The 222,796-nt window shown below is 72.3% G+C and carries 225 protein-coding genes and 2 tRNA genes (1 of these 227 cut by a window edge); 147 read left to right on the plus strand and 80 right to left on the minus strand.

What is annotated here, in order from left to right; genetic code table 11:
• Window positions 1–259: 259 nt before the first annotated feature.
• Complete coding sequence (locus J4709_RS19630; protein ID WP_208242794.1) at window positions 260–1,006, minus strand: DUF2786 domain-containing protein; 747 nt, start codon at window positions 1,004–1,006, stop codon at window positions 260–262.
• 368 nt (window positions 1,007–1,374) lie between these two features.
• Between J4709_RS19630 and J4709_RS19635 the strand changes: the two genes are divergently transcribed.
• The 4 genes from J4709_RS19635 (at window position 1,375) to J4709_RS19650 (ending at window position 3,812) form a co-directional block, all read left to right on the plus strand.
• Complete coding sequence (locus tag J4709_RS19635) at window positions 1,375–2,076, plus strand: adenine nucleotide alpha hydrolase family protein (protein ID WP_208242796.1); 702 nt, start codon at window positions 1,375–1,377, stop codon at window positions 2,074–2,076.
• Window positions 2,063–2,746, plus strand: a complete 684-nt coding sequence (locus J4709_RS19640) for a hypothetical protein (RefSeq protein WP_208242798.1) — start codon at window positions 2,063–2,065, stop codon at window positions 2,744–2,746. Before J4709_RS19635 ends, J4709_RS19640 begins: the two co-directional genes overlap by 14 nt.
• Window positions 2,747–2,862: 116 nt before the next feature.
• Entirely contained in the window at window positions 2,863–3,243 is a 381-nt protein-coding gene (locus tag J4709_RS53420; RefSeq protein WP_208242799.1) for a P27 family phage terminase small subunit, read from the plus strand.
• Window positions 3,244–3,263: 20 nt separating this feature from the next.
• Complete coding sequence (locus J4709_RS19650) at window positions 3,264–3,812, plus strand: hypothetical protein (protein WP_208242800.1); 549 nt, start codon at window positions 3,264–3,266, stop codon at window positions 3,810–3,812.
• A 577-nt stretch (window positions 3,813–4,389) separates the two neighbouring features.
• Here J4709_RS19650 and J4709_RS19655 read toward each other — a convergent pair.
• On the minus strand, window positions 4,390–4,599 hold the full coding sequence (locus J4709_RS19655; protein WP_208242801.1) for a hypothetical protein: 210 nt from the start codon (window positions 4,597–4,599) through the stop codon (window positions 4,390–4,392).
• Between the two features lie 313 nt (window positions 4,600–4,912).
• Here J4709_RS19655 and J4709_RS19660 point away from each other — a divergent pair, with 313 nt between their 5' ends.
• Entirely contained in the window at window positions 4,913–6,193 is a 1,281-nt protein-coding gene (locus J4709_RS19660; protein WP_208242802.1) for a PBSX family phage terminase large subunit, read from the plus strand.
• Between the two features lie 15 nt (window positions 6,194–6,208).
• On the opposite strand, the gene J4709_RS55640 is transcribed toward J4709_RS19660, so the two are convergent.
• Window positions 6,209–7,165, minus strand: coding sequence for a pentapeptide repeat-containing protein (locus tag J4709_RS55640; protein WP_208242803.1), 957 nt, complete (start codon window positions 7,163–7,165; stop codon window positions 6,209–6,211).
• A 249-nt stretch (window positions 7,166–7,414) separates the two neighbouring features.
• Here J4709_RS55640 and J4709_RS19670 point away from each other — a divergent pair, with 249 nt between their 5' ends.
• The 8 genes from J4709_RS19670 (at window position 7,415) to J4709_RS19705 (ending at window position 13,493) form a co-directional block, all read left to right on the plus strand.
• A complete protein-coding gene (locus tag J4709_RS19670; RefSeq protein ID WP_208242804.1) occupies window positions 7,415–9,046 on the plus strand; it encodes a phage portal protein in 1,632 nt (543 codons plus the stop codon).
• 107 nt (window positions 9,047–9,153) lie between these two features.
• Window positions 9,154–10,083 carry a hypothetical protein gene (locus J4709_RS19675; RefSeq protein ID WP_208242805.1) on the plus strand — a complete coding sequence of 310 codons (930 nt, stop codon included), beginning with the start codon at window positions 9,154–9,156 and terminating at the stop codon, window positions 10,081–10,083.
• A gap of 63 nt (window positions 10,084–10,146) precedes the next feature.
• The gene (locus J4709_RS19680; RefSeq protein WP_208242806.1) at window positions 10,147–11,208 is read left to right on the plus strand and encodes a major capsid protein; all 1,062 of its coding nucleotides are present in this window, start codon (window positions 10,147–10,149) and stop codon (window positions 11,206–11,208) included.
• 3 nt (window positions 11,209–11,211) lie between these two features.
• On the plus strand, window positions 11,212–11,661 hold the full coding sequence (locus tag J4709_RS19685) for a hypothetical protein (RefSeq protein WP_208242808.1): 450 nt from the start codon (window positions 11,212–11,214) through the stop codon (window positions 11,659–11,661).
• Window positions 11,658–12,242 carry a hypothetical protein gene (locus J4709_RS19690; protein WP_208242810.1) on the plus strand — a complete coding sequence of 195 codons (585 nt, stop codon included), beginning with the start codon at window positions 11,658–11,660 and terminating at the stop codon, window positions 12,240–12,242. The genes J4709_RS19685 and J4709_RS19690 overlap by 4 nt, the downstream gene beginning before the upstream one ends.
• A 126-nt stretch (window positions 12,243–12,368) precedes the next feature.
• Window positions 12,369–12,707: a hypothetical protein gene (locus J4709_RS19695; RefSeq protein WP_208242812.1), complete on the plus strand. Its 339-nt coding sequence runs from the start codon at window positions 12,369–12,371 to the stop codon at window positions 12,705–12,707.
• Window positions 12,704–13,066, plus strand: a complete 363-nt coding sequence (locus J4709_RS19700) for a hypothetical protein (RefSeq protein WP_208242814.1) — start codon at window positions 12,704–12,706, stop codon at window positions 13,064–13,066. Before J4709_RS19695 ends, J4709_RS19700 begins: the two co-directional genes overlap by 4 nt.
• A 4-nt stretch (window positions 13,067–13,070) precedes the next feature.
• Window positions 13,071–13,493, plus strand: coding sequence for a head-tail connector protein (locus J4709_RS19705; RefSeq protein WP_208242815.1), 423 nt, complete (start codon window positions 13,071–13,073; stop codon window positions 13,491–13,493).
• A gap of 17 nt (window positions 13,494–13,510) precedes the next feature.
• Here the strand turns inward: J4709_RS19705 and J4709_RS19710 are convergent, their stop codons facing one another.
• Window positions 13,511–14,737 carry a PIN-like domain-containing protein gene (locus tag J4709_RS19710; protein ID WP_208242817.1) on the minus strand — a complete coding sequence of 409 codons (1,227 nt, stop codon included), beginning with the start codon at window positions 14,735–14,737 and terminating at the stop codon, window positions 13,511–13,513.
• Between the two features lie 86 nt (window positions 14,738–14,823).
• Here J4709_RS19710 and J4709_RS19715 point away from each other — a divergent pair, with 86 nt between their 5' ends.
• From J4709_RS19715 to J4709_RS19725, 3 genes are read left to right on the plus strand one after another with little or no spacing between them, the layout of a single operon-like run.
• Window positions 14,824–15,165, plus strand: a complete 342-nt coding sequence (locus J4709_RS19715; RefSeq protein ID WP_208242819.1) for a head-tail adaptor protein — start codon at window positions 14,824–14,826, stop codon at window positions 15,163–15,165.
• Window positions 15,166–15,167: 2 nt separating this feature from the next.
• Window positions 15,168–15,548, plus strand: coding sequence for a hypothetical protein (locus tag J4709_RS19720; RefSeq protein WP_208242821.1), 381 nt, complete (start codon window positions 15,168–15,170; stop codon window positions 15,546–15,548).
• A 6-nt stretch (window positions 15,549–15,554) separates the two neighbouring features.
• A complete protein-coding gene (locus J4709_RS19725; protein WP_208242823.1) occupies window positions 15,555–15,881 on the plus strand; it encodes a hypothetical protein in 327 nt (108 codons plus the stop codon).
• Window positions 15,882–15,892: 11 nt separating this feature from the next.
• Here the strand turns inward: J4709_RS19725 and J4709_RS19730 are convergent, their stop codons facing one another.
• On the minus strand, window positions 15,893–16,987 hold the full coding sequence (locus tag J4709_RS19730; RefSeq protein WP_208242825.1) for a DUF6461 domain-containing protein: 1,095 nt from the start codon (window positions 16,985–16,987) through the stop codon (window positions 15,893–15,895).
• A gap of 257 nt (window positions 16,988–17,244) precedes the next feature.
• Here J4709_RS19730 and J4709_RS19735 point away from each other — a divergent pair, with 257 nt between their 5' ends.
• The 13 genes from J4709_RS19735 to J4709_RS19795 all read left to right on the plus strand — a co-directional run bounded on the left by J4709_RS19735 (window position 17,245) and on the right by J4709_RS19795 (window position 32,168).
• Window positions 17,245–17,904, plus strand: a complete 660-nt coding sequence (locus tag J4709_RS19735) for a hypothetical protein (RefSeq protein ID WP_208242826.1) — start codon at window positions 17,245–17,247, stop codon at window positions 17,902–17,904.
• A 91-nt stretch (window positions 17,905–17,995) separates the two neighbouring features.
• Complete coding sequence (locus tag J4709_RS19740) at window positions 17,996–18,403, plus strand: hypothetical protein (protein WP_208242828.1); 408 nt, start codon at window positions 17,996–17,998, stop codon at window positions 18,401–18,403.
• Window positions 18,404–18,522: 119 nt separating this feature from the next.
• Window positions 18,523–19,101, plus strand: a complete 579-nt coding sequence (locus J4709_RS19745) for a phage tail tube protein (RefSeq protein WP_208242830.1) — start codon at window positions 18,523–18,525, stop codon at window positions 19,099–19,101.
• A 148-nt stretch (window positions 19,102–19,249) separates the two neighbouring features.
• Window positions 19,250–19,696: a hypothetical protein gene (locus J4709_RS19750; RefSeq protein ID WP_208242832.1), complete on the plus strand. Its 447-nt coding sequence runs from the start codon at window positions 19,250–19,252 to the stop codon at window positions 19,694–19,696.
• 62 nt (window positions 19,697–19,758) lie between these two features.
• Window positions 19,759–20,112 carry a hypothetical protein gene (locus J4709_RS19755; RefSeq protein WP_208242834.1) on the plus strand — a complete coding sequence of 118 codons (354 nt, stop codon included), beginning with the start codon at window positions 19,759–19,761 and terminating at the stop codon, window positions 20,110–20,112.
• 60 nt (window positions 20,113–20,172) lie between these two features.
• A complete protein-coding gene (locus J4709_RS19760; protein ID WP_208242836.1) occupies window positions 20,173–21,027 on the plus strand; it encodes a hypothetical protein in 855 nt (284 codons plus the stop codon).
• A gap of 126 nt (window positions 21,028–21,153) precedes the next feature.
• On the plus strand, window positions 21,154–26,589 hold the full coding sequence (locus J4709_RS55645) for an aggregation-promoting factor C-terminal-like domain-containing protein (protein WP_307801375.1): 5,436 nt from the start codon (window positions 21,154–21,156) through the stop codon (window positions 26,587–26,589).
• Window positions 26,590–27,269: 680 nt separating this feature from the next.
• Window positions 27,270–27,959, plus strand: coding sequence for a phage distal tail protein (locus J4709_RS19770; RefSeq protein WP_372442118.1), 690 nt, complete (start codon window positions 27,270–27,272; stop codon window positions 27,957–27,959).
• Between the two features lie 54 nt (window positions 27,960–28,013).
• Window positions 28,014–29,174, plus strand: coding sequence for a siphovirus ReqiPepy6 Gp37-like family protein (locus J4709_RS19775; RefSeq protein WP_208242840.1), 1,161 nt, complete (start codon window positions 28,014–28,016; stop codon window positions 29,172–29,174).
• A 10-nt stretch (window positions 29,175–29,184) separates the two neighbouring features.
• Window positions 29,185–30,108: a hypothetical protein gene (locus J4709_RS19780; protein WP_208242842.1), complete on the plus strand. Its 924-nt coding sequence runs from the start codon at window positions 29,185–29,187 to the stop codon at window positions 30,106–30,108.
• A 10-nt stretch (window positions 30,109–30,118) separates the two neighbouring features.
• Entirely contained in the window at window positions 30,119–30,760 is a 642-nt protein-coding gene (locus J4709_RS19785; protein WP_208242844.1) for a hypothetical protein, read from the plus strand.
• Between the two features lie 146 nt (window positions 30,761–30,906).
• Window positions 30,907–31,281 carry a phage tail fiber protein gene (locus tag J4709_RS19790; RefSeq protein ID WP_208242846.1) on the plus strand — a complete coding sequence of 125 codons (375 nt, stop codon included), beginning with the start codon at window positions 30,907–30,909 and terminating at the stop codon, window positions 31,279–31,281.
• Window positions 31,281–32,168, plus strand: coding sequence for a hypothetical protein (locus J4709_RS19795; RefSeq protein ID WP_208242848.1), 888 nt, complete (start codon window positions 31,281–31,283; stop codon window positions 32,166–32,168). Before J4709_RS19790 ends, J4709_RS19795 begins: the two co-directional genes overlap by 1 nt.
• A gap of 516 nt (window positions 32,169–32,684) precedes the next feature.
• Here the strand turns inward: J4709_RS19795 and J4709_RS19800 are convergent.
• Window positions 32,685–33,095, minus strand: a complete 411-nt coding sequence (locus tag J4709_RS19800) for a DUF3052 domain-containing protein (RefSeq protein WP_208242850.1) — start codon at window positions 33,093–33,095, stop codon at window positions 32,685–32,687.
• A gap of 313 nt (window positions 33,096–33,408) precedes the next feature.
• Between J4709_RS19800 and J4709_RS19805 the strand changes: the two genes are divergently transcribed.
• The 6 genes from J4709_RS19805 (at window position 33,409) to J4709_RS19830 (ending at window position 38,008) form a co-directional block, all read left to right on the plus strand.
• Window positions 33,409–34,584, plus strand: a complete 1,176-nt coding sequence (locus J4709_RS19805) for a hypothetical protein (protein ID WP_208242852.1) — start codon at window positions 33,409–33,411, stop codon at window positions 34,582–34,584.
• Window positions 34,585–34,600: 16 nt separating this feature from the next.
• Window positions 34,601–34,936, plus strand: coding sequence for a hypothetical protein (locus tag J4709_RS19810; protein WP_208242853.1), 336 nt, complete (start codon window positions 34,601–34,603; stop codon window positions 34,934–34,936).
• Between the two features lie 71 nt (window positions 34,937–35,007).
• Window positions 35,008–36,063 carry a glycoside hydrolase domain-containing protein gene (locus tag J4709_RS19815; protein ID WP_208242854.1) on the plus strand — a complete coding sequence of 352 codons (1,056 nt, stop codon included), beginning with the start codon at window positions 35,008–35,010 and terminating at the stop codon, window positions 36,061–36,063.
• A 57-nt stretch (window positions 36,064–36,120) separates the two neighbouring features.
• Window positions 36,121–37,011, plus strand: a complete 891-nt coding sequence (locus J4709_RS19820) for a C1 family peptidase (protein ID WP_208242855.1) — start codon at window positions 36,121–36,123, stop codon at window positions 37,009–37,011.
• 229 nt (window positions 37,012–37,240) lie between these two features.
• On the plus strand, window positions 37,241–37,498 hold the full coding sequence (locus J4709_RS19825; RefSeq protein WP_232383780.1) for a hypothetical protein: 258 nt from the start codon (window positions 37,241–37,243) through the stop codon (window positions 37,496–37,498).
• 327 nt (window positions 37,499–37,825) lie between these two features.
• Window positions 37,826–38,008 (plus strand): hypothetical protein, encoded by a 183-nt coding sequence (locus J4709_RS19830; protein WP_208242857.1) that lies wholly within the window; start codon window positions 37,826–37,828, stop codon window positions 38,006–38,008.
• An 84-nt stretch (window positions 38,009–38,092) separates the two neighbouring features.
• Here the strand turns inward: J4709_RS19830 and J4709_RS19835 are convergent, their stop codons facing one another.
• The 6 genes from J4709_RS19835 to J4709_RS19860 all read right to left on the minus strand — a co-directional run bounded on the left by J4709_RS19835 (window position 38,093) and on the right by J4709_RS19860 (window position 40,318).
• Window positions 38,093–38,341 carry a hypothetical protein gene (locus J4709_RS19835; protein ID WP_208242858.1) on the minus strand — a complete coding sequence of 83 codons (249 nt, stop codon included), beginning with the start codon at window positions 38,339–38,341 and terminating at the stop codon, window positions 38,093–38,095.
• Between the two features lie 26 nt (window positions 38,342–38,367).
• Window positions 38,368–38,892, minus strand: coding sequence for a hypothetical protein (locus tag J4709_RS19840; RefSeq protein ID WP_208242859.1), 525 nt, complete (start codon window positions 38,890–38,892; stop codon window positions 38,368–38,370).
• Window positions 38,893–38,994: 102 nt separating this feature from the next.
• Entirely contained in the window at window positions 38,995–39,207 is a 213-nt protein-coding gene (locus tag J4709_RS19845; RefSeq protein WP_208242861.1) for a hypothetical protein, read from the minus strand.
• Window positions 39,204–39,545: a hypothetical protein gene (locus J4709_RS19850; protein ID WP_208242862.1), complete on the minus strand. Its 342-nt coding sequence runs from the start codon at window positions 39,543–39,545 to the stop codon at window positions 39,204–39,206. The genes J4709_RS19845 and J4709_RS19850 overlap by 4 nt, the downstream gene beginning before the upstream one ends.
• A 74-nt stretch (window positions 39,546–39,619) precedes the next feature.
• A complete protein-coding gene (locus J4709_RS19855) occupies window positions 39,620–39,958 on the minus strand; it encodes a hypothetical protein (protein ID WP_208242864.1) in 339 nt (112 codons plus the stop codon).
• Window positions 39,959–39,994: 36 nt separating this feature from the next.
• Window positions 39,995–40,318, minus strand: a complete 324-nt coding sequence (locus J4709_RS19860) for a hypothetical protein (protein ID WP_208242866.1) — start codon at window positions 40,316–40,318, stop codon at window positions 39,995–39,997.
• A 214-nt stretch (window positions 40,319–40,532) separates the two neighbouring features.
• Between J4709_RS19860 and J4709_RS19865 the strand changes: the two genes are divergently transcribed.
• Complete coding sequence (locus J4709_RS19865) at window positions 40,533–40,907, plus strand: DUF3846 domain-containing protein (RefSeq protein WP_208242868.1); 375 nt, start codon at window positions 40,533–40,535, stop codon at window positions 40,905–40,907.
• A 160-nt stretch (window positions 40,908–41,067) separates the two neighbouring features.
• The gene (locus tag J4709_RS19870; RefSeq protein ID WP_208242870.1) at window positions 41,068–41,826 is read left to right on the plus strand and encodes a hypothetical protein; all 759 of its coding nucleotides are present in this window, start codon (window positions 41,068–41,070) and stop codon (window positions 41,824–41,826) included.
• A gap of 172 nt (window positions 41,827–41,998) precedes the next feature.
• On the opposite strand, the gene J4709_RS19875 is transcribed toward J4709_RS19870, so the two are convergent.
• From J4709_RS19875 to J4709_RS19885, 3 genes are all read right to left on the minus strand, one after another.
• On the minus strand, window positions 41,999–42,547 hold the full coding sequence (locus J4709_RS19875; RefSeq protein WP_208242872.1) for a hypothetical protein: 549 nt from the start codon (window positions 42,545–42,547) through the stop codon (window positions 41,999–42,001).
• Window positions 42,548–42,793: 246 nt separating this feature from the next.
• The gene (locus J4709_RS19880) at window positions 42,794–43,645 is read right to left on the minus strand and encodes an SAM-dependent methyltransferase (RefSeq protein ID WP_208242874.1); all 852 of its coding nucleotides are present in this window, start codon (window positions 43,643–43,645) and stop codon (window positions 42,794–42,796) included.
• A 112-nt stretch (window positions 43,646–43,757) separates the two neighbouring features.
• Complete coding sequence (locus tag J4709_RS19885) at window positions 43,758–44,144, minus strand: hypothetical protein (protein WP_208242875.1); 387 nt, start codon at window positions 44,142–44,144, stop codon at window positions 43,758–43,760.
• Window positions 44,145–44,394: 250 nt separating this feature from the next.
• On the opposite strand from J4709_RS19885, the gene J4709_RS19890 reads away from it, so the two are divergent.
• Window positions 44,395–45,762, plus strand: coding sequence for an NsdA family TPR-like regulatory protein (locus tag J4709_RS19890; protein ID WP_208242877.1), 1,368 nt, complete (start codon window positions 44,395–44,397; stop codon window positions 45,760–45,762).
• Entirely contained in the window at window positions 45,759–46,484 is a 726-nt protein-coding gene (locus J4709_RS19895; RefSeq protein WP_208242879.1) for a 2'-5' RNA ligase family protein, read from the plus strand. The genes J4709_RS19890 and J4709_RS19895 overlap by 4 nt, the downstream gene beginning before the upstream one ends.
• A 152-nt stretch (window positions 46,485–46,636) precedes the next feature.
• Here the strand turns inward: J4709_RS19895 and J4709_RS19900 are convergent, their stop codons facing one another.
• Window positions 46,637–47,464 carry an SAM-dependent methyltransferase gene (locus tag J4709_RS19900; protein ID WP_208242881.1) on the minus strand — a complete coding sequence of 276 codons (828 nt, stop codon included), beginning with the start codon at window positions 47,462–47,464 and terminating at the stop codon, window positions 46,637–46,639.
• A 95-nt stretch (window positions 47,465–47,559) separates the two neighbouring features.
• The gene (locus tag J4709_RS55650; protein ID WP_208242882.1) at window positions 47,560–48,735 is read right to left on the minus strand and encodes a DUF5753 domain-containing protein; all 1,176 of its coding nucleotides are present in this window, start codon (window positions 48,733–48,735) and stop codon (window positions 47,560–47,562) included.
• Between the two features lie 637 nt (window positions 48,736–49,372).
• On the opposite strand from J4709_RS55650, the gene J4709_RS19910 reads away from it, so the two are divergent.
• A complete protein-coding gene (locus J4709_RS19910; RefSeq protein ID WP_208242884.1) occupies window positions 49,373–49,969 on the plus strand; it encodes a nucleotidyl cyclase domain-containing protein in 597 nt (198 codons plus the stop codon).
• A gap of 326 nt (window positions 49,970–50,295) precedes the next feature.
• Here the strand turns inward: J4709_RS19910 and J4709_RS19915 are convergent, their stop codons facing one another.
• Together J4709_RS19915 and J4709_RS19920 are read right to left on the minus strand one after the other, a co-directional pair.
• Window positions 50,296–50,457, minus strand: a complete 162-nt coding sequence (locus J4709_RS19915; RefSeq protein WP_208242886.1) for a hypothetical protein — start codon at window positions 50,455–50,457, stop codon at window positions 50,296–50,298.
• A 57-nt stretch (window positions 50,458–50,514) separates the two neighbouring features.
• Window positions 50,515–50,814, minus strand: coding sequence for a hypothetical protein (locus J4709_RS19920; protein WP_208242888.1), 300 nt, complete (start codon window positions 50,812–50,814; stop codon window positions 50,515–50,517).
• Between the two features lie 505 nt (window positions 50,815–51,319).
• Between J4709_RS19920 and J4709_RS54795 the strand changes: the two genes are divergently transcribed.
• On the plus strand, window positions 51,320–51,448 hold the full coding sequence (locus tag J4709_RS54795; protein ID WP_269757350.1) for a hypothetical protein: 129 nt from the start codon (window positions 51,320–51,322) through the stop codon (window positions 51,446–51,448).
• Complete coding sequence (locus J4709_RS19925; RefSeq protein ID WP_208242889.1) at window positions 51,445–51,606, plus strand: hypothetical protein; 162 nt, start codon at window positions 51,445–51,447, stop codon at window positions 51,604–51,606. Before J4709_RS54795 ends, J4709_RS19925 begins: the two co-directional genes overlap by 4 nt.
• A gap of 284 nt (window positions 51,607–51,890) precedes the next feature.
• Here the strand turns inward: J4709_RS19925 and J4709_RS19930 are convergent, their stop codons facing one another.
• Window positions 51,891–52,160 (minus strand): hypothetical protein, encoded by a 270-nt coding sequence (locus J4709_RS19930; protein ID WP_208242891.1) that lies wholly within the window; start codon window positions 52,158–52,160, stop codon window positions 51,891–51,893.
• Between the two features lie 251 nt (window positions 52,161–52,411).
• Between J4709_RS19930 and J4709_RS19935 the strand changes: the two genes are divergently transcribed.
• Window positions 52,412–53,428, plus strand: coding sequence for a hypothetical protein (locus tag J4709_RS19935; RefSeq protein ID WP_208242893.1), 1,017 nt, complete (start codon window positions 52,412–52,414; stop codon window positions 53,426–53,428).
• A 1,008-nt stretch (window positions 53,429–54,436) separates the two neighbouring features.
• Here J4709_RS19935 and J4709_RS19940 read toward each other — a convergent pair.
• Together J4709_RS19940 and J4709_RS19945 are read right to left on the minus strand one after the other, a co-directional pair.
• Window positions 54,437–54,931: a helix-turn-helix transcriptional regulator gene (locus J4709_RS19940; RefSeq protein ID WP_208242895.1), complete on the minus strand. Its 495-nt coding sequence runs from the start codon at window positions 54,929–54,931 to the stop codon at window positions 54,437–54,439.
• An 84-nt stretch (window positions 54,932–55,015) separates the two neighbouring features.
• On the minus strand, window positions 55,016–55,339 hold the full coding sequence (locus J4709_RS19945) for a hypothetical protein (RefSeq protein ID WP_208242898.1): 324 nt from the start codon (window positions 55,337–55,339) through the stop codon (window positions 55,016–55,018).
• 328 nt (window positions 55,340–55,667) lie between these two features.
• On the opposite strand from J4709_RS19945, the gene J4709_RS19950 reads away from it, so the two are divergent.
• Both J4709_RS19950 and J4709_RS19955 read left to right on the plus strand, forming a co-directional pair.
• A complete protein-coding gene (locus tag J4709_RS19950; RefSeq protein ID WP_208242900.1) occupies window positions 55,668–56,639 on the plus strand; it encodes a hypothetical protein in 972 nt (323 codons plus the stop codon).
• A gap of 37 nt (window positions 56,640–56,676) precedes the next feature.
• Window positions 56,677–56,883: a hypothetical protein gene (locus tag J4709_RS19955; protein WP_208242902.1), complete on the plus strand. Its 207-nt coding sequence runs from the start codon at window positions 56,677–56,679 to the stop codon at window positions 56,881–56,883.
• A 358-nt stretch (window positions 56,884–57,241) separates the two neighbouring features.
• Here J4709_RS19955 and J4709_RS19960 read toward each other — a convergent pair whose 3' ends face one another.
• The 3 genes from J4709_RS19960 to J4709_RS19970 form a co-directional block, all read right to left on the minus strand.
• The gene (locus tag J4709_RS19960) at window positions 57,242–58,426 is read right to left on the minus strand and encodes a helix-turn-helix domain-containing protein (protein WP_208242904.1); all 1,185 of its coding nucleotides are present in this window, start codon (window positions 58,424–58,426) and stop codon (window positions 57,242–57,244) included.
• Window positions 58,356–58,994, minus strand: a complete 639-nt coding sequence (locus tag J4709_RS19965) for a hypothetical protein (RefSeq protein WP_208242906.1) — start codon at window positions 58,992–58,994, stop codon at window positions 58,356–58,358. The genes J4709_RS19960 and J4709_RS19965 overlap by 71 nt, the downstream gene beginning before the upstream one ends.
• A gap of 151 nt (window positions 58,995–59,145) precedes the next feature.
• Entirely contained in the window at window positions 59,146–59,397 is a 252-nt protein-coding gene (locus J4709_RS19970) for a hypothetical protein (protein ID WP_208242908.1), read from the minus strand.
• Between the two features lie 137 nt (window positions 59,398–59,534).
• Here J4709_RS19970 and J4709_RS19975 point away from each other — a divergent pair, with 137 nt between their 5' ends.
• Together J4709_RS19975 and J4709_RS19980 are read left to right on the plus strand one after the other, a co-directional pair.
• Window positions 59,535–60,131: a helix-turn-helix domain-containing protein gene (locus J4709_RS19975; protein ID WP_208242910.1), complete on the plus strand. Its 597-nt coding sequence runs from the start codon at window positions 59,535–59,537 to the stop codon at window positions 60,129–60,131.
• A 108-nt stretch (window positions 60,132–60,239) separates the two neighbouring features.
• Window positions 60,240–61,862, plus strand: coding sequence for a tyrosine-type recombinase/integrase (locus tag J4709_RS19980; RefSeq protein ID WP_208242913.1), 1,623 nt, complete (start codon window positions 60,240–60,242; stop codon window positions 61,860–61,862).
• A 140-nt stretch (window positions 61,863–62,002) separates the two neighbouring features.
• Here the strand turns inward: J4709_RS19980 and J4709_RS19985 are convergent.
• Window positions 62,003–62,075, minus strand: a tRNA-Arg gene (locus tag J4709_RS19985).
• Between the two features lie 177 nt (window positions 62,076–62,252).
• On the opposite strand from J4709_RS19985, the gene J4709_RS19990 reads away from it, so the two are divergent.
• Window positions 62,253–62,666 carry a hypothetical protein gene (locus J4709_RS19990; protein ID WP_208242915.1) on the plus strand — a complete coding sequence of 138 codons (414 nt, stop codon included), beginning with the start codon at window positions 62,253–62,255 and terminating at the stop codon, window positions 62,664–62,666.
• 81 nt (window positions 62,667–62,747) lie between these two features.
• On the plus strand, window positions 62,748–63,779 hold the full coding sequence (locus J4709_RS19995) for a D-alanyl-D-alanine carboxypeptidase family protein (RefSeq protein ID WP_208242926.1): 1,032 nt from the start codon (window positions 62,748–62,750) through the stop codon (window positions 63,777–63,779).
• Between the two features lie 4 nt (window positions 63,780–63,783).
• On the opposite strand, the gene mscL is transcribed toward J4709_RS19995, so the two are convergent.
• From mscL to J4709_RS20035, 8 genes are all read right to left on the minus strand, one after another.
• On the minus strand, window positions 63,784–64,194 hold the full coding sequence (gene mscL / locus J4709_RS20000) for a large conductance mechanosensitive channel protein MscL (RefSeq protein WP_173096529.1): 411 nt from the start codon (window positions 64,192–64,194) through the stop codon (window positions 63,784–63,786).
• Between the two features lie 244 nt (window positions 64,195–64,438).
• Window positions 64,439–65,062 carry an SAF domain-containing protein gene (locus J4709_RS20005; protein ID WP_208242928.1) on the minus strand — a complete coding sequence of 208 codons (624 nt, stop codon included), beginning with the start codon at window positions 65,060–65,062 and terminating at the stop codon, window positions 64,439–64,441.
• Window positions 65,059–65,877, minus strand: coding sequence for an S-methyl-5'-thioadenosine phosphorylase (locus J4709_RS20010; RefSeq protein WP_208242930.1), 819 nt, complete (start codon window positions 65,875–65,877; stop codon window positions 65,059–65,061). Before J4709_RS20010 ends, J4709_RS20005 begins: the two co-directional genes overlap by 4 nt.
• A 135-nt stretch (window positions 65,878–66,012) precedes the next feature.
• On the minus strand, window positions 66,013–68,142 hold the full coding sequence (locus J4709_RS20015; RefSeq protein WP_208242932.1) for an MMPL family transporter: 2,130 nt from the start codon (window positions 68,140–68,142) through the stop codon (window positions 66,013–66,015).
• A gap of 230 nt (window positions 68,143–68,372) precedes the next feature.
• On the minus strand, window positions 68,373–68,729 hold the full coding sequence (locus tag J4709_RS20020) for an FmdB family zinc ribbon protein (RefSeq protein ID WP_173096525.1): 357 nt from the start codon (window positions 68,727–68,729) through the stop codon (window positions 68,373–68,375).
• 139 nt (window positions 68,730–68,868) lie between these two features.
• Complete coding sequence (locus J4709_RS20025) at window positions 68,869–70,356, minus strand: potassium/proton antiporter (protein ID WP_208242934.1); 1,488 nt, start codon at window positions 70,354–70,356, stop codon at window positions 68,869–68,871.
• A gap of 103 nt (window positions 70,357–70,459) precedes the next feature.
• On the minus strand, window positions 70,460–71,449 hold the full coding sequence (locus J4709_RS20030) for a 2-hydroxyacid dehydrogenase (RefSeq protein WP_208242936.1): 990 nt from the start codon (window positions 71,447–71,449) through the stop codon (window positions 70,460–70,462).
• Between the two features lie 181 nt (window positions 71,450–71,630).
• The gene (locus J4709_RS20035) at window positions 71,631–72,212 is read right to left on the minus strand and encodes a 5-formyltetrahydrofolate cyclo-ligase (protein ID WP_208242938.1); all 582 of its coding nucleotides are present in this window, start codon (window positions 72,210–72,212) and stop codon (window positions 71,631–71,633) included.
• Between the two features lie 33 nt (window positions 72,213–72,245).
• Between J4709_RS20035 and galU the strand changes: the two genes are divergently transcribed.
• From galU to J4709_RS20055, 4 genes are read left to right on the plus strand one after another with little or no spacing between them, the layout of a single operon-like run.
• Window positions 72,246–73,181 (plus strand): UTP--glucose-1-phosphate uridylyltransferase GalU, encoded by a 936-nt coding sequence (galU, locus tag J4709_RS20040; protein ID WP_208242940.1) that lies wholly within the window; start codon window positions 72,246–72,248, stop codon window positions 73,179–73,181.
• Between the two features lie 26 nt (window positions 73,182–73,207).
• Window positions 73,208–74,413, plus strand: a complete 1,206-nt coding sequence (gene glp / locus J4709_RS20045; protein ID WP_208243333.1) for a molybdotransferase-like divisome protein Glp — start codon at window positions 73,208–73,210, stop codon at window positions 74,411–74,413.
• Complete coding sequence (gene moaC / locus J4709_RS20050; RefSeq protein ID WP_208242942.1) at window positions 74,410–74,889, plus strand: cyclic pyranopterin monophosphate synthase MoaC; 480 nt, start codon at window positions 74,410–74,412, stop codon at window positions 74,887–74,889. Before glp ends, moaC begins: the two co-directional genes overlap by 4 nt.
• Window positions 74,890–74,897: 8 nt before the next feature.
• On the plus strand, window positions 74,898–75,374 hold the full coding sequence (locus J4709_RS20055) for a MogA/MoaB family molybdenum cofactor biosynthesis protein (RefSeq protein ID WP_208242944.1): 477 nt from the start codon (window positions 74,898–74,900) through the stop codon (window positions 75,372–75,374).
• On the opposite strand, the gene J4709_RS20060 is transcribed toward J4709_RS20055, so the two are convergent.
• A complete protein-coding gene (locus tag J4709_RS20060) occupies window positions 75,371–76,156 on the minus strand; it encodes a DeoR/GlpR family DNA-binding transcription regulator (RefSeq protein ID WP_208242946.1) in 786 nt (261 codons plus the stop codon). The two genes, J4709_RS20055 and J4709_RS20060, sit on opposite strands and share 4 nt — an antisense overlap.
• 140 nt (window positions 76,157–76,296) lie before the next feature.
• Between J4709_RS20060 and J4709_RS20065 the strand changes: the two genes are divergently transcribed.
• The 11 genes from J4709_RS20065 (at window position 76,297) to J4709_RS20115 (ending at window position 85,463) form a co-directional block, all read left to right on the plus strand.
• Window positions 76,297–77,196: an SIS domain-containing protein gene (locus J4709_RS20065; protein WP_208242948.1), complete on the plus strand. Its 900-nt coding sequence runs from the start codon at window positions 76,297–76,299 to the stop codon at window positions 77,194–77,196.
• Window positions 77,193–78,299 (plus strand): N-acetylglucosamine-6-phosphate deacetylase, encoded by a 1,107-nt coding sequence (gene nagA / locus J4709_RS20070; RefSeq protein WP_208242949.1) that lies wholly within the window; start codon window positions 77,193–77,195, stop codon window positions 78,297–78,299. The genes J4709_RS20065 and nagA overlap by 4 nt, the downstream gene beginning before the upstream one ends.
• 85 nt (window positions 78,300–78,384) lie before the next feature.
• Window positions 78,385–79,005, plus strand: a complete 621-nt coding sequence (locus J4709_RS20075; RefSeq protein WP_208243335.1) for a GNAT family N-acetyltransferase — start codon at window positions 78,385–78,387, stop codon at window positions 79,003–79,005.
• 224 nt (window positions 79,006–79,229) lie between these two features.
• Complete coding sequence (gene sepX / locus J4709_RS20080) at window positions 79,230–79,820, plus strand: divisome protein SepX/GlpR (RefSeq protein ID WP_208242951.1); 591 nt, start codon at window positions 79,230–79,232, stop codon at window positions 79,818–79,820.
• Window positions 79,821–79,872: 52 nt separating this feature from the next.
• Window positions 79,873–79,946, plus strand: a tRNA-Ala gene (locus J4709_RS20085).
• Window positions 79,947–80,248: 302 nt separating this feature from the next.
• The gene (locus J4709_RS20090; RefSeq protein WP_208242953.1) at window positions 80,249–81,319 is read left to right on the plus strand and encodes an endonuclease/exonuclease/phosphatase family protein; all 1,071 of its coding nucleotides are present in this window, start codon (window positions 80,249–80,251) and stop codon (window positions 81,317–81,319) included.
• 46 nt (window positions 81,320–81,365) lie between these two features.
• Window positions 81,366–82,211 carry a helix-turn-helix domain-containing protein gene (locus J4709_RS20095; RefSeq protein ID WP_208242955.1) on the plus strand — a complete coding sequence of 282 codons (846 nt, stop codon included), beginning with the start codon at window positions 81,366–81,368 and terminating at the stop codon, window positions 82,209–82,211.
• A gap of 59 nt (window positions 82,212–82,270) precedes the next feature.
• Window positions 82,271–82,864: a dihydrofolate reductase family protein gene (locus J4709_RS20100; protein ID WP_208242957.1), complete on the plus strand. Its 594-nt coding sequence runs from the start codon at window positions 82,271–82,273 to the stop codon at window positions 82,862–82,864.
• Between the two features lie 13 nt (window positions 82,865–82,877).
• On the plus strand, window positions 82,878–83,828 hold the full coding sequence (locus J4709_RS20105; RefSeq protein ID WP_208242960.1) for an NAD-dependent epimerase/dehydratase family protein: 951 nt from the start codon (window positions 82,878–82,880) through the stop codon (window positions 83,826–83,828).
• Between the two features lie 55 nt (window positions 83,829–83,883).
• Entirely contained in the window at window positions 83,884–84,879 is a 996-nt protein-coding gene (locus tag J4709_RS20110) for an aminotransferase class V-fold PLP-dependent enzyme (protein ID WP_232383782.1), read from the plus strand.
• 44 nt (window positions 84,880–84,923) lie between these two features.
• Window positions 84,924–85,463, plus strand: a complete 540-nt coding sequence (locus J4709_RS20115; protein ID WP_208242964.1) for a hypothetical protein — start codon at window positions 84,924–84,926, stop codon at window positions 85,461–85,463.
• A gap of 28 nt (window positions 85,464–85,491) precedes the next feature.
• On the opposite strand, the gene J4709_RS20120 is transcribed toward J4709_RS20115, so the two are convergent.
• On the minus strand, window positions 85,492–86,955 hold the full coding sequence (locus J4709_RS20120) for a N,N-dimethylformamidase beta subunit family domain-containing protein (RefSeq protein ID WP_208242966.1): 1,464 nt from the start codon (window positions 86,953–86,955) through the stop codon (window positions 85,492–85,494).
• 231 nt (window positions 86,956–87,186) lie between these two features.
• Here J4709_RS20120 and J4709_RS20125 point away from each other — a divergent pair, with 231 nt between their 5' ends.
• The 6 genes from J4709_RS20125 to J4709_RS20150 all read left to right on the plus strand — a co-directional run bounded on the left by J4709_RS20125 (window position 87,187) and on the right by J4709_RS20150 (window position 94,845).
• Window positions 87,187–87,861 (plus strand): GNAT family N-acetyltransferase, encoded by a 675-nt coding sequence (locus J4709_RS20125; RefSeq protein ID WP_208242968.1) that lies wholly within the window; start codon window positions 87,187–87,189, stop codon window positions 87,859–87,861.
• Between the two features lie 54 nt (window positions 87,862–87,915).
• Complete coding sequence (locus J4709_RS20130; protein ID WP_208242969.1) at window positions 87,916–89,850, plus strand: potassium transporter Kup; 1,935 nt, start codon at window positions 87,916–87,918, stop codon at window positions 89,848–89,850.
• A gap of 213 nt (window positions 89,851–90,063) precedes the next feature.
• Window positions 90,064–90,831, plus strand: coding sequence for a glucose 1-dehydrogenase (locus J4709_RS20135; protein ID WP_208242970.1), 768 nt, complete (start codon window positions 90,064–90,066; stop codon window positions 90,829–90,831).
• 220 nt (window positions 90,832–91,051) lie between these two features.
• A complete protein-coding gene (locus J4709_RS20140; protein ID WP_208242971.1) occupies window positions 91,052–92,704 on the plus strand; it encodes a serine/threonine-protein kinase in 1,653 nt (550 codons plus the stop codon).
• A 4-nt stretch (window positions 92,705–92,708) separates the two neighbouring features.
• Window positions 92,709–93,668 carry an RNA polymerase sigma factor SigJ gene (sigJ, locus tag J4709_RS20145; protein ID WP_208242972.1) on the plus strand — a complete coding sequence of 320 codons (960 nt, stop codon included), beginning with the start codon at window positions 92,709–92,711 and terminating at the stop codon, window positions 93,666–93,668.
• Window positions 93,669–93,672: 4 nt separating this feature from the next.
• Window positions 93,673–94,845: an NAD(P)-binding protein gene (locus tag J4709_RS20150; RefSeq protein ID WP_208242973.1), complete on the plus strand. Its 1,173-nt coding sequence runs from the start codon at window positions 93,673–93,675 to the stop codon at window positions 94,843–94,845.
• Between the two features lie 16 nt (window positions 94,846–94,861).
• On the opposite strand, the gene J4709_RS20155 is transcribed toward J4709_RS20150, so the two are convergent.
• The gene (locus J4709_RS20155; RefSeq protein WP_208242974.1) at window positions 94,862–95,290 is read right to left on the minus strand and encodes a MarR family winged helix-turn-helix transcriptional regulator; all 429 of its coding nucleotides are present in this window, start codon (window positions 95,288–95,290) and stop codon (window positions 94,862–94,864) included.
• A gap of 72 nt (window positions 95,291–95,362) precedes the next feature.
• Here J4709_RS20155 and J4709_RS20160 point away from each other — a divergent pair, with 72 nt between their 5' ends.
• On the plus strand, window positions 95,363–96,067 hold the full coding sequence (locus tag J4709_RS20160; protein ID WP_208242975.1) for a hypothetical protein: 705 nt from the start codon (window positions 95,363–95,365) through the stop codon (window positions 96,065–96,067).
• Between the two features lie 21 nt (window positions 96,068–96,088).
• Here J4709_RS20160 and J4709_RS20165 read toward each other — a convergent pair whose 3' ends face one another.
• From J4709_RS20165 to J4709_RS20175, 3 genes are read right to left on the minus strand one after another with little or no spacing between them, the layout of a single operon-like run.
• The gene (locus J4709_RS20165; protein WP_208242977.1) at window positions 96,089–97,609 is read right to left on the minus strand and encodes a hypothetical protein; all 1,521 of its coding nucleotides are present in this window, start codon (window positions 97,607–97,609) and stop codon (window positions 96,089–96,091) included.
• On the minus strand, window positions 97,594–98,403 hold the full coding sequence (locus J4709_RS20170; protein ID WP_208242980.1) for an ABC transporter ATP-binding protein: 810 nt from the start codon (window positions 98,401–98,403) through the stop codon (window positions 97,594–97,596). The genes J4709_RS20165 and J4709_RS20170 overlap by 16 nt, the downstream gene beginning before the upstream one ends.
• Window positions 98,400–99,002 (minus strand): TetR/AcrR family transcriptional regulator, encoded by a 603-nt coding sequence (locus J4709_RS20175; protein ID WP_208242982.1) that lies wholly within the window; start codon window positions 99,000–99,002, stop codon window positions 98,400–98,402. Before J4709_RS20175 ends, J4709_RS20170 begins: the two co-directional genes overlap by 4 nt.
• 79 nt (window positions 99,003–99,081) lie before the next feature.
• Between J4709_RS20175 and J4709_RS20180 the strand changes: the two genes are divergently transcribed.
• Window positions 99,082–100,251, plus strand: a complete 1,170-nt coding sequence (locus J4709_RS20180; RefSeq protein WP_208242984.1) for a hypothetical protein — start codon at window positions 99,082–99,084, stop codon at window positions 100,249–100,251.
• On the opposite strand, the gene J4709_RS20185 is transcribed toward J4709_RS20180, so the two are convergent.
• Window positions 100,246–101,235: a helix-turn-helix transcriptional regulator gene (locus J4709_RS20185; RefSeq protein ID WP_208242987.1), complete on the minus strand. Its 990-nt coding sequence runs from the start codon at window positions 101,233–101,235 to the stop codon at window positions 100,246–100,248. The two genes, J4709_RS20180 and J4709_RS20185, sit on opposite strands and share 6 nt — an antisense overlap.
• A 97-nt stretch (window positions 101,236–101,332) precedes the next feature.
• On the opposite strand from J4709_RS20185, the gene J4709_RS20190 reads away from it, so the two are divergent.
• Window positions 101,333–101,890: a DinB family protein gene (locus J4709_RS20190; protein WP_208242988.1), complete on the plus strand. Its 558-nt coding sequence runs from the start codon at window positions 101,333–101,335 to the stop codon at window positions 101,888–101,890.
• Window positions 101,891–101,934: 44 nt separating this feature from the next.
• On the opposite strand, the gene J4709_RS55655 is transcribed toward J4709_RS20190, so the two are convergent.
• From J4709_RS55655 to J4709_RS20210, 4 genes are all read right to left on the minus strand, one after another.
• The gene (locus J4709_RS55655; RefSeq protein ID WP_208242990.1) at window positions 101,935–106,539 is read right to left on the minus strand and encodes a cation-translocating P-type ATPase; all 4,605 of its coding nucleotides are present in this window, start codon (window positions 106,537–106,539) and stop codon (window positions 101,935–101,937) included.
• A gap of 99 nt (window positions 106,540–106,638) precedes the next feature.
• On the minus strand, window positions 106,639–107,121 hold the full coding sequence (locus J4709_RS20200) for an isoprenylcysteine carboxyl methyltransferase family protein (protein WP_307801378.1): 483 nt from the start codon (window positions 107,119–107,121) through the stop codon (window positions 106,639–106,641).
• Window positions 107,122–107,179: 58 nt separating this feature from the next.
• Window positions 107,180–108,274, minus strand: a complete 1,095-nt coding sequence (locus J4709_RS20205; RefSeq protein WP_269757354.1) for a type III polyketide synthase — start codon at window positions 108,272–108,274, stop codon at window positions 107,180–107,182.
• A 62-nt stretch (window positions 108,275–108,336) separates the two neighbouring features.
• Entirely contained in the window at window positions 108,337–109,146 is an 810-nt protein-coding gene (locus tag J4709_RS20210) for an oxidoreductase (RefSeq protein WP_208242994.1), read from the minus strand.
• Between the two features lie 104 nt (window positions 109,147–109,250).
• Between J4709_RS20210 and J4709_RS20215 the strand changes: the two genes are divergently transcribed.
• The 3 genes from J4709_RS20215 to J4709_RS20225 all read left to right on the plus strand — a co-directional run bounded on the left by J4709_RS20215 (window position 109,251) and on the right by J4709_RS20225 (window position 110,417).
• On the plus strand, window positions 109,251–109,760 hold the full coding sequence (locus tag J4709_RS20215; RefSeq protein WP_208242995.1) for a MarR family winged helix-turn-helix transcriptional regulator: 510 nt from the start codon (window positions 109,251–109,253) through the stop codon (window positions 109,758–109,760).
• Between the two features lie 72 nt (window positions 109,761–109,832).
• Entirely contained in the window at window positions 109,833–110,186 is a 354-nt protein-coding gene (locus J4709_RS20220; protein WP_208242997.1) for a PRC-barrel domain-containing protein, read from the plus strand.
• A gap of 60 nt (window positions 110,187–110,246) precedes the next feature.
• The gene (locus J4709_RS20225) at window positions 110,247–110,417 is read left to right on the plus strand and encodes a hypothetical protein (RefSeq protein ID WP_208242999.1); all 171 of its coding nucleotides are present in this window, start codon (window positions 110,247–110,249) and stop codon (window positions 110,415–110,417) included.
• 22 nt (window positions 110,418–110,439) lie between these two features.
• On the opposite strand, the gene J4709_RS20230 is transcribed toward J4709_RS20225, so the two are convergent.
• From J4709_RS20230 to J4709_RS20240, 3 genes are all read right to left on the minus strand, one after another.
• Window positions 110,440–111,105 carry a DedA family protein gene (locus J4709_RS20230; RefSeq protein WP_208243001.1) on the minus strand — a complete coding sequence of 222 codons (666 nt, stop codon included), beginning with the start codon at window positions 111,103–111,105 and terminating at the stop codon, window positions 110,440–110,442.
• Window positions 111,106–111,196: 91 nt separating this feature from the next.
• On the minus strand, window positions 111,197–111,838 hold the full coding sequence (locus J4709_RS20235; protein WP_208243003.1) for a response regulator transcription factor: 642 nt from the start codon (window positions 111,836–111,838) through the stop codon (window positions 111,197–111,199).
• A complete protein-coding gene (locus J4709_RS20240) occupies window positions 111,835–113,016 on the minus strand; it encodes a sensor histidine kinase (protein ID WP_208243005.1) in 1,182 nt (393 codons plus the stop codon). The genes J4709_RS20235 and J4709_RS20240 overlap by 4 nt, the downstream gene beginning before the upstream one ends.
• Window positions 113,017–113,150: 134 nt before the next feature.
• Between J4709_RS20240 and J4709_RS20245 the strand changes: the two genes are divergently transcribed.
• The gene (locus tag J4709_RS20245; RefSeq protein WP_208243007.1) at window positions 113,151–114,506 is read left to right on the plus strand and encodes an ABC1 kinase family protein; all 1,356 of its coding nucleotides are present in this window, start codon (window positions 113,151–113,153) and stop codon (window positions 114,504–114,506) included.
• On the opposite strand, the gene J4709_RS20250 is transcribed toward J4709_RS20245, so the two are convergent.
• The 5 genes from J4709_RS20250 to gcvPA are packed head-to-tail and all read right to left on the minus strand — an operon-like array spanning window position 114,484 to window position 119,976.
• Entirely contained in the window at window positions 114,484–115,125 is a 642-nt protein-coding gene (locus J4709_RS20250; RefSeq protein ID WP_208243008.1) for a GntR family transcriptional regulator, read from the minus strand. The two genes, J4709_RS20245 and J4709_RS20250, sit on opposite strands and share 23 nt — an antisense overlap.
• A 42-nt stretch (window positions 115,126–115,167) precedes the next feature.
• A complete protein-coding gene (locus J4709_RS20255) occupies window positions 115,168–115,926 on the minus strand; it encodes an SDR family NAD(P)-dependent oxidoreductase (RefSeq protein ID WP_208243011.1) in 759 nt (252 codons plus the stop codon).
• Between the two features lie 20 nt (window positions 115,927–115,946).
• The gene (locus J4709_RS20260; RefSeq protein WP_208243013.1) at window positions 115,947–117,047 is read right to left on the minus strand and encodes an ATP-NAD kinase family protein; all 1,101 of its coding nucleotides are present in this window, start codon (window positions 117,045–117,047) and stop codon (window positions 115,947–115,949) included.
• Window positions 117,044–118,615 carry an aminomethyl-transferring glycine dehydrogenase subunit GcvPB gene (gene gcvPB, locus J4709_RS20265; RefSeq protein WP_208243015.1) on the minus strand — a complete coding sequence of 524 codons (1,572 nt, stop codon included), beginning with the start codon at window positions 118,613–118,615 and terminating at the stop codon, window positions 117,044–117,046. Before gcvPB ends, J4709_RS20260 begins: the two co-directional genes overlap by 4 nt.
• Window positions 118,612–119,976 carry an aminomethyl-transferring glycine dehydrogenase subunit GcvPA gene (gcvPA, locus tag J4709_RS20270; RefSeq protein ID WP_307801380.1) on the minus strand — a complete coding sequence of 455 codons (1,365 nt, stop codon included), beginning with the start codon at window positions 119,974–119,976 and terminating at the stop codon, window positions 118,612–118,614. The genes gcvPB and gcvPA overlap by 4 nt, the downstream gene beginning before the upstream one ends.
• A 102-nt stretch (window positions 119,977–120,078) precedes the next feature.
• Between gcvPA and J4709_RS20275 the strand changes: the two genes are divergently transcribed.
• The 7 genes from J4709_RS20275 to J4709_RS20305 all read left to right on the plus strand — a co-directional run bounded on the left by J4709_RS20275 (window position 120,079) and on the right by J4709_RS20305 (window position 129,070).
• Window positions 120,079–121,401 (plus strand): ABC transporter substrate-binding protein, encoded by a 1,323-nt coding sequence (locus tag J4709_RS20275; RefSeq protein WP_208243017.1) that lies wholly within the window; start codon window positions 120,079–120,081, stop codon window positions 121,399–121,401.
• A 1-nt stretch (window position 121,402) separates the two neighbouring features.
• Window positions 121,403–122,338 (plus strand): carbohydrate ABC transporter permease, encoded by a 936-nt coding sequence (locus J4709_RS20280; RefSeq protein WP_208243019.1) that lies wholly within the window; start codon window positions 121,403–121,405, stop codon window positions 122,336–122,338.
• Complete coding sequence (locus tag J4709_RS20285) at window positions 122,335–123,222, plus strand: carbohydrate ABC transporter permease (protein WP_208243021.1); 888 nt, start codon at window positions 122,335–122,337, stop codon at window positions 123,220–123,222. Before J4709_RS20280 ends, J4709_RS20285 begins: the two co-directional genes overlap by 4 nt.
• Window positions 123,219–125,219: a beta-galactosidase gene (locus tag J4709_RS20290; protein ID WP_208243024.1), complete on the plus strand. Its 2,001-nt coding sequence runs from the start codon at window positions 123,219–123,221 to the stop codon at window positions 125,217–125,219. The genes J4709_RS20285 and J4709_RS20290 overlap by 4 nt, the downstream gene beginning before the upstream one ends.
• A gap of 25 nt (window positions 125,220–125,244) precedes the next feature.
• On the plus strand, window positions 125,245–127,395 hold the full coding sequence (locus J4709_RS20295; protein ID WP_208243026.1) for an MGH1-like glycoside hydrolase domain-containing protein: 2,151 nt from the start codon (window positions 125,245–125,247) through the stop codon (window positions 127,393–127,395).
• 218 nt (window positions 127,396–127,613) lie between these two features.
• Window positions 127,614–128,426: a hypothetical protein gene (locus J4709_RS20300; RefSeq protein ID WP_208243028.1), complete on the plus strand. Its 813-nt coding sequence runs from the start codon at window positions 127,614–127,616 to the stop codon at window positions 128,424–128,426.
• The gene (locus J4709_RS20305; protein ID WP_208243029.1) at window positions 128,423–129,070 is read left to right on the plus strand and encodes a class F sortase; all 648 of its coding nucleotides are present in this window, start codon (window positions 128,423–128,425) and stop codon (window positions 129,068–129,070) included. The genes J4709_RS20300 and J4709_RS20305 overlap by 4 nt, the downstream gene beginning before the upstream one ends.
• A 17-nt stretch (window positions 129,071–129,087) precedes the next feature.
• Here the strand turns inward: J4709_RS20305 and J4709_RS20310 are convergent, their stop codons facing one another.
• A complete protein-coding gene (locus J4709_RS20310) occupies window positions 129,088–130,890 on the minus strand; it encodes a thiamine pyrophosphate-requiring protein (RefSeq protein ID WP_208243031.1) in 1,803 nt (600 codons plus the stop codon).
• Between the two features lie 150 nt (window positions 130,891–131,040).
• On the opposite strand from J4709_RS20310, the gene J4709_RS20315 reads away from it, so the two are divergent.
• Window positions 131,041–132,165 carry an enolase C-terminal domain-like protein gene (locus tag J4709_RS20315; RefSeq protein ID WP_208243034.1) on the plus strand — a complete coding sequence of 375 codons (1,125 nt, stop codon included), beginning with the start codon at window positions 131,041–131,043 and terminating at the stop codon, window positions 132,163–132,165.
• A 55-nt stretch (window positions 132,166–132,220) separates the two neighbouring features.
• Entirely contained in the window at window positions 132,221–135,475 is a 3,255-nt protein-coding gene (locus J4709_RS20320) for an FAD-binding and (Fe-S)-binding domain-containing protein (protein ID WP_208243040.1), read from the plus strand.
• 15 nt (window positions 135,476–135,490) lie between these two features.
• On the opposite strand, the gene J4709_RS20325 is transcribed toward J4709_RS20320, so the two are convergent.
• Window positions 135,491–136,129 carry a response regulator gene (locus tag J4709_RS20325; protein WP_208243042.1) on the minus strand — a complete coding sequence of 213 codons (639 nt, stop codon included), beginning with the start codon at window positions 136,127–136,129 and terminating at the stop codon, window positions 135,491–135,493.
• A complete protein-coding gene (locus tag J4709_RS20330) occupies window positions 136,126–137,328 on the minus strand; it encodes a sensor histidine kinase (RefSeq protein WP_208243044.1) in 1,203 nt (400 codons plus the stop codon). Before J4709_RS20330 ends, J4709_RS20325 begins: the two co-directional genes overlap by 4 nt.
• 166 nt (window positions 137,329–137,494) lie before the next feature.
• Between J4709_RS20330 and J4709_RS20335 the strand changes: the two genes are divergently transcribed.
• On the plus strand, window positions 137,495–138,574 hold the full coding sequence (locus tag J4709_RS20335; protein ID WP_208243046.1) for an FtsX-like permease family protein: 1,080 nt from the start codon (window positions 137,495–137,497) through the stop codon (window positions 138,572–138,574).
• Window positions 138,571–139,308, plus strand: a complete 738-nt coding sequence (locus J4709_RS20340) for an ABC transporter ATP-binding protein (RefSeq protein WP_208243048.1) — start codon at window positions 138,571–138,573, stop codon at window positions 139,306–139,308. Before J4709_RS20335 ends, J4709_RS20340 begins: the two co-directional genes overlap by 4 nt.
• 175 nt (window positions 139,309–139,483) lie before the next feature.
• Here the strand turns inward: J4709_RS20340 and J4709_RS20345 are convergent, their stop codons facing one another.
• Window positions 139,484–140,881 carry an MFS transporter gene (locus tag J4709_RS20345; protein WP_307801383.1) on the minus strand — a complete coding sequence of 466 codons (1,398 nt, stop codon included), beginning with the start codon at window positions 140,879–140,881 and terminating at the stop codon, window positions 139,484–139,486.
• A gap of 125 nt (window positions 140,882–141,006) precedes the next feature.
• On the opposite strand from J4709_RS20345, the gene J4709_RS20350 reads away from it, so the two are divergent.
• Window positions 141,007–141,618, plus strand: coding sequence for a TetR/AcrR family transcriptional regulator (locus J4709_RS20350; RefSeq protein ID WP_208243050.1), 612 nt, complete (start codon window positions 141,007–141,009; stop codon window positions 141,616–141,618).
• 9 nt (window positions 141,619–141,627) lie between these two features.
• Here the strand turns inward: J4709_RS20350 and J4709_RS20355 are convergent, their stop codons facing one another.
• Entirely contained in the window at window positions 141,628–142,917 is a 1,290-nt protein-coding gene (locus tag J4709_RS20355) for an HD-GYP domain-containing protein (RefSeq protein WP_208243052.1), read from the minus strand.
• Window positions 142,918–143,122: 205 nt separating this feature from the next.
• Between J4709_RS20355 and J4709_RS20360 the strand changes: the two genes are divergently transcribed.
• The 5 genes from J4709_RS20360 to J4709_RS20380 all read left to right on the plus strand — a co-directional run bounded on the left by J4709_RS20360 (window position 143,123) and on the right by J4709_RS20380 (window position 149,325).
• Window positions 143,123–143,698, plus strand: a complete 576-nt coding sequence (locus tag J4709_RS20360) for a PadR family transcriptional regulator (RefSeq protein ID WP_208243054.1) — start codon at window positions 143,123–143,125, stop codon at window positions 143,696–143,698.
• Window positions 143,695–145,461, plus strand: coding sequence for a sulfatase (locus tag J4709_RS20365; RefSeq protein WP_208243056.1), 1,767 nt, complete (start codon window positions 143,695–143,697; stop codon window positions 145,459–145,461). Before J4709_RS20360 ends, J4709_RS20365 begins: the two co-directional genes overlap by 4 nt.
• 62 nt (window positions 145,462–145,523) lie before the next feature.
• Window positions 145,524–146,885: an MFS transporter gene (locus J4709_RS20370; RefSeq protein WP_208243058.1), complete on the plus strand. Its 1,362-nt coding sequence runs from the start codon at window positions 145,524–145,526 to the stop codon at window positions 146,883–146,885.
• A 35-nt stretch (window positions 146,886–146,920) separates the two neighbouring features.
• Complete coding sequence (locus J4709_RS20375; RefSeq protein WP_208243060.1) at window positions 146,921–147,811, plus strand: formylglycine-generating enzyme family protein; 891 nt, start codon at window positions 146,921–146,923, stop codon at window positions 147,809–147,811.
• A 212-nt stretch (window positions 147,812–148,023) separates the two neighbouring features.
• A complete protein-coding gene (locus tag J4709_RS20380) occupies window positions 148,024–149,325 on the plus strand; it encodes a glycosyltransferase family 4 protein (protein WP_307801385.1) in 1,302 nt (433 codons plus the stop codon).
• Window positions 149,326–149,354: 29 nt separating this feature from the next.
• Here the strand turns inward: J4709_RS20380 and J4709_RS20385 are convergent, their stop codons facing one another.
• The 4 genes from J4709_RS20385 to J4709_RS20400 are packed head-to-tail and all read right to left on the minus strand — an operon-like array spanning window position 149,355 to window position 152,426.
• Complete coding sequence (locus J4709_RS20385; protein ID WP_208243061.1) at window positions 149,355–149,738, minus strand: BlaI/MecI/CopY family transcriptional regulator; 384 nt, start codon at window positions 149,736–149,738, stop codon at window positions 149,355–149,357.
• A gap of 50 nt (window positions 149,739–149,788) precedes the next feature.
• On the minus strand, window positions 149,789–150,556 hold the full coding sequence (locus J4709_RS20390; RefSeq protein WP_208243063.1) for an FAD:protein FMN transferase: 768 nt from the start codon (window positions 150,554–150,556) through the stop codon (window positions 149,789–149,791).
• On the minus strand, window positions 150,549–151,043 hold the full coding sequence (locus tag J4709_RS20395) for an FMN-binding protein (RefSeq protein WP_208243065.1): 495 nt from the start codon (window positions 151,041–151,043) through the stop codon (window positions 150,549–150,551). Before J4709_RS20395 ends, J4709_RS20390 begins: the two co-directional genes overlap by 8 nt.
• A gap of 12 nt (window positions 151,044–151,055) precedes the next feature.
• Entirely contained in the window at window positions 151,056–152,426 is a 1,371-nt protein-coding gene (locus J4709_RS20400; RefSeq protein ID WP_208243067.1) for a ferredoxin reductase family protein, read from the minus strand.
• A gap of 114 nt (window positions 152,427–152,540) precedes the next feature.
• Between J4709_RS20400 and J4709_RS20405 the strand changes: the two genes are divergently transcribed.
• Both J4709_RS20405 and J4709_RS20410 read left to right on the plus strand, forming a co-directional pair.
• Entirely contained in the window at window positions 152,541–153,284 is a 744-nt protein-coding gene (locus J4709_RS20405; protein WP_208243069.1) for a response regulator transcription factor, read from the plus strand.
• Window positions 153,281–154,702, plus strand: coding sequence for a sensor histidine kinase (locus tag J4709_RS20410; protein WP_208243072.1), 1,422 nt, complete (start codon window positions 153,281–153,283; stop codon window positions 154,700–154,702). The genes J4709_RS20405 and J4709_RS20410 overlap by 4 nt, the downstream gene beginning before the upstream one ends.
• Here J4709_RS20410 and J4709_RS20415 read toward each other — a convergent pair whose 3' ends face one another.
• The 3 genes from J4709_RS20415 to J4709_RS20425 all read right to left on the minus strand — a co-directional run bounded on the left by J4709_RS20415 (window position 154,703) and on the right by J4709_RS20425 (window position 157,371).
• The gene (locus J4709_RS20415) at window positions 154,703–156,130 is read right to left on the minus strand and encodes an LCP family protein (protein WP_208243074.1); all 1,428 of its coding nucleotides are present in this window, start codon (window positions 156,128–156,130) and stop codon (window positions 154,703–154,705) included.
• 124 nt (window positions 156,131–156,254) lie between these two features.
• Window positions 156,255–156,638: a VOC family protein gene (locus J4709_RS20420; protein WP_208243076.1), complete on the minus strand. Its 384-nt coding sequence runs from the start codon at window positions 156,636–156,638 to the stop codon at window positions 156,255–156,257.
• A gap of 85 nt (window positions 156,639–156,723) precedes the next feature.
• The gene (locus J4709_RS20425; protein WP_208243079.1) at window positions 156,724–157,371 is read right to left on the minus strand and encodes a helix-turn-helix transcriptional regulator; all 648 of its coding nucleotides are present in this window, start codon (window positions 157,369–157,371) and stop codon (window positions 156,724–156,726) included.
• Window positions 157,372–157,645: 274 nt separating this feature from the next.
• Between J4709_RS20425 and J4709_RS20430 the strand changes: the two genes are divergently transcribed.
• Entirely contained in the window at window positions 157,646–158,419 is a 774-nt protein-coding gene (locus J4709_RS20430) for an AfsR/SARP family transcriptional regulator (RefSeq protein WP_208243081.1), read from the plus strand.
• On the opposite strand, the gene J4709_RS20435 is transcribed toward J4709_RS20430, so the two are convergent.
• Window positions 158,411–159,421, minus strand: coding sequence for an LLM class flavin-dependent oxidoreductase (locus J4709_RS20435; protein WP_208243083.1), 1,011 nt, complete (start codon window positions 159,419–159,421; stop codon window positions 158,411–158,413). The genes J4709_RS20430 and J4709_RS20435 overlap by 9 nt on opposite strands.
• Window positions 159,422–159,606: 185 nt before the next feature.
• On the opposite strand from J4709_RS20435, the gene J4709_RS20440 reads away from it, so the two are divergent.
• From J4709_RS20440 to J4709_RS20490, 11 genes are all read left to right on the plus strand, one after another.
• The gene (locus J4709_RS20440; RefSeq protein WP_208243091.1) at window positions 159,607–159,732 is read left to right on the plus strand and encodes a lasso RiPP family leader peptide-containing protein; all 126 of its coding nucleotides are present in this window, start codon (window positions 159,607–159,609) and stop codon (window positions 159,730–159,732) included.
• An 88-nt stretch (window positions 159,733–159,820) separates the two neighbouring features.
• Entirely contained in the window at window positions 159,821–161,665 is a 1,845-nt protein-coding gene (locus J4709_RS20445) for an asparagine synthase-related protein (RefSeq protein ID WP_208243094.1), read from the plus strand.
• Window positions 161,656–161,925: a lasso peptide biosynthesis PqqD family chaperone gene (locus J4709_RS20450; protein ID WP_173096451.1), complete on the plus strand. Its 270-nt coding sequence runs from the start codon at window positions 161,656–161,658 to the stop codon at window positions 161,923–161,925. The genes J4709_RS20445 and J4709_RS20450 overlap by 10 nt, the downstream gene beginning before the upstream one ends.
• Window positions 161,922–162,356: a lasso peptide biosynthesis B2 protein gene (locus J4709_RS20455; RefSeq protein WP_208243096.1), complete on the plus strand. Its 435-nt coding sequence runs from the start codon at window positions 161,922–161,924 to the stop codon at window positions 162,354–162,356. Before J4709_RS20450 ends, J4709_RS20455 begins: the two co-directional genes overlap by 4 nt.
• Complete coding sequence (locus J4709_RS20460; RefSeq protein ID WP_208243097.1) at window positions 162,353–162,904, plus strand: MauE/DoxX family redox-associated membrane protein; 552 nt, start codon at window positions 162,353–162,355, stop codon at window positions 162,902–162,904. The genes J4709_RS20455 and J4709_RS20460 overlap by 4 nt, the downstream gene beginning before the upstream one ends.
• Window positions 162,901–163,893 (plus strand): ATP-binding cassette domain-containing protein, encoded by a 993-nt coding sequence (locus J4709_RS20465; protein WP_208243105.1) that lies wholly within the window; start codon window positions 162,901–162,903, stop codon window positions 163,891–163,893. Before J4709_RS20460 ends, J4709_RS20465 begins: the two co-directional genes overlap by 4 nt.
• On the plus strand, window positions 163,890–164,720 hold the full coding sequence (locus J4709_RS20470; protein ID WP_208243107.1) for an ABC transporter permease: 831 nt from the start codon (window positions 163,890–163,892) through the stop codon (window positions 164,718–164,720). The genes J4709_RS20465 and J4709_RS20470 overlap by 4 nt, the downstream gene beginning before the upstream one ends.
• A 112-nt stretch (window positions 164,721–164,832) precedes the next feature.
• Window positions 164,833–166,071, plus strand: a complete 1,239-nt coding sequence (locus J4709_RS20475; protein ID WP_208243109.1) for an AI-2E family transporter — start codon at window positions 164,833–164,835, stop codon at window positions 166,069–166,071.
• A 94-nt stretch (window positions 166,072–166,165) separates the two neighbouring features.
• Window positions 166,166–166,804: a YoaK family protein gene (locus J4709_RS20480; RefSeq protein WP_208243112.1), complete on the plus strand. Its 639-nt coding sequence runs from the start codon at window positions 166,166–166,168 to the stop codon at window positions 166,802–166,804.
• Window positions 166,805–166,866: 62 nt separating this feature from the next.
• On the plus strand, window positions 166,867–167,262 hold the full coding sequence (locus tag J4709_RS20485) for a VOC family protein (RefSeq protein WP_307801387.1): 396 nt from the start codon (window positions 166,867–166,869) through the stop codon (window positions 167,260–167,262).
• 72 nt (window positions 167,263–167,334) lie between these two features.
• Complete coding sequence (locus J4709_RS20490; protein ID WP_208243114.1) at window positions 167,335–169,485, plus strand: acyl-CoA dehydrogenase family protein; 2,151 nt, start codon at window positions 167,335–167,337, stop codon at window positions 169,483–169,485.
• 44 nt (window positions 169,486–169,529) lie between these two features.
• On the opposite strand, the gene J4709_RS20495 is transcribed toward J4709_RS20490, so the two are convergent.
• Window positions 169,530–169,982: a VOC family protein gene (locus J4709_RS20495; protein WP_208243116.1), complete on the minus strand. Its 453-nt coding sequence runs from the start codon at window positions 169,980–169,982 to the stop codon at window positions 169,530–169,532.
• Window positions 169,979–171,019 (minus strand): aldo/keto reductase, encoded by a 1,041-nt coding sequence (locus tag J4709_RS20500; protein WP_208243118.1) that lies wholly within the window; start codon window positions 171,017–171,019, stop codon window positions 169,979–169,981. Before J4709_RS20500 ends, J4709_RS20495 begins: the two co-directional genes overlap by 4 nt.
• A 164-nt stretch (window positions 171,020–171,183) precedes the next feature.
• On the opposite strand from J4709_RS20500, the gene J4709_RS20505 reads away from it, so the two are divergent.
• Window positions 171,184–174,057: an FAD-binding and (Fe-S)-binding domain-containing protein gene (locus J4709_RS20505; protein ID WP_208243120.1), complete on the plus strand. Its 2,874-nt coding sequence runs from the start codon at window positions 171,184–171,186 to the stop codon at window positions 174,055–174,057.
• Window positions 174,058–174,060: 3 nt separating this feature from the next.
• Here the strand turns inward: J4709_RS20505 and hypB are convergent, their stop codons facing one another.
• Together hypB and J4709_RS20515 are read right to left on the minus strand one after the other, a co-directional pair.
• On the minus strand, window positions 174,061–174,816 hold the full coding sequence (hypB, locus tag J4709_RS20510) for a hydrogenase nickel incorporation protein HypB (protein ID WP_208243121.1): 756 nt from the start codon (window positions 174,814–174,816) through the stop codon (window positions 174,061–174,063).
• Entirely contained in the window at window positions 174,809–175,147 is a 339-nt protein-coding gene (locus tag J4709_RS20515) for a hydrogenase maturation nickel metallochaperone HypA/HybF (RefSeq protein ID WP_208243123.1), read from the minus strand. The genes hypB and J4709_RS20515 overlap by 8 nt, the downstream gene beginning before the upstream one ends.
• Before the next feature lie 209 nt (window positions 175,148–175,356).
• Between J4709_RS20515 and J4709_RS20520 the strand changes: the two genes are divergently transcribed.
• The 9 genes from J4709_RS20520 to hypE are packed head-to-tail and all read left to right on the plus strand — an operon-like array spanning window position 175,357 to window position 181,121.
• Entirely contained in the window at window positions 175,357–176,166 is an 810-nt protein-coding gene (locus J4709_RS20520; RefSeq protein ID WP_208243125.1) for a DUF6084 family protein, read from the plus strand.
• On the plus strand, window positions 176,154–177,032 hold the full coding sequence (locus tag J4709_RS20525; protein WP_208243127.1) for a hypothetical protein: 879 nt from the start codon (window positions 176,154–176,156) through the stop codon (window positions 177,030–177,032). Before J4709_RS20520 ends, J4709_RS20525 begins: the two co-directional genes overlap by 13 nt.
• Window position 177,033: 1 nt before the next feature.
• Entirely contained in the window at window positions 177,034–177,183 is a 150-nt protein-coding gene (locus J4709_RS20530; RefSeq protein WP_173096435.1) for a hypothetical protein, read from the plus strand.
• 5 nt (window positions 177,184–177,188) lie between these two features.
• Complete coding sequence (locus tag J4709_RS20535) at window positions 177,189–177,809, plus strand: D-sedoheptulose-7-phosphate isomerase (RefSeq protein ID WP_208243129.1); 621 nt, start codon at window positions 177,189–177,191, stop codon at window positions 177,807–177,809.
• The gene (locus tag J4709_RS20540) at window positions 177,806–178,009 is read left to right on the plus strand and encodes a HypC/HybG/HupF family hydrogenase formation chaperone (RefSeq protein ID WP_173096433.1); all 204 of its coding nucleotides are present in this window, start codon (window positions 177,806–177,808) and stop codon (window positions 178,007–178,009) included. The genes J4709_RS20535 and J4709_RS20540 overlap by 4 nt, the downstream gene beginning before the upstream one ends.
• Before the next feature lie 5 nt (window positions 178,010–178,014).
• Window positions 178,015–178,659, plus strand: a complete 645-nt coding sequence (locus tag J4709_RS20545) for a D-sedoheptulose-7-phosphate isomerase (protein WP_208243345.1) — start codon at window positions 178,015–178,017, stop codon at window positions 178,657–178,659.
• A 1-nt stretch (window position 178,660) separates the two neighbouring features.
• Window positions 178,661–178,933, plus strand: coding sequence for a HypC/HybG/HupF family hydrogenase formation chaperone (locus J4709_RS20550; RefSeq protein WP_208243131.1), 273 nt, complete (start codon window positions 178,661–178,663; stop codon window positions 178,931–178,933).
• The gene (hypD, locus tag J4709_RS20555) at window positions 178,933–180,057 is read left to right on the plus strand and encodes a hydrogenase formation protein HypD (protein ID WP_208243133.1); all 1,125 of its coding nucleotides are present in this window, start codon (window positions 178,933–178,935) and stop codon (window positions 180,055–180,057) included. The genes J4709_RS20550 and hypD overlap by 1 nt, the downstream gene beginning before the upstream one ends.
• Window positions 180,054–181,121, plus strand: coding sequence for a hydrogenase expression/formation protein HypE (gene hypE / locus J4709_RS20560; protein WP_307801388.1), 1,068 nt, complete (start codon window positions 180,054–180,056; stop codon window positions 181,119–181,121). Before hypD ends, hypE begins: the two co-directional genes overlap by 4 nt.
• Window positions 181,122–181,194: 73 nt before the next feature.
• On the opposite strand, the gene J4709_RS20565 is transcribed toward hypE, so the two are convergent.
• The 3 genes from J4709_RS20565 to J4709_RS20575 form a co-directional block, all read right to left on the minus strand.
• A complete protein-coding gene (locus tag J4709_RS20565; RefSeq protein ID WP_208243135.1) occupies window positions 181,195–186,030 on the minus strand; it encodes a DNA repair ATPase in 4,836 nt (1,611 codons plus the stop codon).
• 99 nt (window positions 186,031–186,129) lie between these two features.
• Window positions 186,130–188,181 (minus strand): flotillin family protein, encoded by a 2,052-nt coding sequence (locus J4709_RS20570; protein ID WP_208243137.1) that lies wholly within the window; start codon window positions 188,179–188,181, stop codon window positions 186,130–186,132.
• A 38-nt stretch (window positions 188,182–188,219) separates the two neighbouring features.
• Window positions 188,220–189,032 carry a hypothetical protein gene (locus J4709_RS20575; protein ID WP_208243139.1) on the minus strand — a complete coding sequence of 271 codons (813 nt, stop codon included), beginning with the start codon at window positions 189,030–189,032 and terminating at the stop codon, window positions 188,220–188,222.
• Between the two features lie 334 nt (window positions 189,033–189,366).
• Between J4709_RS20575 and J4709_RS20580 the strand changes: the two genes are divergently transcribed.
• From J4709_RS20580 to J4709_RS20650, 15 genes are all read left to right on the plus strand, one after another.
• Window positions 189,367–189,975 (plus strand): hypothetical protein, encoded by a 609-nt coding sequence (locus J4709_RS20580; protein ID WP_208243140.1) that lies wholly within the window; start codon window positions 189,367–189,369, stop codon window positions 189,973–189,975.
• Window positions 189,976–190,056: 81 nt separating this feature from the next.
• The gene (locus J4709_RS20585) at window positions 190,057–191,088 is read left to right on the plus strand and encodes a sulfotransferase family protein (protein WP_208243142.1); all 1,032 of its coding nucleotides are present in this window, start codon (window positions 190,057–190,059) and stop codon (window positions 191,086–191,088) included.
• A 600-nt stretch (window positions 191,089–191,688) separates the two neighbouring features.
• Window positions 191,689–191,946 carry an acyl carrier protein gene (locus J4709_RS20590; RefSeq protein ID WP_208243144.1) on the plus strand — a complete coding sequence of 86 codons (258 nt, stop codon included), beginning with the start codon at window positions 191,689–191,691 and terminating at the stop codon, window positions 191,944–191,946.
• Entirely contained in the window at window positions 191,946–192,569 is a 624-nt protein-coding gene (locus tag J4709_RS20595; protein ID WP_208243146.1) for an SGNH/GDSL hydrolase family protein, read from the plus strand. Before J4709_RS20590 ends, J4709_RS20595 begins: the two co-directional genes overlap by 1 nt.
• 43 nt (window positions 192,570–192,612) lie before the next feature.
• The gene (locus J4709_RS20600) at window positions 192,613–193,452 is read left to right on the plus strand and encodes an SGNH/GDSL hydrolase family protein (protein WP_208243148.1); all 840 of its coding nucleotides are present in this window, start codon (window positions 192,613–192,615) and stop codon (window positions 193,450–193,452) included.
• A complete protein-coding gene (locus tag J4709_RS20605) occupies window positions 193,449–193,844 on the plus strand; it encodes a nuclear transport factor 2 family protein (RefSeq protein ID WP_208243150.1) in 396 nt (131 codons plus the stop codon). Before J4709_RS20600 ends, J4709_RS20605 begins: the two co-directional genes overlap by 4 nt.
• Window positions 193,845–194,022: 178 nt before the next feature.
• On the plus strand, window positions 194,023–195,768 hold the full coding sequence (locus J4709_RS20610; protein ID WP_208243152.1) for an acyl-CoA dehydrogenase family protein: 1,746 nt from the start codon (window positions 194,023–194,025) through the stop codon (window positions 195,766–195,768).
• Window positions 195,769–195,775: 7 nt separating this feature from the next.
• The gene (locus J4709_RS20615; RefSeq protein ID WP_208243154.1) at window positions 195,776–197,563 is read left to right on the plus strand and encodes a fatty acyl-AMP ligase; all 1,788 of its coding nucleotides are present in this window, start codon (window positions 195,776–195,778) and stop codon (window positions 197,561–197,563) included.
• A 59-nt stretch (window positions 197,564–197,622) separates the two neighbouring features.
• Complete coding sequence (locus J4709_RS20620; protein ID WP_208243156.1) at window positions 197,623–198,204, plus strand: PadR family transcriptional regulator; 582 nt, start codon at window positions 197,623–197,625, stop codon at window positions 198,202–198,204.
• Window positions 198,205–198,357: 153 nt separating this feature from the next.
• The gene (locus J4709_RS20625; protein WP_208243158.1) at window positions 198,358–198,855 is read left to right on the plus strand and encodes an ATP-binding protein; all 498 of its coding nucleotides are present in this window, start codon (window positions 198,358–198,360) and stop codon (window positions 198,853–198,855) included.
• 153 nt (window positions 198,856–199,008) lie between these two features.
• Window positions 199,009–199,356 carry a hypothetical protein gene (locus J4709_RS20630; protein WP_208243160.1) on the plus strand — a complete coding sequence of 116 codons (348 nt, stop codon included), beginning with the start codon at window positions 199,009–199,011 and terminating at the stop codon, window positions 199,354–199,356.
• A gap of 111 nt (window positions 199,357–199,467) precedes the next feature.
• Window positions 199,468–202,101 (plus strand): sensor histidine kinase, encoded by a 2,634-nt coding sequence (locus tag J4709_RS20635; RefSeq protein WP_208243162.1) that lies wholly within the window; start codon window positions 199,468–199,470, stop codon window positions 202,099–202,101.
• Window positions 202,098–202,517 carry a roadblock/LC7 domain-containing protein gene (locus J4709_RS20640; RefSeq protein ID WP_208243165.1) on the plus strand — a complete coding sequence of 140 codons (420 nt, stop codon included), beginning with the start codon at window positions 202,098–202,100 and terminating at the stop codon, window positions 202,515–202,517. The genes J4709_RS20635 and J4709_RS20640 overlap by 4 nt, the downstream gene beginning before the upstream one ends.
• A gap of 159 nt (window positions 202,518–202,676) precedes the next feature.
• Entirely contained in the window at window positions 202,677–203,168 is a 492-nt protein-coding gene (locus tag J4709_RS20645) for a DUF742 domain-containing protein (RefSeq protein WP_232383785.1), read from the plus strand.
• Window positions 203,149–203,832, plus strand: a complete 684-nt coding sequence (locus tag J4709_RS20650) for a GTP-binding protein (RefSeq protein WP_208243167.1) — start codon at window positions 203,149–203,151, stop codon at window positions 203,830–203,832. Before J4709_RS20645 ends, J4709_RS20650 begins: the two co-directional genes overlap by 20 nt.
• A 22-nt stretch (window positions 203,833–203,854) precedes the next feature.
• On the opposite strand, the gene J4709_RS20655 is transcribed toward J4709_RS20650, so the two are convergent.
• On the minus strand, window positions 203,855–204,352 hold the full coding sequence (locus J4709_RS20655; RefSeq protein ID WP_208243169.1) for a winged helix-turn-helix transcriptional regulator: 498 nt from the start codon (window positions 204,350–204,352) through the stop codon (window positions 203,855–203,857).
• A gap of 67 nt (window positions 204,353–204,419) precedes the next feature.
• On the opposite strand from J4709_RS20655, the gene J4709_RS20660 reads away from it, so the two are divergent.
• The 3 genes from J4709_RS20660 to J4709_RS20670 all read left to right on the plus strand — a co-directional run bounded on the left by J4709_RS20660 (window position 204,420) and on the right by J4709_RS20670 (window position 206,690).
• Complete coding sequence (locus J4709_RS20660; RefSeq protein ID WP_208243171.1) at window positions 204,420–205,841, plus strand: MFS transporter; 1,422 nt, start codon at window positions 204,420–204,422, stop codon at window positions 205,839–205,841.
• 198 nt (window positions 205,842–206,039) lie between these two features.
• Window positions 206,040–206,384, plus strand: coding sequence for a YciI family protein (locus tag J4709_RS20665; RefSeq protein ID WP_208243173.1), 345 nt, complete (start codon window positions 206,040–206,042; stop codon window positions 206,382–206,384).
• 72 nt (window positions 206,385–206,456) lie between these two features.
• Complete coding sequence (locus J4709_RS20670) at window positions 206,457–206,690, plus strand: DUF3040 domain-containing protein (RefSeq protein WP_208243175.1); 234 nt, start codon at window positions 206,457–206,459, stop codon at window positions 206,688–206,690.
• A 7-nt stretch (window positions 206,691–206,697) separates the two neighbouring features.
• Here J4709_RS20670 and J4709_RS20675 read toward each other — a convergent pair whose 3' ends face one another.
• Window positions 206,698–207,141, minus strand: coding sequence for a MarR family winged helix-turn-helix transcriptional regulator (locus J4709_RS20675; RefSeq protein WP_208243176.1), 444 nt, complete (start codon window positions 207,139–207,141; stop codon window positions 206,698–206,700).
• A gap of 99 nt (window positions 207,142–207,240) precedes the next feature.
• Here J4709_RS20675 and J4709_RS20680 point away from each other — a divergent pair, with 99 nt between their 5' ends.
• The 7 genes from J4709_RS20680 (at window position 207,241) to rpmG (ending at window position 212,273) form a co-directional block, all read left to right on the plus strand.
• On the plus strand, window positions 207,241–207,762 hold the full coding sequence (locus J4709_RS20680) for an RNA polymerase sigma factor (protein WP_208243178.1): 522 nt from the start codon (window positions 207,241–207,243) through the stop codon (window positions 207,760–207,762).
• Window positions 207,763–208,072: 310 nt separating this feature from the next.
• Window positions 208,073–208,777: a hypothetical protein gene (locus tag J4709_RS20685; protein ID WP_208243180.1), complete on the plus strand. Its 705-nt coding sequence runs from the start codon at window positions 208,073–208,075 to the stop codon at window positions 208,775–208,777.
• Between the two features lie 2 nt (window positions 208,778–208,779).
• Entirely contained in the window at window positions 208,780–209,523 is a 744-nt protein-coding gene (locus tag J4709_RS20690; protein ID WP_307801390.1) for an ATP-binding cassette domain-containing protein, read from the plus strand.
• Window positions 209,520–210,884 (plus strand): hypothetical protein, encoded by a 1,365-nt coding sequence (locus tag J4709_RS20695; protein WP_208243184.1) that lies wholly within the window; start codon window positions 209,520–209,522, stop codon window positions 210,882–210,884. Before J4709_RS20690 ends, J4709_RS20695 begins: the two co-directional genes overlap by 4 nt.
• A gap of 86 nt (window positions 210,885–210,970) precedes the next feature.
• Window positions 210,971–211,582 (plus strand): hypothetical protein, encoded by a 612-nt coding sequence (locus J4709_RS20700; RefSeq protein ID WP_208243186.1) that lies wholly within the window; start codon window positions 210,971–210,973, stop codon window positions 211,580–211,582.
• Window positions 211,583–211,591: 9 nt separating this feature from the next.
• Entirely contained in the window at window positions 211,592–212,041 is a 450-nt protein-coding gene (locus J4709_RS20705) for an HIT family protein (protein WP_232383786.1), read from the plus strand.
• Between the two features lie 67 nt (window positions 212,042–212,108).
• Window positions 212,109–212,273, plus strand: a complete 165-nt coding sequence (rpmG, locus tag J4709_RS20710; RefSeq protein WP_173096410.1) for a 50S ribosomal protein L33 — start codon at window positions 212,109–212,111, stop codon at window positions 212,271–212,273.
• Window positions 212,274–212,325: 52 nt separating this feature from the next.
• Here rpmG and J4709_RS20715 read toward each other — a convergent pair whose 3' ends face one another.
• Both J4709_RS20715 and J4709_RS20720 read right to left on the minus strand, forming a co-directional pair.
• On the minus strand, window positions 212,326–212,832 hold the full coding sequence (locus tag J4709_RS20715; RefSeq protein WP_208243188.1) for a hypothetical protein: 507 nt from the start codon (window positions 212,830–212,832) through the stop codon (window positions 212,326–212,328).
• A gap of 487 nt (window positions 212,833–213,319) precedes the next feature.
• A complete protein-coding gene (locus J4709_RS20720; RefSeq protein WP_208243190.1) occupies window positions 213,320–216,802 on the minus strand; it encodes an indolepyruvate ferredoxin oxidoreductase family protein in 3,483 nt (1,160 codons plus the stop codon).
• Between the two features lie 126 nt (window positions 216,803–216,928).
• On the opposite strand from J4709_RS20720, the gene J4709_RS20725 reads away from it, so the two are divergent.
• Window positions 216,929–217,423 (plus strand): Lrp/AsnC family transcriptional regulator, encoded by a 495-nt coding sequence (locus J4709_RS20725; protein WP_208243193.1) that lies wholly within the window; start codon window positions 216,929–216,931, stop codon window positions 217,421–217,423.
• A gap of 70 nt (window positions 217,424–217,493) precedes the next feature.
• Here the strand turns inward: J4709_RS20725 and J4709_RS20730 are convergent, their stop codons facing one another.
• Entirely contained in the window at window positions 217,494–217,904 is a 411-nt protein-coding gene (locus J4709_RS20730; protein ID WP_208243195.1) for a nuclear transport factor 2 family protein, read from the minus strand.
• Window positions 217,905–217,995: 91 nt separating this feature from the next.
• Here J4709_RS20730 and J4709_RS20735 point away from each other — a divergent pair, with 91 nt between their 5' ends.
• The 3 genes from J4709_RS20735 (at window position 217,996) to J4709_RS20745 (ending at window position 219,950) form a co-directional block, all read left to right on the plus strand.
• A complete protein-coding gene (locus J4709_RS20735) occupies window positions 217,996–218,556 on the plus strand; it encodes a TetR/AcrR family transcriptional regulator (protein WP_208243197.1) in 561 nt (186 codons plus the stop codon).
• A 71-nt stretch (window positions 218,557–218,627) separates the two neighbouring features.
• Complete coding sequence (locus tag J4709_RS20740; RefSeq protein ID WP_307801392.1) at window positions 218,628–219,449, plus strand: ArsR/SmtB family transcription factor; 822 nt, start codon at window positions 218,628–218,630, stop codon at window positions 219,447–219,449.
• Between the two features lie 18 nt (window positions 219,450–219,467).
• Window positions 219,468–219,950, plus strand: coding sequence for a DinB family protein (locus tag J4709_RS20745; protein WP_208243199.1), 483 nt, complete (start codon window positions 219,468–219,470; stop codon window positions 219,948–219,950).
• Window positions 219,951–219,980: 30 nt separating this feature from the next.
• Here the strand turns inward: J4709_RS20745 and J4709_RS20750 are convergent, their stop codons facing one another.
• Together J4709_RS20750 and J4709_RS20755 are read right to left on the minus strand one after the other, a co-directional pair.
• Complete coding sequence (locus tag J4709_RS20750) at window positions 219,981–222,653, minus strand: DUF4132 domain-containing protein (RefSeq protein WP_208243201.1); 2,673 nt, start codon at window positions 222,651–222,653, stop codon at window positions 219,981–219,983.
• A 56-nt stretch (window positions 222,654–222,709) separates the two neighbouring features.
• Window positions 222,710–222,796 carry the end of a MerR family transcriptional regulator gene (locus tag J4709_RS20755; protein WP_208243202.1) on the minus strand. It continues 267 nt past the right edge of the window, so 87 of the gene's 354 nt are visible here — the last part of the coding sequence; the start codon falls outside the window, past its right edge — the gene reads right to left on this strand; its stop codon occupies window positions 222,710–222,712.

Genomic DNA, 222,796 nt, shown 5'->3' on the forward strand with positions numbered 1-222,796 from the left:
CGGTGCTTGCCTGCCGGTCCCTGTCCGCCCGTGCCTGTCCGCCGGTGCTTGCCTGCCGGTCCCTGTCCGCCCGTGCCTGTCCGCCGGTGCTTGCCTGCCGGTCCCTGTCCGCCCGTGCCTGTCCGCCGGTGCTTGCCTGCCGGTCCCTGTCCGCCCGTGCCTGTCCGCCCGTGCCTGTCCGCCCGTGCCTGCTGGCCCGAATGGTGCGGACACGGGAAAGTCCCGGTAAGGATCACCTACCGGGACTCTCCGAGCCTGCTTAGCCGTTCAGCATTCCAGCCGCCCGACCGGCCACGTGACCGTCGCCGAGATCCGCCTTCCGCCCGGCAGCCTGCCCCCGGCTGTAGGCCGAGTTGTCATGGATCGCCCGCGACCGCAGGGAGCCCCGGTGGGGGAACTCCTTGTTATAGGCGTCCTTGATCCGGATATCGTCCTTGCGGAGCACCAGGGCATTGCCCGGGGACTCGTCGATGATCATCTGCCGCTTGCTCCGGATCTTCTCGGCCACGCCCTCGCCGTAGCCCCGGAAGAAGTCCCAGACCCAACTGTCGGTGGTGTCGCCGATCCGGTCCTCGCTCCAGGTCGGGTGCTGCTTCTGGAGCTTGGCGAAGTACTCCTCGCCCGCCGCGTTCGCCGCACCGTACATCTGGATCTCGACGACCTTGAGGATCATGTCCAGGTTGTTGAGGAGGCTCACGGTCCCGACCATGACCAGGTCCCCGTCGATCGCGATCGTCTCCGCCCCCATCGCCTTCGCGATCGGGTTGAACGCCTGGAGCAGAACGGTCCCGTGGTCATCCTGGAGCTTCAGGCGGAGCATCTCGACGTCCTCGGGACGCTTGCCCGCCTCCTCGCGGGCGGTCGACTGGTCGATGCCCAGGCGGATCATCAGCTCAGCCGCCTTCGCGGCGGCGGCCTCCGCCTCCGCTCGCGGGGTGTTGGGGTGCTCCGCCTTCGCGAGCAGGTTCCGGATGACCTTCTTGTAGTCCCGTTCCCGTTCCGCCATGTCCCTAGCCTTCTGTTTGTGTGCCGTGTTGTGCTGACATGAATCACTGTAGAGTGAACTCATGACAATGTCAACACATTGCTCAAAGTTCCCTAAATGGCCAGTTCAGAGACCGGATCCGGCAGCCTCACAAGGGGCCGGTAAGGGCCCGGAACACACCGGGCAGGGCCGCACACCGGGCAGGGCCGCACACCGGGCAGGGCCGCACACCGGGCAGGGCCGCACACCGGGCAGGGCCGCACAGGGAAGGTCCGGACCGGACAGGGCCGCACCGGACAGGGCCCGGATCCGGGAGCTGGCCGGCACGACGGCACACCGAACGCGCCATCGCCGGATGAGCCCCCCAACCGAGTAGAGAGCGATCTCACGTGCCCGTCGTGATCCCCGGCGTGACGCCGTCTCAGGAACTACGCGAACAACTCCGCGGCAAGCGCGTCCTGCTGTCCTTCAGCCGCGGCAAGGACTCGATCGCCGCCTGGCTGGCGCTACGCGACGCTGGCGTGGAGGTCATCCCGTATCACCTGTACCTCGTGCCCGGCCTGGCGTTCGTCCGCGAGTCGCTGGAGTACTTCGCCGAGCACTTCGGGTTGGATCGGCCGATCTTGGACCTGCCGCACCCGACGCTCTACCGGTGGCTCAACGAGCTGATCTACCAGCCGCCCGAGCGGTGCGCAGTGATCGAGGCTGCGCAGCTCCCCAACCCGTCCTACCAGGACATCAACGACTACGCCCGCCAGTACTACGACCTCCCCGAGGACACCTGGGTGTGCGACGGCGTCCGCGCGACCGACTCGCCGAACAGGCGGATGGCGATCAAGTCCTACGGGCCGATCAACGAGAAGATGCGCACGCAGAAGGTCGTGTGGGACTGGCGGGTCACCGACGTCCGCGCGGCCATCGACCGGCACGGAGTCCGCCTTCCGCCCGACTACCTGTGGTTCGGCCGGTCATTCGACGGGCTGGACCTGCGGTTCATCGCCAAGCTCCGCACCTACGCGCCCGAAGACTACGAGCGCGTCCTCCAGTGGTTCCCTCTCGCACCCTTGGACTCCATCCGTGCCCCTGTCTGACGCCGCCAAAGCGCTCCTCGCTGCCCGCACCGGCAAGGGCAGCGCGAAGCCCGAACCCAAGCCCGAACCCAAGCCCGAACCCAAGCCCGAAGACCTCGACGCCAAGGAACGCGAACGGCGCGAGGGCTTCCGAGCCCGCGCCAAACGCGAAGCCGAACGGTTCGAGCTGGCCACCGACTCCGAGTACTGGGTGGCGCTGTGCTTCCGCGAGCCTCACCACCCGCGCGCGTTCTGCGACGCCGTCGGCGTCGAGGCCGACGACAACGGCTTCGTCTCCGGCGACGCGCTGCGCGCCGCGCTCGGCGACCTGCCGCCCCGCTCCACCCGTGACCGAGCCAAGGCTCTGCTGGCCGCCCGCAAGCTCGACGACGACGCGTCTACCCGGATGAGCAGGAGCCCGCGCCCTGATCCCCTTGCGGGCGTGGCTTACAGCGGGGACTTGGCCCACGACGCGAAAGCCGAGTTCGATGCTCTGCTGACCGCGCTCACCGCCCCGCCCGACCCGCGCCCGGCATACCTGCTCGATTCACCGCACTGGATCGCGGTGTATTGGCCAAGCCGCGACGCCAAGGAGGAGTTCCTCGCCGACACCGGCTGGGACGTCCTGGGCGACAAGTACCTCGACGGCCACCAGGCCGCGAGCACCATCCGCATCGAGATGAAGGAGTAGATCATGCGTGAGCGTCTTCGCAGCGCCGCGGGCCGGCTGCGCCGCTTCGGCCGGGGCCGGTCCGGCGGTGAGGCCCGTCAGGCGGCGTCCCGCAGCGGGGGCCGCACCTCCGGTTCGTGACGGCCGTCCCTCAGCCGCTCGACGGCAGTGGGCCCGCTGCCGTCGAGCCCCCCGGCTGGCTCGCCACCGAGGCCCGCACGGTCTGGGCACAGCTCGCGCCCGTGACCGCAGCGGGCACCCTCACACCCGCCACCGCCACCTCCTTCGGCCTGCTGTGCACAGCGGTGGCGGCCTACGCCGAATCCGACCAGCTCGTCCAAGAGGCCGGGATGCTGATCGCCGAAGGCCAAGCCCTGGTGCCCAACCCGGCGCTGGCGATCCGCGCCCAGGCGGACGGAACCTTCGCCCGATGGGCACGCGAGTTCGGACTGACCCCCGCCTCCCAGCCGCCGCCCCCGACAGGCCCTCGCAGCCTGCGGCACCTGCGTGAGACCTGACCGGAGGCGGGGGTGGTGCCATGCCGCCCCGGCTCGATGACGACACCCGCGCGGCGATCATCGCCGACATCCGCGCCGGGACCAAGTCCCGCAACGCGATCGCCCGTGACCATGGCGTCGCACCGTCGATGGTCACCAAACTCGCGCGCGAGAGCGGCAACGCCGAGGCGTTCGACCGCAAGCCCACAGCCCAGGCCGTCAAGGCTGCTGCGGTCGACGCCAAGGCCCTGCGCGCCCGACTGATCGCCGACCTGTACAACGACGCCCAGAGATTCCGCGAACGCTCCTGGGCGGAGTACACCCAGATCGTCACCGGCCCGACCGGGGTCGAGCTGGTGACGACGAAGCTCCCGCCGCTACGCGACCAGCAGGCCGGCTACACCGCCCTGGCGATCTGCCTGGACAAGGCGCTCAAGCTGGAGTCGATCAACACCGGTGACGGCGCCGAACAGGGCAAGACGATGATCGGCGACCTACGCGCCGCGCTCGGCCTGGCCTACGACGCGATCGAAGCCCAGGAATCTCAAGCAGCCCAGGACACCGACCGGCACTCAACGCCGACCGAGTAGCGCGTTCCCGCAGGTGACACAGAAGCGATCCGCGGGAAGGCAAGAGCCGAGCCAATCGCCGGTTAAGCGCGGCCGGACGATAGCTCCTTCACCGCCGGTCACGCCTCAGCAGTTCAATGATCCACTGGAGAATGAGCGCCAACACAGCACGTGCGTCATGCCGCCGACTCTGGTCGGGCAGCCATACGGCTGGCACCACCACTCCTACGAGGACTGCGATCTCGGCGAGAGTGATAAGGGAGAGCACCCATCGGGGACATACCGCAGCCAGGGTGACCGTGAGAGTGAGCGCGCCACCGGCAGCCGCCAACTTGAGAGCCAACGTCAACGTTCCTTTTCAGCGATCGGAAACCGACGCGATGCAATTAGGACGTTGGCGTGGCCTGCGATGCAGCATCGCAGATGTGAGGGCCCGGCGTAGGTTGTTCGGAAGAACCGGGATCGCTGGCGAACATTGGTCCGGGCACTCTTGCGGCCAAACCGCAAGGTAGGTGCCGCGTCTCCGCAGGCGATGCGAGCCAGCCTGCGGAGACGCGGAAGCAGTCATGAGGGGGCGAGCGGGCCTGGGGTAAAGGCATCAGCGCCGCCCCTCCGGTCCACGCTGGGACCCGAGCAGCTCAACGATGCAGTTGAGCAAGAGCCGCAGAACCTTGCGGGCATCCCGCCGCCGGCTTGGGTCGCGCATCAAGACGGCCGGGAACAGCACACCTCCCACCACCGCCAGGATCACGGTCGCCGCAGCCGCGGCGATCACCCAGGCGAGGGATGGTCTGGTCGAGACGACCATGGCCCAACTGGCGCAGGTCGTCACGGCCAGGCCGCGCCTCATGAACGAATGTGGTTAGCCACGAACCAGGCCCCTTCTGTTTGACGCCTCGCACGAGGCGTTACGACGTTGCCAAGCCTCCGCGGCGCGGTGCTTGGTTGTGGGATGGCGTCGCTTGCGCCTGTGTCCGGGCGGCCCTACGCAGGCAACTCGCGGTACCGGGATCCCGGCGCACTCGGCCAGTCTCGCAAACGCCCACTGCGACACGGCGCACAAGACGCGACGGGCAGCCGACATGTCGCCGCCATGACTGTCCAGCGGGACGGAGGTGGCAATGCACGCGGCTGTCGACCTCGAGCGCGTCACGCGCGTCATGTCCCGCAAGCAGATCCGCTCGATCGTTGAGTCCGAGCGAGTGAAGATCTCGTTGTGGGAGGGTGCGGTCAGTTCCGGCAAGACGATCGCGAGTCTCGTTGCTTTCCTCATCGCCGTGTCCCAGGCTCCGGAGAACGGCCTGATCTTCCTCGTCGGCCGCACCCTGCAGACGGTGGAGCGGAACATCGTCGAGGTGCTGATGCAGCCTCTCGGGCCGTTCGGGCCGCTCGCGAAGTACGTCGAGCACACCCGCGGCTCGAACGTCGCCACGATCTTCGGGCGGACCGTGCACCTGGTCGGCGCGAGCGATGTCCGCGCCGAGGGTCGCATCCGCGGCGCTACCGCGTCCCTGATCTACATCGACGAAGCCACCTTGATTCCCGAGGGCTTCTGGACGATGTGCCTGTCGCGTATCCGCGTGCCGGGTGCCCGCTTGATCGCGACGACGAACCCGGATGGGCCCTCGCACTGGCTGCGCAAGAAGTTCCTGCTACGCGAGGACCGGCTGAACTTACGGTCCTGGCACTTCGTGCTGGACGACAACCCGTTCCTTGAGGAGTCCTTCAAACGGGACCTGCGCAACGAGTACGTCGGGCTCTGGTATCGCCGCTTCATTCAGGGAGAGTGGTGCCTCGCCGAGGGCAGCGTCTACGACATGTGGGACGAGGACCGCCACACTGTCGCGTTGCTCCCCGAGATCGTCATGTGGGCCGCGCTCGGCATCGACTACGGCACGAGCAATCCTTTCGCGGCCGAGATGGTCGGCGTCGGCGCGGACGGCCGGCTGTACCTCACCCACGAGTGGCGGTACGAGGCCCGCGTCACGCGCCGCCAGCTCACCGACGTCGAGTACTCCAAGCGGCTCCGCGACTGGACCGCGAACCTGCCCGTCCCCGGCATCACGGCCCGTGGTATCCAGCCTCGGTTCTGGGTCGTCGACCCCTCGGCCGCGAGCTTCATCCAGCAGCTCTACCGCGACCGCGTCCGCCCCACGCTCGCCGACAACGCGGTGCTCGACGGCATCCGGCTGATCTCCTCGCTGCTGGCCACCGACCGGCTCCGCGTCCACGAATCCTGCTCGGGCTGGATCGAGGAAATCCCCGGCTACACCTGGGATCCCGACCAGGCGGAGAAGGGCATCGACGAGCCGGTCAAGACCGACGACCACTCCTTGGACGGCGGACGCTATGGCATCAAGACGACCGAGCACCTCTGGCGGCGGCACCTAGTGGTGGCTTGACCTGCTCGGGGTGGGCTATAACGTCGTCTTGCTGTCCACATGCGCGATCCGGCGGATAGTGGCGGTGTCCATCCCCTTCACGTTTCGGAGGTCTGCACCGCTTAGATCCGCACCATTCAGGTTGACTCCTGTAAGGTCCGCCCTATTCAAGTCGGCGTCCATCAGGGCCGCATCGCTCAAGTTCGCGTGACCTAGATCCGCGCCACCTAGATGCGCATCCCGCAGATACGCCCCTGTAAAATCAGTATGCGGTGCGCCGTTCAGTGTCGCTCCGGCGAGATTTGCACCTCGAAGCTTTGCGAACTCCAGATCTGCTTGCGTAAGGTCTGTGTTTTCGAGTGTCGCATCGCTGAGGTCTGCGCCACCTAAGCTTGTGCCGCCAGCGAAGTGTGCATCGCTCAGGTCTGCACCATTTAGGCGCGCGTGGCTCAAATCCACATTGGCGAGGTCAGACTCTTTCAGATTGGCACTAGCCAGGTCTCCCGCACCTAGCTTCGCCCCACGAACGCGAATGCCGTGAAGATCCAGCGGGGTGGCCTGTCGGCTGCGAGGATGGCGAATCAGAATACTGAGGGCCGTCTGCACGTCCGTGTCCGGCTCGGTGGGGGACTTGGTTCGCGTCATAGGATCATGCTCGCGAACATAGGCTGCTAAGACGTCCATGATCGTGGAGTAGTCGCGGGATGAATCGGCTGCAATACGTTCCAGTGCATATAGGCCGCCGATTCGGACATCACGATCTTTGGATCCCAGTTGCTCCACGGCTTTGGTGTATCGATCAGTGATCTGACCTTCCTGGGTAGCTCGCAGCGTGAGGTACGTCGTCGTCAAGCCCGCGATGGTGAACAAGACGCCGAGCGTGATCACGAACGTGTTCATGGCTTGATGCTTGGCCTGGCGGCGTTGTTCGAGCAGGTCCAGCCGATCTTTGGTGGATAGCTCAGATATCTCAGCGGCGGTTGGCCTCGACACCTTGGCTCCTCGTCGGAAGCGAAGAAGACGGTGCCGAGTCGGCTCTTGTTCGGAGCCGCTGCGGTCCTCCGGCGTTCTGGAGGAGCCCCCGCCGTTGTCCGATCCACTGCTCCCGCTCGAATTCGAGCCGCCTGACGCTGTCATGTCCTAATGATGCGAGAGCCAGCTAGCTCGCGCACAGAACTTTGACGATTACAAGTCGGAGTCTTCGCTGGCAGAACGCTACGACCTCAGTGAGGGGGCACTCGCATGACGATCGATGTTTGGCCGCCCCCCGAGCTCGCCGACATCCACGACCGCATGGCGATCTGGGCTGCCTGGTGGAGCGGTGAACCTGACGACCTCGAAGCGGTTTACGCCGGCACCGGCATTGCGTCGGTCCGGCCGCCGAACTGGCTGCGCCGGCGCCCGCTCAATCGGCCGAGCCAGTACAAGGGCGGGATCGTCGGTGCGCTCGCCCGAATGTTCTGGGGTCGACCCGTCTCCGAGGGGGAGCTTCGGGCGAAGCTGCATCTGCCGATCGCTTCCGACATCTCGGTGGTCTCGGCGAACCTGCTGTTCGCCGATCCGCTGACGCTCAAGACGCCGGACAAGGCGACCACCGAGCGGCTTCAGCAGTTCCAGGACGACGGGATGCAAGCCACCCTGCGGGAGGCGGCCGAGACCGCGTCCGCGCTCGGCGGCGTGTACCTGCGCACCTCGTGGGACAAGGCGATCTCCGACCGGCCGTGGCTCAGCGTCGTGCAGCCGGACTGCGCGATCCCGCGGTTCCGGTACGGGCGGCTCCGCGAGGTCACGTTCTGGACGGTGATCGAGGACGACGGCCAACAGCGCGTCGTCCGGCACCTGGAGACCCACCAGCCCGGCGTGATCCGCCACCAGGTGTACGTCGGCACCCCGACGACGCTGGGACGCCTCGCCCCGCTCGGCGACTTCGAGGACACCGAGCCGTTCGCCTCGCTCGTTCAGGACGGCGACGCAATCCCCACCGGGATCGACCTGCTGACGGCCGGTTACGTCCCGAACATCCGCCCGAACCGGATCTGGCGAACTTACCCGCCCGGCGTCAACCTCGGCCGTTCCGACTACCAGGGCGTTGAGGCCCTCATGGACTCCCTCGACGAGGTCTGGAGTAGCTGGATGCGCGACATCCGGCTCGGGAAGGCCCGCATCTTCGCCGACCGGGCGATGCTCGAATCCGAAGGCCGCGGGCAAGGCGCGTACCTCGACCTGGACCGTGAGGCGTTCACGCCCGTCGACATCAACCCCATGTCCGGGCAGTCGATGATCAACGAGGTGCAGTTCTCGATCCGCGTCCAGGAGCACGAAGACTCCGCGCGAGCGCTGACCGAGGCGATCGTCCGGTCCGCCGGCTACAGCGCCCAGTCTTTCGGGCTGGTCGGCGACGTCGCGCTGACGGCCACCGAGGTCACGGCCCGCAAAGAGCAGTCGTTCCAGACCAAGGCCCACAAGATCACCTACGTGCGGCCGACGCTGGGGGACCTGTACCACGCGATGCTCGCCCTCGATGAGGCGGTCTGGAACAGGCGCGGCATCCGCCCCCAGGTCCCCGACATCGAGTGGCCACCTGGCATCACGCCCGACCCGGCCGACACCGCGCAGACCGTGTCGCTGCTGGTGTCGGCGCGCGCGGTGAGCCTCCAGACCCGCGTAGAGATGGTGCATCCGGACTGGGATGAGCCCCGCGTCGCCGAAGAGGTCAAACGCATCCAGGCCGAGAGTCCGTCCCCGCTCGACCAGGTCCCCGCGCCCGGCCCCTCCCCTCAGGAGCACGACGCCCGGCCCGCCGCGCAGGGCCTGGCGGAGCAGGACGCCGAGCGGCCCCTGCGTGAAGGCGACCGCGCCCCGGCGCACACCTGACGTTCCCCTTGCTCGTGGTCCGCCTGGTGCGGGCCCGCCACCTCATCACCCAGAGACCGGCCCGACTGGCGCGGGCCGGCGTCTCGCATGCCCTGGAGGCATTTCGCATGAACGACAAGGACCAGTCGGCGCTGAACCTGCCCGACGTGTCCACCCTCCCCGTCCACGACCACACGGGCCTGCGCGCCCTCGCCGTGCTGCCCTCGGGCCGCATCGTGTGGCCGGTCCAGGGCGGTGCCCCCGACGACTCCGAGAAGACCGGCGACAGCGGCCACGACGACCAAGGCGACGGCCGCGACGACGACCATGACGACGACGGCGGAGACGGCCGGGACGACGGCGGGGACGACGACACCGAAGAGGACGACGCCGACGACGACGGAGACGGAGACGGCAAGGAGAAGGCGCGGCGCCGCCGCGACCGCTACGGCCGCCGCGGCTCCGACGACAAGACCGCCCGCACGATCGCCGCACTACGCGAGGACTTCAAGGGCGAGCGGTCCAAGCGGCAGGCCGCGGAGAAGAACACCGCCGCGCTGCAGAAGCAGATCGACGACATGCAGGCCGCGCAGACCAAGCAGGCCGACGCGCTCGCCAAGGCCCTCGGTCTGAAGAAGGACGACGAGCCGCCCACCCCCGAGCAGCTCGCCAAGGACTTCGACAAGCAGCTCAAGGCGGCGCAGGCCGACACCGACACCGAGCGGCAGCGCGCCGACACCGCCGAGGCCAACTGGCGCGAGGCCGCGATCCAGCTCGCGGTGTACCTGGCCGCCGACGACCACGACGCCAACGCCAAGGCGCTGCTGGACAGCGCCCGGTTCCTGAAGAAGGTCGCCGGGTTGGACCCGTCCGACTCCGCCTTCGAGGACCAGATCGCCGAGGCGATCAAGAACGCTGTGGACGGCAACGAGCGGCTCCGCAAGCCCAAGCCCCGCGCCGCCGAGCGCTCCGGCGGCGAGATGAACACCGGCCCCAAGCCGAACCGCAAGCGCCCCGCCTCGATGTCCGAGGCCATCACCAACGCCTACGCCAAGTAGCCCGCCCCTACCTCGCCGCGTAACCCCCTGGCGGTGCCTGGCGTGGACCGAAGGAGAACCTGAATGCCCGTAACTCTCGCCCAGGCGCAGATCAACGCGGCCGACGACGTCGACTACGCCGTGATCGACAACTTCCGGCGCTACAGCTGGCTGCTCGATCAGATGGTGTGGGACGACACGGTCACGCCCGGCACCGGCGGCGGCTCCAGCCTCACCTACGCCTACACCCGGCTGATCGAGGCCGCGCCCGCGCAGTTCCGGCGGCTGAACACCGAGTACACGCCGGGGCAGGCCAGGCGCGCCCGGTTCTCGGTGGACCTCAAGCCCCTCGGCGGCGCCGTGACGATCGACCGGGTCATCGCCCGGCTCGGCAACCCGGCCACGACCGAGGTCAACTTCCAGATGCAGCAGATGCTCGCCAGCACGCGGGGCCGGTTCCAGCAGGCCCTCATCCTCGGTGACCCGGCCACCGAGGAAGACGAGGACGGCTTCGAGGGCCTGGACCGCGCGCTGACGGGCACCGCCACCGAGTACTTCCCCGGCGGCGACGCTATGTACACCGACTGGACCACCGCGGCGGTCGACACCGCCGACAAGGCCCTCACCCGGCTGGACGAGCTGGACGACTTCCTGTCCCGCCTGGTGCCCTCCACGGTCGGCAGCGTCGACATCGGCGCGCCCGGCGCGCTCCCGCCCGGTGTCCGCGCGATCCTGGGCAACACCCGCTCGATCACGCGGCTGCGGTCCATGGCGCGCCGCGCCGGCCAGTACACCGCCACCAAGGACGACCTCGGCCGCGACATCGAGATGTACGGGCAGTGGACTCTGGTCGACGTCGGCGACCGGTTCGACGGCGCGTCCCCGATCATCCCGATCGAGTCCCGCGACCCCGACGGCGCCGGTGGCGGCGCGGCGGTGTCGGGCCTGACCGACATCTACGCCGTCTGCTTCGGCATGGACTCCTTCCACGGCGCCTCGATGGCGGGCGTGCCGCTGGTGGAGACCTGGCTGCCCGACTACACCACCAGCGGCGCCGTGAAGTCCGGCGAGGTGGAGTTCGGGCCCGTGGCGCCGGTGCTGAAGAACACCAAGGCGGCGGGCGTTCTGCGGAACGTGAAGGTCTGACCGATGCGCTACGAGGTGCACACCCCGCTCAAGGGGTACAGCGGCACGGTCGCCGACGTGGTGTTCACCGGCGGCCGCGCCGTTGTCGATGGCAGCCAGCGCGCGGCGCTGGCCTACTTCCACCGCCACGGCTACGGAATCCTCCCGGTCGAGGCCGAACCGCTCGACTCCGGCGGCAGCGTCGCGGACGCGGCCGAGCCGGACCAGACCGCGCCCGATGAGGACGGCGACGAGAGCGACGGCGCCGGCCTCCCCGGCGAACCGGAGCCGCCCACGGCGACCGAGCAGGAGGCCGAGCGGCTGCCCAAGCCCGCCAAGAACGCTCCGGTCGCCGCATGGACCGCCTACACCGCGCAGCTCCTCGGCGTCACCGCCGACGACCTGGGCGGCAAGACCAAGGTCGAGCTGCAGGAGCTCGTCGCCGAGCACGAGAAGAAGGGCACCGACCAGTGACGGTCCACGGCCGATACACCGGAGTCCTCGCCGACTCCCCGGTCTTCGACACCCCCTACAACGCCCTGCCCGGCGTCGACCGCGACAGCTTCGTGCGGACCAACATCCCGGTCTGGGCGGCCACTGCCGACCTGGACGCCGCGGCGTCCGGCGCTGCGATCGGCGTCCGGATCTGGCTGGCGCGCGGCGACGTCGTCACGAACCTGGCGTTCACCTCGGGCGCGACCGCCGCCGCCAACCTCTCCCACTGGTGGCACGCCCTCTACGACCCGGACGGCCTACTGCTCGCGCAGACCGCCGACCAGGCCGCGGCGGGATGGGCGGCTGCCACGACCAAGCGGCTGCCGCTGAGCAAGCCGGTGAAGGCCGCGCGTGCGGGCTGGTACATCGCGGCGACCATGACCGCCGCCGCCACCGTGCAGACCCTCGCGGGCGCCGCGCCGCTCGCTGCGACAGCGGGCGTGCACACCGGCTCCAAGCCCGCCGGGGTCACCTTCGGCGCGGGCCTGACCGCCGCCGCACCCGCGGTCACCGGCGCGCAGGCCGCCGCCGCGAAGGTTCCGCTCGTCGTCGTCTCCTGACGGCGCGGCTGATACGTGCCGAGCCGGACCCGGAAGCGCCCAACCGGGGATCTCTGCTCACCGCATCCGCGGTCCGGCTCGGCACCTCGTTCCTCCCCTCTGCGGCCACGCCTGAAGGAGTCGCTCATGGCCCGTACCGCCCTCGTCCCGGAAGTGTTCGCCGCGACCGGCACCGACCCGAAGCTGGTCGCCCCGTCCGTCGACGGGGTCAGCTTCCGCAACACCGGCCGCTGCGTGCTGATGGTGGTGAACGGCTCCGCCGCGGCGGTGAACGTCACGCCGCGCATCGGCAGGCAGGTCAAGGGCCAGTCGGTCACCTCCCCGCCCATCGCACAGCCCGCCGGGACCACCCGGTTCTACGGCCCGTTCGACGCCGACTACGAGCAGCCCGGCGGCAAGGACGCCATGTTCGTCGACCTGTCCACGGTCGCCGACGTCCAGGTCGCGCTGCTGGAGATGCCGTGAGGCTGACCGACCGCGTCGAGCAGGTCGTCACCGCGGCGATCGAGGCGAACCGCGCGCTGGTCGGCGCCGAGGTCGACCATCAGGTCCAGATCGTCCACCAGCAGACGGGCGCGCACGCCACGCCGCTGCTGTGGATCTCCCTGTCGGTGCAATCCCTCGCGCTCGGCGAGTGGCTGTTCCACGACCCGATCATCACCGCCGACCTGTACCCCGACGCCGAGCAGCTCACCGCCGTGATCGTCAAGGCCCTCCGCAATCTCGCCGGCGCCCGCGCGCAGCAGGCCACCGTCCCGCCCGCGCCGATGCGGCAGCCCGGCGGCGGGCGCCTGCCGAATCGGCTGCCCCTGCCGATCCTGTGAGGCCGTGATGGTCGTGTACGCGACGACGGAAGACCTCGCCGACTTCCTGGTCACGATCCCGGTGTGGCCTGGCGCTGAGCGGCACCTCCGGCAGGCGTCCGAAGACATCGACGACCTGCTGATCGGCGCGGTGTACGACGTCGACACCAACCAGATGCCCACAGATCCCCGGATCCGCGAGGCGGTCAAGCGTGCCACTTGTGCGCAGGCCCACTTCATCCAAACGGGTGGGGATGAAACCGGCGCCAAGAGCGGTTTCTCGTCAGTCAGCGTCGGAGGCGTCAGCTACTCCCGTAGCTCTCAGGTGACCATTGGAAGCGGGAGAGCGTCGCAGGAGTTCAGTCCACGCACGCTCCGGATCCTGCATGTCGAAGGACTACTTCCCGTCCGACCGCGCACAAGGTCCGGCGGCAGCGGGGCGCCGTGACCTCGCTGGGTACCGGGTCACTCTTCCGGTGGTGAGTCCTGATTTCCATCCTCAGACGGCGCATCAGGATCCTCCGCTTCACGCTGGGAGTAGTCCAGCTCACGCCTACGGCGCTCGAGCATCTCGCCGACGTCCATCTCCCGGAGAAGGCGGGCAGCAATCTCCGCGAGGTCCGGGTTTTGCAGGTTACGTCGGATGATCTCCGAGTTCCACACCGCTGGATCAGGTGGGCGCAGTTCCACGCGCGGCCAGAACCCCCTGCCTGGCCTGTAGCTAAGCCTTTCGAGAAGCTGTCCCTCAAGCGGGCTGGCTGCCTCGGTGTCTTCGTCGGCCTCCCTGCTCATTTCCTCGGCCTGTGTGATCGTCGCCGTGCTGACCTTGGCGTCCATGTACTCGTTCGCGAGGCTGAGGAACGTTCGGACGTTGACCAGGTGGAACGCCTGCCCCGTCTTGGTGCGCATCTCCGCAACGAGTTCCGGACGCGGGCACTGCCGCTCGGTGAACCAGTCCTTCTTCTCGTCGTTGCTGACTAGTAGGACCGGACGTTGGCTTGCGGTGGTCTTCTCGATCACCTGGGCCCATACCAGGTAGTCGCCGATGGCGCGGTCCGCTGGCTTATCTGCGTCCATGTAGCCGGGTGGAACAAGGTAGGCGTACCTGCGGGAGGCTTCGTCCCGGGCTGCGTCCATGTCGTCCAACGGCTCACCGATTTTGCCAGCGAGAAGCTCTTCGATCTCGACGAGAATCGGGTCTTCGTCCTGGCAGTCCTTCGCTTTCAGACCGAAGGTGAAGGCCGCCTCCGTGCCGGTGCGGACATCTTCCTGAGCCGTCTTCACGATCTTTCGCAGGTCGGCCACCTGGTCGCGTGAGAGCCCGCGGCGGGCACCGAAGTCCGCGATCTCCTTGACCACCTGGTCGAAGGACCTCTTCAGCGACCTGTTCAGGTCGGCTGTGGCCTTTGCGCATTCGTCGATGACATCGAGTCGGTTCTCTAGGAACTCCTGCGCCACCCGGTGGGGAACCCACAGGCGGCCCTCCAACAGTTCCAGCGTCCTTAGGAACTCCCGGCGCCCCGTGGCATTCAGACGGTACGCGGCAAAGAGCGCGTTGGTGTCGAGGACGACCAGGCCCTCTTTGATGTGCATGCGCAGCCGGTCCTGGCTCGGTTCCCTGTATTCGGGGAACAGGTCGCGCAGCTTTCGGGGGGCTGGGGCGGGCTGCTCGCCGTCGTGCTGATCTGCCACGTGCAGCAGCGTAGAGCGCTGTAGTCGGCTCCCGCGCGCCGTTTTCAGGGCACATGCGGTCAGCCGCGATGCTGAAAGGAGGCGACGTGCTGCCCATCGTGACGGACCTGGTCACCATCGTCCGCGCCCTCCTGATCACCGGATACGGCAACGCAGTCACCTACGACTGGGGCCCCGATGTGTCCCGGGCAACCGTAGAGGCGTGCGTCGAACCGAACGGCTCGGGCGAGGCGACCGGCGGCCGCGACACCGTCACCGTTCACATCCGCGTCTTCTTGCACCCCGGAACCGACGTGAAGGCGACCGACCGCATCGAGTGGAACGGCAACACCTACGAGGTCGACGGGGAGCCGCAGCGCTGGCCTGCCCCGACCGGCGGCGGCGAACACCATGTCGAACTGACCGCCACCTACACCGCTGGAGGTTGACGGTGCCGGGCTGGGAGTTCAACGAGGCCGCGATCGCCGACTTGGTCAACGCCGAGGGCGTCCAGGCCGCCGTGGACACCGTCGCGGCTGCCGCCGAGGCCGCCGCGGTGAAAGCGTGCCCGATGAACGTTGGGCGGCTCGTCGCGACCATCAGCATCGAGCGGGACGGCGCCGGCCGGTGGGTGCAGTACGGCAACGACACCGACGCCCGCTACGCCCCCTACATCGAGTGGGGCACCCGCCCGCACATCATCACGCCGAGCACCAAAGCGGCCCTGTACTGGCTGGGCGCCCACCACCCGGTCGCCCGCGTCCACCACCCCGGCACCCCGGCGTTCCGCGTCATCACCGGCGCCGCCCTCCAAGCAGCGATAGGAGCTTGATCCCTGATGATGCAGTTGCGCGTCGCGTTCTGGTGCACGATCGACGGCACCCGCTATCTCCCCGGCGACGAGGTCACCCTCGACGACGACGCCCACGCCACTCAGCTCATCCGCGACGGGCTGTGCCGCCCGTGGGACAACGACGACGCCCCCGCCATCACGGCTGAGGGCGCTGCGGCCGATCCCGGACCGGCTGCGGTCCCCGTCCCGGACCGCACCGCCTCCAAGGCCGAATGGTCCCGTTACGCCGTCGCGCAGGGCATGGGTGAGGACGAGGCCCGTGACATGTCGAAGGCCGACCTGGTCGCCCGTTACGCCCCGGCTTCGTCATAGCTCCCCCTCCGTCAGTTGCTTTGGTCCCCGCGGAGAGCGTGCAGGATGGCGGCTTCCTGAGCGGCGTCGCGGAGGAGAGGCGGGCCTTGGGTGAGTGGGTAGAGCGCGCAGCGGGCGGCGGCGAGCGGCTCTGGCCACAGCGCGCCTTTCAGCGCGTTGACGAACCATGCGCGCATGTGGGCGGCCGTCCGCTGGTCGTCGCTCATCTTGTGTTGGGCAGAAGGGTCGTTGAGCGATCCGCCCGCCTGACGTGAGCGGATCAGCCAGGAGCGGATGTGCGTGCCGAGTTCGGATTCCGGGGAGATGGTGACCGGTTCGCCTCGCTCGGCTGCGGCGACCGCTTCGGCGAGTCCGGGGGTGGTGTGGAGGTTCAGGACGGTGGCCAGGCGCATCGTCTCGCGCGCGGCGACGGTGCGGAGCAGGCGCGGCGGGGCCGCTTCGAGGGCGGCCCTCATGCCGGAATCTGTAGGGCCGTGGGGGAGCGATGGCGGGGCACCGTTGAACCAGGGCTCGATCTCGGCGGACAGGACCTGCCCGGTCAGCGTGTCCGGGTGCGGGACCGCGCCGGTGATCAGGCCCGCCAGCAAGAAGGCTGGGATGTAGGCGCGGGAGATGTAGGTATCGTCCTCGTCCTCGTCCTCGGGGGGCACCGGATCGAGACCTGCCGCGCGCATCTTGCCGACAAGGCGGTCGGGCTCGCTGCCCCACCGCACCTGAGGCCAGGTGGGTTCAAAGCCGGTGACCAGCGTGCCGTCCACGGCGTAGCGGAAGCCGTGATCGGCGTACTCGTGCCGTTGTACCGAGACGACCTCGGTGCCTCGCGACAGCGCCGTCAGCGGCTCGATGAGCGAGGCTTTAAAGCCGTCGGGCTCGATCAGTAATGCCCACGTGCCGAGGTTCAGCACGAATGCGAAAACGGGGTAGCCGGCCTCGTAGGAGTAGTAGGCGTCTTGTGCTTCCTGCAGGGTGCGGGGACGCAGCGTGTCGGGGACAGCACCCAGGCGCTTCAGCGCTTCGGTCTCCTCGACCTGCTTGATGAAGGTCAGGCAGAAGATCTCACCGAGGCTTTCGATCCATGCGACGTCGCCGTGCGTCACTTCGAGCATGGCTCCTCCACGTAAGCCGATGACATGGTCCGGCGATCATGTCAATGCCCAGTGACAACTACGGCGCCATCGGCGCTGGCAGCCTTCCGATCCCTTCGCCGTGACGATGTAGTCGAAAGGGCTCGTCTGTCCGTAGTAGAGACGAGCGGAATTTCCGTGAAGAACGCGGTCACGATCTGTCCGTTCGGCGTCGGCTGGTCCCCAGCAGCGGCCTGCGCATGGTGAGCCGCGCAGGCTCCAGGTAGAGGAGTGCGCCGGTGAACGACCAACAGCCGACTCGCCGAGACCAGCGAGTCGTCGAGACCATCGCCGCCGTCCTGTCGGCCGGGCTATCCGCGGCAGCGGCCACGGCCACGCTGCGGAAGGCACTCGCCCCGCTTCGCCTGGCGGGCGCCGCCGTCCGCGCCGCGATCGACCTTGGCCGCCGCCTCCCCGCGATCGCTTCCCACCGCACGCTCCGAAGCCGCTTGCGTGCGGGCTCGCAACGCCGCAGCGACGCGATGCGGGCTGGACCGGCAGGCAGCGCCCGTCTCACCGCCTACTGGTATCGCGCCCGGTATCTGGTGAACGCGGCCCGCCGATTCCATGCCGCCGTCAAGGCGCGCGCCAGGAGAGAGTCCGAGGCCGATGCGATCCGCAAGGCGATGCGCGCGGAGCGCCGGTACCTGAGCCAGCACCTGGCCGCCCAACGCAACCGTGTCGCCGCCCGGCGCGAGGTAGAGCGGATGGTCGCGATCCACGGTGACAGGCTCGGCTGGTTCGCGGTCCGCGACGGCGCCACGACCAGCGACTGCTCCCACGCCCATGGGCGGGACTTCCTGGTGTCGTGGCCCCCCAGCATCGGCTTCCCCGGCGCTGTGCATCCGCGCTGCCGATGCCGTCCGGTAGCCCCGTGGGGCGCCCCGTTGCTCTCGTAGGTACGCGCCGCTCTGGCGGTTCTCCGAGACGGCGAAGCGGCCGCGAGGCGTTCGGGGCGCCGGCCTCGCTGCGCAGAGAGGGAGGCACGAAGTGGTCGTCTGGCCGGACGCGGAACTCGTCGTCATCGACTACTTCACCGAGGTCCTGGACAGCGTGTGGGCGTGCAACCAGCTCCCGCCCGCCGAGGAGTTCAACGCCCGGCTTCCGATCATCGACGTGACCCGTGTCGCCGGTCTGCGTGTCGCCGACACCTGGTCGGACGGCTACCTGGCCGACGAACCGGTCATCGACCTCGACATCTGGGCGGCCACTCCCGAGTCCGGCGCGACCACCGCGGCCCGGTCGGTCGCCGCGCTCGTCGCGATGCGCGGCTACCGGGCGCACGGCGCCGCCGTTGGGCGCGTCAAGGGCATCACCGGCCCCCGGCCGCGCCCGGACGTGTCGCAGACCATCACCCGGCTCGGCGTCACCGCGACGGTGCCGCTGCGCCTGATCTGAGCTGCCGGATCGGACCGGCCTGATCCGAGCTGGCCTAACCCGCGAACCCTGGCCGACCCGCGAGCACCACCCCCGCCACCACCGGCGGGTTTTCGCATGCCCGCAACCTGGAGGAGCGGATGGGCAACACCGAGAACGTCAGCGCCGGATCCAAGGGCTACGCCTACTTCGCCGACATCGGCACCACCGCGCCCCTGGACATCGTGTCGCCGTGGCCGGCCGGTTGGGGCGACGCCGGAATCATCACCGACGAGGGCCTCACCGAGGCGCTCGCGCAGGAGCAGGTCACCCACATGGGGTGGGGCATCCCCGGCCCGATCCGGCGCGAGCCGAAGGACCGCACCACCACCTTCAAGCTCACGCTCACCGAGACCACCGCGATGGCCTTGAGCCTGTACTACTCGGTGCCGATCAAGGACATGGACACCGTCGGCGACGGCGACGACATCGGGGTCGCGTTCGACGACCCGGAGACCGCATCAACGGTCTCGATCGCGCTGGGCATGGACGTGATCGACTCGCAGACGGGCAGGTTGTTCCGCTACATCGTGCCGCGCGCCGAGGTCAGTGACCGCGACAACATCCAGGACAACGCGGACAACCTGCACCAGTACGGGCTGACGTTCACCGCGATGGTGCCAGTCACGGGCGGGTCTCCGGTGCGCCGGATGATCTCCAAGGTCCCGATTCCCACCTGACCGGCGGCCCTTCAAGACCAGTGGCCGGGACGTCCTTTCGCGGGTGGCGTCCCGGCCACTGCACCACCTACCCACGACCCGCGTCCCCCTTCCTCCGCCGCCGCGCCAGCGCGGTGCGCCCCCTTCTACCCGCGAGGAGACACCCCCGATGGCCAAGGCGCGCAAGTCCTACAACCTCGCCGAGCGGCGCCGTCAGCGCGCCGAGGCGTTCGGCGGCATGACCTATCCGATCGACGGCGAGGACGGCCAGGTCGTCGAGATCCCGTACATGGCGTTCTGGTCCGACCAGCTCACGCACGCCGTCTGGGACGGCGACTACCCCGGCGACACCGAAGTGCTACGGATGGCGATCCGCGAGACCTGGCCGGAGGAAGCCGATGAGCGGCTCGCCGCGTTCGAGGACCTCGGGCTCCAGACTGGCGACGTCATGGAGATCATCGGTGAGGTCCTGAAGGTCAAGCCCACCGACGACGAGGAGACCAGCACCGCCGACGCCGACGAGGACGGTCGGGACGAGGGCACCGAGCCGGGCCCGGGCAGCGTACCGGCGAAGGCCGGGAGCCTGGGAAAGTCGCGGAACTCCTCCACGCGATAGACGACCACGGGCCGCTCCTGGCGGCCGACTTCGCCCACTACTTCCCCGGCCGGGACCCGCTCGTGGAATGGCGCCGGGGGCGGATCCCGCTGATCGAGCTGTACGGGCTGTGGGAGTGGCTGCCGTCCACCTCGGCGACCAAGACGGCGATGGCCGGTGTGGTCGATGACCGGCGCTGGGGAGACACCGAGTGGCTGCTCGCCGCGCAGGTCACGCACCTTCGGACGCTGCTGCAGGTCGCCTGGGCCGGGTTCCGGCTCCCCGGCGACACACCGACGTTCGAGCCCGTCCGTGCACCTCGGACCGCCGCTGACGTCGCAGCAGACCGTAAGAAGGCGCGCGAGAAGGCCGAAGCCGACCGCCTCCAGGCGGCGCGCATGGCCTACCTCCGCACGCTCCGCCCGCCGCCACGGTAGACAAGGAGCCAAAACCCGGAGATCACGAATACCCCTGGCGCTTCGACGTAGGATGTCGACATGGCGATGGAATCCGCGCAGCCCTCACCGGTATATGTAGACGCCGAAGAACGAATCATCTACACCCGACGGATACTCGCCTTCGCGCAAGAATTATTTACTCGGTTCGACGCATTCTACGATTCCGTGGATCAGTTGCTGGCTGAACATAACCTGGCGGGCGATACGCCATTCGAATCCAGGATCTTCAGCAAGCCGCGCCCTGAAGCTATCTTGATGGCCATCCATAGGCGGATTCCTTGCGGGTCCGTCGACTCGGCTGGACTTCTGGCGGACGTTGCGGACCGATTGGCCGGTCTTGGCGTGGACGTCGCTGGTCCGGCACCGACGGGCGGCGGGTTCGGAGATGAAGATTCATGGGCACTCGTGCTGTCGCCCAGCCGAACGATGCCCTTGACCTGGCCAAATTATCGATCCCAGGTGCGTGTGGATGGCCTCATGCTGAGTTGCCGAGTGCACACCTGGCATGCCGACAGCGTGGAGTACGGGCTCGAACTGGCGGGTCTGGCTGATCGCGCGGATCGCCAAGCGATCCCCGACGAACGCGAAGCGTTCACGAACTTGAGTATCAGTGTCCCGTTCGATGAGGATACTGCTGCCGATGTTGCCGACCTCGTCCACCTCATCCTTGGACGCGACGTCACCGTTCCGATCCCCAAGGTGCCGCAGCATCAACTGGTCGCCGGTGTCGGTGACGCAATCGACTCGATCTCAACGGCGGTTTCGGCGCTTTCTTCGGCTGTCTCCGCAGCCGCCGCGTGGCAGGCGATCCGCAGAAGCGACAACCGCCACCAGGCCGCTCCTCCCGAGTCGAGTTCCCCACCGGATGGTGAGGATGGGCGCCCTGCTGACTGACTCCCCGCGAGGGTCCGGGCTGCCGCATACACCACAAGCTGAGCATTGGCGTTAAGGCGCTGACCGAAGCTTCGACGCGCGTTGCTCGGCACTATCCCACCGGAAAACGGAAGGGGATGGTGCGGCATGGCCGATCACGACGGCGGCCGGGTACGGATGCAGATCCTCCCGCAGGTCAACCCGACCGAGTTCGGCCGCCAGATCAAGGACCGCCTCGACTCCAAGGTCGCCGAGGTCGGCGCGCAGCTCGGCCGCAAGCTCGGCAAGGCGATCTCCCAGGGCGCCAAGGCCGGATTCGTCGTCGGCGACGTCGTCCAGGCCGTCCGCGACGCCCAGCAGCGCGTCACCGACGAGGCCGGCAAGGTCGGTCGCGCCGCCGGCCGGGAGCTGGCGCGCAACCTCAAGGCCGAACTCGAGGCGCGGCTCCAGACGCTCCGGATCCCGGAGGCGACCGTCCGGGTGCGGCTGGAACTCGATGAAGCCTCCTTCGAGGAGGTGCGGGCGCGGCTCGCGAGCCTGGGCCCGGTCACCGTCCACGTCAACGTCGACCTTGACACCGCTGCGGCGCTCGCGCGGCTGGCGGCGCTGCGCGCCGAGGCGGACCGGCTGTTCGGCCGCGGCATCCAGATCAACGCGGGCGTCAACACCGGCGCCGCGTCCGCCGCGATCTCCGGCCTCGGCATGCAGCTCGCGGCGCTCGCCGCGATCCCGGTCGGCACGGCGCTGGCGGCCGGTCTCGGGGCGGTCGCCTCCGCGGCGCTCGCCGCCGGCGCGGGCACCGCCGGGTTCGCTGCCATCGCGATCCCCGCCGTCAAGCGGGTCGGGGAGGCGCTCCAGGCGCAGAAGGCCGCACAGGACGCCGTCAACACCTCCACCTCGACCGGCCTGAACACCGCCGACCAGGCGCGGCTGCGCGCCCTGCAGATGGTCGGCGCCGAGCAGCAGCTCACCAACGCCAAGGCGCAGGCCAAGCAGGCGGAGGAGGCGCTCACCCAGGCGCGGATGGACGCCCGCCGCGCCATGGAAGACCTCAACAACCAGGTGAAAGACGGGGCCCTAGCCGAGCGGCGCGCGGCCCTGTCGCTTCAGGAGGCACGCCAGAACCTCAGCAAGACCCTCGCCGACCCCAAGGCGACCGAGCTTCAGCGCGAGCAGGCGCGGCTCGCAGTGGACGAGGCGCTCCAGCAGCTCGACGAACAGCGGCTGGCGACCAAGCGGCTGCGGCAGGACAAGGCCGCCGCGGACCGCGCCGGGATCAACGGCAGCCAGCAGGTCAAGACCGCGCAGCAGCAACTCACCCAAGCGCTCCAGCAGGTCGCCGCGGCGCAGCGGCAGATCACCGCGCAGCGAATCCAGGACCGCATGGCGCAGCATCAGGCCGCCGCCGCGACCAACGCCACCTCGGCGGCGCAGACCAAGCTCGCCAAGGTCATGGGGCAGCTGTCGCCGGCCGAGCGGACCCTGATGAAGGACTGGGAAGCCTTCACGAAGGTCTACAAGGACTGGGTCCGCGAGCTGGAGCCGGACGTCCTGCCGGTCCTGTCGCGCGGCATCGGGCTGGTCAGCGACAACCTCGACCGCGCCAAGCCGCTGGTGACCGGTGCCGCCCAGGGGTTCACGCTGCTGGAGAAGAAGGCCGAGCAGGCGCTCGACGGCCCCTTCTATAAGGAGTTCTTCCGCAGCCTCGGGATCGAGGCGCCCGTCGCGATCACCCGGTTCGGAATGATCTTCGGGCACACCATCACCGGCATGGCCGCCGTCCTGATGGCGTTCGAGCCCGAGATCCAAGCCGTCCTCGACCACCTCGACCACGGCGCCCAGAAGTTCGAGGACTGGGGCAAGTCCCTGAACGGCAGCAACGGGTTCACCGAGTTCATCAACTTCGCCAAGACCAACGCCCGCATCGTCGAGGGCGACATCGAGGCGATCGGGAAGGCGCTGCTGGAGGTCGGGAAGGACGTCGCCCCGGTCACGACCTTGTACCTGGCCGGGATCAAGCCCCTCGCCGAGGGCGTCGCGTCGATCGCGCGAGACGCGCCGGAGCTGTTCCAACTCGGCGCGGCACTCCTGATCGCCGCGAAAGCGTCACGGATGCTCGGAATCACCTCCCTGGCCTCGGGCCTGCTGGGCAGCGGGGCCGCGGCCGGCACGGCGGCCGGCGGGATGGGGCGGCTCGGCGCAGCGCTGCGGATCCTGGGCGGCGCGATGATGGGCGTGCGCGGCGAAGCCGTCACCACCCGGATCGCGCTGCTCGGCCTCACCCGGCTCGGTGCCATCATCGGGACCGTCGCCGCCGTCGGGTACGGAGCCAACGCGTTGCAGAACAAGCTGATGGGCACCACGCAGTCCACGGACGCCCTGGTCAAATCGCTGACGACGCTCGCGCAGACGGGCAAGTACACCGGTGCGTGGGCGCAGCAGTTCAAGGGGTCGATGCTGACCGGCCGCAACTCCATCGAGGAGTTCCAGCGGGCCGCGCAGGAGATCGCCGACCCGAGCTTCAAGCAGAAGTTCCTCGACCACCCGTTCGCGCAGCTCACTCACTGGCTCAGTCTCGGGACCTACGACACGGCACTGTCGAAGTACAAGGACGACTTCAAGCAGCTCGACACGGCGCTGAAGACCATGGCGCAGGGCGGGCAAGTCGACGCGGCCGCGTCGGCGTTCGCGAAGATGTCCGCGCAGCTCCAGCAGAGCGGCATCGGCCTCGGCAAGATCAAGGAGCTGTTCCCGCAGTACACGGCGCTGGCCGGGTCGGCGGGGTTCCAGACCCAGTCGCTCACTGACAAGCTGCGCGCGCAGAACCAGCAGCTCGCCGACAACGCGCACGCCTTCATGTCCAGCGAGCAGGAAGCGATCGACTACCGCAACGCCCTGAACTCCGGGAAGGAGGCGCTGGACCGCAATGGGAGGGCGTTCTACGGCAACAGCGCGGCCGCCTTGGACAACCGGCAGCAGATCATCAACACCGCGCAGGTAATCCAGCGGTTCGCCGATGACCTGGTGGCGACGAACCAGGTGTCGGCGAAGAACGTCGCGGTCCTGCGCAAGCAGCGCGACGGCCTGGTGGAGATGGCCACCCACTTCGGGCTGTCCCGCAAGGAGGCCGCCCGGTACGTCGACCAGTTGGTGAGCATCCCGAGGACGACCGGCACCGATGTGACGGTGAACGCCAAGGGCAAGCTGTCGATGAAGGGCCTGGAAGGGCTCGTCAATGACCCGGTCCTCGGCGGGATCCTCAAGGGGCTCGTCGGGAACGCCGGTGGTGGTCTAATCACCGGTTCTGGGGACCCACGCGGGGATGGGCTGCTGACCCGGATCTCGCCGGGCGAGATGGTGATCAACGCCGCCGCGACCGCCCGGCACCTGCCGACCCTGGCGGCGTGGAACGACGAGGGAAACAAGGGCACCGTCTACAGGGGGAAGGGCTACGCGGGCGGCGGGATCCCCAAGCCGACCGCGTGGACGCTGCCCGCCGGCCGCGAGTCCTGGACGCCAGGTTCGACGGCTGAGGGCTATGCGGGCGGCGGCATCCCCCTGACCGCCTCGCCGTACCGGCGCAGCTACCACTACAACGACGACGCTGACGAGGCGCTCGCCAAGGCACGCAAGGCCAACCAGGCGATGCTGGCCGGGGCAATCACCTACGCGAGTGGGCAGACCGCGATCGCGGCGACGCTCATCCAGCAGGCCCTGCTCGGCGGCGGCTCGGGCGTCAAGGCGGTGCAGTTCGCCGTCGCGCAGCTCGGCGAGCCGTACCGGTGGGGGGCGACCGGCCCCGACACCTGGGACTGCTCCGGCCTCACCCAGGCTGCATGGCGGGCGGCCGGGGTCTCGATCCCGCGCGTCACCTACGACCAGATCGTCTCGGGAACACCGACCACCAAGGAGGCCGCAACCGCCGGTGACCTGTACTTCCCGGACAGGGGCCACGTCATGATGGTCACCGGCCGAGGAGGCTCACAGGCGCTGATCCACGCCCCCCACACCGGCGACGTGGTGCGGTTCGCGTCCTGGAGGTCCGGCGGCGTGTACCGCCACATCGGCTCCGGGGCGCCGACCGGGGACGGCGGCGGGACCCCGAAGGCATACGCCAGAGCGCAGTTCGGTGAGTTCGAATGGGGCGGCAACCAGTGGTCGCCGCTGGACCGGCTGTGGACGCGGGAGTCCGGCTGGAGATGGAACGCGACCAACCCCACGAGCGGCGCGTATGGCATCCCGCAGGCGTTGCCGCCGAGCAAGATGGCATCGGCCGGACGGGACTGGAAGACCAACTGGGCGACACAGATCAACTGGGGCTTGGGCTACATCGCGGGCCGGTACGGATCGCCTTCGGGAGCGTGGAACCACTCGCAGAAGACCGGCTGGTATGCCAAGGGCACAACCGGCGCCGCGCCTGGCCTGGCCTGGGTCGGAGAGGAGGGCCCCGAACTCGTCCGATTCAGCGGCGGGGAGACGGTCTATCCGCATGAGGAGTCGATGCGGATCGGCGCGCAGATCGCGAACGGGTACGCCTCCGGGACGGCCACCAGCCGACTCAAGCCCGTCCGGTCGGACCTGAAGCACATCACCTCCGACCTGGCCGGAAGCGTCAGCAAGATCAAGTCGGTGCTCGCGGATCTGGCGAACGACATCAAGAAGGCGTTCAAGGGGATCCGCTCGTCGGTCGATGACCGGCTGGTGTCGTATCTCGGCAAGGCGAGCAAGGCTCTGCAGGGCTACGCCAAGCAGCGCGACAAGCTGGCTTCGACGATCAAGACCGCCAAGCAGTTCGCCACCGACACCGGCAAGAACGCGGCCGAGTTCGCCGGGCTCACCGGCCTGCCGACCGGCCTGCAGGCGGACTCGACGGGCCTGTACGCCACCGGGGATGTGTTCAACACGCAAGGCCTCATCTCCGGCTTGCAGACCCGCGTATCGCAGCTGAACGCCTACAACTCCAACCTGGACAAGCTGGCCAAGCTCGGGGTGTCGAAGGATCTGATTTCCCAGATCATCGCGGCGGGCCCTGACCGGGGCGCCGCTTACGCCCAGGCACTGGCCTCCGCGACACCCGCGCAGGTCAAGCAGCTCAACTCGGCGCAGGCGGCGATCGGGAAGGCGTCCACGGCGGTCGGCCAGTCCGCGGCGGACGCGATGTACGACGCGGGCACTCAGGCAGGGCAAGGGTTTCTCGCCGGCCTGACCGCGCAGCAGAAGGCGATCGAGAAGGCCATGGCCGCGCTCGCCAGGTCGATCCAGAAGAAGATCAAGAAGGAGCTGCGGATCCACTCGCCGTCGCAGGTCATGGCTGACCTCGGTGAGCAGGTCGGCGCGGGCCTGGCGGTCGGCATCGACTCCTCGGTGGTGGAGGTGAAGACGGCTGCCGAGCGGATGAGCGCCCTGGTCGTCTCGACGGCCGTCCCTTCGGCACCGGTATCGGCCGCGCCGGGGGCGGGCGGTGGCCGAGGCAGCATCGCCATCGAGCACCTCCACATCCACGAGGTCACTGACAAGGCGACCAAGCAGGCCGTCACCGACGCGCTCCACGACGTGTACGTCCTGCACCGGGCCTTGCTCTGACCTCGCCTGGCGAGGATCCGGTGCTGCTCTACACGAAGAGCGACAGGGGAAAAGCGTCAGAATGGATAGTCCGCATTTGGGTCACGGGGCCGACCTATCTGACTGGCAACCGATGAGGTGTAACCGGAGGACGCAGAGATTCCATCGAGCTGGCTAATGATCTCTTCCTGAGCGCAGAGCATGCCAACCTGGAACAGCAGCTCTGGGGTTACATCTTCCTCAGGGAGATCAGCAACGTGCTCCCTGAGGTGCGTCGAGATCTTCTTCAACGTTTCCAGGGCCGAGCCGTTCCGGAGACTACGAGTGTCCATGTCGACATCCTCGGCCAGTCAGCCCGGCAGCGGAAGTGCCGTCACACATTTGGTCTGCCTAGGCGGCGCACCGAACCTAACTCCCACAACGTTCCGCTGTGCGTTAAACCAAGGAGGCCGAGCCGAGTGCCGATCCTCACACAGCAGATCAGCGATATCGGTTCGCGTGGCCCCCGTCCGGAACTGACGACCGTGACTTGGACTAGCCCCCTCGGCGAGGTCACAGTCCTGTCGGACTGGCCGTCGGGGTACCTGGTGCAGCCGGGCGCTCGTGGGCTCGACATGCCGACATTCAAGGCGTATGAGGATGAGTCGCCGGGCATTCACGGGAACCGGCGCCGGGACACTAAGGCCAACGCCCGCGAGATCATGATCCCGATCGCGATCTACGCTGACGACAGCCGTCCCGCGTTCCTGGAGCGCAAGCGCCGGCTTCTGCGGGACCTGTCGCCGCTGGACGGTGATGGCCGGGGCACCTTGACCCTCACCGAGGCCGATGGGGCGTCCCGGTCGATCGCCGCGATCTACGCCTCCGGAGCCGAGGGTGCCGAAGACGCCGACTCGGCTGGGCGCCGCTGGATCACCTACGGCCTCACCTGGACGTGCGAGTCGCCGTTCTGGCTCGGCAGCGAGTTCTCACGCACCTTCCGCGGTGTCGGCGACGACACCCCGTTCTTCCCATCCGGTGTCCCGTGGGTCGTCAGCGACTCCCAGGTCCTCGGGACCGGCGTGAAGATCACCAACCCCGGTGACGTCCCGGCCTTCCCGGTCTGGACGATCTCCGGGCCGATCAGCGCCGCCACGTTCACTCACCCGACCGGCGGGTCCTGGACCCTCACCCGGAACCTGTCCGCGGCCGACGTCGCGGTCATCGACTGCCGCGAACGCATCGAGACCGCGATCTTGAACGGCACCGAGAACCTCTGGCCGAACATCGACGAGGCTGCCGTGCTGTGGCCGCTGCTACGCGGCACCAACGCCGTCGACCTGGTGGTGGCGGGCTCCACCAGCGCCACCACGGTGAAGGTCCGGCTCCAGCCGCGCTACCTGTCGGCCTGACCCGCGCCAGCACGCATCAGACCGCACGACCACCGGAAGGAGGTGGTGCGGCCGGTGTTCGCCCTGAAGATCCGCCGCGCCGGTGACCTCGCGCCGCTGGGAGCCCTCAGCGACTACGTCACCATGCAGGCCATCCCGCGGCACAACGCCGTCGGCGCCTGGACCCTGTCGATCTCCGCCGACAGCGACAAGGCCGTCCACCTGCTGGAGGGCAACGGGCTGATCATCCGGTTCAACGGCGCCCGGATCATGTCCGGCGACATCCAATCGGTCGACTCCACCCAGACCAGCGACGACGGCGACGCCGGGACGCTGAAGGTGTCGGGCGTCGACGACAACCAGCTCCTCAAGCAGGCCACGGTGTGGCCCAACCCCGGCCAGGACGACGCGCACCAGACCGACGGGACCTACAAGGTCTCCGGGCCCGCCGAGACGGTGATGCGCCAGCTCGTCAACGTCAACATCGGCCCCGCCGCCCGGCCCGCTCGCCGCGTCGCCGGGCTGGTCCTGGCCGACGACCTGGGCCGCGGCCCGACCGTCACTAAGCAGATCAATCAGTTCGCCAACCTCCTGGACGTCCTGGCTGACATCGGTAACTCCGCCGGCCTCGGGTTCCGGATCGTGCAGGTCGGGGCGCAGCGCCGCTTCGAGGTCTACCAGCCGCGCGCGTCCGGGCTCACGTGGAGCTTCGGTCGGGGGAACCTGTCGGAGGTCTCCTACACCAAGACGCCGCCGACCTGCACCTGCGCGATCGTGGTCGCCGGCGGCACCAGCTCCCCGCGGGTGGTGAAGGAATACAGCCGCGCGGACCCGCTCGTGCCGGGCCTGCGCATCGAGCAGTTCGTCGACAAAACCGACGTCGACACCGGGTCAGTGGACCTGGCCGCGCAGATGGACCAGGCCGCCGAAGAAGCCCTCACCGCCGGGGCGCGACAAGCGTCCCTCGCGCTGTCCCCGATCGACATCGACGGCTACCGGTACGGCATCGACTACGGCGTCGGCGACCAGGGGGCGGTGATGGTCCGCAGCGAGCTGATCACCGACACGGTCCGCGAGGTCACCCTCAACTCCGACACCTCGACCGGCGACACCGTCCGGCCCGTGATCGGCACCGCCGACGCCGCCGACTCCCAGAAGCCCAACAACGCGCTCATGAAGCTGCTGGCCGCGATCAACCGCAAGCTCCGCCTCATCGAAACGCGAGTGCCCAAGTGAGTGTGCCGACGTGACCGAGTTCTCCTACCCCTACGGCTCCAGCAAGATCAACACCGAGGACGAGTTCTCGCGCATGATGATGTGGGCCGCGCCGGACGGAGTGTGCGCGTCCTGGGGCAGCCCAGCGCTGCGGCCCGTCGCCAACGGCTCGGGCACCGTCACCGTTCCGCCGGGTGAGGCGTTCGTCCGAGGCCAGAAGTACCTCAACGACGCCGACAAGCTCCTCACCGTCCCGCCGAACAACACCAGCGCGACCCGCCTGGACTACGTCGTCCTGCGCAACGACCCGGCCAACGACCGGATCACCGCCGAGTACAAGCCCGGCGGGACCAGCCTGCCGCCGCTCGTGCAGAGCTGGACCGACGTGTGGGAGATCCCGATCGGCGCGGGCAAGGTCAAGGCCGGCGCCGCCGGCGTCCAGCCCGAGGACATGGTCGACGCCCGCTGGTTCACCGGCTGGCCCGTCGCCCCTTCCCTGCCCGGCTACCGGCCCACGCCCTACAGGGACCGGATGATCTGCGAGAACGGCGTCATCCTCACCGGCACCGGGTCGAGCTGGAAGGTCTACGACCCGTTCGAGGACACCGGCTGGGTGAACCTGGCGCCCAACGGCAGCGACGCCCCCGCCTGGTCGCCTTCCGGGGTGTCGCGGATCCGCCGACGTGATCGGCGCGTGGAGTTCCGGCTGTCGGTGAAGCGATGGGCCGACAACGGCCTCGGCGTCGCCGACGACGACGGCTCCTGCGTGTTCAACCTCGCCGCGCAGTACCGGCCGCCGCTGGAGGTGCTCGGCTTCGGCTACGGCAAGGTCGCCCGACAGTCCCCCCTCGCGATCAACGTCGAGACAGGCGGCGACGTCCGCGTCCGGCCCCTGGTCAACGACCTCCCCGCCTCACGCACCGTGCAGGCGGTCCTTTCCTGGTTCCTCGACTGACGGGGGAGACGTGGCAGACAGACACTGGTTCGGGCAGACCCCGAGCGACTGGGCGTTCAAGGTCGGTGACGGGAACACCGTCGTCCTCGACCCGGACAAGCCGCTGACGTTCTGGTCCCAGCCCGTCGGCGGCCAGCAGTACGACGACCTCTTGGACGAGGACGGCAACAAGATCACCGAAGGTCGGTCCGCTAGCGGACTCGGCGATCTGCCCCCCGGAGCCATCCCCCGGCTGCAAGGCCCTCCCGGCGTCTGGCTCATGTGGGTCGATGGCGGCGCCGGTGTGCGCTTCGCGATGCTCGCCATAGACCTCGGCGACACCCTGGCGCTGGTCCCCGACGCCGTTGCGGCGGTCACCACGATCCAGGCAGCGCTGGCCGCGCTCGCCCAGGTCGCCCGGACCGGACTCTACGGCGACCTCGCGGGCGCGCCCGTGCTGGCGCGGGTCGCCACCACCGGCCGCTACCCCGACCTCAGCGAACTGCCCGCCCCCGGCCTGCAGATCGTCATCAAGGACGGCGACGGCTGGCCGACTCGCGCCAGCACCGCCCCCGACTCCACCCGGCCCGCCATGTGGATCGGGACGTCCCCGGCACCGCCGAACGGTGGCGCCTACGCCCTCGACACCGACCTGTGGGTGGCCGTCGCGTGATCGTCATCTACGTCCTCAAAGACGGGGTCTGGAAGGCGGCGGGTCGCGCGCCGGTCCCCCCGCCTCCGCCGCCCAACTCCAGGCCCTACGGCTCCGGCCCTTATGGCGTCGGTCCCTACGGCCGCTAGCACCCCCAGGAGACGCCCATGTCGAGCCTGACCGTCACTCTGTCCGGGAAGCTGCTGGACCTCATTACCGGCAACGGCGCCTTCACGCCGCAACTGCCGCTGCGCCTGGCGCTCATGACCGAACTCGGCGACGACACCACGCCCGGCATCGAGGTCGCCGGCGGCGCCTACGGCCGCCAGGTCGTCGCCTTCGGACCCCAGGTGAACAAGGTGTCTCGCAACTGCGCCGCGTTCGGGTTCACGGCGATGCCGGAGGTCAGCGTGGTCGGCGGTGAGCTCTACGACGACAGCGGCCTGCGGATGCTCTACGGACCGCTTTCCAAGATCATCAACTGTAACGACGGCGACGACATCCCCTTCGACGTCGGCGCCCTCGCCCTGACGATCGCCTGATGGGCCTCGTCGCCCGCTGGTACGGGCACGACCTGGCCGATGGGACCGCCCTCGACGCCACCACCGCGGGGCCCGGCGACACCCCCTTCGACACCGCGACCGCCGGAGCCGCGCACGTGGACGTCTCCGGGCTCCATCCTCCCCGGATACGCCTGGACCAGCAGCCCTCCAGCCCGGCGCAACTGGTGTGGTCGGCTGCCACGCTCGGGGCCTTGCAGAGCTACGCGGTCCGCGCCTACCTGCAGATGAGCGCTTGGCCTTCGGCGGGCGCACCGCTGGCCCAGGCATACGGGAGCGGCAACACCGCATTGCGGTGGCGGATCGACATCACCGTCGCGGGCCTGCTGAGGCTTCGCGACGCCAGCAACAACGTCATCGCGACCGCCACCACCGCGCTCCCGGCTGGCGAGGAGTTGAGGCCCGAGATCGTCATCGACGGCACCGACGCGCTGGTGACGGTGCACGCCGGAGACGACGAGAGCGAGCCGTTGGTGTCGCTGTCCGGCTCGGTCGGCAACGGCGCCGACGCGATCCGCTTCGGATCCCCGAACGCGGCGCCGACGTGGCCCGCGCTCTACTTCGCCGCGCCGGCCGTCGCCGACACTGCCGCCCCGATCGGCGCGCGCAGCCACGCCGCCTCCGGAACCTGGACGACCGACGCCGCCCTCACCGCCGCTCCCCGCGTCCGCCACCACGCCACCGCGATGTGGGAGGCCGACACCGGATGGGACGCGACGCCACACGCCCACTACGCGTCCGCGGACTGGGCCATCGAGGCGGCCCTGGCCATCGACACCGGTATCTCGCCGCTCTATGTACAGGCAGGCGGGGAGTGGCGGCCCGCCGACGTCCGGGAGATGACCGGCGGGGCTTGGCGCCTGTCCTAGCCCAATCGGAGCAGGTGAGATGGCAGAAGGGCCTCTTATCCTCGCTGGCGTCAAGTCGGCGAGGATAAGAGGCCCCGTGGCCTGGCGGGTTAGTGGTGCTTGGGCGGGCGCCCTCGCTTCTTTTTCGAGCTCTCGGGCTCTTCCGCGTAGCCGTCGTCGTCTGCGTCGTCTTCGATGTGCGTCGCGGCCCTGGGCGCGCGCCCTCGCGGCCGCTGTTCCCCGTCGTCATGCGCTTGCGGCCTGGGCCGCGGACGCCCGCGCCTCATCTCGCCCACCTGCTGCGCAGCCTCGTGTTCCGGCTCGTCATCGGACATAGATCCCCCCGTTTCCGTCACGGCTGTCCGTCGGTATACATAGCCGTGCTCTCGTGCGGCAAACGATCAAGGTGCAGCCCAGCCGACCACCAGGTTCATGCGACGCGGGGGTGAGCCCTGGGCTCGTCGGAGGGCGTCTTCGCCGCCCAAGCGAGCGAGGACCTCCGCTTGGGCGGTGGCATGCGGCTGCCCGAGTGGGTTCCTATCTCTTCGCCTTGGGGGTGGCCAGTCTGTTCCCGCTCCAGTGCCGGCTGACGCTGATGATCTTTGTCTGCGAGAGGCCGGCAGTCTTGGCGGCCTCTTCGATGTCGCTGGGCTCGATGTAGCCGCCCTGGCCGCTCTTGGGGGTGAGAAGCCAGATGTCACCGCCCTCGTCGAGGGAGCCGATGGCATCGACCAACTCATCGGCGAGGTCGCCGTCTCCGGCGCGGAACCACCGCAGCACCACATCGGCGACGTCGTCGTAGTCATCGTCGACCAGGTCCTGCCCGGTGATCGACTCGATCCCCGCGCGGAGGTCGTGATCGACGTCATCGTCGTGGCCGATCTCTCGAACGACTTGGCCGTGTTCGAACCCGAGCCGGGTCGCCGGGTTGGTCTGCGCTGTTGTCATGGCGGTGTCCTTTGCTGAAGGTACCTGTGACGGTGTCGTCGAACCGAACCCTCCATACCCAAGTGAAGTCGACTGACTACCCATCGTGACGACTCGTTGACCCTCCTTCCGGAGGATCTTTGAGGCCCGGCTGAGATGCCTAGCTGGCCCCGGATTGCAGACGCCGCTGTGCACCGCTGATTCCGCTGCCTGCGCACCGCTGGAAGATCCGCGACCAACAACCACGAGGCGCTTCGTGATCCTCGCCGCCAAGTCGTCATCTGCTGGCGACGCATCGTCCGCTGATTCTGTTAGGACCCCTTAGAGGAGACCCGTGGCCGTACCGTTCGACATCACCCTGCCCGTCCCCGGTGGCAGTACCGACGCCTGGGGCTCCGCGATCAACGGCACGCTGGGCGCCATCAAGGCCCGTATCAACGACGAGGCCGTCTCCCGCGGCGTCCCGCTGGATGCTTTCGCGGGGGCCACTGACGACGACAAGCTGACCCAGGCGCTGTCGTATGTGGGGCAGCAGACCTACAAGCCCGCCATCGTGCTCGGGCAGCGGTCCATGGAGTTCAAGCGCACCCGTCAGGTCTTCAACGGGCTCGCGTTCACCGGCGCGCTCACCGGTAACGAGTTCCGTTACAACCAGCGCATCAGGGTCAGCGTGCCCGGATCCGGCTGGCTGGACCTCCCTCCAGGCCAGCCCAAGGGGATCTATATCGGCAACCTGAGTTTTGAAGGCGACTCAGGAACCAGCTTTTTCGTGGATCGCGACAACACGGGGCCGGTGCTGTGGGCGTCGCATTTCGAGAACCTCGCCTTCAACCTGTTCAAACACGTGATGTGGGGCGCCCATACGGCAGTCACGTTCTCGGGGTTCTGGGACGTCAACAACAGCTACGACACGCCTTTCAAGTTGTGGGGCAGCGACAACACGTACTGGACTGATGGGATGCTCATTGACTCTCCGAACATGGGGAGCGGCAACCGGTATCAGGTGTGGCTGCCGAACATGAGCAAAACCGTCGTCGGGCCCATCTTCATCACGGCGAAATCCAACATCTGCGGACTTCGCATCGACGGCGGTCGCGGCGTGGTGTTGGACGGTATCCGGTTCGACGCCCAAGCTCAGGCGGGTAATCCCACGTGGGGCAGCCAGTTGCTCATCACCGGTGGAAAGCTCGTCCGGGTCCGCGACTGCTGGTTCTACGGCGGAATGTCGCAGCCGGACTCCACCGGCCACACCAACCCGGCCTACGACAAGGGCATCCTCACGATCACCGGCGGGAGCAACATCGTCGTGGACGGCGCGATGTTCAGCGACGGCGACGGCTCCCAGCCGAACAAGACCGCAGCCGGTGTCCCCCACATCTACATCGGCGGCGGCTCCAAAATCCGTGTCCGTGACATTCAGGCGAGCGATACCCCCATCGTCAAACGGGCCTCCTCTGTCTCCGCCGGAACCATCGCCACCGACTCCGACGTGACGGTGGCGGTCGGATGAACTTACGGGAGGCTCCTTGACGCAGGAGCCGATGCTCGGAGAGGTCGTCCGACGGCTGGACCGCATGGAAGAGATGCTCCGCGAACTCGTGTCGGTTCAGGTTTACACCCGCGACCAGCGCGAGACCGACCGACGCATCGAAGCAACGGAAAAGAGGATCCAGCTCCTCGAACGCCGCATGGAAGACATGGCCGAAGAAAAGGACGTGCAAGCTCTGGAACGCCGCGTCGAGGACGCAGCGAAACAGAGCGGGACCAACATCCGGCAAGCCATCTTCTCGGGCCTGATCCCCGGCGTGCTGTTCCTGATCACGATCCTCATCCAAATTTCACAGGCGAGAGGCGGGAACTGATGCTCAGCCGCGTCGTCGCCCACACCCGCATCACCGGCGTCCGCGCCGCGACCGACAAGGAGGTCTGACCGATGGGCGTGTTCTCAGGAACACCCGCCGTCTTCGGCGTCGACTACGCGTGGGGCCGCCCCGGCGCGACCGCGTTGAAACGCGCCGGGGCGAAGTTCGCGTGCCGCTACCTCTCGCACGACACCACCGGCAAGAACCTCGACCGCGCCGAGGCCGACGAACTGTCGGCGGCGGGCCTGTGGCTGGTGGTGGTGTGGGAGACCACCGCGAACCGAGCGCTGGACGGCAAGGCCGCTGGGAAGGCGGACGCGAGGGCCGCCGCAGCCCAGGCCAAGGCGTGCGGCATGCCGGACGACCGGCCGATCTACTTCGCGGTCGACTGGGACGCCTCGTCCTCCCAGCAGGACGCGATCAACGCCTACCTGGACGGCGCCGCGTCCGTCCTCGGCCGCGACCGCGTCGGCCTGTACGCCGGATACGGGCCGATCGCGCGGGCGTTCGACGCCGGGAAGATCGCCTACGGGTGGCAGACCTACGCCTGGTCCGGCGGCCGCTGGGACGCCCGCGCCCAGCTCCAGCAGTACTCCAACGACCACACGATCAACGGCGTCGGCCTCGACTACGACCGCGCCGTCAAGGACGACTACGGGCAGTGGCGCGTCGGCGTCTCGCCCACCGAGGAGGACCAGGACCCCATGCCCGAATACGTGTCCGTCGGCGTCACCAAGCCCCAGAAGCTCGCGCCCGGCAAGTGGACGAACGTGAGCTGGCAGCACGACTACGCCGACACCAAGCACCAGCACGCCGACAGCGGCGGCCCGAGCATCCTGTGGGGCTCGGCCCGCTACGCGCTGACCGCCGCCGTCACGGTCACCGGAGTGCCGGCGGGCACGCTGATCCAGGCCCGCGTGGTCGAGATCGACGCCAAGGACGACAGCAGGTTCGAGGCCGGACCGCTCCAGGACTACGTCTCGACCGGCAACGAGACCAACATCGTGTACTCGCTCGGCGCCGACACGGTCCGCGCCGACCACCGCGTCCGCCTCCAGGTGACCCAGCACGGCACCGCCGCAGCGACGGTCGCTTCCGGAAGCGCGAAGGTCTTCTTCTGGCGCTGACCCCGCGCCCTCCTCATCTCCCCAGTCGGCCCCCGGCATCAGCCAGGGGCCTTCGTCATGCCCGGAGGACTCTTGCCCGTCACCTTCCGCCCCGGTCGGCGCCCGCCCATCCGCACCCGGGCCCGCGTCAAGCTGCGTCCCCACCTGCGTACCGCCATGCCGCCGCCCGCCTCGGTCAACTGGTTCGAGCACGTCGCGGCCTGGCCGATGTACATGAACGACCGCATCGGCGACTGCGCCATCGTCATGGAGGCCCATGCCCTCCAGGCGACCTCCACCTACGGGTCCGGCTCGACCATCAGCGTCTCCGACGACGACGTACTGCCCGTGTACGAGCGCGTCAGCGGCTACAACCCCGACGACCCGAGCAGCGACGTCGGCTGCATCCTGCAGGCCGTCTACGCCGACTGGCGGCGCACGGGCATCGCCGGGCACAAGGCGGCCGCGTTCGCTGAGGTCGAGCCGTCCGACCTCGACGAGATCAAGTCCGCCGTCTACCTGCTGGGGACGGTCGGGCTCGGCATCGTCGTCACCGCCCAGATGATGACCGACTTCGACTCGGGCAAGGACTGGACGCGCGCCGGCGGCCGCAGCCTCGGCGGCCACGCCGTGGTGATCGTCGGCTACGACGACACCGGCGTCTGGATCGTCACCTGGGGCAAGGTCATCAAGATGACGTGGTCGGTGTTCCGCCGCGTCGTCGACGAAGCGTGGGTCGCGATCCTCCCCGAGTGGCTGGACGCCAACGGCCTCGACCCCCTCGGCGTGGACCTGTACGGGCTCGGTGAGGAGCTGCACGCCCTCACCGGTGATCCCAATCCCTTTCCAGCGCCCGATCCCACGCCCGTTGCTCCTGGCCCGGCTCCTGCTCCGGGTCCGGACGTGGATCCGAGCGATGTGGAGCTGGCGGCCGCGCTGAAGAAGTGGCTGGCCACCACGGGCCTGTGAGCCCCTCCACCACCCCGTCTCCATCGCCCGCCCGCGTGCGAGCGCTCAGCCGACCGTGAGCCACCACCCGGCCGGGCGGTGGCGATCAGCCGCGAACGGGCCCGTCAGCTCGATCGCGGGCCATACCCGATCGCGCGCAGGCCCACGGCGCCCATCCCTCTCGGCGTCCGGTGCCGCCGCCGCCGTGTGCACGCCCTCAACGAAACGGAATCAGCCCATGCTCCAGTCCATGATCCGCACGCTCGTCCCGCTCGTCGTCGGCTTCCTCGTCGGCCAGGCAGCCAGGATCGGCCTCGACCTGCCCGCGGGTGCGGTGACCGAGATCGTCACCGTCGCGGTCGCGTTCGCCTACTACACCGTCGTCCGGTTCGCCGAGACGCACTGGCCCGCCGTGGGCCGCTGGCTGCTGGCGGCCGGGCTCACCAGCCACTCCCCGGTCTACGTTCCCGCCGTCACCGCCCAGCGGCTCACCCGGCCGCGCGCGTAAAACTTCATGGCGAGAAGATGCCCCGTTCACCCGGCCGTCCAGCCGGGTGAACGGGGCATCTTCTCTGTTTATGTGTTTACCAATTCCGACTTATCACCACAAAACCAAGCAAATCACCGCCCTACGGTAACGGTCGAGAGGTTTTTTAACGTTCAGACTTGCATTCGAGCGCCGCTGGATTGACACTCCGAGGCAACGTGATGCATACTGCCTTCCCCTTTTTGCTTAACCTGCCTTAGCCATGCCATCATCCCGTCATCACGGCCGTGTTATCGAGACGAGTCGACCCATAGGAGAGGTCCGCTCAAGGCAGCAATAGGGGGTTCGGTGGTCACGGACTTGTTGATCGCCATCGTCGTGCTGTGCGGCGTAATCATCGCCTTGGTGGCAGGATTCTCAGCGAAGTTGAGCGGCGCGCAAGCAAACAACATCCTCACGCAGGCAGGTGTCGCTTTTGCCGGATCCGTGGGGGTTCTACTGGCCCTGCTGAACGCCGCGAAAGTGATCTAACGCGTTACCGAAGAAGTCTGTGATGAACCGGCCGGAGAGCGAGGCTGGTGGCCAATATGCGTGGCCACCAGCCGACCACCTCGACTAGTTCGCATCCTTCCGGCTCGCGCGCTTGGCCGCGATCTGCCGTTCCCGCTCGTAGGAGGCGCAGTTCGCTTCAGCGGCGGCCTCCTCCTCGGTGACCGGGTCTCGGCGATGCCGGTGGCCGCACCCGTAAGCGCAGTCCCAGTACAGGCGCCCTTCGTCGTCGGTCTTCCAGGTAACGAACTTGTGGTGCCCACCCCGGCAGGCTTCTTTCCTCTCGGCTTCGTAGATCGCTTCGAGCGTCTTCATGCTCGGCGGCTTCCACCGGCGTGCCATCAGCGCTCCTCAATGTGGAAGCCCTGACACCGAGCCGGGCACTTCCCGGCCGGGTACTCGCACGGGGCGATCGCCAGCACCTGGGACGGCAGGGCGGGCATGGAGGGGTCGATCGGCTCGGGCTTGCCGAGGCCGGCCTTGAACAGCGTCCGGTACAGCCGCTTGTAGTCCGCGCGGTGCGCGGCGCGTTCGTGCCGGTTCCAGACGCCGTACTGGGGGTTCAGGCGCAGCGACCGGTCGATCAGCAGGTGGAGTTGGCGCTTGAGAACCAGCGGCGCGCACCGCTCGCAGGCCGCCCAGCCGTCCTCGTCGATCTGGGTGATGGTGTCGCCTTGCGGGCTCTGGAAGACCTCGACGGTGCCTCGGTTGGGTGGGAACGCCACCACCGCGGCGAGGTAGCAGCAGAAGTCGCAGACCTGCCCGTTGTGCTTGTCCTGGTAGTGCTGGTGTCGCTGGCGGACGTGTTCGGCGTACTCGGTGAGGATCTGGTCGAGGTCGTCGACGTCCTCGGAATGCAGGGTCATCGTTCTCGTTTCGTTCGGAGGGGGCATCCGTCGCGGCCTCGCGCGGATGCCCGGCGGAGGGGACGCGGCGGGAGCGGTGCGGCTCCCGCCGCGTGCGCGGGATCAGGAGTTGCGTCGGGCCGGGCACTCACCCGTGAGGCGGGTCAGGTGCACCAGCAGCCCGTGGGTGTCGCCGATGCGGCGCGCGTAGTCGATCTGCTTGCGGACCTCGGCGCGTTCCTGCTCGGTGATGGCGTGGTTGAACAGGCAGTAGCACCGCGTCGGTACGCAGGTGCGTTCCTCGGCAGTCCCGTCGTCGGGGGGCAGCTCGGTCACGGGTGGCTGTCTTCGCTGGCGAGGATGAGTGCGGGGTCGTGGCAGGCCGCCTCAAGGACGAGCTGCCGGGCCCGGTCGGCGAATTCGGTGATCTCCTGGTCGGGCCTGTCGATGTCGGCGATCACCCAGGTGATGAGGCCGAGGATTACGAACCGTCCGGTCTCGGCGGTCTCGGCGACGGTGTCGCGGATGTGGGCCTCGGACAGGCCCGCGACGCGGGCCACCTCCTCGACCTTGGTGCTCAGCGCCTTGGCGGCGCCGTCGCGGTCGTCCCAGTGCTCGGCTGCGCGGCCGATCCGGTCGTCTGTGTGGTGGTGACACACGATGGTGAAGGGCATGAGGTGCCTTCTCTGTGAGGTGTGGGCGCGCCGAGGCCAGGCCGGTCGTGGACCGGCCCCGGCGCGGTGAGGATTCAGGAGGTGGGCTTTGCCGAGTGGCCGCACGACTTGATCTCGGCGAGTCGCCTGCGGACGCGGTCTTCCAGCTCCTCGATGGACTGCTCGGGCCGGACGGCCTCAATCACGGTGATCGTGCAGATCCCCTCGAAGATGACGTAGCCCGTCGCGGCCGCGATGCTGGCGGCGCGCAGCAGAAGAACCCAGGTGAAGCGGTCGCCGGGCAAGAATCCGTCGGCGACCTCTTCCACCCAGTCGCACAAGCTCTGGGCGGCTTCTTCCCTGTCCTGCCAGTGACGGCGGGAGCGGCTGAGATCGCCGGACTGGTGTTCGTGCGTGACCAGGATGAACGGCATGGCCGCCCCCTTTCTGGTGGCCTGTAGGAGCGCGGCCTAAGCCGCGTTCCCGCCGGGCGCCTTCGCGGGGGCGGGGCGGATGCCGTACTCGCGGGCGAACACGGTGGTGTGCCCGTGCTCGCGGGCCTCGCGGAGGCCACGCTCGTAAGCGGCCCTGGTCGGCGGCCAGTCGGTGGCGTCGGCCTTCTTCTTGAACATCTCGACCAGCGCGGCCTTGGCGTCCTCGGCGGCGGGGTGGCCGTCGGACAGGACGCGCGGGGTGCGGCTGCCGGTGCGCCCGGTGCAGATCACCTGCCAGCTCTGTGCCTTCGGTGTGTCCTCCTCGCGGGGCTGGTCCACGGCGCGGCGCCTGATGGGCATGGTCGGTCCCTCTCTACTGGACCTGCGGGAAGAGGGCGGGCCACCCCGCCCAACTTCCGTCGGTTTGCTGTGCTGACATGTACCAAAGTAGTTCCCATTTCCCACATTTGTCAACACAGTGCCCTAGGTTAAAAGACTGTGATCACTGTGTTGACAGGCCAGTCCGGAAGGCTCTAGGGTTTCTCATGTCAGCACAGCAAACCGAAGGAGCATCATGGACAGGACCGCCCTGGTTCTGACCTCGTGGGGGCAGCTCAGCCAGATCGAGATCCCCAGCCCCGCGGCAGACCCGCACGGGAAGACCATCCGAGCGGCGATCGGCTGCACGTACTTCGAGGTCGTCCGACTCACTGACGCCTTGGACATGTGGGTCGACGAGGAAGGCGCCTACAGCAAGGTCGTCAACGGCTACGCCACGAGCCTGGCGCAGCGCTACGGCCACCTCCGCCAGCCCTTCTGGGGCACGGCGTTGTTCGCCACCAGCGACCACGAGGGCAACACCCTGGGCCTGCTACCCGACCAGGCGACCGCCCTGCGGTCCCAGATCATCAGCCTGCCGGTTTTCCCGCCGGTCTCTGCGACCACCTGACCGGCCGGGGTCCGGGGACCCGCAGCTCCGGACCCCGCCACCAGGGCCCGCCATAGGGCCCTACGGGGCCTCCCGGCACCAGCCGGGAGGCCCCGCCTCACCTCCCATGACTGCACACAAGGCCGCGCGCCGATGCGCCCGGCCCGAAAAGAGCTGCCCCATGTCCTCCACCGTCCCGAACGCGCATCCTCCCTCGACCGCCGACAGCGTCCCCCGCTGGAAGGGCCGCCCGGTCCCATGGGTCGCGCAGTGGACCGGCGAAGTCCCCCGCAAGCCCCGCCCCGAGGTCCGCTACGAGCCCGCGCCCGGCGGCGGCACGCGGCTGGCCTACTGGGACGCCACCGAAGCCGACTGGTGGGCGCCGACCGACAACCACGAGGCCATGCTCTGGCGACGCACCGGCACCGGCCGCCAGGGCGAACCGCAGTACGCGATGCTCAACACCATTCGGCAGCGCCAGGCGATGACCGAGCTGCTGTGCCAGGTGTGCGGGCAGTCTGCGGACACGGCGGGCGGAACGGCGTGGCTCATGCACAGCATCGAATGGCAGATCCTCACCGGCGGACGCGGCGGCAGCGACCCCTTCTGGGCGCAGGCGGTCACCGGCCCGGACGGCATGACGCCGGCGACGACGAACCCCCCGACGTGCGCGTCATGCTGGCGGACGGCGTCCCGGATGTGCCCGAGCATCCGCAAGCACGGCGCCGTGGCGCTCGTCGTGGGCGCCGCCCGCCCCGTAGCCGTGACCGGCGACGTGTTCCCGGCGGGAGCGGGTATCCCCGAACCGCGCCGGGTGAACTTCGGCGACGAGGACGCGAACCGGACGATCGCGCGGCTACTGGTCGTGGAACTGGACGATGTCCAGGTGCTTCCCAACCTCAGCGCGCTGCCCGTTGAGCCGCGAACGAGTACGTCGTGAGTCTGCGGTGACGCTGAGTCCGTCGGAGCGTCCAGCTTCGGCGGACTCAGCTACAATCAAGCCGCCGGGCCGGGAGCGGTTTGTTGTGCTGACACTCGACAAGCAGTCCACGCCTTTCGGTGCGGAGTTCCCGGCCCGGCTCACTTCTCCCCGCTCGGGGCCCGATCGGACATCACTTCGCTGACTTCGGCCGCTTGGGTCCGCCGCCCGCTCCTTGGCCCGGACGGCTTTCCTTCCAGGCCAGCCACTCGGCTTTGCGCTCTGGTAGCCATCCGGAGATCGGCCTCGGGCCGCTGATCACGACATCGGGTTCGGGCGGCGGCAAGGTGTCGGCGTACCGGGCCTTCAGGTGCGAGGCGGCGGTACGCGCAATCCCCAGCCACCTGCCGACCTCGTCGATGCCCACATAGGTGACCGTGTCGGCCTGGTAGTCGGCGGGCTCGGCCTTCTGCTTGGTCTTGCGGCGCTCATCCCACGCCAACCACGCTGCCTTGCGGTCCGCGCGCCAGCCCGCCCACCGGCTGATCTGGGCATCGGGCTGCGGGCAAGGATTGTCGCCGTCGGCGTAGCGACGCCGCCACTGCGACACTGTGGCGTGCGGAACACCGAGCCAACGGCCAACGGCCTCGGCGCCAACCAGGACCGCTCGGTCGGCGGTCGTAGCGGCAGCATCGCCGGCCTCATTGGACACGGCGTCAGACGCGTGACGATCGGTCGACATCTGGGAACGGTCTCCTGCTGGCGGGTGCTGGTGCGATCGCGCCCCAAACTACCGGCTCGGCGCGATGCCGCACGGGCGGATCGAGGGGCCGCGCGTACCGGACAGCCACCACCCGGTCAGGTGACACGTGCGAGATCGAGGTCGACCGCGAGGCAGCGATGGTCACTGGCCTCGTTCCCGCTCGTAGCGATCGGTACCGGGGAGATCGGGCGGCCTCATGCTTGAGCCCGATTCTCGCCGGTTGCGTCATGGGAGGAACAGGACGCCGCCGTACTCGTAAGCCTCCGGGGTCAGCTTGGATGCGCCCTCCCACTCGGCCAGGTCGGCAGGGATGGGAGGCAGCTTCGGCTCGAACGGGTCGGGCCTCCACTCCTGCACATTCACCAAGCCCGGCTCGACCACCTCCAGACCGTCGAGCATCGCGTCCACCTGCTGAGGTGTGCGGTTCTGCCACGGGATGCCGGCCGCGTTGAAGGTGTCGGCCATCTGGCGGCCGCGGTGCGCGTTCTCGTCCACGGCTTGGGAGAAGGCGAGGTAGTTGATGCGCGGCCCGGCCATGAGCAGAGCGTCGATGAGGAAACGGGGATGCCCGTCGTCGTCGCGGAGGTGGTGGCCGACCGAGAACATCAGGATGGCGTAGGGCTCGTTGAAGTCGATGAGCCGCCGGGTCTGCGGGTCGTTCAGGACCGCGTTCGGGTCGCGCATGTCGGCGGTGATGATGGCGGTGGTGGTGGCGTCGTCGGCCAGCAGCGCCCGACCGTGCGCGAGGACAAGGGGGTCGGTGTCGACGTACACCACTCGCGCGTTCGGGTCGATGTTCTGCGCGACCTGGTGGACGTTGTTGTCGGTGGGTAGTCCGCAGCCCAGGTCGATGAACTGCCGCACGCCGTGCTCGGCCGCCAGGTGGCGGACGGCCCGGCCCAGGAACCGGCGGTTGGCCCGGGAGGAGTCCAGGTTGGCGGGGAAGCGCTGGAGGATCTCCACGACCATGTCCCGGTCGACCTGGTAGTTGTCTTTGCCGCCGAGCATCCAGCCGTAGCCGCGCGCCGATGAGGGGAGGTCGGTGGTGAAGGTCTGGACGGCGGTGGGGTCGGTCACGGAAGGCTCCTCACGAGGGTTGCCGAACGCAGTCGCTGACGGGGGATGGGACACCGGGGGCGTGGAGCCCTGTCCCGGCCGCGAGGCGTTCCTCTACGGCCGGGACAGGGATTCAGGTGCTCCTCCAGCCGGCCGCGGTCGGCTCGCTTGGTCCGGCGTGACCCCTCGGGGGATAGGTACCGCCGGACGCGGAGCCGGCCGGCGCCGAGCTGGAGGAGCGGTCTTCGGGGACGGCGCCGAGGACGTAGCGGCGCACGAGGAGCTGCTCTCGCTCGGCGTGCCATCGGTCCAGTTCGGCGCAGTCGTGGGCGCACAGTCGTTCGTGCAGCGTCGCCAAGCACGGCGCGGTGATGACGGCGTCCCCGCGCCAGGCGCGGTATCCGCCGGAGAAGACGCGGGCGATCTTCCAGGCCGGGTGGGTGCTGATGGCGTGGTCGATCACGCCGGTCGCCCACACCAGCAACCGCGGTGCCGCGCTCGCGGAGATGGCCGGTGTCATCGGCGGCCACCGTTCTTCCGCTTCCGAGCGGTGAGGATTTCGTTATGGTCGGCAGCCGTCCATGGCGACGGTTCTGCCGCCTGCTCGCCTATGAACTGCCTTGCCATTCGGTCGTCCTCGCTGGGTTCGCTGCCTTTGGGGTGTCGGTTTTTCAAAGCGAACACCTGTACTGACCCGGCGTCAGGAGGAAACTGGGGGACGTGGCAGGACGTAGGAGGATGTTGCCCAGGTCGCGGAGGGTGTCTCGTCGATGAGCGGACCAGAATCTGTTCCGGCGCCCGAGGCCATTCGCCGATTGCGGCAGCGGATGTGCTGGTCACGGCTGACGATGGCGGAAGAACTCCGCGGCGTCGCCGACCCGAAGGCGTTGGCCCGCCTTGGTTCGGCGGCGTCCATGGTCCGCCGGATCGGCGCTCATGAGCGAGGCGAAGACCCGCCGCGCGAACTGTACGCCGAGCTGTACCGGCGGCTGCTGGCCAAGTACGCCGACGCAACCGGCGAACAACAACCGCCCGGCCCGGCCGCGCACCTGCCGAGCTTCGTGCGCCCTCGGCCCGCCGGCGCGGTCGCCGCGCAACCGGAGCCTGGTGGGCGGCTGGTGCTTGAGGATCCGGCGCAGATCGTGATGCGTGCGCGTTCGCTGGTCGCCTCCAACGTCGACGCTGGGGCGCTGGAGGAGATCCGTGCAGCGATCGCGCAGATCGTCGGGCGGTACGAGCAGGAAGGGCCGCACCCGCTCATCGGCGACATGCAGACCTTGCGGCGCACGCTGCACGAGTTGCTGCGCGGACAGCAGCCTCCTGAGCAGCGGCGCGAGCTGTTCGTCCTGGCCGGTCAGGCCGCGGGCCTGAACGCCTACGCGGCGGTGAACCTCGGGCGGCCTGCGGTCGCTGAGGCGTACTGCGTCGAGGCCGAGGAACTGGCCGACCACGCCGGAGACATCGGCTTGCGGATGTGGGCGGCCGGTACCCGGTCGCTGGCCCTGTACTACCAGGAGCGGTACGCCGACGCCGACGCGGCCGCCGCAGCGGGCGCCGCGCTGGATCCCGACAGCCCGCAGGCGATCCGGCTGCTGGTCAACGGGCGCGCCCGAGCGCTGGCGCGGATGCGGCATGCCGATGCGCGCAGGCAGGCCGAGCAAGCCATCGGCAGGGCCATGGACCTGTCGGACCGGTTCGCCGACCAGCTTCCCTCCGGCGTCTCCTCGTGCATCGACCATGCGCCCTACAGCCCAGCGCGGACGGTAGCGAACGTGATCACCGCCTATGTGTCGCTGCGCGATACCGGCCGGGTTCTGCAGTACGCCGGGCTCATCGACGAGCTGGTGGAGCACTCCACTTCGCAGTGGACACGCGCCCTGGTCCGCCTGGACGTCGCGACCGCGCTCCTGCATCCCCGCTCCAGGGACGTCGAGCAGGCCATGACGCTCGGCGGTCAGGCGCTCGCGATGACCACGAGCGCGCCGATCCGGTCGGTGTGGCAGCGCGCTCGGGAGCTGAGAGACCGCGTCGAGCGCTGGTCGCTCAAGCCCGAAGCCGCTGACTATGCTGCTCAACTGCGCCGGTGGGCTACCTCGCCGCTGGCCCGCACGGTGACCGGCAGCCGAGGGGACAGATGAGGGCGGTTCCGCTGGACGACCCTCGCGCTTTCCCTCCGGCACCGCCCGCTGACCTGGACGACGCCGAAGCGATCGCGGCCAACGATTGGGAGGCGTTCCGGCAGGTCGCGCAGATGCGCGACCACTGGAGCCGCCCCGGCTGGTATCCGGGCCGCCGCGCCTACTACTGGATGTTGACGTTCCCGGACGAGCCGGAACTGCTGGCGATGGCGCACCGATGCCAGAGCGCGATCGCCCCCCTCGGTTTGGACCTGATTCCCGATGACGGCCTGCACATCACCCTGACGCGCATCGCCGAGGCCGGCACTCCGCGGGCTCGCCTGGACGCCTTGGCCGAACATGCGGCTGAGCAGATACCGACCGCGTTCGAGCTGTCGTTCGGCCCGTTGGCCGGGTCACCGGGCGCCGTCCGGTTCAGCGTCGTACCGTGGCGCCCCCTGGTGGAGCTGCACGCGGTTCTCGCGCACGCGAACCTACGAGCAGGGGTCGACGTGGGAACGCCGACCGCACGGTTCCGCCCGCACCTGGGCATCGCCTACTCCAACCGTGTCCGGCCCGCTGCGCCGATTATCGAGACGGTCGCCATCCTGCGGGAGGCCGAACCCGTGCTTACTCAAGTTGTGTCGGTGGAGCTGGTGGAGCTTCGCCGTGAGGCGAGCACCTACAAGTGGGATGTGCTTCATCGTGTGCCGCTTCGCCAGGCCGCTACGCCCGATCGTTAGACCAGGCGCAGCGGCGACAGCATGGAGGCGTTCCGGCGGGGTGTCGCGCGGCCCGCTTTGGAGCGATGGCTACACCACGAGCACATCTCCAGCCTGAGATCGGTTCAGAGTTCCCGCTCAGGTCTCGATCTGCTGAACACCGGCGGTGGCGGCTAAGGCTTCATACCTACCCCGCCGACCGCGTCCATGGCTTGTGGCGCACCTGGTTCGCCAAGGTCGGGGCGCCACAACGGGAGGGGGACGATACCTGGCTCTACCACCTGCAGGCCGTCGAAGAACTGTGCGATCTGCTGAGGGCTGCGAAGGCGGTAGGGCACGGCGCCGGTGTCGTCGTAACTCTGCTGCGCGCGGTTGAACGCCTCGTTGGTGTTGACGCCGTCGTTGAGGGCGAGGTAGCTCCCCGAGGGAAGGGCATCCAGCAAACCTGACACGATGGCTCGTGCCTCATCGTGCTCGGTGACGTGGCCTAGCACTCCCATGAACAGCAGCCCAACGGGCTGCGCGAAGTCCAGCAGCCCGGCCGCCTCTGCCAGGATCCGCTGAGGATCACGCATGTCGGCGTTGATGTAGTGGGTGGCGCCTTCTGGGGCACCGACGAGTAGCGCGTTAGCGTGGGCTAGCACCAACGGGTCGTTGTCGACGTAGACGATCCGGCAGTCCGCTGCGAGCCTCTGAGCGACTTGGTGCGTGTTGTCTTCGGTTGGTAGGCCAGTGCCGACGTCGAGGAACTGTCGGACGCCGGCCTCGCTGACCAGGTACTGGATGGCCCTGCCGAGGAATGCGCGTTCAGACTTCGCCAAGTCGAAGATTCCGGGGAACAGTTCGGCATACTGGTTCCCGGCTTCCTGATCAACGGCGAAGTTGTCCTTGCCTCCGAGCCAGTAGTTCCAGATCCGCGCCGAATGAGGGACGCTGGTGTCGATTCCGTGACTCAGATCTTTGTTCGCGTGCGCTAGGAACTCTTCGGCGTCGCTCGCCATCGCACCCCTCCGGTGTGAGCTGTGTCGGATGTCTCACCATGAGAACAGATGCCCGGAGTGAATGCACGACTTGGGGATCACCTGGCTGGAGGCGGTCACAAGAGTTCGTTCAGGAAGTGGAGACTGTCTCCCGTGGGAAGGGCGGCTACCAGGAGGGATGAGAAGAGTTTGCTGAAGTAGGTGACATCTCGGTTCCGGTGGAGATAGAGCGCATGTTCTCGTTGTTCCAGGTAGATCATGTCGTCGATGTGACGCTCAGGGAACCTCATCACCGTGACAGGGCCGTCCGCGAACGCTTCGTTGGCCTCGTCGGCCGGCAGGATCTGAAGTGTGATGTTGCTATGCGCAGCCAGGCTGAGCAGGTGCCTGATCTGGGCTCGTAGTACCGGTCGGCTACCTGCTACCTCCCAGAGCGCCCGTTCATGGATGATCATCCAGAGCTTGGGTGAGCCTGGATGGTAGAGGATGTCTTGGCGGCAGAGTCGAAGCTCGATTCTGCGTTGCAGGTCTCGTTCGCCGATCCCTGGGAGATCGCGAGTGATAGCTAAGCGGGCGTACTCACTGGTCTGGAGGAGGCTCGGGATTCGCAGCGGGGCATAAGTTCTGATCTCGGCTAGTTGCGGCTCGGCCATTACGTAGAGTAGGAACCAGTCCGGAATCACATCCCGGTACGGCCGCCATGGCGCGTTGCTGCTGCGCTCCATGAGTTCGGCGACGAACTGGGCGTCCACCTCTCGGATGCCCCTGCGGTCCCCGCCGTTGCCAGCACTCTGCGCTGTCCCTTGAGTGGAGCTGAGGCAGGAATCCCAGTCCATGGGGCTAACGAGCAGGTCGGCGCCCTGCCGGTGTTCGGCGCTGACAGGGGCTGCCGCGACAGGCTGAGGTTGTCGCGACTGCCCAAGTACCCTCGGCGCCGCCATCTCCACTTCCCGGTACCGATCGCAAACTTGAGCAAGCGAGAACATCGCCCCGGTGGGGCGGCCTTTCAACTCGGCGTGCGCGTAGAGCGTCGCCCACAACGACTCCACGAGCTCCCATCGAGGGATCCGCTTCCACGACCGGCTAAAGACTCCGTGGGCTGTCGAATGAGGGACTCGGCAGACGCGGACGCCCTGCACTGTCTCCTGGCGCTTCTGGAGGGCATCCGAAAGATCCTCAATTGTCTGGTAAGACGGACTTGCGGCCTGCTGCCTATTGTGCGCCAGCAGAGAGATCACCGCATCGAAAGCGCTCCGACGGCCTTCGTCGTTCATGATCGTCTTTCTGTCCACGGTTAGAGGCGAGTTCTTACGGCAAGGTCATCATGCCACCGCCGTCACGGGCGTCCCGGTCACACGACACATTCCGTGGGTTGCATCGCAAGGAGTCCCAAGCAGCCCTTGCCGGAGCATCGCGTCAGGTAGCAGCGCGATCCGGGATCATCCCGGATGAACCCTGGATGTACTGGGTCGTAGCTTCCGGCATCCGAGTTCATCCAGGCTCGCCGGTTCCTTCCACTTCCACTGCGGCCCATGGGCAAGGTTGGTCTCGATCGACTTCGCCCCATGGAATCCGGAGATGTCTCCCTACAAGAAGACGACGCTTTCGCCGGGGTTGCCTCTCAATAGCAGCCAACGCCACGAAGCATTGACTGCCGAAGAGAACGATATGGCGTTGGCTCTGATCACGGTCTGGGCTATTCGCACAGGCCGTCCGATGCCGGCGATCCCAATGAGCGAGCTACCCGAGGAGGAAATCGAATCGTTTTGGGTCGATGACCTACTGGAAGACGCATCTGCTTGCCTTCCTTGTGATCGTCGGCCCGCACGGCAGGCTTCTCGCTTGGGGAAACAGCACGCGCCGGTTCCGCCGGTAAGGCGTCAAGCCTTACACTCCCGTCCACTCCAGACCCACAAGGCCGAATAACCCATGCACACGACCCTCATCGCCCTGGACATCCCAAACTTCGGCGACCAGCGCCGCAAGCACGACGTCCAGCGCCTCCTCCGTCAGAACATGTACGAACTACTGACCGAGGCATTCACCATGACTGGACTGCCCTGGGAGGACTCCCATCGCGAAGACAGGGGGGACGGCGCACTGATCATCACGCCTCCGCAAGTGTGCCCCTTCGACGCGCTCGATCCCCTAGCGCACCACCTAGCAGCGCGTCTGCGCCGCGCTAACCGGCTCACCAACGAAATCACGCGCCTTCGGCTGCGGATGGCCGTCCACACTGGCGAGGTTCAGTACGACAACCATGGTGTGCTCGGCTATGCCGTCACGCACCTGTTCCGACTCCTGGATGCGGCCGCGTTCAAACGCGCCATGGCCGCCACCCCAGGAGCCGACCTTGGGCTGATGGTCTCCGCCTCCCTCTACCACGCGGCGATGGACGATGGTGCGATCGACCCAGACGCCTACAGCCCGATCACCATCAACAATAAGGAGGTGCGCCGGGTCAAGGCGCACCTGTGGCTGCCGCCGACGCCCCCCACCGGTCACCCGAACACTCGCCAGCCCTGACACCGTTGTCCACCGTCATGCCCGTAACGTCGGCGCTCGCCTGCTTCTTCTGGTGCGCTAGGTGAGGGGATGGTGAGTGCGCGCCGACACGGGCGCTGGGCCCTCAGCGACCGCGACGACGGTGAGCCTGAGCGTGGTGATGGCGCCGGCTGTGCGGCCCCTTGGTGCTGGCGAAGTCCACGGTGACAACAGGTATGCGCTCGGACGGACGGCGCTGCCGGTGGGTGCTCCGTTGCGCGGAGCGTCCTGGCGGACCGCGCGTATGGGACGGGACATGAACAGGGGCCCCGGTGTTGGCCGGGGCCCCTGGGGGAATGAGCGGCGCGTCAGCGACGCCGCTCGGCAAACTGCTGTTGGATCTGCTTGCGGGCCTCGCGCTGGTCACGGCGCTTGAGCGTGCGTTTGGACCAGCGCGGGGTGTGGACAGGGCAGCAGTACCAGCGGTGCGTGCTGCGGCTGCCGAGCATGGGGGCAGAGTTGCCGGACATGGCTGTCTCCATACGGGCGGGAGGAGGGGCCTGCCCTGCCGGGCAGGCCCCTGGGTGTTAGCCGACGGCGACCTGGGCGGCGGTCTTGTGGTGTTCGGCTCGGACCTGCTTGTAGAGGGCCAAGGCCAGGTCCGCCGACTCGCGCAGTTCGCGGTGGTCCTCCAGCAGTTCAGCGATGAACTTGCTTTCACGGGCCAGGGGCCCGAGACGCTGGAGGGTCAGGTTGATGTCTCCGGCCGGGCCCGTGCGCGCGATTTCCCGCATCCAGGACTCGCAGCCCCGCAGGCGGTTGACCGTCTTACGCAGCCCCTCCAGGGCCATGGCCGTCCGCTCCTCGGGCGTGAGGTTGAACTTCATCTAAGTTCCTTCGGTCTGCTGTGCTGACATGAACAACATTAGCCAGAAATGCCGTTCATGTCAACACAGTGATCAAGGTGATTGATGGCCGAGCTGCAGGGCCCGACCGGCAGGGCCGGGCCGGGGCAGGGCCGCGCCGGGCCGAGGCAGGGCCGGGGCGCTGAGCGGAGCGTCAGATAACCGGCGCGTCAGCTCGACGGCCCGCGTCTGGAGCGTGGCGGCATATGTAACAGAGGTGCTCGGCGGGGCACACATCGCACGGGTCCGGCGTCACGTGCCGGGGCTCGGCGTCGGTCTCGAATCCCGAGTGATGCGCACCAGCACTGACCGCACCGCGCGGTCAGGGTCGTTGTCGAAGTGCCACACCTGAGTTCATCCTCGGCATCCTCGGCATCCTCGGCCACGACGACGTCCCCGTGGTCGTGGCCGAGGCCCCTCCGGCACCGAGACCGAGACCCGCTCCTCCGTCGACGTCGAACTGGACTGCGCCACAAAGGTCATCGCGATGCTCAGCGAGCTCGGGGCCGCGGTGGTCGCCGAGGTCATGACCGCCGCAGACGTGCGGGAGATGATCCAACGCCTCATGGACCTGGTCACCGGAGACCAGGATGAGGAGAAGGGAATCGCCGCATGACCCCCCTACTGGAACTGGACGGCACCAGCCGCCCCGCGCTCGCCTCCGTCCGCTGGACCACCACCCCCCAGGACGAGGCCGGCTGCTGGTGGCACGCCTACACCGACGGCACCCGCCTCCCGCCATCCACGGTGCGGAAGGCGACGACGGCGAGCTGATCGGCCCCGACGACCAGATCACCCAGATCCAGGAGGACTTCCCCGAGTGGTTCTCCACCCGGCGCCGCCGCACCGCCGACACCGGCGGCGGCAACGGAGGCGGGAACGGCGGGGGCGGCGGCCGCGCCTTCCAAGGACGTCGGCGGCGCCGACAAGAAGCCCGCCAAGGACGACAAGCCGAAGACCTGGAAGGAGACCCTCGCCGAGCGCATGGGCAACAGCTGAACCCGGCCCGCCTCGTGCCGCTGCCGCGCGGAATGCGACAGCGGCACGCCCCCCGTCGATCAGGCGGACTTGTCCCCGACGAGCTGGTTCAGCGCGACCGCGGCCTTCAGCGCCGCCATGATCCCGGCCCCCGCGCCGAAGACGCCCCCGATCACGGCCGCGGCGGCGAAGCCGACCCCCGACACCTGGACGGCCGCGACGGCCGCCGAGATGCCTGCGCCGAGCCCGACGACGCCGCCGGTCACCAGCATCAGGACCGTGATCAGCAGGGTCCGGGTCGTGTACGGGGGCTTCGGGGCCCCGTTGTTCTGTGCGTCTACTCTGGGCATGCGGTATCCCCTCTCCATCGGGCGAAGCACCGCACTGGGCCCGGCCCCGGCTGCATCCGGGAGCCGGGCCCGCCATGTCCGTCATGACGGGCGGTGCATGTCCACCATCATCAGGACGGACGCCCCCGAAGGCGAGTACAGTGGGAGCGCGGGGCAACCCGCCAGAAGCGAGCCAAAGTTACGAGACATGGCTAGGAGTTCTCTGGCGGGTTATGGCGTTAAGTCTGTGACGCTTGGTTCCGGGGGAATTCATGACCAAGATCCACTTGAACTTCGCCTACGTACTGGCCACGGCGAAGGAACGCGAGCGTTTGGCGCGCCGCTACGACCGCCTCAACCGCACCGAGCAGTACCTGGAGAAGGCCGCGACGAGCTTGCACAAGGTCGGGAACAGGCGGCTGACAGGGGTGCGTGTACGGCGGCACTTCGTCCACCGCCCCGACCCGCCCACCGTCGAGGTCTCGGACCGTGCCCTCCCGCCCCCCGATCAGCGCCCGCCCGCGACACGCCTGCTTAAGAGCGGCCTCGCGCTCCGCTTCTACCTGATCGCGCTCTGTGCCGCCCAGATGCGGACGAGGCGCGGCCAACCCGGAAACGAACTTCCACTGTTGCCGGAAGCGGGCGGCGTCGGCTGGGTCGACCTGGTGGCCGTTCCGGCCGAGCCCGAGATGTCGGGTCGGTACGCCGCCAGCAGGGCCAGCAAGAAGCAGCGCCAGATCCAATCGGCCCTCAAGACGCTGTCCAGCCCCGGCGTCCAGCTCGTCCACCTGCCCAACAGGAACAAGCGGTACAAGACGTACGAGGGCTTCCGCCTTCTCGACGAAGGCGGAGTCCGAGCACTCGGAGACCCCGTCCCCTACGTCATCCCGCCAAAAGACGCCAAGACCTTCGCCCTGCCCACCGGCCTGTTCAGCAACGGCTGGATCCACCTCCTGGAAGACGCCGAGCTCGCCTTCTTGATGATGCTCGCCGAGGCAACCGCACCGGACCGCCAGGGCGAATGGGTCAAGATCACCAGCGAGGAACGCCTCCTGCACTACGGAATCGGCCGGGATGCCTACGCGGCCCACAAGACCCTCAGCGCTTTCGGCCTAGTGAAGGTCCACGCCGACGAGGGACGCCACGGCGACGGCAAGGTCATGGACTACAACAAGGGGGCGCAGCCCCAGCTCCACGCCCTCAAGCTGGAGCCGGACGGCTTCGAAGAACCCGCGTTCGACGTCATGAAGGACTACCTCGAACCGTTCAAGAACCGCCCTGCCAGCTGATCGCCAACCGGCATCAGCCCGGCTGTCGTTGAAACGACGCGGCTCCCGGTAGGGACCGCTGGCACGTCCGCGAGGGCGCGGAAGACGCCCACGAGGGCAGACGGGCCGAGAGGCCACCGAGCAGCCCGTGAGGGCACGTCAACCATCCAGCGGGCCAGCCAGGAGGTCTCTCGTGTCCCGCATTGCCGCACCCCAGCGCCCAACGTAGGCCATCGACGACGACCCCCCGGCACCCGCACGCTCCTCCTCGCCACCTGCTCCGACGGCACCCTCGTCTACGCCTGGACCGGCGCCGCAGCCGCCGACATCGGCGGCTGGATTTCCGATCGAGTACTCGTCGGATGTCTGGCAGCGGGTCATGCTGGAGTCGGCGGTCCAGCGGTACGACTCCCCGATCCCGATGCGGTCGAAGACCAAGAGCGTGGAGCACATGGGCGTGGCTGTCGTAGTCGTCGTCCTCGGAAGAAGACGAAAACGCGGCCCCCGGAGCGAGCGGTAGTGGCTGCCCCCGCTTCTCGGCCGCTCGCATCGCCGCGGCCGCGCGCGCCCGGCGCTGCTGGGCTGGGGTTTGCGGGCGCTGGAGAGACAGGTATCCGCAGTCTTGTCCGCATGGCCACCAGGAGAACCCGGCGTACCCGTAGAGCGCTCCCTGCTCGTGCCAGCGGGTGAAGGCGTGCCGGCCGGCGGTGCACTCGGGGTGCGGAGCCGCTGTCGCCGGCTGGTCGTTGAGGACGGCGGCGAGGAGGGCTGCGGCGAGTGCTCGTCGCTCGTGGATCGTCTTCATCCGCCGCAGGGTGCTCGTCAAGGCTTCCTGGTGCTCGGTGGCCGTCGCAGCCATCCTGGGGATCCGGTGATGTCGGCCATGCGGCGTGCGAGCACGGCTTGGTGCAGCCTCAGCAGGGTCGTCGGTTCGAGGGTGTTGGGCAGTTCTGGGGTGTGCATTGGGCGCTCCTGAGGATGGCGCGGGCCTTAGGCGGCCCGCGCCATCAGGGACGACGGGTGCTCGTGCTATCGGGGCGAGTTGCTGGCGGTGCCGCTCTCGGCGGGCGCCGCCTTGGTGGCCTTCGTGGTGGCTCGCCTGCGCCTGCGGTTCACGGTCCGGAGGTGGAACACCGTGCGACCGATCTCCACCTCGTCGGTCGCGCCGTTGCTGAGGACGGCCTCGGCCATGTCCAGGCCCGGCTCGCCCATCGAGGCCAGGATCATGATCAAGGCGATGCGCGCTCGGCCCCTGGAGCGGTATTCGGCGATCGGGTTGCCGTTGCGGAGTAGCTCGTAGGTGCGGGGAGCGGGCTTGCGCTTGCCCGGCGGACGGGGGAGGCCGTTGCGGTTCAGGAACGCCGTGATGTCCTCCCAGCGCCAGCGTTCCACCGTCGCAATCACCTGGGCAGGCTCGGGGTAGTCGGGGTGGCGTCGTCGCCAGTTGGACACCACCGCTCGGGAGACGCCGAGCCGCTGGGTGATGTCGGTGGCGCGCACCAGGTCTTCCGCAGGGTCTTCCACGATCGTTCTCCGTTCGGTGAGCGCGGGCGGGCGGGGCCGCCGGTCCGGCGGCCCCTCGGCTCTTGTGCGAGCCTGGCCAGCAGGTCAGGCGACGGACCGCGCGGCGGCCATGTGGTAGCAGCGGCGGCCGTACCTGCCTGCCTTGCAGGTGCAGGAGGTCGCGGTGGTGGCGTAGATGTACGCGCCGTCCTTGGAGACGGTGCGGTACTCGCCGGGCGCGACCTGGATGATGCCGCCGTCGCTGATCAGCTCGTCGGCGTCGTCGAGCTGCTGGGCGCTGAATCGAAGGCGGGGGTTGAAGACCAGCGTCTTCATCGTGCAGAGCACGCAGCTCCGGTGCCGGTGCCGGGGGCGGGCCCGTAGCGGGCGGACGCAGCGGGGGCAGTAGCCCCGCATGGCGATCTCCATCTCAGATCCAATCGATTTGCTGTGCTGACATGAGAAAGGCTAGCCACCTCTGACACTTCCGTCAACACAGTGATTGAAGTTGCCGTAGTGCCAGCTCAGCCCGTCCGCATTGCCCGATAAGGGACATGTCCCGACCGCCCCGCCCAGGGCCGCACAGGACAGCACGGGACCGCACGGGAACTTCCATGCTCACTGTGTTGACAGTGGATGCCGCCCGCCCTAGGCTTCACATGTCAGCACAGCAAACCGACTAGAAGTGTGAGGGTGGGCGAACGGGCCGGAAGACAGGCCCGGAACATGCCAGCACCCTCCAGGCGAGGAGGCCGCCGTGCACGCCACGGTGGACAGCGCCGCGTTCGCCGACGCGGTAACCCGCACCGTCCAAGTCCTAGACAAGAAACCCGCGCACCCGGTCCTCAGTGGCCTACTTCTCCAGGTCCGCCGCGGCCACCTGCACATCATCGGCGCCGGCTACGGCGAGGCGAGCCACACGAAGGTGCGCGCGTTCGGCCACCGGGCCGGCCGCGCAGTGGCGCCCGGCAACCAGCTAGCCGCGATCGCCCGGCATCTCGGAGCCGACACCGTCACCCTGTCGCTCCGCAACGGCAGGCTCGCGATCGTCAGCGGTGCGACGACCTGGAAGCTGATGACCATGCCGGTCGAGGATTACCCCACCTGGCCCGACGAGGTCATCGCCGAGCACGGAAACCACGCCGACCACGCCAAACGGCAGCCACCGGGCAAGTGGGAGCACCGCATGGTTCGGGCCGAACGCACCATTCGCCACATCACCGCAGGGTTCCGCCCATCCCGGACACGCACTCTGTACGAGCCCGAGCCATTCGCGGTCGGCGACTGGGTCACCGTCACCACCGACGACGACCGGACGTTGACCGGCCAGATGGCCGCCGAGAACGTGGTGATCTTGCTGCATGAAGACGGGACGACCACATGCCATACGGTCCTGTCCATCTTCAAGCCCAAGTACGCGCGGTACCACATCCGCCACCAGCTTGACGAGGAAGCCATGGCTCGCCGCGACAGCGACGAACCGATCTGGAAGGTGTGGGACGTACGACGTGCCGCCGGTCCCCCGGATCAGGCGCCTGTCGCTACTTCTGAATTGGGTCGGGACGAGGCCACATCCGCACCGGATGGGGCACCACCGGACGCCGCTCCACCGGAGGAATCTCCGGCACCCGCACCGTCCCCCTCCGCGCCCGTCGCCTTCGAGTTGCCCGACCCGTTCGAGTGGCGCTGGCCCGACTTCGACCCCGCTGACCTGGCGGTGTCCGAATGAAGGCCGCAGATGGCAGCCCGAAACGAGAGGCCGCGTGATGGTCGAGTACACCCGCCGAGTCCGCACGGTCCGGCGCGTCGAATACGCGATCCCTTCGGGCTCCGCCTGGGCGGAGCTGCACAAGGTCCTCACCGCGATCCGCAACGAGCTCGGCGAGGAGGCCGCCCGCTGGGACGACGCCGCCCGCATCGAAGTCAGGGACGACGAGGTTGTCCTCTTCTTCGAGCGGGAAATGCCCTTGTGACCGCCCGCCGCCGCGTCACCTGCCTGCGCCGCCCGCGGGAAGCAATGCCGCCGGGCTTCTGCGGTCGTAGCATGGCCCGCCGTGGATATCTCAGCCGAACCGTTGGACCTGCCCTCGGCGCCCTTTCCTCCGCCGCCTGCGGGCGAGGTCGTCTCTGTGCCTGACGTGGTGGGCCAGCCTTGTCCGATGTGCGGGGAGCTGGTTAAGGGCGCGTCGCTGGTCGGTGAGGAGTTGCAGGCCCTGAGCCCGTGCGGGTGCGCGATCTAATTCTGAACCACTCGGGGAGCGCCCGGCGTCATGCCGGGGCTCCCCCTAGCTCTGCACAGCGTTCAGAGCGCGTACACGGTCCGGCGCGGGCTCAACGTCCATGCTGGCCTAGCGGTTGGCGACGGAGTTGCGTCACTCGGCCGGGCCTCGGACCAGTGGCGGGGCCTGTCGGCGCGGGGGTAGGCGCGATCGATCTGAGGATCGCTGGGGGAATCGCCAGTTCATCCGAGGCCAACCGATACGGTTTGTCTCCGTATCGCTGCGACAGCAGCTTCCACAGCAGCAGCGGGTGTTCGTGCCCGACTGTGACTGGTTCCTCCTTCCGCCAGCCGCGATGGTTGAGCTGTACGAACAGCGACTGTCGGCGGGGTTCGTCGATCGCGTCTACTGCTGCCGCTCGCATGATGAGCGCCTGTATCGATACCCCCCAAGCAGCCTTTTTGTGAGCGAGGCTGGTCAACGTCAACCGCCCTGCGAACTCCTCTACCGCACGCTGGTAGGGCAGGAGGAACGCCCCGGCGAACTGGTGCGCCTCCCGCTCAGGATCGGCGCATCGTGGCCGGAACGTGTGCAGAACCAGGTGGCCGAGTTCATGAGCGAGGGTGAATCGGTCCCGGTCCCCTGAACCAGTGAAGTAGCCGATGAGCGCGGCCTCGCCCGGCCCTCCCCAGTACGAAACACCGAAGTGCTTGCCTGAGGTGATCGGCGTTTCCCCTCCAGGTCCAGTGAGGCTGATGGGTGCGACCGCGACCCCTGCGCGCTCGAGCGCCCGCGTTAGGTGGGGAACCGGCTTGTCGGGAGCCAGGCGCAGCGCCTCCCGGGTCGCCATGGCGAGAGTTTCGATCTGTTCCTGGTCAAGCTCGTCCTCGGTGGCAAAGGGCAACGGTGGCGCCGGGTAGGTGTCCTGCACCAGTTGTTCGGTAACCCGGTAGCTCTCCCCGTATAGCGCATGTATCCGCTTGGTCATCTTCTTGCTGGCGGAAGCGGTCTTACGGAACCGCAGCGAGTCCAATGGCACCGTCGATGGGCTGACATCGAAGAACTTCACCGGTGTGCCGGTAGCGTCGGCGATCAGTTCGAGCATGCCGGGGCCGGGGTCGCCGTCGTTGTTCTCCAGCTTGGAGATCCATGCCTGGCTCACACCTGACAACCTCGACAGCTCGATTTGTGTCAGCCCGAACAGTTCTCGCAGGGTCCGTAGCCGTTCACCCGCCGAGGCCGTCAGCACTCTCGACACCGTTCTCTTCTGCGGGAAGCTGGAGTTCCAGCTCGTCATCGGCCGGCTCGAATGCCAGCGTGGCCAGATCGTCGGCCTGCCTGGGCAGCATGAAGTCCAGGTCGACCTTCTCGGTCTTGCCGAACTTCCAGGTGCCGATCGTTCGCACGACACGGAAAGCGGGGGCCCCGGTGCTCGCACTGATGCGCCACAGCACTAGCAGCCGGTCGTTGGGCGGCCCGAACAGCGGCACCTGCGAGTCCAGCCGGGGGTTGGAGTAGTACGCGCGGCGGCTGAGGTTGGTGCCGGGCGGCGGGACCTGCTCGTCCGATAGCCCGTGCAGGATACGGATGCGGTAGTTCCCGTCAGTGAGCCAGAGCTCGCCGTTGCGCGCGTGGTTGCCGTACAGAGCCCAGTCGCCGAGCGCGCCGGGGCCGATCCTGCTCATCTCGTAGTGAGCGAAGCCCCGGATGCAGTGCGTGCCCAGCCACTTGTACTGAGGAACGTCCAGCATCGGTAGGCGGTTACGCCGCAGCGTTTCCGCGGTCGTGAACACGTCGTGGAGGGGCTCACAGAGCGGCATCATCGCCTGACGCACCCGGTCAGCCTCAGCCTCAAGGTTCCTCATGTCAGTAATAATATCACCCATGATCTTTATGTTCGAGGAGGCGCACCGGGCCACCAGGTGAGGGGCCGCGACGCCAGGACGCATGCTGGCCCGAGCACGCACTGACCCCGGCCACCCGCTCCGCGTGCAGCACACCAGCCGCATGCTCAGCTCAGGTAGTGCCCGCGCCGACCTCGGCACGCGACTGATCCGAGGCGACGCCGTACAGCAGGCGGATCAGGTCCTGCGTCGGGATCCTGATCCTGCGGCCCAGACGCAGCACGCGAGTGCTGTCCCAGGCGTCGCGGCGGATCAGGTCGTAGACGGTCCAGGAACCGATGCCCAGGACGGACGCGGCCGTGGGCACGTCGGTGGTGGGGCCGAGCGCCGCGATGCGCTCGCGACTCCATGTCGCGTTGTTCAAGTCGTTCGTCCTGCCATGTCGAGGCCGATGGGGAGCCGGAGCGCTGCCCGATCCACGTGGGGTCCGGTGCGGTCCGGTGCGTCCAGATTGTTCGACTTGTGTTGAGTGCTGTCAACGCGAAGGCTTACTGTGTCGGTGTGACACGGAATGATTGGCCGAGTGCCCTCGCCACCTCCATCGCCGAACAGGTCCGCCGCTACCGCAAGGACCGCGGCCTCAGCGCCCAGCAACTCGCCGATGCCTGCACCGCACTGGGCATGGAGACCTCACGCTCGGCGATCGCCAACTTCGAGTCCGGCCGCCGCCCGACCATCAGCGTCGCGGAGCTTCTGATCTTCGCCCACGCCCTACGCGTGCCGCCGCTCCTGCTCGTCGTGCCGGTCGGCGCCGATCAGTCCGTCCAACTTGCGCCCGGCGTCGCCACGTCGGCGTGGGACGCCGCCCAGTGGTTCGCCGGCCTCGGCCGCGACGCCGGCGACAACCCGATCCGCCTCTTCCAGCGCCACGACCGCTTCGTCAGCGAGTACGAGTTCGCCGCCCGCAGGTCCGCCGGAGCCCGGTCCATGCTGCAGGACGCTGACGGGGACCGCCGCGAGGCGCACGCTGCGACCGCCCACGCCGCCGACCAGGCCGCGCGGCTCGCTGAAGAAGTCATCGACGAGATCCGCGACGACATCCGGGCGCTCGGCCTCACCCCGCCCGCGCTCCCAGCCGAGCTGGCACACCTGCCCTAACCGCCCCCCGTGTAGCCGCTACCAGGCGCCTACGACGAAATCTGTCACCCTCGCCCGCGATGATCTGCGCAGACCTCTCGGGAACCCCTCGCCCCACGGAGAACATCTGTGAAGCCCTTCAAAAGGTGCTGGTGCCGCGACGCCGCGGGCAAGCTGCTCGGTAAGAAGTGCCCTGATCTGGCCAAGCGTGGGCACGGCAAGTGGTACGGCCGCTACGAGGCCCCTGCCGGTGCAGATGGGAAACGCCGACAGCCCACGATCGGCCCTTACGACACCGAAAAGGAATGCAAGCGCGCACTGGGGGAGGCCGTTGGAGCGGCAGGTAGCGGTGACATCGCCGAAGACCGCAAGATCACGGTGGGTGAGTACCTGGAGCGTCGGCATGGGTGGCGAGTCTCCGAATCGACAAGTGCGGGGGAGGGGCTCAAGAAGTCGACCCTCAATACGGACCGGGAACTCATAGATCTCTACCTCAAGCCAGGGCTCGGTCACCTCAAACTGGCCGACCTGCGTGACGGCCATATCCGCGACTTGTACGCCGCCATGCGGCAGATCAACCGGCTGCCGGAAGGGGAGAAGCCGAACGAGTTGCTACGCAGGCTCCTGCTGGTTCGCGCCGCTAGGACGGGCGGCAAGGCGTACTCAACCAAGCCGCTTTCTGAGGCGCGGATCAAGCGGGTGCACATCTGCCTGAACGCGGCGCTCAACGACGCGGTCAGGGTCTCCAAGATCCTGCGGTCTAACCCCGCCGTGTCGATCTTCAAGACCAAGGGAGGAAGCGGCGGCCGCAAGGTCCGCGCGAAGCCGCTGCTGTGGACCGATGAACGTGTCGCGCACTGGGAGAAGACCGGCGAGGTCCCCGCCAAGGTGATGGTGTGGACCCCCATGCAGGCCGGATGGTTCCTTGACTTCGCCGAATCCAGCCGCCTCTACCCCCTGCTGCACCTGGCAACCTACTGGGGCTTGCGCCGCGGAGAACTCATCGGTCAGGCATGGGCGGATGCCGATCTGTCCAAGAGCACGCTCCACGTTCGCCGGGCCCAGCAGGATGACGAGCTGGACGACGTGAAGTCCGACGCCTCTGACCGCACCATCACCCTCGACCGCGGCACCGTCGACGTCCTGACCAACTGGCGCCAGATGCAGCAAGCGGAGCGAGAGGCGTGGAAGGAAGGCTGGGCGGAGTCCGGGCGGATGTTTACTCAGGAGGACGGCCGCGAGATGACGCCTAAGTCGCTCACCGACCACTTCGCTCGCCTGGTCCGCCGCTACTCCGCCATCCGCCGGCACCACGCCGAAGGCTGGAGCATCGAGATGATCGTCAAGCGTTCGCGGGTCTCGCCGCACGAAGTGGAAGTCGCGCTCGCCGGTCCTCCGCTGCCGCCCGTGCGTTTTCACGACCTTCGTCACGGTGCAGCCACGATGCTGCACGCGGCAGGTGTGTCGATGAAGGTGGTGTCCGACATCCTTGGGCACTCATCCGAGTCCTTCACCTCCGATGTGTACGCCGTGGTGGCGCAGGAGTTGGCGCACGACGCGGCTGTGCGGATCGCCGACTTCATCCCACGTCGGAACAGGCAGAAGGGGCCGGTCGTCGAGCCGGTGCACATCGCTTGCGACCAGGCGATGCTTGCACGGCTGCGCACGCTTCAACGGCCCGGTGAGGACCTCTCGGCGGTGGCTGCCCGGGTGATTCGTGGCCTCCTAGGAGGGGCTGAAACGGCGGCGTGAGGGTGCTGCGAGTGAGCAGAACACGCTCCGCGCGGTTCGTGCGAGCATTGTGCGAGCAGTACCCCAGAGGGCCCGGCAACTGAGAACGCCCCCGACCTCCGTCGGGGGCGTTTCCGCTGGCCAGCGCGTTGTGCTTTCGGCGCCCCCGGCAGGATTCGAACCTGCGACACCCGCTTTAGGAGAGCGGTGCTCTATCCCCTGAGCTACGGAGGCATGTCGTCGCTCGCCGGAAGAGCGTAGCGGACGGCACCTACAAGGGTAGGGGAAGGGGTGTGCTGGGCGCTCCCCGTTATGGGGGCCGCCGGGGGCGGGAGAGCATCGGAATGTGGCGGGAGATGGCTTACGGGTGCTCTAGGCCGGGTGGGGTAGGTGTGGGTACGCTTCGGTGCCGTGACGGGTCGGCATCGGGGGCAGCCGAAGGAGCGGGAGGCCGCGGGGGCGGGTGCGTCCCGGCGGAGGCGCGGAGCGATGGTGGCGGGCGCGTTCCTGCTGCCGGTCGCGCTGGCGACCGTGGTGGCGTTCTCGCTGCGCGACGAGCCGGCGGACGGCGCGCCGTCGCCGACGCCGAGGGCCGTGCGGGCGTCGCCTTCGGCGGAGCCGACGTTCGGGAAGTACATCCCGCCCGCGAAGAAGCCCCAGGCGGAGACCAAGGCGCCGCAGCGTTCCGCCACGCCCACGGCGGAGCCGACGCGGAGGGCGACCCGGAAGCCCGTGCGGCCGCCGGACGCCCGGCCGACGTGCCCGTGGACGGGCGTGCCGTACCTTGACCGTTGGTGCCACCGGCGTCCTCACATGGGTCGCTGAGGCGGTTACGCCGAGTTCAACGGTGAACCTGTAGTAGCGTTCTGCCGCTGTTCGTATTCGGGCATCAGGAGGAAAACCACCGTGCCGAACCCCCGGTCGGCTGCGTTGGCCGCGGCCGTCCTGGTGATGGCGACGCTCGTGCCGCAGGGAGCCGGCAGGGCGGCCGACGGCGGGGACGACGTCAAGTCGCTGCGCGAGGCCGCCGCGAAGGCCCGCGACGAACTCGAGACGGCCACCAAGGACATGCAGAGCCGCCAGAAGGACCTGGCGTCCTCGCAGAGCAAGCTGAAGGCGACGCTGAAGGATCTGGCGGGCGCCGAGGCGCAGCTCAACCAGATCCGGCAGCCGCTGGCACGGCTCGCGAACAACTCGTATCAGCAGCAGGGCGCCGCCGGGTCGATGGCGGTGTTCGGCGGCGGGAACCCCGAGCAGGCGCTGCGGTCCACCGCGGACGTGAGCATGCTCGCGCAGGCGCAGCAGGAACTGGTGGACCGTGCCGACGCGCTGCAGAAGCGCAGGCAGCAGCTGGCGTCCACCGCGCAGGACCTGCAGTCGCGCAGTGCGATCGCGCAGACGCGGGTGCAGCAGGACATCGACGGCCTCAAGCAGCGGTCGGCCCAGCTGACCGACCAGCTGAACGCGATGCTCAAGAAGCTGCCCGCGAGCAAGCGGCTGGAGCTCGGCTGCGACAAGAGCCTCGCCGCCGACGCCAAGAAGTTCCCCAACGGGCTGATCCCGCAGAAGTACCTGTGCCCGCTGCCGCAGAAGGGGCGGGAGCTGCGCGCGGACGCGGCCCTGGCCTTCTACAAGCTGAACGCCGCGTACAAGCGCCACTTCGGCCGCGACATGTGCCTGACGGACTCCTACCGGAGCCTGGCCGAGCAGCAGTCGGTGTACGTGCGGCGGCCCGGGTTCGCGGCCGTCCCCGGGACCAGCAACCACGGCAAGGGCCAGGCCATCGACGTCTGCGGCGGGGTCCAGAACCAGGGCTCGGCGCAGTTCAACTGGTTGAAGGCCAACTCCAAGACGTACGGGTGGTTCCACCCGGCGTGGGCCTACAGCAACCCGTTCGAGCCCTGGCACTGGGAGTACGGCACCGAGAGCCAGTACTGAGGCGTCAGGGCGTCTTCACGAGCGGGACGATCTCGGAGGTGCAGAACCGGCAGCGCCGCGCCTTGATGGGGATCTCGGCGAGGCACTCGGGGCACTCGCGCTCGGTGGCGTCCTTCCCGCGGTCCATCCGCTCGATCAGCTTGGTGGTCGGCAGCACGACCAGGAAGTAGACGATCGCCGAGGTGATGAAGAAGGCGATCGCCGAGGTGACGAAGACGCCGTAGGGGAACGTCGTGCCGTCGACCGTCAGGGAGAGCCGGGTGTAGTCGGGCTTGCCGCCGATCAGCGCGATCAGCGGGGTGATGAACGAGTTCGCGAAGTCCTTGACGAGCGAGGCGAACGCCGCTCCGACGACGAACGCGACGGCGAGATCGACGAGGTTTCCGCGGAAGAGGAACTTCTTGAATCCGCTCATGTGTGCTCCCGGGGGTCGGTGGATCGCGTCCCGTCGGACGCTCTCCTGACGGCGATCGGCTTGGGGGCGCGCGGGGAGAGGCGCGTCCGATCTGCGCCTGGTTTGCCCTGATTTGAGGGTGTTCTCACCCCCGCGTGCGCCATGTCACTCATGTTCGGCCCGGCCGGAGCCGGGCTGAACGGCTACGGATGGTAATGAAAGTTCACCCCTTGTGCCAAGTTGATCCTGCCCGGCGCCGGGCCGGTCAGGTGCCGGTGATGGTGATCGAGAGGGCGGTGCCCGCGCCGGCGAGCGCCTGGGCCTGCACCCGGTCGGTCGCGAGGACCACGAGCGCGCCCTGCTGACCGCCGTCGTCGCGGGGCCGGGGCACGGTCACCACGCGGACGCCGGAGACGACCACGCGGGCATCGCCGCCCCACTGGCCCGCCTTGCCGGGGCCGTCGTCGGCGCCGTCGGAGGGCGGGCCGGCCAGCACGTCGACCCGGTCGCCGGAGCGCAGGAGCCGGACGGTGCCGGCGTCGGCGACGCGGACGGGCGCGGCGACCGTCCCGGGCCCGTAGCCGCGCAGCAGCCCGGCGCCGACCAGCCGCGCGTCGGTGATCGGCTCGCCGCGCCGCACGGGCCCCGCGAGGACCCGCCCCGCCGCGCCGGAGCGCATCGCGCCCGCCGGGACGGCCGGGGGCGGCAGGTCGAGGGCGCGCAGGTCGGAGCCGCCGAGCGTGGCGCCCGCGGGCAGGTCGCGCGCCGCGGCCAGGACGCGCACGGACGGCGCCGGGCCGGGCCGCAGCGCGGTGAGGGCCAGGCCCGCGGCGGCCGCGGCGGACAGTGCCGCCAGCGGCCGCCGGAGCCGGGCCGCGCGTGCCCTCACGGCAACTCCACCGGGAGGTCCATGCCGTCCAGGACCGACGGGCAGGGGCAGCCGCGTTCGGCGGGCAGCGCCTTGACCACGTCGGCGACGAGGCCGCGCAGCCGCCCGATGTTCTGGCCGAACACCCGCAGCACCTCGTCCATCGTGACGCCCTCACCCTCCTCGATGCCGGCGTCGAGGTCGGTGACCAGGCAGAGCGGGGTGTAGCAGAGCGCCAGCTCGCGGGCGAGGACGGCCTCGGGGTGGCCGGTCATCCCGACGAGCGTCCAGCCCTGGCCGGCGAACCAGCGGGACTCGGCCCGGGTGGAGAACCGCGGGCCCTCGATGACGACGAGGGTGCCGCCGTCGACGGGCGCCCATCCGGCGGCGTTCGCGGCGTCGACCGCGGCACGGCGGCCGGTGGGGCAGTACGGGTCGGAGAAGGAGACGTGGATCGCGGCGCCGTCGTCGTAGTAGGTCTGCGGGCGCCCGGAGGTCCGGTCGACGAGCTGGTCGGGGACGGCGAGCGTGCCGGGCCCGAGGTCGGGCGTCAGCGAGCCGACCGCGCTCGGCGCGAGGACCTGCCGGACGCCCAGCGACCGCAGCGCCCACAGGTTCGCCCGGTACGGGATCTTGTGCGGCGGGAAGCGGTGGTCGCGGCCGTGCCGGGGGACGAACGCGACGCGCCGCCCCGCGAGCTCGCCGATGGCGACGGCGTCGCTCGGCGGCCCGTACGGGGTGTCGACGCGCACCTCCTCGACGTCGTCGAGGAACGAGTAGAAACCGGAACCGCCGATGACGGCGATCTCGGCCGTGGGCTGCGACTTGGTGGACATGCCGCCGACACTAACCAGGCCGCCGGAGCACGGGCAGACCCGACGCGAAATGTGGATAACTTCATGATCAGCGGACGCGGGAGAGGGGCCCGGCGCCTCGCCGAACCCCTCCGGAGCCGCATGGACCAGGGCGTGTCAGCCGACCCGGTCGAGGATCTTGGACCCGTTCGGCTCCGCCTCGCGCGCGGCGAGCCGTCCGGGCGCCCAGATCCGCCGGCCGAGGTCGTGCGCCAGGGCGGGCAGCAGCAGCGACCGCACGACCAGCGTGTCGAACAGGACGCCGAACGCGACCACGAAGCCCATCTCCACCATGGACACCAGCGGCAGCGTCGCCATCGCGCCGAACGTCGCCGCCAGCACCACCCCGGCGGAGGTGATGACCCCGCCGGTGACGGTGAGGCCGCGCCGGATGCCGCGCCGCGTGCCGAGGGCCTGGGACTCTTCCCGTACGCGGTGCATGAGGAAGATGTTGTAGTCGACCCCGAGCGCCACCAGGAAGGTGAACGCCTGCAGGGGGAACCCCGTGTCGGCGCCCTCGAAGCCGAAGCCGTGCTTGAAGATGAGCGCGCACGCGCCCAGCGAGGCGAGGAACGACAGGACGACGGTGCCCATCATCAGCAGCGGTGCGACGAGCGCGCGCAGCAGCAGGACGAGGATGACGAAGACCACGCCCAGCACGATCGGGAAGATGACCTTGTTGTCGCGTGCGGAGGCCCGCTTGGTGTCCAGGGACGTGGCGGTGGTGCCGCCGACCTTGGCGTCCGCGGACGGGACGGCGTGCACGGCGTCCCGGAGCCGGTCGATGGTCCGCTCGGCCGCCTTGCTGTCGGCGGGGTCGCGCAGGGTCGCCTCGTACATGACCAGACCGTGCGCGCGGGCAGGCGGGCCGACCTGGGCGACGCCCTGTGTGCGCGCGGCCGCGGCGGCGACTTCGGACGACGCCGAAGCCTTGCTGATGACGACGGCCGGGGAGCCGGATCCAGCTGGGTAGTGCCGCGCCACGGCCTCCTGCCCGGCGATCGAGTCGGGACGTCCGGTGAACTGTCCGGCGTTGGAGAGCCCGTCCGCCTTAAGCGAGCCGAGGCCAGAGGTAAGGCCGACTAGGACGATCCCCGTGATGATCCAGAGCGCTCGCGAGCGCCTCCCCACGAGGCCTGCCACGCGCGACCAGATGCCGTGCTCGGCCTCGTACGCCTCCGGCTCCAGGTACTTGGCGTCGTAGCGCGGGACGAGCGGCCAGAACACCCAGCGGCCGAAGATGACGAGCAGTGCGGGCAGCAGCGTGACCATGGCCGCCAGCGCGGTGAGGACGCCCGCCGCGGCGACGGGCCCGAGCCCGGCGGTGGAGTTCAGGTCGGCGAGCAGCAGGCACAGCAGGCCAACGGCGACGGTGGCGGCGGAGGCGATGACGGCCGGCGCGGCGCGGCGCAGGGCGAACGCCATGGCCTCGTGCCGGTCATCGTGCCGGTGCAGCTCCTCGCGATAGCGGGCGACGAGCAGGAGGGCATAGTCGGTGGCCACGCCGAACACCAGCACGGTCATGATGCCGGAGCTCATCCCGTTGACGGTCAGGTCGGCGTACTTGGCCAGCAGATAGACGACGGACTGGGCGAGCCCTAGGGCGAACACGGCGCTGAGCACCGGGATGAACCACAGCATGGGGCTGCGGTAGATGATCAGGAGCAGGACGATCACGACGATGCCGGCGGCCAGGAGCAGGAAGCCGTCGAGGCTGCGGAACACGCCGAACTGGTCGGAGCCGGCGCCCGCGGGCCCGGTGACGTGCGCGGACAGCCCGGGCGGGCCGCGCCGGACGAGGTCGCGGGCGTGGTCGACGAAGTCCGTCACGTCGTCGCTCTTGACCGGGACGAGGGCCTCCAGCGCCCTGCCGTCCCGGGACGGGATCGGCCCCTGCGCCTTCTCGGCGCCGGGGAGGCGCTGGAGGGCGGGCAGGTCGGCGGCGGCCTTGGCGCGGTCCGCGGCGGTGATGCCGCCGGAACGCTCGTAGACGATGACGGCGAGCATCGTCTCGTCCTTCTCGAAGGCGTCGTGCTGCTTGACGACCTGCGTGGACTCGGCGCCGGCGGGCAGCCAGGACGCCGCGTCGTTGTCCTCGACGTCGGTCAGCCGGCCGGCGAGCGAGCCGAGGGCGGCCAGCAGGACGATCCAGACGGCGAGGACGGCCCATTTGCCGCGGCGTCCGGCGATCAGCCCGGCGAGGCGGCGGGCGGGCGTTCTGGGGGGAGCCTGGCTCTGTGCGCGCATGGTCGTCTCCTGAGGTGTCCGTCGATCTCGCGATATGACGCGATCACTTGCTCACAACCAGAGTGTCTCGCGAAGCGAGAGAAAGCAAGTTATATCGCGAAATCTCGGGGTCGCCTCAGGGTTCCCCTAGGGGTGGCCTCAGGGGCGCCCAGGAACACGACGAAGGCCGGAGGAACCCGGTTGGGTTCCTCCGGCCTTCGGAAGCGCTGTGGAGGGGCGTGCCCCTTGTGTCAGGCCACCTTCTCGGACGAAGACGACTTCGACGAGGACGTGGACGACGAGGAGGACGACGACGAGTCGCCCGACGACGACGTCGACGAGGACGAGTCGGACTTGCCGGAGTCACTGCCCGACGACGAGCCGTTCGACCCGTTGGACGAGCTCCCCACGGTGGAGGACGACTTGCCGGAGCCGCGGCTGTCGGTGCGGTAGAAGCCCGACCCCTTGAAGATGATCCCCGCGGCGGAGAAGACCTTGCGGAGCTTCCCCTCGCAGGCCGGGCATTCGGTCAGCGCGTCGTCGCTGAACTTCTGCACGACCTCCAGAGGCTCGCCGCACTCGGTGCAAACGTACTGATACGTCGGCACGGTTCCTCCTCGCTGACTCAGCCCGGGCGCCGTCCCGGACTGGCACTCACTCTAGATGACTGCTAATGGTACCCATGCATGGAACAGGATTCACCGCGGGTCTGTTCCCGGGCGCCCGAGGGCCCCTGCCGGCGGCCGCTCACGCGCCCGTCTCGCCGAACCAGCCGGCCAGCTTCCCGCGGCGGCTGATGGCGCGCAGCCTGCGTTCCGTGGTCTCCCGCACGGTGTCGGTGGTCACGACCAGCAGGGTGTCGCCGCTCTGCAGGGGCGTGGTGGGCTCCGGTACGAAGCTCGACCCGTCCCGTACGACGAGGGTAATGGACGCTCCGGCGGGCAGCCGCAGCTCGAAGATCTCCACCCCGCTCAACCGGGAGTCGGGTGGGATGCGGACTTCGAGCAGGTCCGCATGGAGCTCCTCCAGGGGCGCGGCCTCGACGTCCAGTTCGCGCGTCTCCTCGTCGCTCTTGAGGCGGCACCAGCGCGCCACCAGCGGCAGCGTGGGGCCCTGCAAGAGCGTGAACACCACGACGATGTTGAAGACGATGGAGAAGAGCCGGTCGGCGCCGGGGACGTCCTTCACCATCGGGATGGTGGCCAGGACGATGGGGACGGCGCCGCGCAGCCCCGCCCATGAGGCGAAGACCTTCTCGCCCCAGGACAGCTTGAAGCCGATCGACGACAGTACGACCGACACGGGACGCGCCACCAGCAACAGGACGAACCCGATGATGAGCGCCGGGACGATCTGGCCGGGCAGCGCGCTGGGGGAGGCCAGCAGGCCCAGCATCACGAACAGGCCGATCTGGGCGAGCCAACCGATGCCTTCGGCGAAGCCCCTCGTCGCCGGACGGTGCGGCAGTCGCGCATTGCCGAGCACCAGCGCGCTCACATAGACGGCCAGGAAGCCGCTCGCATGCAGCAGTGTGGCGGCGCCGTAGGAGCCGATGGACAGCGACATCACGGCGATGGGGTAAAGGCCGGATGCTGGGAGGGCGATGCGGCGCAGCGCCTGTGCGCCGAGCCACCCGATCGCGAATCCGAGCACGCCGCCGGCGATCAGCTCGTACACCATCACGCCGACGAGCTCGGCGAGGTTGGGGACGCCGCCGTGCGTGGCGCTGAGCGTGACCACGATGATCACGACGGGTGCGTCATTGAAGCCCGATTCGGCTTCGAGCAGCCCGGTCAGCCGGGACGGCAGCGGCAGCCTGCGCAGCACCGAGAACACGGCCGCGGCGTCGGTGGGGGCCAGTACGGCGGCCAGCAGGAACGCCGGGCGCCAGTCCATGCCGATCAGCCACATGGCGGCGAGCGCCACCACGACGATGCTGATCAGGGTGCCGATGGTGGACACGCTGAGGGCGGCCGGCACGGACGGCCGCACGTGCCGCCAGCTGGTGGTGAGACCACCCTCGGCGAGGATCAGGACGAGCGCGCCGAGGCCGAGCGTCTCGGCCAGTTCGGCGTTGTCGAAGTCGATGTGGAGGGGACCGGACTCGCCGATGAGAAGGCCGAGGCCCATGTACGCCAGAAGGGTCGGCAGGCCGGCCTTGTGCGACAGCCGGACCGCGACGATGGCGCTGAGTACGAGCACGGCCCCGAGGAGTAGCCAGATGTCGAGATGCACATCCCACCCTTCGGGGTCGTCAAAGTTGAACTTTTAGCAATACTACAGAATCATGTGTCAAATGCATACTTGCGGTTGATGAATAGGATGCCTAGAACGTCCGTTATCTCCGTCTGACCTGCGGATCCACGCCGTTGACCACGTTCTGCACCGCGTGCCCCTGGACGGCCCGGGTGACGTTCTCGAGCAGCATCGTCACGATGTTCCGCTGCGACTGCGTCGTCCCGCCCGCCGCATGCGGCGACAGCAGGACGTTCTCGTGCGCGCGCAGGGGGCTGTCCGCCGCAGGCGGCTCCTCGTCGAAGACGTCCAGGGCCGCGCCGGCGAGCCGTCCCGACTCCAATGCGGCGAGGACGGCGTCGTCTGGCGCGATGCCTCCGCGCGCCACGTTCACCAGCAGCGCCTTGTCGGGGAGCAGTGCGAGGCGTTCGGGACCGATCAGACCGCGCGTCTCGTCGGTGAGCGGTAGGGCGAGCACGAGGATGTCGGACGTGGCGAGCAGATCGTCCAGCTCCAGGTAGGGGACGGGCGCCGAGTCACGCCGGTGCCTCGTCCAGTAGGAGACCTCGCAGCCGAGAGCCTGGAACAGGCGTGCCGCCTCCGCGCCTATGGCCCCGTAACCGACGACCCCTACGCGCTGCGCATGGACTTCCCGCGTGCCCCGCGCCAGAAGCTCCGCCTGCGGCCACTCGCCCGCGCGCACATGGCGATCACCCCAGACGAGGTGGCGGCACAGTGCGAACGCGGCGCCGACCGCCCATTCGGCCACTCCGCGCGCGTTCGCACCGGCGGTGTTGGCCAGCGGTACACCGGCCTTGGCCAGCGCCCCGCCGTCGATGCTGTCGGTCCCCACGGCGGGCATCTGCACGAACGCCAGGTGCGGCGCGGCGGTGACGGCCTCGGCGTCCAGCTTCAGCAGGCCGCTGAAGTCGCCGATGACCAGTTCGGCGTCCGGGAGCGCCGCGAGGAGCCCGGCGCGGTCCCTGGTCTGCGGGAACACCATCTCCACCGTGTCGCCGAACGAGCCGAACAGGCCCCGCACGAGGTCCTCCCCGAGCGGGGGAAGGGAAAGGATCCGCCACGGCGCCGTCATCTCGAACCTCCCGGTGGGCCTCGCGTCCGACCGCGGTCCCCGAAGCCGCGATCTTGCCGTTCCTCAGCCTATGCGCCCGTCCGGTACTGGCCATAGAGCCAGGTAGTGCTAACTGCAGGGCTACATCTAGAGGACCACCGAAGGCGCGGTTACCGCCCGCCCGAGCTGTTCACCGGGGCCCTCAGCCGAACCGCACCAGCCCCTCGGATGGCGTCACCGCCGCGCGCACACGCTGGTCATGCGGCTCGGACGGAAGCTCGTCCACGAGTTCGGCGTCGTACACCAGCCCGACCGTCAGGATCGCCGGGCCGACACGCGCCAGCGCCCGGTCGTACGAGCCGCCCCCGCGGCCCAGCCGCATGCCCGCGCGGTCGACCGCCACCGCCGGCGTCAGGACCACGTCCGCGCTGGCCACGGCCCCCGGGCCGCGCGGCGGCTCGGTCGGCTCCAGGCACCCGCGCGGGCCGGGCGCCAGCGAGTCGGGCCCCTCGTAGGACGCCCAGTCGAGGTCGCCGTCCGGCAGCAGCCGGGGCAGCAGCACGTACGCGCCGCGCTTCCACAGCGCGAACAGCAGGCTTCTGGTGTCCGGTTCGGTGCCGATGGAGGCATAGGCGGCGATCGTCCCCGCCATCTCGACCTCGGGCGCGGACAGCAGCGCGTCGCGCAGCGACCGGCCCGCCGCGGCGCGCTCCTCCGGAGTCATGATCGCACGCCGCTCCAGCAGCCCTGCGCGGATGTCGGTCTTCGCAACGATGTCGTGCACGCTTGTGTCCTCGCGGATGGCTAGGGTCTTTTCATGGTCGACATTGCACCCGTACTCAAGGCCGTCGTTCCGGCGGCCGGCCTCGGTACCCGATTCTTGCCCGCCACGAAGGCGACGCCAAAGGAAATGCTGCCCGTCGTCGACAAACCGGCGATCCAGTACGTCGTCGAGGAGGCCGTGGACGCCGGCCTCAGCGACGTCCTGATGATCACCGGGCGCAGCAAGCGGTCCATCGAGGACCACTTCGACCGCGCCTACGAGCTGGAGGAGGCGCTCGACGCCAAGGGCGACAGCGAGCGCCTCGCGGCCATCCGCGAGTCCGCCGACCTGGCGACCATGCACTACGTCCGGCAGGGCGAGCCGCGCGGGCTCGGCCACGCGGTGCACTGCGCCCGCCAGCACGTCGGCCACGAGCCGTTCGCGGTGCTGCTCGGCGACGACATGATCGACGCCCGCGACAAGCTGCTGCAGCGGATGATCGAGGTGCGCGGCCAGTACGGCGGCAGCGTCGTCGCGCTCATGGAGGTCGAGCCCGACCAGGTCTCCGCCTACGGCTGCGCGGCCATCGAGGCGACCGGCGAGGACGACGTCGTGCGCATCTCCGACCTGGTCGAGAAGCCCGCCGCCGAGGAGGCGCCGAGCAACTGGATCATCATCGGCCGCTACGTCTGCGACCCCGCGGTGTTCGACGTGCTGGAGAAGACCCCGCCCGGCCGCGGCGGCGAGATCCAGCTGACCGACGCGCTGCGCACCCTCGCCGACATGCCCGCCGAGAACGGCGGCGGCGTGTACGGCGTGAAGTTCCGCGGCCGCCGCTACGACACCGGCAACAAGCTGGAGTACCTGCGCACGGTCGTGCAGTTCGCGGCCGAACGCCCCGATCTGGCGCCCGAGTTCATCCCGTGGCTGCGCGAGTTCGTCCGGGCCCATGACGCCGCGGACGGCGTGGGCGGCTCCGGCGACGCGTGACGACCCGTCACACTGGGGCCGTGGGCATGAGAACGGTCGATGAGCACCTGACGGAGATCCTCGGCGGCGTCGCGGCGCTGCCGCCGCTCGACCTCGCGCTGCTGGAGGCGCAGGGGACGGTGCTCGCCGAGCCCGTCACCGCGCCGGTCCCGCTGCCGCCCTTCGACAACTCCGCGATGGACGGCTACGCCGTCGTCGCGGCGGACGTCGCGGGGGCCACCGAGGCCGAACCGGTCACGCTTCCCGTGGTCGGCGACATCGTCGCGGGCGACCCGGGCGTCTCCGCCATCCGGACGGGGCTGACCGCCCGCATCATGACGGGCGCCCCGCTGCCCGCCGGCGCCGACGCGGTCATCCCGGTGGAGTGGACGGACGGCGGCGCCGCGACCGTGCGCATCAGCCGCCCCGCACCTGCCGGGAACTACATCCGCCGGTCCGGCGAGGACGTTCTCGCGGGCCAGACCGTAGTGGAGGCGGGGACGCGGCTAGGCGCGACGCAGATCGGCATGGTCGCCGCCGTAGGGCGCTCCCATGTGGCCGTCAGGCCGAAACCGCGCGTCGTCGTGGTCTCCACAGGGGACGAGCTACAGGAGCCGGGTAGGCAGCTCGCTCCCGGGCAGATCTGGGAGTCCAACAGCTACATGCTCACCGCCGCAGTGGTGGAGGCGGGGGGAGTCGGCTACCGGCAGGCGACCGTCCATGACGAGCCCGCCAAGGTCATGGAGATGCTGGAGGACCAGCTCGTCCGCGCGGACGCCATCATCACCTCGGGCGGCGTGTCCATGGGCACCAGGGACGTGGTGAAGGAGGTGCTGTCCGGCACCGGCACGGTGCGTTTCCACAAGGTGCGCATGCGCCCGGGTAAGCCGCAGGGGTTCGGCCTGCTGGAGGGCACGCCCATCTTCACGCTCCCGGGGAATCCCGTAAGCGCGTACGTCTCGTTCCAGGTCTTCGTGCGTCCCGCCCTGCGCGTCATGCAGGGGCTGCCGCCCGAACCGCCGGCCACCGTCGGCGCCGTCCTGGCCGAGGACATCAAGTCTCCTGCCGGGCTGCGGCACTTCGTGCGCGGGCGGCTGTCGTTCAACCGCAGCCACTACACCGTCACCCCGGCCGAGACGCAGGGATCGCACCAGCTCGGATCGCTCGCCATGGCGAACGCGCTGATCGCACTGCCGGAGGACGCCGAGGCGCTGCCCGCCGGCTCGCACGTGGAAGTGATGAGGTTGCCATGAGTGCCATGGGCACCGAGTTCTCGCATCTGGATGACCAGGGTGCGGCCCGGATGGTCGACGTGTCCGCCAAGGACGTGTCGGCCCGGACCGCGACCGCGACCGGGTTCGTCCGGCTCTCCGCCGAATGCGTCGGGCTGCTGCGCGCCGGCGACATGCCGAAGGGCGACGCGCTGTCGGTCGCCCGCATCGCCGGGATCATGGGGGCCAAGCGGGTCCCCGACCTGGTCCCGCTCTGCCACCCGATCGCGCTGCACGGCGTCACCGTCGAGCTGGAGATCCTGGACGAGGGCGTGGCGATCAGGGCCGTGACGCGCACCGCCGACCGCACCGGCGTGGAGATGGAGGCGCTCACCTCCGTGTCCGTCGCCGCGCTCGCGCTGGTCGACATGGTCAAGGCGGTCGACCCGGCCGCCGTGATCACCGACGTGCGGGTCGAGGAGAAGACCGGCGGCAAGACCGGCGTGTGGCGCCGGTGATCCGGGCGATGGCGGTCACCGTGTCCAACCGCGCGGCCGCCGGGGTCTATGCGGACAAGTCGGGCCCGGTGCTGGTCGAGCTGCTGGAGGACCTCGGCTGCCAGGTCGACGGCCCGGTGGTGGTGCCGGACGGGGAGCCGGTCGCCGAGGTGCTGCGGGACGCGGTCGGCCAGGGCTACGACGTCGTCGTGACGTCCGGCGGCACCGGCCTCACCCCGACCGACCGGACGCCGGAGATGACCCGGACGGTCATCGAGCGCGAGGTGCCGGGGATCGCCGAGGCGATCCGGCTGGAGGGCCGCGACAAGGTGCCCGCGGCGATCCTGTCGCGCGGCCTCGCGGGCCTCGCCGGGCGGACGCTGATCGTCAACCTGCCCGGCTCGACCGGCGGCGTCCGCGACGGCATGGCCGTGCTCGGCCGCGTCCTGGCGCACGCCGTCGACCAGATCGGCGGCGGCGACCACCCGCGGCCCGCAGCGGGTTAGACCTGGACGACCCGGACGCCCGCCTCGGTGAAGGAAGCGACGTCGGCGTCCCGGACGGCGCCGTCGGTGACCAGCACGTCGATCCGGCTCGTGTCGCAGATCCGGGCGAACGCGCGGCGGCCGACCTTCGAGCCGTCCGCGACCACGACCACCTGGTCGGCGCGCTCGGCCATCAGCCGGTTGACGTCCGCCTCGCCCTCGTTGTGGCAGGTCGCGCCGTGCTCGACGGCCACCCCGTTGACGCCGAGGATCGCCACGTCCAGCGTCACGTGGTCGAAGATCCCGGTGGCGAGCGGCCCGGTCAGCTCATAGGACTGCGGGCGCGGCACGCCGCCCGTCAGCACGATCTTCACGTGCGGCCGGACGGCCAGCTCGGTGCCGATGTTCAGCGCGTTCGTCACGATGGTGATCGCCGGGGAGCCGCCCTCGGCGTGCAGGTCGGCGCGCGTCGCCAGCACCCGCGCGACCTCGGAGGTCGTGGTGCCGCCGTTCAGCCCGATGATCGCCCCGGGCCGGGCCATCTCGGCGGTCGCGGCGGCGATCCGCTGCTTCTCCGTCGCGTGGCGCGCGGTCTTGTAGCGCAGCGGCAGGTCGTAGCTGACGCTCTGCGCGACCGCGCCGCCGCGCGTGCGGGTGAGCATCTGCTGCTGGGCGAGCTGGTCGAAGTCGCGGCGGATCGTCGCGGCCGACACCGCCATCCGGTCCGCCGCCTCCTCGACGCTCAGCCGGCCGGCGTCCGCGAGCATTCCGAGCAGCGCGTTCCAGCGTTCGTGGCGTGTCACCCCGGCCCCTTTCCGGTACGCGGACGGCCCTGCGGGACGGCTCCGCCCTGGATTCTAGCGATGCACCACTATGGTCTTTTCTGCTCAGACTTGGTATTGAACAAGCAGGAACACGCAGACGGCTGCAGAGGGAGCGGAGCATGGCGGAGCGCGGCGGCGGGCACACCGAGGCCGAGATCGCGTCCCAGCCCGACCGCTGGCGGCGCGCCGCCGCGACGGCCGCGGACCTCGCGCCGGTGCTGCCCCGCCGCGGCGAGCGGGTCGCGGTGATCGGCTGCGGGACGTCCTGGTTCGTCGCGCAGGCGTACGCGGCGCTCCGCGAGGCCGCCGGGCACGGCGAGACCGACGCGTTCGCCGCGTCCGAGTTCCCGGCGGGCCGCCGCTACGACCGGCTGCTGGCGCTGTCGCGTTCCGGAACGACCACCGAGGTCCTGGACGTGCTGGCGCGCGTGCGCGGCACGACCCCGACCGTCGCGATCACCGCCGACCCCGCGACGCCGGTGATGAACGCCGCCGACGAGATCATCGTCCTCGACTACGCCGACGAGCGCTCGGTCGTGCAGACCCGCTACGCCACGACCCAGCTCGTCCTGCTCCGCGCCCACCTCGGCGAGGACGTCGCCGCGGTGATCGCCGACGCCGAGCGGGCCGTCGCCGAGCCGCTGCCCGCCGCGGCCGTCGCCGCGGACCAGTTCACCTTCCTCGGCCGCGGCTGGACGATCGGCCTCGCGCACGAGGCCGCGCTCAAGATGCGCGAGGCCGCCGGCGCGTGGACCGAGTCCTACCCCGCCATGGAGTACCGGCACGGCCCGATCGCGGTCACCGGCCCCGGCCGCGTCGCCTGGATGTTCGGCGAGCCGCCCGCGGGCCTCGCCGGCCAGGTCGCGCAGGCCGGCGGCACGATGATCACGACCCCGCTGGACCCGCTCGCCGACCTGATCAGGGCCCAGCGGCTCGCCGTCGAGATCGCCCGCGCACGCGGGGACGATCCCGACCGGCCGCGCAACCTCACCCGCTCGGTCATCCTGGACGTCCGGTGACCAACCTGGCGAACGCCCGCATCGTCCTGCCCGGCGGCGTCACGTCCGGGACCCTGCACGTCGACGGCGGCCGGCTCGCCCCGTCGTCCACCGGCGAGACCGTCGACCTCGAAGGCCGGTTCGTCGTCCCCGGCTTCGTGGACATGCACGTCCACGGCGGCGCGGGCGCGTCCTACCAGACCGGACGTCCCGAAGAGGCGGAACGGGCCGCCCGCTTCCACCTGGCCCACGGGACCACCACGACCATCGCCAGCCTCGTCACCGGCACGCCCGGCGAGCTCGCCGACGCCGTCGCGGCCCTCGCCGACCTCGCCACCGACGGCCTCATCGCCGGCGTCCACCTCGAAGGCCCCTACCTCGCCCGGGACCGCTGCGGCGCCCACGACCCCGGCCTCCTGCGCGCCCCCGACCGCGCCGAGTTCGCCCGCCTCGCCCGGCTCGGCGGCGGCCGGCTCCGCATGATCACCCTCGCGCCCGAGCTGCCCGGCGCGCTCGACCTCGTCCGCGACGCCGCCGACGCCGGCGTGATCGCGGCCGTCGGGCACACCGACGCGCCCGGCGAGACGGCCCGCGCCGCGTTCGACGCCGGCGCCACCGTCGCGACCCACCTGTTCAACGCCATGCGGCCGCTGCACCACCGCGAGGGCGGCCCGGTCGCCGCCGCCCTCAGCGACCCCCGCGTCACCGCCGAGCTGATCAACGACGGCGTGCACGTCGAGGGCGCCGTCGGCCGGCTGGCGTTGCGCGCCGCCCCCGGCCGCGTCGCGCTGATCACCGACGCGATGGCCGCCGCAGGCATGGGCGACGGCGACTACCGGCTCGGCGTCATGGACGTCCAGGTCCGCGACGGCCGCGCCACCCTCGCCGGAGGGACGTCCATCGCCGGGAGCACGATCACGATGGCCGACGCGTTCCGCCGCGCCGTCACCGTCCTCGGACTGCCGATCGAAGAGGCCGCTGTGGCGGCGTCCCTCGTCCCGGCGCGCGCGCTGGGCGTCGACTCGCGCGTCGGCTCCCTCGAAACCGGCAAGGACGCCGACCTTGTCGTTCTGAACAACGACATGTCGGTCCACCGCGTGATGAAGGCCGGCCGCTGGGTGTGACCCGGGCCGTACCGCGCACTATTTTCCCGGCCACAATGGATGGCGTTCGCAGGTCCTACCAGGGAATCATGGAACCGTGGAACGATTGCGGGGATGGCCGGTCACCCTCACCGAGGGTCCCGTCGGGCTGCGACCGCTGCGGCACCGCGACGCCGCCACCTGGCGCGAGCTGCGGGTACGCAACGCCGACTGGCTGCGCCCCTGGGAGCCCACCAACCCCGAGACGCCGCTGTTCCGCAGCGGGCTCGGACCCTACGTCAGCATGGTCCACACGATGCGCCGCGAAGCCCGCCAGGGCCTCGCGCTGCCCTGGGTCGTCACCCACGAGGACCGCTTCGCCGGCCAGCTCACCATCGGCGCGATCGTCTGGGGCTCGGCCCGCTCCGCCCAGATCGGCTACTGGGTCGACAAGCAGGTCGCCGGCCGCGGCGTCATTCCCACCGCGGTCGCCCTCGCCGTCGACCACTGTTTCTTCACCGTCGGCCTGCACCGCCTCGAAGCCAATATCCGCCCGGAGAACGCCGCCAGCCGCCGCGTCGTCGAAAAGCTCGGATTCCGGGAAGAAGGAATTCGCCGCCGCCATCTGCACATCGACGGCGCCTGGCGCGACCACCTCTGCTACGCCCTGACCGTCGAGGACGTCCCCGGTGGCCTGCGAGCCCGCTGGCTGGCCGAACGCAAACAGGCATTTCCCCGGCGCACTTGAGTCCAGGGTGACTTTCGCCGCGTAAGAATCCTGCGATCGAGAAGACTCGGCAAACGGAGAGTAACGGCGGCATCGATCTCGCGACACACCGCCCCTTATGCTCGTCAACCTCTGACACCGGCTCGTACCGTGCGGGGCGTGACCCTGCTCCCATTGCACGCCCGCGCGCCGAAAGTCGGCCCGCTGATTCGGCGTGCCCTGGGACGGCCCGAGGCGGTGACCGCGTGAGCAGCGCCGTCCTCTATCTCGCCATCGTCGCGGTCTGGGCCGTCGTCCTGGTCCCCATGTGGCTGCGCCGCGACACCGAGAACACCGGCATCACCCGGCTCCTCCACAAGCGCGCCGACGACCTCGACGACGAGACCGAGACCACGGACGCCCCGGAGGCCCCGGAGGAGCCCCAGGACGCCGAGGAGCCGCACGAGGCCGACGAGCCCCAGGAGGCCGAGGCCCCGCGCACCCGCCGTCCGGCGACCCGCGCCGCCGTCATCGCCCGGCGCCGCCGCCGCACGTCCGGCCTGGCGGCCCTGCTCGTCACCGCCGTCGCCCTGGTCGCGTCCGGGCTGCTGCCCTGGTGGGTCACGCTGCCCCCGACGCTGCTGCTGGGCGGCCATCTCACCCTGCTGCGCACCGCCGTCGGCATGGACGCCGCCCGCCGCCGCACCGCCGCCGAGGCCCGCGCCGCCGCCCGCGCGCGCGCCCTGGAGGCCCGCCGCGCCGAGGAGGCCGCCGAGCCCGCCGAGGTCATCGAGCTGGTCACCCCGGAGGAGGTCTTCGACCAGTACGCCGACGACCGCCGCGCCGTCGGCGAATGACCCCCGGCGTGCGCGAGCACCCCTCGAAGTGCGCTAACCTTACAGAGTCCTTGGGGCTGTAGCGCAGTCCGGTAGCGCACCTCGTTCGCATCGAGGGGGTCAGGGGTTCAAATCCCCTCAGCTCCACCCAGGATTCGCAGGGCAGAGGCCGATTCAGGAGAGATCCTAGATCGGCCTCTAGTCATTTGCAGGTACGTCGCCACCGGCCGTTGGTATGGCGACAGCGCGGCTGTGCGTGTGGCCCGTAGAGCGTCGGGATCCCTCTCCTGAGTGCTGATGTGAGCGTTGCGGTGGCGTCCGTCATGGTGGTCGGCGGTCGGGTGGGTGCGTGGTTTTTGATACGTCGACGATATGTGCCGGCTTTTAGCATCGGGAGCCGAGGCGCGGCCGAGTCGCCGGCCTGATGCGGCAGTGAGCGGGGGCGGACGATGGCGCAGGTGGAGACGGCGGAGGCCGAACAGGACGATGCCGGTCACCGGGAGACCGGTTCGGGTACCTGGCGCGATGGTGTCCGGCGGGTGATCGGCCGGCCGGAGCCCTGGAGGCGCGGCCTGGTGCTCGCGGCGCTGGCCGTGTTGCTGGGCCTGGTCATGCTGCTGCACGCGGCGATACCGAACCGGATCGGGAATCTCGGCAGCCTGGTGGAGACCTTTCTGCCGTGGTTCGGCTTGTTCGTCCCGGTGCTGCTGGTCGGGGCGCTGTGGCGGCGTTCCGCTTCGGCGGTGGTCGCGCTGGTGCTGCCGGTCGTGGTGTGGCTGGGCCTCTTCGGCGGGCTGCTCACGGACAAGTCCCATTCGGGGGCGGACTTGACCGTGGTCAGCCACAACGTCGGCGCCGACAATCCCGACCCGGCGGGCACTGCGAGGGACCTCGTCGCCTCCAAGGCGGACGTGCTGGCGCTGGAGGAGCTGACCCAGCGGGACAAGGGCACGTACGAGAAGGAGCTGGCGAAGGCGTATCCCTTCCACGCGGTGCAGGGCACCGTCGGAGTGTGGAGCAAGCTGCCGCTGTCGGACACCCGGCCGGTCGACATCGAGACGGACTACGGGCCGCTGGCGAAGACCAAGCCGGCCGCCGTCAAGCTGTCCTACTCCCGGGCGCTGCGCACCACGGTGGCCACGAAGCGGGGTCCGCTGGCGGTGTACGTGGCCCACCTGGGGTCCGCACGGGTGAATCCGAGGGGCGGCTTCGCGACGACCTCGCGGGACAGGAACGCGCAGGCGCTCGGCAGGGCCGTCGCCGCCGAGCCGGACAAGCGGGTGGTGGTGCTCGGCGACCTGAACGGCACCACGGACGACCGCGTGTTCGACGGCCTCACCTCCCGGCTGCGCTCGGCCCAGGTCGCGGCCGGGGACGGCTTCGGCTTCAGCTGGCCGGCGGAGTTCCCGATGGTGCGGATCGACCAGATCCTGGTCCGCGGCGTGAAGCCGAAGAGCTCATGGGTGCTGCCGGCCACCGGCAGCGACCACCGTCCGGTGGGGGCTGGAATCGGCTGGTAAGTCCATAGGGCGGCCGGATGTCCGTGCCTTTCGGCAGGATGGCCGGATGGCCGGAGAATCGTCCTTCGTGGAGCGGGCGCCGGTGCCTGCGCTCGCGGCGGTGGCGTCCTTGGTGTGGATCCAGCGGGTCGGGGAGCGGCCGGTCGCGCAGCGGCTCGTGCCGCACGGAGGCGCCGAGCTGCGCTGCGTGCTCGGTGAGGCGCCGCGGCTGGTCGGGCCCCTTACCTCGGCCATCTACCAGGACATTCCGGCTGGGGGCACGGTCGTCGGGGTGCGGCTGAGGCCGGGGGTGCTCGGCGGGCTCGCCGGGATGCCGGCCGACGAACTGGTCGACCAGGACGTCGCGGGCACCGAGCTGTGGCGCGGTCTGGGCCGTCTGACGGATCTGCTCGGGGACGCCGCCACGCCCGAGGTCGCGCTCGGGCATCTCCAGTCGTTCGCCGCGCGGTCCGCCGGGGTGCGCGACCCGCTGGTGGGCGAGGTCGTCCGGCACCTCATGCCGTGGCGCGGCGGGAAGCCCGCGGCCCTGCCCGCGCTGCTGTCCATTTCCGAACGCCAGTTGCGGCGCCGGTGCCGGGCGTCGGTCGGCGTCGGCGTGAAGGAATTGCAGCGCATTCTGCGCCTGCAGGGCTTCATAGCCCGTGTTCAGGCGTCGGTCGACGAGGACGCCTTGGACGTCGACCTCGCACGGTGGGCGGTCGAGACAGGCTACACCGACCAGGCGCACCTCGGCCGCGAGTGCCGCCGGCTCGTCGGCGTGACTCCGGGCGTGCTTCTCGCGCAGACGGGTTCGGCGTGCGCGTGCGGGCATGATCACGCCGCGTCCTATCTGCCGATGCTCCGGCCGGGGGATGGCCGTTTCGTACAAGAGCGGCGGCCGATGCCCGCCTAGCGTCTGGTCCGGGAAAGCGCCCCGCTCGTGCGGGCTTCGGATGAATGAGGAGCGATGAGATGGCCAAGGTCATCATGCAGGCCGTGGTTTCGGCGGACGGTTACATCGCCTATCCCGACGACACGGTCGGGCCGTTGTTCGACTGGTACGGCAACGGCGATGTGACCGTCCGCGCCAATGACGAGTGGCAGTTCAAGGTCGGCCGCGCCTCCGCGGACTACGTCCAGCCGTTCTGGGACGCCGTCAAGGTCACGGTGATCGGACGCCACCTGTTCGACACCACGGACGGCTGGTCGGGCGTGCCCGCCGCGGGCGAGCGGCTCGTCGTCGTCACGCACCGGCCGCTGCCGGACGAGTGGCTCGCCAGGTTCCCGGACGCGCCGTTCCACACGGCCGGCTCGGTCGAGGAGGGCGTCGCGCTCGCCAAGGAGCTCGCGGGGGACGGTCTGGTCTGTGTGTGCGCGGGCGACGTCGGCGGCCAGGCGTTCTCGGCGGGGCTCGTCGACGAGGTGGCGATGGACGTCGCTCCGGTGGTCCTGGGGGAGGGGGTGCGGTTCTTCGGCGACCACGTCGGCACCGTCCTGCTCGGAGACCCCGACGCGGTGGTCCAGGGCGATCGCGTGCTGCACCTCCACTACACCGTCCAGCGCTGACATTGAGGAACGAATGATTCTCGTAACCGGCGGCCTGGGTTCCATCGGGTCGCATACCGCGCGGGCGCTGCTGGACCTGGGCGAATCCGTCGTGCTCACCGCGCACAGGTCCACCCGGCTGCCCGAGTTCCTCGACGGCGAGCCGCACGGCCGGGTCGTCGTCGAGCGGCTCGACACCACGGACGAGGCCGCGTTCCTGGACATCGGGAAGCGGCATGAGATCACCGGCATCGTGCATCTCGCGGCGGGCCGGTTCGACCTGCCCGATCCGGTCGAGTACCTGCGTGCCGAGTCCCTCGCCCTGTTCAACGCGCTCAAGGCGGCGGGGGAGTGGGGCGTGCGGCGGTTCTCCGTCGCCAGTTCCATCGGCGTGTACGTGGGAGTGGACGAGGTTCCGTGGCGGGAGGACGCCCCGCTGCCGGCGGTGGCGCCGCACCAGATCCATGCGTTCAAGAAGACGGCCGAGCTGTTCACCGCGCTGGCGGGCGACAGTGCCGGGTTCGAGACGGTGAGCCTGCGGATCGGCACGATCTGGGGGCCGCTCGGCCTGCCCGACTCGCCGTTCTTCGCGCTTCCGCGGCTGCTCAGCGCGGCGGTCCTGGGCGAGGACCCCGATCTGACGCCGCCCCGTCCGGCCGCGTACGCCGAAGACGCCACGGACCTCTGCTACGTGAAGGACTGCGGCCGGGCCATCGCGCTGCTCATGCTCACCGAGCGGCTGAACCACCGGGTCTACAACGTCTCGAGCGGACGGCTGGTGCACTACAGCGAGGTGGTCGATGCGATCAACGCCGCTGTTCCCGGCGCGGACATCGAGCTCCCGGAGGGACGCGACCCCGGCAAGCCCGCGAGCGGCTACCTCGACATCACGCGGCTGCGGGAGGACACCGGGTTCCGGCCCGAATACGACGTCGAGCGGGCCGTGCCCGACTATGTCGGCTGGCTGAGGGAGCATGAGCGCTGAGGGGCCGACGTGACGTTCTAAGCTCACCAGGGTGAAGCTGGACGAAGCGGTACATATGTGGGATCCGGAGCCGGGCTGGCTGAACACCGCCAGCTACGGTATCCCGCCGGAGCCGGCCTTCGAGGAGCTGCAGGGCGCGCTGGCCGAGTGGCGGCGCGGCGCCAACGGCTGGGACAAGTGGGACCGGTCCACCGGCCGGGCGCGCGAGGCGTTCGCGCGGCTGACCGGCGTCGCGTCCGAGGACGTGGCCGTGGGCACCTCCGCCGCGCAGGTGCTGGCGCCGGTCGCGGCCTCGCTGCCGCCCGGCTCGCGCGTCGTCGTCCCCGACGTCGAGCAGACCTCGAACCTGTTCCCCTGGCTCGTGCAGGACCTCGACGTGCGGACGGTGCCGCCCGCCGACCTGCCCGGCGCGATCGACGAGCGCACCGACGCGGTCGCCTTCAGCCTCGTCCAGTCCGCGACGGGCGAGGTCGCCGACGCCGGCGCGGTCGTCGCGGCGGCGCGGGCGCACGGCGCGCTCGTCGTCGCCGACGCCACCCAGGCGGTCGGCTGGCTCCCGGTCGACGCGGCGCCCTTCGACGTCCTGGCCGTCTCGGCGTACAAGTGGCTGATGTGCCCGCGCGGCACCGCCTTCTGCTACGTGAGCCCGGCCGTGCGCGACCGGATCCGGCCGATCGCCGCCAACTGGTACGCCGGTGAAGGCGACGCCTCCTACGGCCCGCCGCTGCGGCTGGCCAAGGACGCCCGCCGGTTCGACATCGCCGCTCCCTGGTTCTCCTACGTCGCGGCCGCTCCGACGCTGGAGCTGCTCCTGGAGATCGGCATAGGGCCGATCCACGACCATGACGTGGGGATGGCGAATCGGTTCCGGGCGGGCCTCGGCATGCCGCCCGGCGACAGCGCGATCGTCAGCGTCGCCCGTCCGGGGGCCGCTGAGCGGCTCGCGGAGGCCGGTATCCGGGCGTCGGTGCGGAAGGGCGCGGCGCGCCTGGCCTTCCACCTCTACACGACGGAGGCCGACGTCGACACCGCCATCGCGGCGCTCGGCTGATCACGGCCCCGTGCCGCCGGGTTCGGCTGACAGACTCTTCGTCCATGGCGAACAGCGGACTGTGGGTCGGCGTCCTCACCGCGCTGACCGCACTCGGGGCCAGTTACGTCACCTCCCGGGCGACGCTGCGCGCGGCGCTGGCCCAGGCCCGGACGACCGCGCGGGCGCAGGCGCTCCGCGAGCAGAGCGACCGGCGCCGGTCGGCCTACCGGGAGATGATGACCTGCGTGCACGCGTTCAACGCGGTCACGTGGCAGATCGACGACGTCGACGCGGCGCCGGACCGTGCGGCCAGGGACCGGCTCCTGATGCAGATGTACGAGCGCATCGGCCCGGCCATCGGGGACATGAACAGGGCCATGCACGAGGTCCGGCTCGACGGCCCCGCCGAGGTCTCCGATGCGGCCGATCGCGTCCGCGATCTCGCACGGCGCGTGCAGGCCCTGCTCAAGGCGCTCATCGGTGACGACGGCCCTGAACGGCGTGAGGCGTACGACGCCGCCTACCGGGATTTCCGGGAGTCCTACGTCACGTTCATCGGCCTGGCCCGAGGTGCGCTGGAGGTCAAGGAAGAGAACGGATGACCGGCCATGTTCGCGCGGTCGCGGACGCTCATTTTGGAGCGCTGGCCAGTTCCTTCGTGTTGGGGCGGGACGGGTGGGTGCGGCCGAGCGGGCCGGCGGCCATCGCGCGGACGAGCGTCCCGGTGACCTGCGTGACGAACGCGCGCCCGGCGTCGGTGACGCCGTGCCCGCAGGCGCGGCCGCGCATCGAGCACACCCACCGCATGGTGCCGGTGGCGAACACGCCCGCTCCGCTATGGGTCGTGTAATAGGACGCGTTCGCGACCGCCGGGCTGTTCCCGCAGGTGATAGGGGAACGCGCGACGATCTCCAGGGTGGACGGCGTCGGGCCGGCCCGGTTCAGCGCGTCGGCCTCGGGGCCGACCATGCCGGGGAAATGCGTCCCGGCGCGGACGCCGGTGCCGTGGAACAGCCAGAAATCGGGTTCGTAGACGGTGAACGCGCCTTCGGCCGGAAAGCACATGTACTGGATGCCGATGATGTCGCTCTCCGGGCGCGGCATCGGCGGCAGCCGCCAGTCCTGCGTCGTCTCCGCCGGATTCGTCTTGGACATCGGATCGGCCGTGGAGTCCTTGTAGCAGATCACCAGCCGGTCGGCGCCGAGGGACGTGGAGCCGAACCGGATGTGGCGGTTGACGGCGTTGGCGCCCAGAAAGGCGATGTTGACGCCGTGGTCGCGGGCCTGCGTCGCACGCTGTCGCATCGTGGACGACCAGTACTCGTCATGCCCCAGGCTGAGCAGGCCGCGCGCGCCGCTAAGCACGCCGGGGTCGGCGTGCAGGTCGTTGTCGGTCGCGTAGGCCAGCGGTACGCCCTGCTTCTCTGCGAGCGCGATCGCGGGCTGCTCGTAGGTCATGAACTTGCCCGCGCCGGTGTCGTCGTAGGGGCGGTCGAAGCTGACCGCGTGGGCGCGGTCGGTGTCGCCGCCGGACGGGCCTTTGTACAGGTCGTAGCCGCCCCACATGTTGTACGCCTGCCACGTGGTGGTCGCGTTCAGCACGACGACGCGTCCGGCGGTGTTCGGCGAGCGGACGGTCACCGGCACGTACCGCTGCGCGCCCGACGCGGCGGTCAGCCTGACCAGGTAGCTGCCCGCGGGCCAGCCGGACGTGGGCACGGTCAGCGACGGCCGCCACGGCGCCGACACGGTGTGGGTCGTCGCGTCGATCCGGGGCGCGCCCTGCCGGACGCCCGCGACCTGCCCGGACCGCCAGACTCGCCGCGCCTCGGCGCCGCCGTACCAGCCCATCCGGAACGCCTCGGCGGTGAATCCGGGCGTCGTGGTCGAGACGAACAGCCGGAACGACTGTCCTGGGAGCACGCTCACATGGTCGGCGTATCCCTCGATCTCGTGCGCGGCTCCCTTGTGGCGGATCTGCCAGTCCGCCGTGCCGGGCTTGGCGTTCTCGGCCGTCTCCGCGACCGCCGCCTTCCCTGACCGTCCGCTACCCGAGTGGTGGGACGTCGAGCATCCGCCTACCAGGACGACCATCGAGAGCAACACCAGCGCGACCGGTACCCCAAGCGCGCGCGGGAACCGACCTCGGCGCGCGGGACGCCCCTTCTCCGCTTCGGACACGCCGCAGCCACCCCTCCCTGCTTTCCCTGTGGGTGTCCCGCCGACCGCCACGCACCAATGATCGATCTCCCCGCCGAACGGGCTTGTAATCGCCGATGACATCCTGGTCGCCGGATTCCGAACACGGCCAGGGAGGTGCACGGCATGTGCGACGCCCTCGACGACCCGGTGGGCACGTCGCTGCGCGGCCACCACGCGCACCTCGCGCGCCGGCGGGGCGGGGCCGCCACCTACCTGCCGGACGTCGCGACGTTCTCGGCGGTGTCCGGCGATCCGGACGCGGCGGAGTGGGACGACCTCGCCCGGCTGCTGGGACGCGGCGAGCTCGCCGACATGTTCAGCGCCCCGGCGGCGCCGCCGCGGGACTGGGAGCCCGTCTTCGTCCTCGACGGATTCCAGATGGTGTGGACCGGCGGGGGCGGCGACCCCGACACCGGCGTGGTGGAGTTGGACGCGGGCAGCGTCCCCGAAATGCTCGACCTCGTCGCCCGCGCCCGGCCCGGACCGTTCTGGCCGCGCACCCGCGAACTGGGCGCCTACATCGGCATCCGCGAGAGCGGCGTGCTGGTGGCGATGGCGGGCGAACGGCTGCGGCCGCCGGGCTGGACGGAGATCAGCGCCGTCTGCACCGCGCCCGAGGCCCGTGGACGCGGCCACGCCGCCCGCCTGGTGCGCGCGCTCGCGGCCCGCATCGAGGCCCGGAACGAGCGCCCGTTCCTGCACGTCGCCGCGGAGAACACCGGGGCCATCGGGCTCTACGAGCGGCTCGGCTTCGAGGTCCGGCAGGACGTGACCTTCCGCGGGTTCCACACCCCCTGACGTTCCGCAGCGCCGCGACGCCTATACGGGGCGCATCCGGATAGATATCGGCTCATGGCCGTCCCGGAAAAGCCGCCCGCGCCCGAGCCCGGCGCCTCCTCCTCCGAGGGGCGGGGACGCGCGGCCCTGATGCTGGGCGCGCTCGGCGTGGTCTACGGGGACATCGGCACCAGCCCGCTGTACTCCCTGCAGACGGTCTTCTCGATCGACCACGGCGCCGTCCACCCCACCCACCAGGACGTCCACGGCGTGATCTCGCTGGTGTTCTGGACGATCACGGTGATCGTGTCGGTGAAGTACGTGACGTTCATCCTGCGGGCCGACAACGACGGCGAGGGCGGCGTGATGGCGCTGGCCGCGCTGGTGCGGCGGGTCCTCGGCGACGTGCGGGGACGCGCCGCCGTCGCGATGGCGCTCGGGGTGCTCGGGGCCTCGCTGTTCTACGGCGACAGCGTGATCACCCCGGCGATCTCGGTGCTGTCGGCCGTGGAGGGCCTGAAGGTGAGCGCGCCGGGCCTGTCGCACGTGGTGGTGCCGGTCGCGGCGACGATCCTGGCGCTGCTGTTCCTGGTGCAGCGCTGGGGCACGCACCGCGTCGGGAGCCTGTTCGGGCCGGTCATGCTGGTGTGGTTCGCGTCGCTGGCCGTCGCCGGCCTCGTGGAGGTGGTCGAGCGGCCGGCCATCGTGCGGGCGCTGTCGCCGACCTACGCCATCGCCTTCGCGGCGGACCGCCCCTACACCGCGTTCATCGCGATGGGCGCGATCGTCCTGGTGATCACCGGCGCGGAGGCGCTGTACGCCGACATGGGCCACTTCGGGAAGGGCCCGATCCGCCGGGTCTGGTTCGCGGTCGTGTTCCCCGCGCTGACGCTGAACTACCTCGGCCAGGGCGCGCTGATCCTCGACGATCCGCGCAACGTCAAGAGCCCGTTCTTCCTGCTCTTCCCGCACTGGGCGCGGCTGCCGATGGTGGTGCTGGCCACCGCCGCGACCGTGATCGCCTCGCAGGCGGTGATCTCCGGCGCGTTCTCGGTGTCGCGGCAGGCGATCCGGCTCGGCTACCTGCCGCGGATGCGGGTCCGGCACACCTCGCCGCGCGAGATCGGCCAGGTGTACCTGCCGGCGATCAACGGGATCCTGTTCGTCGGCGTGCTGGTGCTGATGGCCGGCTTCCGCTCCTCCGAGCGGCTCGCGACCGCCTACGGCATGGCCGTCACCGGCACCTTCCTGATCACCACCGCGCTCTTCCTGGTGATCGCGCGCGTCGCCTGGCGGTGGGCGCCGTGGAAGCTCGTCCTCGCCGGGATCGTCATCGGCGGCGCCGAGATCACCTACTTCTCGGCGAACCTCACCAAGATCATGCGCGGCGGCTGGCTGCCGCTGCTGATCGCGATCACGGTGTTCACGGTGATGACGACCTGGGAGCGCGGGCGCGAGATCGTCACGGCGCACCGGACGGCCAAGGAGGGGGCGCTGCCGGAGTTCATCGAGAAGCTGCACCGGGACGGCGTGATGCGGGTGCCGGGCACCGCGGTGTTCCCCCATCCGACCAAGACGACGACGCCGATCGCGCTGCGCGCCAACTACGAGCACAACCACGTCGTCCACGAGCACGTGGTGATCGTCTCGATGGTGTCGGAGAACGTCCCGTACGTCCCGGCCGCGGAGCGGCTGAGCATCGACGACCTCGGGTACCGCGACGACGGCATCCTCCACGTCACCGTCCGGCACGGCTTCCAGGACCACCAGGACCTCCCCGCGGAGCTGCACCGGGCGGCCCGGCTGCCCGACGTCGAACTGCGCTTCGACCCCGACCACGCGTCCTACTTCCTGTCCCGCGGGGTGCTGCGGCTGACCCGCGCGCCCGGCATGCGCCGGTGGCGCAAGCGGCTGTTCCTGATGCTGGCCCGCAACGCCGAGAACCCCGCCGAGTACTTCGCGCTGCCGGAGACGCGGACCGTCCACATGGGCTCGCAGATCGACGTCTGACCCGCTCGGCCGTCCGGCAGCGGCCTCCGCGCCGCTCGCCGGGCCCCGCTGAGGGGGTATGGCGGTACCCCGACGAACGGAACCTGTCACCTTCCGGGGGGAGCGGGTTTGCTGGGTGTCGTCACCGACAGTGTTCGGTCGCCGTGCGAAAGGGCAGGTCATCGTGCGGAACGGCCGATCCGTCGCCAGCACGCCGATCTCGAAGGAACCTCGATGAACCCCGCTTACGACTTCTCCGGCCAGGTCGCCCTGGTCACCGGCGCCTCGTCCGGCATGGGCCTGGCCACCGCCCGTGCGTTCGCCCGGTCCGGCGCCGCCGTGGTGCTCGCCGACATCAACGAGACCGCGCTGCGCGAGGCCGCCGGCGAACTGGAGTCGGCCGGGCACCGGACCCTGGCCGTCGTCTGCGACGTCAGCGACGAGGACCAGGTCGCCGCGCTCGTCGACCAGGCCGTCGCCGCCTTCGGGCGGCTGGACATGGCCTTCAACAACGCCGGCGTCCAGATCTCGCCGAGCGACGCCGCCGACGAGGACGCCGGCGTGTTCGACAAGGTCAACGCCGTCAACCTGCGCGGCGTGTGGGCCTGCATGAAGCACGAGCTGCGGCAGATGCGCGGCCAGGGCGGCGGCGCGATCGTCAACTGCTCCTCGCTGGGCGGCCTGGTCGGCCTCCCCGGACGCGCGTCCTACCACGCGTCCAAGCACGGCGTCATCGGCCTGACCGGCAGCGCCGCCCTGGAGTACGCGCCGCGCGGCGTCCGCATCAACGCGGTGTGCCCCGGCACCATCGACACCCCGATGGTCGCCGACATGGTCGCCAAGGGGGAGCTGGACCGCGCCGAGGCCGCGGCCGGCCAGCCCATCGGCCGGCTCGGGCACGCCGACGAGATCGCGCAGGCGGTGCTGTGGCTGTGCAGCCCCGGCGCGAGCTTCGTCGTCGGCGTCGCGCTGCCCGTCGACGGCGGCTACACCGCGCAGTGACCGCGGACGAGCACGAGAAGGCAAGGATGGGCGGGCCGACCGGCGGACGGTTCGCGCGCAGGGCCGCGGGGGCGTGATCGCGCAGGAGGCCGTCGGCCATGCGCTGGTCGTCGACGGGGGCCAGACCGTCTGACGATCCGGGTCCCGGTTTCGTGGCGGTGCCGGTCCGCCGGGGTTTACCTTGTCCGCACATGTCCTGGCATGCGAGGCGGGGGGTCGGATGTACCCACGATGGGTCGGGCGCTACGAGCTGCTGGCCGAGCTCGGCGCGGGCGGGATGGGCACCGTCCACCTGGGACGCGCGCCGGACGGGCGGATCGTCGCGCTGAAGACGATGAACGGGGTCGCCATCGGCGGCGACAGCGGGCGCGGCCGGTTCGAGCGGGAGGCGGCGGCGCTGCGGCGGGTCGACGACCCGCACGTCGCCGCGTTCGTCGATGCCGACCTGGCCGGGCCGGAGCCGTACCTGGTCACCGAGTACGTGCAGGGCAGGCCGCTGGACGCGGTGCTGGCGGAGGGGCCGCTCGCGCCGGACGACCTCGGACGTCTCGGGCTCGGCCTCGCGCGGGCCCTCGACGCCGTGCACGGGGCGGGCCTGATCCACCGGGACGTGAAACCGGCCAACATCATGATGGCGGGCGGCGGACCGGTCCTCATCGACCTCGGCATCGCCCACCACCTCGACCAGACCCGGATGACGACCCGGCCGATCGGCACGCTGCGCTACATGGCGCCGGAGCTGCTGGCCGAGCAGCGGCCGGGCGGGGCCGCGGACGTGTTCGGCTGGGGCGCGGTGATGGCGCACGCGGCGACCGGCCGGCCCTGCTTCCCGGCGGACGCGATCCCGGCGCTGGTCAACCAGATCCTCACGATGGAGCCCGATCTCTCCGACGTCCCCGCCTGGCTGCGGGACGTCGTCGGACGGGCGCTCGCCAAGGACCCGGCGGACCGGCCGTCCGTCCGGTCGCTGCGGGAGGCGGTGACCCGCCGGCCGCAGGTCGAGCTGCTCCAGGCCGCCTACGCCGGCGCGCGGGCGGCGCACGACCACGCCCGCGCAGAGGGCATCGCGTTCGGCCTGCACGCCGTCGCCGCCGCGGCCGACGACCGGGTGCTGGTGGCGAAGAGCCTGCTCGACCAGGCGGACGCCGCCCGGTATTCGGGCGCCATGGACCGCGCGGAGACGCTGTTCGAGCAGGCCCGCGCCGCGTCCGCCGCCGCGGGGTCACGCCGCGACGAGGGCTGGGCGTGGGACGGCCTCGGAGTCTGCCGCCGCCACCGCAAGGACGACGACCTGGCGGGGAAGGCGTTCGAGGAGGCGCTCGCCATCGGTGAGGAGGTCGGGGACACCGCGCTGCGCGGCTGGAACCTGTGCAACCTCGCCGACCTCGACCTGCGTCGAGGGAACTTCGCCAACGCGACGGCCTGCTATGACGCCGCGCTCACGGTGGCCGTGGACCATCCGGCCATCGAGCTCGACGCCCTGAAGGGCCTGGCGCGGTGCGCGCGTGAACAGGGCGACCTCGAGCTCGCGGCGTCGCTCCTCGAAGACACGGCCCACCGCGCCGAGGAGGTCGAGGACCTGCGGACGGCGGGCTGGGCCTGGTACGACGCGGCCGAGGACGTGCGCGGGAAGCCCGACCACGAGCGGGCGAAGAGCGACCTGGAGAACGCCCTGCGGATCGCGGGCCGGCTCGGCGACCGGCTCATGGAGGGCTGGACGCTGTGCAAGCTCGGCAGCCGCCTCCGCGACATCGGCGCCACCCGGGAGGCCGCCACCGCGTACGAGCGGGCGCGCGACGTCGCCGACGCGCTGCGCGACAAGAAGATGAGGGAGTACGCCACCGTGCGGCTGGACGCCCTGTCCCTTTCCTGACGGGATGGGTCATACGATCGGCGGCGTGGCGAACGGCGGCGGCGACGGCAACGGCGGCGAGCAGGCGTTCCTGGACCACCGCGACCGGCTGATGGGCGTGGCCTACCGGGTCCTCGGCCGGGTCGCCGACGCCGAGGACGTGGTGCAGGAGGCGTGGCTGCGCTGGTCGAAGGCCGATCCCGGCACGGTCGCCGACCCCGAGGGCTTCCTGGTCACGGTCACGACGCGGCTCGCGATCGACCGGCTCCGCCGGGCGCGGGCGCGGCGCGAGGCGTACGTGGGCGAGTGGCTGCCCGAGCCGGTGCTGACCGTCCCGGACGCCGCCGGCCCCGTGCTGCGCGCCGAGTCGGTGTCGCTGGGCCTGCTCGTCGTCCTGGAGAGCCTGTCGCCGCTGGAGCGGGCGGTGTTCGTGCTGCGGGAGGTCTTCGAGTACTCGCACGCCGAGGTCGCCGCGGTCCTGGACCGCAGCGAGCCGGCGGTGCGGCAGCTCGCGGCGCGGGCGCGCGGGCACGTGCGGGAGCGGCGGTCCCGCTTCGAGGTGGACCCGGTCGTCTGGCGGGAGGTGACCGACCGGTTCGTCGGCGCCTGCCTGAGCGGCGGCGTCGAGGAGCTGATGGGGGTGCTCGCGCCCGGCGTCCGGCTGGTCGCCGACAGCGGCGGCAACGCGGTGGCGCCGCGCCGCGCGATCACCGGCCCGGAGCAGGTGGCGCGGTTCGTGCTGAGCATCATGCGGCTGCGGCGGTCCTTCACCGACTCCGCCGGCGTCGATCCGGACGCGCGGATCGAGTACCGCGTCGTCAACGCCAACGGCGGGCCCGCCCTCCAGGTCACCGCGGACGGCCGCCCGTTCGTCCACTTCCAGGTGCAGGTCGAGGACGGGCTCGTCGCGGTGTGCCATCTCGTCGTCAATCCCGAGAAGTTCCGGGGCGTGATGTCACAGGACGGGCCCGCGCTGCGTCCTTGACGGCATGACGTCCAACACCGGCACGATCACGATCATCGGCGGCGGCCTGGCCGGGCTGACCGCCGCCGTCGCCTGCGTCGAGACCGGCGCCGCCGTCGTCCTGCACGAGGCGCACCGCGACCTCGGCGGGCGCGGGCGCGCGACGCCCCCGCCGCACGTCGCCCACGACGGCGCGCACGTCTTCTACGCCGACGGCCCGCACTACCGGTGGCTGGCGAAGCGCGGCTTCGTCAAGGGCCTGGGCTGGCCGTCGCCCGCGGGGGCCGCGGGGCTGCGGTTCCGCGCCGGCGGGCGGCTGCGCCGGACGCCGCCGCCGCCGATGCTGCGCGCGCAGGCCCGCTTCCGGCTGGACGCCCCGGTCGACGAGGACTTCCGCACCTGGGCGTCCCGCCGCTGGGGCGAGGCGACCGCGCGGCACATCGCCAACGCGATCAGCGTGGTCACCTACGACGCCGACACCGGGCGGCTGTCCGCCGCGTTCGTCTGGGAGCTGTTCCAGCGGGTGCTCGGGCCGCGCCCGCCCGCCGTCCGGTGGGTGCGCGGCGGCTGGCAGACGGTGCTGGACCGCATGGCCGCCCGCGCCGCGGCCCTCGGCGTCCGGATCGAGACCGGCTCCCGGGTCGACGCGCTGCCCGCCGGCGGACCGGTCATCGTGGCGACCGACCTGGCGTCCGCCGGCCGGCTGCTGGGGGAGGAGCTGTCCTGGACGAGCGGGCACTGCGCCCTGCTCGACGTCGCCGTCCGGTCGGGGCGGGGCGACCGCACGCTGGTCTTCGATCTCGACGAGGGCGGTTTCCACGAGAGCTACACCATGCAGGACGACTCGATCGCGCCGCCGGGCGAGTCGCTGTTCCAGTTGCAGATGCCCGTCCGGGACGGCGAACCGCACCGGCAGGCCCACCAGCGCCTTCGCGTCTTCGCCGACCTGGTCCTGCCGGACTGGCGGGAGCGCGTCACGTTCCAGCGCCACGCCGTCGCCAAGGGGCGCAGCGGCGCGCTCGACCTGCCGGGCGAGACGTGGCGGGACCGGCCCGCCGTCGACCGCGGCGACGGCGTCTACCTCGCCGGGGACATGGTCGCCGCGCCGGGGATGCGCGGGGAGGTCTCCATCAACAGCGCGCTCGCCGCGGCCCGACTCGCGACCGCCGCGGCGCTCCGCTCCTCGGTCGCGGGCTGAACGCGGCCGTCGCCGGTCAGCCGTCGTTCCGCGCCGCCAGCTTGGTGAGCAGTTCATGGAGCCGCTCTTGCTCGGCGGGTGTCAGCCTGGCCAGGATGTCGGCGTTCAGAGCGGTCGCGTGCTCGGCGGCCTCCCGCAGTGCGCGCCGCCCGGCCGGCGTGAGGCGGACGCGCCGGCGGCGGCGGTCGGCGGGGTCCACGGTGCGGGCGACCAGGCCGCGCTTCTCCAGCCGGTGGAGCAGCGCGGCGAGCGTCGCCTGGTCGGTCGCGGTCGCCTCGCCGACGGCGGTCTGCTCGGCGTCGGGACGCGCGGCGATGACGCGCATCACGGCGTACTGCGGGCGGGTGAGGCCGGGCAGGCCGTCCTGCCAGCGCGCGCCGTGCTCCTGCATGATCAGGCGCATGAGGTAGAAGGCCGGCCAGTCCGGCTCCGTCTCGGTGGGCATATCGTGCGCAGCCTCTCCCGGGGAGTATGGTTCGTGTACGAATCATATGTCTACGAAGTAATGGGGGCGGCGATGACCGCCGATGAGGCGCCGGGGGAACCGGCCGGAATGGTGCAGGTCGCGCGTGCGCACCGCGAGCACGAGCGCTTCCATTCGCTGGCCAAGCTGGAGGAGGCGGCCGTCCTGCGGCGCGACTCCAACGTCCTGAAGATGCTTGCCGACCACTGGTCGGACGCCGGCGCGATGCGGGCCGGGCCGGCGGACCCGCGCCACGGCGCCGTCGGCTGTCCCGACCTCAACGGCCCGGCGATCGTCACCGCGACGGGCGTGCTGTTCATGGAGGGGGCGTCCGAGCCGGCCGAGCTGACCGCCATGAAGGCGAGGCTGGGCGAGGCCGGAGCCCGCTACCGCCGCCTCTCCCAGTGGCTGGCGCAGGAGATGGACGCCGAGTGGCCCCGGCTGGCCGTCCTGACCACACCCCGGCACATCGCGGCGGCGCGCGCACGGTTCATGGCCCTGACCCGCACCACCGCCGCGGGTGACGCCTACGGCCTGGCCGCCCACCTGCTGGCGACCGCCGCCTCGGCACTGCGCGAACAGGATCTGACGCCCGCGGGCGTCCGCGCCGGCCCGGCCACGGCCGCCGCGATGCTGCGGAACGCCTCCTGGCTGGTCGACACGGCCGCCGGGGTCATCGCGGAAGCCGCCGCGCGGCTCGGCGCGTCCGACCCGGACTGGACGGCCTTCATCACCGCCATGGCGCAGGAGACCGCCTGACCGGCGGCCGGGGCGGGACGGTCAGTGCGGCGCCTGTGCGTTGCGGGTGAGCGTCTGCAGGAGCGCGACCTGGCGCTCTTGCAGGACCGTGACGGCGCGGGCGCCCAGCCAGAAGGCGAGCAGTGCGCCGGTTGCGGCGGCGATCGGCACGGCGACCCAGCCGAGCCCGGCGAGGAGCGCGAGCAGCGTCGGCAGCGCGGTCAGCGGGACGGCGAGAAGGGCGATGTGGACCTTGACCGACCAGCCGGGCGTCGGGTTGCCGGCCGCATCGAGCGGCTGCGGTGCGATGAGCGAGGCCAGCGGCAGCAGCCCGGCGGCCCCGCCGAGCAGCGCCGTGACCAGCGACACCGCCCACGGCCAGAAGCGGTCCTCGCCGCTGACGGCCGTGAGGACGAGCGTGGACGCGGCGGCGTAGGGGCCGACCGCCAGCAGCCAGCCGAGCTGGCGGCCGCGCACGTCCGCCCGCGCCGAGCCCGGCGTCATGATCGTCGGCCAGATGCCGGGGCCGTCGTTGCCGTACACGTTGCAGGCGCAGGCGCCCGCGATGACGACCGTCATCGCGCCGGCGAAGGGCAGCAGCAGCCCGGTGCCGGCGGTGATGCGCGGGACGACGCCCGCGCCGGTGCCGACGACCAGCGCGATCACCAGGCAGGTGAGCCGGATCGGGTCCCGCGCCCACATCCGCAGCTCCTTCGCGGCGACCGCGCCGATGGGTGTGGAGCCGAGCGGGCTCCGGCGGCCGGCGCGGACGTCCCGGCCGCGCCGCGCGGGCCGGCGGCCCTGCATGCGGCGGCCGAGGACGCGCGGCCAGACCGCCGCGGCGAGCGCACCTAGGGCCGCGATGCCCGCCAGCGGCAGCAGCGTCCCGGCCAGGTCGCCGCGTCCGGCCGCCGCGACGGCGTCCGGGCCCCACCCAGTGGGCAGGGCGCGGAGCAGTGCGGTCAGCCATGGCGCCGACCGGTTCTGGAGCGCGGAGATCAGCGCCGGCAGCAGGGTCCCGGCCATCGCGATCAGGCTGATGAGGACGGCGGTGAGCACGGTGCCCGCGTCGTGGCCGCGCCGTGCCCCCGGCCCGAGCAGGCCCGCCGCCACGGTCGCCAGGACGCTCGTCACCGCCACGGTCAGCAGGACCGCGGCGATCGCGGCCGCCGTCGCCGCGAGGCCGAGCCGCGCGCCCCGCGCGATCATCGCGGCGGACGCGACGGCCAGGAGCACGTTGGCCGGGTCGGCGAGCCCGACGACCAGCAGCGAGCGCGCCAGCCGCCGGCGCGGGACCGGCAGCAGCCCGAACATCTCCGGGTGCAGGAACGGCTCGCCCGTCATGGCGCTCTGCGCGAGCCGCCCGCCGATCCACAGCAGCGACACCAGCGCGAGGACGTCGGTGGCGGTGCCGTCGTGGGCGTACCCGGCCGCGCCGAGCAGCAGCGTGCCCACCGCGGACGCCAGCACGAGCAGGCCGGTCACGGCGAGCAGTGCGGGGTGCGTGCCGGCGAGCTGGTGCCGCGCGATGCTCCGCCGCAGGTCGATCAGGATCCGAACCACGACAGCCCCCTCGCCGGCGGCCGGGCGCCGACGAGCTCGGCGAACGCCTCCTCCAGCGTGTGCCCCGAGCGGACCTGGTCCAGCGTCCCGGCCCGCAGCAGCGCGCCGTGGTCGAGCACCGCGACGTGGTCGCAGAGCCGCTCGACGAGCGGCATCGCGTGGCTGCTCATCACCACCGTGCCGCCGCCCGCGATGAACCCGTCGAGGATGGCGCGCACGACCGCGGCCGACACCGGGTCGACCGCCTCGAACGGCTCGTCCAGCACCAGCAGCCGCGGGCCGTGCAGCAGCGCGGCCGCCAGGCCGATCTTCTTGCGCATCCCGGTCGAGTAGTCGCCGATGAGCGTGCGTCCGGCGGCGGCCAGGTCGAGCACGTCCAGCAGCTCCTCGACCCGCGACCGCACCACCGGCGCGGGCAGGCCGCGCAGCCGTCCGAGGTAGGTGAGCAGTTCGGGGCCGGTCAGCCGCTGCGGCAGCGCCAGCCCGTCGGGCAGCACTCCGAGCAGTGCCTTCGCGCGGTCGGCGTCCTGCGCGGGCCACACCGGCGCGCCCGCCACCCACGCGTTGCCCGCGTCCGGGCGGAGCAGGCCGACGGCCATGGACAGCAGCGTCGTCTTGCCGGCGCCGTTCGGGCCGACCAGCCCGACGAACGCGCCGGGCGCGACGGTCAGGTCCACGTCCCGGACGGCGTCGTTGCCGCCGAAGCTCTTGCGCAGCCCGCGGATCAGCAGCGCCGGCGGGTCGCCCTCGGGCCCGTCGAGGCGGGCCGTGTCCGGTTCTTCTGCCCTGGTCATCGCGCCAGTCCTTGCTCGAACAGACGGAGGAGGCCGGTGGCGTAGGACTGCACGTCCAGGTCCGGGTCGGTGCGCAGCAGCTCGGTCACCGCGTCGATCGAGGCGCGCAGCGCGACGGCGGCGTGCCTGGTGTCGAACTCCGTGAGCTCGCCGGTCCGCTGCCCTTCGGCGAGCATCCGGGCCAGTGCCGTGACGGCGTCCTCGCGCTCGGGACCGTACGGCGCCGGTTCGCCGGCCCGCGGGGGCGAGCCGCGCAGCACCTCGACCAGGGCGCGCAGCTCGCGGCGGTGGCCGTCGATGAAGTCCAGGTTCGACCGCACGTAGGCGCGCAGCGCCTCCAGGCCGGGACGCGCCGCGGCGACCCGCGGGCCCATGTACTCGCCGGCCTTCGCCAGGACCGACACGACCACCTCCGACAGGAGCTCGTCCTTGCCGGCGAAGTGGTAGGAGATCACGCCCTTGCTGATCCCTACGCGCTGCGCGATCGCCGCCAGCGACGCCGCCGCGTAGCCCTCGTCCGCGAGCACGCCGATCGCGCCGTCCACGATCTGGCGCCGCCGCGCGAGTTCGGTGAACGTCCTCGAAGAATCTGACCGCATGGCCAAACATTAGCACGCGTGGTCAATAGCCTGGCTGGGCGACCTGTGCGCTCCGGTGCGGGTGCGATAAACGTGGTGCATGAGGCTGCGCGATGAGACCGAACGGGTTCTGCGGGCGTGGAACGCCCACGAGGTGGCCCGCGGCGGGTCCCCGATCATCGACTTCGACTGCCGCCCGGGCGGCCCGGAGCCCGAACCGGCGCCCGACCGGCTGACCGTCCTGCGGCGGCTGGCGGAGCTGCGGGCCGGAGCCGACGGGCCGGTGGCGGACCGGCTGGACGCCGACCTCGCCTACCTCGGCGCACTGCTCGGCGAGCGCCCGCCACTCGGCGACTACGTCCGCCGGACGCAGGGCTGCGGCACGGCCGGATGGCCCGCCGAGTACGTGGCGGAGCGCCGCGACCGGGCCCGCGCGGCGCTGTCCGCCCTCGGCATCGGGTGGGGGCCGCGCGCCAGCGCCGAACTCCGGCGGGTGGAAGGGCCCCTGGACGTCGGCGACGCCCCGGACGCCATCCGCGAGGCCGCCGCCGAGCTGGAGCCGGCCGTCCGGGAGGCGACCGGCAGCACCGCGCACTACACGCTGACGATCGAGACCGCCGAGGTGGACGCGTACTGGGCCTACTGGCTGGACGGCGCGGGCCACGACGTCCGGCTGCGCCTCAACCTGCCCAACGTGGAGTTCACCCGGGCGGGCGCCCGGCAGTTCGCGCTGCACGAGGTGCTCGGCCACGGGCTGCAGAGCGCGAGCTTCACCGCGCGGGCCGCCGCGGAGGACGTCCCGTGGGTCCGGCTGCTCAGCGTCCACGCACCGCATCAGGTGCTGCTCGAAGGGCTCGCGCAGGCGTGGCCGCTGTTCCTCCTGCCCGAGGACGAGGTGCTGACCGCGCGGGTGCGGCTCGGCCACTACGTGCAGCTCGTCCTCGCCCAGGTGCATCGCGCGATCAACGACGGGACGCCCGCGGCGGAGTGCGCCGGCCATCTGCGCGCCGCCGTCCCGTGGTTCACCGACAAGGCCGTTTCCGGCTACCTGGCCGACCGGGGGCTGAGCCCGGAGCACCGCTCCTACATGTGGGCGTATCCGGCCGGAATGGACTGGTTCGCCTGCCTGGCGGAGACCGGCGGCGAGGCGGCGCGGGAGGTGCTGCGGGCCGCGTACCGGGCGCCGCTCACCCCGTCCGGCCTCGCCGCGCTCTGGCCGGAGGGCCCGGCCGTCGGCGGGCCCGGCGCGCCCGCCGCACTGCGGCTATGACGCCCCGTCCGGCGGCTCGCAGGGGACGGACGAGGCGCGCTGGAACCGGACGGCCCAGTCGCGGAGCCGGTCGACCAGCTCCGGCGGATGCAGGACGCGGAAGTCGGCGTCGAGCATGCCGAGCGCCATCATCGGCCAGTCCAGCGAGTCGGACGTGAACCGCACGCGGCACCGCCCGCCCTCGGCCTCCTCGACGACCGCCCAGCGGCCGGCCCGTTCGCGGACGGCCGCGGCCGGCGCGTCCATCAGCACTTCGACGCGGTGCTCGCGGGGCGCGGTGTCCAGCCGGGCGCGGACGAACTCGGCGGCGTCGGCCACGGGAAGCTCGCGCGGGCGGAACCGGGCGCCGGTGCCCTCCGGCCCGGAGATCCGGTCGACGCGGAGGTTGCGCCAGTCGGCGCGGTCGAGGTCGAAGGCGACGAGGTACCAGCGGCGGCCCAGCGACACCAGCCGGTGCGGTTCGACGTGCCGGTCGGTGCGGGTGCCGCCGGCGGCGGTGTAGGCGAACCGGATCCGCTCGGCGTCGCGGCAGGCGAGCGCGATGGAGGTGAGGACGTCCGGGGCGACGTCGGTGCGGGGCGGGCCGTCCCAGGCGCCGGTGACGGTCATGGCGCGCAGCGCCTCGACGCGGCGGCGCAGCCGGCCCGGCATCACCTGGACGATCTTGGCCAGGACGCGCAGGGACGGTTCGGCGATCCCGTCCACCGGGCCCTGCGCGGCGGCGTGCAGGCCGACGGCCAGTGCGACGGCCTCGTCGTCGTCGATCACCAGCGGCGGCAGGGCGGCGCCCGCGGCGAGCTGGTAGCCGCCGTCGACGCCGCGGCGGGCCTCGACCGGGTAGCCCAGCTCGCGCAGCCGGTCGACGTCGCGGCGCAGCGTGCGCTGCGAGACGTCGAGGCGTTCGGCCAGCTCTGCGCCCGGCCAGTAGCGGTGGCTCTGCAGCAGCGAGAGGAGCCGCAGGGTGCGGGTGCTGGTGTTCGCCATGTTCCCGAGTCTCCCGCAATTGCGGTCAGGAAGTGGCCGCTATCCCTCGTAGCGTGGTCCTTGTCCGGCGGGAACGACGACTCCAGGAGGTACGGATATGAGCGAGAACACGATCGCGAACGGGACCGGCGCGGACGCCGCGGGGCTGGCAGGGGAGCGCGCCGACCTGCTCGCGCTGCTGGCCAAGGGCCGGCACTTCCTGCGGTTCACCACCCGGGACCTCACCGACGAGCAGGCCGGGCGGCGGACCACCGCCAGCGAGCTGTGCCTGGGCGGCCTGATCAAGCACGTCACGTCGTGCGAGAAGGGCTGGACGGAGTTCATCGTGGACGGCCCGTCCGCCATGCCCGACTTCAGCGCGATGACCGAGGAGGACTTCCAGCGCCGCGCCGACGAGTTCCAGATGCAGCCCGGCGACACGCTCGCCGGAGTCCTGGCCGACTACGAGGAGGTCGCGCGCCGGACCGACGAGCTGGTCGCCTCGCTGCCCGACCTCGGCGCCACCCAGCCACTGCCGAAGGCGCCGTGGTTCGAGGGCGACGCCCGCTGGTCGGCCCGCATGGTGCTGATGCACATCGCCGGCGAGACGTTCCAGCACGCCGGGCACGCCGACATCATCCGCGAGGCCCTCGACGGCGCCAAGAGCATGGGCTGACGCGAGAGCAGGGGCCGAACGGCGGCCGGCGTCGGAGGCCGCCGTCAGCAGGCGGGCGCGGGCTCGGGCGCCGCGGACGGCAGCAGGCGGGGCGCCACGGCCGCGGCCAGCGTCGCCGCCGCGGCCGCCGCCGTGACGATCAGCCACGCGCCCGGCCCGAGCGGCGTGCAGCCGAAGAACTGGCTGATGCCGGGCGTCTCGACCACCGCGAACAGCGCGGCGGCGGAGACCGCGCAGGTCGCCATGACCAGCGGGCTGCGCCAGCGGGAGATCAGGGTCTGGCCGAGCTGCGCGCCGACGAGCGCCGCCAGCGCCATCGTCGAGGCCCGGCGGCGGCCCGCGGGCACGAGCCGGGTCAGCCGCCCGAGCTGCCAGGACACCAGGGCCGCCGCGGCGGTCGCGGTCCCGCGGACGGCGAGCGCCCGCCGCATGTCCCGGCCGGTGAAGCCGTGCACCGGCTCCCCGCCGATCTCCCCGGCCGAGTCGGGGCCCGAGCCCGCCGGGGTGATCGCGACGGCGAGCGCCGGGAGCATGTCGGTGAGCATGTTCACCACGAGCAGCTGCCGGGTGCTGAGCGGCGCGTCGCCGCTGAGCGCCGTGCCGAGCACCGTGAAGGACACCTCGCCGGCGTTGCCGCCGACGAGGATCGCGGCGGCGTCGCGGACGCTGTGCCACAGCGCGCGGCCCTCGCGCAGCGCGTCCAGGATGAGCGCGGTGTCGGGCGCGGTGAGGACCAGGTCGGCGGCGGTGCGGGCGGCGCCGGAGCCGCGGCCGACGACCGCGATGCCGACGTCGGCGCGGCGGATCGCGGCGGCGTCGTTGGCGCCGTCGCCGGTCATCGCGACGACCCGTCCGGCGCGCCGCAGATCCTTGATGATCCGGACCTTCTGGGCCGGGGAGACGCGGGCGAACACCGCGGCCCGCTGGACGGCGGCGATCCGCTCGGCGGCCGGCATCGCGTCCAGCTCCGCGCCGGTGACGACCCGGTCCGCGGCGGGGATGCCGAGCTGGCCGGCGACGGCCGCGGCGGTGTCCGGGTGGTCGCCGGTGATCATGGTGGTGCGGACCCCGGCGGCGCAGAGCCGCTGCACGGCCTCCTCGGCGGTCGGGCGCGGGGTGTCGGCGATGCCGATGAAGCCGAGCAGCGCGAGGTCCTCGACGTGCTCGGCGACCTGCCCGCGCACCGGCCCGGGGTCCGGCACGGACCGCTCGGCGATGGCGAGGACGCGCAGCCCCTGGCCGGCGAGCCGCCGCACCGTCGCGGCGGCGGCGCGGCGCCGGGACGCGTTGAGCGGCTCGTCGTGGTGGGCGGAGGTGTGCACGCGCGTGCACTTGGCGAGCAGCACCTCGGGCGCGCCCTTGACGGCGATGACCGTCCGGTATCCGTCGTTGCCGAGGGACGCCGCGAAGCCGCGGGTGGTCTCGAACGGCAGCTCCTCGTCCAGCGACCACCGGCCGTCGGGTGGCAGGTCGCCGGCGCGGTCCAGGACGGCCCGGTCGGTGGCGTGCGGGACCTGCCGGCTCCCCGGCGGCGGGCAGGCGCGCGCCGCGACCCGCAGGACGCGCGCCTCGCCGGCGCCGGCGAGCGACTGCGGGCGGGTCGGGCCCGTCGCACGGACGAGCCGGAGCCGTCCCTCGGTGAGCGTGCCGGTCTTGTCGAAGCACAGGGTGTCGACCCGGCCGAGCGCCTCCAGCGCGCGGGTCGAGCGGACCAGCACGCCCAGCCTGGACAGCCGCCGCGCCGCCGCGAGCTGCGAGACGGTCGCGACCAGCGGCAGCCCCTCCGGGACGGCGGCGACCGCGACCGCGACGCCGGAGCCGAGCGCGCGCCGCAGCGGCAGGCCGCGCAGCATGCCGAGCACGGTGACGGCCGCGCCGCCGAGCAGGGTGGCGGGCAGCGCCTGGTGGGTGAGCTCGGCGAGCCGCGCCTGCATGCTGGACGACGGGTCGGAGGTGCCGGCGAGCGCGGCGGCGCGGCCGGCCTCGGTGGCCTCGGCGGTGGCGACGACCAGCGCGATCGCGGTCCCGGCGACGACCGTCGTGCCCTCGTAGAGCATGCAGTGCCGGTCGGCGGGGTCGGCGCCGGGCGACGGCTCGACGTCCTTGTCGACGGGCACGGACTCGCCGGTGAGCGTGGCCTCGTCGACCTCGAGGGACTCGGCCCACAGCAGCCGCGCGTCCGCCGGGACGAGGTCCTCCGAACGGAGCTGGATCACGTCGCCGAGGTGCAGCCGGCCCGCGGTGATCTGCTCGGTGGGGGCGGTCCGCAGGTGCGCGAACGGTTCGGCGGCGGACGCGTCGGGCTCGACGGCCCCGGCGCACAGCCGGCGGGCGCGGACCTGCTGGCCGCGCATCAGCTCGCCGAGCGCCTTCTCCGCCCGCATCCGCTGCGCGCCGCCGATCAGCGCGTTGCCCGCCATGACGCTGCTGACCAGCAGCGCGTCCACGCTGGAGCCGACCACAGCGGACGCGGCGGCGCCGAGCGCGAGCACCGGGGTCAGCGGGTCGTCGAGCTCCTGGCGGACCGCGGCGGCGAGCCGCAGGACCGCCTTGCCGGGCCGGACCGCGGTCCGCTGCACCAGCGGCCCGCCCGTGCGCGGCTCCCGGTCCTCGCCCGGCCGCGCGGTGCGGGCCAGCCGCCGGACGGCCTCCTCGGCGGTGAGGGCGTGCCAGGCGTCCCGGACGACCGGCGGCGGCAGCGGCCGGTGCTCCAGCCGCCGCGCGCTCAGCCCGTTGGCCAGCATCGCCATCAGGGACGCGGCGTGCACGGGCGGCAGGTCCTGCCAGGACGCGGCGGCCCGGCGCAGCGGCCCGCTGGTGCGCCGCCGGGGCCGCCGCCCCGCGATCAGCAGCGCGCCCAGCGCGGACGCGCTCAGCGACAGCTCCGCGGCGCGGTCGCTGGCGCGCCGCGCGGGCCGGACGGCGGTCAGCAGCCGCCACGCGCCGGCGAGGCCCGGGCCGGTCACCACGTCCGCGCGCCAGTCGCCGAGCCCGCGGCCGCGCAGCACGCCGACGCCGACGTCGGCGGCGTCCAGCGCCTCGTCCTGCCCGCTGGAGATCACGAAGACCGTGTGCCCGTCGCGCTGCAGCGACCGCACGGACTCCGCCAGCCCGCCGACGTCCACGGGCGAGTCGTCGCCCCAGGCGACCAGTTCCTGGATGCTCGCGTGCTCGGTCAGGACGACCACGTCGGCGGCCTCGTGCGCCGCCGACAGCAGCGCCTCCGCCAGCGGGTCGAGGGAGGACCCGACCCGGACCCGGCCGCAGCGCCGGTCCCGGTCGTCGAGCAGGTCGAGGGTGACGCCCCGCGGGTCGGCGGGGCCGTCGGACGGGGCGTCGGCCGCACGCGCCAGCCGCCACGCGCCGCCGCGGCCGGCGGGCCACGGCCCGGGGCCGGCGAGGTCGCCGGCGGCGCAGCCGGACAGGACCGTGCCGGCGGCGCGCCAGACGTCCGCGTCGTCCATGCCGCCGGTGAGGGCGACGGCCGACAGCAGCCGCAGTTCCCCGTCGCACAGCACGCCGGAGTCGATGACGACGGCGTCGACCCGGTCCAGCCGGCGCAGCGCGAGGGGATCGAGCACGACCGTGCCGCCGGCCGCGAGGTCGTGCCCGAGCACCGCGGCGAACGCCTCCCGGCCGAGCCGCGCCGCCTTCGGCACGGTCGCCAGCAGCAGGTCGGCCGCGGCGGACACGTCGCGCGTGCCCGCCAGGACCCCGGCCCCGCCGAGCAGGTGCCCGAGCGCGGTGCGATTCCCGGCCTTCTCCACCGGCCCGTCGGGCAGCGGGCACGGCCGCTCGGCGCGGGCGGCGCTCTCCTGCGGCTGCCTCCCGGGGACCGCCAGGTCCGGTTCGCGGCGCCGGAACGTCTCGCGGCGCGCGCCGATCTCGTAGAGCTGGAACGCGCGGTGCGCGGCGTCGGCCGCGAGCGGGGCGATGCCCTGCCCGGCGCCCTGCACGAGGGCGTTCGCGGTGCCGAGGAGGGCGTCGGCGCGGAGCCGTCCGAGGTGGTGCTCAAGCCTGGTCCGCAAGTGCGGCAGGGCGTCCGCCACCGACACCGCCGCCCGCACGGGGCTGGGCATCGGCGCGAGGTTCAGGAGCCGGCCGGCGACGGCGCCGACCGCGCCGGCGCAGTCGGCGACGAGCGCGGAAGTGGCGCCCGCCCAGGCGGCGTCGTCGTCGGGCGGCATCGCGTGCCGGCTGTGGTCGAACTGGTTCGCGTCGTGCGCGTCTTCGACGTCCTCGATGGCGGAGACCAGGTCGGCGGGGTCCACCGAGCCTTCTGCGTAGGACACCATGACGCGTCCGGTGACGGCGTTGACCTCCGCCCAGTCCACGCCTTCCAGCTTGCGCAGCGCCTCGGTGAGCGCCTGCACGTAGAGCCGGTGGTGCCGCCCGCTGCCCGCCAGGCCGTTCGCCTGGATGTGGGCCCGGCCGCCGTGCGCCCAGACGCGCCGTCTCCGCCCACCGGAGGCCAGCGACGCGAAGGCGTTCGTGACGTGGGAGGTGTGGCGCACGCCCGTCCGGACGCCCGCCGCGGTGGTCCGCGTGCCCAGCTCCACGCCCTTGGCGGCCAGGCTCGACGCGGCGTCGGCCGCCGCGACCGGCACGTTCAGGACCGCCTTGGCCAGGGACGCCCCCGGAAACGCCACTGCCGCCCCTTCCCGCCCGCGGAGATCGACCTTGCCACCGACGAACGCCGGGTACCCGCGACCACGGTCCGCAAACAAGCGGTGACCGGTTCGGAGCGCTCAGCGCGGCCCGGAAACGGCGCCCGCGGGGGACGCCTGATCGAGCGCCGCGTTCTCGACGCGGAGCCGCACGGCCAGCATCCCGAGGTTCGCGACGGTGAACACCGACGCCGTCAGCCACGCGGTGTGGACGAGCGGCAGCGCGACGCCCTCCGCGATCACCGCGACGTAGTTCGGGTGGCGCAGGAAGCGGTACGGGCCGCGGTCGACGAGCGGCAGCCCCGGCACGGTGACCACCCGCGTGTTCCACCGCTCCCGCAGCGACCCGATGCACCACCAGCGCAGCCCCTGCGCGAGGACGGCCGCGGTCAGCATCGGCCAGCCCAGCGCCGGGATGAACGGCCGGTGCAGCAGCCACGCCTCCAGCGGCGCGCCCGCCAGCAGGAGCACCTGGACGGCGACGAACCCCGGGTAGTGCCGCCGCCCGTACTCGACGCCGCCGCGCCGCCGCGCCCACGCGAGATGACGCCGCGACAGGGCCACCTCGGCGAGCCGCTCCCCGGCGACGAGCAGGATCAGCAGCGTGTAGGCGATCAGGGGGTCACCACCGCAGCAGCGCCATCTCGGCGGAGAAGCCCGGGCCGAGGGCCATCAGCAGGCCGGGCGAGCCCGGCGGGCGGGGCCGCCGCGCGATCGTCTCCTCCAGCACGTTGAGCACCGACACCGACGACAGGTTCCCGGCGTTGCGCAGCGACTCCCAGGTGAGGTCCAGCTCCCCGTCGCCGAGCCCGAACGCCTCGGCGATCGTCTCGATCACCTTCGGGCCGCCCGGATGGCACACCCACGAGGCGATCTCCCTGGCGGACAGGCCGTGCTCGCGGAGGAACGCGGTGACGTCCCGGGCCAGCGTGGCCTCCACGTGGTCGACGAGGTCGGCGGCCAGCACGATGCGGAACCCGTGCTCGCCGACGTTCCAGCCCATCAGCCGCTCGGTCCCCGGGTAGAGGCGGCTGCCGGTCGCGACGACGCGCGGGCCCCGGCCCGGGCCGTCCGGCCGCCGCACGGGGACCGTCCGCCGGTCGCCCGCCGCGACCACGGCCGCCGCCCCGTCGCCGAAGAGGCCGCTGCCCACCAGGTTCGCGATCGACGCGTCGTCGCGCTGGACGGTCAGCGAGCACAGCTCGACGCAGACCAGCACCGCGACCTGCTCGGGCCAGGCCAGCAGGTAGTCGTGGACGCGGGACAGCCCGGCCGCGCCGGCCGCGCAGCCCAGCCCGAAGACCGGCAGCCGCCGGACGTTCTCGCGCAGCCCCACCCGCTGCGCCAGCGCGGCGTCCAGCGACGGGGTCGCCACCCCGGTCGAGGAGCAGAACACCAGGTGGTCGACGTCGGCGGGGTCGAGGCCGGCGCCGTCCAGCGCCTGCCGGACGGCGCGTTCCGCCAGGTCGAGCGCGGTGGCGATGTAGGTGTCGTTCGCGGCGGTGAAGCCGTCGAGGCGGAGGTAGTCCTCGATCGGCAGTGCGAGGTGGCGGCCGCTCACCTGCGTCGCCGAGTGCAGCCGCTCCAGCAGCCTCTCGTCGGTCCGCACCGACCCGGCGACCGCCTCGGTGATCTGCCGCTGCTCGTAGCGATGTTCCGGAAGAACGGTCCGTACCGCCATCACGCGCATGAGACCTCCAGCCCTCCCGCCCCCCATGCCCACCACGACGAAGCTGATGCCGACCGGGCGGTACGGGGACCGGCCGTCCGTCGGCGAACTCACAGGGTGGGGAGGATGCCTCCGTCGACCGGGACGGTGATGCCGGTGAGGTAGGAGGCTCGTGGAGAGGCCAGGAAGGCGATCAGTTCCGCGGCCTCCTCCGGCCGGCCGGGGCGGCCGAGCGGGGCGGCGAGGCGCTGGTGGAACTCGTTGCGGATGGTGTCCAGATCGCGGCCGGTGCGTTCGGCCGCCTGCCGCAGGCTTGCTTCCACGGCGTCGGTCTCGATGACTCCGGGCATGACCGCGATGACCCGCACACCGTGTGGACCGCAGGCGAGTGCGAGGCTCTTGCTGTAGGCGTTGAGTGCGGCCTTCGCGGCCGCGTAGGGAGCGCCGTTGGGCTGGGGATAGCGGGCGGCGTTCGATGACACGTGGATGACGGCCCCATGGCCCTGTGCGGTCATGCGGGGAACGAGGACGCGGTCGAGGCGGACGGCGGACAGCAGGTTGGCTTGGAGGTTGGCCAGCCAGTCCTCTTCGGTCGCGGCGAGGACGCCGTCGGGTACCTGGGTGTTGCGTCCGGCGTTGTCGACGAGCACATCGATACCGCCCAGAAGACCCAGCGCCGCGGTCGCCGCTTGCTCGACCCCGCCGGGAGTGTCCAGGTCGGCGGTCACCAAGTGCACTCCTGCGGGGACTTCGACCTTGTTGCGGGCGACGGCGACCACGCGCGCGCCGGCAGCGGCCAGACGGCGCACCGTGGCGGCGCCGATGCCGCGGGTGCCTCCGGTGACGACGGCGCGGGCCCCCTGCAGGCCCAGATCCGCACTCGGATCGGGGAGCGGCAGGGGCGGAGGGGGGACGGACATGGTGCTCCTTGGAGAAGGACGGCGACGCGGGAACCGAAGGCGTAATCATTTAAGAGGCTAAATCGTTTAGGAGACTACATGATTTAGCGGAGTACAGTGAAGGGGTGACCCCGGCTACCTCCTCGTCGAGCGCGGCGCTGCTCGACGAACACCGCGACAGTCCCGGCCTCATGCTCGCCCTGCTGGGGCACGAGGCCATGCGTCGCCTGAGAGACGCGCACACCGCCAACGGCCTCACACCACGGCAGTTCCACATCCTCGGGCTGCTCCACGATCGCGGTCCGCTGGCGCAGACCGACCTGGCCGCGGAGACCGACACCGCTGCCAGCGTGCTCGTCACCCAGCTCAATCCCCTGGACGCCGACGGGCTCATCACGCGGACACGGGACCCGCGAGACCGGCGCCGCCACCTGGTCGTGCTGACGGAGGCGGGACGGCAGCGGCTGCAAGCGGCGGCGGCCGCGCAGCAGGAGGTGGAAGACGACCTCTTCCGCTCGCTGACCGATGCTCAGCGCTCACGGTTGACGCGACTTCTCGTCCTGGTGCGCGACGATCTGACCGACGCCGACGAGCACTGTGCCACTCCGACCTCGCTCGACAGGAAGATGTCGTAACGCAGCCATATCCGCTGTTCAGTGGGTAGACCTGCAGGTAAGGGATGTAACGACCCGAGGGTCGGAGGTGACATGTTCGCGAGCGAGGACATCCGCGAGTGGCGCGGGGAGGACGTGGTCGACGCCTCCGGGAGCCGGATCGGCGAGCTGGAGGCGGTCTACGTCGACACCGCCACCGACCAGCCGTCCTTCGCCACCGTCAAGGTGGGGCTGCCGACCCGGCAGCGGCTGGTGTTCGCGCCGCTCGCCGGGGCCGTCGTGGGGCCGGGGCACGTGCGGCTCGCGCACGACAAGAAGCGGGTGAAGAACGCCCCGTCGATCGGCACCGACGGCGAGCTGCCGGCGACCGAGGAGCAGGCGGTCTTCGAGTACTACGAGATGCCCTACCAGGCGGGGCCGGCCGAGCGGCGGCTGGGCCGCCGCTGACCGGGCGCCGCGCGCCGCGTTCCGCACCGGGGGCCGCACGGGCCGGGGAGGGAGAGCGCCATGGCCGTGTTCCTGTTCATTCTCATCGTCGCGATCGCGCTCGGGATCGTCGGAGTCGTCGTGAAGGGCCTGTTCTACCTGCTGATCATCGGCGTGGTGGTGTTCCTGATCGATCTGGTGCTGAGCGGTGTCCGGATGGGGCGGCGCCGGGGGTCGCGCCTCACCCGCTGACCGTGCCGGTCACCTGGGCCGGTCACCCGGATCGGTGCTCCGTGGTCTGCTCCGCGTCCTGCTGCTCCCCGCCGTTCCGCCCGGCCGGGCGGAACCGCTGCCACAGCCAGCGGCCCGCCTCCACGAGCACCGAGACGCCGATCGCGATCCCGAGACCGAGGAGCAGGCCCTTGAACGGGTCGTTCTGGAACGCCGCGCCGCCGAGGTAGCCGATCATCGTGGAGTAGGTGGCCCACAGGCCGGTGGCGAGCGCGTCGAACAGCGAGAACGAGTGCAGCGGATAGTCGACGGCGCCCATGACGAGGGTCGCGGCCGTCCGCCCGCCGGGGATGTAGCGCGCGATGAGCAGGACGAGCCCGCCGCGCTTGTCGAGGATCCGCCCGGCCTCGTCGTAGGCCTTGCGGCGGCGGCTGCCGGGGCGCAGCCAGACCCGCTCCAGCCAGCCGCCCGCGTACCGGCCGATGAAGTAGGAGACGTGGTCGCCGCAGAACGCGCCGGCCCACGCGGTCACGATCACCAATGGCAGCCACGGCTTGCCGTGGTGGGCGAAGACGCCCGCGGTCACCACCAGCGACTCGCTGGGGAAGATCGGGATGAACGCGTCGAACATCGACAGCCCGAACAGGGCCACGTAGATCCACGGCGACGACATCAGGCCGCGCAGGTACTCCAGGATGGCGTCGCTCACGACCGGGACCCGTTCCCGGTGCCGCGGATCTGATGCACTGCGCCCCGGACCGCCATGATCCGATTGTGGAAGCCCGCGGGTCAAGCCGGGGTCAGGCGAGCCCGTGCCGGAGGGCGAAGATCACCGCGGCGGCGCGGTCGCGCAGCCCGAGCTTGGCGAACACGCTGCCGACATGGGTCTTGACGGTGCCCTCGGCGATGCTGAGGCGCAGCGCGATCTCGGGGTTGGTGGCGCCCTCGCCGATCAGCGCGAGCACCTCCCGCTCGCGCGGCGACAGGCCGTCCAGCGCGGCGGGCGGCGGCGTGCGGCCGAGCCGGGACCGGTAGACGGCGAGGACCTGCGGCGCGATCGCCGGGTCCAGCCAGCCGCGGCCCGCCGCGACCGCCCTCGTCGCCTGGATGATCTCCTCGCAGGGCGCGTCCTTCAGCACGAACCCGGCGGCGCCCGCGGCGAGCGCGGCGGCGACGACCTGCGGGTCGTCGAACATGGTCAGCACCAGCACGGGCGGCGCGCCCGGGACCTCGCGCAGCCGCCGGGTGGCCTCGGCGCCGTCCGTCCGCCGCATCCGGACGTCCATCAGCACGACGTCGGCGCGGACGCGGGCGAGCGCGGCCGGCACTTCGTCGCCGTCGGCGCATTCCCCGGCGACCTCCAGGCCCGGTTCGCCTTCGAAGATCCGGGCGAGCCCGGCGCGGACGAGGGGCTGGTCGTCCACCAGCAGCAGCCGGGTCACCGGGCGCCGCCGGCCGGGATCGCGGCCTCGACGCGCCAGCCGGTGCCGTCCGGGCCGGCGTGCAGGGTGCCGCCGAGGGCGGTGACGCGCTCGCGCATCCCGACCAGGCCGAGCCCGCCGCCCGCCGGGCGTCCCGCGCCGGGCGGGGCGCCGCGGTCGGCGACGGTGGCGAGGGCGAGCGGGCCGTCCACGCTGACGGCGACGGTGGCGGGGGAGCCGGGCGCGTGCCGGGCGGCGTTCGCCAGCGCCTCCTGCACGACCCGGTACAGCGCCAGCCCGACCGCCGGGTCGACGGACGCGAGGTCGCCGCGGGTGTCGAGGTCGATCCGCAGCCCGCCGGCCCGCAGCTCGGCGACGAGGGCGCCGATGTCGTCGGCGGTGGGCGGCGCGGGCGCGATCGGCGGCCCCGCGGGCGCCGGGTCGCGCAGCAGGACGAGGCCCTGGTGGACGTCGCGGACGCCGCGCCGCCCGACCCGTTCGGCCTCCTCCAGCGCGGCGATCACGGCGGTGCCGTCGCCGCGCGCGCCGGCGCGCCGGGCGGCGCCGATGTTCAGCAGCACGACGCCGAGCCCGTGCCCCACCAGGTCGTGGACCTCGCGGGCGATCTTGCGGCGCTCCTCCGCGACGGCCTCCCGGGCGAGCCGCAGCCGCGCCTCGTACAGCGCGGTGTGCAGCCGGAACGCGAGGCCGAGCAGCAGGAAGCCCGTGCCCCACATGAGCCAGGCGGGCCACAGCGGCAGGCCGCCGGCGGCGAAGTGGCGGGCGGGCGCGACGGCCAGCGCGGCCGGGACGCACCACGCCAGGTCGCGGGTCCGGGCGAGGATCGCCAGGTGCGCCCAGGCGGGGGCGGTCGCGACGGCGAGGGCGCCGTCGGCGTAGGAGCCCTCGGCGAACGGGAACGGCCGGAACCCGCCGGGATCGCCCGCGGACGGCGCCGCGGCGAGCAGCACCAGCACGCCCAGGACCGTCCACGGCACGAGCGCGGGCGGAACCCGCCACGGGCGCGCCGCATGGCAGGCCCACAACGCGATGTAGGCGGCGACCAGAGCCGTCCGGGCGGCCGGGGACGGCGACAGCGCCACCGCGAGGACCGCCCATGCGACGCCCACGCAGCCGAAGAAGCGGAGCACGGGCCACGGCGGCGGGTTGCGGAGGAAGAACGCCCTGACCCGTCGCATGCCGCCGATCCTAAAGAGCGCGGGGCGGCCCGTCATCGGCCCGTGGTCGCAGTGCCGCCACGACCGCGGTCATAGCCGGACCGGCGACCGCGGGGCGATGCGGCGGGGCGCGTTCCCCGGCGACGCTGACGGCCATGAGGATGCGATCGCTCTCCCGGATGGCGCGGCTGTCGGCGGTTCCGCTCGGCGCGGCGCGCCGGCTCGCCTGGGCCGGCGGCCTGCGCGCGTTCGGCAGGCTGACCGACGAGTCCGCGCTCGACCTGCACGAACGCACCGCCGACCAGCTCGTCGAGGTGCTCGGCGGGCTGCGCGGCGGCGTGCTGAAGTTCGGCCAGGTGCTGTCGGTGTACGAGGCGGTGATGCCGCCGAAGGTGTCGGCGGTCTACCGGGGCCGGCTGGCGGCGCTGCAGGAGGCCGTCCGGCCGGAGCCCGCCGAGACGGTCGAACGGGTCATGGGCGGCGACGTCGGCGCGGACTGGCGCGACCTGTTCGCCTCGTTCGACACCGGTGTGGCGGCGGCCGCGTCCCTGGGCCAGGTGCACCGGGCGCGCTGGGCGGCCGGCGGACGCGACGTAGCCGTGAAGATCCAGTACCCGGACGCGCGCGACGAGCTGCTCGGCGACCGCGACGCCGTCGTCCTCGCGATGCGGATGTTCACCTCGCTGATGGCCCCGCAACTGGACGGCAAGGCCCTCGCCACAGAGCTGATGGACCGGCTCGCGGAGGAGCTCGACTACGCCCGCGAGGCCGAGGCGCAGCGCGCGTTCCGCGCCGCCTACCGGGACGATCCGGACTTCCTCGTCCCGGACGTCCTGCTGCACCGGGGCCGGGTGATCGTCTCCGAATGGATCGGCGGGACGCCCCTCGCCCGCGTCATCGAGGCCGGCGGCCGGCCGGAACGCGACCGCGCCGGCCTGCTGCTGACCCGGCTGATGTTCGCCGCGATCGCCCGCTGCGGGATGATGCACGCCGACCCGCACCCCGGCAACTTCCGGCTCCTCGACGACGGCCGGCTCGGCGTCCTCGACTTCGGCGCCGTCTACCGGCACGAACCCGGCACGCCGACGCCGCTGGACCGGTGGATGGACGTCCACCTCGCCGCCCTCGACGACGGCACCGGCACCGGAATGGCGGACGCCCTGCGCCGCGCGGGCTTCCTGCGACCCGGCGTCCGAGCCGACGAGGCGAGGCTCCGCGAACTGTTCCTGCGGTCGGGCGCACCCGCGTTCACCGAGACGTTCCGGTTCGACGGCGCCTACCTGCGCGACGCGCTGGAGGGCATCACCGCGTCGATGCCGGTCGGGCTGAGCATGGCGTTCCCGCCCGGCGCCGTGCACGCCCAGCGCGCCCTCGGCGTCGGGATCGGCGTCCTCTGCCAGCTCGAAGCCGAGGTCCCGTTCCAGGCCGAGGCCCTGCGGTGGCTGGCGGAGGACCGGCCCGGGCCCGGCGGCCCGGACCGGCCCGCCGTCACGCCTCCAGGCGCTTGGTGATCCGGTCCTTGCCGCTCATCCAGTTCGCCTTCAGCGCCTCGACGGCCCCCGGCACGTCGCCCGCGACCAGCCGCTCGGCGATCCGCTCGTGCTCCTGCGCGGACCGTTCGAGCACCTCGCGGTCGCCGACCACGACCCGCTCGTACCGGTGCATCGTCAGCTTCAGCGAGGTGATGAGGTCCATCAGCCGCTCGTTCGGGCAGCCCGACAGCATCAGGTCGTGCCAGGCGTCGTCGTAGCGCTCTATGACCTCGTACTCCGCCTCCGGCACCGAGAACGCCCGCGCCTCCTCCAGTAAGCGGGGCGCCACGGACCGCAGATGGTCGGGATCGGTCAGCTCCAGCGCCAGCGACTCCAGCGCCGCGACGATCGTGGTCAGGTCGTGGAACTCGCCGGGGCTCATCGGCGCGAACCGGAACCCCTTGCCCCGCTCGCTGACGATGATCCCCTCGCGCTCCAGCCCGATCAGCGCCTCGCGCAGCGGGGTGCGGCTCACCCCCAGCTCGGCGGCGAGCGCCATCTCGTTGATCGGCTGGTCGGGCGCGAACTCGCCGCGGCCGAGCCGCTCGAGGATCTCGTCCTTGATCTGCTCGCGCAGCGGGCGCCGTTCGATCGGCATCCTCGCGTCATCCTCTCCAGACGGCCGGCGGCCGCATCGTCGTCACGCCGTACCGGCGCCGTCGACCGGGATCACCGCGCCGCTCACGAACGCGGCCGCGTCGCTGGCCAGGAACGCCGCCGTCCGCGCGATGTCGGCCGGCTGCCCGATCCGGCCGAGCGGCCGGTCGGCCGCTTCGGCGTAGAACGCCTCGGCCGGCTCCCCGAGCTGGCGGGCCTCCTCGGCGAGCATGCCGGTGGCCGTGTCGCCCGGGCACACGCAGTTGACCCTGATCCCGCTCGCGCCGTGGTCGATCGCCATCGCCCGGGTCATGTTCACCACCGCGCCCTTGGACGCGCAGTACGACACCGCCCGCGCGCCGCCCTGGATGCCCCAGCCCGAGCCGGTGTTGATGATACTGCCGCCTCCCGCCGCCTCCATCAGCGGAACGGCGAACCTGCTCATCAGCATCACCGACCGGACGTTGACCGCCATCACCAGGTCCCAGTCGTCGTCGGTGATCTCCGTGACGGTGGAGCGGCGGATGATCCCGGCGTTGTTGAACAGCACGTCGAGGCCGCCGAACCGGTCCTTGGCGGTCGCGACGGCGCGGGCGCAGTCGTCCGCGCGGGACACGTCGGTGCGGACGAACGCGGCGCGCCCGCCCGCCTTCTCGATGCCCGCCGCGACCTCGGCGCCGGCCTCGTCGACGTCGGCGACGACGACCGCGGCGCCGAGCTCGGCCATCAGCTCGGCGGTGGCCCGGCCGATGCCGGACGCGGCGCCGGTCAGCACGGCGCGCTTGCCCTCCAGAGTGATCAACCGCTTCTCCTTCCGTGAGGTCAGTGGACGGGGTACATGGCGACGCGGCCGTGCCCGGTCAGCACCGGGACGTGCCCGCGCAGTTCATCGTCGAGGTCCTCGTCGCCGGTGTCGACGAGCAGCGGCCGCCCGCCGAGCCCGGCGAGCTTGGCCTCGGTCGCGACGACGGCGAGCCGGTCGCGGCCGACGGCGCGCACCACGTCCGGGGAGATCTGCTGGTTGCCGCGGCCGAGCAGGAAACCCTGCCCGCCGATCGGCGTCACCGCCAGCCACGCGGGCGAGGACCGCACCAGCTTCTCCAGCGCGGCGGACGCGACGTCCACCGCGACGGGCCGCCCGTCGCGCAGCACGTTGACGCCCATGACGGGCACGTCGGCGCCGAGCGCGGCGGCGACCGCCCGCATGGTGCCGCCCGGCCCGAGCACCAGCAGCCCGGACGGCCCGGCCCGGCCGGCGAGTTCCGCGGCGATGCCCGCGACCGACGACGGGGACGTGACCGAACCGCCCATCTTGCGCTGCTGCACCCGGACGGGCACGTCCGGCACCGCCATGTGGCCGTAGAGCCGGGCCGAGACCCGGCCCTCGCGGACGGCGTCCTCGTCGAGGTCCATGACCTCGGCGGGCCGCGTGCCCGCCCCGGCGGCGAACAGCGCGGCGACCTCGCCGGCGGCGCGCGGATGGACGGCGAACACGGCCGAGTGCATCTTCACCCCGGTCGGCACGCCGAGCACCGGCACCGTGTCGCCGACCGCGTCGAGCACGTCGCGGGCGGTGCCGTCGCCGCCCGCGAAGAGCAGCAGGTCGACCTGGGGCGCGAGCGCGGCGGCGGCCGCGCGCGTGTCGGCGCCGGTGGTGGGGTCGCCGGGCAGGCAGACGACGACGGGTACGAGGCCCGCCGCCCGCACCGCGTCGGCGCCCATGGCGCCGTCCGCGGTCCGCACCTCCACGGCCGGGCCGAGCCGCGACCGCAGCTCGGCCAGCGCCAGCGCGGCCCGCTCGCCGGCACGCGGGACCGCGCCCAGCGCGCGCGCCCGCGCCTGCACGTCCGCGCCGTCGCTGCCCTTCAGGCCGGCCCGGCCGCCGAGCCCGGCGACCGGGTTGACCACCAGCCCGAACCTCATCCGCCGAGGACCTTGCGGCGGTAGGCGCGCCAGGTCACCGACCACGTGGCGGGGTCGTCCAGGACGTCCTCGCGCGCGCGGTGCACGGTCGAGCGGTGCGGCGCGGTCCGCACCGTCTCCGGCTCCTCGCGGGCCTCGCGCGCCACCTCGGCGAGGATCGCGGCGTACTCGTCCAGGTCCGCCTTGGAGTAGGACTCGGTCGGCTCCAGCGTCATCGGCTCCGGGACGACGAACGGGTGGTGGCTCGTCCAGTAGTGGGTGCCGAAGTCGGCGGCGCGGAGCCCGATGTCCTCGCTGTGCACGCCGGTCTCCTCGGCGAGCCGCTCCCAGCTGTAGCGGACCTGCTCGATCCGCCGCCGGCCCGCCGCGTACGGCGCGGACACGCCGGGGATCTCCAGCACCTTCGCCATCAGGTAGTTGTTGTTCAGCACCGCGACCTCGGCGGCCTCGCGCAGCCCGTCGGCGCCGAGCGACATGATCCACGCGTAGGCGCGGACGAGGTTCGGCACGACCCCGTGGAACGGGCGGGTCTTCCCGACCGACTGGGGGCGGTCGTCGTCGAGGTAGTAGCGCTCGCCGTCGAACTCCACGGTCGGCGCGGGCAGGAACGGCGCCAGCTCGGCGGTGACGCCGCACGCCCCGGCGCCGGGCCCGCCGCACGCGTGCGGGGTGGAGAACGTCTTGTGCAGGTTGAAGTGGCACAGGTCGAAGCCCGCGTCGCGGGCCCGGGTGATGCCGAGGATCCCGTTGGCGTTGGCCTGGTCGTAGGCGCACAGCCCGCCCGCCTCGTGGACGATCCGGACGAACTCCTCGATCCGCGGGTTGAAGATCCCGGTGTCCTCGGGGTTGGTGATCAGCAGCGCCGCCGTGCGCGGCCCGGCGGCGGCCTTGAGCGCCTCGATGTCGGGGTACCCGTCCGCGTCCGGGTACAGCGTGATGACCTTGAACCCGGCGGTCTTCGCGCAGGCGGCGTTGGACGGGTGCGAGAAGATCGTCGTGATGACCTCGTCCCGCTCGGGCTCGCCGCGCGCCGCGAAGTACGCGCGGATCATCGACACGTTCGCGTAGATCGCGGCGGACCCGGCGCCCGGCTGGAGCGAGAACCGGTCCATCCCGGAGATCTCCTTGAGCAGCCCCTCCAGCCGGTGGACGATCTCCAGGACGCCCTGCACGGTCCGCTCGTCCTGCAGCGGGTGCAGGTCGGCGACGCGCGGGTCCCGGGCGAACCGGTCGTTGACCTTCGGGCTGTACTTCATCGTGCAGGTGCCCTGCCCGACGTCGATGTTCAGGTCGGCGCCGAGGTTCTCCTGCGACAGCCGCAGGTAGTGCCGCAGGACGTGCAGCTGCGAGATCTCCGGCAGCGCGGGCGGCTCGGCGCGGCGCAGCCCGTCCGGGAGGGTGTCGTCGAGCGGCACCTCGGGCTCGGGAACCAGGACGCCGCGCTCGCCGGGGGACCCCAGCTCGAACAGCAGCGGCTCGTCCCAGCTGGCCTGGTGGAACCGGCGCAGCGGCGGCTTGGGCCCGATCACGGCGTCGGCAGTGGAGACGGGGGAGCGGTCGGTCTTCACTTGACGATCTCCTCGAGGGTGTCGGCGAGGCGGTCGATCTCGTCCTTGGTGTGCACCTCGGTGACGCAGTACAGGGCGTCGGTGCCGGACAGGACGGCGCCGCCGAAGATCCCGTGCTCCAGCAGCGCGTCGTTGACCTCGGCGGACGTGCGGGAGCCGGTGAAGCGCAGGGTGAGGTCGGCGAAGTGCGGGGCGGCGGCGTACGGCGCCTGGACGCCGGGCACGGCGGCGAGCCGGTCCAGCGCGTACCGGGTGTTCGCCATGATCGTCTCGCCGATCTCGCGCATGCCCTGCGGGCCCATCAGCGCGAGGTAGACGCCGGCGGTGATGCCGTTGAGGGCGGCGGCGGTGCCGACCCACTCCTTGCCCTCCTCGCGCAGCGCGAACGAGGTGCGGTCGTAGGCGACGTCGCCGAAGCCGTACTCGCCCTCGACGCCGGTCGGCGCGAGCCCGAACAGCCGGGACGGGAACTCGGCGACGAACCGCTCCTCGTCGCGGGTGGCGATGAACCCGCCGCTCAGCCCGCCGTAGGCCATGTGCACGCCGAGCGGCTGGATCTCGCCGCACGCGATGTCGGCGCCGTAGGCGGCGGGCGGCGCGACGACGCCGAGCGAGATCGGGTTGCAGCCGGCGACGAACAGGGCGCCCGCGCCGTGCGCGAGGCCGGCCAGGGACGTCAGCGCCGGGTCGATGATGCCGGACGCCGAAGGCGCCTCCGCGTAGACGGCGGCGACGTCGCCCGCGGCGAGCTCGGCCCGCACGGCGGCGAGGTCGACCAGCCCGGTGGACGCGTCGACCGGCACGACGACCACGTCGTGCACCGGCCGCACATAGTCGTCGATCTTGGAGAGCTTGTCCGCGGCGACGGCGGTGACCAGCAGCAGCCGCCGCGCGCCGGTGATCCGCCCGGCCATCCGCAGCGCGGTCGCGGACGCCTGGTAGCCGTCGTAGACCGGGACGTTCACCACGTCCATCTCCAGCAGCTCGCCCATCAGCGACTGGTACTCCCACAGCGCCTGGAAGCGGCCGTGGTCCTCGTAGGGCTCGCCCGCGTAGGCGGTGAGGAACTCGCTGCGGTTGATCACCTCGTCGACGACCGCCGGGACGTGGTGCCGGTAGCAGCCCGCGCCGAGGAAGCTGAGCGCCTCGCCCGTGCCGGTGTTGCCGGCCAGCAGCCCGCCGACGTGCCGGACGAGCGCGGCCTCCGAGCGCAGCGGCGGCGGCATGTCGAGCGGGCGGCCGAGCCGGATCGACTCGGGCACGTCCGCGTAGAACTCCGCGACGTCGGCGGCGCCGACGGCGGCCAGCATCTCCGCCTTCACCGCGGGCACGGAGTTCGGGATGTACGGGTGAACGCCCACGCGCTCCCTCACTTTCGTCGCTTTCTCGCCGGACCTCTTGACGAGAACACATGATGCAGTGTGCTGTATACAGCATTATCCCTGCATCCCCTGGGAGGCAAGATGGCGACGGGCATCCAGCGGCGGACGGTGTTGACCGCCGGTGTCGTCTCGACGCTGTTCGCGGCCGCCGGCTGCGCGACCGGCGGCGCCCGCAAGGCCGGGCCCGCACTGCACTCCGCAGCGACCGGCCAGATCAAGGGAACCGTCAGCGTCTGGTCCTGGGACGTGGCGGCCAAGGCCCTCAAGCGGCTCGCGCCCGCGTTCGAGCAGCGGCACCCCGGCGTCCGCATCGAGGTCGTCGACATCGGCTACGACAACGCCTACGACAAGATCACCGTCGGGCTGAAGTCCGGCAAGGGCCTGCCCGACGTCCTCACCATCGAGGGCGGCCGGCTGCCCGGCTACATCGGCGTCTTCCCCGGCGGCCTCTACGACATCACCGCGCTCGCCGGGCGCTACCGGACGAGCTTCGCGCAGGCCGCCTGGAAGTACGTCACCGACGGCAAGGGCAAGGTCTTCGCGCTGCCCTGGGACAGCGGCCCCTGCGCCCTCTTCTACCGCACCGACATCCTCAAGGACGCCGGCGTCGACCCCGCCTCCATCCGCACGTGGGACGACTACATCGGCGCCGGCGAGCGGATCAAGGCCAAGACCGGCAAGAAGCTCCTCATCATGGACCCCGAGGAGGACAGCATGTTCCCGATGCTGCTCCAGCAGCAGGGGCAGCACTACGTCAAGAACGGCCTCATCGCCGTCAACGACCAGCAGGGCGTCCGCGCCGCGACGCTGCTGAAGACCCTCGCCGACAAGGGGCTCGTCCAGTTCGAGAAGGGCTGGGACGGGCTCGTCGCCGCGACCAAGGCCGGCAAGGCCGCCACCACCCCGTACGCGGTGTGGTGGTCGGGCACCCTCACCGACGAGATGAAGGAGCTGAAGGGCAAGTTCGGCGTCGTGCCGCTGCCGGCGTTCGATCCGGGCGGCGTGCGGACCTCCAACAACGGCGGCTCCGCGCTCGCCGTCACCGGCCAGACCAAGAACGCCGCCGCGGCGTGGGCGTTCGTCGAGTTCATGCTGGCGGACACGGCGAATCAGGCGTCCATGCTGAAGGCCGAGGGACTGTTTCCCGCCTACCTCCCCGCGCTCAAGGACCCCTACGTCACCGCGCCGCAGGACTACTACGGCGGCCAGCCCGTCTTCAAGACGTTCGCCGACCTGGCGAGCAGTGTCCCGCCCGTCGAGGACACCAAGGACATGCCGAAGGCCCGCGACATCGTCAACGGCACGGTCTCCGGGATCGTCCTGCACGGAAAGGACCCCAAGAAGGAGCTGGACTCGGCCGCCAAGCAGATCGCCGCCGCCACCGGCCGGCGGATCGCCGGCTGACATGGCGCAGCAGACGACGGCCCGGAAACCGGCCGCGGCCGCCCGCGCGAAGGCGGCCCCCGCCCGCGCGCGGCGGCGCACGTCCCGGACCACGCCGTGGATGTTCGCCGGCCCGGCGGCGGCGCTGTTCGGGGTGTTCTTCGCCTACCCGCTGCTCGCCGGCCTCTACCAGAGCTTCACCGCCGACCGCGACGGCGTCACCACCTGGGTCGGGCTCGCCCAGTACCGCCGGATGATGCACGACCCGGTCTTCTGGACGTCGTTGCGCAACATCGCGCTGATCCTCCTCGTCCAGGTCCCGCTGATGATCGCGCTGGCGCTCGTCATGGCGTACGGGCTGAACCAGTCGTGGCTGCGGTTCCGCGCGACGTACCGGATCGCGTGCTTCCTGCCCGCGGTGACGATGCTGGTCGCGTACTCGGTGGTGTTCCGCGTCCTGCTGAAGACCGACGACGGCCTGGTCGACCAGGCGCTCACCGCCGTCGGGCTGCCGAGCATCGACTGGCTGAACAGCCCCGGCTGGGCGCGGATCGCGCTGATCGGCTCGATCACCTGGCGGTGGACGGGCTACAACGCGGTGATCCTGCTCGCCGGGCTGCAGGGCATCGGCCGCGAGCAGTACGAGGCCGCCGCGATCGACGGCGCCGGGCCCGCGACCACGTTCCTGCGGGTCGTGCTGCCGCAGCTCCGGCCGGTCATCCTGTTCTGCCTGGTCACCTCGACGATCGGCACGCTGCAGCTGTTCGACGAGAACTACGTGCTCACCAAGGGCGGGCCGGGCAACGCCACCATGTCCCCGGTCCTCTACCTGTACAAGGTCGGCTTCGAGCAGCTCGACTTCGGCTACGCGGCGGCCATCGCCTGGGTCGTCGTCCTGATCATCGGGCTGATCTCGTACGCGCAGTTCCGCTTCCTCGGGAAGGACGCGACGCGATGACCACCCTGCCCGCGCGGGCGGCCACGCCGCCGCGCACACCGGCCCGGCCGACCGCGCCGCGCCGCGTCCGCCTTCTCGGCCGCGGCGCCGCGGTGCTCGTGCTGACCGTCGGCGCGCTGGTCAGCGCCGTCCCGTTCTACTGGATGGTGGTCGCCTCCACCCGCGACAACGCCGAGCTGTTCGCGTCGCCGCCGCCGTTCCTGCCGGGCGGGCGGCTGCTGCACAACCTCGTCGCGCTGCAGCACTCGATCGGCTTCGGCCGGGTGCTGCTGAACAGCGTCGGCGTCTCCGTCGTGTACACGGTGCTCAGCTCGCTGATCTCCGCCATGTGCGGGTACGGGCTCGCCAAGTTCCGGTTCCGGGGGCGCGGGCTGCTGCTCGGCCTGGTGCTGGCGACGATGATGATCCCGTTCCAGGTGCTGCTCGTCCCGCTGTTCCAGATGATGGCGAGCCTCGGCTGGGTCGACACCTACCAGGCGGTGATCCTGCCGTTCCTCGCCAACTCGTTCGGCATCTTCCTGATGCGCCAGGCGTTCCTCGGCTTCCCGGACGAGCTGATCGAGTCGGCCCGCATGGACGGCGCCGGCGACCTGCGGATCTTCTACCGGATCGTGCTGCCGGTGGTGCGGCCGCAGCTCGGCGCGCTGGTCATCTTCTCGTTCATGACGCAGTGGAACGCGTTCCTGTGGCCGCTGCTGATGCTGAACACCGAGGACAAGTACACCGCCCCTGTCGCGCTGTACACGCTCATCGGGCAGAGCCACGTCGACTACGCCGGGCTGATCCTCGGCTCGTTCCTCGCGACGCTTCCCGTGATGCTCCTGTTCTTCCTGTTCCAGAAACAGTTCGTGTCGGGTCTGCTGGGAGGGGCCGTCAAGGGATGACTGGACTTACGCGGGTGCCGGGGCTGCTGTACGGGGGCGACTACAACCCGGAGCAGTGGCCCGAGGAGGTGTGGGCGGAGGACGCCCGGCTGATGCGGGACGCCGGGGTCAACCTGGTGACGGTCGGCGTGTTCTCCTGGGCGCGGCTGCAGCCGGGGCCGGACGAGTGGGACTTCGGCTGGTTCGACCGGGTCCTCGGCCTGCTCGCCGAGCACGGCGTCGCCGCCGACATCGCGACCGCCACCGCGTCCCCGCCGGCGTGGCTGGTGCGGGCGCACCCGGAGGTCCTGCCGGTCACGGCGGACGGGGTCCGGCTGGAATTCGGGTCCCGGCAGCACTACTGCCCGTCGTCCCCGGTGTACCGGGACGCGGCGGCGCGCCTGGCGCGGACCATCGCCGCCCGCTACCGGGACCATCCGGCGCTCGCGATGTGGCACATCCACAACGAGTACGGCGACCACGTCACCGAATGCTTCTGCGAGACGTCCGCCGCCGACTTCCGGCGCTGGCTGCGCGACCGCTACGGCGACCTCGCCGCGCTGAACGCGGCCTGGGCGACCGACTTCTGGTCGCAGCGGTACGGGACGTTCGACGAGATCGAACCGCCGCGCACCGCGCCCGGCCCGGTGAACCCGACGCAGATGCTGGACTGGCGGCGGTTCTGCTCGGACGCCCTGCTCGGCTGCTACCTGGGCGAGAAGGCGCAGCTCGACGAGGTCGCGCCGGGCGTGCCGGTGACGACGAACTTCATGTCGATGTTCAAGCCGCTCGACTACTGGACGTGGGCCGCGCACGAGGACGTCGTGTCCGACGACGCCTACCCCGACCCGGCGGACCCGGCCGCGCACGTCGGCGCGGCGATGAACTACGACCTGATGCGCTCGCTGAAGGGCGGCCGTCCGTGGCTGCTGATGGAGCAGGCGCCGTCGGCGGTGAGCTGGCGTCCGGTGAACGCGCCGAAGCCGCCCGCGCTGGCGCGGCTGTGGTCGCTGCAGACGGTGGCGCACGGCGCGGACGGCGTCCTGCACTTCCAGTGGCGGGCGTCGCGGGCCGGCGCGGAGAAGTTCCACAGCGCGCTGCTGCCGCATCGGGGGACCGAGGGGCGGCAGTGGGCCTCGACCGTGGCGTTCGGCCGGGACCTCACCCGGCTCGCCGAGGTCGCGGGCACCCGGATCACCGCCGACGTCGCGATCGTCCTGGACTGGAACTCGTGGTGGGCGCTGGAGCTGGACGACCGCCCGTCCGCCCGGCTCCGCCTCCGCGACCTCGTCCGGACCTGGTACGGGGCCTTGGCGGACCGCAACGTCGCCGTCGACTTCGTTCCGCCGTACGCCGACCTGTCGGGGTACCGGCTCGTCCTCGCTCCGAACCTGTACCTGATGGCGGACGCGACGGCCGCGCGGCTCACCGCGTACGTCGAGGCCGGCGGACGGCTCGTGTGCGGCTTCTTCAGCGGCATCGTCGACGAGCACGACCACATCCACCTCGGCGGCTATCCGGCGCCGCTGCGCGACGTGCTCGGCGTCGTCGTCGACGAGTTCTGGCCCGTGCCCGACGGCGCGTCCGTGCCGGTGTCGCTCGGCGGGCGTGAGGTCACCGCGACGATGTGGAGCGAGTGGCTGGAGCCGCTGACCGCCGAGGTCGCCGGCCCCTACACGTCCGGCGAGCTTGCCGGACGACCCGCGGTCACCCGCAACGCCCACGGCGAGGGCCGCGCCTGGTACGTCGGCTGCCACCTCGGCGACGAGATCGGGTCCGTGCTCGACGAGGCCGCCGCCGACGCCGGGGTCCGCCCGGTGCTCGACGCCGCGCCGGGCGTCGAGGCCACCCGCCGCGACGGGCCCGAGCACTCCTACTACTTCCTGCTCAACCAGGCCGGCCGGGCCTGCGAGACGCCCGCGCCGGACGGCGTCGACCTGCTGACCGGCGACCCCGTCCGCCGGACCCTGCACCTCCCCCCGCACGGAGCGGCGGTCGTCAAGACCGCGCGCGCCTGAATCCACCCCCCTCGAAGAGGTCGTCATGCGTCGATCGCTGCATGTCCTGGCCGGGCTGACGCTCGGCTCCGCACTCGTCCTGCCCGTGAACGCGGCCGCCGCGGCCCCGCCGGCGCGCCCGCCGGGGCCCGCCGGCTACGCCGACGTGCTCGACCTGCACGGCGTCCCGGCGAAGGCCCTGCCGCCCGAGGTCAGCGACATCAACGTGTTCGCCGACCAAGGCGCCTGGCACGCCTACGCCCTGCCCAAGTCCGGGGACACCTCCGCGTACGGCGGCTTCACCGGGCCGCTGTACATCGCGCAGGAGTACCCGTGGTGGCTGAGCAAGGTGTTCAGCCGCATCACGCTCAGCGAGAACGGCAAGCAGATCGACCTCGCGTCCGCGAAGAACCCGCGCTTCACGTCGCTGCCCGGCGTGCTGCGCCAGACCTACGACCTGCCGGGGCTGCGGCTCACGCTGGAGCTGCGGTTCGCGTCCGACCGCACCGCGCTGGTCCGCGCCCATGTGGAGAACACCGGACGGTCTGCCCGGACGCTGCACGTCGGCTGGACGGGCGAGCTGCTGCGCCCCGACGCGGAGCCGATGCGGAGCGCGCCGTCCCTGCACGCCACCGCCGACGGCGTCGCGGTCGGGTTCGCGAAGGTCCGGAAGACGTGGGACTACCTGACCGGCGGTGACGAGCGGTTCGAGGTCCGGCACGACGGGCCCGTCCGGACGACCGTCACCGGGGACGCCTACCGCACCGACCTGGCCCGCCCGCTGACCGTCGCGCCGCACCGCTCGTCCGCGCTGGCCTGGACGGAGAGCTACACCTTCACCGCCGCCGAGCGAAGCCGCGAGAACACCGCCGCGCTGCTGCGCGATGCCGACCGGGTGGACGCGCGGACGGACGCGCGCTGGCGCGGCTACGTCGCCGCCGTGACGCGCGGCGTCCCGGCCGACCGCCGCCGGCTCGCCGTGAAGTCGCTCGAGACGCTGGTCACGAACTGGCGCGGCCCGGCGGGGATGCTCAAGCACGGCGGGATGACCCCGTCCATCACCTACAAGTGGTTCACCGGCGGGTTCTGGGCGTGGGACACCTGGAAGCAGGCCGTCGGCACCGCCCGCTTCGCGCCCGGCCTCGCGGAGTCGCAGATCAGGTCGATGTTCGACTACCAGGTCGAGCCCGGTTCCAAGTCCCGCCCGCAGGACGCCGGGATGATCCCCGACTGCGTCTTCTACAACGACCCCTCGCAGGGCGGCGGGAACTGGAACGAGCGCAACAGCAAGCCGCCGCTCGCCGCTTGGGCCGTGTGGGAGGTCTACCAGCGCAACGGGGACGCGGCGTTCCTGCGCGAGATGTACCCGAAGCTCGTCGCCTACCACGACTGGTGGTACCGCAACCGGGACCACGACCACGACGGGCTCGCGGAGTACGGCGCGACCGTCGACCCCGCGAACGCGACGCCGGAGGACGCCCGGCAGGCCGCCGCGTGGGAGAGCGGCATGGACAACGCGCCGCGCTTCGACGCCGCGCTCGGCACGTCCGTCGTCGAGAACCGCGGCGCGGGCGGGCGCCTCGTCGGCTACTCGCTGAACCAGGAGTCGGTCGACCTCAACTCCTACCTCGCCGCCGAGGACGGCTACCTCGCCGCGATCGCCCGGCGGCTCGGCCACCGTGCCGACGCCGAGCGCTGGACGGCCCGGCAGCGCACCGTCGCCGCCGCGGTCCGCAAGGCGATGTACGACCCGGCGACCGGCTTCTTCTACGACACCGACCTCGCGTCGGGCAGGCGCCTCACCGAGCGGGGCCGGGGCATCGAGGGCGCGATCCCGCTGTGGGCCGGCGTCGCGGACGGCGGCGAGGCGGCGGCGGTCCGCGGCAAGCTGACCGACCCGGGGGAGTTCGCGACGAAGGTCCCGTTCGCGACGGTGGCGAAGAGCTCCCCGTACTTCGCGCCCGAGGAGTACTGGCGCGGTCCGGTCTGGCTCGACCAGGCGTACTTCGCGCTGGCCGGCCTCCAGCGGTACGGCTACCGGCGGGACGCGGCGGCCCTCGCGGACCGGCTGCGCGGCTCGGCGGCGGGCCTGCTCGGCGACGCCCCGATCGCGGAGAACTACGACCCGGTGACGGGCGCGGCGCTGAACTCCACCAACTTCAGCTGGTCGGCCGCGCTGCTGCTGGAACTCGGCTGACCCGCCGCCGCCCGGTCCCGCCCGCCGCCGGCGGGGCCGGGCGGCGATGTGCGGGCACGGGTGGTTTGTCCGGTGGATTTTGCCCATCCTGGGAGCCGAGCGCGCATTAGTGCGCTTTCCGCCCGGGAAATTCCCCAGCGATCATCGCGCGACGCGGTGCCGGGGAAAGGGCGGAAATGCGGATAGAAGGCGTAGAACGGTCACGGGTCGGGAGGGCGGTGCCGGCGGTCGGCGGCGCCGTCGGGCTGGCGCTGATGGCGGCGGTCCCGACCGCATTGGCCGGCACCGCATTGGCCGATACGGGGTCGGGTGCGGCGCGCGAGGTCACCTACCAGGCGCAGTTGCGGCCCCTGAACCACCAGACCGGATCGGGCCGGCTGACGCTCCGCCTGCGCGGAAGCACCGCGACGATCACCGAGCGGTACTCGGGGCTGGCGGCGCGGTTCGGCGGCAAGCCGTACCCGCACCTGCAGCACATCCACGGCGGTGCCCGCGGCATGTGCCCGCCGATGTCGGCCGACAAGAACGGCGACGGCGTCGTCAGCACCGCGGAGGGCATGCCGTTCTACGGCCCGATCCAGACGACCCTGTCGGTGACCGGCGACGTCACCCCGCGGGGCGGCACGAACCTCGCGATCGCGCCGAAGGGGCCGAGCCTGCGCTACGAGCGGACGATCACGCTCAGCCCCGCCGCCGTCGCCTCGCTGCACAAGGGCATCGCGGTCGTCGTCGTCCACGGCGACGACCCGAGGCTGCTCGGCCGCAAGGCGCGGACGGAGAAGAGCGAGCTGGTGCCGTCGCTGCCGCTCGCCGTGACGTCGCCCGCGCTGTGCGGCGTGCTCAAGGCGATGCCGGCGGGCGGCGCCGCGACCGGCACCGGCTCCACCGCGGCCACCGGCCGTGCCGCCGCCATCGGCCCCGCGGCCGGCGCCTGGCTCTTCGGCGCGGGCGCCGTGCTGGCGGGCACCTGCGCGCTGGCGCGCGTCCTGCTCGTCCGGCGGCGGGATCGGGCGGCGTGCCGGCCCGCATGAGGACGGCCCCGCCGCGCGGCGACCGCCGGGCCCTCGCACTGGGCCTGGCGGCGGTCGCGTGCGCCGCCGCCGGCGTGACCGCGGCGTTCAACGGGCACCGCGACCCCGCGCCGCAGGCGCCGGCCGCTCCGCCCGCCTGGGCGCCGCCGCGCACCCCCGTCACCGTGGACGGCCTCGCGCTGCCCGCCGCGCCGCCGACCCGGCTCACGATCCCGGCGCTCGGCGTCCGCGCCCGCGTCGCCCGCGCCGGGCTCCGCCCGGACGGCACGCTCCAGCCGCCCCGCCCGCCGGACGAGGACCGCCCCGCCTGGTACATCGGCTCCGTCACGCCGGGGGAGACGGGCACCGCCGTCATCGAGGGGCACCTCGACTCCCGCGCGGGCCCGTCGGTGTTCTTCCGGCTGGGCCGGCTGCGCCCCGGACGGCGCGTCCGGGTGCGGCGCGCCGACCGGACGACCGCGGTGTTCACCGTCGACGCCGTCCGCCGGTTCCCGAAGGACGCGTTCCCGACGTGGGCGGTGTACGCCGACACGCCGGGCCCGTCCCTGCGCCTCATCACCTGCGGCGGCCGGTTCGACGCCGCCGCCCGCCACTACCGCGACAACACCGTCGCGTTCGCGCACCTCACCGCCGTCACCCGCTGACCCCTCGTCGGGGCGGGTCAGTGCTTGCGGCCGGGGAGGTTCTCGTACATGTCCGTCAGCTTCTGCCGGAAGCCGCGCTCGGCGATGCCGAACTTCTGCGGGTCCTTGAAGCCCGCCTTGACGGTCTTCTTGGCCTGGTCGCTCATGATGTGCGGCGGGATCGGCGGGATCTCGTTGTCCACCACGAACTCCAGCACCACCGGGCGGTCGCTGGACAGCGCCTGCTTCCAGACGTCGGTGACCTTTTTCGGCTCGTCGCAGTAGATGCCCTTCAGCCCCGCCAGCTCGGCGTACTTGGCGTACGGGAAGTCGGGGATCGTCTGCGAGCCCGGGTACTTCGGGTCGCCGCCCATCGCGCGCTGCTCCCAGGTGACCTGGTTGAGGTCCTGGTTGTTGAACACGCAGAAGATCAGCGGCGGGGAGCCCGCCAGCCGGTCGGCGTACCGCTTGACGGTGAGCATCTCGTTCATGCCGTTCATCTGGAACGCGCCGTCGCCGACGAAGCAGATCACCGGGCGGTCGGGGTAGGCGAACCGGGCCGCGATCGCGTACGGGACGCCGGGCCCCATCGTCGCGAGCGTCCCGGACAGCGAGGCCTTCATGCCGTCACGGAGCTTGATGTGCCGCGCCCACCAGTTGGTCGCCGAGCCGGAGTCGGCGGTGAGGATGCACCCGTCGGGCAGCAGCGGCGACAGCTCGTGCGCCACCGCCTGCGGGTTGATCTTGCCGCCGAAGGACTGCCCGGCGCGCTTCTCCATCACCGTGTTCCAGGCGCGAACGTTCTCCTCGATCTTGTCCCGCCAGGACCGGTCCTTCTTGCGCTTGAGGAGCGGGATCAGCTCCTTGAGCGTCTCCTTCGCGTCGCCGACGACGTGCGCGTCCATCGGGTAGCGGATGCCGATCATGCGGCCGTCGATGTCGATCTCGACGCCCTTGCAGCTGCCCTCGTCCGGCAGCCACTCGGCGTACGGGAAGCTGGAGCCGATCATGAACAGCACGTCGCAGTTCATGATCATCTCATCGCTGGCCTTGGAGCCGAGCAGCCCGATCGGGCCGGTGACGAACGGCAGGTCGTCCGGGACGACCTCGCGGCCGAGCAGCGCCTTGGCGATGCCCGCGCCGAGCAGCTCGGCGACCTCGATGACCTCCGCCTCGGCGTTGGCCGCGCCCTGCCCGATCAGCATCGCGACCTTCTTGCCCTCGTTGAGGATGTCCGCGGCCTTGCGCAGCTCGTCCGGGTTCGGGAGCATGCGCGGCTGGCTCCACCCGACGCTGGAGAAGACCGAGCCGTGCTCCTTCGGCGGCGACGGGACGGCCTGGCTCTCCTGGACGTCCTCCGGGATGATGATCGTCGCGACGCCGCGGGTGGTGAGCGCGGTCTTGAACGCGCGGTCGATGATGTGCCGCATCTGCCCCGGGTCCATGCAGATCTGCACGAACTCCGACACGTCGGCGAACAGGTTCTCCAGCGCGACTTCCTGCTGGTAGTGGGTGCCCTGGGAGAGCCGCTTCTGCTGCCCGATGATGGCGACGACCGGCTGATGGTCCAGCTTGGCGTCGTAGAGGCCGTTCAGCAGGTGGATCGCGCCGGGCCCGGACGTGGCGGTGCACACCCCGACCTCGCCGGTGAACTTGGAGTGGGCGCACGCCATGAACGCGGCCATCTCCTCGTGCCGGGTCTGGATGAACTCCGGATGCCCCTTGGCCCGGTCGAACGCGCCGAGCATCCCGTTGATGCCGTCGCCCGGATACCCGTAGACGCGGTCGATGCCCCACTCGCGCAGCCGCTCGAGCACGTAGTCGGCTACCTGCTGCCCCATGATCACTCCAGTCCGTGGATGGCGCGTGTTCGTCCTTCGCCACGTCCCCGAGGAAAGGCGAGGCAAACGGAGACCGCCGTTGCGGGCGCCCGGATCGTTTCGCCGCCGTTCCCAGCGGTAGTTAGTGGCCGACGAGAGGGGGAGCGGCCGATGAGCACGGGAAGCGGGATCCCGGTCGAGGACGTCGCCGTCCACGCGTTCACGGTGCCGACCGACGGCCCGGACGGCGCGGAGGAGGACGGCACGCTGCGCTGGGAGTCGACGACCATGGTGCTGGTCGAGGCGAGGGCGGGCGGCCGGACCGGGATCGGCTACACCTACGGCAGCCTCGCCGTGGCGACGCTCATCGAGTCCAAGCTCGCCTCCATCGTCAAGGGCGCGGACGCGCTCGCACCGGCCGCCGCCTGGCACGCGATGTTCGCCGCGATCCGCAACGCGGGCCGCCCCGGAGTCGGGTCCATGGCGGTGTCGGCGGTCGACATCGCGCTGTGGGACCTGAAGGCGCGGCTGCTCGACCGGCCGCTGTTCCAGGTGCTGCCGAGCTTCCACGACCGCGTTCCGGTGTACGGCAGCGGCGGCTTCACCAACTATCCGCTCGACCGGCTCGCCGGGCAGCTCGCCGGCTGGGTCGAGCAGGGGATCCCGCGGGTCAAGCTGAAGATCTCCCGGTCGCCGGACGACGACCCGCGCCGGCTGACCGCCGTCCGCGAGGCGATCGGCCCGGGCCCGGACCTGTTCGTCGACTCCAACGGGGCGCTGATCCGCAAGGAGGCGCTGTACTGGGCGCGGCGGCTCGCCGACGAGTGGGACGTCCGGTGGTTCGAGGAGCCGGTCAGCTCCGACGACACCGAAGGGCTGCGGCTCCTCCGCGAGCACGGCCCCGGACGGCTCGAAGTCGCGGCCGGGGAGTACGGGTTCGTGCTCAAGGACTTCGCCGACCTGCTCGACGGGCCGTCCGTGGACTGCCTGCAGGCCGACGTCACCCGCTGCGGCGGCATCACCGGGCTGCTGCAGGTCGCGGGCCTGTCGGCGGCCCGGCAGACCGGGCTGTCCGCGCACTGCGCCCCGGCCGTGTCGGCGCACGCGTTCTGCGCCGTCGAACGGCTGCGGCACCTGGAGTACTTCCACGACCACGTCCGCTTCGAGCACCTGATCTTCGACGGCACGCTCAACCCCGAAGGCGGCGCGCTGCGGCCCGCCGCCGACCGTCCCGGCCTCGGCCTCGACGTCAAGTGGGCGGACGCCGGCGAGTACCGCGTCCACGGCCCGAGCTGAACCGGCCGGCGGCACGACCATGACAATCCAGCGACGGAAGGGCAGGACGACGCAGATGGCACGCACAGGGTCCGCGACCATGCAGGTTCCGGCGAAGACGGTCCCGTCCGTGCCCGGACCGCCCCGCGGCACCCGGGTCATCGCGGTCGGGAAGCTGGCCAAGGCGCTGGCCAAGGCCGTCGAGGGCGAGGTCCGCTTCGACGACGGGGCACGCGCTCTCTACGCCAACGACGCCTCGAACTACCGGCAGGTCCCGATCGGCGTCGTCGTCCCGAAGACGCTGGACGACGTGGTGGCCGTGCACCGGATCTGCAAGGAGTACGGCGCGCCGATCCTCAACCGCGGCGGCGGGACGAGCCTGTCCGGCGAGACCGTCAACTACGCGGTCGTCATCGACCACTCCAAGTACCTCACCGGCATCGGCGGGCTCGACGCGGAGAACGGCCGCGTCACCTGCGAACCCGGCGTCATCAACGAGGAGCTGAACCGGCACACCGGCGAGAGGGCCGGGCTGGTGTTCGGGCCGGACCCGTCCTCGCACTCGCGGTGCGTGATCGGCGGCAACATCGGCAACAACTCCTGCGGCATCCACTCGGTCCAGTCGCAGCTGTACGGGCCGGGGCCGCGCACGTCCGACAACGTCCACGCGCTGGAGGTCGTCACCTACGGCGGCGACCGGTTCTGGGTCGGCGTGAACGAGGAGGACCGGCTCGACGAGATCATCGCCGCGGGCGGCCGGAAGGGCGAGATCTACGCGGCGCTGCGCGACCTGCGCGACCGCTACGCCGACGCGATCCGCGCGGGCTTCAGGCCGGTGGAGGAGGTGCCGCGGCGCGTCTCCGGGTTCAACCTGGACGAGCTGCTCCCCGAGCGCGGCTTCAACGTCGCGCGCGCCCTGGTCGGCACCGAGAGCACCTGCGCGACCGCGCTGCGGGCGGTGCTGCTCCTCACCCCGGCGCTGCTGGAGCGCACCCTCGTCGTCGTCGAGTACGACGACCTCGCGGCCGCCGCCGAGCACACCGGCGAGATGATCGAGAAGTTCCGCCCCATCGGGCTGGAGGCGCTCGACCGCAAGCTGATCAACGACCAGCGGATGCAAGGCAAGAACCTGTCCGACATCGAGGAACTGCCGCGCCCGGACGGCGGCGCGTGGCTGCTCGTCCAGCTCGGCGCCGACACCGAGGAGGAGTCGGTCGGGCAGGCGGAGCGGCTCGTCGAGTGGCTCGTCGGCGAGAAGGGCTACGAGCGCGACCGCATCCTGCTGGAGAAGAGCAGGCAGGAGGGCGGCGCCAGCCAGGAGCTGTGGACGATCCGCGAGGCCGGCCTCGGCTCCACCGCGTTCCCGCCCGGCAAGGACCACTGGCCCGGCTGGGAGGACTCGGCCGTCCCGCCGCCGAAGACCGGCGAGTACGTGCGGGCGCTCCGCCAGGTCATGGACAGGCACGGCATCGACGGGGCCATGTACGGGCACTTCGCGCAGGGCTGCATCCACTCCCGGATGAGCTTCGACCTGCGCACCGCCGAGGGCCTCGCCAGCTACCGCGCGTTCATGGAGGAGGCGGCGGACCTCGTCACCTCCTACGGCGGGTCGGTGTCCGGCGAGCACGGCGACGGCCAGCAGCGCGGCGAGCTGCTGGTCAAGCAGTACGGCCCGGAGCTCATCCAGGCGATGCGCGAGTTCAAGCTCATCTGGGACCCGGACGGCATGATGAACCCCGGCAAGGTCGTCGACCCCTACCGGCTGGACGAGAACCTCAAGCTCGGCACCGGCTACAACCCGCCGCGCCCGGAGGTGAAGTTCGCCTACGAGGAGGACGGCGGCGACTTCGCGCACGCGGCGCTGCGCTGCGTCGGCATCGGCAAGTGCCGCGTCCCGCAGGCGACGAACACGATGTGCCCGAGCTACCAGGTGACCCGCGAGGAGAAGCACAGCACCCGCGGCCGGGCCCGGCTGCTGTTCGAGATGCTGCAGGGCGAGGCGATCACCGACGGGTGGCAGTCCAAGGAGGTCGCCGAGTCGCTGGACCTGTGCCTGGCCTGCAAGGGCTGCACCAACGACTGCCCGGTGAACGTGGACGTCCCGACGTACAAGTCGGAGTTCCTGTACCACCACTACAAGTCGGCGAAGCGGTGGCGGCCCCGCTACGCGTACGCGTTCGGGTTCATCGACCAGGCGGCGCGGCTCGCGTCCCGGATGCCGGAGATCGTGAACTTCGCGACCCATACGCCGGGCCTCGCGCGGCTGGCGAAGCTGGCCGGCGGCATCGACCGGCGGCGCCCGCTGCCGCGGTTCGCGCCGATGACGCTCCAGCGGTGGTTCGCCGAGCGCGGCGGCACCGCCAACCCGCACGGGCGGCCGGTCGTGCTGTTCCCCGACACCTTTAACAACCATCTGCACACCGATGTCGGTGTGGCGTGCGTGGAGGCGATCGAGGCGGCGGGCTGGCAGGTGATCATGCCGGAGGGGCACGTGTGCTGCGGCCGTCCCCTCTACGACTACGGGTTCCTCGACACGGCCGAGCGCTACCTGCACAACGTGCTGGACGTGCTGCGCCCGCACGTCCGCGCGGGGACGCCCGTCGTCGGCATGGAGCCGAGCTGCCTCGCCGTCTTCAAGGACGAGCTGACCAAGCTGCTCCCGCACGACGACGACGCCAAGCGGCTGGCGAAGAACGCGCACCACTTCGCCGAGTTCTTCTACCAGTACGACATCGCGCCGCCGAAGCTGAGCGGCGGCGGCAAGGCGCTGCTGTGGGGGCACTGCCACCACCGCGCGACCGGCGGCATGGACGGCGAGAAGAAGATCCTGGAGCAGATGGGCCTGGACACCGAGAGCCTCAAGGGCGGCTGCTGCGGCCTCGCCGGGTCCTGGGGGTTCGAGGACGGCAAGTACGAGATCTCGATGGACTGCGGCGAGCAGGCGCTGCTGCCCGCCGTCCGCGACGCCGACGACGCCACCGCGATCGTGGCGAACGGCTTCTCCTGCAAGACGCAGATCGAGGACGCGAAGACCGGCCGCGAGGCGCTGCACATCGCCCAGCTCATGAAACTGGCCCGCGAGCAGGACGGACGGCCCGTCACCGGGAAGCCGGAGAACGCCGCGCACGACCGGAGGCCGGCGCCGCCGCCCGGCAGGCGCGCCGCTCGCGTCGGCCTCGCGCTCGGCGCCGGAGCGGGCGCCGCCGCGCTCGGCGCGGCCGGGACGTACGCCGCGTACCGGGCGCTGCGCCCGCGCCGGACGACACCGCTGGACCAGGCCCGAGCCACGGTCGGGCGCCTGCTCCCCGTGCGGATCGCCGTCCGCCGCTGAGCGGGGCGCGGGCGGTCAGGACGGGCGGATCAGGCCGCGGCGGGTCGCGGCTGCCACGGCGGCGGTGCGGGAGTCGACCTCGAGCTTGGCGTAGATGTGCACCAGGTGCGTCTTCACGGTCGTCTCGCTGAGGAACAGCCGCTTGCTGATCTGCCGGTTCGACAGGCCCTCCGCGACCAGCCCGAGCACCTCCAGCTCGCGGCCGGTCAGCGTCGCCGACGGCGCCCGCATCCGGCCGAGCAGCCGGGACGCGACCGACGGCGCGAGCGTGCTGTCCCCGGCGGCGGCCGATCGGATCGCGGCGTGCAGCTTCTCCGGCGGCGCGTCCTTGAGCAGGTAGCCGGTCGCGCCCGCCTCGATCGCGGCGAGGATGTCGGAGTCGGAGTCGAACGTCGTCAGCACCAGCACGTGCGGCGGGCGCGGCCCCGCGCCGGTGATCCGCCGCGTCGCCTCGGCGCCGTGGATGCCGCCGCCGAGCTGCAGGTCCATGAGGACGACGTCGGGCCGCAGCCGGGCCGCCTCGGCGACCCCCTCCTCGCCCGTCGCGGCCTCGCCGACCAGCGCGAAGTCGGTCTGGTCGAGCAGCATGGCGCGGATGCCGGAGCGGACGACCGGGTGGTCGTCGACGAGCAGGATGCGGATCGGCGCGCTCATCGGTCCTCCGGTCCGGCGGGCAGCGGCAGGCTCGCCACCACCGCGGTGCCCTCGCCCGGCGACGACTCGACGGTCAGCGTCCCGCCCAGCGCGCGCGCCCGGTCCCGCATGGCGCGCAGGCCGTAGCCGGTGCCCTCGCCGCCGTCGTCCGGCGCGCGGGAGGCGGACGGGTCGAACCCGCGGCCGTCGTCGAACACGTCCAGCACCACCACGTCGTCGAGATAGGTCAGCGTCACGCCGACGTTTCCGGCGGCGGCGTGCCGGCCCGCGTTGCCGAGCGCGCCCTGCGCGATCCGCAGCAGCGCCACCTCGTACTCGGTGGGCAGCTCGGCGGGCGTCCCGGACACCTCGAACCGCATCGCGGCCCCCGACCGCGCGCCCGCCGACTCGGTGACGCGGCGCAGCGCGTCCGGCAGCGACGACCGCTGAAGGGCGGGCGGGGCGAGCGCGCGCACGAAGCCGCGGGCCTCCTCCAGGTTCTCGGCGGCGGCCTTCTCCGCCTCGTCCAGCCGGCCGCGGGCCGCGCCGGGCGCCTGGTCGAGGTCGCGGCGCGCCGCCCGCAGCAGCAGGATGATGCTCGACATGCCCTGCGCGAGCGTGTCGTGGATCTCCCGGGCGAGCCGCTCGCGCTCGGCGAGCCGGGCGGCGCCGGACTCCGCGCGGACGAGCCGCTCCCGGGTGCGCACCAGCTCCTCGATCAGCAGCCGGCGCCGCTCGCTCTCCCGGTAGAGCGCCCCGTACGCCAGCGCCATCATCGTCGCGACGGCCGCGCCGATGCAGGGGCCGAGCACCTCGGCGAGCGTCGGCCCGCCGCCGTGCCAGGCGGACGCCGCGACCGCCGCGCCCGTCAGCACCGCCACCCCAGGCAGGGCCGCGGGCAGCGGCAGCAGGTGCAGGTAGGCGAAGAACAGCGGGAACGCCAGCCACACGAAGTCCGGGGCGGCCAGCGCCAGCGCGATCCACCCGGCGCTGATCAGCCCGAGCCACACGCGCGCGAGCGCCGGGCGGGCGCGGTGCGCGCGCAGGCGCGGGACGACCGCGGCCGCGTACAGCGTGCCGAGCAGCACGCCGCCCGCCGCGGCGCCGGCCCGGCCGTCGTACGCCACGCGGACCAGGGCGATCGCGAGCAGCACCAGGAAGGTGCCGTGCACGGCCCAGCCGAGCAGCCGCACCGCCGGCGAGAACGGATCGTCCCTCATTTCTCACCCAGCGTAGGCGACGGGCCGGGCCGCGGAATCGATCGAAGGATGGATCCGGGGCCGTCCGGAGGAAGGCGGTCCGGCGGTGCGGCCGCACGATGCGCCCGGGGGCGCGCGCGGCGGAGGCTGGAAGCGTCCGGATCACCGAGGGAACGGGAGGCGCACGGTGTTCGTGGCGCTCAGGGATCTGCGCTTCGCCAAGGGGCGGTTCGCGCTCATGGGGTCGGTCGTGCTGCTCATCACGCTGCTGGTGACGATGCTGTCCGGCCTCACCGCGGGCCTGGCGAGGGACGGCGGGTCCGCGGTCGAGGGGCTGCCCGCCGACCGCGTCGCGTTCGGCACCGGCGCGTCCGCCGACGGCAAGCCGTCGTTCTCCGACAGCCGGATCGACCGGCGGACGCTCCAGGGCTGGCAGGACGTCCCCGGCGTGACGGCGGAGCCGCTCGGCATCGCCATGGGCCGCCTCTCGTACGGTTCCGGCGGTGAGCGCGGCGCGCCCGCCGCCTTCTTCGGCGTGGCCCCCGGCGGGAAGGCCGGCGGCGGCGCCCCGGCCGCCGGGCGGGTCGTCCTGTCGAAGGAGCTGGCGGCCAAGACCGGGCTCTCGGCGGGCGCGAAGATCCAGGTCGCCGGGCACGCCCTCACGGTCGCGGGGGTGCGGGGCGACGCGTCCTACAGCCACACCCCGGTCGCGTGGCTGGCGCTCGCCGACTGGCGGGCGGTGAACCCGCAGGGCGGCGGCGAGGCCGCGACGGTCCTGCTGCTGCGCACGCACGGGGACCCGGGCCTGCGGGCCGCCGACGCGCGGCTCGGCACCACCACCGTCGCGCTCGGCGACGCCAGGACCGCGATCCCGTCGTTCTCCGCCGAGAACGGGTCGCTGCAGCTGATGCGCGGCTTCCTGTTCGCCATATCGGCACTGGTCATCGGCGCCTTCTTCACCGTCTGGACGATCCAGCGGCGCGGCGACGTCGCCGTGCTGAAGGCGCTCGGCGCGAGCACCGGCTACCTGCTGCGCGACGCGCTCGCGCAGGCCGTGCTGGTGCTGCTGGCCGGTGCCGGGATCGGCGGCGCGATCGGCGGGCTGGCCGGCGCGGCCGTCGCGGGGAGCGTCCCGTTCGTCGTCTCGGCCGGCACCACCGTCGTCCCGGTCGCCGTGATGATCGTGCTCGGCGCCGCCGGGGCGGCCCTCGCCATCCGCAAGATCACCTCCGTCGACCCGCTGACCGCGCTGGGAGCCGCCCGATGAGCCTCGCCCTGACCGACGTCGTGCTGACCTACCCCGACGGGGACCGCACGCTGACCGCCCTCGACCACGTGACGATGGACGTCGCGGAGGGCGAGTTCGCCGCGGTCGCGGGGCCGTCCGGGTCCGGTAAGTCGAGCCTGCTCGCGGTCGCCGCGCTGCTGATCGCCCCGGCGTCCGGCACCGTCGAGGTCGCGGGACGCGACGCCGCCGCCCTCGGCCCGGCCGAGCGGACCCGGCTGCGGCGCGACCACATCGGCGTGGTGTTCCAGCAGCCCAACCTGCTGCCGTCGCTGACCGCGCTCGACCAGCTCACCGTGATGGCGCACATGGCGGGGCGGTCGGCCCGCGCCGCCGCCGACCGGGGCCGCGAGCTGCTCGACGCGGTCGGGCTGGCCGGGCAGGAGCACAAGCGGCCGCACCAGCTGTCCGGCGGCGAGCGGCAGCGCGTCAACATCGCCCGCGCGCTGATGAACGACCCGCGCGTCCTGCTGGTCGACGAGCCGACCAGCGCGCTCGATCACGAGCGCGGCGCCTCCGTCGTCGCCCTGCTCGCCGCGCTCACCCGCGAGCGCGGCGTGGCGACCGTCATGGTCACCCACGACCTCGCCCAGCTGGACGCGGTGGACCGCGTCTGGACGATGCTGGACGGCCGGCTCTCGGCAAGCCCCGGGCAGGTCAGCGGGGCGGCCACGGGGGGCCGCCCTGCGTCGACGCCCACACCCACACGTAGATGAGGAAACCGGTCGCGATCAGTCCCAGCAGCAGCGGCCAGTTCGCCCCCGCCGCCCTGTGTCCACGCCTGGCGCGCACGTTCACCACCCGTTCCGTCCGGAAGTGCGTCAATGGCCATGTCTCCGGACGGCCGCGTCCTATGTCCCACGATCGGCAAACTCGGCGTGAACCTCCAGGTCAGGCGGTATCGCGGCGCGCGGGCAGCGCCAGGGACAGCGCGGCGGCTGCCACCAGCGCCACCGCCATGACCAGGAACGCGCGGCCGCACGCGCCCGCGAGCCCGCGGCCGGCCGTGGCGGCGGTGAGGGCGGCGAGGCCGAGCGCGCCGCCCGCCTGCTTCGCGGTGTTCATCAGCCCGGACGCCGCGCCCGCGTCGGAGGCGGCGACGCCCGAGGTCACGGTCGTCGTCAGCGGCGTGTTGAGCAGCCCGCCGCCGATCGAGGCGAGCACGGCGGGGCCGAGCACGCCGCCCGCGTAGCCGCTCGCGGCGGTCGCGGTGCTCTGCCACAGGAACCCGGCCGCGGCGGTCAGCGCCCCCGCGATGATCAGCGTCCGGTCGTCCAGCCTGCGCATGAGCCGGGGCGTGACGCGGAGCCCGACGGCCATCGTGAGCAGGGTGTGCGGCAGGAACCCGAGCCCGGTCTCCAGCGCCGAGAAGTGCAGGACGTCCTGCATGTAGAGGGTGAGGAAGTACCACATCGGCACCTGGAAGCACGCACCGGTGAGCAGCATGACCGCGTTCCCGGCGGCGACGGCGCGCAGCCTGAGCAGCCGCGGCGGGAGCAGCGGGACGGCCGCCGACCGCGTCTCGACCAGCGCGAACACCGCGAGCAGCACGGCGGACGCCGCCAGCGCGCCGGCGGTCACCGGGTCGTCCCAGCCGCGCGGTGCGGCCTGCATCAGCCCGTAGGCGAGCAGCGCCAGTCCGGCGGTCGCGGACGCGGCGCCGGGCACGTCCAGCCGCCCGGCCCGCCGCTCACCGGCCGGCAGCCGTCGCGCCGCCGCGATCGCGACGGCGCCGATCGGCACGTTGACCAGCAGGATCGAGCGCCAGGACAGCAGTTCGGCGAGGGCGGCGCCGACGAGGTTGCCGGCCGCGCCGCCCGCGAGGCTCACCGCCGTCCAGATCGCGAGGGCGCGGGTGCGGTGCGGCCCTTCGGGGAACCGCGCGGTGAGGACCGCCAAGGTCGCGGGGGCGAGCACCGCCGCGCCGAGCCCCTGCCCGGCGCGTGCGGCGACCAGCAGGCCCGGCCCGGTGGCGAGCCCGCCGACCAGGCTCGCCACCGTGAACAGCGCGAGGCCGGCGGTGCAGATCCGGCCGGCGCCGCGCAGGTCGGCGAGCCGTCCGCCGGTCAGCAGGAACCCGGCGAACGCCAGCGTGTAGGCGCCCGCGACCCACGGCAGGTCCGCGTCGCCGAAGCCGAGGGCGGACTGGATCGCGGGAAGCGCGACGTTCACCACGGACACGTCCAGCACGACCATGAACTGGGCGGCGCAGGCGAGCGCGAGGACAAGCCCGGCCGGCGCCGCCCGCGCCCCGACGGCGGCCGGGCCGGTCGCTTCCCGTGACGTCACGCATCCTCCCGAGCAAATCAATGTGTCCGACTTGGTTTGCTCGGGGCCACGCTACGCTCGCTAGACTTCAGCGGTCAAACCAATGCAGTCACATCGAAAAGCCGATCGAGAAGCAGGGAGCGGTCATGGACCGGCGCACCCGCGGCCCCGGCGTCCGGCACGAGCAGCGGCGGCAGGAGATCGCCGACGCGGTCCTCGCGGTCGTCGCCGACGGCGGCGTCCAGGCGGTGTCACTGGCGGAGGTCGCGGCCCGCGCCGGCGTCTCGGCGGGCCGCGTCCAGCACTACTTCCCGGCGAAACGGCAGCTCATCGAGGCCGCGTTCGAGCGCGGCAACGAGCTCAGCAGCGCCCGGATCAGGGCGCGGGCCGGCGCCGACCTCGACGCCGCGCCGCCCCGCACCGTGCTCACCGCCGTGCTGACCGAGCTGATCGCCCACGACGCCGAGACGGAGGCGCACCTGCGGGTCCGGCAGTCGTTCACCGCGCTCGCCCTCACCGACGAGGCCATCGCCGACCGCATGCGCACCGACTACGCCCGCTTCCACGGGCAGATCGCCGACCTGCTGCGCCGCGACCAGCGCGACGGCGCGCTCCCCGCGGACCTCGACCCCGCCGAGACGGCCCCGGCGCTCGTCGCGCTCGCCGAAGGACTCGCCTACTACGTCCTGATCGGCGTCACGTCCCCGCCGGCGGCCCGGGCGCGCGTCACCGACGCCATAGCCGCCCTCTACGGCTGAAAGGGCGGGTCAGCGGCCGGCGGGCTCCTCGTGGCCGGTGTCGACGCGCCGCCCCCGCTGCGGCTCCCAGCCGTGCGCCTCCAGCGCGCGCAGGAACGCCTCCACCATCACCGGGTCGAAGTGCGTGCCCGCGCAGCGCCGCAGCTCCCGCTGGGCGTCGGCGACCGGCATCGGCTGCTTGTAGGGGCGCGCGGAGGTCATCACGTCGAACGCGTCCGCCACGCCGATCACCCGCGCGAACTCGGGGATCTCGTCGCCGACCAGGCCCATCGGGTAGCCGCCGCCGTCCATCTTCTCGTGGTGGTGCATGATCCCGGCGAGCGCCTCGTCCAGGAACCCGATCTCCCGGACGATCTCCAGCCCGTGCATCGGATGCAGCTTGACCGCGGCGAACTCCTCGTCGGTGAGGCGGTCCTCGCTGCGCAGGATCCTCGTCGGCACGCCGATCTTCCCGATGTCGTGCAGCATGCCCGCGTACCGGATCGCCTCGACCCGCTCCGGCCGCATCCCGATCTGCCGCGCGATCATCACCGCGCCGCGCGACACCCGCTCGGAGTGCCCGCGGGTCGCCGGGTCCTTGGTCTCGACGGCCTGGCACAGCGCGGCGAGCGTCGCGTCGTAGGCGCGGCGCTGCCCGAACGTCTGCTCCAGCGCCCACCGCGCGGCGAACAGCGGCAGCAGCACCAGTACCGCGACCAGCGGGCCGAGGTCGGCCCACAGCCCGGCGATCAGCAGCCCGTACATCCCGTACCCGACGCAGACTCCCGCGAGCTGGCCGCTGTCGCGCGCCATCTCGCCGAGCTCGCACTCGCCGCTGAGCAGCAGCGCCCCCGAGGTCAGGACCAGGTTGACCAGCACGAACGTCAGCAGCGCGCCGACGAACGGGCCGAGCGCCTCCCACACCCAGCCGGCCTGCCCCGGCTCGAACCGGGCCCCGCCGAGCGCGCCGAACACGACCCCGGCCGTGTAGCCGCCGACCGCGAACTGGGCGCCGTTGAACAGCCGCTTGACCAGGGCGACCTTGCGCTGCCCGGTGGCGACCGCGCTCAGCCCGACCAGCGCGGCGCCGGCCGGGCCGAGCAGCACCACCGACGCCAGGCTCACCGCGAAGCCGAGCGACATCCGGGCCCGCTCGACGTTCAGCCGGGCGGGCAGCGAGTCGCAGAGGACGAACAGCGCCAGCAGCGCCACCAGCACGTGCGGGTCGACGTCCCCGGGGGACGACGCGCCGATCAGGACCGCCGCCAGGGCGATGACGACGCAGACGTAGAGCCAGGCGGCGCGGGGCAGTCCAGGCATGCCGTCTCCCGGGGAGTCGACTCACGATCACTCACGGTGTCCGAGTGATCACTGAAAGCATACGCCACCTTGACCCCGCCATGGGACGGTCGTCGGCGGTCCAGGCCGGCGTGCATCCGGCCGGACTCTGGACGAACCGGGTGAACGCCCCTATTCTCGCCTGCACTAGATGCAAAAGCACCTAGTGCAGAGTTGAGGAGTGGGCGTGAAGCTCGAGTTGCCCCTGCTGGGGCTGCTGGCCATGCGCCGCATGAGCGGCTACGAGATCAAGAAGTGGCTGGACAGCGAGGGCCAGTTCCTCGGCCTGGACCGCCACCCCAGCCAGATCTACCGCGAGCTCAACCGGATGCAGGTCGACGGGCTGATCGAGTTCGACGTGGAGAACGCGCGCGGCGGCGGCCCGGACGCGAAGGTCTACCGGCTCACCGCGGCGGGCGGCGGGCGGCTGCGGCGCTGGGCCGGGTCCGCCTACGACCCGCCGAAGCGGTTCCAGGCCCCGGAGTTCACCTGCCGGCTGCTGTTCACCTCGATGCTCGACGCCCCGCGGGCGCTCGCGCTGGTCAAGCAGGAGCTGGAGTTCCGGGTGCGGCAGGTCGCGCGCAACCGGGGGCGCGACCGGGGCATCCCCGGCGGCCTGGAGCCCGGGGTGGACGCCGCCCGCCTCCGGTTCGTCGGCGAGGAACTGCACCGGCACGGCATGGCGGCGGTCGACGGCTGGATCGACTGGCTCCGCCGGATGGAGGCCGCGATGGAGGCGGACGGCTGGCAGGACGCGTCGTGAAGGCGATCATGGTGCTGTTCGACAGCCTCAACCGGCGGTTCCTGCCGTCCTACGGCTGCGACTGGGTGCACGCGCCGAACTTCGCCCGGCTGGCCGGCCGGACGGTGTCGTTCGACAACTGCTACGCCGGGAGCCTGCCGTGCATGCCGGCGCGCCGCGAGATGCACACCGGCCGCTACAACTTCCTGCACCGCTCGTGGGGCCCGCTGGAGCCGTTCGACGACTCGGTCCCGGAGATGCTGAAGGACGCCGGCGTCCACACCCACCTGGTCACCGACCACCAGCACTACTGGGAGGACGGCGGCGCCACCTACCACAACCGGTTCAGCACCTACGAGTTCTTCCGGGGCCAGGAGGGCGACGCATGGAAGGGCCACGTCGCGGACCCTGAGATCCCGGACGGCCCCCGGATGATGCGGCACGGACTGTGGCGCCAGGACTGGATCAACCGCACCTACCTGCAGGACCAGGCCGACCACCCGCAGACCCGCACGTTCGACGCCGGGCTGGAGTTCCTCGCCACGAACGCCGGCCAGGACGACTGGTTCCTGCAGATCGAGTGCTTCGACCCGCACGAGCCCTTCTTCTCCTACGCGGACCACAAGAAGCACTACGACCCTGACTACACCGGCCCCCATTTCGACTGGCCGGACTACAAGCGGGTGGACGAGGGCCCCGAGGTCGTCCAGCACGCGCGGGACGAGTACGCGGCGCTGCTGACGATGTGCGACGCGTCCCTGGGGCGGGTGCTCGACTTCATGGACGAGCACTCGATGTGGGACGACACTCTCCTGATGGTCTGCACCGACCACGGCTTCCTGCTCGGCGAGCACGGCTGGTGGGGCAAGAACATCCAGCCCTGGTACGACGAGACCGCCCACACGCCCCTGTTCGTGTGGGATCCGCGTTCGGCGGACGCGGCGGGGGAGCGGCGCGGCGCCCTCGTCCAGACCATCGACTTCGGCCCCACGCTTCTGGACTTCTTCGGCGTGGACGCCACGCCCCGCATGCAGGGCCGCTCCCTCGCGCCCGCCGTGGCGCGGGACGAACCGCTCCGCGAGGCGGGGCTGTTCGGCTCGTTCGGCGGGCACGTCAACGTCACCGACGGCCGGTACGTCTACATGCGGGCCTGCGCGTCCCCCGCCAACACGCCGATCTACGAGCACACCCTCATGCCGACGCACATGAACGCCCGCTTCGGCCCGGCCGAGCTGGCCGATGCGGAGCTGCTCGGCCCGCTGCCCTTCACGCAGGGCGCGCCGGTGCTGCGCGTCCCGGGCTCGGCATGGGGGAGCCCGTACGCGTTCGGGACGCTGCTGTTCGACCTGGAGACCGACCCCGACCAGCAGACCCCGATCGTGGACGACGAGCAGGAACTCCGGATGATCGGGCTCCTCCTCGACCTGATGCGCGCCACCGACGCCCCCGCCTCCCAGTACGAACGGCTCGGCCTGCCCCTGGACGGCCCCGCCGACGAGTCCCATCTCCAGGTGCGGCGCCAGCTCCCCCAGGCGGAGGCGGCACGGCGCCCCGTCCCCGAGGCGGCGGACTTCCGTGCCGGATGGCCGTCGGTGAATTCGCCGCTGCGGAGGCTCCTGGACGACCCGGCGACGCGTCCCGTCCTGGAACGCCACATCGGCGTCCTGCCGGAGCGGCTGACCCGGCCGCTCGGCGACACCCCGCTGGTGCGGCTCGCCACCGTCAACCCCGCGTTCGGCTCCGGCCTCCTCCAGGCGATCGACGACGACCTCGCCGCCCTCTGATCCTCGCTCTCACCCCCGAAGCGCTCGCCGCCGAGCGAGCCCGAGCACCAGGAGGATTCCGCATGCCCACCGACGGCAGAAGGGTCCCGGTCACCTCGTCCGATCCGGTCTCCGGCCAGGCGGCCGGCACCGGGGAGGTCCCCGGCCGCTGGCGGAGGCTGGCCGCGATCACCGGCACGCTCTGGGCCGACAGCAACGAGGGTTCCGTCCTCACCACGCTCGCCCCCGTCATCATCAACGCGCTGGCGCTCCCGCCGAGCGCGCTCGGCGTGCTGACGTCGGTGAGCAAGGCGGTCGGCATCCTGTTCGGTCCGCTGTGGACGTGGATCGCGCACCGCACCGGCCGCAAGGGCGTGCTCATCGTGTCGACGTCGTTCGTCGCGGCCGGCTCGGCGGTGACGGGGCTCGCGCAGAACTTCGTCCAGCTGCTGCTGCTCTGGTCGCTCGTGGCGGTGTTCGCCGCCGCGTCCCTGCCCATCGTCACCGAGATCACCGCGGACCTGTTCGACGAGCGGGCGCGGGGGCGGGCGAGCGGCTACACCTTCGGCGCGCTGGCGATCGTGGCGGCGGTGCTCGGTCCCCTCATCGGGCAGCTGTCCCGGTTCGAGGGCGGCTGGCGGATCGGGTTCTACGCCTCCGGCGCCCTCGGGCTCCTCGCCGTGCTGTTCGTCGCGCTCGGCTTCCAGGACCCGGGCGTGGGCGCGAGCGAGCCCGCGCTGCGCGGGCGGACGGCGGAGCGGCGCGAGGCCGACGCGAGGCTCACCCTGGCCAAGCTGCGGAGCCTGGCGGCGATCCCCACGTTCGTCCTCATGCTCGGGCAGCGGCTCATCTCCGGGCACCTGCTGGTCACCACCTATGGCGTGCTGTTCCTGGTCAAGACGTACGGCTTCAGCACCGCGACCGCGTCCGTCGTGGTGCTGCCGCTCGGGATCGGCTACCTCGTGGGGACGATCGCGGGCGGGCTGGTGACCGATGGCCTGCACGCCCGGATGCCGGGCAAGGGGCGCGTCATCGTCCTGCAGGCCGCCCAGTTCGGATTCGCCGTGACGGCCCTCGTCGGCATGCAGGCCGACTGGCATTCCATCGGGGTGTTCGCCGCCTTCTGGGCGGTGATGGGGCTCATGCAGGGGATCAACCCGGGCGTGAACCGGCCCATCGTCATGGCCGTCGTCCCGCCGGAACTGCGCGGCGCCGCGTTCGCGCTGATGCTCTCGGTGTTCGAGGCCCTCGCGTTCATCGGCTTCAACCTCGGCGCCGGCCTGCTGATCGACGTGGTGGGGCTGAAGAACGTGATGCTATGGATTCCCGGGATCCTCATGCTGGTGAACGGCGTCTACTGCGGGGCCCTGTACCGCACCTATCCACGCGACATGGCCCGCCTGGACGCGATGCTCGGCGAACGGGAGGCGGGGAAGACCATATGAGCTGCTGCCAGCCGCAACGGGCGCGGTCCGGCGATATGGCCGCGCCGGAGGAAGCCGCGGCGGCGCCGCAACGGGTGGTGCACGACGAGGTCGCCCTGCCCGGCGGCGAGTTCCTCATGGGCGACGCGTTCGGTGAGGGCTACCCGCCGGACGGCGAGGGCCCCGTGCACGCCGTGGTGCTCGACCCGTTCCGCATCGACGCCACCACCGTCACCAATGACATGTTCGCCGCGTTCGCCGCCGCCACCGGGTACCGGACGGAGGCCGAGCGGTTCGGGACGTCCGCGGTCTTCCATCTCGCCGTCGCGGCCGACCGGCGCGACGTCCTGGGCCGGGCGCCGTCCGCGCCGTGGTGGCTGGAGGTGCGGGGCGCCGACTGGGCGCATCCCGGCGGTCCCCGCTCCGGCCTCGACGGCCTCGGTGACCACCCGGTCGTGCACGTCTCCCACAACGACGCGCTCGCCTACTGCCGCTGGGCCGGGCGGCGGCTGCCGACCGAGGCCGAGTTCGAGTACGCCTCGCGCGGCGGGCGGACCGGCCTGCGCTACCCGTGGGGAGACGAGCTGACGCCCGGCGGCGAGCACCGCGCGAACATCTGGAACGGGACGTTCCCGGCCCGCAACACCCTCGCCGACGGGTACCTCACGACCTGCCCCGTCCGCGGCTTCCCGCCCAACGGCCTCGGCCTCTACGAGACCAGCGGGAACGTGTGGGAGTGGTGCGCCGACTGGTTCTCGCCCGGCTACTACCGCACGTCGCCCAAGGAGAACCCGCGGGGCCCGGAGCGCGGGACGGCCCGGGTGACGCGCGGCGGCTCGTACCTGTGCCACGAGTCGTACTGCAACCGGTACCGGGTGGCGGCCCGCACGTCCAACACGCCCGACTCGTCCACCGGAAACTGCGGTTTCCGGACGGTCGCGCTCTGACTCGATCGTTTCTGGGGCGTTCGCGCGCGATCGGGGTAATGCCCGGATGCGGCCCCGCTCACCGGGGCATGTAGAACTACGTTGCCGGTAGTAGGTCGATCGGGGTGAGGCCCGGCTTCGCCCCGTTGGAGGCGGATGTCGTGAGCGGGGCGGGCGGCCGCGGGCGCGGGAACGTTCTTCGGCGTGCGGTGCGGTGGGGCGGCAGGACGGCCGTGCGGACGCTGTCCGCCCTGCTGGAGCCGCTCGCGCTGCTGCTGTTGAGGCCGGCGAACCGGCGGCGGGCGCGGCGCGCCCCCGCGGCGACGGCCCGCAAGGTCGTCTTCCTGGTGCAGCACGCCTACGGCGCGGGCGGCACGGTCCGCACCGTGCTGAACTGCGCGGGGCAGCTCGCGCGGCAGCGCGAGGTCGAGGTCGTCGGGCTGATCCGGGAGCTGCGCCGCCCGGGCTTCCCGATCCCGGACGGCGTCCGGGTGTCCGCGCTGGACGACCGGGTCGAGCCGCCCGGCGGGCTGCGCGGCCTCGTCCGCCGGGTGCTGTCGCGGCTGCCGAGCCTGCTGGTGCCGATCGGCGAGCCGTCCTACCGGCGCTGCTCCCTGTGGACGGACCTGCTGCTCATCCGGTTCCTGCGGTCGCTGCGCACCGGCCTGCTGATCACGACCAGGCCGAGCCTGAACCTCGCGGCGGCGGTGTTCGCGCCACCGGAGGTCCGCACGATCGGGCAGGAGCACATGAACCTCGGCAGCCACCGGCCCGCCGTGCACGACCGCGTCCTGCGCCGGTACGGGCGGCTCGACGCGGTCGTCACGCTGACCGCCGCCGACCTGGCCGGCTACCGGCGCGAGCTGCCGGGCGCGCGGCGCCTCGTCTGCATCCCGAACGCGCTGCCCGAGCTGAACGGCGGGCCCGCCGACCCGGCCGCGCGGACCGTGCTCGCCGCCGGGCGGCTCGTCCGGCAGAAGGGCTTCGACCTGCTGCTGGACGCCTGGGAGCAGGTGGCGGCGGAGCATCCGGGCTGGACGCTGCGGATCTACGGCGGCGGGCCGTGGCGGCAGCGGCTGCAACGCCGGATCGACCGGCGGGGCCTGGGATCCAGTGCGTCCCTGATGGGCCGGACGGACGACATCGGCACCGCGATGTCCGAGGCGTCGGTCTTCGTGCTCAGCTCCCGCTACGAGGGGCAGCCGCTGGTGCTGATGGAGGCGATGAGCAAGGGCCTCGGCGTGGTGTCGTTCGACTGCCCGACCGGGCCGCGGGAAATGCTCACCGACGGCGTCGACGGCCTGCTCGTCAAGGGCGGCGACGTGGCGGCGCTCGCGGCGGCGATCGGCCGGATGATCGACGACCGGGCGTTGCGCGTCCGGCTGGGGGAGCGGGCGGTGGGCGCGATGGCCCGCTACACGCCGGAGGCGGTCGGCGCGGAATGGGACGCGCTGCTCGACGACCTGGTGCGGCCCGCGCCGACGCCGCGTCCGGCCCGCCGCCGCGTTCCGGAGAAGGAGGCCGGGCTCCTCTGAGGTCGAGTTCTTCTGAGGTCCGGCCGGGCTCAGGACGGCTGGTCGCGGGGGTCGCCGCCGAGCAGCCGGAGCAGGACGTCCTCGTCCTCGGGGGACAGCTCGCTGACGAAGTGCGCGAGGACGTCCGCGCGCTGGTCGACGCCGCCGAGGAGCCGCCTCATCTGCACCGCCCTGCGGCCCGCCTCGTCGCGCAGGAACGAGTACGCGTAGCCGCGGCCCGCGCGCTCGCGGCCGGCCGCGCCCTTGTCGTACAGCCGCGCGAGCACGGTCATCACCGTGGTGTAGGCGAGCGGCCGGGCCAGCCGTTCCCCGACCTCGCGGGGGGTGAGCGGCGCGCCGGCGTCCTTCAGGACGGCCAGGACCTCGGCCTCCAGGCCGCCCTTCGCGCGCCGGTCGCCTGCGGGGCTGGACATGGGTGTTCCCTTCGTTGCGCATTGCGACGGTATGGCACGCTCCACCCAACCTACCCGGGGAGCAGGGCCAGCCGCTCGAAGCCGGGCGTCCACCAGCGGGTCCGGTCGGGCGCGATCGCGAACGCCTCGACGCCGGGACGGGCGGCCGCCCACTCGCGCGCCGCGCCGCCCATCACGAACGCGGCGGTGGCGAGCGCGTCGACCTCGGCGATGCGCCGCCCGACGAGGGTGAGGGAGGCCAGCTCGGCGGCGGGCCGCCCGGTGCGCGGGTCGACGATGTGGCCGCCGCGCTCGGCGGTGCCGGAGGTCGCGATGGCGAGGTCCGTGCCGGACACCACGGCGGCCAGCGCGGCGGGGTCCGCGGGGTCGGCGAGGCCGATCCGCCACGGCTCGCCGGGCGCGGCCTCGCCGCGCAGCTGGATGTCGCCGCCGCCGTTCACGCAGTGGTCGCGGGCCCCGGCCTCGTGCAGGATCGCGGACGCCCGCTCGACCGCCCAGCCCTTCACCAGGCCGCTCGGGTCGAGCCGGCCGGCCGCCGTCGCGCTGAACGCCCCGCCGGTCTCGCGCTCCAGCTCCGCGCATCGCCGCAGGACGCCGGCCACGTCCGGGTCGCAGCCGGCCGTGTCGATCTCGCCGCGCGCGAGGCGCGAGATCTGGCTGTCCTCGCGGTAGGGGGAGAAGACGCGGTCGACGCGGTGCAGCCACGCGACGGCCTCCGCGAGCGCCACGGTGATCTCCGGCGTGCGGGGGGAGCGGACGTCGAACGAGAAAACCGTCCCCATGACGTGCTCGACGTGGTGGACCGAGGGCTCAGGCACGGGCGGCGTCCAATGCGCTCTGCAGCGACCGGATGTAGCCCTCGCTGGTGTAGGTGGCGCCGGACACCGAGTCGATGTGCGCGTTGCCCGCCGCGAGCGCCTCCTTGGTCAGCTGCGGCACCGAGAACCCGGCGATCTCGCGGTCGCGGCCGTTCTCCGACGGCGTCTGCAGGACGCGGACGGCCGTCAGCCTCCCGCCGGTCGCGGTGATCTCGACCTGCACCGGGCCGTACTTGGTGTCGATGACGTCGCCCTTGAACGTGCCGCTGGTCTTGGCGGACGAGCCCCCCGAAGCCCCGGACGTTCCAGATGTTCCAGGCGTTCCGGAGGACCCCGCCGAGGAGCCGCCGGCGGTGCCGGGCGCGCTGCTCCGCGGCGCGGACGAGGACGAGGAGACCCCCGTCACGTCGCTGTGGTGCGGCTTCAGGCCGAGGAGCAGGACGACGCCGGCGGCGGTTGTCCCGGTGGCGATCAACGCTCTGCGCATGGGACGGCCCTCTCAGAACTCGAACGACTCGTTGCGGATGTGCCGGCGGCGCACGCCCGCCTGCTTCAGCGCCGTGAGCGCGGCCCCGGTCATCCCGGGCGGCCCGCACAGGTACACGTCGCGGTGCCGGACGTCGGGCACCAGGCCGCGCAGCGCCCGGCCGGTCAGCGGCAGCGAGTACCCGGCCGGCTCGTCCACGAAGTACAGGACGCGGGAGCCGCGCGCGGCGGCGATCGCGTCGAGCTCGCCGCGCAGCGCCAGGTCCTCGGGCCTGCGGGCCAGGTAGACGAGGACGACGTCGCCGGGGAGCGTCTCGAACAGGGTCCGCAGCGGGGTGATGCCGACACCGCCCGCGAGCAGCAGTGCGCGGTCGTGGTGCGGGCGCGCGCCCGTGAACCCTCCGTAGGGGCCCTCGGCCCACACCCGCGTACCTGGGCGCAGCCCGGCGAGGGCGCGGCTGTGGTCGCCGGCCTCCTTCACGGTGATCCGGAGCCGCCCTCCGCGGACGGTCTCCGACAGCGAGTAGGGGTTCGCCGCCCACCACAGGCCGCGGGTGAGGAACCGCCACCGGAAGAACTGGCCCGGCTGGACGCGCAGCTCCTCCAGGTGCCGTCCCGTCATGTAGATCGAGACGACGCCGGGGGCCTCGGTCCGGACGGCGGCGACCCGCAGGTCGTGCCGCAGGCCCCGGACGAGCGGCATCACGAACCGGAACCAGGCCAGCACCAGCGCGACGCCGATGTACAGCGTGTACCAGGCGGCCCTGGCCAGGGGGCTCGAGACGAACTGGGCGCCGTTGGCGAGCTGGTGCCCGAACGCGAGGAAGATCGCCAGGTAGGTGGCGAAGTGCAGGTAGTGCCAGATCTCGTAGCGCAGCTTCCGGCGGGCGACCCGCGCCGAGGTGATCCCGACGCCGATCAGCAGCAGGAACCCGAGGGTGCCCTTCAGCATCTCCGGGTAGTCGAAGACGATCGAGGTGGTCTGGTGGACGACGTCGGTGTGCGACGTCACCGCGTACCCCCAGATGATCAGGAGCACGTGCGCGCAGATCAGGGAGATCGTGTAGCGCCCGCCCATCGCGTGCCAGCGGGCCAGCCGGTCGGTGCCGACGCCCCGCTCCAGCGCGGGGACGCGCGCCATCAGCGCGAGCAGCACGGCGCAGCCGTAGCCCGCCAGCAGCCCGGTGACGCGGCCCGCCTCGGTCAGCCAGCCGTCCAGGCCGACGATCGACCGGGTGCCGTGCCACCAGAGCAGCAGCACGGCCACCGCGCCCGCGTAGACCAGCACCTGTGGCCACGAGGACGGGACGCGCCACGCCGCGCGCGGCGCGGGGGGCGCGGGCGGCGCGGGGCGCCGCCTGATGTCATGCCTGGTCGTGGTCATGCGGGCCACCCTGCCAACCGAGTCTCTGAGTTCCTTCTCATCCGCGGGGAAAAGGACCCGTTGAGAGGCTTCTCTGAGGAAACGCAGAGGTTGAGGAGGGAGGCTGGGGCTGGCATGAGCACTCCCGAACCCGCCGGCGCCGGACTGCGCCGCGCCGACGGCACGCCCGTCCGCGTCCTGGTCGTCGACGACGAGCCCGACCTCGCCGAGGTGCTGTCGCGCGTGCTGGCGTCCGAGGGCTGGTCGGTGCGCAGCGCCGGGGACGGCGCGGGCGCCCTCGCCGCCGCCCGCGAGTTCCAGCCGGACGCCGTCGTCCTGGACGTGATGCTGCCCGACATCGGCGGCCTGGAGGTGCTGCGGCGGCTGCGCGCCGGCGCCCCCGACGTCTGCGTGCTGTTCCTCACCGCCCGGGACGCCGTCGAGGACCGCATCGCCGGGATCACCGCGGGCGGCGACGACTACGTCACCAAGCCGTTCAGCCTGGAGGAGGTCCTCGCCCGGCTGCGCGGGCTGCTGCGCCGCGCCGGGATGACCCGGCAGGCCGGCACGGCGGGGCTGCTGACCGTCGGGGGCCTGGCGATGGACGAGGAGGCCCGCGAGGTCACCCGGGACGGGGAGATCGTCGAGCTGACCCCGACCGAGTTCGAGCTGCTGCGGTTCCTGATGCGCAACCCGCGCCGGGTGCTGTCCAAGGCGCAGATCCTCGACCGCGTCTGGGACTACGACTTCGGCGGGCAGGCGCACGTCGTCGAGCTGTACATCAGCTACCTGCGCAAGAAGATCGACGCGGGCCGGCCGCCGATGATCCACACCGTCCGGGGCGTCGGGTACGTGCTGAAGGCCCCGGAGGCCGCGTGAAGGTCCCGCACGTCCGGACGCTGCGGGCGCGGCTGACCGCGGGCCTGGTCGTCCTGCTGGCGCTCAGCTGCCTCGCGGTCGGCGTCGCCACCACCACCGCCCTCGACCGGTTCCTCGTGAGCCGGATCGACGAGCAGCTCACCGCGACCGGCGGGCACTTCGCGGCCAGCCTCGAGCACGAGCACCACCCCGACAAGGACAACCGCGCGGACTCGCGCGGCCAGGCGTCCGGGACGTTCGGTGCCCGGCTGTTCGAGGGGCACGTGTCCCGGGCCGCGGTCGTGCGCGGGCAGTCCGCCGTGCCGGTGCCGCTGACCGCCGGCGACGACCGCGCCCTCGCCGGCCTGGCGCCCGACGGCCACGGGCACGACCTGGACCTGGCGGCGCTCGGCGGCTACCGGGTCGTCGCCATCCGCGGCGACGACGGCGACGTGCTGGTCACCGGGCTGCCGCTGCGGCCCGTCGCCGACACCGTCCACCGGCTGGAGCGCATCGAGGCCGTCGTCTTCGCCGCCGTGCTGATCGCCGCCGGGATCGCCGCGGCGGCGTGGGTGCGGCTCGCGCTGCGGCCGCTGCGCCGCGTCGCCGCGACCGCGTCCCGCGTCACCGAGCTGCCGCTGGCCAGCGGCGAGGTCGCGATGCCCGAGCGCGTCCCCGACACCGACCCGCGCACCGAGGTCGGGCAGGTCGGCGCCGCGCTCAACCGGATGCTCGGGCACGTCGAGGGCGCGCTGGCCCGCCGGCACGCGAGCGAGGAGCGGCTGCGCCGGTTCGCCGCCGACGCCAGCCACGAGCTGCGCACCCCGGTCGCCGCCATCCGCGGCCACGCCGAGCTGGCGCTGCGCACCCGCGACGGCGTCCCGCCGGACGTCCGGCACGCGCTCGGGCGGATCGAGGCCGAGTCCGTCCGGATGACCGAGCTGGTCGACGACCTGCTGCTCCTCGCCCGGCTGGACGCGGGCCGCCCGCTGGAGTCCGAGCCGGTCGACCTGACCCGGCTCGTCCTGGACGCCACGAGCGACGCCCGCGCCGCCGGACCGGACCACCGCTGGGAGATGGTCCTGCCGGAGGAGCCCGTCACGATCACCGGGGACGCCCGCCGGCTGCACCAGCTCCTGGCCAACCTGCTCGCCAACGCCCGCGCCCACACCCCGCCCGGCACCCACGTCACGGTCCGGCTCGCCCAGCCGGAACCGCCGGGCGCCGTCCTGGAGGTCGAGGACGACGGGCCGGGCGTCCCGGCGGACGTCCGCGACGAGGTGTTCCACCGGTTCGTCCGCGCCGACCACGGCCGGTCCCGCGCGGCGGGCGGCACCGGGCTCGGCCTCGCGATCGTGCAGGCCGTCGCCGCCGCGCACGGCGGCACGGCGGAGCTGGCGGGCCGGTCGAGGTTCCGGATCACCCTGCCGGGCGCCTGATCACGTCCCCGCCGCGCCCGCCGCGCAGATGTCGCCGTCGGCGTGGATCTCGCCCTCGAGCTTGGGGATGCCGGCCTTCTCCTTCGCCTTCACCGAGGTGAAGGAGGTGCCGAGGACGAGGTTCACCACCCCCGGCCCGGCCTTGGGGTACAGCGCCTTCTGCACGCCCGGGATCACCGCGGCGAGCGCGGCGGCCTGCGCCTGCGAGCCCTGCGCGTAGTAGACGCCGGTCGCCTGCCGGGCCTTCATGGTGCCCGTCCCGACGATCACGAAGCCCTGCGCCTTGAGCTGCTTGGCGACCTTCGCCGCCGTGCTCGCGCGCCCGGTCGCGTTGTAGAGCCGCACCTGCACCGGCCCGGCCGTCTTCTTCGCGGCCGCCTCCACGGACTGGTCCTGGCGGACCGCGGTGAAGAACCGGCCCGCGTCCGGCTGCAGCAGCGCCACCCGGTTCGGGTCCGGCGCGTACGCGGCGACGGGCGCGGTGACGAAGTCGAGCTTGCCGGCGGTCAGCCCGTGCATGCTCCGCGCGATCTTCACCATCGTGCCGATGTCCAGGCCCTTGTCGGTGGTCAGCGACTTCGTGCCGGCCTCCGCCAGGTCGTACACCTTCTTCGGGTCGGTCAGCGTGCCGGCGCTCAGCACCTTGTTCGCCAGCGACCCCATGAACTGCTGCTGCCGCTTGATCCGCTGCAGGTCGGACTCGTCGCCGAGGCCGTGCCGGTCGCGGACGAAGGCCAGCGCCGCCTCACCCTCGATGGTGTGCCTGCCCTTCTTCAGGTGCAGCTTGGAGTCCTTGTCGTTCACGTCCTGCGGCAGGCACACCTCCACGCCGCCGACCGCCTCCGTCACGCTCTTGAAGCTGGTGAAGTCGACCTGCATGAAGTGGTCGATCTTGATGTGGGTGAGGTCCTCGATCGTCTTGACCGTGCAGGACGCGCCGCCGTTGGTGAACGAACTGTTGATCATCCCGACCGTCACCGCGGGCGAGGTGGTGCCGTCGGGCCGGCGGCACGCCGGGATCGGCACCATCAGGTCGCGCGGGAAGCTGATGCCCATCGCCTGCTTACCGCCCGGCGACAGGTGCAGCAGGATCATCGTGTCCGAGCGCGGCGGGTCGTTCTTCATGCCGTGCCCGTACTTGGCGTTGGCGCCCGCGCGGCTGTCGGTGCCGAGCATCAGGATGTTCAGCGCGTTGTTCAGCTTCGGCGGCCGGTTCCCGCCGATCAGCTTGTCGGTGTCCTCGTGGTCGATGTTGTGCTGCAGTTGCCAGTAGAAGCCGTAGCCGGTGCCGCCGGCCGCGACGATCAGCACCGCGGTCACGATCCCGACCCACTTCAGCACCCGCCGGCGGCGGCGCCGCGGCGGCGCCGGATCGGGTTCGGGATCCACCTCGTCCGCATAGTCGATGTATGTCGGCTTGCTGCTCATCGCTCCAGCGACCCCGTCTGAATCGTGAGCACCGGTCAGCGGCCACCGCGCTCAGTCGAACCTTGCTCGAAACACGTGACTCAGACGACAGTATCCTCTACCCTCCTCGCCCTAGGAACGATGGTCACGAGGTCGGCTGGAACAACTCCACCGCGTTACCGGACGGGTCGTCGAGCAGGATCTGCCGGCCGCCCACGCCCGTGACGAGGGTGTTGCGGAACGCGGCGCCCGCCGCGCGCAGCCGCTCCACCTCGGCGTCGATGTCGTCCACGACGAGCACCACGCGGTTCCAGCCGCCGGGCTCGGGGACGCGGCCGTCCGGCATGGCCTGCCCGCCGCCGCCCCGCCCGGACGGCGCCGACAGCGCCATTCGCAGCGCGCCCCGCGCGATCATCGCGAAGGTCGGCGCCGGGTGCATCACGACGTCGAAGCCGAGTTGGCCGGTGTAGAAGGCGATCGCCGCATCGACGTCGCGGACGATGTAGCGGACGAGCACGGTCTCTGCCATGCTCCTCTGCTCCCCGCGCCCGGGCGCCTCATTCCGGCGCGACCCGATCTTGGGAGAACCGGGCGGGACTCCGGGGGAAGGCGTCCTAGTCGTCGAGGAGGCCGTCGCGGCGCGCCTCGCGGTACAGCGCGATCCGGTTGGAGGCGTCGCGCCCCGCCCTGGCGTACTTCTCCCGGGCGCGCGCGAGGTACTGCTTCACCGTGTGCTCGCTGATGCCCATCTTGCGGGCGACGGCGGCGCGGGTGAGGCCGCCCAGCCAGAGCCGCATCGTCCGCAGCTCCTGCTCGGAGAACTGGGGGCGGCAGGGCGACGGCCCGCGCGGCGCGTCGGCGGGCGCGTCAGCGGGCGCGTCAGTGGGTGCGTCGGTGGCCGCGGCGAGGATCGCCTCGACCAGCCGGCGCCGGCACTCCCCGGACTCCTTGCGGACGAACGCGCGGGCCCCCGCCAGCTCCGCCCGCCGGGCGAGGTCGGCCTCGGCGCACTGGGAGAACACGACGATCCGGTGCCCGGCCGCGGCCAGCTCGGCGATCCGCGCGAACGCCGGCTCCCCGCCCGTCCGCGGGTCGATGACCAGCACGTCGGCGGCGAGGCGCGGATCGAGGCCGTCGATGCTGGTCGCGGTGTCCACGATCTCGACGGGACGCGGGTCGCCGTCGATCCAGGCGCGGACGCCGGACAGCACCACATCGTGGTCGTCGACGACGGCGACGGTGACTCGGCGGGTGGGAGCCATCGGGGAGCGGGTCAGACCTTTGTTCGGGGCGGGGAGCGTTCTGCGGGCAGGGGCGTGCGCGGACGGACGGTGCGGAGCGGGGAGCGGCAACCCCTCGATCTTACTGAGCGAGACCGTCCCGTCATAGAGAGTTCTGAATGGCCCACCGGTGACGGCCGCCACCCCGGCCGCGCGGGGGCCATGACCGCCGAACGACCGTCATGACAGACGACCCGACTCTGCGCAAACTGAGCCGTACTGCCGAAGCAGCCGTACCGACGCAGGGGGGAACCACATGAACGGGGTCGGTCTGAAGGTCCTCGGTCCGCTGGAGGCGGCCGTGGACGGCCGGCGGGCGGAGCTGCCGAAGGGCGGCCAGCGGGTGCTGCTCGCCGCGCTGGCGCTGAACGCCGGGCAGGTCGTCCCGCTCGACCAGCTGCTGGAGCACCTGTGGGGCGACCGGCTGCCCGACCGGCCGCGCGGCGCGCTGTACTCCTGCGTGTCGCGGCTGCGGCAGTGGCTCGACCGGCACTCGCCCGGCTCCGCCGCGCTGCTCACCACCTCCTCCGGCGGGTACGTGCTGGACCTCGGGCCCGGGCGCCTTGACCTGCTGAGCTTCCGCGCGCTGATGCGCGAGGCCGCCGCGGCGGGGGAGCGCCGCGACCTCGCCACCCAGTCCGCGCGGCTGCGGGAGGCGCTGGCGCTGTGGCGCGGGCCGGTGCTGGCGAACGTCCGGTCCGACGCCCTGCAGCAGACGGAGGTGCCGCGGCTGACCGAGGAGTACCTGCGGGCGGTGGAGTGGCGGTGCGAGGTCGGGCTGGCGCTCGGCGAGCACGACGGGATGGTCGGGGAACTGCGCGCGCTGACCGACCGGTACCCGTTCCGGGAGCGGTTCTGGTGGCAGCTGATGCTGGCGCTGTCGCGGTCGGGCCGCCGCGTCGAGGCGCTCGCCGCCTACCGGAAGGTCAGCACGCAGCTGCGCGCCGAGTTCGGTGTCGACCCCGATCTCGAACTCCGCCGCCTGCAGATGGCGATCCTGCGCGACGACCATTCCGTCCTGTCATTGTGACCGTCCGGAACCGTCCCCCGACATCGTCTTGGCGAGCAGCTCATAGGAGCGCAGCCGTTCGTCGAGGTCGTGGACGAGCGTCAGCACCATGAGTTCGTCGGCCCCGGTGCCTTCGAGCAATTCACCGAGGCGCTCCCGGACGGTTTCGGGGTCACCGATCACATGGTGGGCCATGCGGTCGCGGAGAATCGCGTCCTCCTCGGCCGTCCAATGGCGCTTCGCCGCGTCCTCGGGGGTGACGTTCGGCGCGTTCCGGATGCCTTTCAAGGACTGCTCGACGATGACCTTGGACGGCCCGGCGAGCCATTCGGCGCGCTCGGCGGAATCGGCGACGATGACGGAGGAGGCGAGCAGCGTCCGCGGTTCCGGGAACGCCGCGGACGGCCGGAACGCGTCGCGGTAGGCGCGCAGCGCGGGCTCGGCGTTCTGCGGCCGGATGTGGTGCGCGAACGCGAACGGCAGCCCGAGTTCGCCCGCGAAACGGCCGTTGTCGACGCTGGATCCGAGCAGCCACACGTCCGGCGCGCCGTCCGCCGCCGGGACCGCGACGACGGGGTCGCCGGGGCGCGGCGTCAGCAGCCCGACCAGCTCGCGGACCTGCTCCCGGTACGCCTCCGAACCCGGCGGGCTGCTGACCCGGCGCAGCGCCTTCGCCGTGGTCATGTCGGTGCCGGGGGAGCGGCCGACGCCGAGGTCGATGCGGCCCGGGTTCAGCGCCTCCAGCGTCCCGAACTGCTCGGCGACGACCAGCGGCGGATGGTTCGGCAGCATCACCCCGCCCGACCCGACCCGGATCCGGGACGTCGCCGCGGCGAGCTGCGCGACGAGCACCGGCGGCGCGCAGCTGGCGATGAACGGCGCGTTGTGGTGCTCGGCGACCCAGTACCGGTGGTACCCCATCGCCTCCGCCTCCGGCGCCGTCCGCAGCGACTCGCGCAGCGCCCGCGCCGGCGACGAGCCCTGCCACACGGGCGCCGTGTCGAGAATGGACAGGATCGTCATCGCCGGCTCCTTCGGTCGGTTCCGCTGCCCTGCCGATATTCGCGCCGGGAACCGGAGAGCTCAATAGCGCGGCGCCCCGCTGAAAGGCAACTGCAAGGTAACTGAAATGACCGTCCTCCTAATGTGGTAGGCGCAACGGGGAGGCCCATCCGGGGCCGCCTCGGTTCGCAAGGAGGGTGTGTTTCATGCAGCACAAGGTCGCGGCTTACGAGCCGCCCTCGCTGATGGAGGTCGGTGGCTTCGCCGAGCTGACCCTCGGCCGGCCGAGCTGGGGCTTCGAGAACGACTGGTCGTGCGTCATGCTCTGCTGAGTCACCGCGCGGCCCGTCGGCTCGGAACGGCCGTGCCGGCGCCGGTTCAGCCCGGCGCCGGCACGGCCGGCGAAAAAGGGAAAGGGAAATGGTGGAGTTCCGCGTCCTTCCGGACACCGCCGCGGCCGCCGCGCTGGACCTCCCGGCCGCCGCACGGTTCGAGCACGCCGCCCGGTTCGAGCACGCCTCGGGCCGCCCGTGGATCGTCGGCAGCTGGGACCGGGAGAGCGTCGTGTCCGCCGCGTGCGGGCGCGACCGCCTCGTGCTGTTCGGCCCCGCCGACACGACCCCCGGCGAGCTGGAGCGCGTCCTCGCCCGCGTCCGCTCCGTCCGCGACCTGGACGCCCTGTGCGGGCGGCTCGCCGGAAGCTTCCACCTCGTCGCCTCCATCGGCGGGCACGTCCGGGTGCAGGGCAGCCTGTCCGCCGCGCGGCAGGTCTTCCACACCTCGCTCGGCGGGGTGACCGTCGCCGCGGACTCGCCGGCGTCCCTGCCCGGCGACCACCGGGTGGACGAGGAGCTCCTCGCGGCCCGGCTCGTCGCGCCCTGGCCGCCGTGGCCGATCAGCGAGACGCCGCTGTGGACGGGCGTCGAGACGGTCCCCGCCGGCTGCTACCTGGAGATCGGCGCCGCCGGGCGGGGCCGCCCGGTCCGCTGGTGGACGCCGCCGGAACCGCACCTGCCGCTGGCCGACGGGGCGCGCCGCGTCCGCCGGGCGCTGCACGACGCGGTCGCCGTGCGGGCCCGCGACGTCAAGACGGTCAGCGCGGACCTGTCCGGCGGGATGGACTCCACCAGCCTGTGCTTCCTCGCCGCGGACGAGGCGGACCGGCTCGTCACGACCCGCTGGGAGGCCGCCGACCGCGCCGACGAGGACCGGCACTGGGCGCGGCTCGCCGCCGAGGACCTGCCGGCCGCCGAGCACCTGGTGCTGTCCCGCGCCACCGCCCCGACCTGGTTCGACGGGATCGCCGACCCCGGCCCCGAGCCCGACCTGGAGGGGCCGTTCGCGTGGATCCGGACCCGGGCCCGGCTCACCCACCTGGCGCGCCGCGTCGCCGCCGCCGGCTCGGCGACCCACCTGACCGGCCACGGCGGCGACGAGCTGTTCCTCGGCAACCCGCTCAACCTGCACACGCTCGCGCGGACGCGCGGCGGCGGCGCCGTCCGGCACCTGCGCGCCTACCGGGCGATGTACCGGTGGCGGCTGCTGCCCGCGGCGCGGGCGCTGCTGAACCGCGACTCGTTCGGCGGGTGGCTCGCCGCGTCCGCCGGGACGCTCACCGACCCGGTCCGCGACGTCGGCGGCGCGCCCGCGTTCGGCTGGGGCATCGCCTACCGGCTGCCGCCGTGGGCGACCGGCGACGCCGCCGCGGCGGCGCGGAGCCTGTTGCGGCGGGTCGGCGCGTCCGGCGTGGAGCCGCTGGCGCCGCTGCGCGGGCAGCACGCCCTGCTGCAGGACGCCCGGCTCTGCGGCGACACGATCCGCCGCGTCGACCGGCTCACCTCGCGGGAGGGCGTGGCCTGGCACGCGCCGTTCGTCGACGACCGGGTCATCGAGGCCGCGCTCGCCGTCCGGCTGCGCGACATCACGATGCCCGACCGCTACAAGCCCGCCCTGTCCGCCGCGATGGCCGGCATCGTCCCCGCCCGGATCCTCGGCCGGGCGACGAAGTCGGAGTACAGCGCGGAGGCCTACGACAGCCTGCGCCGGCACCGCGCCGAGCTGCTCGAGCTGTGCGGCGACGGCATGCGCCTCGCGCGGCTCGGGCTCGTCGACGCCGCCGCGCTGCGCGCCGTGCTGGCGGCGCCGCCGCCCTCGTCCCTGACCCTGATGCCGCTGATCAGCACGTTCGCCTGCGAGACGTGGCTGCGCGCCGTCGAGCGCGGCCGCGTCCCGAACCCCTCGACCGGAGGTCCGAGATGCCCGTGACTCCCGGGGCGTCGCTGTCGCCCCACGTGACCATGACCGAGACCGAGCACGGCACGGTGCTGCTGGACGAGCGCACCGGCCGCTACTGGGCGCTGAACGCGACCGGCACCACCGTGATCCGGCTGCTGCTGGACGGCGGGACCGTCGACGACGCCGTCCGCGAGCTGCGGGAACGGCACCCGGACGCGGCGGAGCGGGTCACCGCCGACGTCGCCGCGTTCGTCGCGACGCTCCGCGACGCCGAGGTGATGGCCCCGTGACGATCCCGGTCGCGCTGGAGCCGTCGGTCCGGCTGACGCCGCGGCGGCGGGCCGGCGCCCGCGCCGCGGTGGGCGCCGCCCGGCTGATCGCGAAGCTGCCGCCGCGCCGGCTGCGCCGCGTCCTGTCCGCGCTGCGGCGGGGCGCGCGGCCCGCGTCGGGCGAGGAGGCGCTCGCGGCGCGGCAGGCGGTGGTGACGGTGAGCGTGCAGTGCGCCGGCCAGGGCTGCCTGCAGCGGTCCATCGCGACCGTGCTGCTGTGCCGTGCCGGCGGGACGTGGCCGGACTGGTGCACCGGCGTGCGCACGGAGCCGTTCCGCGCGCACGCGTGGGTGGAGGCCGACGGCGAGCCGGTCGGCGAGCGCGCCGAGGTGCTGGCGTTCGCCAAGACGATGGTGGTCGCGGCCTCCGGCAGCGCGCAGGCGGACCGATGACGGGCCTGCTCCTGCTCGGCTGCCGGGCGCTGATCCTTACGGTGTTCGCCGCCGCGTTCGTCGGGAAGGCGCGCAGCGCGTCCCGGTTCCGCGGGTTCGCCGGCTCGATCCGGCAGCTCGCGATCCTGCCGGAGCGGGCCGCGGCGCCGGCGGGCGCGCTGGTCGTCGCGGGCGAGGGTACGGCGGTCGTGCTGCTGGCGCTGCCGCCCGCGGCCCGCGCCGGGTTCGCGCTCGCGTCCGCGCTGCTCGCCCTGTTCATCGGCATCGTGGTGCGCGCGGTGCGCGGCGGCGTGTTCGCCGAGTGCCGCTGCTTCGGCTCGAAGGGCTCGGTGATGGGGCAGGCGATGATCGTCCGGAACCTGCTGCTGCTCGCCGCCGCGCTCCCCGGCGCCGTCGCGGGCGCGCCCGTCCCCGCCGGACGGCCCGTCGCGGCGATGGCCGCGGTCGTCGCCGGGGCGCTCGGCGCGTGGGTCTTCACCCACTGGTACGACCGGATCGTCGCGGCGCTGATGAAGCGGCTGCTCGCCCCCGCGGGGAACGCCGGATGACCGGCGTGCCCGGCCCCGCGGGCCGCCGCCGGTACGCGGTCGAGGCCGCGGGCGTCAGCAAGTGGTTCGGGCCGGTCCAGGCGCTCGACGGGGTGACGGTCGCCGCGCCGCCCGGCTCGGTGCTCGGGCTGCTCGGCCACAACGGCGCCGGCAAGACCACGCTGGTCAACGTGCTCGCCACGCTGTGCCGGCCCAGCGCCGGCACCGCCCGCGTCGCCGGGTACGACGTCGTCCGGCAGTCGCGCGAGGTGCGCCGCCGCATCGCGCTGACCGGGCAGTTCGCGGCCGTCGACGAGCAGATCTCCGGGCGCGACAACCTGGTCCTGGTCGCCCGGCTGCGCGGGATCGGGCGGCGCGCCGCGGTCCGCCGCGCCGCCGAGCTGCTGGAGGCGTTCGACCTGACCGGCGCCGCCGACCGCCCCGTCCGCGGCTACTCCGGCGGGATGCGCCGCCGCCTCGACCTCGCCGCCAGCCTGACGGGCCGTCCCGAGGTGCTGTTCCTCGACGAGCCCACCACCGGCCTGGACCCCGCCGCCCGCCTCGCCACCTGGACCGCCGTCGAGGACCTCGTCCGGAACGGGACGACCGTCGTGCTCACCACCCAGTACCTCGACGAGGCGGACCGGCTCGCCGACGCCATCACCGTGCTCGCCGGCGGCCGGGTCGTCGCCGCCGGCGCGCCCGCCGACCTGAAGGCCCGCGTCGGCGGCCGCACCGCCACTGCGCGGCTGTCCGGCCCGGACGCCGTGCGCGCCGCCGCCCGCGCGCTGCGCACCGAGGGGCTCGGCCCCGAGTACGACCCGCGCCGCGACGTCCTCGCCGTCCCGCTGACCGGCCCCCGCGACCTCGCCGTCGTCGCCCGGACGCTGGACGCCGAGGTCGCGGGCGACTACGAGCTGGCCGTGACCGCGCCGACCCTCGACGATGTGTACCTGTCCCTCACCGGGCCCGCCCGCCCGGACGCGCCGCCCGCGAAGGACCGGTCATGACGGTCGACGCGCCCGCCGAGACCGAGACGGGCATCCGCACGGCGCCCCCGCAGGACGCCGGGATCGGCACGCAGCTGCGCGTCCTCACCGGACGGTCGCTGCGCGCGCTCGTCCTCGACCCGCGGCTCGTCGTCGCGAGCATGCTCGGGCCGCTGCTGATGCTCGGCATGTTCAGCCAGCTGTTCGGCAGCGTCGCGCGGGCGCCCGGCTTCCCGGCGGGCGTCCGCTACGTCGACTTCCTCGTTCCCGCGATCATGGTGACGTCGGCGATGCAGGCGGCGCTGAACACCGCGGTCGGCCTCACCCAGGAGATGCGCAACGGGATCATCGCCCGGTTCCGGTCGATGCCGATCTGGCCTGGGTCGGTGCTGCTCGCCCGCAGCGCCGCCGACACCGTCCGCTGCGCGCTCCAGCAGCTGCTGCTGATCGTCCTCGCCGCGGCGCTGCTCGGGTTCCGGCCGGCGGGCGGGCCGCTCGGCGCGCTCGGCGCCGCGGCGCTCGCGCTCGCCGTCGGCTGCTGCCTCGGCTGGATCTTCATCGCCATCGCCTGCTGGATCCGCAACCCCGAGCTCGTGCAGTCCGTCGCGGGGCTGGCGACGTTCCCGCTGGTCTTCGCGTCCAACGCGTTCGTCCCGGCGAGCGCGCTGCCCGGCTGGCTGCGCGCCGTCGTCGGCGTCAACCCCGCCACCTACGGGATCCGGGCGGCGCGGGCCATCGCGCTCGGCGGCCCCGCGCTCGCCGACGCCGCCACCGCCCTGGCGGTCAGCGCCGCGGTCGGCGCCGCGGCCGCCGCGCTCGCGATCGAGGGCTTCCGGCGCGGCACCTGACGGCGCCGCGGCGCGGTACCGGAAGGCGCCGCGGCGCGGTACCCGACGGCGCCGCGGCGCATAGAGTGCCTTGCGTGGGGGAGAAGACCGGCGTCCCGGCGAAGGGGCGCGGATGAACGACGATCGGCACCGGCGGTCCGCGGCGTCGGCCTCACCACCGGCACCGCCCCTGCTCAGGGCTGCCGCGGCCTGGTCCTGGCGGCTGATCGCGATCGGCGCGGTCGGCTACGGCATCGTCTGGATCATCGGCACCCTGAAGATCGTCTTCCTGCCGTGCGCCATCGCGCTGTTCCTGTGCGCGCTGCTGCGCCCCCTCACCGGCCGGCTGGAGCGGGCGGGGCTGCCGTCGCTGGCCGCCACCTGGATCACCATGCTGATCGCGCTGGCGGTGCTCGGCGGGATCGGCACGTTCGTCGGGATCCAGGCGAACGAGGAGTTCCCCAAGCTCGCCACCGAGGTGCAGGCCACCGCCCGGTCCCTGCAGCACTGGCTGGAGACCGGCCCGCTGCACGTCAAGCACTCCCAGATCCAGAACTCCATCGACCAGGGCATCAACTACCTGGAGAAGCGGCGCGGCAAGCTCGCCAACACCGCGGTGCAGGCGGGCGCGGTCACCATCGAGGTGCTCGCCGCGATCGTGCTGCTGCTGTTCATCACGTTCTTCCTGCTCAAGGACGGCGGGCGGATCTGGGACTGGACGATCGGCGGGACGGGCCGCTACCGCACCCGCATCGACCGGGCCGGCCGCGCCGCCTGGGAGACGCTGTCGCAGTACGTGCACGGCACCGTGATGGTCGCCGCGATCCACGCCGTCGTGCTCGCGATCGTGCTGGCCGTCCTCGGCGTCCCGCTGGTCGCGCCGCTCGCCGTGGTGATCTTCCTGGGCAGCTTCATCCCGATCGTCGGGATCCTGGTCGGCGGCGCGCTCGCGGTCGCCGTCGCGTTCGCCGCCAAGGGCGGCGTCATCGCGCTGATCTTCCTCGGCGTGCTGATCGTCGAGCACCAGGCCGAGAGCCACCTGCTGCAGCCGCTGCTGGTCGGACGGCTCGTCCGGCTGCACCCGCTCGCCATCATCCTGGCGATCAGCATCGGCGGGATCGTCGGCGGGATCCCCGGCGCGGCCGTCGCGGTGCCGATCGCCGCGGTCGTGTACCGGGCGTGGCCCGCGCTGCGCGACCCGCCCGAGGAACTGCCGCCCGAGGTCGCCGCCGCCACCGAGCCGTCCGACGACGAGGAAGAACCGTCCGGCGGCGAGGAACCGTCCGGCGGTGAGCGGCGCGAGTCCGGGGACGGCGGCGCGGGCGATGCGGACGGCGGCGAGTCCGGCGGTGGCGGGAAGGCCGGCGGCTGACCCGTCCGTTCCGAATGGCGCGGCGGCCGCCGGGTAGTGCCGGTGCATGGCTTTCCCAGCGGCCAGGCGGGCCGTCATCCTGCCGGGCCTCGCCGTGGTCGCCGCCGCGACGGACGTGGTCAGCTATCTCGGCCTCGGGCACGTTTTCACGGCGAACATGACGGGGAACACCGCGCTGCTCGGAATCGGCATCGCGACCGGGAAGTCCGGCGCGGCCCTGCGGTCTCTCTGCGCGCTCGGCGGTTTCGTCCTGGGCGCCTTCGCCGGCGGCCTTTTCCCGTCAGGCCGGCGGCTTCTCGCGTTCTGCCTGGCGGCCGAACTGGTGCCCCTGGCTGCCTGGTTCGCTTGGTGGGAAACGGTCGGCGGGCCGGCGCTCGGCGCCCCGCGGTTCGGCTACATCGCGCTGGCGGGGGTGGCGATGGGGCTGCAGGCCGCGGGGGTCACGCGGCTGGGCGTGTCCGGCGTGACGACCGTCTTCATCACCGGCACCATGATGTCGTTCATCGTCGGCCTGAGCACCCGCCTGCACGGCGACCGGCTGCCGAACCAGAGCCGCATCGGCCATTTCCTGCAGGCGCTCGTCGTCGCCTTCTTCCTGGTCGGGGCGATCGCCGCGGGATTCACGTTCAAGTACCACGGGGCGGCGGCGGTGCTCATTCCGCTGATCGTGCTCGCGGTCGTCGTTCCTGCGGCGTACGTCCTCCCGCCGGTGGACGATCCCGAAGACGGCTGAAGAAGCGATGAGTTCCGGCGTTGCCGGAGGTCATTCCCGCCATGGAATGGAAATTGGAAGTCGTGCCGGTGCCCGTCTCCGACGTGGACCGGGCCAAGGCGTTCTACGGGGAGCAGGTCGGTTTCGCGGTCGACCTCGACCGGGAGGTGCCGGGCGGGATGCGGATCGTCCAGCTGACGCCGCCCGGGTCCGGCTGCTCGATCCACCTGGTCACCGGCGGTGACGCGGGGAGCCTCAGCGGGCTGACGCTGGTCGTGTCCGACGTCGTCGCGGCGCAGGCCGAGCTGGCCGGACGCGGCGTCCCCGTCGGCGACGTCGTGCACTTCGAGAACGGCGCGCAGGTCAAGGGGCCGGGCACGGAGCCGTGGAGCACGATGGCCTTCTTCGCCGACCCGGACGGGAACGCCTGGGTGGTGCAGGAGCGTCCGCGGGGGGCCGGTGGACAGGAGGGGGTGTAAGCGAGCGATTATTAGCTGAGCGGCACACCGACCCGACCTGCGCCGCAGGCGCGGAACACCCTGGGAGGATCCATGGCGATCGCCATCGGCGAGGAGCATCGCGAACTGGCGCGGACGGCGCGCGCGTTCCTGCGCGACCACGACGCGCGCGCCGCGAACCGGGCGCTGCTGGAGGCCGGCGAGGAGACGCTCCCAGCGTTCTGGAAGGAGTTCGCCGGCCTCGGCCTGCTCGGCCTGCACCTGCCCGAGGAGCACGGCGGCGGCGGGTACGGCCTGCCCGAGCTCGTCGTCGTCGCGGAGGAGCTGGGCCGGGCCGCCGCGCCCGGCCCGCTCGTCCCGACGATGGCGGCGTCCGCGCTGGTCGCCGCGCGCGGGAGCGACGAGCAGCGGGCGCGGCTGCTGCCGGGCCTGGCGTCCGGCGAGGTCCCGGCCGCGCTCGGCCTGGACGGCTCCCTGACCGTCCGGGACGGCGCCGTGTCCGGCGAGGCGGTGGTGGCCGGCGGCGGGCTCGCCGGGCTGCTGGTCCTCACCGCCGGCGACGACATGGTGATCGTCGCGGCGGACGCGGCGGGCGTGGCCGTCGAGGTGCCGGAGAACCTCGACCCGTCCCGGCGCAGCGCCCGGGTCCGCCTCGACGGGGCGCCCGCCGAGGTGATCGCGGGCGCCGCCGGGCACGCGGCCGCGATCGCCCGCACGCTCTACTCCGCCGAGGCGGTCGGCGGCGCCCTCGAATGCGTCGAGTCGGCCACCGAGTACGCGAAGGTCCGGCAGCAGTTCGGCCGCACGATCGGCACGTTCCAGGCCGTCAAGCACCACTGCGCGAACATGCTGGTCGCCGCCGAGCTCGGCACCGCCGCCGTGTGGGACGCGGCGCGCGCCGCATCCGGCCCGGCCGACCAGTTCGAGCTGGCCGCCGCGGTCGCCGCCGCGCTCGCGGTCCCGGCGTTCCTCGACAACTCGGGGCTGAACATCCAGGTGCACGGCGGGATCGGCTTCACCTGGGAGCACGACGCGCACCTGCTGATGCGCCGCGCCGCCGCGATCGAGGCGGCCGTCGACCCGGAGGCCGCCGCCCGCGACGTCACCCGGCTGCTCGCCGCCGGGGTCGTCCGCGCCACCAGCCTCGACCTGCCGCCGGAGGCCGAGGCCGAGCGCGCCGGGGTCCGCGACCTGGCCCGCGAGATCGCCGCCCTGCCCAAGCAGGAGCAGCGCGTCCGCCTCATCGAGACCGGCTACGTCCAGCCGCACTGGCCGAAGCCGTGGGGCCTGGAGGCCCCGGCCGGGCTCCAGCTCGTCATCGACGAGGAGTTCAAGGCCGCCGGCGTGAAGCGCCCGCAGTACGGCATCACCAGCTGGAACATCCTCACCATCATCCAGCACGGCTCCCAGGAGCAGATCGACCGCTGGGTGCGGCCCGCGCTGCTCGGCGACGAGATCTGGTGCCAGCTGTTCAGCGAGCCCGAGGCCGGCTCGGACGCGGCGTCGGTGAAGACCCGCGCCGTGAAGACCGAGGGCGGCTGGATCGTCAACGGGCAGAAGGTGTGGACGAGCGGCGCGCACTACTGCCGCTGGGGCTTCGCGACCGTCCGCACCGACCCCGACGCGCCCAAGCACGCCGGCGTCACCATGATGGTGATCGACATGGAGCACCCGGGCGTGGAGGTCCGCCCGCTCCGCCAGATCACCGGCGACTCCGACTTCAACGAGGTGTTCTTCTCCGACGTCTTCGTCCCCGACTCCGACGTCGTCGGCACCCCGAACCAGGGCTGGACGGTCGCCCGCGCCACGCTCGGCAACGAGCGGGTCAGCATCGGCGGCGGCGTCGGCGCCACCGCGCAGCTGCCCGACCTGGTGAAGCTGTGCACCGAGCACCCGGACCGGGTGCCGGCCGGCGCCGAGCGCGTCGGCGCGCACGAGGCGGAGGCGCAGGCGCTGCGGCTGCTGAACCTGCGCAGCGCCGAGCGCGCCGTCGCGGGCGGCGAGCCCGGCCCCGAGGGCAACATCACCAAGCTGGTGCTCGCCGAGCACGGCCACGCCGCGGCGGCGCTGCTGTCGGCCTACGCGGGTCCCGAGCTGGTGTTCGCCGAGGGCCTCGGCATGATCGCGGGCCGGATGCGGCTCGGCTCGCGCGGCATGTCGATCGCGGGCGGCACCTCCGAGATCACCCGCAACCAGATCGCCGAGCGCATCCTGCGCCTGCCCCGCGACCCGCTGATCAAGTGACCGCCCGGGGTTCCGGGGCCGGGCCCCGGAACCCCGCCGCGCGGCTAGCCGGCGGACTCGCCGATGGCGGGCATCGGCGGGCCGCCGGGGTCCCAGGCGTCCAGGAAGGACGCCTGGAGGCTCTCGTCGACGAGTTCGACGGCCGCGCCGATCGAGTCGACGCGGTGGTAGCCGAACGCGCGGCCGTAGGGGCAGCCCGAGAACGTCTCGGCGAAGCCGCCCTCGGTGAGCCTGGCCGCCCCCGCCGCCAGGTCGGACGTCCAGAACCCGAGGTGGTGGAAGCCCGGCCGGGACGTGTCGCCCCACGGCCCGCCCGGCGCGGCCTCGATGAGCTCGATGAACGGGGCCCCGCCGGCGGAGAAGACGATCTGGTAGTCCCATTCGCCGATCCGCCCGCCGGCGGGGTCGCGCCAGGCGACGCCCGCGGCGGCGGTGAGGTCGCGCATCGCCGCGGCGAGGTCGGGGACGGCGAAGCAGACGTGGTAGAAGCCGGTCATCGCGGGCGGCGGCGGTTCCCGGCGTCCAGCGACGGGTTCCCGACGAGGTGCTTGATGCCCGCCATGTCGGTGCCCGGCGGGACGACCTCGTCGATCGCGTCCAGGACGGCCGGGTCGAGGCGGACGTCGGCGGCGGCGAGCAGGTCGTCCAGCTGGGCCATCGTCTTCGGGCCGATGATGGTCGAGGTGATCGCCGGGTGCTCGCCGACGAACGCCAGCGCCATGTGGGTGAGGGACAGCCCCGCCTCGTCGGCGATCTTGGTGAGGCGCTCGACGGCGTCGTAGCGCAGCGGCGCGCTCGGGTCGGCGTCGACCGTGCGGCCCTTCCAGTTGGAGTCCTCCGCGGGCGCGAAGCGCGAGCCGGCGGGGGCCGCCGCGTCGCGCCGGTACTTGCCGGTCAGCCAGCCGCCGGCGAGCGGGCTCCACGGGATGACGCCCATGCCGTGCCGCTGCGCGGTGGGCAGCACGGCCACCTCGGTCGACCGGGCGAAGATCGAGTACTGCGGCTGCTCGCAGACGAACCGGACGCCGCCGCGGCGCGCGGCCGCCCACTGCGCCTCGACGATCTGGTCGGCGGGGAACGTCGACGAGCCGACATAGCGGACCTTGCCCTGCCGGACGAGGTCGGTGAGGGCGTCGAGGGTCTCCTCCAGATCGGTGTCCCAGTCGGGACGGTGCATCTGGTAGAGGTCGATGTGGTCGGTGCCGAGGCGGCGCAGGCTCGCCTCGACGGCGCGCACGATGTAGCGGCGCGAGCCGCCGCGGGCGTTGCGCTCGTCGCCGAGCGGGAAGAAGAACTTGCTGGCGAGGACGACGTCGTCGCGGCGGCCCTTGAGGGCGCGGCCGACGATCTCCTCGCTCTCCCCGGCGGAGTACATGTCGGCGGTGTCGACGAAGTTGACGCCGGCGTCGAGCGCGCGGTGGACGATGCGCGCGGAGTCCTCGTGGTCGGGGTTGCCGACCCTGCCGAACATCATGGCGCCGAGGCACTGGGTGCTGACTTCGACGCCGGTACGGCCGAGCTTCCGGTACTGCACTGCGGGCTCCTCGTGGTGGTGGACGGGAGGAAATCTAGAAGGTGGAGCGCGCTCCAGGTCAAGCCGGGGATTTCTATCGTGTTCCGATAGACCGCCTTTGACGTGCGTTTGGGCGTTCTGCCCGGAGGTAGGGGGAGGTTCCGCGACGAGGGGAGGCGGAGCCGATGACCGCTGTGGCCGGCAGGCGGCACCGACCGGTGGAGTTCGTCGACCGGGGCGGCCTCGCGAGGGACCTGGGCGAGGTGGTCGAGGGCGAGGTGCGCTTCGACCCGGGCTCGACCGCCCTGTACGCCAATGACGCCTCGGTCTACCGGCAGGTTCCGGTCGGCGTGGTGATCCCGCGGCACGCGGGGGACGTGGCGGCGGCGCTCGACGTGTGCCGCCGCTACCAGGTGCCGGTGTTCGGCCGCGGCTGCGGGACGGGCCTCGCGGGCCAGAGCGTCAACGCGGCGGTGGTCTTCGACTTCTCCAAGTACATGCACCGGATCGTCGAGCTGGACCCGGAGGGCCGGACGGCGCGCGTCCAGCCGGGCGTCATCTGCGACCAGCTGCGGGAGGCCGCGGCGCGGCACGGGCTGACGTTCCCGGTGGACCCGGCGACGCACGACCGCTGCACGCTCGGCGGGATGATCGGCAACAACTCGTGCGGGACGCACTCGGTGATGGGCGGCAAGACCGTCGACAACGTCCTGGAACTGGACGTGATCACCTACGACGGGACGCGGATGACCGTCGGCGCCGGCGACGTCCGCCCGGAGGGCCGGCAGGGCGAGATCTACGCCGCGCTGCGCGGGATCGCCGAGCGGTACGGGCCGCTGATCCGCGCGCGATACCCCGACATCCCGCGCCGCGTGTCGGGCTACAACCTCGACAGCCTGCTCCCGGAGAACGGGTTCGACGTCGCGAAGGCGCTGGTCGGCACCGAGTCGACGTGCGTGCTGGTGCTGGAGGCGCGGGTGCGGCTGCTGCCGGACCCGCCGCACCACGCGCTGCTGGTGATCGGGTACCCGGACGCGGCGGCCGCGGCCGAGCACGTCCCGGAGCTGCTGGACACCGCCGGGCTGATCGGCCTGGAGTGCTTCGACGCCGGGGTGATCGACAACCTGGAGGCGCACGGAGCGCACATTCCGGGCATCGACGACCTGCCGGAGGGCGGCGCGTGGCTGCTCGCCGAGTACGGGGCGGAGTCGCAGGACGAGGCGAACGAGCTGTGCGAGTCGGTGAAGGCGCGCCCGCACGGCGGCCATCCGAAGGTGTTCGAGGACCCGGCCGGGCAGGAGGAGATCTGGGAGGTCCGCCGCAGCACGATCGAGTTCACCAGGCTGCCCGGGCGGCACTCGGGGCTGGCGGGGTGGGAGGACGCGGCGGTCGCGCCGGAGAAGCTCGCCGGGTACATCCGGGACTACTGCGCGCTCGTCGAACGGCACGGCTACCACACCGTCCTGTTCGGTCATTTCGGGCAAGGCTGCATGCACAACCGGCTCGACCTGGACCTCCAGACCCCGGACGGCGTCGAGAACTTCAGGAGGTTCCTGGACGAGGCCGGCGACCTCGTCGTCCGGTACGGCGGGTCGCTGTCGGGCGAGCACGGCGACGGGCAGCTGCGCGCGAACCAGCTGGCGAAGATGTTCGGCCCCGAGCTGGTCGAGGCGTTCACCGAGTTCAAGGAGGTGTTCGACCCCGACCACCGGATGAACCCGGGCAAGGTCGTCTCGGCGTACCGGCCGGACCAGAACCTGCGGCTCGGCACCGACTACCGGCCGCGGCAGGTCAAGACGTACTTCGGCTACCCGCAGGACGCGCACGGGTTCGCCGACGCCGCGAACCGCTGCTTCGGCATCGGCAAGTGCCGCCACCTCGGCGGCGGCACGATGTGCCCGAGCTTCATGGTCACCCGCGAGGAGAAGCACTCGACGCGGGGCCGCGCCCGGCTGCTGTTCGAGATGATGAGCGGCTCGCTGCGCGGGAAGGGCTGGCGCGACCCGCACGTCAAGGAGGCGCTCGACCTCTGCCTGTCCTGCAAGGGCTGCAAGGGCGACTGCCCGGTGTCGGTTGACATGGCCACCTACAAGGCCGAGTTCCTCGCGCACTACTACAAGCGGCGGCTGCGGCCCCGCCAGGCGTACGCGCTCGGCCTGATCCCGGTCTGGGCGCGGCTCGGCTCGAAGGCCCCCGGCCTGGTGAACGGGCTCCTCGGGTTCCCGCCGACCGGGCTGCCGCTGAAGCTCGCGGCGGGCGTCGACCGCCGCAGGAAGGCGCCGAGGCTGGCCGCGCGCACCTTCGAGGACTGGTTCGCCGAGCACCGCGGCCCGGACGGCCGCCCGGTCATGCTGTGGCCCGACACGTTCACGAACTTCTTCGACCCGGACGTCGCGATCGCCGCCGTCGAGGTGCTGGAGGACGCCGGATACCAGGTCAGGCTGCCCGAGGGGCGACTGTGCTGCGGCCGTCCCCTCTACGACTACGGGATGCTCCCGACCGCGCGCCGGTGGCTGCGCCGCAGCGTGGACGCGCTCGCCGGGCCGGTCTCCGACGGGATCCCGCTTGTCGGGCTCGAACCGAGTTGCCTGGCGGTGTTCCGCGACGAGCTGCCGAACATGTTCCCCGACGACGCCGACGCCGGACGGATCGCCGGCGCCGCGTTCACGCTCGCCGAACTGCTGGCCCGCGACGGCTACGAGCCGCCCCGCATCGACCGGGACGCGCTCGTCCAGGTCCACTGCCACCAGGGCGCCGTCCTCACCCACGACTCCGAGCGGGACCTGATGGAGCGCGCCGGGCTGGACCTCGACGTCCCCGACTCCGGCTGCTGCGGCATGGCGGGAAGCTTCGGCTACGAGGCCGGCGACCGGTACCGGGTGTCGAAGGCCGCGGGCGAGCGGGTGCTGCTGCCCGCCGTCCGGGACGCGCCCGAGCGCACGCTGATCGTCGCGGACGGATTCAGCTGCCGCGAGCAGATCGCGCAGGGCACCGGGCGCACGGCGCTGCACCTCGCCCAGGTCCTCCGCCTCGCCGCCGCGGACCGCCCCCGCCCGTGACCGTCAGCCGGCGACGGGGCGGGCCTGCTCGTCGAGCCAGTCGTACCAGTCGCCGAGGCCGTCGCCGCGGGTGGCGGAGACCGGCAGCATCCGCAGGCCGGGGCAGAGCCGGCGGGCGGCGTCCCGGCAGGCGTCGACGTCGAAGTCGACGTACGGCAGCAGATCGATCTTGTTGAGCAGCAGGACGTCGGCGCCGCGGAACATGTGCGGGTACTTCAGCGGCTTGTCGGCGCCCTCGGTCACCGACATCAGCACGACGCGGGCGCGCTCGCCGAGGTCGAACAGGGCCGGGCAGACGAGGTTGCCGACGTTCTCGACGAACACCGTCGCGCCGTCCGGCGGGGCCAGCTCGGCGAGCGCGCCGGACACCATCGCGGCGTCGAGGTGGCAGCCGGAGCCGGTGTTGACCTGCACGGTGCTCGCGCCCGCGGCGGCGAGGCGGCGCGCGTCGAGGACGGTCTCCTGGTCCCCCTCGATCACCGCGACCGGGCCCGACGGGCTGAGGTCGGCGACGGTGCGCTCCAGCAGGGTCGTCTTGCCGGAGCCGGGCGAGCTCATCACGTTCAGCGCGAGGATCCCGCGCTCGGCGAGCCAGGCCCGGTTCCGCGCGGCGAGGTCGTCGTTGTGCGACAGCACCCTGTGGTCGAGCACGATGACCCGCTCGTGCGGATGCGGATGCGGGTGGGCGTGGGCGGCGCCGCCGCCGACGGCGGTCAGGCGGGCCGCGTCGCCGGCGTCGCAGCCGCAGGTCTCACACATGGTCGGCGACCTCCACCGCTTTGATCGTCAGTTCGGCGCCGCCGGTGACGGTCACCTCGGCGCTGCCGCAGGGGCACAGTGCGAGCGGGTCGCGGGCCGGGAACACCGAGCCGCAGGCCCGGCACTCGCCGGTGCCGTCGGGCTCGGTGATGTCGAGCCGCGCGCCCTCCACGCAGGTGCCCTCGCCCGCCAGCTCGAAGCAGAACCGCACCGCGTCCGGCATGACTCCGGAAAGTTTTCCGATCTCCAGCCGGACCACCGTCACTCGCATATCGGACAACTGCGCTGATATCGCATCTATGACGCTCTCCGTCACGGCCAATTCGTGCACGCTTTCCCATCCGTCCCGCTCGCTTCGCGGCAAGGGTTGCGCTGCCCGGATCTTCCCCCGTCAAACGCCGCCTTTACGCAACCATGGAATTGCCGGAGCGGGTTTTCCGGCCGTGTTTGCGGGCGAATCCCGCCGGGCAGGTCGAATTGGTCAATGATCTTTGGGGGGAGGGCCATGGCCACCGTCGGCGAGCGGGGCGTGACGCCCGCATGAACGCGCGCGACGCCCGCATGAACGCGGTCCCGGAACTGGCGCTGGAACTGCTCGGCATCGAACCCGAGCCGTTCGCCGCGGCGCCCACGCTGAACCTGCGCATCGGACTGCGCCGCCCCGACGGCGGGCCCGTCCAGTGCGTCCTGCTCACCACCACCGTCACGATCGCGGCGGCGCGGCGCGGCTACGAGGACGCCGAGCGCGACCGGATCACCCGGCTGATCGGCCCCGCCGCGCTGGCCGACGAGCCGCCCGGCGGGCTGCTGTGGGCGCGGATCGGCGTCACCGTCCCGACGTTCCGCGGCGCGACCGAGGTGACCGTCGCGCTGCCCTGCGGGCACGACATGCAGGTCACGGCCGACCAGTACCTGCGCGCCCTCGCCGGCGGCGAGGTCCCGCTCGACCTGGCCTTCGACGGCACCGTCTTCTACCCGGGCGACGACGGAGTGCTGCGCACCGCGCAGATCCCGTGCCGGCACCGGGCGGCCGGCGAACTGCCCGTCCGGGTGTGGCGCAGCCTCGTCGACCGCTACTACGGCGCCGTGCGGTGGCTGCGCCTCGACGAGGACCGCTTCGACCGGCTCGCCGCCTACCGGGCCCGCCGCGCGCACACCTCGTTCGACGACACCGTCGACGAACTGCTGCACGCCGCGGAGTCCCTGCACGGCGACGCCGGCCGCGACGACACCGGCCGAATGGACGACCACGCGGGACTGGAATCACTGAACGAGGCCGCCATGCGCGATGCCGCGCTGAGCGCGGAAATGGCCATGCGCCCGGAGGAGAGCGACCCATGGACGCCGTGAGGGCGATCGCCGACACGGTCCTTTACGAGGGTCATCTGCTCTGGCCTTACCGCGCTTCCGCGGCACGGACCGGGAAACGCTGGACGATCGGCGGCGTCCAGCCGAAGGACGAGGCGGAACGGTCCGGCGGCCGCTGGACGGTGTCCGCGGAATTCCTTCTCGAGGACGGCCCGGAAACGACCGTCGAGTTCACGCTGCGGTTCCTGCACACGGTGCACCGGCAGGTGATGGACGGCGACGCCCCGGTGCAGGAACTCCAGGCCGGCGCCGTGACGTACCGGACGCGGCAGGAGGCCCGCGAACGCGAGATCACCGGCGGGCGGCTGCCGGTCGCGCGGCTGCTGCGCTCGCCCGTCCGGGTGCCCGTCGCGATCGCCGCGGGCCTCGACGAGGAGCCGGTCGAGGGCGCGGCGCGGATCGTCCGCACGTGGGACCGGGTGACCGGGACGGTCGTGCTGTCGGCGGAGCGGGCCGCGCCCGGCGCCGTCCGGCTGCGGGCCGTCGTCGTCAACACCGGCACCGCCGCCGACCGGGACGAGGCGGCCCGCACCGGGATGCTCTGCGCGCACCTCGTCGCGGACGCGTCCGGCGGGGCGTTCGTCTCGCCCGCCGCGCCTCCCGCGAGGCTCGCCGACGCGGCGGCGGCCTGCCACAGCGACGGCCTCTGGCCCGTCCTGGCGGGCCCCACGGGCGGGCACGGGACGGTGCTGGCCGCCCCGATCGTGCTCTACGACTGGCCCCAGGTGGCCCCGCAGACTCCGGCCGACCTGTTCGGCGGAGCCGGTCTCGACCGGCTGCTCGCCGAACTGTCCGCCGGCGACCCGCGCGGCGGAGACCGCGCCACCACGGGAACGGGAAGGAGTTGAGATGAGGAAGCAGAACATGGGCATGCGCAAGGGCGGCATGCGGGCGATGGCGGCCCGCATGATGGTCGGGATGCTGGTGGCCGCGATGGCCGCCATCATGATCAAGCAGATGCCGGCGCTGATGCGCCGCACCCGGTCCGAGCAGAAGTGACCGGGATGACCACGACGAACGACGAGGCCGGCGCGGTCGCCGAGGTTTTCCGGCGGCGCGCCGCGCCCGGTGCCGCGCTGGCGGGGGCGGCGGACGCCGTCGCCGCCGCGTGCCACGCGATGGCGGCCCGCTTCCACCGCGGCGGGCGGCTGTTCACCTTCGGCAACGGCGGCGCGGCGACCGACGCGCAGCACGTCGCGGTGGAGTTCGTCCACCCGGTGATCGTGGGCAAGCGGGCGATGCCGGCGCTGTCGCTCACCGGCGACGTCGCCACCCTCACCGGGATCGGCGCGGCGACCGGGTTCGACGAGGTGTTCGCGCACCAGCTGCGCTGCTTCGGCGGCCCGGACGACATGGCGCTCGGCATCTCGCCGGACGGCCGCTGCGGCAGCGTCCTGCGCGGGCTGCAGGAGGCCCGCGGCCTCGGCATGCTGACCGTCGCGCTGACCGGCGGGGACGGGGGAGCGGTGGCGGCGAGCCCGGCGGTCGACCACGTGGTGACGGTCCCGTCCGGCGACCCGCGCGTGGTGAAGGAGGTGCACGTCACCGCCTACCACGTGCTGTGGGAGCTGGTGCACGTGTTCCTGGAGCAGCCGGGCGTGCTCGGCCGGGAGGTGGTCGCGTGACGCACTGCGAGGGCGACCACTGCGTCACCTGCTCGGACGAGGCCGTCCCGGTGAAGGTGCTGCGCCTGCACGGCGCCGACCTCGCGGACGTCGACGCCGGCGGCGGGCGCGTCGAGCAGGTGAGCGTGGCGCTCGTGGACGCCGCCGTCGGCGACACGGTGCTCGTCCACGCCAAGGAGGCGATCGGGGTCGTGACGTGACCGGCATGCAGCAGCTCTACCCGTTCCTCGCGCCGGGCGGCACGGACCTGTCGGCGGTGCTGGCGGACGTGCGCCGCTCGACGGCGGAGAAGGCGAACGAGATCGTCCGGCTGCGCGAGATCGTCCTGGAGGAGTACGGCGCCGAGCTGGCGGCGTGCGCCGCGCGGATGGCGGAGTCGTTCCGCGCCGGCGGGCGGCTGTTCGCGTTCGGCAACGGCGGCAGCTCCACCGACGCGCAGGACGTCGCGGCGCTGTTCCTCAACCCGGGCGGCGGCGCGCGCCCGCTGCCCGCGCTGGCGCTGACCACCGATGTCGCGGTGGTGACGGCGCTGTCGAACGACATCGGGTTCGAGGTGGTGTTCGCGCGGCAGCTCGCCGCGTTCGGGCGCCCCGGCGACATCGCGGTCGCGCTGTCCACCAGCGGGAACTCCGACAACCTGATCGCGGCGCTGCGGGAGGCGGCGGGGCGGGGCATGGTGACGGTCGGCCTGGCCGGCTACACCGGCGGCCAGATGGCCGAGACGCCCGGCATGAGCCACCTGTTCGTCGTGCCGTCGTCGTCGGTGCACCGCATCCAGGAGGCGCAGACGACGATCTACCACGCGCTGTGGGAGCTGACCCAGCGGGAGCTGGTGGGAGAGGCGGCCTGAGATGTGCCTGGCGATACCGGGCGAGATCGTGGAGTTCGTGCCGGACCGGCCCGGGCTGGCGAAGGTCGAGGTCAGCGGGGTGCGGCGGGCCGTCAACATCGGCCTGCTGGAGGGGGAGGGCCTCGCCGCCGGCGACTGGGTGCTGATCCATGTCGGATTCGCGCTCTCCAGGATCGACGAGGCGGAGGCGAAGGCCACGCTGACGATGCTGGAGGGCATCGGCGCGGCCTACGACGAGGAGATCGACGCGCTGCGGGAATCGAGGATCGACTGATGCGCTTCGTGGACGAGTACCGGGACGCGGAGAAGGCGCACCATCTCGCCGCGTCCATCGCGGCACTGTGCGAGCCCGGCCGGCAGTACAAGTTCATGGAGGTGTGCGGGGGCCACACCCACACCATCTACAAGCACGGCATCGAGGACTACCTGCCGGAGGCGGTCTCGCTGGTGCACGGCCCGGGCTGCCCGGTGTGCGTGATGCCGATGGGGCGGGTGGACGACGCGATCCACATCGCGTCCCAGCCCAACGTGATCATGACGTCGTTCGGCGACATGATGCGGGTGCCGGGCGGGAACGGCTCGTTCTTCGACGCCAAGGCCGCCGGCGCCGACATCCGCATGGTGTACTCGCCGCTGGACGCCCTGAAGATCGCCGAGCGGAACCCCGAACGCCGCGTCGTGTTCATGGGCATCGGATTCGAGACCACCGCGCCGTCCACCGCGATGACGGTGCTGCGCGCGAAGGCCGCCGGGATCACCAACTTCTCGGTGTTCTGCAACCACGTCACGATCCTCCCGGCCATCAAGGCGATCCTCGACTCGCCCGACCTGCGCCTCGACGGCTTCCTCGGCCCCGGCCACGTCTCCACCGTCATCGGCTGCCGCCCGTACGAGTTCATCACCCGCGACTACCGCAAGCCGCTGGTCGTCGCCGGGTTCGAGCCGCTGGACATCCTCCAGTCCGTCCACATGCTGCTGGCGCAGCTCGCCGAAGGCCGCTCCGAAGTGGAGAACCAGTACGGCCGCGTCGTCCCCTGGGACGGCAACACGCGCGCGCTCCAGGTCATCAACGAGACGATGGAGCCGCGCCCCTACTTCGAATGGCGCGGCCTCGGCTTCATCTCCCACTCCGCACTGCGGATGAAGGACGCCTACGCCGACTTCGACGCCGAGCGCATCTTCGACATCCCCGGCGGACGCGTCGCCGACCCGAAGGCATGCCAGTGCGGCGAGGTCCTGAAAGGCGTCCTCAAACCGTGGGAATGCAAGGTCTTCGGCACCGCCTGCACGCCCGAAACGCCGATCGGCACCTGCATGGTCTCGTCCGAGGGCGCCTGCGCCGCCTACTACAACTTCGGCCGCTTCACCCGCGAGCGCGTCAAGGAGGCCACCCGGTGACGATCCGCGAAGAGCAGGTCCTCGAACGCATCGAGCGCGCCCGGGGCCGCCGCGCCCGCCTCCGCGACGACACGATCGTCCTCGCCCACGGGTCCGGCGGGAAGGCCACCCGCACCCTGATCGACGCCGTCTTCCGCGAGGCGTTCGCCAACCCCGTCCTCGACCGGATGGACGACTCGGCCCGCTTCTCGGTCAACGGCGCCGACCTCGCCTTCACCACCGACTCCTACGTCGTGTCGCCGCTGTTCTTCCCCGGCGGCGACATCGGCGACCTCGCCGTCAACGGCACCGTCAACGACCTCGCCGTCGCCGGCGCGACGCCGCTGCACCTCTCCGCCGGGTTCATCCTCGAAGAGGGCTTCCCCGTCGAGAGCCTCCGCCACATCACCGAGTCGATGCGCGCCGCCGCCGAGGCCGCCGGCGTCGACATCGTCACCGGCGACACCAAGGTCGTCGAGCGCGGCAAGGCCGACGGCTGCTACATCAGCACCGCCGGCGTCGGCGTCGTCACCGACCCGCCCTCCGGCGCCGTCCGGCCCGGCGACGCCGTCCTGGTCACCGGCCCGATCGGCGAGCACGGCGTCACCATCATGCTGGCCCGCGGCGAGCTCGACCTCGAAGCCGACCTCGCGTCCGACACCGCCCCGCTCGGCTGCCTGCTCGCCGAGCTCCGCGACGCCTGCCCGGGCGCCGTCCGCCGGATGCGCGACGCCACCCGCGGCGGCGTCGCCACCGTCCTCAACGAGATCGCCTCCGACGCCGGCCTCGCCATCGCCGTGGACGAGGGCGCCGTGCCCGTCCGCCCCGCCGTCCGGGGCGCCTGCGAACTGCTCGGCATCGACCCGATGTACGTCGCCTGCGAGGGCCGCGCCGTCGTCGTCGTGGCCCCCGAGTCCGAGGCCGCCGCCCTCGCCGCGCTCCGCGCCCACCCGCTCGGCGCCGGCGCCGCCGTCATCGCCCACGTCAAGGACGACCCGTCCGGCCTGGTCCTGCTCAAGACCGCCTTCGGCGGCACCCGCATAGTCGACCTCCTGGTAGGCGATCCCCTTCCCCGAATCTGCTGAGCCCGATGCGGGTTCGATTCCCGCCCCCGCCACTGATGAAGGCGCGCCCGAATGGTCGGGCGCGCCTTTCCTTTTACCGGTCGCGGAGGGTCTTCTCGATGGCGGACAGCTGGTCGGCCAAGTGGAGGAGGGCGCCCACGGACGGGTCGTCCTCGTTGCCGGCGAGGGTCCGCGCGCGGAGGTAGGCGGACTTGACGTCCGCCCAGCGAGCTTCGTTTTCCGGCGTGAGGACGTTGCGCAGTTCCGCCAGCTTCAGCAGGTTCGCCTCGGTGTCGGACGTGAGGGTCTGCGCCTCGGCGCGGTAATGGTCGTCGATGAGCGTTTCGAGTTCCCCGGCGTTCATCACCGGGAGAATGCGCTCGGCGAGCTTGTTCATGTCGCGGTAGGAGCCCTGGAGGCGGAACGGCGGCTCGGTGCGGGACGCGTCGTCCTGCGCGGCCGAGGCGATGTAGGCGCGGTTCACCGTCAGGACGACCTGCTGCACGTGCCGGAGCTTCGCCATGACCGACAGGATCTGGTCGAGCTCGGCCTGCGAGTACGGGTGCGCGAGCCGGTCCGGGCGGACGTTCGGGTCGCCGGCCGCCAGCCGGACGAGCAGCTCGACGTCGCCGCGGTCGCGGCCGGCGAGCGGCGCGAGCACCGGGTTGGAGGTCAGCGCGTTCTCCACGTAGCTGAGCGCGAACAGCTCGTCCTTGCCGGACAGGACGTCGCCGAGGTTCCAGACGTCGGCGCGGTTGGCGAGCATGTCCGGGATCCGGAAGCGGTGCCCGGACTCGGTGTAGGGGTTGCCGGCCATGCAGACGGCGAACCGCTTGCCGCGCAGGTCGTGGGTGCGGGCGGCGCCCTCGATGCGGCGCTGCGCGTCGCAGAGCGGGATGAACTTCTGCAGGAGCTCCGGCGAGGTGTGCTGGATGTCGTCGAGGTAGAGCAGGACGTTGTTGCCCATCTTCAGCGCGAAGTTGATCTTCTCGACCTCGCGGGCGGCGGTGGCGTTCGGCGCCTTCGCCGGGTCGAGGGACGTGACGTCGTGGCCGAGGGCCGGGCCGTCGACCTTGACGAGGGCGAGGCCGAGCCGGTCGGCGACGTACTCCATCAGTGTCGTCTTGCCGTAGCCGGGCGGGGAGATGAGCAGGAGCAGGCCCATCTGGTCGGTGCGCTTGCCGTCCCCGGCGGCGCCGAGCTGCTTGGCGAGGTTGTCGCCGATGAGGGGCAGGTACACCTCGTCGACGAGCCGGTTGCGGACGAACGCGCTCATCGTGCGGGGCTTGAGGTCGGCGAGGCCGAGGCGCCGGGACTCGGCGGCGACGAGGTCGTTGCGCTGCTTCTGGTAGGCGCGGAACGCGGGGACGCGCTCGGTGCGGAACCGCTGTGTGCGCGCGAGGAGCTCGTCCAGGCGGAGAGGCAGGCTGCGGCCCGCGATGCGCGGGTGGGCGCCGAGCAGGTCGTCGACGGTGGAGGTCAGCGCGGCGGGGGAGTCGTAGTGCGCGGACGCGCACAGCACGGTCGCGACGGCCTCGGGAAGGTCGGCGGAGTCGGCGTCGGGGGTGGCGGCGAGGTGCGAGCCGAGCCACGCCTCGGCGAGCTGGTGGCGGGCGGCGAGGTCGCCGCCGAGCGCCCGCAGGTCCTCCTCCAGGCCGGGCAGGTGCGGGCCGAACGACTTCAGCAGGTCGCGGGTGCCGGTGCTGGTGACGAACCCGTCCGGCGCGGTCGTCAGCTCCTCGATCAGGTACTCGGCGGCGAGCGGGCCGTCCGGCGCGGGCAGGCCGGTGCGCGCCGCGAACTCCTCGACGGCCCCGGTCAGCTCGGCGGCGAGGTCGCCCAGCGCGGGCGCGCGCCCGAACGAGCGGCGGGCCCGGACGAGGGACCGGGCGCGGGTCGCCCACGTGGTGCGGGCGGGCGCGTCGGGACCGTGCGTCCAGAACAGCTGCGCGGCGGCACGCGCGGGCGACGGGTAGCGCAGCAGGCCCGCGTCGGCGTAGAGGCGCAGGAGGACGTCGAGGATGCGGGCCGCGTCGTGGTCGTGGACGCCGCGCTCGTAGCCCTCGTCGTAGCGGTCGGCCGCCGCCTCCCGCACCACCTGCAGGAGGTCCACGCCCTGCAGCTCCGCCGCGGACCCGGCGGCGAGGACCGACGTCGCGAGGTACTCGGCCCGGTACGTCTCCGGTGTCTCCGAGACGAGGGTCTGGCTCCACAGGTCGCGGGTCGCAGCGAACGCCGCGTCCCGCACCGGCGCCCGGTAGTCGGTCCCGGTGACGGTGAACGCGATCCCGCCGTCGTGCGGGACGAGCGTCAGCTCGATCGGGCGGGTGTTCACCGCGAAGCGGTGCCGGCCGAGGCGGATCGTCGCGCCGTCGTCGCCGTACAGGTCGAGCCGGTCGCGCAGCGCCCGCGCCGCCTCCTGCCGGGCCGCCTTCACCCGGCCTTCCAGCTCCTCGGCGCGCACGTCGTCGCCGAGCTCCCGCAGCTCCCCGGAGATCGCGCGGAGCCGCGCCACCATCGCGTCGGTCGCGAAGTAGGCGTTCACCTCGTCCGGCGAGCCGAGGGCCGCGGCGCGGCGCCGCACCCCGGTGAGGATCCGGTCCGCGGACCCGGTGAGCCGTTCGGCGCGGCGCGTCCGCTCGTCCAGCAGCGTCTGCTTGCGCGAGGAGAACGCCTCGTACAGCTCGGTGCGCTTGGTCTCCAGCCCGGCCGCGAACTCCTCCAGCTCGGCGAACCGCGCCTGCAGCGTCTCCAGCCGCAGCAGCAGGCGGCCGAGCTGCTCGTCGCAGCGCTCCGGCGTGGACGCGCCCGCGAGCGCGCCCGCGACCGCCTGGTCCAGCAGCGCCAGCTCGGCGGCGAACGCGGCGCGCCCCTCGTGTTCGAGCAGGTCGCGGCGCCGGTTGTCCAGCACGGCGCGGGCCCGGTTGAGCCCGCCGAGCACCTCGCCGACGCGCTCCAGGATCGCGGTGCGGGCCGTGGCGTCGGTGATGTCGAGGTCCCCGACGACCTCGGTGACGACCTCCAGGCCCTCGTTCTGCGCGTCGAGGAGCTCGGCGAGCGGCGCCGCGTCGGCGGCCGTCGCGATCGCGCCGGCCGCCTCGGCGATGCGCGCCACCTCGGCGTGGTAGCCGGTGAACGCGTCCTCGCCCTGCAGGAACCGGACGGACCGCTCGCCCAGGCCGCGCAGCTCCGTCTCCACCGTCTCCGACAGCTCGTCGATGCGGGCGGGGTCGGCGTACCGCAGGTCCCGGAGCGTCTCCAGCCGCCCGAGCGCCCGCCGCATCTCGGCGAGCCGGCCGATCCAGCCGTCGGCGGACGCGGGCTCGTCGGCGTTCACCCGCCGGACCAGCGCCGCGACGTCCTCGCCCGCCTCGTCCACGGCCGACACGGCCTGCTCGGTGAGCGCGCGGACCTTCTCGTACTCGTCCAGCACCTGCCCGGCCGTCGCGCGGACGTCCGCGAGCGGCGCCGCGAGGTCGCCCAGCTCCTCGTCCGCCAGCCAGTGGAACAGGTCGGACGCCCGCGTGCACGCCGCGATCAGCGCCTCGAACACCCGCGCGGACGGCGACATCTCGTCCACCATCCGGGTGACCGACAGGACCTCGGAGATCCCCCGGACGAGGTCGGCGTTCCCGACCCGCTCCAGCGGCCCGGTCCCGACCGGCTGCGCGGCGGCGTGCTCGTCGGACACGAACGGCGTCGCCCACACCTGCATCGGATGCGCCCGGACCGGCTCGGCCGACCGCGCCCGCAGCACGACCAGCGCCCCGTCCTCGAACAGCGAGTACCCGTGGCAGGTGATCGGCGTCGCGACCCGCTTGCGGATCACGTTGTACGGCAGCAGCAGCGACCGCCCGTCCGCCCGCTCGTGGAACACGTACAGCACGTCCTCGCCGTTCGGCGACCGGACGACCCGCTCGTACTCCAGCCCCGTCACGTCGGTGTCGAACGTCTTCACCACGCCGGTGTCCAGGCAGTAGCCGCCAGGGAACACGATCCCGTGGTCGTCGGGCAGCCGCCGGCACGCCTGCTCGATCCCGTCGAGCCGCACGACCTCCTTCGTCCGCACGTTGAACACCAGGTGCCGCAATGCCGGCTCGTTGTACGGCCGGATCCGCAGCAGGATCAGCGCGCCGACCCGCGCGTACCGCACGTCGGCGTCCGCGAGCGCCTGCAGCGGCTCGTCGACCGGCTCGGAGTGGATCCCCTTGCCGGTGGACGTGTCGTTCTCGACCTTGACCGTCAGCGTCCCGCCGACGGTGTCGACGAACACCTCGCCCTCGACCGAGATGTGCGGGTGCAGGCCGCGGACGTGGTGGTCGCGGGTCGTCTCGATCCACTCGACGTCGTGCGCCGGCGGGAACGAGTGGTCGCGCTCGCCCTGGTTGTCCTCGTAGGCGACGGTGCCGTCCGGGGCCGTCCGCCAGCGCAGGACGCGCAGGTCCGACAGCTGCGGCCCCGTCTGGAACACCGCGAGCAGCCGCCCCTCCACCAGCCGCAGCTGCAGCAGCCGCGCCTGCCGGTAGTACCGGAACATGTCGGCGAAGTCGCGGCGGAAGCGCGGGTCGTCCAGCAGCCCCGGCAGCGCCTCCGGACCCGCCGGCCCGAACGTCCCGCCGCCCGCGTCCTCGCCGTCGCCGCCGGGCTCGAAGCGGTGCAGCGAGAACACGTCCTCGGCGGACACCGCCCCGGCCGCGCCCGGCGGCGGGTTGCAGCCGAGCAGCATGAACCCGCTGATCGCGACGACGTCGCGGGGCACGCCCGGGCGCTCGGTACGGACCTGCTCGGTGCCCGCCAGCCGCAGCTCGGCGCCGCCGAACACCTCCAGCCGGCGCGCGTTCAGCGCCTCCGCCCGCCGCGCCGCCTCCGCGGCCCGCTCCGCGAGCCGCGCCCGCAGCACCTCGTACGTCCCCTGGTCGAGCCCGCTCACGCGTCCACTTCCGTCCTGGTCGGGGTCCGGTCACGGCGCGCCGCCCCTTGGGGGGTCGCTGCGGGGCGGCGCGCCGCGGGTCGATACGGCCGGACCGGCCTACTTCGCCGGGGCCAGCGGCGTGCCGTTCGCCCCGGCGGGCGCGGCGTCCACCGGCACCACGGCCGAGACCGGCGCGTCCGCGACGCCCAGCCGCTCGGCCGCCTCCAGCAGGTCGGAGATCGCGGGCGCGTTCGGGCCGCCGGTCGAGGCGAGCCGGGTCAGCAGCGCCGCGATCGTCAGGCCCCCGACCCCGCCGCCGCCCGCCGACTCCAGCACCCGCGTCAGGTCACCGGAGAACGAGCCCGTCCCGTCCAGCCACGATCCGCCCAGCGTCCGCGCGACCTGCGAGTTCTCCACGAACCCGTCCACGCCCTTGCCAAGCGCGATCGACCCGACGAGCTTGTCGAAGAACACGCTGTCGCCGCCGACGATGTCGATGTCGGCCTTCTCCAGGCCCGCCGCGAGCACCGTCGCCTGAGCCTCCGCGACCTCCCGCTGCACCTGGATCCCGGCCAGCCGGATGTCCTTCTCCGCCGCCAGCCGCAGCCGGTACTCCTCGTGCCGGCGCGTCGCGTCGTCGAGCGCCGCCATCGCCGCGGCCTTGTCGGTCAGGCCGACCGCCTCCGCCTGCAGCGCGCCCCGGATCCGCGTCGCCTCCGCGAGCGCCTTCTGCTCGGCGACCGTCGCCTCCGCGCGGCCGACCTTCTCGATCGCCGCCGCGTCCTTCTCCCGGACCTCGACCTCCGCGAGGCCCTCCGCCGCGGCCTCCGCGCGGATCCCCTCGGCCAGCCGGACCTTGGCCTGCGCGTCCAGCTCGGACGCCTGCTTGCGGGCCTCGGCCATCGTCAGCTGCTCGCGGGCGCGGTGCTGCGCCGCGGCCTCCGCCGCCTCGGCCGCCTTGATGTCCTTGACGAGGCTCTCCTGCGCCTCCGCCTCGGCCTGGATGATGACCGCCTGGCGGGTCCGCTCGGCCTCCTCGACGACCCGCACCCGCTTGATGGCCTCCTCCTGCTCGGCGACGGTCCGCTCCACCGCGATCCGCTCGCGGATCACGTCCGCGATCTCCCGCTTCTCCGCCTCGACCTCCTTGTTGGCGGCGATGCGGGTCAGCTCCGTCTCGCGCTCGCGGGCGATGACCTCCAGCATCCGGTCCTTCTCGATCCGCTCGTTCTCGATCGCGATGACCCGCTCCTTGTTCTTCGCGGCCACCGCCACCTCGCGGTTGCGGTTCTCCTGCTGCACGCCGAGCTGCTCGTCGGTGCGGATGTCCGCCGTGCGCGCGCGCAGCCGCTCCTCGGCCTGGACCCGCTCGGTCTCCGCCTTCTCCCGCGCCCGGACGGTCTCGATCTCGCGCTGCTGCTTCAGCTCCGCGTCCGCCTGGCGGCGCTCCAGCTCCAGGATCGCCTCGCGCGCCTCCACGTTCTGGCGGGTGATCTCCTTCTCCTCGTTGCGGGTGTACTCGTTGGTGCGGACGTGCTCGATCGCGGTCAGCTCGGTGATCTTCCGGATGCCCTGCGCGTCGAGGATGTTGGACTTGTCCAGCGACAGCAGCGGCGTCTGCTCCAGGTAGTCGATCGCCGCGTCCTCGAGGCTGTAGCCGTTCAGGTCGGTGCCGATGAGCTCGATGATGTGGTCGCGGAACTCGTGCCGGCGGGTGTACAGGTCGGTGAAGTCCAGGTGCTTGCCGACGGTCTTCAGCGCCTCGGAGAACTTCGCCGCGAACAGCGCCTGCAGCGTGTCCTGGTGGCTGGCGCGGTCGGTGCCGATCGCCTGCGCCACCTTGATGACGTCCTCGACGGTCTTGTTCACCCGGACGAAGAACGTGATGCGGATGTCGGCGCGGATGTTGTCCTTGCAGATCAGCCCGTCCCGGCCGGACCGCTCGATCTCGATCGTCTTCACCGAGATGTCCATCGGCTCGGCCTTGTGCAGGACCGGCAGGACCACCGCGCCGGTGAAGGTGACGTCGACCTTCTTCAGCTTGGAGATGATCAGCGCGCTGCCCTGGTCGACCTTGCGGAACAGCCGGGTCATCATCAGCGTGAGGCCGAGCGCGATGAGCAGCGCGAGCGCGATCAGCACGCCCGCTCCGATCGTGATGGCGTCCATCGGGATCCCTGTCTACTGGGGGATTGCGGAATGCGGGGTCAAGGGGTCTGGCCGTAGGGCATGACCCAGAAGAACTGGCCGTCCGGGTCGAAGTCGAAGATCAGCGCGGTGCTGCCGGCGGTGAGTGCGGGCTCGACGGCCGTCCCGCCTGGTGCGCCGTCCGGTGCGCCCTCCGGTGCGAGGTCCAGCGCGTGCCGGCGGACCTGCACGATCGCGGACGACCCGTCGTCGGCGGTGACCTCGGCCTGGCCGAAGTCCACGCCGACCCGTCCGGTGCGGATGACGCAGGTGCGGCCGACGAAGTCGCGCAGCGACGCGGGGGGCTCCTCGCGGAACACCCGGCGCAGCGGGACGATCGCGAGCCGCGTCCCGAGCCACGCCGCCGCGAGCGCCCCGGCGAGGACCGCGGCGGCGAGCGGCGTGGCCGGCGTGCCGCCGCCCGCCAGCACCGACCCGGCCAGGCTCGCGAACCAGGCCAGCGCGATCAGCAGCGACAGCGTGATGGTGGCGGGGACGCCGCCCAGCCCGATCGCGGCCAGCGGCCCGCCCGGCCCGTGCTCGTGCCCGTCCGACCCGTCGGACGCGTCGTGCCCGTGCCCGCCGTGCCCGTGCGCGGCGCCGTGCCCGTGCGCGGCGCCGTGCACGTCCGCGCCGCCGTGTCCATGGAAGTGGCCGTGGCCGTGGAAGTGGCCTCCCCCGCCGGCACCGGCCCCCGTATGGCCATCGGTGCCGGCGTGGAAGTGCCCCAGGCCGCCGAGCAGGACGAGCGCCCAGTACGCGGCGACCACCACCAGAGAGAAGCTGAAAAGCGCGGTCGGGAAGCCGAGCACGGTGTCGATGAATTCGCTCATGGGTGTGCACGCTCCCGCCTCGAGGCGTCATTCACCGTCCGGGCCGCCCGTCGCGGTCACCGGTTCACATGGAAATGCGTTTCCGGGTCCGGCGTTTCGCCGAACCGGCCGGTCATGTATCCGGGAACGACTCCGCCCAGGTCGCAGCGGTCAGACCGGAACGGAGCCGGGGACTGCGCGGGGTGGGGCGGGGGATGCGGCGCGGGGGTCGCCGCCGCGCCGTGAGAAAGGTCCGGGGAGTCATCTGGAATACCTCCTGGTCGGAGACAAATCCTGTCTCGCCGACCAGACTTCCCGGCACACCGGTGGTTACTTTACCGTAGATTTCCTCGCCGTGGAAGCCTTTGATAATGCACCGGCCGGACCGCCGTCCCGCCCCTTCTGGCGCCCGCTCGGATGGGCGCTGCTCATCCCGCTGCTGTTCACGCTCGGCGGCTGGCTGGCCCAATACCCGCACGGCCTGATCGTGGCCGGCGTCGCCGTCGCGCTCGCCGCCCTCGCGGTGGCGGCGACGCTCGCGGGCGGGATCTGGCACCGGCCCGGCGCCGCCGTCCTGCTCTCCTGCGCGGGCATCGCGCTGACGTTCTTCGCGGGGCCCGGCCTGTACGAGCTCTACATGACCAAGGCCGGGAAGCCCGTGCAGGCCGTCGTCACGAAGGTCGAGGACCGGCAGGCCCGGCGCGGGGCCGACATGTTCTGCACCGTGGTCGAGACGGGCGGCGGGCGGACCGTCCACCACGTCTCGGAGCAGCAGAACTGCTCCGGCGACTTCGAACCGCTCCAGACCGTCACGTTGCGCACGGACCCGGCGGGCCTGCTGAAGCCGCGCCTCCCCGACGGCCCCGGCGGCAAGGGTGACACCGCTCTGGCCTTGGAGATAGCCGCCGGGCTCTTCCTCGTCACCGGAGCCGCCATGTTCTATGCGGGGAGACGGCGTCGCTGACAGTGGCCGGTCATGCGCGTTCAGTGAACTCTAAGGTTCGTCTGAGGTCCGGTTCAGGTGGCGGCCCTAGCTTCACGCGCCATGACCTCGCAGCCCCACCGGCCCGTGTTCGTCCTCGGCTGCCCGCGCTCGGGCACGACGCTGCTGCAGCAGATGCTGCACTCGCACCGGCGCCTGGCGGTGCCGTCCGAGACCAGGTTCGTGCACGTCGCGTACGCGCGCCGGCTCGGCTTCGGCGACCTGCGGGCGGAACCGAACCGGCGGGCGCTCGCCGCATGGATCACCGCGGGCGACGGGACGAAGTTCGACGTCCTAGGGCTGGACGCGGACGCGGTCGTCGATGACATCGTGGACGGCCCGCCGACGCTGGGCTCGGCGCTCGCCGCCGTGTTCCGCCGCTACGCGCGCGAGCACGGCAAGGCGCGGTGGGGCGACAAGCGGCCGAGCTACTTCCGCAAGGTCCCGATGCTGCTGCGGCTGTTCCCGGACGCGCAGTTCGTCCACCTGGTCCGGGACGGCCGCGACGCGGTCAGCTCCCTCGCCCGGATGCCCTGGTACGGCGGCGACGTCCACTCCGCCGCGCTGACGTGGCGGGAGGCCGTCGACACCGGGAGCCGGCTCGCGCGGCGGCTCGGCCCGGGCCACTACTACGAGATGCGCTACGAGGACCTCGTCGCCGATCCCGAGCGGTCGCTCTTCGCGCTGTGCGGGTTCCTGGAGGAGGAGTACGACGAGGCGATGGCCGAGCCCCACCACCACGCGCGCCGGACGGTCCCGGCCGAGCGCAGGTGGCATCTGCGGACGCACGAGGCCGTCAACGACCGCAACGTCGGCGCGTGGGCGGCGCGGATGGAGCCCTGGGAGGCGGACCTGGTCGAGCACGTCCTCGCGGGCCGGCTGCGGCGGCACGGGTACGCGCTGACGGGGCGGGACCGTCCGGCGGCGGCGCACCTCGCCCGGTTCCACCGGACGGCGGCGCACCGCTGGCGGCGGCAGCGCTCCGGCGCCGTCCGCGAGCGGAGGGCCCGCCGCGGTGAGCCGAACCCGGTCGCCTCGCTCCTGACCGGCCCGGCGGACACCGCCGGCATCCGCCTGCCCGCGCCCGAGCACTGACCGCCCCGCGCCCACCGCCACGCGGCGGACGCGGGGGCGGGCCGGGGTGCATCGCCGGGCCGGGATGCATCGCCGGGCCGGGATGCATCGCCGCGCCCCGCGCCGCCGGGCGGCGGGACGGGGTGCCGGGAACGTTCCGGGGTTGTCCGATCGCTGCCAGGCGGGGGGATCGGACGGCAAGATCGTTCCCGAGTCGCCCGATCACTAGCCGGTTGGGCGGTTGTCCGAAATTCTCATGGAACGTGCCCGTCGCCGTCCGCGCGCCCGCGCCGGGGCGGGGGCGCGTGCTTGGGGAACGGTGCAGGTCGCGTGCCGCGAGGCGGCCGGTGGGGGAGAAGCGGCCAGGTGGGGCGGCCGTGACGGCGCCGCCGGGAGCCGCCGCGGCGATGGGCCCCTTACGGAACTTGTTACCGGCTGGTAGTCGGTTTCCGTTTTACCGGGCCGCTGACTTAATTTACGGAAAAGTGACATGCCCGTGTCCGATCGTTCACAACGCAGGGCGAGACATGCCGCACATATGCATGTACCGTGCCATGTGCTCAGCTTCAGATGGCCATCGGGGTTTGGTCCACAAGATCCTCCGACAAAAAGGGCAGTGCGGTGAGCGGATCGCAGACAATTTCCCACGACGAGCTCCAGATGTGGCTTCTTGACCGGATCGCCTTCTATCTCGACAGGCCGGCGGAAAACATCGACCCGGCGGTCGAGCTGGCCCGCTACGGCATCGACTCGGTGTACGCCATCAGCATCATCAGCGACATCGAGGACCACCTGCAGGTGGAGGTGGACGTGGCCGAGGCGCGGCGCCGCGAGACGGTCGCCGACCTCACCGCCTACCTCGTCGGCCTCGTCCGGTGATGGCCGGCCCGCCGGCCGCGGGCGCCGCGCTGGTGGTGCTCGGCGACAGCGTGGCCGAGGGCCGCGACGACCCCGGCCCGGCGGGCGGCTGGCTCGGCTGGGCCGGCCGGCTCGCCCGGCATCTCGGCATCGCCGCAGGTGAAGTGTGCAACGTCGCCGATCCGGGCGCCACCATCGAGGACGTGGCGCGCAGCCAGCTGCCGGCGGTCCGGGGCGCCCGGCCCCGGCTCGCGGTGCTCGGCTGCGGGATGAACGACGCGCTGAACGGGTTCGAGCGGGCCGCGGCCGGCGCCCGGCTGGACGAGGTGTTCGGCTGGGCGCGGGACGCCGGCGCGCCGCTGCTGGCGATCCCGGTGCCCCGCCCGCCGCTGCTGGAGCGGTCCCCGATCTCGCAGTTCCGCAAGAAACGGGTGCTGCAGCGGATCGCCCTCTTCAACGCTGAGCTGGAACGTGCCGCAGCCGAGTTCGAAATGGCGTTCCCGGCCCGTGAAACGGTGACGAAAATTGCCGACCCCGCGATTTGGAGCGACGACGGAATCCACCTGAGCCCGGCCGGGCACGAATACGTCGCGGAGGTGATGTCGCGTCTTGCCGCGGGCCTGCCCGGCGCGCGGGCGATCTGAAACTCCAGACGGCCTCGGGGGCAGTCGAAGAGTCGGGATGACAATGAAGAGACCATTCGACCTCGCTCGCGTTCCGCGCTCGCTGGCGCTCGTGCCGCTCGCTCCGGTGCTGGCGGTCCAGGGCTGGCGGACGGTGCGCCGCACGCCCCGGCTGGACCCGGCGTCCGGCGCCGAGCACGGCCTCGTGCCCGCTCCCGGCGACGGCCGCGGCGCCGGCGCCGCGGCCGGCGGCCCCGATCCGGGCGCGGTGTTCCGGCTGGTGGTGGTCGGTGAGTCGACCGCCGTCGGGGTCGGTGCGGCCGAGCACGCGCGGGCGCTGCCCGGCTTCCTCGCCGAGGCGCTGGCGGCGCGGCTGCGGCGGGCCGTGGCCTGGTCGGTGACCGGGCGGAACGGCGCGACCGCGCGGGTGACCGCCCGGCTCGCCCGCGGCGCCGCGGCCGAGCACGGCCCGGCGGACCTGGTGGTGGCCACCGTCGGGATCAACGACCTGATCCGGCGCCGCTCCCTGCGCCACTGGGCGGCCGACGTCGCCGACCTCGTCGCCGTCCTGCGCGGCGGGTACGGGGACGCGGCGGTGCTGGTCGCGGGGATGCCGCCGGTGCACCGGTTCCCGGCGCTGCCGCGCCCGCTGCGCACGGTGCTCGGCGACCGCGCCCGCACCATGGACCGGATCACGCGGGAGGCGGCCCGCGCCGGCGGCGCCGTCCACGTCCCGATGGACGAGGCCATGGCGCGCGACCGCCGGCTGTTCGCCGCCGACGGCTTCCACCCGTCCGCCGACGGCTACCGGACCTGGGCGGACGACCTCGCCCGGGCCCTCGACACGGACGCCGACGCGGGCGCCGCCACGGACGCCGGCACGGCGAAGGGAGCGGTGCGGTGACGGTCTCCGGAGCGTTCCGGACGGCCGTGGAGGCCAAGGACCTCGACGCGATCACGCGGGCGCTGGACCCGGACATCGAGTTCCTCAGCCCGGTGATGGTGAAGCCGTACCGCGGCCGCGACGCGGTCACCGCGCTGCTGCGCGTCCTGCTGGAGGTCTTCGAGGACTTCCGCTACACCGACGAGCTCGTCGGCTCCGGCGGGGAGGCCGGGGCGGCGCAGGCGCTGGTGTTCCGCGCGGCGGTGCTGGGCAAGGCCGTGCAGGGCCTCGACCTGCTGAGCTTCGGCGAGACCGGGCTGGTGACCGGGCTGACGGTGATGGTCCGCCCGCTGCCCGCGGCGATGACGCTGGCCCGCGCGGTCGGCCGGCGGATGGAGGAGCAGACCACCTGATCCGGCGATGCCGGCCGAGGGGCGGGTGGTGCCGTCCCCCCTCGGCGGGCGCCGATCCCCGGCGGAGCCATGCCGGAGGGCGCGGGGGCCGACCCCCACGGGAGGTGGCGACCCGGCGGCGCCCGCGTGCCGGTGAGGGTGCGCGGACGCCGCGACGAGTGCAGCACAGGGAGTGGAAATGGACAGAATGGCCCCCGCACGCACCGGCCTGTCGCCGGCGCACGGCATCGCGGCCGACCTGGACGGCTTCCTCGGCGATCCCATGGACGACGAGGCCGGGCCGTTCTCCTACAAGGCGATCGTCGAGGCCGAGGAGCGCGACGAGCTGCCGCCCGGCGCGGTCGACGCCGTCCGGGCCTGGGGGTTCCCGAGGTACCTGGTGCCGGCCGGGCTGGGCGGGCGCCTGACGACGCTGGAGGAGCTGTTCTTCGTCACCCGCGGCATCTCGCGGCGCAGCGTCACGGTCGCGGTGATGTACGGGTCGGGGCTGCTCGCGGTGAACCCGGTGTGGCTGTGGGGCGACGACCGGCAGCGCGCGACCGTCGCGGACGGCGTGCTGAACGGCGACCTGGCCTGCTTCGGGGTGTCGGAGGCCGACCACGGCAGCGACGTGATGGCGAGCGAGTCCGAGGCGGTGAGCGAGGACGGCGGGCTGGTGCTGACCGGGACGAAGTGGCCGGTCGGCAACGCGACGCGCGGGCGGTTCGTCACGACGTACGCCAGGACCGGGGCGCGCGACTTCTCGCTGCTGCTGGTCGACAAGACCGCCCTGGACCCGGGCAGCTGGTCGACGCTGCCGGCCGTCCGGACGGTCGGGCTGCGCGGCCACGACCTCAGCGGCGTCGCGTTCGAGGGGGCGCGGCTGCCGGCGGACTGCGTGATCGGGCGGCGCGGGGCCGGGCTCGTCCAGACCCTGAAGACGCTGCAGATCACCCGGACGGCGATCGCGGCGCTGTCGGTCGGGACGATGGACGCGGTGGTGCGGATCGCGATGGAGTACGCGCACCAGCGCACCCTCTACGGCGCCGGCATCTACCGCATACCGGTGATCCGCGACCATCTGCTGAAGGCGCACCTGGACCTGCTGATCGCCGAGTGCGTCGCGATCCCGGTCGCGCGCAGCCTCACGGTCGCGCCGGGACGGCTGAGCCTGTGGTCGTCGATCGTGAAGTACTTCGTTCCCGTGCAGGGCGAGGAGGTCGTCGCCAGCATGGGAACGGTCCTGGCGGCGCGCGGCTACCTGCGCGAGGGCGTCGCGCACGGCGTGTTCCAGAAGCTCCAGCGCGACCACGCGATCGCGAGCATCTTCGAGGGCACCACGCACGTCAACCTCGCGAACGTCGCGGGCCAGCTGCCCTTCCTGTGCCGTCCGCCGGAGGAGACGGGCGGCGAGGACGCGCTGCTGGCCGACCTGTTCTCCTGGACGCGGACGCCGCCGGTCTGGGAGCCGGACGGCCGCCGCCTCCAGCTCACCAACGAGGGCCGCGACGAGATCGGGCAGCGGTTCGGGCAGATCGCCGAGGAGCTGCTCGCGGCGGCGAACGCGCACGCCGCGCCGGGCGTCGCCGCCGAGCTGAAGGACCTGGTGTCGAGCATCGGCGCGCTGCGCGCGAAGGTCGACGAGGGCATCCGCGAGAACGAGGGCGACACGACGTCGGTCGCGGCGCTGATGCGGGCGCGCCGGTACTGCGAGCTGCACGCGATGGTGTCGTGCATGCTCACGTGGCTGCACAACCACCGCGAGTTCGGCGGCGCGTTCGCGGGCGGCCAGTGGCTCGTGCTGTGCCTGCAGCGGTTGCTGCAGCGCGCCCATCCGGACATCGTCCTGTCGGAGGAGTTCCTGCCGGCGTTCGAGGAGGCGATGTTCCGCGCCTCCGGCGAGGGCGGCTGGTTCACGCTGCTGTCGCTGGCCGAGGACGAGTGACGGCGCCATGGGCCAGGAGAAGCACACCGACTTCGTGTCGCTCGTCCGGGAGAACGTGCGGGAGCACGGCGACCGGCGGGCGTTCACCTTCGTCAGCGAGGACGCCGGGCCCGGGCACTCCTACAGGGAGGACGTGCTCGGTTTCGCCGAACTGGACCGGCGGGCCAGGGCGCTGGCCTGCCGGCTGGAGGAGCGCGGCCTGCGGGACCGGGCCGTCCTGCTGCTGTATCCCGAGGGCCTGGAGTTCCTCGCGGCGTTCCTCGGCTGCCTGTACGCGCGGGCCGTGGCCGTCCCGGCGCCGCTGCCCGCGCTGGACGCGGGCCGCTTCGACCGCACCCGCCGCATCATCGGCGACGCCGACATCGCCTGGATCCTCACCGACACCGGCCACCGCGAGGCACTCGAGACGTGGCTGAAGGAGGCCGGGCTCGCCGGGAGGGTGCAGTGCCTCGACACCGAGGCCGGCGAAGGCGACGACCCCGATGCGTGGACGATGCCGCGCTACGGCCCCGACACGCTCGCGTTCCTGCAGTACACGTCCGGTTCGACCAGCGACCCGAAGGGCGTGATGGTCACCCACGGCAACCTGCTCTGCAACGGCGAGGAGATCAAGCGCCGTATCGGCGGGTCGGCGGACACGGTCGGCGTCGGCTGGGTGCCGCATTACCACGACATGGGGCTCGTCGGTCAGTTCCTGGAGCCGCTGTACCTCGGCTGCCGGTACGTCTTCACCTCGCCGATCACCTTCATCAAACGTCCCGTGCTGTGGCTGGAGCTCATCACCCGGCACCGCGGGACGATCACCGTCGCGCCCAACTTCGGCTACGAGCTGGCGCTGCGCCGCGTCACCGACCGGCAGATGGAGGGCCTGGACCTGTCCTCGCTGCGGACGGTGAAGAACGGCGCGGAGCCCGTCCGTGCGGCGACGCTGGAGCGCTGGTGCGAGCGGTTCGCGCCCGCGGGGTTCAAGCCCGAGATGTGGATGCCGTGCTACGGCATGGCGGAGACGACGCTGCTCATCACCGGCGCGCCGTCCGGGCCCGGCCCGGTGATCCGCGACTTCGACGCCGCCGCCCTCGCCCGCGGGCGGGCCGTCCCGGCGGGGGAGGGGGCGGCGCGGCGGCTGGTGAGCAGCGGGCGCCCGGTCACCCTCGACGTCCGGATCGTCGACCCCGACGGCCTCGTGCCCTTACCGGACGGGCGGGCCGGGGAGATCTGGGTGCGGGGCGGCAGCGTCGCCGCGGGCTACTGGCGCAGCCCCGCCGAGACGCGCGTGACGTTCCAGGCGTACACGGCGGGCGGCGAGGGGCCGTTCCTGCGCACCGGCGACCTCGGGTTCGTGGACGGCGGCGAGCTGTTCGTCACCGGCCGCAGCAAGGACCTGATCATCGTCAACGGCCGCAACGTGCACGCCCACGACGTCGAGGAGACCGCGCAGGCGGCCCACCCGGCGGCGCTGGCCGGCGCCGCCTTCGTGCTGGACGGCGTGACGACCGAGGACGGCCGGGAGGAGGTCGTGCTCGTCCAGGAGATCAGCACGCGGGCCGCCGCCGGCGTCCCGCCGGACGAGCTGGCCGGGCGCATCAAGGCCGCCGTCGCGCGCGCGCACGAGCTGCCCGCGCTCAGCGTCGTCCTGACCGGGCGCGGCACGGTGCGGCGCACGACGAGCGGCAAGATGCAGCGCGGCCTGACCCGGCAGGCGCTCCTGGACGGCCTGGTCACGGTGCTCGGCGCGGACCTCGAGCCGGCCGCCGCGAAATTCATCCGGACCGAACCTAGTCAAAAGCATGACTAATCATGTCGTTGTCTGATAACGTCGGGCATCACCCTGAGTCAAGCAGGGAGAGAAGTCCGATGGCGTTGCGTCACGCGGTGCTGGCGGCGCTGCTCGACGGCGAGCACAGCGGCTACCAGCTGGCCAAGATCTTCGATGTGTCGGTCTCCAACTTCTGGCACGCCGTTCCGCAGCAGCTCTACACCGAGCTGACGCGGCTGGAGACCGCGGGCCTGATCAGCGGGCGGCAGGTCATCCAGCACGACCGCCCCAACAAGCGCGTCTACACCGCCACCCGGGCCGGCGTCGACGAGCTCGAGCGCTTCGCCGCCGTCCCCGCAAAGCCCGGGATCATCCGCGAGAACCTGCTGGTCATGGTGCAGGCCGTCGACCACATCTCGGCGGACGCGGTGATCGCGCAGCTGGAGGAGCGCGCCCGCACGTCCGCCGCGAAGATCGAGGTGTTCGAGCGCACGCTCGAGCACCTGCGCGGCGGCCTGGACGAGCGGACGTTCCTGCGCAGCGCGGCACCGATCGGCCCCTACCTGACGTGCCTGCGGGGCCGCCGGTTCGAGCAGGAGAACCACGAGTGGTTCACGAGCACCGCCCGGCTGCTGCGAGCCCGGGCGGGCGCACACGCCGAAGGGGGCGAGGCGCCGTGACCGGCGTCCGCCGCAGGCCGCCCGCGGCGGTCCTGTCCCTTCGCACGCCGGGCCGCCGCGCGGCCCCGGCATCCACCCCCAGCGACCTCCCCGGCCGGGTGTCAAGGCCGGGCCGGGACGGGCCGCCACGCCTTAGTCAAGGAGGCGTTCCACATGTCGGGCGAACACCACACCATCGAGCTGCCTAGCACCCTGGCCACCCCCCATCCGGCCGCGCACGGCGTCACCACGATCGACGGGCCCGCGCCCGTCCTGCTCGGCGAGGTCACGCTGCCCGCCGAGCGCGCGTCGGTGCCGCGCGCCCGCGCGTTCGGCCGCGCCGTGCTGGCCTCCGCCGGCGCCGCGCACGTCCGCGACGACGCCGAGGTCCTGGTCTCCGAGCTGGTCACGGCCGCCGTCCGGCAGGCCGGCGGATCCGGCTCGCCGCTCACGCTGCGGCTGCTGCGGACGGGGCCCCTGCTGCGGATCGAGGTGCACGACCGCGGCGCCGCGCTGCCGCACCCCGCGCCCGTCGACCTGATGGAGGAGACCGGCCGGGCCTGGTTCCTGGTCGCCGTCATGGCCGACCGGCACGGCACCGACCTCGCCGCCACCGGCAAGACGGTCTGGTGCGAGCTGCGCGCCTGGCCGGACGAGCGGCGCGCGCACTGACGCGGGCACCGCGCCGGCCCGGCCTTCCGTGCGGGCCCGTGCGCGATGCGCCCTTCGCGGCGCGGCGCCGTCCCGCCCCGCCGGTCACCTGAACCGGCGGGACCACGCGCGCGCGCCGGACGGACGCCCATACCGGCGGCGATGGGGATTGCCATGTCCGTGGAGTACTACCGGGCGGATGGGAGACGCGCCACGTCCGACGAGGCCCAGCGGCTTCTGCTGGACGTGCGGGCGCGGCTGCTCGCGCAGGACGTCATCCGCGTCGGCGGAGTCGTGGTGGTCGTCTCCACCTGGTTCACCGTGATCGACCTCGGGTTCGCGGCGAACGGACGGCCCCTGCTCTGGCAGACGATCGTGTCCGACCTGGCGATGCACGCCGACGTCGGGCGCTACAGCACGCGGGAGAGGGCGGCGCGCGGGCACGCCGAGGCGGTGGCGATGATCACCGGCCGGCTGCGCGGCCTGGTCGCCCGCGCCGCGCTGGACGAGGCGCGTCCATGACCGCCCCGTCCCGGCCCCGGCGGCGGGCGGCCCGCCCGCCCGCACCGAACCCGAGCACACCTAACCCGACAGGGCCACGACCAGGCCCGACCCCGACGAATGGGTGATCCGATGGACACCGAAGGCCGGCCGACGGCCCGGAGGCGGCGGCCGATCCGCATGCGCATCACCGCGCTGCTGCTCGTCCCGCTGGTCTCCCTCATCGCCCTGTGGGCGTTCGCCGCGAACATCACGCTGGGCGCCGCGTTCGACAAGTACGACTTCTCCACCACCTACAAGAAGATGGGGCTGCCGGGCATCTACCTGGTGAACCAGCTCCAGGCGGAACGTTCCCTGAGCGTCGCCGCGCTGGTCACCCAGCAGCCCCAGTACAAGCAGAAGCTCGGCGAGCAGCGGGTGCGCGTCGGCGCGGTCGAGGCCGCGTTCAAGAAGTCGGCGCTGTCGAAGGACGCGCAGGACGCCGCGAAACCGGAGACCAAGCAGCGGCTCGGCGTCGCCGTCCAGGCGCTGGCGAAGCTGCCGCAGCTGCGCGCCAAGGTCGACTCCGGGCGCGCCGAGCCGCTCGACGTCATCAACTCCTACAGCACCGTCCTCGACGACGTCATCGCCGTGTTCAACGGCCTGGTCGCGGTCAACGACGTCGGCATCCTCACCCAGGGCCGCGCGCTCATCGCCATCGGCAACGCGCGCGCGTCCATGCTGCGCGAGGACTCGCTGGTCACGACCGCGATGGCGCGCAAGGGCCGGCTCACCCCGGCCGAGCACGTCGCGTTCGTCCAGTGGGCGGCCGAGGGGCGGCAGGACTTCGAGGCCGGGCTCGCCGACCTCAACGCGAGCATCCGGGCGCCGCTGCAGGACCTCGCCCGGTCCGCCGGTTTCCAGCGGTACCGCGCGGCCGAGTCGGCGATCGTCAACGCGCGCGGCGACCGGCTGCCCGCCGAGGCGGGCGACTGGACGGCCACCACGCAGCTGCTCGGGCAGGCGTGGGACCAGAAGGTCACCCAGGCGAGCCTGGCGCTGGACGACATGGCCCAGCCGATCGGCCACCGGATCGTCATGCGGCTCGTCGTCGCGGGCGGGTTCGGGCTGCTCGCGGTCATCGCCTCGATCGCCTTGTCGCTCCTCGCCGCGCGCAGCCTGTCCCGCGAGCTGCGCGGGCTGCAGCGCGCCGCCCTCGACCTCGCCGACAACCGGCTGCCGCGGGTGGTGTCGCGGCTGCGGCGCGGCGAGGAGGTGGACGTGGACGCCGAGGCGCCGCCGCTGGTCATCGGCAAGAGCCGGGAGGTGTCCAAGGTCGGCGACGCCTTCACCCGCGTCCAGCACACCGCGATCGAGACCGCCGTCCGCGAGTCCTACCTGCGGCAGGGCATCAGCCGGGTGTTCCTGAACGTGGCGTGGCGCAGCCAGTCGCTGCTGCACCGGCAGCTGCGGATGCTGGACGAGATGGAGCGCGGCGCCTCCGACCCGAAGGCGCTGGAGGACCTGTTCCGGCTCGACCACCTCACCACCCGCATGCGCCGGCACGCCGAGGGCCTGGTCATCCTGTCCGGGACGGCGCCGGGCCGCGGCTGGAGCCGGCCCGTGCACGTCGAGGACGTGCTGCGCTCGGCCATCTCGGAGGTCGAGGACTACACCCGCGTCGAGGTCGTGGTGATGTCGGGGCGCGCCGCGGTGATCGGCGAGGCCGTCGCCGACATCGTGCACCTGCTCGCGGAGCTGATCGAGAACGCGACCGTGTTCTCGCCGGCGCCGACCGAGGTGCTGGTGCGCGGCGAGATGGGCGCCAACGGGTTCGCGGTCGACGTCGTGGACCGCGGCATCGGCCTCGACCAGTCCGAGCTCGACGCGCTGAACCTGCGGCTGTCGCAGCCCCCCGAGTTCGACCTCGCCGTCACCGACCGGCTCGGGCTGTTCGTCGTCGGGCGCCTCGCGCACCGGCACGGCATCCGGGTGGCGCTGCAGCCCTCGCTGTACGGGGGCGTCAGCGCGGTCGTGCTGATCCCGCGCGAGCTGATCGTCGACGCCGACGGGCCCGAGGACGAGGACGACGCCCCCGCCGCCCGCCCGGTCGCCGCGTCCGCCTCCGCGAACGGGAACGGTGCCGCGCTCGCGAACGGCGCGGCGAACGGCGGCGCGAACGGCGCGGCGCACGGGACGCTGCGTCCCTGGCAGGGGAGCGGGCCCGCGAACGGGACCGCGATGCTGAACGCGCCGACCCCGTACGACGTCGAGGCGCCGCCCGAACCGCGGGCACCGGACGTCCCGGAACCGTACGAGGGCCCGGTGGCGTTCAACGCGCCGGCCGGCGACGCGCCCGGGTTCGCGTCCCGGACCTCGTACGGCGACCCGCCCCAGTACGACGCGCCGGCCGCCTACGGCGCGCCGCCCGCACCGGACGCGACGCAGCCGTTCCAGGAGGCATGGCGCCTGGAGACGCCGGGCTTCGCAGCGCACCCCGCCGACACGCAGGCGTTCGAGGCGCCCGCGTCCTTCGGCGAGGTGCCGGCGGGCGGCGGGCGCGCGCCGCTGCCGCGCCGCGTCCGCGGCGGCAACCTGGCGCCGCAACTGCGCGACACCGACCCGCGGGCCACGCCGCAGACGGCGGCGCCCTACCCCGACGACGCGCTCGTCGCCTGGGAGGAGCGGTCGGCGGAGGCGTCCCGCGACCTGTTCGCCGCCCTCCAGTCGGGGTGGCTGCGGGGCCGGGACGAGGACGAGGGACCCGACAGCAGGGAGCAGGCATGAGCCGGCAGGGAACCACCAACGAGCTGAACTGGCTGCTCGACGATCTGGTCGACCGGGTCCCCCAGGTCCGCAAGGTCGTCGTGCTGTCGCGGGACGGGCTGGTGATGGGCATGTCCCGCGGCGTCGGCCGGGAGGACTCGGAGTACCTCGCGGCGCTCGCCGCCGGGTTCCACAGCCTCGCGATCGGCGCCCGGCCGCAGCTGGACTCCGGCGAGGTCCGGCAGACGATGATCGAGATGGACAAGGGGCTGTTCTTCGTCGTGCCGGCCGGCGCCAACAGCTGCCTGGCGCTGCTCAGCGAGGTCGGCGCGAACGCCGGACTGGTCGCCTACGAGATGACGATGCTGGTCAAACGGGTCGGCAAGCAGCTGTCCACCGGCCTGAGACAGCCGGGCCCGGGGCCCGGATCCGGGTGAGCCGCCATGACCCCCAGCGCACCCGGCGCGCCCCGGGGACCCGCCGGTCCCGGTCTTCCCGGGACCGGCGGACTCCCGGGACGGAGCGGGCCCGGCGGCACCGGCGGTTCCGGCTACCCGGTCCTTCCGGGCGCTTCCGGTCCGCCCGACTATCCAGGCATGCCGGGTGGCCCCGGTGCGCCGGGCGGCTCCGGGGTGCCCGGCGGCTCCGGCGCGCCGGGCGGCTCCGGCATGCCCGGCGGGCCCGAGGCCTCGGGGGCGTTCGCGGTCCCGGGGCGGGAGCGGTGGATCGACGACGCCGCCGGGCCGATCGTCCGCCCCTACGCGGTGACCCGCGGCCGGACCCGGCCGCGCGGCGAGCCGCTCGACATCGTCGCGATCCTCGTCGCGACCGGCCGGTCGGCCGCCGAGCCCGGCCGGCTGTCGCGGCACCAGCGGCGGCTGCTCGCGCTGTGCCGCCGCCCGCACGCCCTGGCCGACCTGGCCTCCGACCTGGACCTGCCGTTCGGCGTGATCCGGGTGCTGGCCGGCGACCTGGTCGACTCGGGCCTGGTGAGCGTGCAGCGCTGGGCCCCCGCCACCCCGTCCGTCCAGCCGCACAACGACCCGAACCTGCTCAGGAGGGTGCTCGATGAACTCCGCGCGCTCTGACCCCCCGTCCGGCGCCGTCCCGCCAGGCGAGCACGACGACCGCGACGACGGGCCCCGCGTCGCGTTGAAGATCCTGGTCGCCGGCGGGTTCGGGGTCGGCAAGACGACCCTGGTCGGCGCGGTCAGCGAGATCCGCCCGCTGCGCACCGAGGAGGCGCTCACCGACGCGGGCGCCGCGGTCGACGACCTCGACGGGGTCACCGCCAAGACCACCACGACCGTGGCGATGGACTTCGGCCGCATCACGCTGCGCGACGGCGTCGCGATCTACCTGTTCGGCACGCCCGGCCAGGAGCGGTTCTGGTTCATGTGGAACGAGCTGTCGCGCGGCGCGCTCGGCGCGGTGGTGCTGGCCGACACGCGGCGGCTGATGGCGAGCTTCGCCTCCATCGACTACTTCGAGCAGAAGGGCACGCCGTTCGTCGTGGCGGTCAACTGCTTCGACGAGGCCGACCGCTACGAGCCGCCGGAGATCCGGTCGGCGCTCGCCATCGACCCGCACGTCCCGGTGCTGCTGTGCGACGCGCGGCGGACCGGGTCGGCGAAGGAGGTGCTGGTCACGCTGGTGGAGCACGCGCTGCGGATCGCGGGCGCGGCGTCCGGCCGGGCCCCGTCCGAGCCGGGTCCGCGCCCGTGGCCCACGCCCGCCCGGGCGGAGAACTGACGCCTCCGCCCGCCGGAGGGCGCTAGGCGGGCCCGCCTCCGGGCGGGTCCGCCGGCGAACCCATCACGATCTCGTCGACGGCCACGTCGTGGCCCGCGGCGCAGCGGACCTGCGCGGTCACGGGCTCGTCGCAGCCCGCGTGCCGGAGCGCGACCTGCCGGCCCTCCTCGCCGGGCAGGTACGTCTCGCCCCACTCCATGAGGCTGACGAGGGTGGGCGCGAGGTCCCGCCCCATCTTGGTCAGGTGGTACTCGTAGCGGGTGCGCTGCCCGGGCTCCTGGTAGGGCTCGCGGACGAGCAGCCCCGCCTTCACCAGGTGGTGGAGGCGCGCGGTGACGGCCGACTCGGTCATCTCGAGGTTCTTCACGAAGTCGCCGAACCGGTTCGTCCCGAAGTAGGCCTCGCTGAGCACCAGCACCGCGGACGGCGGGCCGAGCGCGGCGAGCGTCCGCGCGACCGGGCAGTTCTGCATCGACCAGGTGTCGCGGTCGGCGAAGTGCCCCTCAAGCGTGATCGTCACATCGTCCACTATAAACCTGCTGACTTCGCTTGACCAAAGTCAGGCGGCGGGGTTAGCGTCCCTGACTATGGTGAAACAAAGTCAGGTGCGTCCCGGGCTGCTCCTCGCGGTGCTCTCCGTCGCCTCCTTCATGGCGGGCCTCGACCTGTTCATCGTCAACGTCGCGTTCGACGACATCGGCCGCGACTTCGCCGGGACGTCCCTGGCCGACCTGTCCTGGGTACTGAACGGCTACGCGATCGTGTTCGCGGCGCTGCTCGTCCCCCTCGGCAGGCTCGCCGACCGCTACGGCCGCAAGGCCGGCCTCGTCCTCGGCCTGACCGTGTTCACCCTCGCCTCCCAGGCCTGCGCCGCCGCGCCCTCGCTGTGGTGGCTCGTCGCCTTCCGCGTCGTCCAGGCCGCCGGCGCCGCCGCCCTCATCCCCACCAGCCTCGGCCTCCTGCTGTCGGTCTACCCGCCTGGACGCCGTGCCGGCGCCGTGCGGATCTGGTCCGCCGCGTCCGCGCTCGCCGCCGCCGCCGGGCCCGCCGTCGGCGGGGTGCTGGTCGACTCGTCCTGGCGCTGGGTGTTCGAGGTGAACGTGCCCATCGGGCTCCTCGCGACCGCCCTCGCGCTGCGGTTCGTGCCCGACAGCCGCGACGGCGCCGCCGCCCGCGTCCCCGACCTGCCCGGCACCGCCGTGCTGACCGGCGCGATCGCCCTGCTCGCGCTCGGCCTCGTGAAGATCAACGACTGGCCGCAGCAGCGGGTCGCGATCGCCGTCGGCCTCGCGCTGCTCGCCCTCGCCGGCTTCTGGATCCGGTCCCGGCGGCACCCCGCGCCCGTCATCGAGCCCGCGCTGCTGGCCGTCCGCACCTTCGCCTGGTCGAACGCCGCCGTCCTGCTGTTCACCGTCGCGTTCGCCGCGAACCTGCTGCTCGGCGTCCTGTGGATGCAGCAGGTCTGGCACTACTCGCCGGTCCGCACCGGGCTCGGCGTCGCGCCCGGCCCGCTGATGGTCCCCGCGATGGCGCTGATCGCCGGCCGGATGGCCGCGCGCCGCGTCCCCGTCGGCCTCATCACCGCCGTCGGCTGCATGCTCTGCGCGTTCGGCGTCGTCATGGTCGCGACCGGCCTCGGCGCCGCCCCCGCCTACGCCTCCGAACTGCTGCCGGGCTGGCTCGTCGGCGGCGTCGGCGTCGGCCTCGCGCTCCCCACCATCCTGTCCGCCGCCGCCGCGGACCTGCCCGACCACCGGTTCGCGACGGGCAGCGCCGTCGTCAACATGAGCCGGCAGATCGGCAGCGTCCTCGGCGTCAGCCTCGCCGTCGCCGTCCTCGGCACCCACCACGCCTACGTGGACGCCCACCGCGCCTACGTGCACGCCTGGCTGATGGTCGGCGCGTTCATGGTCATCGCCGCGATCGCCGCCCTCGGCATGACCCCGCGCCACCGCCGGCCCGTCGCCCCCGTCCCCGACAGCGAGAAGGAAGTGGTCGCCGGAGCCTGAGAACCCTGCTCGACGAGTACGACTTGACACAGAACGCGGGCGAGGACGGAACCTTGACCCGGGCAGGTCACGGCCCGGTCCGCCCACCGCCCGGCCACATGATGGGCATCCCGGTCCGGACGGGATGCCCGTCGTGTCGTCCACGGGTCCGGCCGCGCGCCCGCGGGGTACGATCCGCCGCAGCGGAGGAGGCCCTCGATGACCGAGATCACCGACGCGCACATGCGCGAGCAGATGGCCCTGACCAGGGAGTACACGGTCGTCCTGCTCAAGGCGGCGGAAGGGTACGGCGGCCCAGGCGCGGACGCGGTCGTCTGGGAGCACGGCCGGCGCAACTTCCGGCTGCGCGCCGAGGGGCTGCTGTCCATCGTCTGCCCGGTCGCCGACGACAGCGACCTGTGCGGCGTCGGCGTCTTCGACGCCTCCGTCGAACGGACCCGCGAGCTGATGGAGGACGACCCGGGCGTCCGCGCGGGCGTGTTCACCTACGAGGTCCACCCCGTCCGGAGCTTCCCCGGCGACATGCTCCCCGGCGCCCGGTGAATCTATCGTGAGACGATAGATCTTGCCCGTTCCGGTTACATACCGAACAGGAGCGGAGCGGCTGGAGGACCGATGAGCCTGCCACTGCACGAGAGCCGCGTCCTCGCGGTCATCGAGATGGGCCTCTGCAAGGAGGACCGCGATCTCGCCGCACGGTTCGCGATGTTCAACCGGCTGACGGAGACGGAGACCCCGCCCGGCCGCGAGCGCCTCGAACCGAGCCGCCGGACGTGCTGGATCATGACCGCCGTCCTGCTCGCCGGGATGGCCGCCATCGGCGCGCTCGCCGCCCTCGTCACCGGCTGACCCCGGGTCAGCCCGGCTGCGGGCCCTCCAGATGCCGCAGCTCGGCGCTCAACCGGTCCAGGATCGGCGCGAGGCTCTGCAGCTCCGCCAGATGCAGCCGCGTCAGCTCCGCCAGGACCCGGTCGGCCGCCCCGGTCAGCGACACCCGGATCACCCGGTTGTCGTCCTCGTCCCGGCCCCGCCGCACCAGGCCGGCCCGCTCCGCCCGGTCGATCAGCTCCACCGTGCTGTGGTGCCGCAGCAGCAGGTATCCGGCCAGCTCACCGACCGTCGGCGCGACCCGCGCGCCGTGCCCCTTGATCGCCAGCAGCAGCTGGTGCTGCGCCGGCGTCAGCCCCGCCTCCCGCACCCGCGTCTCGCTCCACCGCAGGTAGCGGCGCAGCCCCGTCCGGAACGCCAGCAGGGACGCGAAGTCCTCCTGGCTCAGCTCGTCCAACGCACCCCCGTCCATCCCGCGAGTTTATGACCTCGGCCCCGGCGGGCCCGCCGTTGTCCACAACTGCCCGCAACTCTGGTGAACCGGAGGCGCCGATGCCGCAATAGAGGGGTGATGGACGATGACGACCTGATCGCGGCCGTGGCGGCCGGCGACGACGCGGCGCTGCGGGAGCTGTTCTCCCGCCACGCCCCCTGGCTCGCCGCGCGCCTCGGCCGCATGCTCGCCGCCGACGCCGTCGAGGACGTCTTACAGGAGACGTTCCTCGGCGTCTGGAAAGGCGCGGGCGGCTACCGCCCGCCCGCCGGGCGCCCCGACGGCGCGGGCGCGGGCGGCTGGGTCTGGGGCATCGCGCGGCGGCAGGCGGCCCTGTGGGCGCGCCGCAACCGGCCGCCCGAACTGCTCCCGCCGCGCCCGCTTCCCGACCAGCACGAACGGGCCCTGACCCGGATGGAGCTGGACGCTGCCGTGGCCGGCCTCGACGCGCCCGACCGCGCCCTGTGGCGCCTGCTGTACGAGGAGGACCGAAGCGTGGCCGAGGTCGCCCGGACCATGGGCATCCCGGAGGGCACCGTCAAGAGCCGCGCCCACCGCACCCGCCGCCTCCTCCGAGCCGCCCTAGGAGGCCCGACATGACCCCCCAAAACCCCACCCTCCCGCGCCAGGCCACGCGGCCATGCCCGGAGCCGCCGCGCAAAGTCGCGGAGAAGCCATGCCCGGGGGGTGCCGTTGTGAAGGAGGCCGCCGCGCAGAGGGGCCGCCGCCATGACGGGAGAACCGCCGTGCGGGAGGCGCCGTCATGAGGAAGGTGTCGCCGTGGTGGGAGGGGACGGCGCGAAGGGGGCGTGAACGGGGGCGCCACTGGGGCGAGGGCGGTCGGCCGGGGACGGCATTGCACAGGGAGGGACGGCGTGAGGGAGGGCCACATGGTGAAAGGGAGAGCGGGATGAACGAAGGGCCCGATCTCGAGCGGGTGTGGCTCGGCGTCGCCGCGCAGGTCTGGCGGCGACGGCCCGGGCGCGTCGAGCGGGTGCTCGCCGTGCTGCTGCGGTCCGACGGCCTCGCGCGGGCGCTGGTGTCCACGCCGTCGCTGCTGCTGCCCTGGCTGCTGGCCACCGTCGCGGTGCTCACCGCCGGCGCGGCCGCCTCCGTCGCGACCGGCACCCCGCTGGTCCCGCTGCTGGCGCCGGTCGTCGCGGCCGCCGGCATCGCCTACGCCTACGGGCCCGGCGTCGACCCCGCCTACGAGCTGACCCGGTCGCTGCCGGTCGGCGACCGAATGGTGCTGCTCGTCCGCGTCCCGGCGGTGTTCGGCACGGACGCGCTGCTCGGCCTGGCCGCGTCGGCGGCGTCCCCGCACGCCGCCGCGCTCACCTTCGGCTGGCTGGTCCCGATGGCCGCGGTGTCGGCGCTCGCGCTGGCCGTGGCGACCATCACCCGGTCGGCGAACACCGGCGTCGCGGCCGGGCTCGGCGCCTGGTGCCTCACCGTGGTGTCGGCGCGCGCGGCGACCGGGCACGCCGCCGCGGCGGTCGCCCGGCCCGCCCTCCTCATCCCCTACGCGGTCCTGGCCGTGGCGTGCGCGGCCGTCGTCCTGATCGGCACCGGCACCCCGCGCACACCGGGGCTCGGCGCACCGAAGCGAGGTTGACAGTGAACGTGGAGACCAGCGGCCTGACCCGGTCGTTCCGGCGCAGGAAGGCCGTCGCCGGCGTCGATCTCGCACTCGGGGCCGGCGTGTACGGGCTGCTCGGCCCGAACGGCGCCGGGAAGACCTCGCTGCTGCGGGTGCTCGGCACGGTGATCCCGCCGTCGTCCGGCGAGCTGCGGCTGCTCGGCCGCGACCCCGCCGGGCACGCCGAGCGCCGCGAGATCCGGCGGCGCCTCGGCTACCTGCCGCAGGACCTCGGCTACTACGCCGGCTTCACCGTCGTGGAGTTCGTCGAGTACATCGCGCTGCTGAAGGAGATGCCGCGGCAGCGGGTGCCGCGCGCCGTCGCCGCGGCCGTGGAGGACGTCGGGCTCGGCGACCGCGCCCGGTCCAAGCTGCGCACTCTGTCCGGCGGGATGCTGCGGCGCGTCGGCATCGCGCAGGCCATCGTGAACGAGCCCGAACTCCTGCTGCTGGACGAGCCGACCGCCGGCCTCGACCCCGAGCAGCGCGTCCAGTTCCGCGGCCTGATGCGCCGGATGGGGGAGCGGGCGACCGTGATCGTCAGCACCCACCTCGTCGAGGACGTCGGCGCCGCCTGCGACCGGGTCGGGCTGATGTCCGACGGGCGGTTGGTCTTCACCGGAACGCCGGACGAGCTGAGCGCGCGCGGCGCCGGCACCGGGGTCGGTGACGCGCCGCTGGAGCGCGGCTACAGCGCCGTCCTCGCGGAGATCCGGACATGATCGGATTGCTGCGGCTGGAGCTGCGCCGCAACATCACGCCCTTCCTGCTGCCCACGCTGGCCATCCTGCTGTGGCTCTCCCCCTACGGACGCTCGCTCACCGGGACGGCCGTCTGGACGCGCCGCGGCGAGGCACTGCAGGAAACGCTGCTCGGGCTCGGGCCCGCCATGGCCGGAGCGGCGGCGTGGACGGCCTCCCGGGAGAACCGGGCCCGCACCCGGGAACTGCTGGCGACCACCGCGCGCGGCGGCTGGAGCCGCACCCTGCCCGGCTGGGCCGCGACGGCGCTGTGGGGGCTGGCCCTCCTCGCCGCCGCGACCGGCGTCCTCTACGGGCTGACCGCCCGCGCGGCCACCTGGGGAGGCCCGCCCTGGTGGCCGGTCGCCGCCACCTGCGCCGCGCTCCTGGCGTTCTGCAGCGCCGGGCACGCCATCGGCGCCCTGCTGCCCGGCCGGTTCGTCGCGCCCCTCACCGCGATCGGCACGTTCCTGCTGGTGGTCGTCGCGGGCGCGCTGAAGACCGCCGACGCGTCGCTCGGCCTGGTCAGCCCGGTGGGACAGGTCACCGACCCCTACCGCGCCCTGTACTACCGGGCGGGCCACGACCTGCCCGTCGTGGAGCTGATCTTCGCCGCCGGTGTGATCGCCCTGCCGCTCGGGCTGCTCGCCCTGCGCGGCGGTGCGGGCGGCCCGCTCGTCCGGCCGGCCGGGATCGTCCTGACCGCCGCCGGCACCGCCGTCGCCGGCACGGGGCTCTGGCTCGCCGGAACCGGCCACATCGTCGCCAACCAGGGGATCGCCACGATCCCCAGGCTGGAGAGCCGGGGCGACGGCCGTCCGATCGCCTACACCCCCGCGTGCGACCGCACGCCGATACAGGTGTGCGTCCACCCGGCGGTGAAGGCGCGCCTCGGCGCGGCGGTTGCGGCCTTACATCCGGTGACCGACCGCCTCGCAGGTCTGCCGGGCGTCCCGACCACGATCGACCAGAGGATGGTCGACGGCCCGAGCATCAGAGGGAGCGTCCTCTTACTCCCCGCTCCCTTCGAGGCCTACGACACGAGAGGGCGGATCAGGGGCCGCGTAGCGCGCGAGATGCGCGCCGACACCGCGGCCGGGTTGCTCCTCGGCGCGTGGGACGGCACGGGCTCCGCGCGCCAGGCCGCCGTCCTCGCCGTCCTCGTCGCGGCCGGCGACCCGCCGGACGGTGCCGACCTGCCCATCCGCGACACGCCCGGCCCCGCCGTCCTCGCCGCCGCCCGCCGCCTGGCCGCGCTGCCCCAGCCGGCCTGGCACCAGTGGTTCGCCGCCCACCTGTCCGCCCTGCGCGCCGACCGCCTCACCCTCAAGGACCTCCCATGACCCGTCCTCGGCCCCTTCGTGCAAGCCCCCGCAAGCCCGCACCCTCAGCGGCGACGGAAGCCGGCGGCTTCGGTTCTTATGCCTGGATGAGAGGGGGGATCGCCATGTGGGTGCCGTCATTGCGTCTCGTCCGGCTGCATCTGGCGTCCCGCCGGGCCGGGCTGGCGCTCGTCGCGATCGGTGCGGTCGCGCTGGTCATCGTGCTTCCGATCCCCAGGTCAGGCGGCATGCTCGGGGCGCTGGTCCCGCTGGTCGTCGCCATGGGCGCGGCCGCGGTCGTCGGCGCCGCCACCGCGAGCCCGATCGGCGAGGTCGAGCGAGTCACCGGCCGCCCCCTTCCCGCGCTCCGCGGCGCCGCGGTGCTCCTGATGTTCGGCACCGCCATCGCGCTCCTCGCGGCCGCCGCAGCGGGCCGCGCACCGGCGGGCGGATCGCTGCCCTTGCTCAGGGCCTGCACCGGGCTGACCGGGATCACACTGCTCACCGCGGTCGCCGCGGGCCCGCAACGCAGTTGGACGCTGCCGCTCGCCTACACCATCCTGTGCGGTCACGCCATCGAGCGGTCATGGAGGTCCCTGTGGTTCTGGCCGATCAGAGCCGGCCACGACGCGCCGGCCGCCACGGTCGCCATCGCCCTGCTGCTGGCCGGGCTCTTAGCCATTGCCGTTCGCGGCACTCGGGTCAGTGTGCGTTCGTAGCATCGGCCCATGACGGACTCCGAGTACTGCCTCGTGTGCGATCACAACTCCCGCATGGAGGCGCTGCCGCCACGCGAGGTCGTCGCGTTCGACGAGCACTGGCGGGTGGCGCACGCGTTCGGCACCGGGACGCCCGGCTGGCTCGTGCTCATGCCGCGCCGGCACGTCACGGCCGTCGCCGAGCTGAGCGACGCGGAAGCCGCGGCGCTCGGGGTCTGGCAGGTGCGGTTGTCACGCGCGCTCCATGCCGTCACCGGGTGCCGCAAGACCTACATCGCGCAGTTCGCCGAGGCCGCCGGGTTCGCGCACGTGCACTTCCACATCGTCCCTCGCGCGGACGACCTGCCCGCCGACCTGCGGGGCCCGCGGGTGTTCGCGCTGCTCGCGCGGGCGCCGGAGGACGACCTGAGCGAAGCGCGGCGGGACGAGCTGGCGCTGGCGATCCGCGACCGCCTGTGACCAGCGGGATTAATCCCGGCGCGGCACTGGTTATCGGTCTCGTTCCGACGGAAGAAGGAGGTCCGCGATGGCAAGGAACGACGTCCGGCCGGTGGTGAAGCTGCGGTCGACCGCGGGGAGCGGTCACACGTACGTGACCCGCAAGAACCGCCGGAACGACCCGGACCGCCTGGTGCTGCGCAAGTACGACCCGGTCCAGCGCGCCCACGTGCTCTACCGCGAGGAACGCTGACCCAATCCCGCCCCCACCGGCCCCGTCCGCTGGGGGCGGTGGTTCGAGTGGGTCAGGGCCGGGTGGTCTGGATGAGGATCCGGTGGAGCTGGGTTGAGCGGGCGGCGGTGATGGCGCCCTCGCGGGTGCGGGTGGCGATCTTGTGCTGGAGGTCGGTGACGTCGGGGTCGCCGCGGGGATGGGCGAGCATGCCCTGGATGAGGTTGGTGAGATCGACGCCCACGTCCGCGCGGACGTCGCCGGCCGCGACGCCCTGACCCACCGCGAAGCGCAGGCGGAGCAGGGCCTGGCGCAGGGGGACGGACGGTGCCGGTGCCGGGGCGGGCGTCGCGGGCCGGTCGCTGAGCGGGGCGGGACGCGTCGCCCGGACGGTGGGGGAGGCGGCCTGGAGGGGGAGCAGCTGGCCGCGGGTGCGGTCGGGGCCGGTGAGGGTGTCGCCGAGTCCGAGGACGAGGGTCGTGGCGGCGGCGATCGTCGCGACGACGCCCGCGAGCGCGAGCCAGGGGAACGGTGACCGGCGCCGTGGCGGGGCGGGCCGCCACTCGCCTCCCGCGGTCATGGTCCCTCCCGGTCCCCGCGGCGCCGTCCGCGCCATACCCCGGAGTACGCCGGGCGCCCCGGCGGCGGTTCGACGCGACACCGGGAAGCGCAGGCCGGCGCCCACCGCATGCCGGCGCCCATCGCAGGCGGGCGCCGCAGGCGGGTGCACACCGCAGGCTGGCGGCCGCCACATGCGGGCGCACGCCGCAGGCCGGCGCACACCGAAGGCGGGTGCACACCGAAGGCGGGTGCACACCGAAGGCGGGTGCACACCGAAGGCTGGCGGCCGCCACAGGCCGGCGCCCAACGCATGCCAGCGCCCACCACAGGTCGGCGCACGCCGCGGGCGGGCGCCCATCGCAGGCGGGCGCATACCGCGGGCGGGCGCCCGCATGCGGTGGGGAGTGCGTCCGGAGGGGGCTTGGGGGTTCAGGGGAGTGGCCGCGGATGGAGCCGGCCGCGGGGTGGCACCACGTCGTTGGGGTGCCGCCCGCGGCCGGCCGGTCTCAGCGGTTCCCGGCGGGGAGCGGCTGCTCGGCGCGCCAGGAGGTGAGGAGGGTGCGCAGCTTGTCGTGGTAGCGGGTGATGTTGGCGGTCTTGACGTCCTCGTAGCCGCGGATCATGTCGGGCAGGTCGGCGATCTCGACGGCGAGGTCGTGGTTGTCCTTGTCGAGGCCGGCGACCAGCTCGTCCACGACCGTGAGGTACTCGGTGACGAGGCGGCGCTCGGCGCGGCGCTGGGCGGTGGCGCCGAAGGGGTCGAACGGGGTGCCGCGCAGCCGCCGCAGCGCGCGCAGCGCGTGGAAGGCGGGGCGGGCCGTCCGGCCGAGCGCGATCTTGCGGTCGACGCCGACGGCGCGCAGCAGCGGCGGGTGCAGCATGTACCGGACGGTGGCGCCCGCGCCGAACTGCTCCTCGACCTGGCGGGTGAGCGCCGGGTCGAGGTGGAGGCGGGCGACCTCGTACTCGTCCTTGTAGGCCATCAGCTTGTGCAGGTGGCGGGCCACGGCGACGGCGAGCCGCTGCCCGGACGCGACGGCGTCGCGTTCGGCGGCGGCGACGCGCAGCACGGTGTCGAGGTACCGCTTGGCGAGCGCGAGGTCCTGGTAGGCGGCGAGGTCGGGGACGCGGATCCGCAGCACGCGGGCCAGTTCGTCGTCCGTCCCGGAGGCGTCGACGAGGTTCATCGCGGCGGGCGCGTTGACGGCCAGGGGCCGCTGGACGGCGGGCACGGCGGGCGGCGCGGCCCAGCCGGGCTCCAGGACGAGCCGCCGGCCGGCCCGGAACGCCTGGACGTTCGCCTCGACCTGGACGCCGTTGAGCGCGAGCGCGTCCTCGATCGCGCGCGCCGACAGCGGCAGCAGCCCCGCCTGGTAGGCGGCGCCGACGACGACGAAGTTCGCGGTGGTGGTGCTGCCGAACCAGCGTTCGGCCAGCTCCAGGGCGTCGAGCGCGATGAGCCGGGCCTCGTCGGTGCGGGCGGCGATCTGCCGGACGAGGGACGCGCTCGGCGGCAGCGACGCGGTCACGTCGGTGATCATCCGGCCGGTGGGGACCTCGCTGGTGGACACGACGGCGGCGGTGCGGCCGGGGGCGCAGCGGCGCAGGTTGGCCTCGGCGGTGCCGGCGAGCGCGTCGAACGCCAGGTAGGCGTCGGCGCCGCCGTCCCCGATCATGCCGGGGCGCTCGCGCGGGACGTCGCCGATCCGCAGGTGGGAGACGACCGCGCCGGCCTTCTGGCTGAGCCCGGTCTGGTCGAGGGCGCGGGCGTGCCGGCCGTCGAGCAGCGCGGCGGTGGCGAGGACCTGGTTGACGGTGACGACGCCGGTGCCGCCGATGCCGACGAGCAGGACGTCCGCCGCGTCCGGCCGGGAGGCGGGCTCGGCCAGCTCGCCGATCTTCGGCAGCGCGGGCCCGGACGGCCTCCGTTCGCCCGGGATCACGGTGACGAACGACGGGCAGTCGCCGTCGACGCAGGAGTAGTCCTTGTTGCAGGACGTCTGGTTGATCTGCGTCTTGCGGCCGAACTCGGTCTCGACGGGCTCGACGCTGAGGCAGTTGGACTTGGTGCCGCAGTCGCCGCAGCCCTCGCAGACCGACTCGTTGATCAGCACGCGGGTCTGCGGGTCGGGGGCGAGGCCGCGCTTGCGCTTGCGGCGGGTCTCGGCGGCGCACGCCTGGTCGTAGAGGAGCACGGTGACGCCGGGGATTTCGCGCAGCTCGCGCTGGACGGCGTCGAGGTCGTCGCGGTGCCGGATCCGGACGCCCGGCGCCCAGTCGGTGCCGCGCGGGTAGCGGGACGGGTCGTCCGCCACCACGACGATCTTCGCGACGCCTTCGGCGTGCAGCAGCCGGGTGACGGAGGCGGGGTCGGTGCCGCCGTCGGCGTCCTGCCCGCCGGTCATCGCGACGGCCGCGTTGTAGAGCAGCTTGAAGGTGATGTTGGTCCCGGCGGCGACGGCCTGCCGGACGGCGAGGCTGCCGGAGTGGAAGAAGGTGCCGTCGCCGAGGTTCTGGAACATGTGCCCGGTGCCGGTGAACGGCGCGGCGCCGACCCACATCGCGCCCTCGCCGCCCATCTGGGAGGTGCCGATGCTGCGGTCCTGGAAGACGGTCATGACGTGGCAGCCGATGCCGCTCGCGGCCATCGACCCGTCGGGGACGACCGTGGACCGGTTGTGCGGGCAGCCGGAGCAGAAGTAGGGGGTGCGGGCGGGCGCGAGCAGGTTGATCGAGGGCTTGCGGGGCCGCAGCGCGGGGTCGCGCAGGTCGACGTGGTCCTCGCCGACGCGGTCGGCGAGCAGGCGGGCGAGCGCCTTGACGATCCGGTCGGCGGTGAGGCCGCCGTCGGCGGGGACGAGGGGCGCGCCGTCGGGGCCGTTCTTGCCGAGGACGGCGGGCCGCTCCGGGGCGTCGTAGAGCAGGTCGCGGATCTGCGTCTCGACGAACGCGCGCTTCTCCTCGACGACGACGATCTCGCGGAGGCCGGCGGCGAACTCGCGGAGCCGCGCCGGGTCGAGCGGGTGGATCAGGGCGAGCTTGAGGAGCCGGACGCCGCGGCGGGCGAGCGCGTCGTCGTCGAGGCCGAGCCGGTCGAGGGCTTCGCGCAGTTCGAGGTAGGTGCGGCCGGACGCGACGAGCCCGACGGCGGCGTCGCCGGTCGCGCCTTCGATGACGTCCAGCCCGTTCGCGGACGCGTAGGCGGCCGCGGCGCGCAGCCGTCCGTGCAGGACCTCGGCTTCGAGGGAGGTGGTGTCCTTGAGGTCGACGCCGGGCCGCCGCGTCGGCTTCCACGGGCGTCCGCGCCACTGCAGCTCCGGCGTGACCGGTTCCGGTACGGGCGCGACGTCCACGACCTCCAGCGAGTCGGCGACGTCGGTGACGAGCTTGAACCCGGTCCACGCGCCGCTGAACCGCGACATCTCGAACCCGTGCCGGCCGAGCCGCAGCACGTCGGTGATCGAGCCGGGCGCGAGCACCGGCATGAACGCCTCGGCGAGCGCGCCCTCCGTCGCCGACGGCAGCGTCGAGGACTTGCAGGACGGGTCGTCGCCGACGACCGCGAGCACCCCGCCGCGCTCGGCCGTGCCGAGCCAGTTGGCGTGCTTGAACGCGTCGAGCGAGCGGTCGACGCCGGGCGCCTTGCCGTACCAGAGGCCGAAGACGCCCTGGAACCGCGGATCCGGCAGGTGGTCGACCAGCTGCGAGCCGTACACCGCGGTCGCGGCCAGCTCCTCGTTCACGCCCGGGATGAACCGGATGTCGTGGTCCTCCAGCAGCTTCGCCTCGCGCATGAGCTGCTGGTCGAGGCCGCCGAGCGGGGATCCGCGGTAGCCGGACACGAACCCGGCGGTGGTCCAGCCGCGGCGGGCGTCGGCGCGCCGCTGCTCCAGCAGCAGCCGGACCAGGGCCTGGACGCCGCCCAGTGCGACCCGGCCCCGCTCCAGTTCGAGCCGGTCGCGGAGCGCGGACGTCGAGGTACCGGTCATGGTGCTGCCCCTTTCCGGCGGCTGGACTGTTCAGCCACATTCAGCACTCTGAGCTGAGCGGAGTGCAAGATGCTGCGGGCATAATTGAGCGGATTGCTCAAGTCAGAACCGAGTTACCCGCCGGAGATGAGCGTTGTGACGCGTGCCACCCTCCTCGACATCCAGATCCTGCGCCGGCTGGTCGACCAGCCCCGCATCGGGATCACCGAGCTGGCCGCAAAGCTCGGCATCGCCCGCAACACCGCGCACGCCCGCGTCGAGCGGCTGGAGCGCGACGGCGTGATCGGGCACCGCGGCCGCGAGGTCGATCTCGGCGCGCTCGGCTTCGAGCTGACCGCGTTCGTGACCTTGGAGGTCGCGCAGGGCCGGCTGCGCGAGGCCGCGCAGGCGCTGGCGGCGATCCCGCGCGTCCTGGAGGTCCTCGGCATCACCGGGCAGGGCGACCTGCTCGTCCGCGCGGCCGCGCCGAACGGCCGGCAGCTGCACGAGGTGATCGACTCGATCCTCGCCTGCCCCGGCGTCCGCCGCAGCACGACCTCGATCGTCCTGACCGAGCAGGTCCCGTTCCGCCTCGGCCCGCTCCTCGAAGACGAGGAACGCCGCGCCCGCACCGCGCACTGACCTGGGGAGACCCCGGAATCGGACGCCCCGGGGCGCACTCGTGCGAGCGCGGCCCGGGGCGGTCCGAGCGTCAGTCCAGGGCGAGGCCGGGGACCATGCCGGTGCCGACGTAGTCGCGGAAGAGCAGGATCCGGCCGTCGCGGATCCGGAAGACCTGGATGCACGGCACTTCGAGCGGTTCGCCGGTCGCGACGACCCGGCCGACGGTCGTGAGCTCCAGGATCACCACCTCGGGGTCGGTGGTGCGGTGGACGTCGCGGACGCGCAGGTCGGAGATCTCCAGGGCGGACAGGTCCACCTTCGCCGAGAAGGCGCGGATCTCTTCGCGGCCCTCCAGGCGGGCGGGCATGCCCGGGCCGCCGAACGGCATCTCGATCACGCCGTCCGCGGCGAACAGGTCCGCGAACGCGTCCATGTCGCGGGCGAGCAGCACCTCTCGCCGCCGTTCCAGGACCTCCAGCGGCGTTGCCGGTTCACTCATGCCGACTCCTTTCGTTCAACGTGCGTTGTACGACTGGTTCAACGAACGTAGAACGAAATGGCCGTCCGGTCAACGCCCGTAGAATGCGCCGGTGAACACTCCAGCGGGCGGGTCCCGGGCCGAGCAGAAGCGCGCCACGCAGGCCCGCATCCTCGAGCACGCGCGCCGGATCTTCGCCGACGTCGGCTACGACCGGACCACCATCCGCGCCGTCGCCACCGCCGCGGGCGTCGACCCCGGCCTGGTCATGCACTACTACGGCAGTAAGGCGAACCTCTTCGCGCAGGCCATCGACACGGGCTCCGCGTCGCTGCCCGGCGGCACCCCGGACGAGGTCGCCGAGCAGCTGCTCGACCGCCTGCACGGATCGCTCGTCAAGGAACCGGTCCAGTCGCTGGCGCTGCTGCGGTCGATGCTGACCCACCCGGAGGCCGCCCGCGCGTTCCGGTCCACGGCGCGGCTCGACAAGGACCGGATCGGGCGGTCCATCCCCGACGAGGACGCCGACCTGCGCGCGGCGCTGGTCAACGCGATGCTGATCGGGATCGCCCTGGGCCGTCACCTCATCGCGCTCGACCACCTCGCCGACGCCGACCCCGACCGCATCGTCGAGATCCTCCGCCCGGCCGTCCGCGCCATCGTCGAGCCCTGACCTAGCCCATTTCCGCGGGTCGTAGCCTCGTCATTGACAATAGGTAGGTAAATGCCTGCATAATTGGGACCGTGAGCTTCGAAGCGATGGACCCGGTCTTCAAGGCGCTCGCCGACCCCACCCGGCGGCTCCTGCTCGACCGGCTGCGCGAGCAGAACGGCCGGACGCTGACCGAGCTGTGCGAGCGCCTCGACATGGCGCGCCAGTCCGCGACGCAGCATCTCGACGTCCTCCAGCGGGCCGGGCTCGTCACCGTCGTCCGGCGCGGCCGGGAACGGCTGCACTACCTCAACCCCGCGCCGATCCAGGAGATCGAGGACCGCTGGATCTCCGAGTTCGACCGGCCCCGGCTGCGGGCGATCGGCGCCATCAAGGACCAGGCAGAGGAGTACGCCATGACCAGCGAATCAACGACGGCCGGCGAATCGACGACCGTCCCGACCTACGTCTACGTCACCTACATCCGGGCGAGCGCGGAGCAGGTGTGGCGGGCCCTGACCGACGCGGACCTCACCGCCCGCTACTGGGGGCACGCCAACGTCTCGGACTGGCTGCCCGGCTCCCGGTGGGAGCACCGCCGCACCGACGGGTCGGGCGCCGTCGACGTCGTCGGACGCGTCGTCGAGACCGACCCGCCGACGCGCCTGGTCGTCACCTTCGAGGACACCCCCGACAAGGAATCGGAGCGGGAGGCGTCGGTCGTCACCTTCCTGGTGGAGCCGCACCAGGACATCGTCCGCCTCACCGTGACCCACGAGAACCTCCCGAACCTGGAGATGCTCAACGGCATCTCGCGGGGATGGCCGGCCGTCCTGGCGAACCTGAAGTCGCTGCTGGAGACCGGCGACGTCCTCCCGCAGGCGCCGTGGGAAATGTCCCCGGCGCACACCTGAGCAGAACGGACGAACACGATGGACACCAGCGCACTCCAGGACGCGCACCGCGCACTGCTGGACGCCGCCGCGACCGTGGCCGGCGCCGGCGGCGAACCCGTCCGGCCGCCCGGCGAATGGAACGCCGACCAGGTCCTCGCGCACGTCGCCCTCGTCAACGCGGCGACCATCGCCGCCGTCGCGGCCGTCGCCTCGGGAGTGAACACGACGTACGACAACCGCGCGGCCCACGATCCCTGGACGATCGAGCACACCATCGCCGTCGCCGGCGGCAACGCGGGACTCCGGGACCGCATCCGCCGCCAGGGGGAGGCCCTCTGCGCGCTCGCGCCGGCGCTGAGCGACGCCGAACTCGGCACCCGGGTGCCGGCGCGGCTCGTCTCGCACGACACGATCATGGTGGACGAGCCCGTCCCGCTGAGGGACCTGATCGCGGGCCTGGCGGGCAACGAGCTGCCCGGCCACACCGACCAGCTCCTGGCCCTGGTCCCGGCCACGTGACCCCTGAAGCCGGGTCATCGGTCGTCGCGGCTAGGCGGGCTCCGCCTGGGCGGCCAGCGTGTGCAGGGTCAGCAGCAGCTCGGACGCCTCGACCGCGTCGAGCTCCCCGAACGTGACCTCCGCGCCGCGGCGATCCGACGCCTCCGACCGGCCGATCCGCACGGAGCCGAGTGTCTGCTCCGGCCACTCGGCGGGGGACATCACCGGGAAGCCCGGACTCACGTCCAGGACGACCGTGCGTCCCGCGATGACGCAGGTCAGCCAGTGCTGCACGCCCGCGTCCTGCGGAACGCCGCGCGCCCAGCCCCGCCGCTCCAGGCCCAGTACCTTCCCGACGCCGACCACGGTGCCCGCGACCCGGTCGAGCCGGTCGCCCGCGGCCTCGTCCGGCGTGAACGCGTGGACCGGACGGCCGAGCTGGGCGAACGGCTGGAGGATCTCGTAGTCGGCGAACACCTCCGACCAGGCCGGCACGCTCTCGCCCAGGTGCAGCGGGTGCGCGATCCGTACCTCCCCGGACTCCGGGAGCGTCCACACCTCGTCGTCGACGCCCGCGAAACTGCGGTCCTCGGCGATCCGGAACGCGACAGGATCGGTCCCGTCCCCGTCGTGCAGCCAGACCAGGCGCCGGACGAGGTGCCACAGCAGCGGGTGCCCGACGAACAGGCGCCGGAAGTCGCCGGTCGTCCACCGCCGCTGCTCGGCCATGGCCCGCTCCAGCCGGCGGATCTGGTCGGCGGCGACCGTCCGGACGTCCTTCTTCAGGCCGGTGAACGCCCGGTACGCGGCGGGCGCCGCCTCCGGGTCGTCGTTGGCGCCGGGCTTGGGCAGCGTCTTGCGGAGCGTGCCGCGGCCGTCGAACACGACGGGTTTCAGCTGCTCGTCGAAGCCGACCGTGAACGTGCGCGGCCCGTAGCCGAGCGTCATGCCGCCGTCGGCGTCCAGGCCGAAGTCGGGGACGATCCGGTCGCCGAGCTGCTCCATCGTCAGGCCGCGGTCGGCGGCCACCTGGAGCAGCAGCTCGCCGGCTCGCTTCTTGAGCCGCTTGGGCCGGGCCTTGTCCGCGACGAGGTGCAGCTGCATGACCGCCACGTCGGTGCCGATCGCGGCGAGCACGTCGAGCGACTTCAGCGGCTGCTGGATCCCGCTCTGGCCGGGCCAGGAACGGGCCGTCCCGCCGAGCCGCCGCGCGATCTCGTCGTCGCCGGTCCAGCCGAGCTGCGCCAGCGCCCAGCCGATCCGCGTCGCCTCGCCGGACGCCAGCCACCGCGTGTAGAGGCTCCAGCCGAACTCGGCCAGCGACCCCGGGTCGAGCGCGTCGAGCACCGCCCGCAGGCCCTGGGGCGGCTCGCGCCGCGGGCTCGCCTTGCTCAGCGCCTCGACGAGGTGCCCGGCCGCCTCCGCGGGCAGCGCGTGCTCGCGGCCCCGCAGCATGACCTGCGGCATCGCGGCCGGGGCCGCCCACGCCGGACCCTTTCTCTTTGCGCCCTTCCGCAGCGCCGCGGGCACCAGGTCGTCCGGCGCGTCCGGCACACGGCTCGCCCGGAGCGCGTCAAGCGCCTCCCTGGCCTGCGCGCTCAGCTCCACCGTCGCGGCCAGGCCCGGATGCGCCACCAGGTGCGCGTTCAGCAGGCCCGCCGCCATCGACGACCGCCGGGCCGTGCCGGTGCCCAGTTCCGGCAGGATCCGCAGCGCCCGGACGGGGAACCGCTCGATCATCGCCTCCATGGCGGGCAGGACGTTCACCGCGTCGAGCCGGCCGCCCATGATGCGGAACGCGTCGTCGCCCGGGAGCCGCGCCAGCGCGTCGACGATGCCGCGCCGCTCCTTCGGCTCCGCGTCGCCGTCCAGCGACCGCGCCAGCACCGGCGCCGCGGCCTCGCCGAGCCCGTCGACGAGGGTGTACAGCACCTCGGGGTCCCGTTCGCCGACCTGCAGGACGGCCCAGTCGCCGAGCCGTTCGACCTGCTCGGCGGTGCTCAGCGAGCACCACAGCATCTTGGCGCCGGACGAGGTGTAGTACGACAGGCGCTTGGGCGGGTCCTGGCAGCACTCGTCGACCCAGTCCGTCCGGTCCGGCATCAGGAAGGCCGTGGTCAGCCGCCGGACCGGTCCCTGCCGGTGTCCGGCCAGCGCGCGCAGGGCCGCGGCATGGTCGTCCTCGCCCGCCGCGGCCAGGAGCGCCCGCATCCGCAGGCCCGCGCGGCCCGCCGCCCAATGCGCGTGGTCGAGGTCGCCCGTGCCGGCCACGACGTAGACGGGCTGCTCGTCGGTTCCGATCGCGCCGCCGTCGTCCCAGACCCAGACGCCCTCGATCTCGGCGAACGCGCAGGCGGCGAAGGCGAGCCCGTGCTCGACCGCCAGATGGTCGGCCCAGCCGGGATCGTCGGCGAAACGCGACCTCAGCCGCGCCATCGTCGCCACCCGCGCGACCACCGCGGCCCCCAGCGGGGTCGCCTCGCCCTTCAGGTAGGCGAGCCCCGCCTCGGCGAGTCCCGGCGCGGTGCCCCGGTGCTCCAGCACCTCGCGGACGAGGGGACGCACACTCTCCAGGCCGTCGCGGACCGCGGCGTGCGCCTCCCGATCCGGGACGGTTTCGGGCACCGGGACGATCCCGCCGCGCCGGGGGACCAGATCCTCCAGCCACGCATCGGGGACGGCCAGAACGTTCTCGTCGCGGGAGGCGGGGGGATCGATGATCATGCGGCCCCACGGTAGGGCAGGGGGGGTGACACCGGCGGCCCGGATGAGGCAGGCGGCTAATGCTCGCCGGGGCGCGTGAGGAATCCGGCGATCGCGCCGCGGTTGCGCTGGAGGCCCTCGATGCGGTCGTCGATGACCGCGAG

The organism is Actinomadura violacea (assembly GCF_017573465.1).
Taxonomy (GTDB): domain Bacteria; phylum Actinomycetota; class Actinomycetes; order Streptosporangiales; family Streptosporangiaceae; genus Spirillospora; species Spirillospora violacea.

Excerpts from the sequence above, each read along its gene's own strand:
- J4709_RS20135 (WP_208242970.1), top strand. The coding sequence starts at position 90,064 with ATGAACCCCGCTTACGACTTCTCCGGCCAGGTCGCCCTGGTCACCGGC.
- J4709_RS19875 (WP_208242872.1), bottom strand. The coding sequence starts at position 42,547 with ATGTCGACCGATCGTCACGCGTCTGACGCCGTGTCCAATGAGGCCGGC.
- J4709_RS19835 (WP_208242858.1), bottom strand. The coding sequence starts at position 38,341 with ATGAAGACGCTCGAAGCGATCTACGAAGCCGAGAGGAAAGAAGCCTGC.
- J4709_RS20105 (WP_208242960.1), top strand. The coding sequence starts at position 82,878 with ATGATTCTCGTAACCGGCGGCCTGGGTTCCATCGGGTCGCATACCGCG.
- J4709_RS19890 (WP_208242877.1), top strand. The coding sequence starts at position 44,395 with ATGAGCGGACCAGAATCTGTTCCGGCGCCCGAGGCCATTCGCCGATTG.
- J4709_RS20720 (WP_208243190.1), bottom strand. The coding sequence starts at position 216,802 with ATGACCGGTACCTCGACGTCCGCGCTCCGCGACCGGCTCGAACTGGAG.
- J4709_RS20125 (WP_208242968.1), top strand. The coding sequence starts at position 87,187 with ATGTGCGACGCCCTCGACGACCCGGTGGGCACGTCGCTGCGCGGCCAC.
- J4709_RS19725 (WP_208242823.1), top strand. The coding sequence starts at position 15,555 with ATGATGCAGTTGCGCGTCGCGTTCTGGTGCACGATCGACGGCACCCGC.
- J4709_RS20525 (WP_208243127.1), top strand. The coding sequence starts at position 176,154 with ATGGACGCCGTGAGGGCGATCGCCGACACGGTCCTTTACGAGGGTCAT.
- J4709_RS20435 (WP_208243083.1), bottom strand. The coding sequence starts at position 159,421 with ATGACGATCCTGTCCATTCTCGACACGGCGCCCGTGTGGCAGGGCTCG.
- J4709_RS20315 (WP_208243034.1), top strand. The coding sequence starts at position 131,041 with ATGAGCACGGGAAGCGGGATCCCGGTCGAGGACGTCGCCGTCCACGCG.
- J4709_RS20460 (WP_208243097.1), top strand. The coding sequence starts at position 162,353 with ATGACGGGCCTGCTCCTGCTCGGCTGCCGGGCGCTGATCCTTACGGTG.
- J4709_RS20415 (WP_208243074.1), bottom strand. The coding sequence starts at position 156,130 with ATGAGCAGCAAGCCGACATACATCGACTATGCGGACGAGGTGGATCCC.
- J4709_RS20695 (WP_208243184.1), top strand. The coding sequence starts at position 209,520 with ATGATCGGATTGCTGCGGCTGGAGCTGCGCCGCAACATCACGCCCTTC.
- J4709_RS19960 (WP_208242904.1), bottom strand. The coding sequence starts at position 58,426 with ATGACGAGCTGGAACTCCAGCTTCCCGCAGAAGAGAACGGTGTCGAGA.
- J4709_RS20615 (WP_208243154.1), top strand. The coding sequence starts at position 195,776 with ATGGGCCAGGAGAAGCACACCGACTTCGTGTCGCTCGTCCGGGAGAAC.
- J4709_RS20465 (WP_208243105.1), top strand. The coding sequence starts at position 162,901 with ATGACCGGCGTGCCCGGCCCCGCGGGCCGCCGCCGGTACGCGGTCGAG.
- J4709_RS20030 (WP_208242936.1), bottom strand. The coding sequence starts at position 71,449 with ATGACGGCGCCGTGGCGGATCCTTTCCCTTCCCCCGCTCGGGGAGGAC.
- J4709_RS20670 (WP_208243175.1), top strand. The coding sequence starts at position 206,457 with ATGAGCCTGCCACTGCACGAGAGCCGCGTCCTCGCGGTCATCGAGATG.
- J4709_RS54795 (WP_269757350.1), top strand. The coding sequence starts at position 51,320 with ATGCTCAGCGAGCTCGGGGCCGCGGTGGTCGCCGAGGTCATGACCGCC.
- J4709_RS20320 (WP_208243040.1), top strand. The coding sequence starts at position 132,221 with ATGGCACGCACAGGGTCCGCGACCATGCAGGTTCCGGCGAAGACGGTC.
- J4709_RS20065 (WP_208242948.1), top strand. The coding sequence starts at position 76,297 with ATGGCGGAGCGCGGCGGCGGGCACACCGAGGCCGAGATCGCGTCCCAG.
- J4709_RS20290 (WP_208243024.1), top strand. The coding sequence starts at position 123,219 with ATGACTGGACTTACGCGGGTGCCGGGGCTGCTGTACGGGGGCGACTAC.
- J4709_RS20700 (WP_208243186.1), top strand. The coding sequence starts at position 210,971 with ATGAGAGGGGGGATCGCCATGTGGGTGCCGTCATTGCGTCTCGTCCGG.
- J4709_RS19650 (WP_208242800.1), top strand. The coding sequence starts at position 3,264 with ATGCCGCCCCGGCTCGATGACGACACCCGCGCGGCGATCATCGCCGAC.
- J4709_RS20260 (WP_208243013.1), bottom strand. The coding sequence starts at position 117,047 with ATGAGGTTCGGGCTGGTGGTCAACCCGGTCGCCGGGCTCGGCGGCCGG.
- J4709_RS20650 (WP_208243167.1), top strand. The coding sequence starts at position 203,149 with ATGAACTCCGCGCGCTCTGACCCCCCGTCCGGCGCCGTCCCGCCAGGC.
- J4709_RS20665 (WP_208243173.1), top strand. The coding sequence starts at position 206,040 with ATGACCGAGATCACCGACGCGCACATGCGCGAGCAGATGGCCCTGACC.
- J4709_RS20425 (WP_208243079.1), bottom strand. The coding sequence starts at position 157,371 with ATGGCTCCCACCCGCCGAGTCACCGTCGCCGTCGTCGACGACCACGAT.
- J4709_RS20490 (WP_208243114.1), top strand. The coding sequence starts at position 167,335 with ATGGCGATCGCCATCGGCGAGGAGCATCGCGAACTGGCGCGGACGGCG.
- mscL (WP_173096529.1), bottom strand. The coding sequence starts at position 64,194 with ATGAGCGGATTCAAGAAGTTCCTCTTCCGCGGAAACCTCGTCGATCTC.
- J4709_RS20155 (WP_208242974.1), bottom strand. The coding sequence starts at position 95,290 with ATGCCCACCGAGACGGAGCCGGACTGGCCGGCCTTCTACCTCATGCGC.
- J4709_RS19800 (WP_208242850.1), bottom strand. The coding sequence starts at position 33,095 with ATGACAACAGCGCAGACCAACCCGGCGACCCGGCTCGGGTTCGAACAC.
- J4709_RS20635 (WP_208243162.1), top strand. The coding sequence starts at position 199,468 with ATGGACACCGAAGGCCGGCCGACGGCCCGGAGGCGGCGGCCGATCCGC.
- J4709_RS20325 (WP_208243042.1), bottom strand. The coding sequence starts at position 136,129 with ATGAGCGCGCCGATCCGCATCCTGCTCGTCGACGACCACCCGGTCGTC.
- J4709_RS20520 (WP_208243125.1), top strand. The coding sequence starts at position 175,357 with ATGAACGCGCGCGACGCCCGCATGAACGCGGTCCCGGAACTGGCGCTG.
- sigJ (WP_208242972.1), top strand. The coding sequence starts at position 92,709 with ATGGGTCATACGATCGGCGGCGTGGCGAACGGCGGCGGCGACGGCAAC.
- J4709_RS19815 (WP_208242854.1), top strand. The coding sequence starts at position 35,008 with ATGGGCGTGTTCTCAGGAACACCCGCCGTCTTCGGCGTCGACTACGCG.
- J4709_RS20140 (WP_208242971.1), top strand. The coding sequence starts at position 91,052 with ATGTACCCACGATGGGTCGGGCGCTACGAGCTGCTGGCCGAGCTCGGC.
- J4709_RS20450 (WP_173096451.1), top strand. The coding sequence starts at position 161,656 with ATGCCCGTGACTCCCGGGGCGTCGCTGTCGCCCCACGTGACCATGACC.
- J4709_RS20395 (WP_208243065.1), bottom strand. The coding sequence starts at position 151,043 with ATGCGCAGAGCGTTGATCGCCACCGGGACAACCGCCGCCGGCGTCGTC.
- hypB (WP_208243121.1), bottom strand. The coding sequence starts at position 174,816 with ATGTGTGAGACCTGCGGCTGCGACGCCGGCGACGCGGCCCGCCTGACC.
- J4709_RS20595 (WP_208243146.1), top strand. The coding sequence starts at position 191,946 with ATGGCCGGCCCGCCGGCCGCGGGCGCCGCGCTGGTGGTGCTCGGCGAC.
- J4709_RS19820 (WP_208242855.1), top strand. The coding sequence starts at position 36,121 with ATGCCCGGAGGACTCTTGCCCGTCACCTTCCGCCCCGGTCGGCGCCCG.
- J4709_RS19840 (WP_208242859.1), bottom strand. The coding sequence starts at position 38,892 with ATGACCCTGCATTCCGAGGACGTCGACGACCTCGACCAGATCCTCACC.
- J4709_RS20375 (WP_208243060.1), top strand. The coding sequence starts at position 146,921 with ATGGCCGCGCCGGAGGAAGCCGCGGCGGCGCCGCAACGGGTGGTGCAC.
- J4709_RS20405 (WP_208243069.1), top strand. The coding sequence starts at position 152,541 with ATGAGCACTCCCGAACCCGCCGGCGCCGGACTGCGCCGCGCCGACGGC.
- J4709_RS20310 (WP_208243031.1), bottom strand. The coding sequence starts at position 130,890 with ATGGGGCAGCAGGTAGCCGACTACGTGCTCGAGCGGCTGCGCGAGTGG.
- J4709_RS19860 (WP_208242866.1), bottom strand. The coding sequence starts at position 40,318 with ATGCCCATCAGGCGCCGCGCCGTGGACCAGCCCCGCGAGGAGGACACA.
- J4709_RS19630 (WP_208242794.1), bottom strand. The coding sequence starts at position 1,006 with ATGGCGGAACGGGAACGGGACTACAAGAAGGTCATCCGGAACCTGCTC.
- J4709_RS19930 (WP_208242891.1), bottom strand. The coding sequence starts at position 52,160 with ATGCCCAGAGTAGACGCACAGAACAACGGGGCCCCGAAGCCCCCGTAC.
- J4709_RS20285 (WP_208243021.1), top strand. The coding sequence starts at position 122,335 with ATGACCACCCTGCCCGCGCGGGCGGCCACGCCGCCGCGCACACCGGCC.
- J4709_RS20210 (WP_208242994.1), bottom strand. The coding sequence starts at position 109,146 with ATGTCCGTCCCCCCTCCGCCCCTGCCGCTCCCCGATCCGAGTGCGGAT.
- J4709_RS19865 (WP_208242868.1), top strand. The coding sequence starts at position 40,533 with ATGGACAGGACCGCCCTGGTTCTGACCTCGTGGGGGCAGCTCAGCCAG.
- J4709_RS20115 (WP_208242964.1), top strand. The coding sequence starts at position 84,924 with ATGGCGAACAGCGGACTGTGGGTCGGCGTCCTCACCGCGCTGACCGCA.
- J4709_RS20225 (WP_208242999.1), top strand. The coding sequence starts at position 110,247 with ATGGCCGTGTTCCTGTTCATTCTCATCGTCGCGATCGCGCTCGGGATC.
- J4709_RS20175 (WP_208242982.1), bottom strand. The coding sequence starts at position 99,002 with ATGCGGTCAGATTCTTCGAGGACGTTCACCGAACTCGCGCGGCGGCGC.
- J4709_RS20130 (WP_208242969.1), top strand. The coding sequence starts at position 87,916 with ATGGCCGTCCCGGAAAAGCCGCCCGCGCCCGAGCCCGGCGCCTCCTCC.
- J4709_RS19885 (WP_208242875.1), bottom strand. The coding sequence starts at position 44,144 with ATGACACCGGCCATCTCCGCGAGCGCGGCACCGCGGTTGCTGGTGTGG.
- J4709_RS20505 (WP_208243120.1), top strand. The coding sequence starts at position 171,184 with ATGACCGCTGTGGCCGGCAGGCGGCACCGACCGGTGGAGTTCGTCGAC.
- J4709_RS19955 (WP_208242902.1), top strand. The coding sequence starts at position 56,677 with ATGGTCGAGTACACCCGCCGAGTCCGCACGGTCCGGCGCGTCGAATAC.
- J4709_RS20625 (WP_208243158.1), top strand. The coding sequence starts at position 198,358 with ATGTCGGGCGAACACCACACCATCGAGCTGCCTAGCACCCTGGCCACC.
- J4709_RS20240 (WP_208243005.1), bottom strand. The coding sequence starts at position 113,016 with ATGCGACGGGTCAGGGCGTTCTTCCTCCGCAACCCGCCGCCGTGGCCC.
- J4709_RS20620 (WP_208243156.1), top strand. The coding sequence starts at position 197,623 with ATGGCGTTGCGTCACGCGGTGCTGGCGGCGCTGCTCGACGGCGAGCAC.
- J4709_RS19910 (WP_208242884.1), top strand. The coding sequence starts at position 49,373 with ATGCACACGACCCTCATCGCCCTGGACATCCCAAACTTCGGCGACCAG.
- J4709_RS20685 (WP_208243180.1), top strand. The coding sequence starts at position 208,073 with ATGAACGAAGGGCCCGATCTCGAGCGGGTGTGGCTCGGCGTCGCCGCG.
- J4709_RS19680 (WP_208242806.1), top strand. The coding sequence starts at position 10,147 with ATGCCCGTAACTCTCGCCCAGGCGCAGATCAACGCGGCCGACGACGTC.
- J4709_RS55645 (WP_307801375.1), top strand. The coding sequence starts at position 21,154 with ATGGCCGATCACGACGGCGGCCGGGTACGGATGCAGATCCTCCCGCAG.
- J4709_RS19745 (WP_208242830.1), top strand. The coding sequence starts at position 18,523 with ATGGGCAACACCGAGAACGTCAGCGCCGGATCCAAGGGCTACGCCTAC.
- J4709_RS20370 (WP_208243058.1), top strand. The coding sequence starts at position 145,524 with ATGCCCACCGACGGCAGAAGGGTCCCGGTCACCTCGTCCGATCCGGTC.
- J4709_RS20715 (WP_208243188.1), bottom strand. The coding sequence starts at position 212,832 with ATGACCGCGGGAGGCGAGTGGCGGCCCGCCCCGCCACGGCGCCGGTCA.
- J4709_RS20280 (WP_208243019.1), top strand. The coding sequence starts at position 121,403 with ATGGCGCAGCAGACGACGGCCCGGAAACCGGCCGCGGCCGCCCGCGCG.
- J4709_RS20730 (WP_208243195.1), bottom strand. The coding sequence starts at position 217,904 with ATGAGTGAACCGGCAACGCCGCTGGAGGTCCTGGAACGGCGGCGAGAG.
- J4709_RS20185 (WP_208242987.1), bottom strand. The coding sequence starts at position 101,235 with ATGGCGAACACCAGCACCCGCACCCTGCGGCTCCTCTCGCTGCTGCAG.
- J4709_RS20355 (WP_208243052.1), bottom strand. The coding sequence starts at position 142,917 with ATGCCTGGACTGCCCCGCGCCGCCTGGCTCTACGTCTGCGTCGTCATC.
- J4709_RS20330 (WP_208243044.1), bottom strand. The coding sequence starts at position 137,328 with ATGAGGGACGATCCGTTCTCGCCGGCGGTGCGGCTGCTCGGCTGGGCC.
- J4709_RS19825 (WP_232383780.1), top strand. The coding sequence starts at position 37,241 with ATGATCCGCACGCTCGTCCCGCTCGTCGTCGGCTTCCTCGTCGGCCAG.
- J4709_RS20295 (WP_208243026.1), top strand. The coding sequence starts at position 125,245 with ATGCGTCGATCGCTGCATGTCCTGGCCGGGCTGACGCTCGGCTCCGCA.
- J4709_RS20570 (WP_208243137.1), bottom strand. The coding sequence starts at position 188,181 with ATGGACGCCATCACGATCGGAGCGGGCGTGCTGATCGCGCTCGCGCTG.
- J4709_RS20110 (WP_232383782.1), top strand. The coding sequence starts at position 83,884 with ATGTGGGATCCGGAGCCGGGCTGGCTGAACACCGCCAGCTACGGTATC.
- galU (WP_208242940.1), top strand. The coding sequence starts at position 72,246 with ATGGTCGACATTGCACCCGTACTCAAGGCCGTCGTTCCGGCGGCCGGC.
- J4709_RS20400 (WP_208243067.1), bottom strand. The coding sequence starts at position 152,426 with ATGACCACGACCAGGCATGACATCAGGCGGCGCCCCGCGCCGCCCGCG.
- J4709_RS20600 (WP_208243148.1), top strand. The coding sequence starts at position 192,613 with ATGAAGAGACCATTCGACCTCGCTCGCGTTCCGCGCTCGCTGGCGCTC.
- J4709_RS20190 (WP_208242988.1), top strand. The coding sequence starts at position 101,333 with ATGAGCGAGAACACGATCGCGAACGGGACCGGCGCGGACGCCGCGGGG.
- J4709_RS20420 (WP_208243076.1), bottom strand. The coding sequence starts at position 156,638 with ATGGCAGAGACCGTGCTCGTCCGCTACATCGTCCGCGACGTCGATGCG.
- J4709_RS19795 (WP_208242848.1), top strand. The coding sequence starts at position 31,281 with ATGGGCCTCGTCGCCCGCTGGTACGGGCACGACCTGGCCGATGGGACC.
- J4709_RS20725 (WP_208243193.1), top strand. The coding sequence starts at position 216,929 with ATGAGCGTTGTGACGCGTGCCACCCTCCTCGACATCCAGATCCTGCGC.
- J4709_RS20015 (WP_208242932.1), bottom strand. The coding sequence starts at position 68,142 with ATGCGCGCACAGAGCCAGGCTCCCCCCAGAACGCCCGCCCGCCGCCTC.
- J4709_RS19770 (WP_372442118.1), top strand. The coding sequence starts at position 27,270 with ATGATCCCGATCGCGATCTACGCTGACGACAGCCGTCCCGCGTTCCTG.
- J4709_RS20470 (WP_208243107.1), top strand. The coding sequence starts at position 163,890 with ATGACGGTCGACGCGCCCGCCGAGACCGAGACGGGCATCCGCACGGCG.
- J4709_RS20340 (WP_208243048.1), top strand. The coding sequence starts at position 138,571 with ATGAGCCTCGCCCTGACCGACGTCGTGCTGACCTACCCCGACGGGGAC.
- J4709_RS19965 (WP_208242906.1), bottom strand. The coding sequence starts at position 58,994 with ATGAGGAACCTTGAGGCTGAGGCTGACCGGGTGCGTCAGGCGATGATG.
- J4709_RS20250 (WP_208243008.1), bottom strand. The coding sequence starts at position 115,125 with ATGCCGATCGAACGGCGCCCGCTGCGCGAGCAGATCAAGGACGAGATC.
- J4709_RS19675 (WP_208242805.1), top strand. The coding sequence starts at position 9,154 with ATGAACGACAAGGACCAGTCGGCGCTGAACCTGCCCGACGTGTCCACC.
- J4709_RS19760 (WP_208242836.1), top strand. The coding sequence starts at position 20,173 with ATGGCGATGGAATCCGCGCAGCCCTCACCGGTATATGTAGACGCCGAA.
- J4709_RS20550 (WP_208243131.1), top strand. The coding sequence starts at position 178,661 with ATGTGCCTGGCGATACCGGGCGAGATCGTGGAGTTCGTGCCGGACCGG.
- rpmG (WP_173096410.1), top strand. The coding sequence starts at position 212,109 with ATGGCAAGGAACGACGTCCGGCCGGTGGTGAAGCTGCGGTCGACCGCG.
- J4709_RS20350 (WP_208243050.1), top strand. The coding sequence starts at position 141,007 with ATGGACCGGCGCACCCGCGGCCCCGGCGTCCGGCACGAGCAGCGGCGG.
- J4709_RS19660 (WP_208242802.1), top strand. The coding sequence starts at position 4,913 with ATGCACGCGGCTGTCGACCTCGAGCGCGTCACGCGCGTCATGTCCCGC.
- J4709_RS20675 (WP_208243176.1), bottom strand. The coding sequence starts at position 207,141 with ATGGACGGGGGTGCGTTGGACGAGCTGAGCCAGGAGGACTTCGCGTCC.
- J4709_RS19850 (WP_208242862.1), bottom strand. The coding sequence starts at position 39,545 with ATGCCCTTCACCATCGTGTGTCACCACCACACAGACGACCGGATCGGC.
- J4709_RS20220 (WP_208242997.1), top strand. The coding sequence starts at position 109,833 with ATGTTCGCGAGCGAGGACATCCGCGAGTGGCGCGGGGAGGACGTGGTC.
- J4709_RS20245 (WP_208243007.1), top strand. The coding sequence starts at position 113,151 with ATGAGGATGCGATCGCTCTCCCGGATGGCGCGGCTGTCGGCGGTTCCG.
- J4709_RS19695 (WP_208242812.1), top strand. The coding sequence starts at position 12,369 with ATGGCCCGTACCGCCCTCGTCCCGGAAGTGTTCGCCGCGACCGGCACC.
- J4709_RS19855 (WP_208242864.1), bottom strand. The coding sequence starts at position 39,958 with ATGCCGTTCATCCTGGTCACGCACGAACACCAGTCCGGCGATCTCAGC.
- J4709_RS19920 (WP_208242888.1), bottom strand. The coding sequence starts at position 50,814 with ATGAAGTTCAACCTCACGCCCGAGGAGCGGACGGCCATGGCCCTGGAG.
- J4709_RS19915 (WP_208242886.1), bottom strand. The coding sequence starts at position 50,457 with ATGTCCGGCAACTCTGCCCCCATGCTCGGCAGCCGCAGCACGCACCGC.
- J4709_RS20385 (WP_208243061.1), bottom strand. The coding sequence starts at position 149,738 with ATGTCCAGCCCCGCAGGCGACCGGCGCGCGAAGGGCGGCCTGGAGGCC.
- J4709_RS20530 (WP_173096435.1), top strand. The coding sequence starts at position 177,034 with ATGAGGAAGCAGAACATGGGCATGCGCAAGGGCGGCATGCGGGCGATG.
- J4709_RS20430 (WP_208243081.1), top strand. The coding sequence starts at position 157,646 with ATGAACGGGGTCGGTCTGAAGGTCCTCGGTCCGCTGGAGGCGGCCGTG.
- J4709_RS20170 (WP_208242980.1), bottom strand. The coding sequence starts at position 98,403 with ATGACCAGGGCAGAAGAACCGGACACGGCCCGCCTCGACGGGCCCGAG.
- J4709_RS20150 (WP_208242973.1), top strand. The coding sequence starts at position 93,673 with ATGACGTCCAACACCGGCACGATCACGATCATCGGCGGCGGCCTGGCC.
- J4709_RS20660 (WP_208243171.1), top strand. The coding sequence starts at position 204,420 with ATGGTGAAACAAAGTCAGGTGCGTCCCGGGCTGCTCCTCGCGGTGCTC.
- J4709_RS20120 (WP_208242966.1), bottom strand. The coding sequence starts at position 86,955 with ATGGTCGTCCTGGTAGGCGGATGCTCGACGTCCCACCACTCGGGTAGC.
- J4709_RS20640 (WP_208243165.1), top strand. The coding sequence starts at position 202,098 with ATGAGCCGGCAGGGAACCACCAACGAGCTGAACTGGCTGCTCGACGAT.
- hypD (WP_208243133.1), top strand. The coding sequence starts at position 178,933 with ATGCGCTTCGTGGACGAGTACCGGGACGCGGAGAAGGCGCACCATCTC.
- J4709_RS20440 (WP_208243091.1), top strand. The coding sequence starts at position 159,607 with ATGCAGCACAAGGTCGCGGCTTACGAGCCGCCCTCGCTGATGGAGGTC.
- J4709_RS20610 (WP_208243152.1), top strand. The coding sequence starts at position 194,023 with ATGGACAGAATGGCCCCCGCACGCACCGGCCTGTCGCCGGCGCACGGC.
- J4709_RS20585 (WP_208243142.1), top strand. The coding sequence starts at position 190,057 with ATGACCTCGCAGCCCCACCGGCCCGTGTTCGTCCTCGGCTGCCCGCGC.
- J4709_RS20055 (WP_208242944.1), top strand. The coding sequence starts at position 74,898 with ATGGCGGTCACCGTGTCCAACCGCGCGGCCGCCGGGGTCTATGCGGAC.
- J4709_RS20645 (WP_232383785.1), top strand. The coding sequence starts at position 202,677 with ATGCCGGGTGGCCCCGGTGCGCCGGGCGGCTCCGGGGTGCCCGGCGGC.
- J4709_RS19655 (WP_208242801.1), bottom strand. The coding sequence starts at position 4,599 with ATGGTCGTCTCGACCAGACCATCCCTCGCCTGGGTGATCGCCGCGGCT.
- J4709_RS20535 (WP_208243129.1), top strand. The coding sequence starts at position 177,189 with ATGACCACGACGAACGACGAGGCCGGCGCGGTCGCCGAGGTTTTCCGG.
- J4709_RS20095 (WP_208242955.1), top strand. The coding sequence starts at position 81,366 with ATGGCCGGAGAATCGTCCTTCGTGGAGCGGGCGCCGGTGCCTGCGCTC.
- J4709_RS20160 (WP_208242975.1), top strand. The coding sequence starts at position 95,363 with ATGACCGCCGATGAGGCGCCGGGGGAACCGGCCGGAATGGTGCAGGTC.
- J4709_RS20680 (WP_208243178.1), top strand. The coding sequence starts at position 207,241 with ATGGACGATGACGACCTGATCGCGGCCGTGGCGGCCGGCGACGACGCG.
- J4709_RS20275 (WP_208243017.1), top strand. The coding sequence starts at position 120,079 with ATGGCGACGGGCATCCAGCGGCGGACGGTGTTGACCGCCGGTGTCGTC.
- J4709_RS20010 (WP_208242930.1), bottom strand. The coding sequence starts at position 65,877 with ATGTCCACCAAGTCGCAGCCCACGGCCGAGATCGCCGTCATCGGCGGT.
- J4709_RS20205 (WP_269757354.1), bottom strand. The coding sequence starts at position 108,274 with ATGGGGGGCGGGAGGGCTGGAGGTCTCATGCGCGTGATGGCGGTACGG.
- J4709_RS20705 (WP_232383786.1), top strand. The coding sequence starts at position 211,592 with ATGACGGACTCCGAGTACTGCCTCGTGTGCGATCACAACTCCCGCATG.
- J4709_RS19730 (WP_208242825.1), bottom strand. The coding sequence starts at position 16,987 with ATGCTCGAAGTGACGCACGGCGACGTCGCATGGATCGAAAGCCTCGGT.
- moaC (WP_208242942.1), top strand. The coding sequence starts at position 74,410 with ATGAGTGCCATGGGCACCGAGTTCTCGCATCTGGATGACCAGGGTGCG.
- J4709_RS19870 (WP_208242870.1), top strand. The coding sequence starts at position 41,068 with ATGTCCTCCACCGTCCCGAACGCGCATCCTCCCTCGACCGCCGACAGC.
- J4709_RS19790 (WP_208242846.1), top strand. The coding sequence starts at position 30,907 with ATGTCGAGCCTGACCGTCACTCTGTCCGGGAAGCTGCTGGACCTCATT.
- J4709_RS19925 (WP_208242889.1), top strand. The coding sequence starts at position 51,445 with ATGACCCCCCTACTGGAACTGGACGGCACCAGCCGCCCCGCGCTCGCC.
- J4709_RS19900 (WP_208242881.1), bottom strand. The coding sequence starts at position 47,464 with ATGGCGAGCGACGCCGAAGAGTTCCTAGCGCACGCGAACAAAGATCTG.
- glp (WP_208243333.1), top strand. The coding sequence starts at position 73,208 with ATGAGAACGGTCGATGAGCACCTGACGGAGATCCTCGGCGGCGTCGCG.
- J4709_RS19895 (WP_208242879.1), top strand. The coding sequence starts at position 45,759 with ATGAGGGCGGTTCCGCTGGACGACCCTCGCGCTTTCCCTCCGGCACCG.
- J4709_RS20545 (WP_208243345.1), top strand. The coding sequence starts at position 178,015 with ATGCAGCAGCTCTACCCGTTCCTCGCGCCGGGCGGCACGGACCTGTCG.
- J4709_RS19945 (WP_208242898.1), bottom strand. The coding sequence starts at position 55,339 with ATGGAGATCGCCATGCGGGGCTACTGCCCCCGCTGCGTCCGCCCGCTA.
- J4709_RS20445 (WP_208243094.1), top strand. The coding sequence starts at position 159,821 with ATGGTGGAGTTCCGCGTCCTTCCGGACACCGCCGCGGCCGCCGCGCTG.
- J4709_RS19670 (WP_208242804.1), top strand. The coding sequence starts at position 7,415 with ATGACGATCGATGTTTGGCCGCCCCCCGAGCTCGCCGACATCCACGAC.
- J4709_RS20100 (WP_208242957.1), top strand. The coding sequence starts at position 82,271 with ATGGCCAAGGTCATCATGCAGGCCGTGGTTTCGGCGGACGGTTACATC.
- J4709_RS20750 (WP_208243201.1), bottom strand. The coding sequence starts at position 222,653 with ATGATCATCGATCCCCCCGCCTCCCGCGACGAGAACGTTCTGGCCGTC.
- J4709_RS19685 (WP_208242808.1), top strand. The coding sequence starts at position 11,212 with ATGCGCTACGAGGTGCACACCCCGCTCAAGGGGTACAGCGGCACGGTC.
- J4709_RS20575 (WP_208243139.1), bottom strand. The coding sequence starts at position 189,032 with ATGAGCGAATTCATCGACACCGTGCTCGGCTTCCCGACCGCGCTTTTC.
- J4709_RS20305 (WP_208243029.1), top strand. The coding sequence starts at position 128,423 with ATGAGGACGGCCCCGCCGCGCGGCGACCGCCGGGCCCTCGCACTGGGC.
- J4709_RS20495 (WP_208243116.1), bottom strand. The coding sequence starts at position 169,982 with ATGACCGGCTTCTACCACGTCTGCTTCGCCGTCCCCGACCTCGCCGCG.
- J4709_RS20475 (WP_208243109.1), top strand. The coding sequence starts at position 164,833 with ATGAACGACGATCGGCACCGGCGGTCCGCGGCGTCGGCCTCACCACCG.
- J4709_RS19935 (WP_208242893.1), top strand. The coding sequence starts at position 52,412 with ATGACCAAGATCCACTTGAACTTCGCCTACGTACTGGCCACGGCGAAG.
- J4709_RS20745 (WP_208243199.1), top strand. The coding sequence starts at position 219,468 with ATGGACACCAGCGCACTCCAGGACGCGCACCGCGCACTGCTGGACGCC.
- J4709_RS20180 (WP_208242984.1), top strand. The coding sequence starts at position 99,082 with ATGAGGCTGCGCGATGAGACCGAACGGGTTCTGCGGGCGTGGAACGCC.
- J4709_RS20630 (WP_208243160.1), top strand. The coding sequence starts at position 199,009 with ATGTCCGTGGAGTACTACCGGGCGGATGGGAGACGCGCCACGTCCGAC.
- J4709_RS20090 (WP_208242953.1), top strand. The coding sequence starts at position 80,249 with ATGGCGCAGGTGGAGACGGCGGAGGCCGAACAGGACGATGCCGGTCAC.
- J4709_RS19750 (WP_208242832.1), top strand. The coding sequence starts at position 19,250 with ATGGCCAAGGCGCGCAAGTCCTACAACCTCGCCGAGCGGCGCCGTCAG.